Here is a 170,227-nt window from a genome sequence, read left to right on the forward strand (position 1 = left end):
CCGGGGGCCGCCGGGGCGCCGGGCGCCGCGGGCGCGCCGGGGGCCGCGGGGGCGCCGGGCACGGCCTTCTCGCCGTTGAGGTAGGGGGTGAAGTCGCACTTGCAGAAGGGGCAGGACTTCAGGACGAGGCCGCCCATGGACTGGATGGGCTTGCCGCACTCGGGGCACTTGTTCGGGCCCGCGCCCGCAGAGGCATCTGCCGGTCTAAAACACATGTTGATCTCCTTTCTTGTTTTCGCTACGTTCGCGAAAACTTTCCGGCGATAGATTACGAGAAGGCGCCTTGCGTGTGGTCAGACTTTCGGTGCTCACTTTCAGGGCTGAGCGGTCGATTTTCGGTTTGATTTTCCTCGAACCCTCATACTCCGCTTTTTCGCGTTTTCCCACGTGAATAGTGCTGTTTGAGTCTGATTGAGCGTGCGGTTCACCTCAGGGGAAATTTCAGCGCGCACGCTCGTTTTTCACGATGCGATTGCTAGAATGCAGACCGTACCCGCAACCAGAGCGATTCCCTTGAAGGTAGGCACCATGGCATTGCACCTCCCGCGCGTGAACGTCGTCATCAGCGACGCCCGAGGCTTCGACTCCCAAGGCGAGCTTTCCGCGCTCTCCATCGGCTTCGGCCTGCACCAGGCGTGGATCTACGCGACCCTCTTCGGCACCTCCGCCCTCTTCGGCGTGCCGCAGCTGACCCCGCTCGGAGCGCGCTCGTTCTCGTTCGCCTCCATCACGGAGTTCTTCATAGCCGCCATCGTCACGTTCATCGTGTCGCTGCTCGTCATGGGCGTGACCGACCAGCGCTTCCTGCGCTTCTACACCTCCAAGCGCGCCATGCGGGCGTCGGCGGTGCTCATGTGCGCGGCGACCTTCGCGCTGTTCATTCCCGCCACCGGCGGCGCGATGACCGCGCTCTCCGTGGCGGCGGGCATGGTGTCGGGCGCGGGCTCGGCTCTGCTGCTGCTGTTCTGGGGAACGGCGTTCGCGCGCTGCAGCTCCTCGAGCATCGTGATGAACACCATGATCGCGATGGTGTTCGCCATGGTCGTGTACGCCGTGCTGCTCTACCTGGTGCCCGCGCCGCTTTCGGGCATCATCGCGGCGCTTCTGCCCCTCGCCGAGCTCCCCATCCTGTGGAAGAAGACGCCCGAGAGCTACATCCTGCGCCACGAGGTGCCCCTCTTCGAGCCGCTGCCCGTTCGCAAGGGACGCTTCACGGCGCGCTTCGGCGTGCCGGTCCTGCTCGCGGGCTTCGCGCTCGGGTCGCTGCGCTCCATCTCCACGCAGATCATCCTCCCCTCGCCCGACCTGTCGGTGAACGCGCTCGTGATGGTGGCCGCGGCCATCGTGGTGGTGGTGATCCTCATGCTCACGCTGTTCGCGGGCATGCACCGCTACTGGGACTCGCTGTTCCGCGTGATGCTGCCCGTGGTGATGCTCACGCTGTGCTTTCTGCCCCTCTCGATCACCGACAACTCCATCGCCGCGTCCATCATCCTCGTGACGGGCTACCTGTGCCTCGAGGCGCTCATGTGGATCTTCTTCGGGCAGCTGTGCCAGACGTTCCGCCTCTCGGCCGTGTTCGTGTTCGGCGTGGGGCGCGGCGTCCTGGCCCTCGGCTCGCTCGTGGGCACCATGACGCTCACGAACCCCGCCATGCTCGACGCGCTCACGCCGTTCGGCTCCTACGGCGGCATCCTGTTCTACATCGCCGCGCTCGTGCTGGCCTACATGTTCCTGCCGCGCGTGCGCGACATCAAGCGGATGATCGACCCCGACTTCGAGCATCGCCACACCCCGCTCGACGACATCAACGACGAGGCAGCCGAGCTCGACGCGGTGGTGCGCGACCAGCCGCGCGCGGAGAACGACCCGCTCAGCCCGCAGGGCTCCTCGCCCCTTGAGACGATCGCCGACAGCGGGCGGCTGACCATATCGCACGACGAGGCAGCCGCCGAGCTGAACGCGCGCATGATCAGCACCGACGACCTCATGGACGAGGGCACGCTGGCCGCCATCGACGCCGCGCGCGTCAACGGCGAGAAGGACCGCACCCCCGTCGTGGAGACGCCGTCGAAGAAGCGCAGCGGACGGTTCCGCACGCAGTGCGAGACGATCGCAAACCGCTACCTGCTGTCCCGCCGCGAGACCGAGGTGCTCTTCCTGCTGGCGAAGGGGTACAACGCCGCCTACATCCAGAAGAAGCTCTGCATCACGCAGTCCACCGCCAAGACGCACATCTACCACATCTACCAGAAGCTCGACATCCACACGCAGCAGGAGCTGCTCGCGATGGTGTCCGAGGAGGACGAGCGGTAGGGGCGGCGCCTGCGGGCGACTTGCCCGCGGGCGGGCGGTCTGCCTGCGAGCGCGTGGCCCTGGGCGGGCGGTCTGCCTGCGAGCGCGTGGCCCTGGGCGGGCGTCTGGCGCGCCAGGCTAGACGGCCCGCACGCCATAATATCGTGGGAAACTACACGCGCGTGTCAGCGCCCCCTCAGGCGGGCATTCTCATGACTTTTGTCGGTTTATGTTGCGCTGAAGTGCTCCTATAATTGGGCTATGGCACTATTAGGAATCTTTATACCCACGCACGTTTGTCAGGGGAGCAACGCGCGCAGCAGGAGGCCTGCATGACGGGCGCGTCGTCGCATCTGCTCGTCGGCATTGACGTCGGGTCGACCACCGCGAAGGTGGCCGCGCTCGACGCGGACACGCGCGCCCTCGTGTTCTCACGCTACCGCCGCCACCACGCGCAGCAGGCCGCCTGCGCGAGCGCCCTGCTCGCCGAGCTGCGCGCAGCCTTCCCCCGCGCGCGCGTCGAGGCCGCCGTGACGGGCTCGGGCGGCACCACGGTAGCACGCCTGCTCGACGTGCCCTACGTGCAGGAAGTGGTCGCCAACGCGCTCGCCATCGGCGCGCGCTACCCGCAGGCGCGCTGCGCCATCGAGCTCGGCGGCCAAGACGCCAAGATGATCTTCTTCGCCGTCGACGCCGAGACCGGCAAGCTCGGCGTGGCCGACATGCGCATGAACGGAAGCTGCGCGGGCGGCACCGGCGCCTTCGTCGACGAGATCGCCACCGTGCTCAACGTGCCCGTCGAAAAGCTCGACGCGCTCGCCGCGCGCGGCACGGCGCTGCACAGCATCTCGGGCCGCTGCGGCGTGTACGCCAAGACGGACATCCAGCCGCTGCTCAACCAGGGCGTTCCCAAGGAGGACGTCGCGCTCTCGAGCATGCACGCCATCGCCAAGCAGACCATCGGCGGTCTGGCCCAGGGCATCGACATCGAGCCGCCCGTGATCTTCGAGGGCGGGCCGCTCACGTTCAACCCCACGCTCGTGCGCGTGTTCGCCGAGCGGCTGAGCCTCGCGCCCGCAGACGTCATCATCCCCGAGCACCCCGAGATCATGGTGGCGCTCGGCGCAGCCATCGCGGCACGCGACTTCCCCACGAGCCAGAACCGCGCGCTCTCGCTGAGGGAGGCCGCCGCGACGCTTGCCTCCTACAACCCCGCCGCCGACGCCGACGCGCCGCGCACGCCGCCTTTGTTCGCCACCGACGAGGAGCTCGCCGCCTTCGAGGCGCGCCACGCCGCCCCGCCCATGAGCCCGCCCGCCGCGGCGCGCGGCGACGTGCTGCGCGCCTACCTCGGCGTGGACTCGGGCTCGACCACCACCAAGCTCGTGCTCTTGGGCGAGGACGGCGAGCCGTTCGACTCCTTCTACGCCTCCAACGAGGGCGAGCCGCTCGACGTGGCGCGCGCCGCGCTCGCCAACCTGCGCGACAAGTACCGCGAACGCGGCGTTGAGCTGGAGATACTCGGCGCCGGGTCGACCGGCTACGGCGAGCTCATGTTCGCGCAGGCGTTCCACTTCGACTACCACGCGGTGGAGACGGTGGCGCATGCGCGCGCCGCGCAGGCCTACCTGCCGGACGTGAGCTTCGTGCTCGACATCGGCGGGCAGGACATGAAGGCCATCTGGATGGACCACGGCGTCATCACCGACATCCTCATGAACGAGGCGTGCTCGAGCGGCTGCGGGTCGTTCTTGGAGAACTTCGCCACCACGCTCGGCATTCCCGTGGAGGGCATCGCCGAGATGGCGTTCTCGTCGGAGTCGCCCGCCGCGCTGGGGAGCCGCTGCACCGTGTTCATGAACTCGTCGGTGGTCACCGAGCAGCGCAACGGCAAGACCCCCGCCGACATCATGGCCGGGCTGTGCGCCTCCATCGTCGAGAACGTGTTCACCAAGGTCATCCGCGTGTCGAACCTCGACGCGCTGGGGGACGCCATCATGGTGCAGGGCGGCACGTTCGCCAACGACGCCGTGCTCGCCGCCTTCGAGCGCTACGTGGGCCGCGAAGTCACGCGCGCCCCCTACCCCGGCCTGATGGGAGCCATCGGCGTAGCCCTGCTGACGAAGGAGCACCTGGCGAACGCAGCCAGCGAAAACGCAGCTCCGAAGGGGGCGGGGGGTGCCTCGCGCGCAGATTCTGCAGCGACTGAAACAGCCCAGTGGGCTGTTTCACCAAGCGAAGCCTTGCCCGAGCACGAGGCACCCCTCGCCTCCTTCGGAGCGGACGACCCGCACCAACAAAGCCCCGCTTCCACCTTCATCGGCCTCGACGCGCTCGACGATTTCTCCTATGAGCAGCAGACCAACCTCATCTGCCCGTTCTGCGCCAACCACTGCAGCCGCACGCGCGTGGCCTTCGCCGACGGCACCTCGTGGGTGACCGGCAACCGCTGCCCCAAGGGCGAGGTCATCGGCGACGCGGGCGACGAGGGCGTGCGCGAGCAGGTGCGCGCCCGCGCCGCCGTGCTCGAGCAGGTGCCCAACTTGTTCGCCCTGCGCGAGGAGCTCCTGTTCGACGACTGGTTCTACCGCGAGGTGGCGCCCGCGCGCAACCTGCGCATCGGGCTGCCGCGCGTGCTGGCCCTGTGGGACACCGCCCCGTTCTGGCGCGTGCTCTTCGCGTCGCTCGGCTTTGTGCCCGTGTTCTCGCGCCCCAGCACGCGGCGCATGTACGAGGGCGGCCTGGCCGCCGTCACGTCGGACACCATCTGCTTCCCCGCCAAGCTCGTGCACGGGCACGTGCGTGACCTGGCGCGGCAGAAGGTCGACCGCATCTTCATGCCCATCATCACCGCCGTCGAGCCCGAGGGCACGGCCGACACAGCCGAGAGCATGTGCGCCGTGGTGAAGGGCTACCCCATGGTGATGCGCGCCTCCGACAACCCCGAGGAGCGCTTCGGCATCCCCTTCGACACGCCGCTGTTCCACTGGTACCGGCGCGCCGACCGCGACCGCCAGCTCACCGCCTACCTCGCGCGCACGTTCGACGTGGCGCCCGAGCTCGCGCGCGCTGCCATCGAGCAGGCCGACGCCGCGCTGCGCGCCTTCCGCGCCACCATGCGCAACGCAGGCGAGGCGGCGCTCAAGCACGCCGAGGACGCCGGCACCTTCGCCGTGGTGCTCGCCTCGCGCCCCTACCAGAACGACCCGCTCGTGAACCACGACCTCCCGCGCATGTTCGCCGAGCAGGGCATCCCCGTGCTCACCGCCGACGCGGTGCCCGGCGTCAACGAGGTGGACCTCTCGAAGAGCCGCCTCGACATCGCGAACAACTTCCATGCGCGCATGCTCGCGAGCGCGCTCGTGGCGGCGCGCAGTGAGAACCTCGAGTACGCGCAGGTGGTGTCGTTCGGCTGCGGGCACGACGCCTATCTGTCCGACGAGATCATCCACCTCATGCACGAGACGTCGGGCAAGGCGCCGCTCGTCCTCAAGGTGGACGAGACGCCCATCGAGGGGCCGCTGCGCATCCGCGTGCGCTCGTTCGTGGAGACGCTCACGCTGCGCCGCCGCCTGGGGCGCAAGCTGGCGCCGCGCGCGCTGGCCGACCCCTACCCCGTGAAGTACACGCGCGCCGACCGCGCGGCGCAGATGACGGTGCTCGTGCCGAACACCTCGCACGCGTTCTCCCGCATGATGGCCGCCGTGTTCGCCAAGCAGGGCGTGAACGCCGTGCCCATTGACCTGGGGCGCGAAGAGGCCATCCGCCTGGGGAAGAAGCACGTGCACAACGACATCTGCTTCCCCGCGCAGATCGTGATCGGCGAGGCGCTCGCCGCGCTCGAGAGCGGAAGGTACGACACGGACCACGTGTGCATCGGGATGGCGAAGTACGTGGGCGACTGCCGCCTCACGCACTACAGCGCGCTGCTGCGCAAGGCGCTCGACGACGCGGGATACGCGCACGTGCCCATCCTCACGAACGACGACGAAGACGCCCACGACCTGCACCCCGGGTTCCGGCTGAGCCTGCCGTCGGCCATGCGCATCGCGTTCGCGCTGCCGTGCATCGACGTGCTCGAGGAGCTGCTGCGCAAGATGCGCCCCTACGAGCTTGAGCCGGGCAGCGCCGATGCGGCGTTCGAGGAGGCCCTCGACGCGCTCATCGAGGGCATCGGCGGCGGAATCCGCGGCATGAACCGGGGCTTCCGCCGCGGCATCGAGATCATGGCGCGCGTGCGCTACGACCGCTCGCAGCCGCGGCCGCGCGTGCTCATCGTGGGCGAGTACCTGTTGAACTTCCACCCCGGCGCCAACCGCGACGTCGAGCGCTACCTCGAGCGCAACGGCTTCGAGATCATCGAGGCGCGCATGACCGACGTCATCCGCAAGACGTACTTCTACAAGCATGCGCAGGTGAAGGAGTACCGTGTGGACAAGCCGCTCGGCTTCAAGCTCACCAACGCCGTCTCCGACGAGTTCTTCGAGCTGGCGCACGACAACTGCGACCGCATCGCGCGGGCGCACCCGCTCTACGAGCGCCCCGCGCGCCTGCCCGAGCTGGTGCAGGCGTCTGACGACATCGTGCACCACACGTTCGACGCGGGCGAGGGCGTGCTCATCCCCGGCGAGATCCTGCACCACGCCGCGCGCGGCTGCCGCACGTTCGTGATCCTGCAGCCGTTCGGCTGCCTGCCGAACCACGTGGTGGGGCGCGGCATCGCGAAGGCGCTCAAGCGCCGCTACCCTGACGCGCAGATCCTGCCTCTGGACTACGACCCTGACGTGAGCTTCGCGAACGTGGAGAACCGCCTCCAGATGCTCGTGATGAGCGCCCAAGCCGGGAGAGCATGAGGAGAACAGGCCTCCTGCCATCCCGATCGAGCAGCCTCCCCTTATGTCATCCTGAGCGAGCGAAGCGAGTCGAAGGATCTGCCCCCGAGCGCAGTACGCCCGCATGCGCCACTCGCCTGCGACCAGATCCTTCGACTCCGCGCCCTGCGGGCGCTCCGCTCAGGATGACACGACGAAAGTGCCCCTGGGCCACCTGGGGGATGGCAGCGAGACAGGTGGCGTTGCCCTTCTTCATGTCCCTCGTCCTTTCCTACTTGCCCAAGCCGCTCATGGCAGGAGCCGTCGCGTCGGCGAGGTCGTCCTCGTGCTCCTTGAGGCGGCGCGAGAACAGCGCGCGGCGGGTGGCAACGGACGCGGCGTAAACCAGCGTTAACACGATGCCGAGGATGATGCAGAGGTGCACCCAGCAGCCCGCAGGGCGCTCAGCCGGCGAGGTAGCCTCGGCATCGACATCAGCGAGCGACGGGCGACCGCCGCCGACGCCGTCCTCGGCCCCGTCCTCAAGCGCCTTCGCAGGAGGCGTGACCGCAGGGGCAGCTATCCCATCGGGCGCCGCGCCGGGAACCTGCTCCGGCGTCACAGGAACCGAAACAGCAGGCGCAACGCCAGAAGCGGCCGGCCCCGGCGTCACATCGGCAGGCGTAGCACCACCTGGAGTCACCCCGCCAGGGATGGTGCCACCAGGAGCGTCCGGAACATCGCCAGGCGCGTCAGGGACCGGCGCGGGCGTGTCGGGCCCTGGCGTGGGCGTGTCAGGTCCCGGCGCAGGTGGCGCAGGCGTCGGAATCGGGGTGTCAGGCGCTGGTATAGGAGCTGGAGGCGGCGTGGGCGCAGGCGTGGGCGTGTCAGGCCCTGGCGTGGGCGCAGGCGTGGGCGTGCCGGGCCCCGGAGTCGGCGTATCGGGTCCCGGCGCAGGTTCCGGCGTATCGGGTCCCGGCGCAGGCGTCGGCGTGCAGCTTGGCACGAACTTGGCGTAGAACGTCGTCGTGCCTTCCCAGCCACCCTCGGGAGTGCGGGGGACGAAAAACGCAGCGGGGCTGACCTTTGAGCTCAAGCCCTCGTCGCCATACCAGCCGTCAAACGCATAGCCCGGCCCGGGCGTTGCCGTGGAGCCCTTGGCGACAGCGCTTGCGTTCCTCGGGGTGACCCATTCCTCTGAGGGGCTCACGTCTCCGCCCGACGTTGCAGCTTCTCCGCCGAGCGTTTTGGCAACGTAGTTTATCCTGCCGTTCGGCCTCCACTGCGCATAGAGAACGGTGCTCTCATTGAGCTGTATCTGATCTCCGGCTTCGTATCGCACGCCCGTGCCCTGAGCCTCGGTATCCCAGCCGTCGAACTCATGGTTGAGCATCGTCCACGTACATTCTTTGACGGTAGCCTCGTCTCCCGGGCGGTACGCTCCGCTGTCGACCACAGGCGCACCTGCCACCGCGCCATTGGGATCATAGCTGAGCGAAACCTCATTGCTCCACAGAGCCTTGAAGGTGAGCTCAGCTCCGCTAGCAGGATCTCTCACGTCGCCTAGGTACGGCCAGAGCGCATTGACGTCCACGCTTTCGCCTGCGCTATAAGTCCGCCCGTTAATGCCCAGCTGCCAACCATGGAATTGCGCCCCTCCTTTAGCAGGCTCTTCCTGAGGAAGCGTGATGACGTTGCTGTTCGGATGCTCCGTAACGTTGCCGTGGAAATAGCTCTTGCTGTCGACATAGCTGGACTCGCCGGCGAGCTGGCCGCCGTCCAGATCGTATTTCACCTTGACGGGAATAGGGGTAGCCGCGATCACGAACTGGCGATATCTATACGATTCCTTGTCGTTCTTGCCATAGTGAAACTCTTTCGTGCAACCACGCGCTTTGGCCGAGTCGACTGCGTTCAGGAAATCCTCGAAGGGGCTCAGCGTGCCTTTATGGCGAATGTTGTCGATGTCGGAATACGTCCCGTTCATCCATCTCCCCGCACCGTCACTGCTCGCAGTTGAGGAATGCCTGAACGTCGTTCCGACGCCGTATCCTTCCTTCGTCTTCACATAGAACTCAGACCTGGTGCTCTTCTCGACCGCAAACGACTCGCCTATCCCCATCTCAGCCAGCTCGCTGCCGTTGATGCTGTAGAAGACCTGCACGTTGGAGGAGCTTTGGCCCTGGCCGTCACTGACGGCGAAGGTGGTGAAGAACAGGTTCGCCCTTTGAGGGTCTTCCACGACGGTCATTTCCCTTGCGGCCGTATAGAAGACGCCGTCCAGCGCAACTCTGGCTATGACCGTGACCTCGCCGCCAGTCAGACCGGTTATCGTTCCGTCATCAGCAACAGAGGCGACGCTTGTCACGCTCGAGGCCCATTCCACCTCGGTGCCAAAGGGCAGCGCAACAGGGCTGCCATCCCGCTCTGCCAAGAGGCTCAGGCTGGCTCCATTGCCGGATCCGACGTAGATCTGGTCGGGGCCCTCGATGGAAACGACGATCGCCGATTCGGAAGCCGACGAAGCCTCGCCGCCGTCTTCCCCAGGAGCGGCGAACGCAGGGCTGCTCGTCGTGCCCAGGACGAGCACACCTGACAGGAGCACCAAGAGAGCTTCGCCTTCGAGGGTCCCCTTTACATCCGTGAATCTCTCAAGCATCTCGACCACCCAATCCCATTTCCGCGACTTGCCGCCTGTCACGCGGGTTGTGACCGCGCCTCGTGCGGCCTCCATTGCGCGCCTGCGCTCATGTCAAGGGGGACTCAATTGATCAGCCTTACATGAGCATTACAAACACAAAACATGCGCGTACACGGGTGATTTCGCCCATGGAGCAGATTATTACAGGGGGGGTGCCATAAATCAAATCGTTCGATGCGAGATTGCAAAAGTTCACACAAAGACGAAACGTAGGCGAGGCATGGTGGGACGGGGCGAGGTGATGCGAGGCGAGGCGTGGTGCGACGCAGGCAGAGGGCGTGACGAAGTGCCGCAGGCAGAGGGCGAAAGCGGCCGCAAAAGCAGGCAGGTGCGGGCCCCTGACCTACCTCAGGGCGTACTTCGTCCTCACGCGATCGAGCTTCTTCTTCCAAGGCACGTAGATCACCAGCAAAAACGCCACCGTGGACACCGCATGCACCAGGTCGAACGGCAGCCCGGCGCCGTAGGTGAGCAGCGCCGCCTCCCACGTGAGGGGATGCACGAACCCCACGAGCGTCCACGTGTTCAGCAGCGCGCCGTACAGAAGCGCCGAGAGAAAGCCGTACGCGCAGACGACGGCGCGGCGCGGCGCGTCCTCGCGCGTCTCGAACGCCCCGCGCTCGGACAGGACGCCCGCGAGGTACCCCACGAGCCCCCACGCGTACATCTGCCAGGGCGTCCACGCGCCCTGCCCGAAGAAGAAGTTGGAGGTGAGCGCCGCGAGCGCGCCCGTCATGAAGCCGACCCTCCGCCCGAACACCGCGCCCGCCAGGATGCAGATGGCGCTCACGGGCTTCACGTCGGGGACGGGCGCGAACAGGATGCGCCCCGCCGCCGCCAGCGCGCCGAGCACCGCCGCGGGCATGACCTGGCGCAACGCGGGGCTTGACGCCTCCCAGCCCGCGAAGAACACGGCCAGCGCGCCCACCGCCACCGCGAAGGTGAGCAGCGCCGTCTGGTCGAACTGGAAGAAGGCGGCGAGCGCCAGCGCCACGGGGACGCAGGCGAGCACGACCGGCTCGAGCGCGGCGAGCACGCGCGCCCTCATGCGCGGGGGCCTTTCGCGGCGGGATCGGGCGCGGAGCCGGGCTGCGCGATGTATGGCGCGGCGGCTCCCGCCTGGCCCGCCCGGTTCGCCTCTTCCTCATCCCAGAGCTGTGTGAACTGGTCAGGCTGCGGGCGGTAGAAGAGGTTCTCGCGGCAGAACGCGCGCGCGGGCTGGCTGCACGCCACCTCGCCGTCGAAGAGCATCGTCATGTCATCGGCCACGCGCGAGGCGAACGCCAGGTCGTGCGTCACCAGCACCACCTGGCACCCCTCGGCGCGCAGCTCGAGCAGCGCGCGCGCCACCTCGCACTTCGAGGGCGCGTCGAGGCCCTTGACGGGCTCGTCGAGCAGCAGCAGGCGCGGGCGCGTGAGCATGAGCTTCGCCAGCGCGACCTTCTGCTGCTGCCCGCCGCTCACGTCGAAGGGATGCCGGTCCGCAAGCTCCCCGATCCCCATGCGCGCCATGGCCGCGTCGATCTCCGCGCTGCCGTAGCCTGCGCCGTGCGCCCATTCGCCCAGCTCATCGCGCACCGTATCGCACACCAGCAGCGCCTGGGGGTCTTGCGGGAGCAGCGCCTGCTCGCGGCGCAGGGCGTTGCGCACGCGCCCGCGCTCAGGCGCGAGCACGCCCGCGAGCACGCGCAGCACCGTGGACTTCCCGCAGCCGTTGCCGCCCACGATGGCGTGGACGCCCGGGCGCGAGAGGTCGAGGTCCATGTTGCGCAGGACCCACGCGGCGTTACGCGCGTAGCGGAAGAACGCGCCCTCGAGCGCGAGCGGGGTCGCGGGGGCGGGCTCGGGGAAGGAGCGGGGTGCGCGGCGGAACGAGTCCACGAAGGCGGAGCGAGTGGCGCGCGGACCGGCGGGGCCTTGCTCCAGCGCAAGCGCTTCCGCCCCCTCCCCTTCCGCACCCCAAGCATGCGCCTCGCCTTCCCGAATCCGCAGGTCATCGAGGGCGCAGGGCAGCACGCGCCCGCCCTCCACGCGCGCGGCGCACGTGGCGTAGTCGGCCATCGCCTCGGGGCTGTGCGTAGCCACCACCACCGTGATGCCCAGTTCGCGGTTCACGCGGAAGAGCGCGTGCAGGAAGCTGCGCTGAGCCACGGGGTCGAGCTGCGCGGTGGGCTCGTCGAGCAGCAGCAGGCGCGGGCGCAGCGCGAGCACCGCCGCCAGGTTCAGCAGCTGTTTCTGCCCGCCTGACAGCGTGGACACCTCCCGCCGAAACCACGGCTCCATGCCGAAGAAGTGCGCCACCTCGGCCACGCGGCGGCGCATCGTGTCCTGGTCGAGCCCTTCGTTCTCCAGCCCGAACGCCAGCTCGTGCCACACCGTGTCGCACACGATCTGGTTGTCGGGGCTCTGGAACACGTACCCCACGTGCGGCGCCCGTCCCCCCGCGGCCACCTCCTCGCCGAACGCGCGCACCGCGCCCGCGCGTGCGCCCGCCGGCGCTATCTCGGGCTTCGCGCAGCGCAGAAACGTGGTCTTGCCCGACCCCGTGTTGCCCACGAGCAGGGCGAACGCGCCCTGGGGCACCGCCCAGTCCGCGTCCTCGAGCGCAGGGGCATCAGCGCCCGCGTACGTGAAGCCGAAGCGTGTGTAAGTCAGCGCATCCATCGCAGGCGGTCTCCTAGGATGACGAGGCACGGCAGGAAGAAGTACAGCGCGTAGGGCACGTAGCCCCACCACAGCGTGAGCGTGCTCAGGGAGGGGTAGAAGCGGTACTGCGACGCGGCCGTCCACGCGCAGGCGGCGCACACCGCGCCGAGGCCGAGGACCACGGCGAGCGCGAGGGCGTCGGCGCGGGAGAAGCGCTGCCGACGGTAGGTGGTGCGGGCACGCCCGCTCGCCCACCCGCGGCTGCGCATGGCGTCGGCCGTCTCGAGGGAGTCCTCCATCCCCCACCCCACGAGGGCGGAAGCGACGCGCACGCCTTCGCGCAGCCGCCCGGCGCCGCTGGGCGCGATGGGCGGGCGGGAGGCGCGGAGGGCGCGTGCGCCGGCGGCTTCGCTTGCGCGTTGGGACGCGCAGGCGGCTGCGCTTTCGCTCGCTTCCGCATGCGCAAGCCCGTTCGCGCTCGTCCGCGCGACGTTCCGACGCGCCGCCGTGCATGCCTTCTGGACGGCGCTTATCTCGCGGCCCTGCCGCACGAAGCGCGGGATGAGGCGCATGCACATCGACGTCATGAGCGCCACCGTGGGCAGGCGGTTGCCCAGCACGCCCGTCACCTTGTCGGACGTGAGCACGCACGCCGCGTTGGCGAACTCGACCATGACGGCCACGAGCAGCGCGCCCATGCAGAGGCCGTACGCGAAGCTCTCGAGGTACACGGCGCGCACGCCGATGCGGAAGAGCTCCGTCGAGCCCATCGGGGCGAAGAGCGGATTGGCGAGCGCGACGAGCACCAGCATCGGGACCTGCCACAGCGCGGCGCACGCCACCTGGCGGCCGCCGCGCAGGCACACGCCCAGGCAGATCGCCGCCGCGAGCGCGAGCGCCACGAGCACCGGCTGGAAGGCGGCCATGGTGAGCACGAGCGCGATGGCGGCGTAGGCCACCGCCACCGCGGGGTGCAGCGCGTCGAAGGCGCCTGCGGCAAAGGAGCGGGGACCTTCGCCGGGAAGGCCCTTCTGCCCTTCGCGGCAGGCGCCCTGCGCATCTCGGGCGCCGCCGGGATCGCCGGCGCCTGCGCGGCTATGGGTTTCGCCGTGGGCCATCGCGGCTAGACGACGTAGTACCAGCGAACAGAATCGCCTGATGAGAGCACGTAGCTGCCCGCGGGGACCATCGGCGTGGAGCCGTTGACTGAGTACATCCAGCCGCTTCCGGCGCTGACCTGCTTCTCGGCGAGCCCGTTGATGGCCGTCACGTAGGAGCTCGAGCCGCTCACGGACACGCCCGACGCGCACAGGGCGTCGTACGCCGTCGCGCCCTCGCGCAGGCTCACCGACGTGGAGGCCATGCAGCTGGGATAGCCCGCGCTCGCGGCCTTGGAGCTGTCGACGTAGACCGACACCGTGATGGTGGCAGGGGCAGGAGCTGGCGCGGGAGTCGGCGCGGAAGGCGCAGCGGGGGCGGAAGGGGTGGAAGGCCCCGCGCCGCCGGAGTTGCCCGAGCCACCGGGTTCGCCGGAGCTGCCCGACGCGCCCGCCGCGGCGCCGCCAGCGGCAGCGTCGCCGCCAGGGGCAGCACCAGCCGAGCCGGCATCACCGTCGGCAGGACCCTCGGCGGAAGCGCCAGCGGAGGACGCGCCGCCAGCCGCGGCCTCGGAATCGCCCGACTCCGCCGCGCCGCCTTCGCCGCCTTCGCCGACGCCCTCAGCTGGATCGACCTGCTGGCTCTGGGATGACCCCTGCACTGCTGGCTCGTTTTCGACCACCGAGCTCGGAGAGCCGAACGCGAACACACACGCTGCGATGACCAGCACCAACGCCGCGCAAAGAACCCCGATGGCAACAGGCCGCCTGCTTCGCGGGGAAGCAGGTGCGGCGCCATTCTCGGGCTCATTGGATTTTGCCCCCGCAGCGCGCGCAGGAATCACCCGCGCATCAGCCGCCGGCGCAGCGTCATTAGCTGCAGCCACCTCGTCCTCGCACGCGCGGGCGCCAGCATCTCCAGCGCCCGGCGCAGCGTCACCATCGGCGCGAGGCGCCCCCGACTCGCTTTCGAGGGCGCCGCTCTCTTTCTCTTGATCGAGGTCAGCCATGCTCTTCGCCTAGCGGACCACGACGTCTCGCGCCGCGCGCGACGCCTTGCGGCGAGCAGCCACCGCGCAGGCGAGCGCGCCGAGCAGGGCGGCTGCGGCCACGCCAGCCGAAGCCCCCGCGTCATCTCCCGTCGGAGCCAAAGCGCTTCCCGAAGGAGTCTGGGAGCCCTGAGTCGTCTGACCAGCAGCGGGATCGGCGGCAGGCTCCTGCGACACCGCCTTCACTTGGTATACGTCAAATGCTCCATCGGCTTTCTGGTAACCATCGTTAGCTGCCAAGGCAAGAAGCGCAACAGCAGAAGAAGCGACCTCGTCGTAAATTGTTGGACCACCAAATCCAGACAGATTGTCATTTGCAAGAGACAAGAGGAATCCCATGGGCGATGATCCATTGTCCGTGATAAGCGATCCGCTCTCCGCAGGGTCATGCCCCAAAGCCACCAAGGCAGCGATGACGTTCGCCGTGGCATCGAAATTACTGGAATTACTCGGGGACTTATCTAAGCTAAAACCGCCATCGGCGTTCTGCATAGAGAGAAGCGCCTTCTCCGCCTTCTCTATCGCAGAGGCAACAGCTGGGTCATCTTGATAGGGCAGCAACGCGAGTATTGCCTGTGCGGTGGTTTGGGAATCGTAATACTGACCCGATCCGAACAAACCGCCCTCGTCCTGACTCGCCAATATGAGAGAAACCAGGGCCTCCTCGCCCAGTCCCTTCGTTTGCGCATATCCAGCATTACCGTAAACGGGAAGGATGAACACCGCTTCGTAAATATTCGGCTCGGACTTCCCCGTGAGCTCTTCCATTTCCTGCACGAGATTGCGCACCTTGTCGCCATCGGCAACAGCAGTGCAATCTACTCCAGCCGCATTGAGGCTAATGATGTACTTTCCATACTGCCCCGCGCCAGGAGCACAGCCGTACTTCTCTTCGTAAGAAGCAAAACCCTCGAATATGGCTTTGGAGTCAATGTTCTTTCCAAGCCCCAAAGAGTTGAGGGCAATGGCAGCATGCACCGCAATGGGGTAGATCACAGCGTCAGAACCGCCTTTAGAAAAGCGCGCTGCCAAATTCTGCATCAAAGTAGAAGCTTTGGCGGCGTCATATTTGTTAACAGCAGCTACGGGCCCATCCTGAGGCTGGCCAGGCTCACTGCCAGATCCGGACGAAGCATCGCCGCATATCGCAGTTCCGATCGACGGGTTGGGAGCATTTTTCCAGTCAACGGGAGCTGCGATAGGGGAAGGATAGCCCGTCCACTCGAACTGGTAGCTCGTGCCGCTTTTCAGGACGCCGCCCTCGGATGCCTCGTCACCAGACGCATACCCTCCGTTCACGTAAGACGCCCAATACTTGGAGAAGTCGCCCGCATTTCTGACCGTGGTGCCGTCGGCAAAAGTCACCGAGCAGAGGTAGCCACCGGAGAGCTCGTAGCCGAGGAGGTCCCCCGCGGACTTCGCAGCTGCGAGCAGGTCGCCCAAGGTTGCCCCTGTGCGAAAACCATAGACTTTATTGACAACTATCTCTGATTTTCCGTCACCGTCAGAATCGTAGGCAATCGCAAGTCGAGCGCCTGGAACCAACCCGCATATCGTTGAGCTAAGCTCTGGCTCGGGGGTCGCCTTCCAATCAACGGGAGCCGCGATAGGGGAAGGATAGCCCGTCCACTCGAACTGGTAGCTCGTGCCGCTTTTCAGGACGCCGCCCTCGGATGCCTCGTCACCAGACGCATACCCTCCGTTCACGTAAGACGCCCAATACTTGGAGAAGTCGCCCGCATTTCTGACCGTGGTGCCGTCGGCAAAAGTCACCGAGCTGAGGTAGCCTCCGGAGAACTCGTAGCCGAGGAGGTCCCCCGCGGACTTCGCAGCTGCGAGCAGGTCGCCCAAGGTTGCTTTGCCGCTGTAAAAAGAATAGCTCTTATTGAGCATGAGCTCAGAACTTCTATCCCCATCGACATCATACGCAATAACAAGCGTGACGCTGCCTGTTGATTCCAGCAAGGCGCCTTCGGGCGCTTCCGTCGCCCAAGCCGGGACGGCGGGCATGAGGCCCGCGCACAGCATGAGCGCCATGAGCGCTGCCAGCAATCGTGTCGTGAGTTTTGCGCCAGACCCCGCGGGGGGCGCGAGTTTCGTTCCAACCATGTGTCGGAATCTCCTTCCAGGGCTCGATTCGATGGATGGGCATTCCGACTTCGCCTCACCTGGGCAGATCCACATGCCTGCGATCTCGCGTCGAGCCGCCGCCCTCGCGCCTGCGCACCCCTGCGACCAGGGGCGACGCGCCGCACGCGACAACGTTCTCGCGAGCCTTCTGCCCATCGGCGTTTACGGTTACTGGTATAGCGAGGGATTCACACCCTCATTCCCCCAAGCTCGCCCGATTTCAAGCAAGCTCGCGCCCCGCCGGCGCAACCATCAGTGCCAATACGCAGGCCATTGTAGCACCCTCTGGCCGCCAAGCGCGGGACAACGGAAGCGAACAGGGGAACGTAGCCTGAAAACGCAACCGGGGATGCGACCACCGTCCAAGACAGGCAGAGAATCACCTGCAAAACCCCTTCCGCGCTGAAAGTTAAAGGCCGCAAGCCGCACCCGCTGGCTCTCGCGTATAGATAGATTGAGGGTACTTGGCACGGAGTGGCGCACGACGGCCGCAGGCCACGCCCCGTCACCCCACCCGCCGTCCCATTGCCTCTTCGCGTGTGATAGATTGAGCCCAGCGTCAAATGCGACGTCAGCCAATCGACCTGAGGAGTGCCCGTGCAACCCGACTCCGAGCCCAGCCTGGATCAGCACAATGCGACAACTGCTCCCAACGCCGGCGACGCCGCGTCCGAACCTCTTTGCGACGCCGCGCTCGCCGACTCCGAGCCCCCTCGCGATCCCACGCTCCCCACGCCCGAGCCCCTTCGCGACCCCGCGCTCGCCGACCCCGCGCTCCCCACGCCCGAGCCTCTCCGCGATCCTGCGCTCCCCTTCTTCACCAACCGCGACTGCCCGTACTTCCCCTGCCATGAGGGCGTCGACCCTCGCGATTTCAACTGCCTGTTCTGCTTCTGTCCGCTTTACGCGCTCGGCCCGTCATGCGGCGGGCGCTTCGCCTACGTCGGCGACGACGTGAAGGACTGCTCCGGCTGCTCGCTCCCCCACGAGGGCTCCAACGGCAACGCCCTCGTGAGCTCCCACTTCGCCGAGCTCGCGAAGCTCGCGCACCCGTAATCCCGCCCACCCCTCCTGCGCCCAACCCGACTCAGCGAACTTACCGGCCTGCTCACCCGCAGCTCCTCCTGCCTGCCCATTCTCCGCTTCCCCTCTCCTGCAAAGACTGAAGCTGCAACAAAAGATCTAGCAGACAGAGAGTCCATCACAATATATAGTGGACTCTTCTCCTGATGCCGCGATATAAGATAGCTCGAGCTGGCTGTTCTGGACTTCTGCTGCAGCCCTTTCGGCTTGCAGGCAAGACGAGGACGGAGCTTCCCCTCTCTTGCGCGGCTACGTGCTGGCAATGCGGATAAGCAGGTCGATCCCTGCTTGCCGGCCCTCGCCGGCCCTCGCCGGCTCACCCGCCACCTCTTCGCCTGCCGGTCGCCGGCAGCGTCGCCGACGGCGTTACCGACAACGGCGCTTTTCCAGCCACCCCTCAGGTGATTCTGGATGAAATAAGGTCGTTATCGGCGATTTCTCGGGAAAAGTGGATGGAGAATGCGCGTTGTCGGTGGTTTTCGGAGCCCGGAGCACCGACAACGGGCATTTTCCAGCCAGCTTTTCCAAGCCGTGGATGCAAAGAGGGCGTTGTCGGTGCTTCGGGTTCCGGAACGGAAGAGACGTCCTCTCATCCCCCCGTCCGCTTTGGGCTAAACGAGAGGGGGCTGCAACTTCTGCTGCAGCCCCCCAGCAATCGAAGCCAACGGCAAGCACGGCGTCGTCATGTCTGGCGCCGAGCGGCAAACTCAGCTCCTGCGCGCCTGCTGTCGGTGGCAAGCCCGACACCGCCGCACCTGCTGCCAACAACAAACCAAGCACCGCCGCGTCTGGCGCCGAGCGGCAAGTTCAACGCCAGCGCACCTGCTGTCGGCGGCTAGCACGACACCGTCACACCCGCCGCCAGCGGCCAGCACGGCGTCGTCGCGTCTGGCGCCAGCGGCAAGCCCAACGCCGCACCCGCTGCCAACGCTAAGCTCAGCGCCGCTGCCAACGCCAAGCCTACTGCCAGCTCCGCCGCACCCGCCGCCTACCCAATATCAGCGCCTACTCCTCGGCCTCGGCGCTTGGCTTGGGGAGGCGAATCATCAGGGAGACGCCGAAGCCGACGAACCCTATGACGGCAAGCCCGATGAACGCGGGAACGTACGTCCCCGTCGTGTCGTAAATGGCGCCGGCTATGGTCGGGACGAAGGACGCCAGCACGGCGACGACGGGAAGGATCGCCCCGTGGATCTTGGAGTAGTGCTTGTTGCCGAAGATGTTCGCGAGCTCCGCGGGCAGGGCGGAGTTGTGCATCGCGAACCCAAGGCCGATGGCGACGTAGTAGAAGACCATGACGAAGACGTTGCTGCCGAAGAAGGCGGCGAGCAGAGCGCCGATGCCCATGGCGAGAGCGCCCAGCCCATGCCACCGCACCGGCTCGAGGCGGTCGAGGATCATGATGCCGGCGACGAGGGCCGCTATGCCGCCGAGCGCCTTGATCGAGAGGGCCCAGGAGACGTCCTCGAGGGTCAGGCCGACGGACACGAAGTACAGGCCGGCCTGCGAGACGTTCAGGTTGAGCCCGGCAAAGCAGCAGAACGCCATGATCGCGATGAACCAGAACGCCGGGGTCTTCATCGCCTCGAGGGCGGTCTTGTCCTCCATGGTCTTGTAGACCTTCGAGACGTACGTCTTGGACTCGGCGGACACCTCGACCTTGCCGCCATCAGGAAGCTGGCCCATGTCGGCGGGCGTGTTGCGCACGAATACGGCGGCGAGGACAAGCCCTATCAGGGCGCATACGGCGACGAACCACCATCCGGCGCGCCATCCGAACTGAAGGCAGAGGGCGTTGGTGATGATCGGGTAGAGGACGGCGATGCCGGCTCCCATGATGAGCGAGATGGAGATGGCGCGCCCGCGATCCTTGATGTACCAGTGGTTGAGCGTCGTCATCGTGGGAATGGCGCCCGCGCACATGCAGCCGTAGCTCATGATGACGCCGAAGCCGACCACGTAGAAGGCGACGTTGTCACCGAGGAACAGCGCGTTGAGGCAGGCGAGCACCGCGACGATGACAGCGCCGAGGATGTACGAGAACCTCGCTCCGAACTTGGCGATGGTCAAGCCGATCAGCGGAGCGGATATGCCCTGGACCAAGATGAACGCGCTGAAGCCGAGGCCCAGGTACGTCCGGTTCATGGTGACCTCAGGGTCGAGCGCCATGTACGAGTTGGTCAGCTGGGCGACCGTGAGGCCCAAAGCCCCCACGAAAGCGTATATGAGGCCCGACGAAACGAGCATCCTTGGTCCGGAAAAGCTTTGCTTCTCAGTCATGAGAACACCCCTTCATGTTAAACGAGCGGCCTTGCCCGGCCCGCCTATACCCCCGAGGCGGGCCGGGCGACAGCCTGGCTCTACGTATTGCGGATAAGGCGCGACGCTACGCACCACCCTCCTCTTGCTCCAGCTTCTTCATGGGGGCAGTCGCCACGGCGGTCAGCATGAACGCCATCGCGACGAGCGACGCAACAGCCAGAAGGAGGAACGAGTTGAAGTAGCCCAAAGCCCCGATGACGAAGGAGAGGCCGCCCAAGACGAACACCGCTCCGAGATAGTAGCCGGCTATGCCGCCGGAGTTGATGCCGGTGTAGTCCTTCATCCCATACAGGTCAGGGACGAAGAGGCCGGGGATCATGGTCGAGTAGGAGATGAACGCGCACAGCACCATGCCGATGAACGCAAGCGGAAGCAGCCCCGTCTGGCTCCACAGGAGCAGGCAGATCATACCGAGCGCAAACCCCAGGTAGATGCAGATGCTCATGACCTTCGCGCCAAGCTTCTTGACGAGGAAGCCCGAGGCGAGCTTGAGGATGGCTGCGGCGTACGAGTACACGCTCATGAGCAGAGCAGCCGTCGTCGCGGCCATCCCGAAGGACGTGTAGTACACGCTGGCGTACGAGGTGATGCCCGAGGCGCACCACGCGACGAAGAACATCGCGATCAGGAAGCAGTAGATGGAGGCGCCCTTCTTCAGCGTCTCCGCAAACGTGAACCCGGGGACGTCGGAGACCGTTCCAGCAGACTTCTCGACACCGGAGGCAACCGCCTTGCGCGGGACCTTCCCGATGAGGACGAAGTTGCAGAATAAGCCGATCACGACGATGCCCACCGCATAGACGGTGAAGAGCGTCTGGTAGGGCATGGTGGTGAGGAGGATTCCCGTGACGGCGATCCACGTTGCGCCCAAGAGCGCCGTGACGCCGCCGACCACGCCGAACGCCTTCTGCGTGTCCTTGCCCCAGAACGGAGCGAGGACGCCGCCCGCCGAGGCGTACGTGGCCACGGCAAGCACGATGCCGTTGAGGATGTTCGCGACGATCCACAGCGGGAACGAGGTCGCCGTTCCCACCATGTACATGGTCACGCCGCTGCAGCACGATCCGATGAGCATGCACCATTTCGCGCCGATTATGTCAATGACCTTGATGCCGACGACGCTCATCACGAACGACAGGATCGTGGCGATCATCGGGCCGATCATGAACGTGGCAAGATCGACTTTCATGCCGGCAAGCAGGAAGGGAACGATGGCGTTCATGACCGCGGTTCCCCCTGATGCAGAAGCGAGAATGATCGTTACTCCAATCGCCACGGAAGTCTTTCTTCCCATGCTGTATTCCATCGCTTGATCACCCCTTTCAGGAGCAGGTAAGTGGGAGCGGCAGCGGCGCGCGGCAAATCACCCGACGCGCGGCGGGTTGCCCGACGCGCGGGCCCCCCGGCGCGCGGCGGATCATCTGCCCGGCGCGCGCTGACCGCGAAAAAAGGTCCCCGGCAACCCAGCCGACCGAAGAGCGCGGCCAGCCGAAGAGCTCGAGAGCCGGGGACCGAAGAGAAGCTAGGCTACGTAGATCGCGCAGTGGCGGCCCTCAGCCTCTTTCGCTATTTCCTGGAACGGACCGATCTTGAGGGCCTTCGTCGTGCAGCCCGACACGCACAGCGGGTTCTGGTCCTCGGCGTAGCAGGCAGCGCACTTGTCGAGGACGGGGAACACCAGGTGATGCTGGCGAAGCCTCCCGTCGACGTAGTAGGGGTTGCGACGGATGGCGCGCATCCAGTCTTCCTCATAGCCGTAGCGATGCGTCTCGCGGCAAGCCGCCTCGCAGCCGAAGCATCCCAGGCAGTCGTCGAGGTCGAGGAGCATGGCGATGCCCTCGCTGTTCACACGCTTTCCACCCTTCATTACAGGTCACCCCTTCCAGGCTCGATCTTGCAGAGCGACGAGCGCATAGCGGTCGCGCCATAGCCAGGCTCCGCCGGGTTCGACGGAACGAGAATGTTGCCGTTCGCCTTGTTCCACCCGTATCCGGGCAGGCCGAGCTCCTTGCACTCGTCGCGCCAGCCGGGACGGGGAACGAAGACGCAGCCTTCCTTGCACTCGTACGTGACCATCGCCTTCGAGATGATCTTGCCGCGAGGCGACGTGATCGTTATCCACTCGCCGTCGGTGACACCGTACTTCTTGGCGTCCTCGGGATGGATCAGGACGAACGGGTCAGGGTACAGCTTGCGCTGAGAGGGGATGTTGGTCCACGCCGAGTGGAAGAACGAGTAGACGCGGATGCCCGTCACAACGGTGAGCGGGTACTCCTCGGCGAGCTCGGGCAGGTTCTGGGGAGACTCGTAGGGCCACGTGAAGTCGGGCAGCGGGTCGTAGCCGAACATCTGGAGGGACTCGGAGTAGAACTCGATCCTGCCAGAGGGGGTGTTCACGCCGAGCTGGCCGTCGGGGCGGATCTTGCCGAGCTTGTACTTCTCGTACAGGATCTCGCCGTCGCCCGAGGTCTCAACCATGAACCGCCACGGCTTGGACTGGAACTCCTCCCAGGTCATGTCGTAGCCGTAGAACTCCTTGAGGCGCCACAGGACCATTTCCTTCTCGTCGGCCCACGGCCAGTGCTCCGGGTTCATGCGCCGGCCCCACTCGAGGAAGAACCACCAGTCGTCCTTGCACTCGCCCGGCGCCTCGACCGCCTGGTCGAAGGTATGGAGCAGGGCGCCGTCGAGCTCCTCGTCATAGGTGCAGCGCTCGGACCAGTCAGCCGAGGGGAGCAGGAGGTCGGCGAGAAGCGCCGATGACGAGAAGTAGAAGTCCTTCGAGCAGATGAACTCGAGGTTGGGCGACGTCATGGCCTCGTAGGTCTGGTTGGCGTTCTCGTAGCACATGATCGGGTCGTTGGCGATGGCGATGTACGCCTTGACCGGGCGGGGCTCGCCGGTGATGATGGCGCGGAAGACCGAGTCCGGGTCGTTGGAGCGGCCGAAGACCTTGTAGAGGGGATGCTCCTCGCCGCCGAAGGTGAACAGGTCGGGGCGGCCCGGCGACTTCGCGGGATCCCACAGCGTGATGCGATCGTCGAGCATGACGTCGAAGGCGACGGGCACGGTGATGCCGCCCTTCTTGTCGAGCCAGCCGAGCAGGCCCTGCAGGCAGGCGATGGCGCGGCCGTTCTGGATGGCGTTGGTGTGCATGCAGCCGGGGCCGAGGCCGACCATCATGCCGACCGGGCCGTTGGTGCCCATGTACTTCGCCGCCAGGCGAATGTCGTCGGCGTCAATGCGGCAGATCTCGGCAGCGCGCTCGGGCGTCCACTCCGCGACGCGCTCGGCCAGCGCCTCGAAGCCGTAGGTCCAGCTGTCGATGAACTCCTGGTCGTACCAGCCGTTCTCGATGACTTCGTGCATGATGGCCAAAGCCAGGGCGGCATCCGTGCCGGGGAAGGGCTGGAGCGCCACGTCGGCGTGCTTGGACATGTCCTGGAAACGCGAGTCGATGACGATGAGCTTCATCCCCGCAGCCTGGTTCGCGTAGAGCAGGCCGGCCCACGCGCGCTCCATGGCGGGGTTCTGCCCCCAGAGGACGACGGTCTGCGCGTTCTTGATGTCCCCGGAAGCGCCGCTGTAGATGCCCAGCGTGAAGGCGTTGGGCAGGATGTGGGGCATCAGGCACACGTGGGTGGGCGTGAGGCTCCAGCCCTCGAGGCCCAGCGACGAGTTCAGGCGGCAATGCCAGTGGTTGGTCGTGCGGCCGGTGCCCTGCCCGGTGATGATGGCCTCGGGGCCGTACTCCCCGATGATGCGGTGGCACTCCGACGCCAGGATGTCGAGAGCCTCGTCCCAGCTGATGCGCTCGAACTCGCTCTTGCCGCGGTTCTGGGGATTGCGCTCGCCCTTGGGATCCCAGTCGACGCGCTTCATGGGATACAGGATGCGATTGTCGAGGTTGTTGTGCACCTCGCGCTGGGACATGCCCGCCCCGCAGATCGTGCCGCGGGACTTCGGATTATCGGGGTTGCCGGTAATCTTCACGATCTGGTTGTCCTCGTCAGAATAGACGATGACGCCGCAACGTGAGTGGCAGGTCGTGCACATGGTCTTTGTTGCCTTCAAGGTCATGCTCTTCCTCCTTCTGCCTTTTCCTCGAAACTTCTCTGTCTCCAAGCGAACCGCCGAGCCGACCGGGGAAGGCCCCGCGAGCAAGCTTTGGGGGGGGATCCGGGCTGCGGCACGGGCCGCCCTCTCGAGGCAAGGCCCCGGAGAGCGCCGCAAGACGGCTGCCGCAGGCGCTTTTGGCCTGCTTTGGCCCGCTTCGAGCCCCTTTCCCCCACAACAGAGCATACGGAGGGCGCGCCGGAAGCGCCAACAGCGTTTTCTTATCATTCCCACAACTTATTGGTCGCCTTCGCACGTGGGAAACGCTGCCCTGACCCCAGATCGACCATAGGGGATTGTGATATGATCATCAGGTCACGCTATTGCGCATTCGCCAACGTCAAGCTCCGCGCAGAAGAACGCCTGCCCTGCGGAGCTCTCAGGTATTTCCCGACGATGTGACAACCGCGGAGGATGCCTTCTTCGCTTGTGCCACGGGCATCCCCGAAGCATGCTCAGGCCGGGGGGTGGACTCATGCGTATCGAAACGCTTCACTACCTAGAGGAGATCGCCCGAAGCGGATCCTTCTCCCAAGCTGCGAGCAAGCTCTACATCAGCCAGCAGGGGCTGAGCAAGATGGTCGACGGCGTCGAGAAGGAGCTGGGAACCTCCCTGTTCAGCCGTCAGGGGAGGAGCGCCGAGCTGACCGAAGACGGGAGGCTCGTGCTGGACTTCGCGCGAAGCGTCTCCTCGCAGTACGCCGACCTCAAGGAGACGATCCTCCATCGGCAGCGCAGCCAGTCGGGGTCGTTCGACGGCATCTGCATCACCGCCATGCCCTTCGTCTGCACCAGGACCTTCGACATCATCAACGAGGACCTCGTGGAATACGAACTGGGGGACTTCACCCTCATCGAGCAGAGCTTTCCCGAGATCATGGACCACATGGAGCGCGGCGAGCTCGACTTCGCCCTCGTCAACATCCTCAAGGAAGACTACGAGAGCCGAGTAAAGCCCAGCGGCCACCAGTTCGTGCCCCTCTACTCCACGGAGGTCACCATGCTGGCCTCCTCGGCGCTGCTGAGCAGGGTCTGCCTTCCGCAGAAGACCATTTCCGCGAAGGACATCCTGCGCCTTCCCCTCGCCCACTACAACGAGCCGATGCTCAACCGCATCGCGAACATGCTCGCCGAGTCGATCGGCGAGAAGTCCTACGGCCCTCGCCTCCACAGCTCGAACGCACGGCACATCATCGCCTTGGTGGAGGAGGGACGCGCCGTGACGTTCGGCGACACCTTCAGCGCATCGGTGCTCAAGCAGAAAGACGGGGTCGTCTCGCTTCGCATCGATCCCACGCCCCTGTTCTACGTGGGGTTCGTCCTCGCCCGGGACAGGGAGGAGCCCTCTGATCACGACGACTTCATCAGATGCTTCAAGGCCGTCTTCGACATGAAGCACAAGGCGTACCTCGACGCGAACCCGCCCGTCATCGACTGACCCCGCGCCGGCCCGCCAGCGGTCCGCGCTGGCCCGCTGGCAGCCCGCGCCCTGCAGCCCGCGCTGGCCCGCCCGCAGCTCTTCCCGCTCCAGCGGGCTCGCCGGTCTTGCTTACCCGCCCAACTCGTCTCGCCCCCTCCCCCGGTTAACGCAAAGTTGACGAAATAGGATGTCCTTCGTCGCTGACGGGCGCGGCGATGTGTGGTAGTGTAGATTTGTTTTACCCCTGAATCCAAAACCCTTGCCTTGGAGAGAGCCATGCCCCAGCCTGACGATCGCAAGACCGCCATCGCCCCTGATGAGAAACAGATCAACCTCCTCGACCTCGATGAGCCCGCACCTGCGCCCACACCGGTGCCAGGCGGTCGTGCGCCCAAGGCCCCTTCCGAGAAGACGCCGCTCGGCCTGAAGATCTTCGGCGTGCTCAACATCGTCGGCGGCCTGCTCCTCATCCCCGAGATCGTGCTCATGCTGCTCGCGGTGGGCAGCGTGTTCCTCGAGGGCGGCTTCGACGAGGACTCCATGATCACGCAGGTGCTCTACGTGGTGATGGTGATCTGCGTGGCCGTCACCGTGGTCGCGTTCGTGATCCTAGGCCTCCGCCTGGTGCGCAACAAGCGCCGCGGCGCGCGGCAGACCGCCGAGTTCATCATCGTGCTGCTGATCACCGACTTTCTGTGCAACCTCATGCTGTTCGGGATCAGCGTCGACCTGCTGGCGTTCGTGGTGGCGGGCGTGGTGCTCGTCGCCATGCTCACCTACATCGACCCCGCGCTCTCCGAGGAGCGCGAGCTGCAGCGCAAGCTGCGCGACATGGAGACGCGCGAGGAAGCCGAAGAGGGCACCCTCGGCCTCGACGAGACGGGCCGCGGGTTCATCGCGCTCGACTTCTTCAACCTGTTCTGGATCTTCGTGATCGCCTGCGTGCTGGGCGACCTCATCGAGACCGTCTACCACGTCGTCATCGTGGACCCCGGCCACTACCAGGTGCGCGCCGGCATGCTGTGGGGGCCGTTCTCACCCATCTACGGCTTCGGCGCCGTGCTCATGACGATCGCGCTCAACCGCTTCCACAAGGCGAACATCCTGGTGGTCTTCCTGGTCAGCGCCGTGATCGGCGGCGCGTTCGAGTACGCCGTCAGCTGGTTTCTGCAGTTCGCCTTCGGCGTCACCGCGTGGGACTACACTGGCACGTTCCTCAGCATCGGCGGGCGCACCAACTTCATGTTCATGTGCATGTGGGGCGTGCTCGGCGTGATGTGGATCAAGCTGCTTCTGCCCGTCATGCTGCGCGTCGTGAACCTCATCCCCTGGCAGTGGCGCTACTCGCTGACCGCCGTGTGCGCCGCGCTCATGATCTTCAACGGCGCCATGACGCTCATCTCGCTCGACTGCTGGTACAGCCGCCTGGCCGGCCTGCCGAACGACAACGCGCTCATGGAGTTCTGCGCCGAGCACTTCGACAACGACTGGATGGCCGAGCGCTTCCAGAGCATGTCCATCGACCCGAGCGACTCCACCCGCGCAAACTAGCAGACGCGAAAGCAGGCAAGGGCACAGGGCGCTGGGTGTGCCTTGCTTCCTTTGCATCTACGGCGTATACTTGCTTTTATACTTGCTTCGGGGAAAGGACGCGCCATGGCGCAGCTGTCGCTCTACCTTGACGAGCCGACCCTGTCCGTACTCAAGACAAACGCAAGCAGGGAGAAGCTCTCCTTGTCGAAGATGGCCCAGAAGTCGATCCGATCCTATGCGCCGCATCAGTGGCCGGCGGGATTCTGGGACCTGTACGGCGCCGTCGACGATGAGATGTTCTGTGAGCCGGAAGAGCTCTCCTGGGGGCTCGACGCACCACGTGCGCAGCTCTGACGGCAGGAGGGCTTGCCATGTACATGCTTGACACCAACATCTGCGTCGACTTTCTGAGAGGCCGACTCCCCTACGCCCTGAAGATGCTTCGCGAAAGCGACCCGCAGCTGTTCAAGATTCCCTCGATGGTGGAGGCAGAGCTGCGTCTCGGAGCGTACAAGAGCGCAAATCCCGCGAAGAATCGGCGGGCCGTCGAGCAGTTTCTCTCAGCGTTCGACGTCGTTTCGTTCTGCTCGCTCTGCGCAGGCGCCTATGCCCGCATCCGCGCCGACCTCGAGAAGAAAGGACAGATCATCGGCCCGAATGACCTCGTCATCGCCGCGACGGCGCTCGCCCATGACGCCGTCCTGGTGACGAACAACTGTCGGGAGTTCATGCGCGTAGAAGGCCTGCAGATAGAAGCCTGGGAGGAAGTCAGCTTCTGAGCTGGGGGCGCGCTTAGACGCGCTTCTTCTCGAGAGCGGCGAGGCGCTTCTTCACGAAGGCGTCCACCTCCTCGCGGTCCATCTTGAGTGCCACAGCCAGCTCGTCGTAGAGCAGGCTCTCGGCGAGGTCGTGGAACTTCTTGTCGACCGCGGTGGTGCGCTTGCCGGCGTCCTCGCGCTCGCGCGTGCGCTCGTAGGCCGACTTGATGACGGGGATGAGGTCGCGCGCGTCGTTCGACTTCAAGCGGCGCTCGTACTCCTCCTTCACCTGGCGCTCGACCAAGGAGAGCGTGGTGCCGTGCGCGTGCAGGATGGACTCGTCGATGGTGTCCGCGTCGAGGATGGAGTCGATGAGCTCGTAGGCCTCATCCTCCTCCATCGGCGCGCGCATGACCGGCGGCACCGCGTCGTCGATCGCCACGTACAGCTTGAGCGACTTCTCGAACAGCGTGTGCAGCTCGAAGTAATCGCGCCCTTCGAAGTACGCCTCGCGCACGCACGCGATGATGCAGACATGGTGTCGGTAGACGACGGTATCGCCAACAGCGAACATACAAGCCCCCTCAGATGAGATCCACAAAAACCCGCACGCATGGAGCGAAAGCGGGGCTTGACCTCATTATACCTGCTCAAAGGCAAGAAAGCCGCCCACCGTTTCGGCGGGCGGCTTTCGGACGCACTCAGCAACGCGCGCGGTGATGCGCGAAGGGGATCAGTAGACCAGGCGGCCTGCCTCGGCCGTCCACTCATGCGCGTAGCGGCCGATCCAGTGGGCCACGGCGCGGGACACCACCACATGGGCGATCATGCTGATGCCCATGCTCACGAGGACCAGCGCCACGAACACGAGCACGCCCACGATGCCGAGCGCGCCGAACAGCGCCAGAACGCCGCTCGTCACGCCCGCCGACGTTGCGAGGGAGGCGGGCAGGGCAATGCCGAGCGCCAGGAACACCGAGCCGATGGAGACCAGCGCCGCGACGACGACAGCAGCCACCAACCCGGGCCCGATGACCGCGATCGCAAGGCCCGTCCAGTTGCGCTTGAACGCCTTCCACGCCTCGCCGATCCTGAAGCCCTCGCCGAGCTGCTGCATCATGGCCATGCGCACGGCGCACAGGCTGGTGAACACCGACGCGACGAGCGCTATCGCGATGGCGGCCAGCCACCCGAGCAGCGGCACGATGGCCACGATGCCCGCGACGAAGCTGCTCACCAGGTTGAACACCAGGATGATGACGAAATTGTAGAAGCCGATCTCGAAGTTCTTGCCGTTCACCACGCTCTTCGGCATGACGGTCCTGCCGCCGAAGGGCACCTCGCGCGACCAGTTGAGCGCATAGCCCTGCACCGTGAAGTTGAGGATGGGCACGCAGCCCACGAGACCCAGAAACATCATGCGCTTGAACCAGCCGTCCGTTGCGCGGATGTCAGCCATCGCCGCCGACACGCAGCCCTCGGCGTACACCGGCTGAGGCTGAGGCTGAGATTGGGGTTGGGGCTGAGGCTGGGGCGCGGGGGCGGCGTAGGGCTGGACGGGAGCGGCGTAGGGCTGGGCGCCCGGAGCAGCGCCGTAAGGCTGCTGGGCCTGGGGAGCGCCAGAGGGGCCGGCGACAGGCTGAGCATCCGCTTCGGAAGGCTGGGGCTGCGCTTGCCCTGCGCCCGCGACAGGCTGAGCGTCCGCCTGCGCTCCCGGCGCCTCGGCGCCCGCAGCAGGCTGGGCGTCCGCGCTCGGCACGTCCTCCGGCGGGACGTTCCCCACCGTCACCACCACCGGATCATGCGGGCTGCCTGCGCCCGACAGCGACTGTCCGCAAAGCGGGCAGAACGCCGCGTTCTCGGGGACTTCCCCACCACAAGCTGTGCATTTCATGAGACCACTCCTTCTGCCCGAAGGCGTCAAGTCAGACATTTCCTCTATTCTACACGCCCGCATGCCTAAGCAGCTAGCGCGAGCGCCTATTCGTCACGCGGCGATTCATGATTTCCTCGCGGCGCAGGCGCTCCGCCCGCACCTCGCTCGGCCGCCGCGACCCGCGCGTGCGCCCCGAGCCCGCGTCAGCACCCGACGCAGCCCCCTCTGCGCCCGCGTCCGCAGCCCCTTCTGCGCCCCTGCCCGCGCGCGTGCGCCCCGTACCCGCGCCCACGCCCCTGCCCGCACGCGTGCGCCCCGCACCCGCGCCTACGCCCGCGCCCTTGCCCGCAGCCGGATGCAGCGGGCCGGCCGGCTCGTTCACCACGCGACGGCCCTGCGCGAGGTCGCGCCGGATGCGGAAGTACTCCCACACCAAAAGCACGAGCAGGATGGACATCACGATCAGGTAGCTCAGAACAGCGCCCGGCAATCCCGTGAACGACACGAGCAGCAGAGGAATGAGCAGCGAGAAGCCGAACGTCACCACGTAGAGCGTGGTGACGTCGCGTTGGCGGCGCATGACCGTGATGACCTGGTACAGAAAGTCGATGGCCGCCGTCACGCCGCCCGCCACGATCATCACGTAGAGCAGGTTGCGCATCGGCTCGAAGTCGATGCCGTACAGAAAGCCCAGCAGCGGCACGCCCACCCATGCCATGATGACGAGGAACCCCGTCGTCAGCGCCACGACGAACAGCAGGATGCCGATCGAGATCATGTCGAACTGGCGGTGCTTCGAGTTGTCCTGCCACACGCCCGCCATGCGCACGAGCAGCGGCTTGTACACGAGCTGCGCCGTGATGAGGATGCTCTGCGCGGGGAAGTACAGCGCGTTGTAGAACAGCTGGTTGTCGTAGGAGAGCGCGCCCTCCATGACGAACTTCGGCATGGAGTCGATGAGGTTGAACAGAAACAGGCCGACGAACAGGGGCGCCGTGTTCTTGAACAGCACGAATATGCTCGACGCGCTCGCGCGGCGCGACCGCGGCGTCTCGAGCAGCGTGAGCGGGTAGGTGACGATGACGAACGACACCGCGGCTGCGACGGCCATGGCGATGCTGGCCACCGCCGCGTCGCGCGTGACCAGAAGCGCGACGGCGAACACGAGCAGCGCCAGGATCGAGCGGAGCGCCTGCGAGATGCCCGCCAGGTAGAGCTTGTCAACCTGCTGGAGGCGCCCTTCGTATACGTCGGCGAGGCCGTCGATCATCTTGTAGGTGAAGATGCCCATGCAGATGTTGAACATCTCGACGCCGTAGCCGCGGAGGTTGCAGTACGCGATGCCCACCGCCACCATGATCGCGCAGGTGATCCAGCGGTTGATCTGGTAGTCGTTGAACGAGTGCGCCTCGTCGATGTCGGAGATCTGGTAGGTCCGCACGCCGAAGTTCGCCAGGAACATGAGCAGCAGGCCCACGGCGAACGCCATGGACACCATGCCGGCCTGCTCAGCGCCCACCAGCTGGGTGGCGATCATGGTGACCGCCGGGAACACCACGCCCCACGCGGTCGCGCCCACGGTGTTCCACACGAAGTCGCGCGTGGTGCGGTGGGCCGCGTACTCCTCGTCCTGGCCCGAGAGGCCGCCTTCCTTCACCGCGCCCATGACGCGGTCGAACCAGCGGTTCGTCACGCGCGCGATGGGATTCTGGCGGCGCGGCGACCCCTCACCCTGCCCCACCTTCGACAGCTTCTCCAATATATGCGGCTTTTGCGGCGACATGCGGCGGGGTTTGGTCCTCCTCGAAGGGGATGCGTGTTTCAGTTGAGAGTATAGTTGCCCGCACGTCCGCCGCTGCCGTCAACACAGACGGCCCACAAAACCACCGCGCGAAAAGGCTTTGCAACGAAGCCTCGTTGAGGCTAGTATTCTCAGTGAGTACAAAGCGCCCTCCTGATCCGCGGCAGGGCCTGCGCGCCCCGCGGACCCGAAAGGACCCAGCATGAGCGGATTCGTTCCCAGCACCGGCAAGCCCCAGCAGCCCTCGAAGGGCGTGCGCATCGCCAAGCGCATAGCCATCGCGGTGCTCGTCGTCGCGTGCATGGCCGCTCTGGCCTGGGTGGCCGTCAACGTGGCCTTCAAGGCCGTCGACGCGTCGCTGCAGAAGAAGCAGGTCACCTCGCTGTCCGAGCGCACGGCCCTCACCAACCTCTCGGCCTCGCTCACCACTGCGCCCGACCTGACCGGCTTCGCCTACGTCGACACAACGAACCTGATCGGGCCGCGCATCGAGAACATCGTCGTGGGCGAGATCGTGGAGGGCAAGCCCGGAGCTGACGAAGAGGCCACCCGCACCGTGTCCGCGTCGGCAAGCTACCGCAACAACAGCATCGAGGTGGTGGTTCCCGTCACGCAGCCCTACGCCTACGACAGCGACGAGAGCACCTGGGTCGCCGGGGAGGTCACGCTCGGACAGCCCGTCGTGTCGCCTCTGCGCGCGCCGAGCACCGCCGCCATCGAAGCCGCGCTCCCCGAGCTTCTGCGCGCGTACGACGCCTCGCTGGCCGACCGGTTTGACGGATGCAGCGTCTACGTGAGCTCGAACATGGACGAGACGGGCGGCACCGCCACGGCAACGCTGAGCAAGACCGAGAAGAACAAGCTCGTCACCTGCGACGTCAACCTGAGCGCCACCTGGTCGGCCTCGACGGGCTGGCAGCTGGCCGTCACGTCGGCCGGCAAGATCACGACGAGCGAGGCGAGCGGGAGCACTGAGCCCGGCACCGCCACCATGGCGCTGGAGTGCACGTCGGGAGAGCTGGTTGAGCTCACGGGGACCATCGAGTCGATCGACGGCGTCATCGTGCTGCGCACCGACGAGACCATCTACGTGAGCATCGACGGCAAGGGCGTGACCACGAACCGCTTCTGCCTCACCTCGGCCTCCAACGACCGTGAGGTGGCCATCGGCGCGCGCGTGACCCTGCAGGGCACCATCTCCGCCGGCGGCTCGATCGCCTCCGCCCCCGTGACGATAGCCGTGACCGACATCAAGTAGCGAACGCCTCCTCCCCTGTCATCCTAGACGACGCACCCCCCTCATGTCCCGAGCGAACGCCCCCTCCCCTCATGTCATCCTGAGCGGAGCGCCCGCAGGGCGCGGAGTCGAAGGATCTGGCCGCAAGCACGGCGCACCAGCCTGAACGCAGCGGCGCGCTACTTCGCGGGCTTGCGGGCCACCTCGACGTAGGCGCCCGGGCGCACGTTGCGCTTGATCAGGCGGAAGCAGCAGAGGGCCGTCACGGGAATCGCGATGGCGAGCAAGGCACCGAAGTCGAAGCTCGCGATGGTGCCGAACCGGTCGATGATCATGCCGCCGATGGAGGGCCCGAACGCCATGCCGCACGTGCTGCCAGCGCTCATCCAGGTGATGGCCTCGGTGAGGCGGTCGCCCGGCACCGCGCGCTCGCACGTGGCGTTCGCCACGATGAGGAAGGGCGCGTAGAACAGCGCGGCGAGCGTCGACACCACGAAGAGCGTCTCAGCCGAGTCGATGAGGCACATCGTGCCGTACGCGCACCCGATGAGCACCGCGCACCCCACGAGCTGCAGATGCTGCGGCACGCGCAGGTTCACCATGCCGAACACGAACCCCATGGCCATGGACACGCACGACGCGACGATGAGGATCACGCTCGCGATGTTGGGGTTGCCCAAATCCTCCGCGAGCGACACGGTGGCGGTGTCGAACACGCCGTAGAACGCGCCCACGAACATCATGAGCACGAACAGCACGCGCACCACCGGCGACGTGCGGATCACGCTTCCGCGGCGCGCGTCGGACGCGCGTGCCGCAGACGTTCCGGCCGCCTTCCCTTCGCCGCCCTCCGCAGCCGTCCCGTCAGACGAAGCCGCCGCATCCTTCCCTTCCGAACCCTTCGCCGTCCAGCCGGGCTCGGGCTCGGTCGACTTCGACAGCGTGAGCACCGCGGCGCCCGCCACGAAGGCGATGCCGCCTGCGAGCAGGCCCGCTACCGGCGCGATGGCCGTGGCCAGCGCGATGGAGATCGACGGGCTGAACATGAAGCCGATGTCGTCGAGCACGCCCTCGTAGGAGAACATGGTGCGCAGGTCGGGCGCGGCGTCGCCGAGGCGCCCCGTGCGGATGAGGTACGTCCAGCGAGCGCGCGGCAGCGCCTGGGGGCTCGGCACGAACCCCATGAGGACGGCCGCGGCGAACAGCACCCACTCCGGCCCGCGCAGGCTCACGTCCACCAGCATGATCGCAAGCCCCACCATGGTGACGGCCGCGGCGAAGGGCACCACGCGCGACTGCCCATGTTCGTCAACCAGCTTCGACACGCGGGGCGAGATGAAGAACGTGGCCAGCGCGATGGCCGACGACGCGAGCCCCGCCGTGAAGAACGAGTAGCCCGCCAGCGTGAGCATGGTGACGGTGCCGATGTTCATCATGTACACGTAGAAGCGCATGAGAAACGCGCCCGCGTCGAACGGGTACGCCGCGCGCACGCGCAGTATGGCCTTGTAGACGCCCGGGTTCACCGTCGACATGGAGATCCCCTACAGCTCGAGCTCGTAGAGCACGAAGTCGGTGACGCGCGGGTCGGTGTAGGCCAGGCGCGCATGGCCGCGGTTGTCGAACCCGTAGCCCTCGTAGAGGCGCTGCGCGCCCTCGTTGGTGCCGAGCGTGTCGAGGCGGATGACGCGCTTTCCCTGCTCGCGTGCGATCTCGCGCACGCGGTCGATCATGGTGTGCGCGATGCGGCGCCCCTGCAGGCTCGGGTGGACGGCGAACAGGTGCACCACGGCCACCTCGTGCGGCTGCGCCGCAACGCGCCAGGGCACCTTGTCGTAGCCTTCCGCCACCTCCTCGTTCACGATGATCGCCGAGGCGAGCACGCGGCCGCCCTCGGGAAGGCTGAGCCAGCCCGTGAGCAGGCCGCCCTCGCGGACGGCGCGGGCGAGCTCGTCCTCGGAGGGGTGGATGCCGCGCTCCCACAGAGGATCGTTGTCGGTTCCCGACACCGCGGCGATCACGTCGTCGTAGAAGCCCATAACCTGGGGGACGTCGGCGAGCGTGGCGCGCACAACCGCAAGGTCGCGCGGGTCTATGGGAGCGGGCTTCGGCGCGCGCGTGGGGGCGGAGGTCGGGGCGATCGACGTGGATGCGAGGACAGGGGCGGATGCGGAGGCTGGGGCGGTCGAGGCGGGCTTCGGCGTGGATGCGGACATGCTGGCTCCTTGGGGTGTGCGCGGCGTTCGCTGCAAGCCTACCACATCGCGTGCCCGCACGTGCGGCGCGTCACGTGATGGCGAAGCACAGCGCCACGAACACGATGGTCAGCAGCGTGAACCCGCCGACGAAGGCCCAGGCGGCGGGACGCGCGAAGTTCATGGTCCAGCCGATGCCGAAGCGCTCGGGCAGCCACAGGCTCGCATCGTCGGGGTTGAAGTAGAAGATGCCGAGCTTCCAGTGCGCGTCGTCGTCGAAGGGCATGAGGGTCGCGTCGGCAGCCGAGGAGCCCGAACCTGCGCTTACAGCCGCAGGGGCGTCCGCCGCAGGAGCCGCATCCCCTGAGGCGCTCGCGTCTGCCGCGTCTTCCGAGGCGCCCGCGCCCGCCGCGCCTCCCGAGGCGCCCACCGCTGCCGCGCCCCCAGACGCCGCGCCCGCCGCTGCCGCGCCCGCGCCGGCAGCGCCCGCAGCCTCCATGCGTTTGAACAGGCGCGACCCGTTCTGCCCGTAGACCACGGCCAATATGAGGGAGCCCGCCACCGCGGGAACGCACGCCAGGCAGATGACGGCCGCCGCCTCGTTGAGCGTGATGAAGCCCGCCGACGACGCCATGAACGCAACGCCGAGCGTCAGCGAGAGGAGCAGGCCGCATGCCAGCAGAAGGACGCTCTGCGCGCGGGCGAACAAGCCGTACGCCAAGGCCGAGGTCATCGGCGCGCCGGGGTTGGTCGGACGCTTCGAGCGCGTCATCGACCAGTGGCACAGCGCGAACGTCGCGCCGACAAACGCGATCACCACCAGGGGAAACGAAACCGACCAAAGGCTTTTCGGGCTGTAGTCGTTCACGTTTCCCGCGAAGTCGACGTGCATGGGGATCATGTCGGGCATGAGGGGGTACCACATCGCGCCGAGCGCGGCCACGAAGAGCACGACGGGCAGGTAGAGCAGGTTCCACGCCAGCGACACGGGGCCGGGGACGTCGCCCTCCGCCACGAGGGCCGCCGCCTGCTGGCGCGGCGCATGCCAGCCGCGCTCGCGCTTGATCGCCATCACCCGGCGGCGATTGCGCAGCATGAGGGCGAACGACACCGCTACAGGGATGAGGGCCAGAAGCGCGATCGCGCCGATGAGCGCGTTGGCGGCAGCCTCCGAGTAGCTCGCCCGGGCAAGCGGCACCGTCGCGAGGGCGGCGAGCAGCGTGAAGGCAGCCGTCATGACGGCCACGGTGCGCGCATAGCGGCTCTTCAGCGCCTTGATCTGAGGGTCGGCGTGCGCGCTTTCGGGGACGGTCACCGCGAAGCACTCGCGCTTGGGCATGAGGTAGGGAGTCGCCGCCATGAGGCCGCCCGTGAGCGGCACGGTGAGGACGAGCAGGGCGAGGGGGAAGAGGATCTCCATGGAAGGCTCCTTCGTCAGGCGGTGGGAACGGCGGGGGCAGAAGACGCAGCGGGCTCACCCGCGGGGCCGCGGCCGCCTGCGCTTGCGCCCGCGATGCCTGCGCCTGCGCCCGCGCCCGAGGCGCGCAGGCGGTTGCCTTCCGCGTCCACCCCGAGCACGCCCACGTCGCGCCGCGCGCCCGCGATGCCGGGGTCGGCGAACGCCTCAGCCGCCGCATGCGCCGCGAGCGCGGCAAACCCCTGCGCCGAGCCGCCGCGCGCCTTGTACTCGAGCGCGAGCGACTGCAGCGTCTCGACCAGCGCCGCCTCGGCGCGCCCGCGCCGCTCAGCCGACGCCGTCAGCGCCGCGTCGGCCACGTACGCGCCGCTGCGCCCGCGCATCACGAGGTAGCCCTCGTCGCGCAGCACGGCGTAGGCCTTGTTGACCGTGTGCAGGTTGATGCCCAGATCGCTCGCCAAGCGGCGCACGCTCGGCAGGCCGTCGCCCGTCAGCAGCTCGCCGCGCGCGATGGCCGCCACAACCTGGTTGCGAATCTGCAGGTAGAGAGGATCGTTCGAGGTTTGGTCGATGCGCAGGATCATACGCGCTCCTTCCCGTTCTCGACGAAGGCTCCCCCATCGCCGCCCTCGGCGGGCCCAAGCGGAAGCCCGCCGTCGCGCGCAGGCGCGCTATCGCCAGCTTGCGCAAGCGCCCCTTCGCCGCCCGCCGGGCGCCGGCGCAGCAGCAAATCCTCGCCGCGCTTCTCCTGGCGGCGCAGCAGCACCGCCACCACCACGCCGCACGCGATGAGCGCCGCGCCTCCGAGGATGCCCGTCGGCGCCGGCCCCACGAAGGGATCGCCGCCGGAGACCGAGAACATGAGTCCCGCGTTCACCATGCCGTTCAGGGCGCCGTGCGCGAACACCGCCGGAAGGCAGCTTCCCGAGCGCAGCGTCACATAGCTCATGAAGGCGCCCGTCGCCAGGCAGAACACGCACATGGCGATAATTCCGGCGAAGGGGAAGCCCGCATAGCCCACGCCGTAGTTGTGCCCGATCATCGTGAGCGGCGCGTGCCACAAGCCCCAGATCACGCCTGACAGCAGAAGCGTCGGCAGGATGCCCCGACGCTCGAGCAGCTTCGGCAGCAGATAGCCGCGCCAGCCCCACTCCTCGCCGAACGTCGTCGCGACGTTGAGGACGGGGGCGAGGAAGATCCCCGTCGCAAGCTGGGCGATTCCCACCATGACCACCTGGTCGGACGCGAACGCCGCGCCCGTCTGAGCCGCCTGCGCCTCGAGCAGCGCGGCCAGGTGCGACATCGAGGGGTCGAAGTCGGCGGGGTTCAACGCGAAGTACAGCGCCGCGCCGGCGAGGACGAGCGCCGAGGGGCCGAACCACCCGAGCAGCCAGTACTTCCACGTGCGGCGGAAGTCAACGGGCGCGAGCAGCGACGAGCCGTAGAACCCCTCGCGCGTAACGAGCCGCGTGACGACCACGCCGATCGCCGGGAAGAACATGACCGCGGCCACGATCAGCTGGACGGCCGCCGCAGGCACGTCGCCCAACCCGCCCGCAGCCGCTGGCCACACCACCATGAACTCGTAGGCCCACGTCAAGGCAAAGGTAACGCCCAAGAATATCAGAATCCGCCTCAATGTGACGTCCATAGCCCCCTCCTCCGTCTCGCCTCACTGTCACATCATTTTTGTTATATCTATACTATAACAAATAGAACACAATGACACAAGAAGAACCTTTGAAAGCGTGAGGAGAGCCGATTCTTCACCCCCCGTGCAGTTTTTCGCCGTCGTTTTGGCAGAAATCTTCAGATCTTGGTCTTCACCTCAGCCGTCAAAGGCAAATTCGCCTTGCACCTCCAAAACACCTGTCAGCAAATTCGCAGGTCACAGCATTTTGCAAAAAGCAACGAGAGCTGATGGGCCCCGTCGGCACAGCAAAAGCCTCCCTGAAAGTACAAATATCTGAAGATTTCTGCCAAAACGCCCCGGGAAATCTGCACGCCTTCCAACAAAGCGGAAACACCGCAGACTCACGCCCCGCGATCCCCCATTTTTCACCCGCCGCGCGCGTGCAGACGCCCGCACGCTTCGAACCGCGCGCTTCGGCAAAAGTTGGAGTAGTATAACGGCTGACGCAAACCAACCCGAAATCGCACGCGCGCGACGGCCTGCCAGCCAGGGCGAGTCCCGCTCGCGCAGCGTGCGCGAACATGAGAAACGGATGATCATCGTGAATATGTACGACGGACAGCCCCAGCTCGGACGCAACGACGCCTGCTGGTGCGGCAGCGGCAAGAAGTACAAGAAGTGCCACCTCGACGTCGACGAGCGCCTGCAGGCGCTATGGGACGCGGGCGAGGAGGTGCCCTACCGCAGCCTGCTGAAGACGCCCGAGGACATCGCGGGCGTGAGGCGCAGCGCCGAGGTGAACGTCGGGGCGCTCGACTACGTGGCCGAGCGCATCGGCCCCGGCGTGACCACCGCCGACATCGACCAGTGGGTGCACGACTACACCGTCGAGCACGGCGCCGTCCCCGCGCCGCTCGACTACGAGGGCTTCCCCAACAGCGTGTGCACCTCCGCCAACGAAGTGGTGTGCCACGGCATCCCCTCCCCCGACGAGGTGCTGAAGGAAGGCGACATAATCAACGTTGACTGCTCCACCATCAAGGACGGCTACTTCTCGGACTCCTCGCGCATGTTCGTCATCGGCGAGACCACGCCCGAGAAAGCCGACCTCGTGCGCGTGTGCAAGGAGGCCGTCGAGGAGGGCCTCAAAGCCGTGAAGCCGTGGGGGCACCTCGGCGACATCGGCGCGGCGGTGAACGACTACGCGAAGGCGCACGGCTACACGGTGGTACGCGAGTTCGGCGGCCACGGCATCGGCCTGGAGTTCCACGAGGACCCGTTCGTGAGCTTCGTCACCGAGCCGGGGACCGGCCCCGTCCTGGCACCGGGCCTCATGTTCACCATCGAGCCCATGATCAACATGGGCGCCCAGGAGATCGACATGGACGATCCCAACGGCTGGACCGTGCGCACCGCCGACGGCGCGCCCACCGCCCAGTGGGAGGTGCAGATCGTCATCACCGAGGACGGCTACGAGCTGCTGAGCTGGTAGGATGCAAGCCGGCAGGACGCCCGCAGGCGGAGGGGCCTCGATAGCGAAGCCTTGACGGAGAGGCCCCTGGCAGCAGGGGCCTCTCCGCTGTTCTACGCCGCCGCATTACCGCGCCGCAACGCCTGCAGCGGGCAATTGCGCTTTCGTGTATCATGGGGAAAAGCTTCACCCACTGGAGAGGAGTCCTCATGCCGACCGTCGCAGCCGTCCTATCAGCGTTGATCGTGCCCTTGATCCTGCTGGTCATCCTCGTGGTGCTGGCGCTGCAGTCCATCTACATCGTGCCGCAGCAGAAAGTCGCCATCATCGAGCGCCTCGGCAAGTTCAACCGCACCGCGCCCGCGGGCCTGCACTTCCGCATCCCCATCATCGAGCGCATCGCCGCGCGCGTCGACCTGCGCACGCGCCAAGAGGAGTTCGCCATCGACGCGAAGACCAAGGACAACGTGACCGTCACCATGTCCATCGCCGCTCAGTACCGCGTGTCCGTCACGCCGGGGGTGAGCCCCGAGCAGTCGGGCGTGTGGCGCAGCTACTACATGCTGGCGAACCCCGTGGCGCAGATGCGCTCCTACCTCATCGACGCGCTGCGCTCGAGCGTGCCGCAGTACACCCTCGACGAGGTGTTCGACAAGAAGGACGCCATCGCCTCCGACGTGAACGTCACGGTGTCGGGCCTCATGGTGGCGTACGGCTTCGACGTGGTGTCCACGCTGATCACGTCCATCGACCTGCCCCCTGACGTGGAGCAGTCCATGAACCGCATCAACTCCGCGCAGCGCGAGAAGGAAGCCGCCCAGTCGCTCGCCGAGGCCGAGCGCATCAAGGTGGTCACCGAGGCGCGCGCCCGCGCCGAGGCCATGGAGCAGGCCGGCATCGGCATCGCCGCGCAGCGCAAGGCCATCGCCGACGGCATCTCCGAGTCGCTGTCGGTGATCCGCGACTCCGGCGTGTCGGCCACGGAGGCCAACCAGCTGTTCATCTTCACACAGTGGACCGACATGATGACCGAGTTCGCGCGCAGCGGCCGGATGTCCACCGTGGTGCTGCCGAGCGACTTCTCGCAGACCGCCTCCATGTTCGAGCAGATGCTCGTGGCGAACAAGGAGGACGAGGAAGGGAAGGGCGCGATCTAGCTTGGGAAGCGCGCGTTGGCCGAGGGCCGCAGCGCGGTCGACGGCGCGCAGGCGCCAGCCAAGGGCGCAGCTGCCAGTGCTGGCTGGAGCCGCCGGGGCTCAGCGCGGCCGACGGCGCGCAGCCGGCGCGCGGGCCGCAACCGCTAGCGCGCGCTGATGTCGATGGCGCGCTCGGTGTAGGGAACGTACTCCACGCCGGCGGCGTCGAACATGCGCTTCGAGGCGCGCGTGCCGTCGGTGTCGGCGTACTTGTCCTCGAGGTACACCACGCGCGCGATGCGCGACTGGATGATGGCCTTCGCGCACTCGTTGCACGGGAACAGCGTGGTGTACACCGTGCAGCCGTCGAGCGGCGCCGACGAGTTCAGGATGGCGTTCAGCTCGGCGTGGACCACGTAGGCGTACTTCTGGTCGAAGTACTCGCCCTTCGACGTCCAGGGGAACTCGCGGTCGTCGCAGCCGATAGGCATGCCGTTGTAGCCGATCCCCAGGATGATGCGCTTGTCGTTGACGATACACGCGCCCACCTGCGTGTGGGGGTCCTTGCTGCGCAGGGACGACAGCTTGGCGATTCCCATGAAGTACTCGTTCCAGGACAGCGGGTTCACGGTGACCTTCCTCCTACGGCAGACAGCCGTTGACCTATGCGATGATGACCCGCCTATGATACCGCTTTTGACGCGCGAGGACAGCCCGGGAGCGGCGCGGGCAGGTGGCGGGCAAGCCGGCATGCGCAAGCGCGCGTGAACGACGCGGGCTGGCATGTCCGGCGCGACGCGCGTGAGCAGCGCGGACCGGCGCCCGCCGCGCGCTACTTCCCCAGCAGGTGGCGAACGGCGGCGATGGGATGCTTGGTGATCATGCGCGGGCCCGCGAAGCGCATCACGGCGCAGATCTGCTCGCGCTCGGCCGCGCGGTAGCAGCGGTTCTCGCACTCGTCACAGGAGGTCTTCACGTCCATCTTCCGGCAGCCGCGCGTGCGCGCCACGGCGTACGCGTCGAGCGCGGCGCACGCGGGGCACACCGCCTCGCCGCAGTGGGCCGTCTCGGTGCGCTCGGCAGCTGCGTGGTTGCTCGCGCAGTACAGCGCGATCATCTGCGAGATGGTGCGCATCTCGCGCTCGCGCCGCCTTGCCACCGCAGGCGTGTCGTGGTTGTCGGAAACGTTGCCCATGGCGCGCACTATACCAGAAGCGCGCGCCCTACACGCGGCGCATCCCCTTCAAAGCGGTGATCTCCTCGCCCCACCCGCTCAGCGCATCATGCGGCGTCTCCAAGAAGAACGGCAGGTCACGCAGTGCGGGATGGTTGACGATGCGCCCGAGCGCCTCCGCGCCGATGAAGCCGCCGCCGATCACCGCGTGGCGGTCCTTGTGCGCGCCGAGCGGATTCTTCGAGTCGTTCAGGTGGATGGCCCGCAGGCGACCGAGCCCCACCACGCGGTCGAACTCCTCGAGCACGCCGTCGAGGTCGCCCGCCACGTCGTAGCCGCCGTCCCACACGTGGCACGTGTCCAGGCACACGCCCACGTGGTCGGCCAGCTCGACGCGCTCGATGATGGCCGCCAGCTCCTCGAACGTCCGCCCCACTTCCGTTCCCTTCCCCGCCATGGTCTCGAGCAGCAGCGTGGTGGTCTGCTCGGGGGCGAGCACGGCGTTCAGCGCGTCGGCGATGAGCTCGACGCCCGCCTGCGCGCCCTGGCCCACGTGGCAGCCGGGGTGCATGTTGTACATCTGGTGCGGCGTGTGCTCCATGCGCGCCAGGTCGTCCGCGAGCGTCTCGAGCGCGAACGCGCGCGTCTCGGGCTTGGCCGCCGCGGGGTTCATGGTGTAGGGCGCGTGCGCGAGGAAGCGCGTGATGCCGTGCTCGGCCGCAAACGCGTGGAAGGCCGCCACGTCAGCTGGGTCGATGGCCTTCGCGCGCCCGCCGCGCGGGTTGCGCGTGAAGAACTGGAACGTGTTCGCCCCGATGGAGGCCGCGTCCTGCGCCATGCGCGCATACCCCTTGGCGCTCGAGAGGTGACACCCGATGGTAAACTCGCTCGTCAAGCCAAGCTCCTTCGCTTCCGTGATCCGCTTTCGTGATCCGCTTCGGCGCCCACGGCGCCACCCCCATGATACCGAATCTGCCGCGCCAGGCAACGCGTAAGGCAACGTGCGAGACAGCACACCAGGTAACGTACCAGGTAACGTACCTGACGGCGCGCCAGGTAACGCGCCAGGCAACATGCCCGGCGGCGCGTACGGCAACGTGCAAGGCAACGCGCAAGGCAAAAGCCCGCCCCCGGGCCGTGAACCCGTTATCGTCATTTCGTATGACCTGGTGCGCTCTTTTTCCTAGTAATCCTATTGACTTACTCGGTTTTCACACGCTATCTTACACCCACTACGAAACGACGAGACCACTCCACAGGAAAGAGACCTCCCCCATGGCAACGTACACGAACCAGCGCTATCGCTTCGAGACGCTCCAGCTCCACGTCGGCCAGGAGGAGGCCGACCCCGCGACCGACGCGCGCGCCGTGCCCATCTACCAGACCACCTCGTACGTGTTCCACAACTCGGAGCATGCGGCCGCCCGCTTCGGGCTGGCCGATGCCGGCAACATCTACGGGCGTCTGACCAACTCCACGCAGGATGTGCTCGAGAAGCGCATCGCGGCGCTGGAAGGCGGCACGGCGGCGCTCGCCGTCGCGTCGGGCGCGGCGGCCATCACCTACGCCATCCAGGCGCTCGCGCAAGCCGGCGACCACGTGGTCGCGCAGAAGACCATCTACGGGGGAACCTACAACCTGCTCGCGCACACGCTTGCCGCCTTCGGCGTCGAGACCACCTTCGTCAACGTCCACGACCTTGGCGAAATCGAGGCTGCTATCAGGCCGAACACCAAGGTCATCTGGCTCGAGACGCTCGGCAACCCCAACTCCGACATCCCCGACATCGACGCCGTCGCCCGCCTCGCGCACGTCCGCGGCATCCCCGTCGCCGTCGACAACACCTTCGGCACGCCGTACTTCATCCGCCCGATCGAGCACGGCGCCGACATCGTGGTGCACTCGGCCACCAAGTTTATCGGCGGCCACGGCACCACGCTCGGCGGCCTCATCGTCGACGGCGGAACGTTCGACTGGGCCGCGTCGGGCGCCTACCCCAACATCACCGCGCCCAACCCGAGCTACCACGGCATCGCGTTCGCGGAAGCCGCGCCGAACGCCCCCTTCGCCACCTACGTCCGCGCGATCCTCCTGCGCGACCAAGGCGCCTGCATCTCCCCGTTCAACGCGTTTCTCCTGATCCAGGGCGTCGAGACGCTCTCGCTGCGCCTCGAGCGCCACGCCGAGAACGCCCGCCGCGTCGTCGAGCACCTCGCGCGCCACCCGCAGGTGGAGCGCGTGAACCACCCGAGCCTGCCCGACCACCCCGAGCACGAGCTCTACCGGCGCTACTTCCCCCGTGGCGGCGCATCCATCTTCACGTTCAACATCAAGGGAGGCCAGGACGAGGCCTGGCGGTTCATCGACGCGCTGGAGATCTTCTCGCTGCTGGCGAACGTGGCTGACGTGAAGAGCCTCGTCATCCACCCGGCGACCACCACGCACTCCCAGCTCACGCCCGAAAAGCTTGTCGACCAGGGCATATGCCCGAACACCATCCGCCTGTCCATCGGCTGCGAGCACGTCGACGACCTCATCGCCGACCTCGATCAGGCGCTCGAGGCCGCGCGGCAGGGATCGCTAGGGGCACGGTAGGGGTTCGATAGGGGCTCGGTAGGGGCTCGGTAGGGGCTCGGGAGGGATTCGGTAGGAACTTGCTGAGATCGCACTAGAAGCCCCATTGAGATCCGATAGAGGCTAGAAGCCGCATTGGATTCCGATAGGGGCCGGAAGCTGCGGCAAAAGCTGCCAACGCATCGCACCGCAAACAGATGTTTCACGTGAAACATTCCGCCTGCGAAGGGGCGCCCGCCGCTTGCTCGCGCGCGGCGGGCGCCCTTCTCTTTACCCCAGAAGGAGATCGAGGACCTGGGGCAGGCCCTTCTTGCCGAAAGCGATCTTCTCGCCTTCGTTCACCACGAGGCACGGGACGCTCATCACCTGGTAGCGGTCCTTGAACTGCGGGAAGTGCGCGATGTCGTAAACGTGCGTTGACACGCCCGGGTTGTCGGCGGCGATGCGCTGCGCGGCCACCACCACGTCGGGGCAGTTCGTGCACGACAGCGACACCAGCACGTCCAGGTGCGCCGGCGCAACCGCCGCGATGCGCTCGCGCGTCTCGTCGTCGAGAGGCTGGCCGGGGCCCGCCGCGTTGTACAGCCCCAGGATGAAGCTCGTGAACTCGTGGCCGCCCGGCACGCCGTGGAAGGCGAGGCCCGTGTCCGATCCGTCGGCGCGCAGCACGCGCACGCACGGCGCCGCGAGATCAGCCGCGGGCGCGCCGGAGGGCGCCTCCTGCGATGCCACTGTCACGGAGAGCTTGTCGGTGCAGGTCGCGAGCTCCTCCATCCAGCCGCGCAGCTCAGCCGAGATCGGCCGATCGTCGAGGTGAAGCTCCAACGCGAGGGAGGAGGCCATGCGACCGAACACGGTGTCAAGCTGGGGCCTCATGGCCGGGTCGAGGTAGCGGAAAGCCGCAGGACCGGCCGCCGCAGGGCCGCTTGCGCCTGCCACGCCTGCGGAGCCCGACCCGCCAGCGCCAGCCTCCGGGCCCGCGCCAGCCGGCGCATCCGTCCCCGCACCTGCGTTCGCGCTCGACCCGCCGGCCGCTACCGCACTCGCCGCTACCGCACCCGTCGCCGCACCCGCGCCAACGACGCCCGCCGGGCGCTCGGGCACGATGCCCGTCTTCCCCTGCAGGGCCGCCACGTAGCGCTCGAGCTCGGTCGCCGCGAGCGCGCCCTCGCCCGTGGCCGTCACCACCTGGCGCAGGCTCTTCGCGCACACGTCGCCCGCCGCGTACAGCCCTGCGGCCGTCGTCTGCTGGTGTGCGTCAACCACGGCGTAGCCCGCGCGATCGACCTCGGCCACGCCCTCGAGCAGCGCAGTCGCCGGCTCGTACCCCGCGAGCACAAACACGCCGAACGTGTCGCCCGCGCTCGCGCGGTGCTCGCCCACCTCGCCGGTCTTGTTGTTGCGGTAGCGCAGATACGAAAGCGCCGACTCGCCGCCCACCTCCACGACCTCGGTGTTGCGCAGGATCGTGATCTTCGGATGGGCGCGTGCCGGCTCCGCCGCCGCGAAGGCGCAGGTGAAGTCATCACCGCGCATGAGGATGGTCACGCGGCGCGCGTACTTCGTCAGAAACACGCTCTCCTCGGCCGCCGCGAAGCCGCCGCCCACCACGAACACGTCCTTGCCCGTGAAGAACTCGCCGTCGCACGTGGCGCAGTACGCCACACCGCGCCCCTGGAACTTCTCCTCGCCCGGGAACCCCACCCGACGCGGATGGGCGCCGGTGGCCAAAAGCACGCCGAACGCGCGCAGATCGCCGCGCGACGTGCGCACTGTCTTCACGTCGCCCGCCATGTCGAGTTTCGTGACCTCGGCCAGCAAAAACTCCGCGCCGAACGACTCCGCCTGGACGCGCATCGTCTCAGCGAGCGCGCGGCCGCTCGTCTTCGCCACACCGGGGTAGTTCACCACCTCCTCGGTGATGGTGATCTGCCCGCCGAACTTCTCCTTCTCAACGACCACCACGCGGTAGCGGGCGCGCGCCAGATACAGCGCCGCCGTCAGGCCCGCCGACCCGCCGCCGATGACCACCACGTCGTACATGCTCTTCGCATCCATGTCTCTCCCCTTCACGAGAAGAAGCCGCCCACGCAAGCGGAGCGGCTTCTCGCAAGTCCTCTGATTCGTCAGCTCAACCGGTCGCGCAGCTTACAGCGCGCCCACCAGGTCGAGGCTCGGCTTCAGCGTCTCGGCGCCGGGCTGCCACTTCGCGGGGCACACCTCGTCGCCGTGCTCGGCCACGAACTGCGCCGCCTGCACCTTGCGCAGCAGCTCGTCGGCGTTGCGGCCGATGTTGCCGGCGTTCACCTCGTAGAGCACGACCTTGCCCTCGGGGTTCAGCACGAAGGTGCCGCGCTCAGCCAGGCCGTCAGCCTCGATGAGCACCTCGAGGTCACGCGAGATGGCGTGCGTGGGGTCGGCGAGCATGGGGTAGGTGATCTTCGAGATGCGCTCGGAGGAGTCATGCCACGCCTTGTGGGTGAAATGCGTGTCGGTGGACACCGAGTAGATCTCGCAGCCGATCTCTTGGAACTTCGCGTAGTTGTTCTGCAGGTCCTCGAGCTCAGTGGGGCAGATGAACGTGAAGTCGGCCGGATAGAAGAACAGCACGTTCCACTTTCCGAGCAGCGTGTCCTTGGTGATAGTCTTGAAGTCGCCGTCGACGTAGGCCTGGGTGGAAAACTCAGCGATCTCCTTGTTGATGAGGGACATGGGCGTTCCTTTCCTCTTCTGGTTGGTCTTGGTTGGTCTTGGTTGATTCCGGTAAGGTGAATGGTTGTTGGTTGTGCAGGTTGTGCGGGTTGGCGTCGGGTGATGCCGGTAGTGCGGGTCGTACGGGTTGGTGCTGGTTGGTGCTGGTTGGTGCCGGTTTGCGCCGGTTTGCGCCAGCAACGCTGACAGTGCGGTTATGCTGATTGGTGCTGGGTAGTGCCGGTAGTGCAAATGATATTCGGATTGTTTTAGCTGGTGCGAGCAATCTAAGTTGCTGCGAGTCATGCGGGTCGTACTGATCGTTCTTGGTTGGCTTGGGACGGCTTGGCCGACCCGGGTTGGTGCGAGTGAGATGGCTTAGCCGTCCCACGCCAGTGCTCACAGCGTTGGTTGATAAAGTTACTTCTCGGTTGATACTTCTCGGTTGCCTTTTAATTGCTACTAAATTTATAACATATAACCAAGGCCATCCGCGCCGAGAACTGCGTTTTGCGAAACGCGCTCCGCAGATTCCCCACAACTGCGCAAGCGCACACCCCGTTGAGATGAGGCCGAGAACGGGAGCGCCCCCCTACGGCAGCTACCGTAACTACCTGGCACAATACGGAATGTTTCACGTGAAACATTTGTTTGCAAAACGTGAGCCAGCAAAGCGCAGGACGCACAAGGATAGGACGCGCAAGGCGCAACCCCTAAAACGCACCTCAATAACCGAGCGAGCGTGTTTCCCAAAACACAACCTCAAAATTACGAATGACACCCCGGAAGGCAACGAGGCGCAACACGAAGCGCGACCACGAAAAGGAAAGCGGCCGCCAACAGGGAAATGCGGCCGCTTCAGCGGAAAGAGATGAAGGGAACGTCTATCTCTAGCAGGACACACCTTATGACATTTATGATTCTCAATCAAGGATAAATTGAAATTATTCTTAAATAAGGTATCATCGGCGAAGACCGACTGCACGCACATCGTCGATTCCTGAGACCGGGCGCCGTGCCGCCCGAGGAGAAAGGGTGACGTCCCCATGCGAGATCATTCCCATCACATCGAGCTTTCCCGCGAGGAAGCGGTTTCCCGGATGCTCGAGCGCTGCCGCGCCGTCGGCTTCAGCGCCTCGGGCACGCAGGAGGGCGGCGCGGCGCGCATCGAGCAAGTCGCCCTTGACCGGGCGTTCGGCCGCGTGCTCGCGCAGGACGTGCGCGCCGCCACGGACATCCCCAACGCGCTGGCCTGCTGCATGGACTCCATCGCCGTGCGCTGGGCCGCCTTCGAGAACCTGCCCGAAGGCGCCCTGCCCGACACCGCCGCCTGGGTGCGCGGCGTCGACTGGGAGTTCGCCAACACCGGCGTCGCCATGCCCGCCGGGTTCGACACCGCCATCGTGGTCGAGCACGTGACCGTCTCCGCTGACGAGCAGCACGTGACCATCGACGCCGCGCCCTCGCGCCAGTTCGCGGGCACGCGCGCCGCGGGCAGCCAGATGAAGCGCGGTCAGACCGTCGTCCCCGCCGGCGCCCTCATCACGCCCGACGTCGCAGCGCGCATCGCAGGCGCAGGCCACAGCGCCGTCGCCGTCCTCGCGCGCCCGCGCGTGGCGTTCATCCCCACTGGCAACGAGCTCGTGCCCGCGAACCTCCCCTTCGCGCCCTCCGCGCCCGACAAGTACGCGGGGTACGGCCACACCTTCGAGTCGAACAGCCTGGTCGTGCGCGGCAAGGTGGAGCAGTGGGGCGGCGAGCTGGTCCCCTTCGATATCGTGCCCGACGAGTACGCCGCCATCAAGGAAGCCGTCGCGCAGGCCGCCCGCGTGGCCGACATCATCGTGCTGAACGCCGGGTCGTCGAAGGGCTCCGACGACTGGTCGGTCGAGGTGCTTGAGGAGATGGGCGAGGTCGTCTGCCACCAGACCAACCACGGCCCCGGCCACCACAGCTCGTATGCCCTGGTGGGCGGCACGCCCGTGGTGGGCATCTCGGGCCCCTCGGGCGGCGCGTCGTTCACGCTGAACTTCTACCTGCGCCCCGTGATGCGCGCGTTCCTGGACCTCGACCCCGCGCCCGAGCGCATCCCCGCGCGCCTGATCGCGCCCTTCGCCCCCAACAAGTTCGGCAAGCCGCAGCCGAGACAGCTCCCCGGCGAAGCGCGGCCGCCCGAGGCCACCGAGCCCGGCAGCTCGTTCTTCTCCGTCCGCTTCCTCGCGCTCGAGGCGCAGCCCGACGGCACGCTGGCCGCCACGCCCGTGCACGGCCATCCCGGCAGCCCCGAGACGCAGCACGCCAACGCCTACTGCATGCTGCCCGCCGGCCCCGGCGAGGCTCCGCCCGAGCCCGGCAGCATCATCTGGTGCGAGCTGAGATAGCTGCCGAAAGGCCCGAAGCGGGCACCCGCACGCAACCCCGCGGGTGCCCGCACGCGCCTAAGCGCGAACCCAGGCGCCCAGACGCCCGGCGCCGCACGACCCCGCAGGCGTATGCCGCCCGCGCACCGCAGCCGCGCACCGCACCCGCGCCGCCCCCTACCCGCGCGGGCCGGCGGCGCGGATCTCCTCGGGGGCGTGGGCGTACTTCTGCCGGAAGTTCTCCTCGAACATGCGCGCGAGCTTTGCGGCAGAGGCCTCGTACGCCTCCTGGTCAGCCCACGTGTTCGCAGGCGTGAGCAGCTCGTCGGGCACACCCGGGCACGCCGTGGGCACGAGCACGCCGAAATGCGGGTCGGGCGCGAACGCGCCGTCCTCGAGCAGGCCGTCGAGCGCCGCCGACACCATGGCGCGCGTGTACTTGAGCGGCATGCGCTCGCCCGTGCCGTTCCACCCGGTGTTGATGAGGTACACGCGGGCGCCCGCCTTCTGCACCCGCTCCTTCAGCATGAGCGCGTAGCGCAAGGGGTCGAGCGGCAGAAACGGCTCGCCGAAGCAGGTGGAGAACGTGGGCACCGGTTCCGACACGCCCACCTCGGTTCCGGCGAGCTTCGAGGTGAACCCGCTCAGGAAGTAGTACATGGCCTGGTCAAGCGTGAGCTTCGCGATGGGCGGCAGCACGCCGAAGGCGTCGGCCGTCAAGAATATCACCGTGCGGGGCGCCGGCGCCATGCCCCGAGGCTCGCTGTTCGCGATGTGCCCCACGGGGTAGCCCGCGCGCGTGTTGACCGCAAGCGCGTCGTCGTCGAAGTCGAGCTCGCGCGTGTCGGGGTCCATCACCACGTTCTCGGCCAGCGCGCCGAAGCGGATGGCGTTGAAGATGTCAGGCTCGTGCTCGGCGCTCAGGTTGATGCACTTGGCGTAGCACCCGCCCTCGAAGTTGAACACCGCGTCATCGGACCAGCCGTGCTCGTCGTCGCCCACGAGCCGACGCGCCGGGTCGGCCGACAGCGTGGTCTTGCCCGTCCCCGACAGGCCGAAGAACACCGCCGAGGTGCCGTCGGCGCCCACGTTCGCCGAGCAGTGCATGGGCAGCACGCCCTCGCGCGGCAGGACGTAGTTCATGACGGAGAACACCGCCTTCTTGATCTCGCCTGCGTAGCGCGTGCCCGCGATGAGCACGCGACGGCGCGCGTAGTCGATCATGACGGCCGCGTCGCTGCGCGTGCCGTCGCGCTCGGGCACGCAGATAAAGCCCGGCGCCGCCAAGATGACGTAGTCGGGCGCGAACTGCTCGAGCTCCTCGTCAGAGGGGCGCAGGAGCAGCTGGCGGATGAACAGGTTCTGCGAGGCCAGCTCGTTCACGATGCGGAAGCGCTTGGCGAAGGCGCGCTCGGCGCCCGCGAAGCCGTCGAACACGAACAGCTCGCGCTGCGCGAGGTAGGCCGCCACGCGCGCGTACAGCGCGTCGAACACCTCGGGCGACACGGGGCGGTTCACCGCGCCCCAGGCGATCTCGTCGTGCACCTCGGGCGAGTCGACGATGAACTTGTCCTTCGCAGAACGCCCCGTGCGCGCGCCCGTCTCGACCACGAAGGCGCCCGTCCGGCTGAGGCGCCCCTCGCGCTTGCGCAGCGCGTGCTCCACCAGGGCTGACGGGCACAGGTTGCGGTAGACCGCGCACGCGGGCGCAATCCCCAGCCCTTCAAGCTCGCGCTCAAACCCCTGCTCAAGCCCCTGTTTGCGCTCGAGTCCCCGGCTGCGCTCAGACTCCTGCTTGCACTCGAATCCCCGGCTGCGCTCGAATCCCCACTCTTCCACAAGAACCACCTCGGTCGTCTGCTTCCCGGCACCGGCTGTCAGCTCGGCGTGGCGTTGCGCGCAGAATCGCGCGGGGACGGCTGCGGCAAGGCATCCAGAACCCGCGCGCAAAGAGCAGGCGCGCGCAAGCGTTTTACCTATACCCCATGATACGGTCTTTTCCGCACAAAGAGGCGGGGAATGCGCGAAACGATGCCCAAAAGCATCTCACCACAACAGCTCAAAAGGTTCCTTTAAGCCTGAGCGCGAGCACTTCCGCGCGCGATCTATTCGCGGCTTCTCAGGTATTCGCCCAGATAGGGAACGGTGAGCTCGAGTTCTCCCCTTCGCTCGCTCGCGATGACCCCCGCCTCGATCAGGCGCGCGCGATATGACTGGACGTATCCCGCCGAGACGCCGAGACGCGCTTGTATGTCAGATACTTTGCTGGGACCCTCGTCAATGGCCATGGCTTCGAGGAACTTCACATCTGTGTCGGAGAGCGGCTTGAGCGTCGTAGCGAATATATCCGCCTCTAGATCTCGCTTCGCGCTTGCAACAGCGTCGGACACCATGCCGTCGCTGATAGACGTTGACCCTGCGGAGTATTCCTCGAGATAGTACCCGACGAGCTGCAACAAATAAGGGAAACCCCTCGTCGCATCTACGGCTTTGTCGAGAAGCTCCGAAGGAAACTCCTTCCCCAATGCCTTGAAGGTGAGCCTGTAGTACACGCGGATGGACTCAAGCGAGAGGGGCTCGAGGCGCACCTTGTGCGCACGGTTGAGAAACGTGAGAATATTGTCGTTGAGCACGCTCGACACCGCCGTGGGAAGCCCTGCCATGACGATGGCGATGTTCTTCCCCTCTCCCACGAGATGCTGATAGGTCGTCGCCAAGGTGCGCATGTCATCGGTGTTCGCCTGCACCTCGTCAATCAAAAGGAGGACTCCCTTGTCGTTCTCAGCGAGCTTGTCGCACAGCAGCGACAGCTTGGTGCGGAAACCATAGTTGCTTGACACCTCGTCGCTGAACGTCAAGCCGAAGGAGAAGCCGAGCGCGCCCGCGTTGAAGCCCTTGACCTTCGACTTTCGCTCATTGACGAACGGCGATCCCTTGATCTGCACGGTTTCAACGATCTCGTCAAGCATGTTCGCGCTCGCTGCAACGCGCGCGGCAATGAAGCCCTCACCAAGTGCTCGATCGGCTATCTCGAGAAGAAGAGCGGTCTTTCCCATGCCGCGCTGCCCGATGACAAGCGTGGCCCTGTCGCGATGGCCGGAACGCATGCCGAGGCCGGAGAGAATGCCTTCGATCACCGCTTCCCGACCGACGATCTTGTCAGGCTTGTTCCCAAAGGAGGGCTGGAAAACGGTATCTGAGGCCATGCCGCTCATCCCCTTCGAAGTCTGTCAGCTCGATGCTTCTATCAACTTCTATTATCTTCTATCATTCTCTATCATTTTTTATCAAGTTCTATCAATCTCTATCATTTTCTATCAATGAGGTTTCGGCGCCGACGAAGGGGCATGCTCATTGGCGCCGAGAGAAATGCTTCGCTGCCTTCCGCTCATGACCTAAAGAATGCCTCTCTGCAGCGCGCATCTGCGCATCGCAGGCAGCAGGCGCTGCGCAGGGCCCAGCCCACAGGCAGCGAGCACCCCGATTCCTGCTTAACCTGTGCTTCTATTTGAACCGGCACAGCGCGATAGCCACCACGGCGGCTATGCCGAGCACGCCCATGCACATGCCGCAGAACATCCAGTTCGACAGATCAGGACCCAGCAACATCGGCGTTACGAGCGACCCCAAGAATTCTCCGAGGCACTGCACCAGCATGAGCACACCCATAGCCGCAGGCATGAGCTCCTTTCGCCCCGCGATCTGCGGGAGACTCGTCAGGCACGCCACGGGAATGCCGTAGCCGATGAGCCCCATCAAGAACGCACCTGCCCACAGAAGCGGCCCCGCCTGCGTGAGCATGAGGAACGTCGCCGGCGCTGCTGCGATAAGCGCCACCACGTAGAACACCTTCGTGCGCCCCGAGCGGTCGATCAGCTTGCCAAACACCAGTGCTGACACAACCGCCAAAAGCCCTGGCAGCGAGCTCGCAAAACCCGACAGCGACGCATTCATGCCTTGGCTCTGCAAGAAAGTAGGCGTATAGCTCAGCACCGCCAAGATCTCGATGTTGAACACCAGGTATGCGAAGAAGTACAGCAACGCGTTTGGCTTCGCCAGCGCAAGGTAGTCGGCAAGCGACACCTTCTCCTCAGGCGTCTCAACACGCAGAGCATCAACGCTGGCAGGCACGCGCACCGCTACCATCAGCACAAGCGCCATCACCGCCACGATGATCGCATAGGCCAGCCACGTACCCGTGAGGCCCAGTATCTCAAACATCATGGGCGTGATCGTCGAGCCGATGACCGAGCCGAAGCAGATCCACAGCGACCAGATGCCGTTCGCCGTGCCCTGATGCTCAGGAGCCACGTACTTCTCGACCGCCAACGGGCCAGCTACCGTGATGAACACGAATGCCACGCCCTCGACTGCGCGCGAGAAGATCATCAACCACGCCGAGGTGGCGAACGCACCGATGACGCTGCCCGCCACGATGACGCCGCAGCCTAAAAGCAGCACGCGCTTCGGGCCCAGCTTCTTCGTGAGCGAGCCGGTGGGCAGCGACAGGAAGATGCCCACCGCCGTGAACACGGACATGAGCCATGAGCCTGTCGCCGACGTCATGTCGTACATGGCCATGACGTTCTCGAGAATGCTCGGAATCTTGTACTGCACGATGGTAATGCTCGTGCCCACCAGCAGCAAGATGACGCTCAGCGCTATGTAATCGGGACGCACTCGTTCTCTATCCATTTCACACTCATTCACTCGAGCTCGACGGCCATGCATAGGCTCTCTCAGCCAGGCCAAGCTCATTCGAGCCTGCTTGATCGACATTGCGCGGCCTTCACGAAAAGGCGCCCGCCTCAAGGTGAAGCGGGCGCCACGCACAAGGGGTTGCCAGTTACGGCCTCTAAGCCTTCGGCGCCGGAGCAGCCGCGGGGTCAAACCCGCTCACAGCAGCCGCCAGCTTCATGACCGGGGGCAACGTGATGAGCTCGACTACGTATCCGCTAATCAGCAGGAACGGGTAAACCATGATCCAGGCGGCAAAGGTTCCATCCCAGCCCACCTGCTGCACGTTGTTGATCCACGTGCAGATGTAGCTGATAGAGGTGATCATCACGAAGGCGAGGATGAACACGCTGATGAGGTGCGCGCCGATCTTGTTCTTCACGCCAAGCGCCGCAGCAAGCTTCTGGCCCCAGGCCAGCGCGGGCACGTGGTCGCCCACAAACTCTCCTACGCAGAAGCTGGTGACGAATGAGACGAAGAATCCGAGCGGCGTGAGGATGGGAATTGCCTCGTTGCCGGGAATGTTCTGCACCGTCCACAGGACGTACAGGCTCAAGATGGCGCACATGATGATGTTCATGACGCCGTTGACGATACGGCCGAAGCCGCCGGGGCCCTTGAAAGGATTCATGGTCGCTCCTTACTCTTCGCTCTGGCCCATGTCGCCGGAGATGGGATTACGGCGATTGCGCTTGACTAACTCGCCATAGGTGGCGGGCTTGCGGTCCTTCAGCAGGTCAGAGCCGGCCATGGCGGCCAGGCGCGCCTTCATGATCTCGCCCTTGACGTCAACGTCGGCGATGGCCATGCCCTCCTCAAATCCCGTGGTAGCGCACACTTGCATGGGATTCGGGCCGATAATGCGGCTATGACCCATCTCGAAGGGGCCGCTCACGCAGGAGTCGATGAAGAAACACATGTTCTCGAGCGCACGAGCGAAGCTGAACACGTTGCCTGCCTTGAAGTCGTTGTCGTCCTCATTCGGCTCGATGGAAGGCCAGGCGGTGGGACACAGCAAGATGTCGGCGCCTTTGAGGGCCAACGCGCGCGCTACCTCGGGATACGCCTTGTCGAAGCAGATCATGAGGCCGACCTTGCCGAAGCGCGTCTCGAACACCGGGTAGTCACCGTCACCCGGGTACATCATGATGCGCTCGGTGAGCGGCAAGTGCACCTTGCGGTACTTGCCCACAAAGCCCTCGGGGCCAACCAGCACAAGCGCGTTGTAAAGCATGTCCCAGCCCTCTTCGCTTTGCTCAGTCATGCCCCATGCAATGTACATATCATGCTTCTTGGCCAGCTCGATGAAGTACTGCGTGCTATCGCCCTCGGGCACCAGCTCGGCAACCTCATGCTGATAGAACGCGTCCTCTGGTTTGAAAATGAACATGGGGTTCTCCGGCAAGCCGCCCAGGCACAGCTCCGGGAACAGAATGAAGTCGGCGTTTTGAGCCGCCGCCTCCTCAATGAACTTGGTCATCTTGGCCTTGTTCGCTTCCTTGTCGCGAACGAGGTCCATAGCAACGCTTGCGAGAATAGCCATGGTCGACCCCTCCTTGTATTAATTCCCCAAATCTATCAGAAATTGAGTATACTCAATTTCTATATTACACATAATATTCACTCTTCTCCCTGCTGTCAATATGAATTGATGATATTACTAAAACTTGAGTATACTCAAATTTGAAACGACGCCGACAGGATGAGCGTGGCCGACTGGGCATCGGGCGCGTAGAGCGAGTAGATTTACCGTCCGACCTCCCCCTCCCCCGAGCAAATGCTGCTAGACTACGATAAGACACGAGAGGGGCATCACCTTATGGTCAAACTCAGCGCTGGCGAGAAGAAGAAGAAGCTCATCATCGATACCTGCAAGGTGCTCTTCTACCAGAAGGGCTACGCAAACACCACCTACGAGGACATCTGCGAGAAGGCAGACATCCCGCCGGGAACCATCACCTATCACTTCGGTGGCAAGCGCGACATTGCGACGGTGATCGACGCTGAATACGAGCGCGAGAACAAGACGTACATCGAGAAGATGTGCGGTGATCGCTACAATCTCACGCAGATGATGGTGATTGAGAACTTCCATATGTGGAAGCGCATCTTCGAGGTGACCGAGATACGTCGCTTCCTGATCGACCTCTCATCCGAGCACGTGCCCGACATCTCGACCTTTGAAACGATCACGTACTTCTACCGCTGCGTCATGAAGGACCGCAACATCACCGACATCAGCGACAAGGAGCTTGCGCTGATCGTAGGTGCTCAAGTCGGCATGAGCGACGGGATCCTTCATGCTATCGATGGGGCAAGATTCGAGTATACCTATGAAGAAGCCGCTCGCTTCGGGATCCGCTTCTTCATGCGCCAGCTCGGCATGCACGATGATGTGATCGAGGAGCTCATCGCCGATGGGAAGCAGCTCTTCGACCAGCTTCCTATCGATAATCGCTACTATGAGAATTTTGCTTACGACGACAGATATGTGACTAAGATCTAGAAGATACGGGCGTGGCTGGAGGTCGCCTTGACGTGTCATCACCAGGGGCAATGCACTTGGTCGCATCGAACACGACCGCCTCGCCCTCGGCAAGCCCCGTCTCGTCGAGCGCCGATGACCCTGAGATGACCACCTCGAACCGCCCACGCCGAGAAGGCGACGCAGCTGTCCTTGCGAAGCTTCGCAAGCTCTTGCAATATGTCCGCGTGCCCTTCTATACGAAATCTCGTACAGAGTTCTATTGAGTGATTTTGCTCAATACACTGAGCAAAATCACTCAATAGGGCGAGTTCCCCTGCGCCGGGCTCTCAAGGGGCTCCTCCGCGATACGGGCTATGGCGTCGAAGGGGATGCGCATCTGGATGATCTGGAGGGTTCGCAGGATGGTGTCCACCTGGGCGACGGCGCCGGTGAGCGTTACGGAGGCGTCGCCTTCGTAGTAGGTTACGGTGACCACCTGGCCGCGTACGAGGCGGGACAGCTGTTCGCCGAGCTCGCGCTGCTCCTCCTCCGTGAGCTCGCGGCGCGGCTCGGGGACGCGCTCGCACGCAGCCAGCAAGTCGTAGTAGCCCTTGAGCGCGGCGAACGGCTTGAACTGGCGCGCACGGTCGGGATGCGGCTTGCCGATGACGCGCCGCGCCGCCCGCTCGTCCAAGCTCGCCCACGCCACGTCCTCTGCCAGCACCGGCCGCATGTCCGCTTCGCGGGCGGCGCTCCCACGGCCGGCAGACGTGCGCGCTCCGCGGCCGGCAGGCACGCGCGCTCCACAGCTGGCGGGCTCGTCCGCTTCGCAGCTGGCAGCAGCCCCTTCGTAGCCGGCAGCAGCCCCTTCGCGACGATCAGCCATGATGGCCTCCCACCATCTCGTTGCGCTCGCGCCCCGTGGCCTTCTCACGCAAGCTCACGCCCTTGAACAGGGCGTTCTTGCCGAACTTCCGCTTCACGGCCAGAATCGCCTCCTGCCGGCGACGCTCCTCGGCCTCCGCCTCCACGTCGGAGAACAGGTTGTAGGTGGCAAGCTCCTCGGGAACGAGCCCTCCGAACGCCAGGTTCACGCGCTTGACCATCTTGGCGGGGTCGACGATCTCGTCATACAGCGCGTCAAGGTACGCCATGAGCTTCACCTGCGAGTTCGTGCGCTCGGGCAGCTTGCGGCTCGCGTTCGCATGCCCGCCGCTTCCCTTCGCATATCCCACCGCCAGCGAGACGTGGTTAGTCACCACGCCCTTCTCCACCAGCTCGAGCACCGTGGCGTCCACCATCTCGTGCAGCACCATGCGACCCTCCTCGAACGTGTAGTCGCACGGCAGCACCTGGCCGTTGCCGAGCGAGGTCGACTCCGGCTCGTAGGCTTTGATCTCGGCGATGGTGCACGGCTCCACGCCCCACGCGTGGTCGATGAGGTACTCCGCGTTCGCGCCGAACTCCTGGTACAGCACGTCGACGTCCATCCGCGTGACGCCGAACAGGTCGAACACGCGGTACTTCGCCAGCCGCCGCGCGATGCCGGGGCCGATGTTCCAAATGTCGGTGATGGGCCGGTGACGCCAGATGGCCTCGCGGAAGCTCGCCTCATCCAGAAAGCCGATGCGGTCAGGCGCGTGCTTGGCCGTGATGTCGAGCGCGAGCTTCGCCAGGAACAGGTTGGGGCCCACCCCCGCCGTGGCGGGGATGCCCGTCTCGGCCATCGCGGCGCCCATGAGCAGGTTGGCAAACCCGCGCGCGTCCACGCCGTACAGGCTCAGGTACGCCGTGGCGTCGATGAAGCACTCGTCAATGGAGTAGGCGTGGATGTCCTGCGGGCTCACGTAGCGCAGGTACACCCGGTAGATCTCGGCCGACACCTCCATGTAGCGCCGCATGTGCGGCTTCGCGACCTCGAACTGCACGCCCTCGGGAATTTCGAACAGGCGGCAGCGGTTGCGGATGCCAAGTGCCTTCATGGCGGGCGTGATGGCCAGGCAGATGGTGGTCTGACTGCGCTCGGGATCAGCCACCACGAGGCGCGTGGTCATGGGGTCCAGCCCGCGCGCCACGCACTCCACGCTCGCATAGAACGACTTGAGGTCGATGCAGACGTAGGTGCGCTCGGCTTCGCGCGCTCCGTCATCCGCAGGCACGGCGCTACCTCCAGAGGCGCACTTCGGGCTCGAGGCGCACGCCCTCGCTCTCGTAGACGCGCTGCTGCACGTCGGCGATGAGCTGCAGGACGTCAGCCGCCGTGGCGCCGCCGGCGTTCACCACGAATCCCGTGTGCTTCGTCGACACCTGCGCCCCTCCGACCCGGTAGCCGCGCAGCCCCGCGTCCTGGATGAGCTTGCCCGCGAAGTGGCCCTCCGGCCGCTTGAACGTGGAGCCCGCGCTCGGCATCTCGAGCGGCTGCTTCTCGGCGCGGCGCTGCGCCAGGTCGTCCATGCGCGCGCGGATAGCCGCCGGGTCATCTGCGACCAGCTGCAGCTCAGCACCGAGCACCACATAGCCCGCGTCCATCATCATGGAGTGGCGATACGACCACGCGGCCTCATCAGCAGGCACGTCCACCACGTCCCCCTCAGGCGTCAGGCAGCGCACGTGCACGGCCACGTTCCTGAACTCGCCGTCGTAGGCGCCCGCGTTCATGACGGCCGCGCCTCCCACGGTGCCGGGGATCCCGCTGGCGAACTCGTAGCCCGCCAGGCCCGCCGCGCACGCCGCCTCGGCCACGTCGGCATTCGACGCGCCCGCCTGCGCGATCACCCGCCCGCCGTCGCGCACCTCGATGCGCGCGAAGTTCGCCGCCAGCTTCAGCACCACGCCGCGCACGCCCGCATCGGCCGCGAGCACGTTCGAGCCCAGCCCCAGCACGCGCCATGGCACCTGGCGCGCGCGGCAGAGCGCCACCACGTCGCGCACCTGCTCCTCAGTCCCAGGCAGCACGAGCCACTCGGCCGGCCCGCCGATCGCAAACGTCGTATGCGCGCGCAATGGCTCCGCTACCCGCACGCCCTCTGCGCCCACGATGGCGCGCAGCTCATCAGGAAACATCCCGCTCTCCTTATGCCCTTGCAAAAAATCTCAGCCTTTTTGGCAGAAATCTTCAGTTCTTTGTCAATCCCATGCCCCCAAGCGCGCTTTCAGGAGCCCGCCGCGCCTAAAAACACGACACGCTCCAGCAAAACCCCAGCTCAGGATAATCAGCGCGCCGTCTTCGCCCAGAAGAAGCCCGAGAGCCTGACAAAGAACTGAAGATTTCTGCCATTTTCTCGCGATAATTCTGCACGGGGGGCTCGCCGCAGCCCAGCCGCGGCCCGCGCCGCGCTGCACCCGCGCCCGGGATCGACCCGCGCCGCGCTGCATCGCAGCCTGCGCCCCCGCGGCTCGACCGCGCGCCCCCGCACCGCGACCCGCACCGCACCCCCGCGTCGCGCCTAGTCCTTCTCGCCCGGCTGGCGCACGGTGATCTCCTGCGCCTTCACGCTCACGCGCGAGTGCGGCGGTACCGACGACGTCACGAACGTCGAGCCCGCGATCACCGACCCCTCGCCGACGACCGTCTCGCCGCCGAGCACCGAGGCGTTCGAGTAGATGGTCACGTTGTCCTCGATGGTGGGGTGGCGCTTCACGCCGGCGAGGCGCTGCCCGCCGCGCGTCGAGAGCGCGCCGAGGGTCACGCCCTGGTAGATCTTCACGTGGTCGCCGATCTCGGTGGTCTCGCCGATCACCACGCCCGTGCCGTGGTCGATGAAGAAGTACTCGCCGATCTTCGCGCCGGCGCCGATGTCGATGCCCGTGCCGGAATGCGCGAGCTCGGTCATGATGCGCGGGATGATGGGCACGTTCTGCTCATAGAGCACGTGCGCCACGCGGTACACGAAGATGGCGTAGAGGCCCGGGTACGAGAAGATGACCTCCTCCTTCGAGCCCGCCGCCGGGTCGCCGTCGTAGAGCGCCTGAACGTCGGTCAGGAGCACGCGCTGGATGTTCGGCAGCTCGTCGAAGAACACCGTGCAGATCTCGGACGTGCGCTCGCAGATGCTCTCGGGCGTGCAGCCGCCGCACAGGTAGTTGCTCGTGCCCGCGCTGTCGTCGCGCTCGTCGGAGGTGTAGGTGAGCGCCAGGATGATCTGCTCGCGCAGCACGCGCTCGATCTGGATGAGCGTCTCGCCGATGAAGTACTCGGGGCTCGTGGAGGGCGAGAGCATCTCCGCGCCGAAGTAGCCGGGGAACATCACGCGGCGGATGTCCTTCAGCACGCCCTTGATGGCGTTCCGGTTGGGGAAGCGCCGGCCAGGCTTGGTGAAGAAGATCTCGTCGGCTTCATAGTTCTTCTCGATGCCCTTGACGATGCGGTCGAGGTTGTCTCCGAACATGGGACCTCCTAGGTTGAGGGGGCGGCCGCGGGCCGCCGGGAATAGACTGCCCTCCATTATAAGGAAGCCCCTTCGCCGACCATGTGGACAAACGGCAAAAAAGGCAACTTTGCCGCATGGATGCGACCAGCGAAAACGTATACTCTTCGAGTAATGCAAGCAGCGGCCAGCACGCCGGGCTCGTTGACGCGCGCCCGTCGGGCCACCGAGCCTCAAGGCCCACTGGCTGCGATGCACACGAAGGGGACTAAAGTGGGCGGCTTTTTCGGTGCGGTTTCTCACCGCGACGTAGTGTTGGATGTGTTCTTCGGCGTGGATTACCACTCCCACCTGGGAACGAAGCGGGCGGGCATGGTGGTTCGCAAAGAGGAGGGCGGGTTCCAGCGCGAGATCCACTCGATCGAGAACACCCCCTTCCGCACGAAGTTCGAGAAGGAGCTCTCCAGCTTCCACGGCAACAGCGCCATCGGCTGCATCTCCGACACCGACCCGCAGCCGCTGCTCATCCGCTCGCACCTCGGGACGTTCGCGCTGACCACCGTGAGCGCCATCAACAACTTCAACGAGCTGATCGACGCCTGCTTTGACAGCGGGAGCAACCAGTTCATGGCCATGAGCTCCGGCAAAGTGAACGACACCGAGCTCATCGGCGCGCTCATCAACCAGAAGGACAGCTTCGTCGAGGGCATCCGCTACGCCATGGAGGCGGTGGACGGGTCGCTCACGCTGCTCATCATGACCGAGGACGGCGAGATCATCGCCGCGCGCGACCGCATGGGCCGCCTCCCCGTGCTCATCGGCAAGAACGACGACGGCCACTGCATCTCGTTCGAGTCGTTCACCTACCAGAAGCTCGGCTATGCCGACGAGTACGAGCTGGGGCCGGGCGAGATCGTGCGCGTCAACGCCGACGAGTACGAGACCATCGCGCCCGCGGGCGAGGACATGAAGATCTGCGCGTTTCTGTGGGTGTACTACGGGTACCCGAACTCGAACTACGAGGGGCGCAACGTGGAAGTCATGCGCTATCACAACGGCGAGATCATGGCGCGCAACGAGGCCACGGCCGGCACCCTGCCCGACGTGGACTACGTGGCCGGCGTGCCCGACTCGGGCCTGCCGCACGCCATCGGCTACTCCACCGCGAGCAAGAAGACCTTCGCGCGCCCGTTCATCAAGTACACGCCGACGTGGTCGCGCTCGTTCATGCCGTCTGACCAGCGCATCCGCGACCGCATCGCGCACATGAAGCAGGTGCCCGTGCCCGAGCTCATCGACGGCAAGAAGCTTCTGTTCGTGGACGACTCCATCGTGCGCGGCACGCAGCTGCGCGAGACAGTGGACTTCCTGTACAGCGCCGGCGCCGCCGAGGTGCACATGCGCAGCGCCTGCCCGCCCATCATGTTCAGCTGCAAGTACCTGAGCTTCTCGCGCGGCAAGTCCGACATGGACCTCATCGCGCGCCGCGTGGTGCAGGAGCTCGAGGGCGACGAGGGGCAGAAGCACCTCGACGAGTACGCCGACAGCTCCACCGAGCGCGGGAAGTGCCTGCTCAAGAGCATCTGCGAGCAGATGGGCTTCGACTCTCTGGGCTACCAGTCGCTCGAGGGCATGATCGAGGCCATCGGCATCCCCCCGGAGAAGATCTGCACCTACTGCTGGAACGGCAAGGAGTAAGAGGCGAAGGCGGAGCGACAAGCCGCCCCGCCAGCTTGTCGGGTGACGGAGCGAGGAGCCGCGCCGCTGCCCCCGCCTCCTCGCACGCCGCCAGCTTGCCGAAGGCTTAGCGGCTCGCGGCGCCCAAGGCGCGCATCACGGCGAGCCGCCCCTCGTCATCAGGCGCGATGCGCGCCACCCCGTCCCAGGCTCGGGCGAAGCGCTCCTCCGCGAGGTCAACGAGCTCGGGCCTCACCACCACCAGCGCATGCTCGCCGCCCGAAAGCGGCCCGTCTGCCACGGCAGCCACCGCCTCGGCCAAGCCGCCGCCGCGCAGGAGCTCGAGCGGACCGAGCTCGTCCACCACCAGAAGCCCTCCCCGACCGCGCCGCACGTCAGCGCCTGCGCCCGCGCCCCTCAGATTCGCGAAGCACGCGTTCACCTGCCGCAGGGCGTCGTCGGAGATCTCCCAGCCGAGGTTCGCCGCAGCGCTCTCGCTCGACGGGCAGAACGCCCCCGCAGCCTGCGCCAAGTCCCTCCTCAGCGCGAAGGAAAGGCGCCTTCCACTGGGAAGGAGCAGGTTGTCGATGCCCCGCTTCTCAAGCGACCCGTCCGGCCTCTCCTCCCACACGCCCGGCGCCACCACGCCCCAGCACGTGACGCCCGCCGCACCAAGGTCGCCCAGCAGCCTCTCGAGCCATCGGGTCTTCCCCGCTTGGCGCGGCGCAGTCAGAAGGAACAGCATGGACCCGACACCTCTCTCTCTGCAGACAAGCAACGGGGGGGCGCCCAGCTCCGCCACCAGCTTCGCTCACATTATTCTCAATTGCATATTATAGCGCTTATCCCTCTGAAAGAGCCCTAGACGCGCCGCGGGCAACCTCACGCCAAACTAACGCCACTTTCCCGTCATTAGAGCACCAGCATCAGCTCTAACGACATTTTAGAGCCGAAAAGTGTCGTTAGACGTTTCGCAAAGCAAAAGCCCCGACCCAATGCGAAAAGCAAGCGACCCTCAGATACGCGAGACAAGCAGTTGGTTGATGGAGACATGCTGCTCAGCAGCTTCGATGGCTACGCGCCTGTGTTGCTCGGGGGACATGCGCAGCGCGTATTTCCCTGAGTATTTCCTTGAGCCAAGCGGAAGAGGCGGATCTTCCCCGCTTTCCTGCATGTCGGCTAAAACGGCACACACGAGATCAACCATGCCGAAGAAAGCCGCCTCCTGCGAGCCCTCGACATTCGACAGGCTGGGGAATTCGGCGACCGTTGCGACGTAAGTCCCATCTTCCTCTGACCAAAAAACGCGATAAGTGTAATCTTGCGCTCTAATCACGTTGCGCCTCCATTCTCTCTATTGCAGAAAGAACTTGTTTCACCTGATAAGGAGCCACATAGCCGCTTTTGTTCTGAATGTTCACACGAGGATCGCCTCTCCACGGAGTCCGAAACACGTAGTGGGACCCGTGGACTCTCGGCTTTCCGAAGTAATGCTCGCAAACTCTCTTGACATCAAGAAAGCGAGCCGCCTTTGGATTGGCGCGAAACGACTCAAGAAGCTCCTCGACACTAGACATCTTCGTCTCCAAGTCCTTCTTAATAATATCATATCTGATATTATTAATGACACCTATCAGGTCGAAGTGCAGTATTGCCCTTTAGCAGATGAGACATCGTTTTCAAGTAAGTCCAGACTAAACCCAACGCGACCCCAATGCAAACCAAGCACAGGGCAAGCGCAAGACTCTTCGCACATGTAAAGACAGCAGGATAATAAATATCGCTTTCGGGACGAGCCGGGCGCGTGCCCTCCGCCACCGCGCCTAACCGGCGAAATACTCTGGCATCGCGGCGGCCTTCGCCTTCAGGATGCGGCGAACCGACTGGTCGATGCGCTGCTCGGTCAGCCGCCCGCTCGCCACGGCGGCCAGAACGCCCTGGTAGGCGCCCTCGAAGTCAGCCGGCATCAAGGGGATGTCGCACCCCGCCTCGAGCGCGCGCACCGCGCATTCCGCCGAGTCGTACAGATCTGCGGCGGCGCTCATGGCCAGCGAGTCAGTGGTCACGACGCCGTCGTACCCCAGCTCGTCGCGCAAGATGCCCTGCACGATGTCGCGCGAGATGGACGCCGGCGTGTCGTCCCCCGTGATGCTCGGCATCGACAGATGCCCCACCATGACAAGCGGCACGCCCGCCTCCATGGCCGCCCTGAAGGGGACGAGCTCCACGTCCTCGATCTCCGCGCGCGTCTTGTACGAGTAGATGCTCTGGTCGTGGCTGTCGCCCACCGCCGCCCCGATGCCGGGGAAGTGCTTGGCGCAGCACATGATGCCGCCGTCCGAGAAGCCCTCCACCTGGGCAGACGCCATGCTCGCGACCAGCTCGGGCGTGCTGCCGAACGAGCGGAGCGCCATGGTGTCGCTTGCGGGGTTGTTGGCGATGTCGCACACGGGTGCGAAGTCCACGTTGAATCCCAGCGGCGTCAGATAGCGCGCGATCTCCTGCGCGACCGCATACGCCTGGTTCGCGTCGCCCGTCGCGCCCACCGCGCACATGTCGCCGACGTTGGCGATGCCGAACCCCGCGTTTCCGCCGATGCGGCTGACCGTCCCGCCCTCCTCGTCGACACCCAGAAACGGCGGGATGCCGCCGGCCTCCACCGCGTAGGCGAACGTGCTCGAGAGCATCTCGGTGGTCTGGGCGGTGTCCAGCAGGTTCTGCGCGAAGTAGACGAGGCCGCCCACCGGCCTTCTCATCAGGGCAGACCTCGTGGCCTCCCCCGCCTGCGTGACAACTTCCACGCCCGTGAGCGACTCGGGCCGAACGACGAACAGCTGCGCGACCTTCTCCTCGAGCGTCATGCTCGCCAACCGCGCATCCACCGACAGTGCGGACGGGCCAGGATCGGAGCCAGACCCAGGGCTTTCGGGAACATCCGAGGGGTCGGGCAGGCCGTCTTCGTGCGAGGAGGGCTTCTCCTCCTTCGAGCAGCCTGCGAGCAGCGCGGCCGAAGCGGAGCCGCACAAGACGAGAAACACCCGGCGCGACATGGCGCCACGAAGATCGAGCATCGAAGCCATGAGGGCTCCCTTCTCTCAGCGAAGCGCAGCCTGCGAACGCGTTCCCCGTACTATAGCATCGTTGCGGCCCGATTCGCCTCTCCGCGCAGGAACTACCCGCCATACGCTAAACTTTCAACATCGGCACATGCGCCGGAAAACGCATACGCCAAAAGCTGGACCAGGAGGAAAGGATGCAAGGCATGACGTTCGACGTGAGCAAGATAAGCCCGCTGGGGTTCGGGTGCATGCGCTTTGAGGGGCGCGAGACGAACACCGTCGACATCGACTACACCGCGAAGATGATCGACCGCTACCTGGAGGCAGGCGGCAACTACTTCGACACCGCCTGGGCCTATCCCAACAGCGAGGTCACGCTGCGCGAGGCGCTCGTGAAGCGGCATCCGCGCGACTCGTTCTTCCTCACGTCGAAGTGCGTCACGTGGACCCACTGCACCTGCGAGGAGGACCTCGAGCGCCAGCTCCAGGAGACACTTGAGAACTTGGGCGTGGAGTACCTCGACATGTACCTCATGCACAACCTCGGCGGCAAGCGCACCGCGACGTTCGAGCAGTTCAACGCATGGGAGTTCGTGAAGCGCGCGAAGGAGCGCGGGCTTGCGCGCCACATCGGCTTCTCGGCGCACTGCACGCCCGAGGAGCTCGAGCAGCTCATCGCCGACTATCCCGAAGCCGAGATGGTCCAGCTGCAGGTGAACTACAACGACTGGGACAGCCCGTCGTTCCGCGAGCGCGAATGCGTGGAGGTGGCACGCCGACACGGCAAGCCCGTCGTGGCCATGGAGCCGGTCAAGGGCGGCCTTCTGGCGAACCCGCCGCGCGCGGTGCGCGAGATCCTCGACGCCGAGATGCCGAACGACTCCTACGCCACCGCCGCGCTGCGCTTCGCCGCCAGCGCCGAAGGGGTGTTCTGCGCGCTCTCGGGCATGAGCACGCTCGAGCAGGTGGAGGACAACTGCCACGCGTTCGAGAGCTTCCAGCCGCTGACCGCGGCCGAGCACGCGACCATCAAACGCGCGCAGGAGGCGATGCACTCGAGCAGCATCGTGCCCTGCACCGGCTGCGACTACTGCGCGAAGGTGTGCCCCGCGGGCATCGGCATCTCCGGCTCGCTCACGGTGCTCAACCACTTCATCAACTACGGCGACCCCGCCGAGGCGCACTACCAGCTCGGCTTCGTCGTGCGGTTCAACGGCGGCAAGAAGCTGCCCAGCGAGTGTCTCCGCTGCGGCGCCTGCGAGGAAGCCTGCCCCCAGGGCATCAGCATCCTCGAGTGCTTCGACCGCATCAAGCAGGAGATCACGTCCCACGCCCCCGCTGCGAAGGTGCTGATGAAGCCGTAAGGAACTTGGAGCTGACGTGGGGCTTGAGCTTGCGCTCGTCAACACGCGGGCGCAAGCCCTGCGTCGGCGCAAGGCCCACGCTCCACGCACGCAAGACGGCATCGCTCACTCGATGCGCCATCACTCAATCAACTTTCCTTTTTCACTCAACTTGATCACTTAACTTTGAGTGACCGGTGGCGAAAGGCTGGGAAGCCAAGAGGTACTTCCTGTTCTTGCTCGTCGGGGAAGCAGTGGCTAACACCGCGCCCTCCTCAACAAGCACCTTGACGTAGCTCCTCGTGTTTTCGGGCTGTCTGCCAAGTGCTTCGGCGATCTCGCGAATTCCTTGGGGCTTGTCTGGATCGAGAACGGCAAGGATGCGCTGACGCCACTCCTCGCGAGACCATCGGGGCTGCCGGGCCTGCTCGTGCGAGACAACGTAATAGGCAACTTCGCTAGACCGCCACTCGCCTTCGGCAACTCCAACACCGCCCCTTGCAAGGATGACTTTGAAGCTGTCGAAACCTGCAATGAACTGGGGCTCCGCAAGTGCGCGAGACGCCATGGCGCTCTTCATGAGGGGAACGCCGCTCCCGTTCCCCTCGGCAGACACGCCGCTGCCACCCGGGAGGGGCATCAACGACATGAGCTTCATGAGAGCAGCGTTGCGGCAGGCGGAAATGCCGTCACTGATGTTCTCCAGGGTCTTTCCGCCCCAAAGGCCACCCGGGTTGGTTATCTCAACCCTGTCGGGGTAAATGTCAACCGAAACCGCCTGCCCTATGAAGTACTCCCCGTACTCGCGGTGAACAACTGCGTTCACAAGCGCCTCTCGCAGCACCTCCTCGGGTATCTCGAGCTCGTCAACGCGCCCCACGCCCCGCACGACCGAGTGCGTCCTGAGGTTCTTCGCGATGGCCCTAAAGGCATCTTCTATCGCCTCCCCAACAGGACCTTCGCATATCACGCGGTCAAGGAAGCGCGCCGGTGCAGCCGGATCAGACTTCTGCGCCCCCGGATGGGCAGCAACGTCCACAACGAGCTTTGGGAAGAACTGCTGGGGATAGCTCCCGCACGCGAGAAGGCCGGCGAGGCACACATCGCCTTTTTCATTGGTGATGCCAAGGCGCGTCATCTTGGCATCTCTCGTCTTCGCACCGCGCAGCGCCCGCGAGTCCTTTTCGTGGTCGAGCAGGCTGTTGACGAGCTTTGACGACAAATCACCTTCGGTTGCCGCCTCAACTGGCTGCCTGTCAGCACGCGAGGGCTTGAGGAAGTTCGCGAGGGAGTAGATCTCCGTCGGCGAAAGCCTGATGTCCTTGTCATCCACGCGCTTGTAGCTTCCGCCCACGAGGCCTCTTCCGACTATATAGCAGGGCTTCTTGTCCGCTTCAAGCTCCTCGATCTCAACCGCAAGCACAGGAGATCCCTCGAACGCAAATCTATGGAGGTGGTAGGCAGGAGGCTGAGCCACGCGAGCGCCATCTGGATCGCCATCGCCCATGCCAGTAACGAACTGGTCGAGAACCTTGTCTATGGCAAAGCCCTTTGCAGGCCCGAAACCGCTGCTCTCGTCGAGACCGAGGAGGATGAGGCCCCCAGCGGTGTTTGCGAAAGCGCTCACGGACTCCCATATATCCCGGGAGAGTTGCTGAGCGCTCGCCTTCACCTCGATGAACTCATCATCAGAGTGCTGGGCACGGAGCCTCTCGACTATGGGATTCAGATCCTGTTCCTGCATCAAGCACCTCGCTTCAACATCGGCGGCAGCGGTAACGGCGAAGGTCCGCAAAGTCTCACTCAATGATACCCGTTATCACTCAATTTATCCTTGTAAATTGAGTGATAGTCTCGTGGTTTTTCACTCAACTTGATCACTCAACTTTGAGTGATGGGCGGCGAAGGATGGGGATCTCATACGTCGCATCCGAGCGGGGCCAAGAAGAGCCTGCCTGTCTGGGCCTTCCCGTTTGCCATGAGCAAGCCTGGCTTTGCAGCGAGCATGGTCACCGTGACATCGGCCTGTACGCAACTGTCCGCCTGCTCCCCTGTCTGCGCATCCAACCCGCTGGGCACATCGACCGCGACCATCCGCATGCCCGTGTCGCGGCGGGCGCGGTTGGCAGTGTTGATCCAGGTTGCATAGGGTTCACGCACCGCGCGATGGGCGAATCCCGTGCCGAGGATGGCGTCGACGGCGATGTCTGCCCGGGAAAGAAGCGCATCGAGCTGCGCGGTGTCAGGGTTGACGATAATCGCGAATCCCGGCACGTCGGCATCGGCGTCGGCGCATGCGTCATGCGCAGCCGTGCCCGCCGGCTCGGCCCGTACCTGGTCAGCAGGCGTCTTCGTCACCAGCGTGACATTCACGCCGCGGTTCGCCAGAAGCGAAGCGGCCACCCAGCCGTCCCCGCCGTTATTGCCGCTGCCTGCCAACACCACAACCGACGAAGGTTCCGAAGCGGCCTCAACGGCATCCGTTTCAGCGCATACGACCTCGACAACCGCTGCGCCCGCGCGCTTCATGAGCTCGTAAAGTGACGTCCCCTCGGCGGCGATGCGCTGCTCAAGCGCCACCACTTGGCCAACATCAAGAACCGGCAGCTCCGCCGCGTCATCCCAAGGTATCACCATGCCGAAACTCCCTTTATCTCCAATTTACCCCAATCTGAACACCACCGATTCCCGCAAAAGACATATAGAAGCTCGTTTCATCATTAACCCAGCTCAAAACCCTCCCTTGTCATGCTGGGTTGCAGTTGTTGCCAAATGCACTCGCGTAATAGTCTTGCCTAGCGCACCAGCTTAGCATTCAATGTTTTGGCAAGGGCCTGAAACGGTTTTCTCTTCGCTTTTGAGCCCAGGGACTCCAAAACATCAACGCACTCCACCTCAGTCAAGCTGCAAACTATTCTCAGCTCATGTCTCGCACGAGAAGCGCCTGTGTAGAACAGAAGCCCGCCAGGTGCAGCATAAGGCGCACTGCTTGCATCAGATGCCCACGTGTCAACATCGACATCCACAAGGATCACCGCGTCGGCTTCAAGCCCTTTGAACTTGCGACACGTATAGAACGGAACTTTCGTCTTTTCCCAGAACCCGTTTGCCACATGGCCACTCAATGCGGATTTCGACTCCGTGGAGCAGGTCAGAACTACTATATCGTCAACCCCATCCGCTCGTAATGAAGCTATCTCTCTGTTGATAAAATCAGCCTGGTCACTTGCATCGGTCGATACGAACAGCTTGGGAACAGAGCCTGACGTGGCAGCCTCTTTGGTGATACACCGTCTTTCGCCTCCCAAAGAATTAATCGAGCTCATGGCTATGTTCTTCGTGTTCCTACAGTTGACGTACAAGGTTAGCTTGCAGTCGGCATCGTCAATGAGTCGAGGAAGCCCTGATCCCTGAATGAGCTGGTTTTTGTCATAGAATAGATAAAATGTCCCCTCGTTCATTTCAGCCAATTCGCTCAACGCTGTGAGAATATCTGCTTGCTCGACCGCCTCAACTCCAAAGTCTTGCCCCTCGTCCACTATGACATGCTTGTACGGAAATGCACCCGCATCATAATATTCCACGAGCTTAAGGGCCATCTGCTCATAATCGACCAACTTTGAATTGCACGTCTTGCATGCATATCCAGCAATTGTATAGACATCGACATTGGAATAATCACCACACCTTTGTCGCAAATCGTCTCGAAGCATGGCGTTATAACAGAGGAGAAGCACTTTATCACCATGTTCAGACAACCTGCGAGCTCGTTCTACGGCGATGAGCGTCTTTCCAGATCCCGCAACACCGTTGATAACGGCAGTTCGCTGATCCTCAAGGAAGTCCAGTATCCGCTTCTGCGATTCAAGCAAACGAAGGAATGCCAGGTCGGCCAAATCGTATTTCAAACGCCTGCTCGGGACAAGATCGAACGCTGGACACAAAATGCGCTCGACCAGCGCATCAGCCTCTTTCTCTGTTAAGCTCGTGTCTACGCCACCAATCTCGATACTCATAATTTCACGAATTCTGAGCTCTGGCTCAATTAGGTCTTCCGCGAGGAGAAGCAACCCCTTCTCCGCCTCTGGAGCCAGCGATATGCCCTTCATCTGAGCTTTGCTTATCGACGGAAACCACACTGCATGGTGCATCCTGCATCTCTGAAGCAAACCGTCGAGACCTTTTGCGCAAAATGCATCTCTAATCCTGTATTTTGCATTTGCCGCCTGGTTGAAAGGTCCTCCATGAGGCATCGGCGCTCCATTGCCGTAATACCAGTCACCCCCGCTATACGACACTCGTCCAGCTTTTGCCTCAATACACAATAACCCAAGATTCTTATTGAAGATTACGAAGTCAGCCTCGTTGTCTTTGAGCGCCCCGTTCGACAGGGCCACCAATCTTAGAGAATGAACCACTATGAACTCATCGGGCAAGTGATTCAACGCAGTATAAATCTCACCCTCTTTGCTGCTCGGGTTATATTCTCTGGGACCACTAATCGGAATCATTCGAGCCATCAGTCAAGCGCCCCCAGAAGCTCGACAAGCTTATCGGGCGTGCCAAGATCATCTATCGTGACAAATTTCCATGAGCTGGAGCTAGAGTATTCGTCGCCGAATGATTGCCTGAATTCGTCCGCAGCCCTTCGCAGCAGAAAGACGACTCTGCTATCAGCCCAAACGAGCGATGCTACCGCCTCGGCGCCGCCCTTAGCGAAGCTCGCGTCGACCGCAGGTTTTTGCAGACTCAACTCGATTCCGCGCTTTACTAGTTGGTCAATGAACACCCCTTCTTCTTCGTCGGCATCGTAGAGGGCGAATTCGCAGACACCCCCGAAGTCCTCGTCACTTAAGTCATAATCCTCGAATACAACTTCGTAGTCATCTTTTTGAGGCTCAGAGGCTTTTTGGGCTGTCATCGGGATGGGCATCCCTTCTCCTCTCAAAGCCTTGCCAAGCAAACCCGTCTCAGGATTAGAGAGCGTTCCAACAAGCAATGCCCGATCGATAAACCTGTTACCCGTCTCACATGAGGTTTCTGGAACGAGTGCACAACTGTAGCACGCTGCCAGGTTACAAGAGCCAGGACCCTGCCCAGGAGACTCGATGCATACTGGATCAGACGAGCACCAGCAGGCACTTCGGAGGGCGTTGTCGAATATCCGCTCGAAGCGCCCTGGTCTACCAGCCCGCACAAGACCACCAAGAGAGCCCTCGCTGTCATCCGATGCGGTGTAGACAAGCAAACCGAGCATGTCTTCGTGGCGATCATCCTCAGCGAGAAACTTGTCGCAGTAGATGCGCTCTTTCACCGAAGCCGTGCTGTAGCCGCACTCCTTCGTAAGCCCGAGCATGAGCACATGGGAGAGGGTGTGTATGAGCGCATATTCTGGGTTTAACTCTCTAGGATCACGGTCGCGCTCTTTGTTTGACCTGTTAAAGTTGCGCTTCATCTTTTCAAAACGTCGACGTGCTGAACGGCTCTGACGCCACTGATTCAGAACGTCCCTTTTAAAGGCAAGGAAGATCCCCTCTCCTGTCGCTTGCATACCGAGCGTCCAGTCGAGCGGCTCGACTGAGAGCATTTTTCTGCGATCCCTAAACTTTTTCTCTTCATTGCCGTCTGGATACAATCGGGTAAAACCAACGAGAGCCCTCGTTTCCTTCAGGGTGGTAACCAGCGTAACACTCTCGATCATCGACCTGATGAGGCTGGATTCGTATTCTCGGACATCAATTCTCTTGCCTTCGAATGTTCCCTTTTGTCGGTTAGACTCACTCGCCTGCTTAAGGGTTCTATATTCTGCTTCTCGATAGTCACTTTCGGTCTGATCACTCGCAGACTCCTCGCTCTCCAGATCAAAGAAGACAGCTTTTATCTCACTCGCGGTATACTTGCATTTCTCAACAAGTGAATCTTCAATGAACTCATCGAGCTGCTCCTCGCCCCTTCCAGCATATTTTTTGAGCTTGTCATGATTCTTTTGCACAAACGCCCCGAGCTCTGCGTCAACAGTTTCAGGGATGTAGATTGAGCTCACAACGTCCGAATACCAGACGTTGGTTCCCCCTCTCTGTACAACGGCGAGCGATTCGGGATCCGCAGTGCACGTAGAGTTCCATTGGTCCAGCCATGGCATACCGCCCTTGCATGTATATCCACATTCATGCAATGCCGAAGGCCTGGTTATGCCTTTAAGGCTGCGAGACTTGCCGCAAGTAATACACTTGTACTCGATGTCACCCAGCGACGCACTGCCGCCCTTCGTAGTCCTCTGCATCACATGACCCTCGGGATTGGAAACCCGACCGCCATGCACCCATTCGAGTATAGGAAGATCGTCGATATGCCCTTCAGGGCACACGACCACAAAACGCTCGGGCACGAGCAGGCGCCTTTTGGAATCGCATGACTCGTTCGTGCAATAAAGGTTGGCCTGTTGATTGTTTTTGCAATAGTAAACCCTTTTACACGAAGGGCAGTACAGCCAATGGGGGAAACGCACTGCGGGGACGGTTTCTGCTCCTATAGGCGGTGCCAACAGCCTTTTCGCACCAATGTAGCGCGTAAGCCGCTTATCATAGACGCTTCGCATGCGATCCCCGTTGTACGGAAACGCATCAAGACCAGCTATCATGACGGATGACCCATCTGGACAAGGCAGTATCGCGCCAACTCCCCACGGACCGAAAAGCTGACCTTGCCGTATGCCATATCGTTTGCCCTTGGGCTGGCTTTCCTTCTTAGTCATCGCTAATCCTCCTCGTCGACACCCGAGGGATACCACCCAATGATCGACACCTTGCACTCCTCATCGACACTGCGCATCGATGTGGGCACTTCGAAACTTCGACCGAGCCATTCTTCGTGCTCCTTGCCACCGAGCGGATGCATGAGTGGTAAAGGTGCATCAGGAAACTCTTTTAGGCTTTCCCAGGCGCTGTAATCCTGGGACTTCCACTCTTCAATGATACCTGCGAGTTGAGATGCTGCTTTCTCCTTCTCGGCGACGTCCACCCTGCCAACTCTGCACTCTATCCTTTTGCAAATGTCATCCAAAATCGCAGGATCGGGATTGTTGGGGTTTTTCGCATCAGGTCTTTCAGCTCGATACATGCCGAAAAGCACCCCTGGAAGAGCCCTCTCGCGTACCTGTTCGCAGAACGCCGTTGCGCTGGACGGCTCAACGTGCTGATAGAAGCTCTCATGATAGTTCCTAAAATTCTCATAGTGAGATCTATCACGAGGCCTGGTCGTACCATAAAGGGTGAGCACAACGCCTTTGGCATCGCCGCGTCCAACGCGACTCGTCGCCTGTATATACTCGGCAGTTTCTTTTGGCTGGCCGGCAACGACCATCACGCCGAGTCTGGGAACATCCAAACCGACTGAAATCATATTTGTCGCCAGGCACAGATCGATGCTCCTGTTGTTTTGCTCTGTGAATTTTATCGTCAAAGAGCTAAGATCCCGTCTGACTTCAGGTGCGTCCTTTCTCCCCGTCAGCTCAACCACCCTATCGAGATATCTTTTCCTACCGTCTGGATACGTACGCCGCTTCTCATAGAGTCGCTCAGGGATATCGCTTGTCGTCCACGTAAGAGCCTGACCCAGCTCTCTCGTTGTGCCATAGTACCCGATAATTGTCCAATAAGGATCTCTCTGCTCGCTGTCCTCAAGCTCCCACGAATTCGACTCCCAAAGAAGCTGGGTGTAAAGCTTGATGCTCGCCGTTGCAAAAGAGATATTCGGTGCGTAAAGGCCAATGTAACGTCTTCCGCGCCCAACCGCATCAAGCCTAGCGAAAAACGAGTCGTCATGGCTAATGCCAGATGGCGGGAACTGTTTCACGTTCTCCTTGCCGCACGCGAAAAGCTCGTGACATTGCTCTTTGGCTCGGCTTACGGTAGCCGTAGAAGCGACGATCTTGGGTTTTCTCTCCTTGCCTCCATAGTCGCGAATAGTGCAGAGCTCGCTTATCAGTGTTTCGTAGCTTGCGACCATTGACCCCAAGGGTCCCGATATGAGATGAAGTTCATCTTGAATGATGAGTTTTGGAGCATGTTTTCTTTCTCCATCTTCGCTTATGCCGAATATCCGATACGACTTCGGCCGATAGGGAATAATAGCAAACTTGTCAACAGTTCCCAGAAGCAAGGATGGCGGCTCGTGGTAGATTTCGTCATCTACAACTTTCAGAGGCAAGTCAAAGTCTTTTGAGCTGAAATCGCAATTCGAATTCATGCATACGAATTTCAGGTACTTATCTCCATCGCGGCTCTTATCTCTGTTGCGAGTGATCTGATAACCTTCTCCGCGTTCGCCCATTCGGCGCCCGCACCATGGACACTGAACTACAGGGATACTCTTCTCCATCTGCTTTCCGCTCCGCAAATCCTTGTAGATCTTGAGCGCTTCGCTCCAAGAGTTCGGTGAAGCAGCGGCCCCAACCCAGAATCCAATGGAGAAACGCTTGGCGCCGAGCAAATCAGGGTTATCCCTGCGCATGACTTCCAGCGCACAAATGAGAGAAGCCGCCCTGGAGAACTGCTGCGATGAGAGCAACCTCAACGTGTAACGCATCAGAATCGTCGCACCTTCACAGACCTCACCGTTGAGGCGCTCAAGGATGAGCGTGAATGCCGACAGACCGAGATAAGCTTCCGTCTTGCCGCCACCTGTGGGGAACCAGATTAGATCGAGAAGCCCTCTGTCTTCTGAATCGGAATCGACCATAGAATTCACGTTCATGAGCAGGAAAGCGATCTGGAATGGTCTCCAAAACCTCTGTCCATCTGCTGGCTTGTCGATCTCGTCTGCCTCATTTGCCACAACTCGATAATGTAAATACTGATTCAACATCGCTTCGTTTGCCAGATGAAAAGCCATCCGCGCTTTTCGGTTGATTTTCAGCGTATCGAATCCAACATCGATCCGGTTAAGGCACTGTTGGCAGTTACTGACATTGCGCTCTGCCGCTACCTTCCTCCAGTCATCAAATTCTAGTGCTTTTTCTTCGAGACCCTCGATCCACTTCCGATATGCATTAATAAGAGAGCTGATCGATCGTTCCGCCTCGTCCCATCGGCCAGGGTTTGCCAGCATGTTCATGTCAAAAGCCTTCGGGTCTAGCTCAGAAACACTTGACATTGTGGGCCGGACTTCCGACTGAGGTATCATCTCGGTCCTTATCGTGATTGGCCGCGGTTCCTCATCGCTCCAATCAGCCGCACATCCGTGACCGATCGCGTAATTCGCAATGCCTGAGTATATGAGTTTGCTTGATAGCTCCTCTTCGGTAAGAGCCTCGGCACCATCATCAGAAGGTAAGGGCTCGAATCCTAAGTTCGATTTTAATGAAAACCCGCATTGAAAGTAACAGTCTTTGGTATCACACGACTTCGGATTTGTCGACTTCTTCGAATTCCGCAACGCTACCGTTATGACAGATGAGTTCTCGTTTATGGCGTAGCGATAGACCATCATTACGACAAGCATGGTTTTGGGGATATCGATGCTAGTAACTTTCTTGCGCTCAGAAGGCAACTCAAAACCCGAAACGGACCACATGATGGGCTCTCTCTTGAAAACCAGCTTCTCGCCAACGAGTTCCTTGCCGTATCTTCCTGCAGACACTTCTATATTCAGCAAGTCTTTGTTGTTTACCCTAATTGTGAGACTGATTGCCGATTGGTAATCTGCGTTCGATAACGCAATGGGTTCCTCTTCGTCCGAAAGGGACTCCATCTTGGAGCCCATCGCGACACCCTGAGCTTTATCCCCAGTTGCAACTTCGCCACCCGAAACGCTCTCATCCTCATCAGGAATCTCACTGAATTCGCTCCCGACCGGATACAGAACGCCTACCGAATACGCATTTTTGGGTCGAACCCATTCGAGGGTTTCCTCTGACAGCGGATCCATTGGACCAGCGAACTCTTCATGCACTGCTCTATATAGAGCGTCTCTCATTTCATCGTCGCGCATCGCAATCACCTCAACCCATGCACCATCCAAATCGACCAGCTGGGACCATCGTAAGATCACCTATATATTCGACGAACAGCAGATCCACCGATCCCATATCCCCGTGTTTGCGACAAAAATCATCCGCGGCTTCTTCGAGACTTCCCGCCGCCCTTGCGTCTTTGACGAAAGCCTCAGCGATCTCCTGGATCAACTTCCTGCCACTGGTAATCCGATCACCCCTGATAGTTGATGCAGCCTTCATTATTTCATTGATTTCGGAATCAGTGAATTCCCTGTTGAGAGCTTTACCTATTATCGCGATGTCTTCTTTTTCGCTGGGGGCAATGATCGATGAGTCGTTAACCCACCTCGCAATAGTGGCGAGATTTCTTTTGCAGCCCGCCTTGGAAATCCTATCCCTGATACTTCTGCGACTCATGAAGCGCAAAGCTTCGTCTATTGGTTCGCGCCAGGCTCGCGCCCGCGACGCCACCTCACGTAAGCCATGAGCATTACAAGCCTCATCAAGCGCATCATCATCCGATTCCGTCCGTAGCACAATATCGCCCTCTTGCAGACCAGCTACCGTCTTTCTGCAATAGCCTATTTCAGGATCGAGGGCATCAGTGACCACAATGAGAGAGTCTCCACCCTCTTCGCGAACACGAAGCCATCGGCACACGCCAGAAGTGAACCATACCGGACGGCCCCGATAAGCCTCTTCACCGTTGCGGTTTGTACGGCACCACTCATTCCTTTCGCGCTCCATTGACCGCGCAATACCAGAAAGCGACTTATCTTGCACCCGTTTTGCATCCTGCTCGGGTTCCGCTATTGGTTTCGGAATAGTCACCTTGATTCTCTCGAGGGATTTTCGATACCTCGATTTCTGCGACTTGTGGTGCCTCTTCCAGTAATCGTCGGCACTCAAATACCACTGAGTTTCTAGCTCGATGGGACTTATACCTCGGTACATGAACACGGTGCACGTACCCGCTAGCCCGGAACCCAGCAGTCGCTCCATCTCCTCACGCCGAAACCACCCAGAAATGAACACTTCTTCGTCCTCGGGAATAGAATCCTGTTTCAAGAACCTGCGCGGAGCAATTACCCTGATGGCGTCTGGCGACAACCCATCGTACGCGAGCGCCTCTTTCCAATATTCGCTAGCCGTTCTCTCGTTGACCCCGTTCGAAACCACGAGACACACTTTATGGTGAACGTTTTTCACCGCTCGAACTATCGCACCGTACACAGCATTTTCTTTGGGCAGAGCTACATCTGGAAGCGACAGGCTGCGAAGTATCTTCGCAGCCTCCTCGACCTCATGCATCTCTTCCTTCGTAAGCGAGTAGTTGCTGCTCTCGCCAGTAAGCACGGCATTCGCACCGTCGATCCTATTTCGCAATTCGCTCGACGCGCTCTCGTCAAGCATTTCGGTTTGTCTTAGAGCCTGTCCCAGCACTCGCGTCAACGTCAACAAAGCCACCTGCTCGCCTTCGGAAAGCTTGTTTCGCCGATCGGCGAGGCCGTACAGTATTCGCGCGGCTTCCGAGAACCTGCCGTCATCCTCTACGGGCTGGCATCTTATCACTGAATTTGCGGCGCATAATTCCCTCCGCGTTAACGAAAGATGACTCTCGCCACAATACCCAGATACGTCTAAGAGCTGCGATTTGCCCCATATGAATACCGGAAAGCCTAATTCGTCAAACACATTGGTGCGTCTTAGAATGCCCTCTTCGCAGAAAACCGCGACGGGCACTCCAAACTCATTAATTATGTCCTCTAAGAGTCCACGCATAGAGTCTATGCACTCAGCAGTGGGGGCTTCGAGAACTATCGAGTCAAGCGTACCGCCCTCATCGAGATATTCATAGAGGTCAAGCAACTCGGATATGCCCTCTTCAGTTCTGCTCGTCACAACGATAGACGGCTCTCCTACAGCGGGATAACTGTTACCTCTTTTTATTTCGCCGTCAGAAAATCTTCCCGTAGTCAGGCATTCGGCAAGGGGCAAACCTTCGTTTCCGAAGAATATCTCAGCTGACTTCAAAACAGTAGGCGGAATGTTCAGATAGGGAGAGGCCGACGTCGCGACCGCCACAGGAGAGACAACGGAGGAGCTCCTATTCCTGAGCATTTGCGCAATCTCAGGAAGAGCAGAAAAAGCCACGGCTGTATCTTTCAAGGAACCGCGTGTCCTCAAAGTTGGGACTGTCCCTTCAATGCATCTGTGGAGCGTCGGCAATCGGTCTAGCGAGTAATAGCTCTTTACTGGCGACTTTTGATCTTGCCTACGATCTGGCTGCCTGTATTCCAGCATTTTTCCGAGTTGATCGCGCTCCGAAATCCCCAGATACTCGACCACCGTCTGACCGATGCAAATTGGCGTTCCTTCACTCAGTTCGTCTTTTTCGATATCTAGGTCAGGATCCAAGCCAAGGACGTTCTCTATCGCTTTGCTGACGGCAAACGATAATGCCTCCCTCGTATAGTCGCATACGGCAATCACAACGCCCGGCAATTTGGCCTCAATCGCCCTATCCAGAAAACCTCTGCTAACAGCTGTCACTGCGCTGGGCTTCACGGAACCTAGCTCTTTGTATCGCAGCTCGAAGTCGGGCACAGTCCAAGCCTTAAGACTGCTTTTAATAAACTCATCGTAAGTCAGCTCTTGGCCTTCGTGTTCTTGAGTCATGCTAACCACCGCTCCGCTTAGCTTAAATAATTACCGCACTTTCCGCCACTAGGTACATTCCTCACGTTCTATCATTGCAATCCCTAAGACATATTTATTTTATTACCGTGAGCGTAAAGCTCTGAAATAAATTCGAGAGCTTAAGAGCGCGCAGGCCGACATCCAGCTCCTAAGCTCTCGAATTCTCTAGCACCTTTCGAAAGTCCGTGAAACCCAAGCTGTTAACACTCGACACACGCACCTTATTCCACATCATCAAGCACTTCCTTAATCCTTCCAGCAATAGCTTTGATAACAGGAACCGTGACCGAATTGCCAAGCTGCTTGTACAGCTGCGTATCAGGTAAAGTCAACTTATAGCTATCGGGAAATCCCTGAAGGCGCGCCCATTCACGAGGCGTCATTTTGCGAATGTCATCCTTGTTAATCTCGCCTTTGATGTTAGTAACTGGGATCATTGAGTGCTCACGATGGTCAACGATCAGATTGCGCTCGCGCCCCATTCCTCCACAAACAATAGTATCTGCAATCGAATCCCATTCTCGAATTTCATAGCCAAAACCATGACCAAGGGCCTCATGTCGCGCTCGATGACGTCTTAACGTCTCCATATACACATCGGATAAATAGTATTTCGAGCTTATGGGTGCGTCCTCAAGTATGTCCCGAATGACCTTTTTCTTGCCAGCATGCGTAGGGAACTCGAAGGCCTTTGGCGCAATATCGTTTCGAAATGCAACGATATAAATTCGCTCACGATTCTGCGGAACGCCAAAGTCTCTGGAATTAAGCACGCTATAGAAGGGCGTATAGCCACCCTCCTCTAAAGCACCGAGAATCACCCTGAGCGTACGTCCCTTGTCGTGAATAGGAAGGCCCTTCACATTTTCGCAAAAAATAACTTTGGGCTTATTTGCTCGATCAGCGCACACGCGAAGCATGTCGAAGAACAATGTGCCCCTAGCTCGCCCCCTATAATCATCATCGAACCCTTTGCGTCTCCCTGCCAGACTAAATGCCTGGCAGGGAAAACCCGCGAGACAAATATCGAAATCAGGGATCTCTTCTGCCTCTATTTTTGTGATATCGCCTGCGATTTCAAAGCTGTCTTCGAAGTTCGCTTTGTACGTTTGACATGCGGACTTATCAAGTTCGCTAACGAAAACCGTCTCCATGCTCCCGCCAAACGCCTGGTCAAATCCCATGCGAATTCCACCGATACCAGCAAAAAGATCGATGGCTCTGTACGCTCGCCCAACCACTATGCACCCAGCTCCCCAAGTGGCTCTTCTTCGACAAGAAGCTTGTCTGACGCAAGCAAAGCCATCACCAAAAAAATGCCAGTGTTGTTTTTCCGCTGACAAATTCCGCAGTAATCCCCGCCTTGGAAGAGCACGTCGCCCTCCCCTCTTGCTGATGAGCGCATATCTCCCTCGCCTGACTTCTTTCTGCTTGAATAATGTCTTTCTTGCACAATTGTTCGTTCTAGCCTCTTCGCAAATTTTATCATAGACGGTATCTTCGCATTATTTCTGGAAGCGGCGGGTTTCTGGATGCTGGAAGCCCAACAACGACGTTGGTGCACCAGGGCATTATCAAATGGCCTCAACATAGGTAGGTGCAGCATTGGAGAAGGCAATTATCCTCGACAGGGCAGCGAAGGGCTGGGAATCTCGCGCATATTCGCAGTATTGTCCCCTCATACCCTCCGCCCCTATCTTGCTGCCATCCTGCGGATGCCTTGGGTGCTTGACGCCTCCTCGAGTATCTCGATGAGGTCGCTCGCCTGGTAGAAGGCGCCCCTCCTGGCATTGCCCATCCTCGACAGGATGCCCCGCTCGCATGCGACCTCAACGAGGCTGCGCGCGGCCCTCTCCGAGATCTCGAGCTTCTCGGCGACGTAGGCGACGCTCACCACGGGCTGCTCCACCAGAAGCGCCGGCAGGCGATGAGCCGCAGATCCCTTCCTCTCTTTCGTGGCCTCGCGCCACCTCGCAAGCACGACGTCCACGTCCGACGCAATGCGCGCCCCCACAACCACGGACAGCTCAAGAGCGCTCACCACGCGCTCGATGATGGGCTCCACCTGGCCGTCATGGTAGACGGCGAGCGCCTCCATGTAGGAGTCCACGTCGTGCAGCAATCCCGCCGACAGGGGGAGGGTCGCGTGGGGCAGCACCTCGTCACGCGCCAGCATGCGGTGCAGCAGCGCGCGTCCCGTGCGGCCGTTGCCGTCCGTGAAGGGATGGATCGTCTCGAACTGGGCGTGGAACACGGCCGCTTTGACCACGGGAGAGAGGTCCTCGCGCCCTCCGAACGAAACGAGGTCCCCCAGGCATGCCGTCAGCCGTGACACGTGCGGCGGGACGAAGGACGCTCCGTGCGGGCTGTAGGGAGTGCCGCCGATCCACATCTGCTCCTCGCGCAGCCCCTTGGCTTCCCCCGTGCCGGCCATGAGCACGTCGTGGACTTGACACAGGGAGACAACGTCAACGGGGCCGCCCTGCTCCAGGACCTCGCGCATGGCGGCAACGTTGCCCGCGATGAGCTTGGCGTTCTCAGGAGCCTTGTCGGACAGCTCGGCCAAGGCGACGTTCCGCACGCTGGAGGTGAGCCGCTCTATCTGGGAGCTCGACGACGACTCGCTCCTCAGCATGAGCGCGGGAAGGTCATAGCCCCTGCCGACTTGCGCCTGGTCAAACCTGATCGCAACCGCACAAGCCTCCGCAGCGCGCCGCGCAAGCTCAGCCGGAACCTCCACAGGCAACGAGGAGATGGGAGCGGGAACCGCCGCCTCGTAGGAGGACGTGATCTTGCGCCTCCTGCTTTTGGGAATGAGCAGGAGATCTTCCTCGTCGCGGTTCCACCTGTATGTCTCATATTCGACGCGCGGCCACATGAAAGCCTCCTTCGCCGCCTTGCTCGCTTCCCTCAGTATAGCGTTAACGGAAGTGAAATTGATTTCACTTCCGTTAGAATGGCAAAAGGCGGATAATGGCGAGAAGACAGAGCTCGAATCAGGATGAGGGGCGAAGAAACGTGCAGCAGCGAGAGCAGGAAGAGAAGCAACGTCGGGAGCAGGCGCCCGTGCAGGCGCAGACGCAACCACACCCAAACCCGCAACCGCAGGCACACCTGCAGCCACCATCGCAATCGCAACCGCCATCTCACCCACACCCGCACCCGCAGGCAGCCGACGGCGGAGCCCCCGCCAGGATACAGGTGCGCGGCGGGCGGGTGCACAACCTCAAGAACATCGACGTCGACGTGCCGCTCAACAAGATCGTCGGCATCGCCGGCGTCTCCGGCTCGGGCAAGTCCTCCTTGGCGCTCGGGATCCTCTACGCGGAGGGCTCCCGGCGCTACCTGGAGTCCCTGTCGACCTACACGCGCAGGCGCATGACGCAGGCGGAGAAGGCGCAGGTGGACGAGGTGCTGCACGTCCCGGCGGCGCTGGCGCTCAGGCAGCGCCCCGGCGTGCCCGGCATCCGCAGCACGTTCGGGACGGGCACGGAGCTGCTGAACAGCCTGCGCCTGATGTTCTCCCGCCTCGCCTCGCACCGCTGCCCGAACGGCCACTACGCCGAGCCCTCCCTGAACGTCGCCGCCGACCTCCCGATCATCTGCCCCGTCTGCGGCGAGCGCTTCCTCGCGCCGAGCGCGGAGGAGCTGGCCTTCAACAGCCAGGGCGCGTGCGCGCGCTGCGACGGGACGGGCATCGTCCGCACCGTTGACGAGTCGACGCTGGTGCCCGACGAGTCCCTCTCCATCGACGAGGGCGCGGTGGCGCCCTGGCAGACGCTCATGTGGTCGCTGATGAAGGACATCGCCCGCGAGATGGGCGTCCGCACCGACGTGCCGTTCCGGGAGCTGACGCCGAAGGAGCGCGACATCGTCTTCCACGGCCCCGCGGTCAAGAAGAACATCATCTACCAGAACAAGACCAGCGGCGCCGCCGGCGACATGGACTTCACCTACTTCAACGCCACCTACACCGTGGAGAACGCCCTGTCGAAAGTGAAGAACGAGAAGGGCATGAAGCGCGTCGAGAAGTTCCTGAAGCAGGGCGTCTGCCCCGACTGCCAAGGCACGCGCCTCAGCGACGCGGCGCGCGCCCCCCGGCTTCGCGGCATCTCGCTTGCGCAAGCCTGCGCGATGACGCTCTCTGACCTCATGCGATGGGTGGACGGCGTCCCGGCCTCGCTGCCCGAGGAGATGCGCCCAATGGCGCAAAGCATCTGCGCGTCGTTCGAAACCGCCGCGAAGCGCCTCGTTGACCTGGGACTTTCATACCTCACGCTCGACCGCGCCGCCTCGACGCTCTCCACCGGCGAACGGCAGCGCATGCAGCTGGCCCGCGCAGTGCGCAACCGCACGACCGGCGTCCTGTACGTCCTCGACGAGCCGTCCATCGGCCTGCACCCCTCCAACCTGGAGGGGCTGACCGGGGTCATGCGGGACCTGATCGCAGACGGCAACACCGTCGTGCTGGTGGACCACGACGTCAACGTGCTCTCCGAGGCCGACTGGCTCATCGAGCTCGGACCCGAGGCCGGCGCAAGCGGCGGCACCATCATCGCGCAGGGGCCCTTGGGGGACGTGGCGCATGACCCCCGCTCGCGGATCGGCGGCTTCCTCACGGGCGAGACGGCCGTCAACGTGAGGGAGCGCGTCGCGGCGGACGAGATGTTCGCCCTCGGGACCATCCGCCTGTCCACGTCCGCCATCCACACGGTGAAGCCCCTGGAGGTGGACTTCCCCAAGGGGCGGCTCATCGCGGTGACCGGCGTGTCCGGATCGGGGAAGACGACGCTGATCCTGGAGAGCCTGGTCCCGGCGCTGGAGGCGTCCGTTCGGGGCGCCCAGCTCCCCGCGCACGTGAGGGCCCTCTCCGCCGACGGCATCGCCCACGTCAAGCTGATCGACGCCACGCCCATCGGGATCAACGTGCGCTCCACCGTCGCCACCTACGCCAACGTGCACGACGAGCTGCGCAAGGCCTACGCCAGGACGCCGGACGCGAAGGCGCGGGGCTGCAAGGCGGGCGACTTCTCCTACAACACGGGGAAGCTGCGCTGCCCCACGTGCGATGGGACAGGCTCCATCAACCTCGACGTCCAGTTCCTGCCGGACGTCGAGATCCCCTGCCCGGACTGCGACGGCTCGCGCTACGGAAAGGACGCGAGCCTCATCCGACGCGTGCCGAAGGACCAAGGACGCGCGCATTCGCTTCCCGAGCTCATGGACATGAGCGTGGACGAGGCGCTCGACGCCTGCGCCGACCTCCCGCTTGTCGCACGAAGGCTCGGCGTGCTCAAGGAGCTGGGTCTGGGATATCTGACCCTGGGAGAGGAGACGCCGAGCCTCTCAGGCGGCGAGGCGCAGCGCCTGAAGCTCGCCAGCGAGATGGGGAAGGGCCAGTCCGACACGGTGTTCGTGTTCGACGAGCCCACCATCGGCCTGCACCCGCTCGACGTCGAGACGCTGCTCCACGTGTTCGAACGGCTGATCGAGCGCGGGGCGACCGTCATCGTCATCGAGCATGACCTGGACGTCATCAGGAACGCGGACTACGTCATCGACATGGGGCCGGGCGGCGGCGTCCACGGCGGCGAGATCGTCGCGGCCGACACGCCGGAAGGGCTCTGCGCCTGCGAGGCCAGCAAGACGGGGGCGTATCTGAAGCGGATGCTCCCCGACCGAGAGGAGCGCTAGCGTTGCGAACGAACGAAGATGCGAGCTGGGAGCTGATCGGCGCGCACATCGCCGCGGAGTCCAGCGGCAAGAGCCCGCGGCTGTTCTCCTCGCGCCGGACGCTGTTCGGCATCCCCTCGGCGCTCGACGAGGAGCTGGCGAAGCTCGACCAGGAGGTTGCGAAGCAGACGGCGACTCACGAGGCGCAGGAGGCGGCAAGCGAAGCGGCAGCCTCCCCCACGTCTGAGCGAGCTTGGGCGCCCAAGCCGGCTGCCGCGCCCAAGCCGGCTGCCGTGCCCGGGTCGGCGCAGCAGCACGTGGTCCACCCCCTGGCGCCCGTGTTCGACGAGCGCTCCCGCGTACTCATCTTGGGCACGATGCCCTCGCCGAAGTCGCGCGAGACCGGCTTCTACTACAACCATCCGCAGAACCGCTTCTGGAAGGTGATGGCTGCCCTCTTCGACGAGCCGATCCCCGCCGCCAACCAGGAGAAGAAGGCGCTCGTGCTCGCGCACGGCATCGCGCTGTGGGACGTGCTGGCCGAGTGCACCATCAAGGGAGCCAGCGACGGCACCATCGCCGAGTGCGTGCCGAACGACATCGCGTGGCTGCTCGGGCAGGCGCCCGTCGAAGCGGTGTTCTGCACCGGTGCGAAGGCCGCTGAGCTCTACGGGAAGTACTGCGAGCCCTCCACGCGCATGCCCTGCACGCGGCTTCCCTCCACGAGCCCCGCGAACGCCGCGACCTCCCTCGACCAGCTCATCGAAGCCTACCGGCAGATCCTCCCCTTCTGCGCCCAAGCGTAAGCGCAGGTAGCGAAACTGGCGGATCGGCGGGGCATCAGGGCCTGCTAGCGGGGCCGGCGGGATCTGCCGGCGAGGCCAGCCGGCGAAGCCCACCTCACCCGCCGCCCGTGCCTTACGCGAGCCTGCTGTCCCCAGTCCTGTAGTCGATCTCGACGCCGGCCTGCACGTTCGGGATGTAGACCTTGAAGCAGACGCCCTTGCCGCCGTCCTCGACGGAGAGCGCCTCCATGAGCACCCCGCGCGCGACCAGCTCGCCGCCTCGGAAGTCAGGGGTCACGCGGTAGCAGACGTGGCCGCCCGTGGCGTCCATATGCCTGGCAACCTGCTTCTCGAAGCGGGTCATCGTCTCGTTGAGCTGGCGCGTTCCTGCGATCAGGTTTCGCTCGTTCGCGTTCTCGGCGCCGAGGCTCCAGGCTATCAGATGACTGCGGTTGAAGAGGGCCCCGTTGCTGGCAGCTATCAGCTCAGGGTAGTAAGCCTGCTTCCATCCGCTCGGGCGTATCGAGGATATGCTCCCGCGCTCCTCGCCCGCAGCCGGGGCGGTCTCCTCGCCGAGGATGGCCTCGGCGGTGCCGCACCGCCCGAGCGCGTCCAGCTCGCTGTAGCTCTCGTACCCGAACGCCTCGCCTTCGATGGCGGAGAAGTCAGGGAGTTCGTCGTAGGCGTAGTAGGTGCCGTCCGCGCTGATCTGCGGTTCGGCGGGCGCGGTTGCTTGCGGGCCGGAACCACCCGAGCCGTCTTGCGGGCCGGAGACGTTCGCAATGTCGCCACCCTGCAGATCGGCGCTGCCCGAAGTGCCGCCGGCTTGCGAGCCGGAGCCACCCGCAGTGCCGCTGCCCTCAGCTGAGGCAGCTCGGCTCGACGAAGACGCGTCGGAGGCGCCGCCGTCCGATACCGCGTTAAATACGCACCCGCCGAACGCAAGGCACAGCGCGACCAGCAGCGCCGCGAGCCACCTTGTAAACCCAGGATGCTTCGTATGACCAGCTTCGTTGTTCATAACCCGATTATATTCCACCAGCTTCAAGGCCGGCGCATGACACACGACAACGGCTCCATCTTCCAGGGCTTGAGCGCTCTTCGCCTCCTCGATGCCACTCGTCACCCGTCACGCCTGCCACCTTCCAGTCGTAGCCGATAAAACAGCTCAGCCCTTTGATAGTGCGCCCATGGTTGGTGTTCGGCGATCTCGATAGTTGTTAGGGCCTGCTGGCAATTGCGCGGAGTCGCTGCATGATTCTTCCGGACGGCGATTCTCGAACGCCTTCTTGATCGACGAGCCCTTGAAGCAGCGGCAAGCCACCCGGTCTTCGCCCCTCTTCGCCGAAGCAGCTTCCACGAGTCGCGCAAGAGAGTTGACAAGAAAAAGGCCTTACCGCTCGAGACTTAGCTTTATCTCCCCTGTTAAGCTGCCTATGGGGTAATCTATGGACGTCTAATTCTGTTATTGCATTTCTAATTTGAGTTACCGATTGGCGTTATTGAGATGACCTTGCTTTCCCGAACAGAAAACGCAGCATATGCTGGATTGCTCGAACAGATGGCCTCCAACAACACGGCAAGCTACAAGCTGTATTTCTTAAATGCCCTTGTTGCCGAGATCGCTTCCGGCGCAAACTGCATACCGCTTCAACGACTATCAGCAAAGATGGTCGCAGGCGCATGGTATCCCGTGGTGTTCTTTCGCCTTTCGTTTGGCAAAAGCGACTCCCTCTTCGATGTCGTGATATCCGTCAAGGAGCGCTTTGGGCTTTCAGATAACGCAACCGAAAAGGAGATCGTAGAGGCAATAGAGAGCTTGGACAGGGAGGACAGGCTCGCGAAGAAGGTTCGCTCCTTGTTGAAGTATGTTCCTTTCCGCCTCGTGCGTCCGGTGTACGAAAAGCGCCTTCAAGAAGAGCGAGGGAGGCGAGGAAAAGCCATTCCCGATCAGGAGATCAATGGGCTGATAATGAGCTATATGGCCGACGGCAGATTGCCAGCGTTTTACCGGCTGATCGGCGATAACGCCGTTGTCGATGACGACTGGGCTTCCTTTATTCGGGATAATGCGTCCCTTATATACGGCTGGCTTGATTCGAAGCTCATCTCCTTCATCCAAAAGAAAAACCCTAGCGTTCCTGCGATCCCGATGAAGCTCCACATGCCTATCAAGCGCGATTTGTCTTCAGCGCGAAGATACTGGGAAGACGCAATATCAGGCTGTCGGCTGAAGGAGGTCTACTCTGGCGCTCCGCTCGCTTCCGCCTCCTTTGATCGTTGGGGCCAGCTGAGCATCGACCACTTCATTCCCTGGAGTTTCGTAATGCACGATGAGCCGTGGAATCTCGTGCCCATGTTCAGGAATGCGAACAGCAGCAAAGGGGCGCGTCTCCCCGATCTGAGCAAGTTCTTTGTTCCTTTTTGCGAGCAGCAGCTGGAAGCATACGTTTTCACGCGCAACGAGGGAAAGCATGACAAGATCTTAGAATCGTACCTCGCAATCGATGACGAAATGACGAACTATGATCTATCGGATCGCAGCAAAAAGTCCTTTGGGAGGTCTTTGCGAAAAGCGATTGTTCCGCTTTATCAAATCGCGTTGAACCAAGGGTATCCCCTTTGGGACAACTCATGCACCTATGAGATCATCAGTCTATAGCTGCCAATCGTCGCGAAAGGCCAGCTGCGGCTTTGCCAATACGCAGCCCAGTGCAAGGTGCGAGCTTAGCGCTCACCCGTACCTGCAGAAACCCTTGGCGGGTCCCTTTGCTACTTAAACCTACTAGGACCCACTCGGACCGCCTGGTCCCGCACAACGCGATTTGCGCCTACCTATAGCGAGGCAGCACCGGCAGTGAGATAATGTTAGCCCGGCCACAGAAAGGGCACCATGAACGAAGTCGAGACCACGACCTGCGAGCGCCTGCTCGACAAGTCCCAGGAGGCATTCCTGCTCGCCGTAGAGCTCTACAACCGCCCCACGATCCGCTACCACGCAGAGGGGTGCTGCTTCTTCCTGTGCAACGCGTGGGAGCTCATGCTGAAGGCGTACATCATCCGCACGATGGGCTACGAGGCCGCATACTACCCAGGCAGCGACCGCACGCTCTCGCTCTCGGACTGCCTGAAGAAGGTATTTACCAACGAGAACGACCCGCTGCGCCTCAACATGGAGGTCGTGGGCGAGTTTCGCAACACCAGCACCCACTTCGTCACCGACGAGTACGAGCTGTTCTACGGCCCCATATTGCAGGAGTGCGTGAAGTTCTACGAGAAGAAGCTGCGCGAGCTCCACGGCATCGAGATCAGCGACCGCATCCCCGAGAACTACCTGGCGCTGTCGGTGCGCCGGGGTGACGTGGACTACGACGTCATCAAGGCACGCTACCCGCGCGAAGTGGTGGAGAAGATGCTTGAGCTCGGCTCCTCGATCGTCGCGAGTCGTCCAAGTGGTGCGGGCATCGGCTACGCCACAGAGCTACGTCTCACCAAGAAGAAGGGCGAGGGCATCCCTGTTCGCCTCGCGAATGACGCAGACGCGGCGGTGTCCATCCTTCACTCGCTCACGGACCCCATCAACAAGTACACATACCGTACGAAGAGGGGCGCGGGCTTCATCAGACGCAAACTCGGCAAGGAAGGCATCACTCTTCTAGTTAAGGGGAAGCCGAAGGAGTTCAACACGTTCCATTTTGGCGTGTTCGTCGACTTCTATAACATGAAGGGCAACGACGCATATTCATACAACCTGTCCCTCAGCGACGAGCAGCCCAGCTGGGGGTACTCGCAGCAGGCCATCGATCTAATGCTCCAAGAGATTAGACGAGACCCCGAGTATGTCATTGACAGCATGCGCGTCGAGCTATCCAAGCGTAAGTCAAGGGAGAAGAAGAGCCGCTAAGCAGCAGGAAAGCCGACCCCAGGAGCAAGGGAATTCTAAGCGATCCGAAGATGCCTACCCCCATTCGGGAACCCAGCTTTATTCCACCCAAGTCGGCTTCACTGTAGCAGGATTCTACCACGCAGAATCGCACTTTAGAACCCTTGCTGAAGTATTGTCATCCTCATCTCCATAAGCGGCCAGCTGCTCGTTAGCGCTCTTCCTCGGCCCGTTCGTCCACACCTTGACAGTTTTCGCTGTTTAGTTGGTTGCTGGTGCCGAACCCTTGAAGTTTACTCTGCCCCCAAATTACCCCAAGTCCCCAAGAAGCTGTCCCAAGGAAAAAGAAGCCATGTAACAAGCCGATGACCTAGCATCTACTCAGACATCGGCCCCGACACCAAGAAGGCCGCGGTTGCCAAAGTGCAGGACTGCTTCAATATGGACTTCTTTGCTCTTCCAAATTAGAAGAGCAAAACCGGGGAGACGCGGTAGCAGGCGAACGCCGCCTTACGCATATAGCGAGCAGGGCGTGGCGATGCTCTCGACGGTCCTCAAAAGCGAGACGGCCGTGACGGATCCCAGGGCCAGACAGAAGGGGACGACCCACAGGCCGTCCCCAGAGAGCTCGTGCGCCGTTGCGCCTGACATACGTCAAGGGCTTCGATCTAGATACCGGATAGATGATGGTCAGCCAGCAGAGGGGCTACTTCCGGTGCATTCTCGTGCCTCCTGACGCTTCGCATCAGTGCGGAGTTGTCGCTCGGCACCTTCGTAGCCGTCTTGACGTGCCCGGTGTTGTTGAAGTCGAAGCATGCAAGACCGAGCCCGCACAAATCGCCGAGCAGCTGAAGCGGAACGCGAAACGCCTGAAACACGTCGAAGCGACCTGCGACAAGACGAAGGCGCCATTCTCGGTCACCCAGTCCAGGCGCGGCGTTCGCGCCTCCTTCATCGCTCGGAGGGCACTGCGGCTGGCAGCACGCCGATTGACGCCAACGAAGCCCCGAAGGGCTCCGAAGAGGTTCCGAAGAACTCCCAAGCAGACTGTCTAATCTTCTTTGACTGCCGAATGGGTAACTCAAAGAGACAGCGCTTCGGCTCTTCACTCACGCTGCTCCTCCCGATCATGATCTTCGCTCGTTCCCTTGCGAGCAGCTATGGCGAAGCTTGCGAAATAGCGCTCAAGAGCGTCAGCGTCTTCGTCAAAGGCCCCGTCAGAGAATAAGCGCGCGAACTCTTCCCGAGCAAGCAAGACCTCTCGCAGGCGGGGCGACTGTCGATCAGCAAGGCACTCCACGGTAGCGTCAAAGAGGTCGAAGGCCCGATCCATCGCGCCTTGCCTCCGCTTATCATTACCCGACCTATGCGCCTTGATCGCGCGACCCACCTCGGAGCCGATGTTGCCCATCTGCTCGAAGATGGTATAGCGGCCCCAAGCCCCCCGGTCAACCTGATAGCTAGCCATTGACGACGCCATCCACGATGTCGCGAATGCGCACCTGAAGCGCTTCGTCGTCAACGCCGCGCGACCTGTTATTCTGAGCAGGCCGTATGTTGATCATGGAGTCGAACTCCACGAAGTCGTCCGTTCCATAATCGTCAGGATAGAGATTGATGCCCCAGAGATTCTCCTGAAGGGACCCCCGCTCAAGCAGGAACTGCTCCTCGTCAACATGCATAGGCGCATCGACGACCAGCAGACCCTCCTCGACATCGACAACAGCTTTCACAAGCTCGTCGTACATGCTTTGCGCCATTAGGCGAAGTTCCTCGATCGTGATGGCTTCAGCGAGCTTCATGAAGACCTCCTGAAAATCAGGCATAAAAACGAGCTCGTTGTATAAAAAGGCTGGGAGCAAAAAGGCTCCCAGCCCTGAAGTCTTTGGTCGCGGGGGCAGGATTTGAACCTACGACCTCCGGGTTATGAGATAAAATAAAGTCGTATTATTGTAGTCGTCGGCTTCATTATAATGGTACAAATATATTGTATGAACTGGGGTTTGTCAAATCGCCTACCTGGGAGGCTATGTTATATTGTTCGCCCCATTTTCGCCCCAATATCTCCTTTGTTCGCCCCATTTTTGATAAAATAAGGTCGTTGATAAATATGACCAAATCGGAGCGGCAAAATGAGCAGACGGATAGAGATACTTACCGACCCGGAGATACGAAAACTCAAAAGGGGCGGCTATTCCGTGAGGTTTCGCATTCCCCCACATCACGGACTGCCGGAGAGCAAAAGCCCCAGGCGAAAACTCCAAGTGAGGAGTATCGGTGCTGCTCGCAAAGAGGCGGAGAACTACCGAAGGGAACTCGAAGACGAGATAAACGATTACAGGAACATAACCAACATCACCTTCGGGGATTATCTGAAACGATGGCACGAAGACAGGGTCGAGATGGGCGAAAGAGCCATCGGAACTTTGGAAGTCGAAGAACTCTACATCAGGCAAATAGACGAAACAGCCCTCGCAAGGATAGAACTCAAGGAGATTGACGAGAACGACCTCGACAACTTCAAAAAGGAGAACAAGAGGCTGGGACGGTCAAATGACAGGCAGGACAAACTGCTGAAACTGGTGAAGCAGGTGCTGAAGCACGCCGAAGTTCGGAGGGAAATCAAACACAACCCGAGCGGAGCGGTCGAGAACATAAAGAGAGACATCAAGGACAAGCGGAAAGCCCTCACACGGGAAGACCAGCAACGCCTGATAGAGGCATTGGAAAGCGAAGACATTACGGGCAAGACCGTCGTGGTTCGCATAGCGTTCTCAACTGGTTTCAGGCGCGGAGAGTGCTTGGGACTTCAATGGGGAGACATCGACTTCAAAAAGAAGACGATAAACCTCACACGCCAACTGACCTCGAAGGGCGAATACGCACCCCCGAAGTTCGGGGGAAGCGGGGTCATACCCATCGGAGACGGTCTCGTTCGCTATCTTCGCCGTTGGAAGGAAAAGACCTCGAGGCAGTTCTACAGAGGCGGGCGTGTGCCGAAGGAAAGCCCCGTGTGCCGGAACAACAACGGCAAGCAACTACAAGCGGCGAACTTTGACAAATGGCGGCGTGATTGGTTCGTAGAACACGGGTTGGGAGAATACACCGAGATAAGGGTGAGTTGGGACAGCAAGGGACGCAAGCGATACCACAAGACCGGCTATAAGGGCTATCGCCTACACGAGTTGCGGCACACTATGGCAACCGAACTGGTGGGCAATGCCGACCTGAAGACGGCACAGACGATTATGAGGCACACCAACATAAACACGACGGCGGGATATGTTCACGAGATAGACGAGAATGTCCGCAATGCCGCCAACCTGCTCGATGATATGAGGGAGAGCGGAAGCGAGCCAAAGCGCAAAGAAGACCAGGTGGCAAAAGACGAGAAAAGGTTCAAGGAGGACAGAATAGGCGCTATGGAAAGGGCTTACAAGCGCCAGCACGGCAAATGCGCCGAATGCGGCAAGCGTTTTGAAAAGAGTGAGATGGTCGGGGGCTTTATTACCTCTTTGTCCAAAGACGGCATTCAGACAACCGGAAACTTCCAACTGCTCTGTAAGGACTGTAATATGAAAATGGCTGTTCGCTAACAACCATTTCTGGGAAGGACAGCGATGGACAGCAGGGAGAAGTGAGAATGCGAAAGGCGCTCGCTACCCGTCGCCCGACTCGTTGAACCACTCCTTGAACACGGTGGTCTCAAATCCCGCCTTGTCGTTTCTAACCGTCTTGGAAGACGAGAAGGTCTGCTTATGGGACTTCCTATAAGCATTCGCCTCCCGCTCGCTCATTTGGCGTTTGGTGGGTCTCTTCACGCCTCGTGAGCAACGGTAGATGTTGAAGCCGGCAGGGTATAGGTGAAGCCTCCCGCCCTTGATGACCGCTTTCTTCTCCCCGTTGACTTCCTTCACATCGTCCCCGCAACCGTCATCGACGAGCACATCGGACAGATAGGCTGAAAGGTATGCCCCAAGGTTGTCCACATCGTCGACCTTGGAGACCTTCGTAAAGCCGTGCCGCCATATCCGCCCAATGTCGTCGTTGGGAAGGAACGGGGCTTTGCCCCGGTAGAAGAGAAGCAGATGGAAATGGAAGCGCTGCTTCCCGTCCGGCGTCTCGCTCGGGGCGTTCGGCTCGCACACGACGAGGTATTCGGGCTTCTCAAAGCCGTTCTTTGAACTCCACCTGACGAACCTCTTCCAAAATGCGGAGAAGTCCTTGTAGAGTCGTTCCGTGTCGTCCTGCGGCTCGGCGTAGGTGAGCGTGATGAACCGCACCTTCCCAGGGTCAGCCGAGTTGGCGTTGACTATGCCCCTGATGGTGGCGAAGGTCCTCAACAGGGAGCGATGGCATTGGGAACGGTTGACGCTTCTCTCCCCGTATTCGCATATCTCGCCGGTCGTAAGGTTCACATACTCGTTCGCTGAAATCTTCTTCGCCCTACAGGTTTTGTTCGCTTTCGTCGTTTGGGTGATTATCGTTATGTTCCCCTGTCGCTCAAATGTGGTGTATAGCGTGTCTTCCATTTGAAACGGCGCAATCTGTGTAGGTAATCAAGTAAAGGGAGCGGCTTGCTTCGGACTTGGCTTCGCCGCCCTGCGCAACCGCTCCAAGAAGCCTATCTATGGCTTTCAATCCAGTTCTCGCACTGCTCTTTCGCCCCAACGAACTCGACCCTTCCGGTGTCGTTGTCTACGACCTCGCAATATCTATCGTCTGCGGTTTCAACAATGCTGTATTTTGGTGGTGTCCTCTTGCCTCCAGAGCAAGCCCACAGAAGCAGTATCAGGGCTATCGCCCCTGCCAGGTATTCCATAGTCCTACGCTCCCTTCATAAGCCTTTTCACGGCGGAGATGGTGGCGCTGCTGGTGCTCAACTCCTGCTCTATCTCCCTGTATGTCTTTCCTTCGTTGATTGCCTTGGCAATCGCCTCCCTCTTTACCTGCTTATCCACCTCGTGTCTGTATAGGTAGTCTCTCTTCTTTTCCATAGTCGGTGTCCTTCGGTCTCAAATGCCTTGTCTCCTCGGCAATCCTCTTTTCCGTCCTCTCGTCTATGTATGCCGCCTTGAACAGGCGGGGCTTCTCCATATGCCCCTCGCAAAAGATGTAGCCGACCCCTTTTGACGAGATGGGTATCTCACAACTCGGCGCTTCGTCCGCCCTCGTGTCGAAGAGCATTTCGTCGCTCCTTGCGTCCCCGCTGCTGAACCCCAGCAGGTTCGAGGTCAAAAGAGAGCGGGTTGTGGTGTCGACGAGACCCGACATAAAACGCTGGGTGATGAGGAATATGCTCATTCCGTATGCTGCGTTCCTGCTCGCCGCCCTGAAGACCGCCCTGTCGACCTCGTCCCCGACCTTGCGGGGCTTCTTGCCGTCCGGGTCTTCCACTACCGAGGTTCGCAAGATGGCGTATTCGTCGATAATCAGCGTTATGTGGGGAAGGTCGTCGGAGAACTGCTCAATCTTCTTCAGCCCGTGCTCCAGGCAGTAGGCTTTGCGCCTCTCCGCTTCATCGTTCAGCGAGTTTACGACATTGAGGACATCTACCGGGTCGTCGTGTAGTTCCGCCCTGTCCTCGTATGCCCTGAAGTCCATTATCTTGTTCGAGCAGACTATCAGGCGCTCGTTCTCCAGCCGGGAGAGCATTGCTATGAAAGACGAGGTGGCAGCCGACTTCCCGCTGCGGGACTGCCCCGCTATCATTCCGCCCACAACGCCGTCGAGGGTCATATAGGCGGTCTCGCCGGTGGCATACAGCCCTATCGGTATCCTCTCCCTCGTCGGCTCTTCCCTCAAGTCGTCGAAGAGGACGCTCATAGCCGTAAGCGTCGCAATCTCGGTCTCGGTGTAGAAGACGACCTCGTAGCCGAAGAAGCCCTCTTCGTTCGGGGGAAGGCGCTCGACATCTGCCCTGACTGCCTTGAATGCGGGCAGGCTCGCCTCGACGATACGCTCCAACCTCTCCTTCGTCGAGCCATACCTCATCGGGTGGTAGACGAAGCGTATGGGGTTGTCGTTCAGGCAGTCGAACTGCTCCTCGTCCTGCGGCTCTATGCCGCCCTCTCGCAAGCACTCCGAGAACTGCTCCTTCAGGCGCTTCCTGTGCCTGTCCCTCTCGTCTTGCTGTATGGACACCTCGCTTTCGGGGTGTCTGACCGAGTAGTAGATAATGCCGAGCGACAGCCAAAGGGGAGCGATGGCGACGGCGTATAGCCCGAAGAGAAGCGATACGCCGCCAACGATAGAGAAGAGCAGGAGGACGGAGAGGCGCAAGTGGTCCTCAACCCACTCCATAGCCCTACTCCTTCATCTTGCCCATCTTCTCTGCGGAGAACGCAAGTTGGGCTCGGTTGCCGCTGTTGTAGGCGAGGGCGGTCAATCCAACGAAGCCGACAGGGGAGAACTCCGGTATCTGCGGCTCTTGGGGAAGGGCAATCTTCACCGTGATGGTCTCGGGCTTCGTCGCCCCCTTCTGCTTGGCGAGGCACACGACGCCGTAGAGCGGCGTGCCGTTCTCGTCCCTGTCCTGCTCGTTCGTCGCTTCGCCGTCAACATACCTCACTCGTGGCTCTGCGGATAGGTAGCGGATATAATCAAACCCGCTCTGGTCAACGAATACCCTGTTCATCGTAGTATTCCTTCCAATCGTGGCAGGGCTTATTCCCTGCTCGCTTTTTGAGTTTATGGTCCGAAAGCGCTTTCGCACGAATGGTCGGATTTTGGTTTCAGGTTTGAGCGAGGACGACAGCGAAGCGCTCCTTTCAGGTCCTCCCCAATCGCACGAACGCCAGTCCGAAGCCCATTGCCTCCTTCTGCCGGCGAGAGTCCCCTTGCCTATGCGGGGAGGCGGGGTAGAATAAGCGTATGAGCGATAAGACAGGCGAAATAATCATCAAATCCGGCATAGATGTCTGGGAGCACGAGCGTAGGACAGCCCAGGCGTTGGCTAACGCCGGCTTCGTCGTCCTCTTCATCAAAAGGAGCGATGACGAGTATGTTCGCACCCCGGATGTGGTCATCGACGGCATTCTCTGGGAGATGAAGTCCCCCATAAGCAACAGGCTGCCGAAGATACAGAAGACGCTGCGCCAGGCGATACACCAGTCCCCGAATGTAATCTACGACAGCCAGAGGATAAAGAACCTGAACGACAACCAGATACAGAGGGAACTTGAGAAATGGGCTGTTCAGTTCAAGGCTATGAAGCGGCTCATCTTCGTAAACAAGAAGCGTGAGGTAATCGTCATCAAGTAGGGGTTATGCCATAGTGAATTTGATGTTATAATAACAACATCAAAGCACCGGCACGGGGCGTATTGCTCCTACCGTCGGTGCTTTTGCTTTTTCCCTGCTCTACACCAAAGTCAGAACACGAGAAGCATATAGCCGCCGTTCTCCAAGCGGGTAATCGAGGTCCTGTATTCCAACTCGTCCACCAGCGCCTCAATCTTCTCCTCCTGGTCGTCGAAGGTCTCGCCCCGCTCGTCAAGGAGATAACCATAGTCGTATAGCAGCGCTTCCCCGTCGTCGTATTCGGTGAAGTCGCAACAGACGGCTATGACATCGAACTCTGCGTCCAACTCGTCCAATGTCTCGTAGAGGTAGTCGTAGCCAGCGGTCGAGTAGTAGTCCCTGCCCATATCCTTGAAGCCCCGCTCGAATGCGTAGCGGTCAATCGTGGTGTGTAGCGCCATAAGAAAACTCCTATACAGTCGGTGTCCTGTATAGGAGTTTCGTTCAGTCGTCGCTGGTTTTGGGAATGCCGCTACAAGCCGTCCCCCAGCGCCTTGTCTAAAGCGGATTGCTTTCCCGTCTCGGCAGCAGCCCCGATGTCCTCAATCAGCCTCTTCGCCTGCTCCTCTATGCGTTCCACCGCTTTGTTTATCCGGTCTTCGTTTTCGCATATGAAGTCGACAAGACCCCTCACATCGGAGTAGTTCTGGTAATCGCCGCCTTTGCTCAACTGACGATAGACGCTGAACATCTTTGTCTTGCCGCCATATTCCAACCTGAACGCTCTCACGGTCAGGTCTCCAAGAGGCTCGTCATCGTCCGACCAGCGCTGAACGAGGTCGTATATCGGCACGAGCGGCTCTCGGTTGCCGCATATGCCCTCCCGCTCGCCCTCGTCATAAGCGCCCTCGCAATAGGAGCAAGCGCTTTCCCGCCTCTGCTCTCCTATGGCATAGCCGTTGGAGTTTGGGATTCTGCTATGTCCGTCTTTGTACAAGGTGAGTTTCATCTTCGCTACCACGCTGACCCCAAGGACCGGCGGTATCGCTCCCGCCAGCCCAATCCGTGCCGTCAATCGCCAATGTCGTCGAAATAGCAGGTGAACACGGCTGCTCTCTGGTCCGTCCCGGTCCACCCGCAATCCGAGCACTCTGCCTGGTATACAACGCTGTCTCCGTCGACATCGCAAGGCTCGTAGTCCCGCTCTACCCGTCCTCCGCACTTCGGGCACACGCCCTCTCGGCTGTCATCGTATATCATTCCGCTGCCTCCTTGCCGTGATTGTCGTCGAAAGAAACCGTCGGCTCTTGGTCTATTCCAGCGCCTTTAGTTTCTCGTTTATAGCCTCTTGGACGGCGTTCTGTATGAAGGTCATACACTCGCCCCTGCTCGGCTTCCAATCCTCGTCGGAGAACGGCGGGGGGTCTTTGCGCAATGTCCCCTCGACTGCGTGAAGCATATGGCGAAGACTAACCCCCTCGTTTATCGCTTCTACGATGTAGTCGGTTTGGCTCACCCCGTTAGCCTTTGCCCGCTCTTCTACCTTTTTCTTCACGCCCACAGGCATACGGATACTGACCATAACCGTAGCCGCCGTCCCTCGCGCCGTCTGGTCCAGTTCGTCAATCTTGCCCATATACGAACTCCTTCACAAATCCCACACATTACAATATTTTATATATCACCTGGTAAATATAGCATAAATCATTTTTCATTACAATATATTGTATTCAATATATTATGTATATTATATTGTATTGACACTTGTATTTACGACCTGTATTATGAAGATGTCATTTTGAGACATCGAACTGTAAGGAGGTGATTGGAATGTTGATTTACAAAAGAATGGACGCAAGGGATATGGAGTGCTTCTTTGAAGACAGAGCCGGCTACGAGCACAAGTTCTCAAGGTCGGGTTTAGAGGCAGTCGTTGGCTTCTACGAAGACAACGACATTGACACCCTGTTTGATGTCGTAGGTTTTGCCTGTTCGTGGCGCGAATACGGCTCTAATGGCGAACTGTTCAGCAACTACGAGTATCTACTCGAAGAGGAATACGGCGAGCCGGACGGCGCATTTGAAGACCTCGTTCAAAAACTCCGAGACCGAACCGTCCTGTTGGAAACCGAAAGCGGCGGCTATGTCGCCGGGGTCTTCTGAAAAGAGAGCGGCAGCCGCTCAAAGCAAAGCCGCTCTCCCAAATGTAAACGCCAATCCGACTCAAGGAAGGATTAGCACGATGAGCATAGTTCAAAGAGCACTCAATGCCAAGCCGTATGACGAAAACGAACTTCGTTGGTGCGTCTTCGGGACGAACCCCGAAACGGGAAAGGTTGACTACCTCGAAACGGTCGACCGGGGATTGGCGGAAGCGGTTCTCGCCCTCATCAACTCTTGCGGGTGGGACTGCCGACTCCGGCAGATGACGAGGGGCGAGGTGCGCCGTCGCTTCGGAAGCCCCGACTGGGTTAACTGGCACGACACAGAAACCGACGAATACCTCTTCACGAGCATAGGGGGCAACGGCGGCTGCGTCATTGCCCCCAATCCCATAAGGTAGGTGTTTCCGATGAAGAAGCACGACGCAAGGGCAAGGGACAAGCCTCCCAGCGTCTTGAGGTCAGACGACAATGCCGACTTGATACAGGCAGAGCGTCCAATGGAAGACCTCGTAGACATTCACCGAGCCATCATCAACGGCTTTGAAGTAGACCGTCAAGGCAGGGCGAAGCGCTCTGCGAGAATTCGAAAGGATACGAGGAATGAAGCCCATAGAACAACCCCACGATATGACCACCTACGCTCTTGGCTATATGCCGATAGTGAGCGATGAGCCGGTTTTCTACGACAAGCATTGGGAAATGTATGTCCCCGAACTTCTCCCCTACACAACAGGTCGTGTGTTTTTCGAGCGGGACAACGGAACGGGAGAATGGTCGGTCGCAACGGAAACAGGGGACTGCGGCTGCGAGCAACTATCCAGCAGCCCCTGCCCCGTATGCGCTATCACGGAGGCAATCAAAAAGGCACGCTTCAACATCACTTGGTATGACAGCGTGGACAGCGTCAAAGGCTATCTCCGAGAAGCAGAAGAAGTTGTCTGGGGAAGAAGAGAGCGGTAGGACTACTTGCCGCCCTTCCTGCGATTACAGTCCCTACAGAGCATTTGGCAGTTGTCGGCGGTCGTTGCGCCGCCCTCCGACCACGGAGTTATGTGGTCTCCCTCCATCTGCTCTATGGAGAAATGACCTCCGCAAGACGGACACACGCCATCTTGCCTCTCGTATGCTTCACGCTTCATCTTGTCAGTGAAAGCACGAATGTTGAGATGGCGCTCGTCTCCGTCGAGGACATAGGCGTATATGCCCTTCTTGTTGGTAATGTCGTCGTCAATCATCAGGTCTTTTATCCGCTGCTCCAACTCCGTTGGGTTCAAAACCTCGTCCTTGTGGGCGGCATACAGACCGCCCCAGTCGAGACCCTTCATTTCCCTGCGGTAGTTCGGAAATGTCGCTCTCACCCAGTCGATGACCCTTTGGTAATACGCCCACTCAACGCCGGCGTTGCCATCGTGCTGGTGTCGAGCCATATATTCCTCGATGTTGTTGTTGCTTATCCATTTGAGGACAGTCTGTAGGTAGTCTTGCCGAATGGGGCTGCCCGTCAAGTAGTCCTTGCCCTTGCGATACGCCACACAGTTAGTCTTGGAGAAATACCGCTTTGCGTCGGTAAGCCACTCCCCCGCATAGACGGCGTTCCTCAACTCTTGGTCGGTCAACTTCTCGCCGGCGATGTTGATGGTGCGAAACCAGTCCAACTTCTCGCTGTCCTTGCCCTCACAGATGTAGATGGTGAGGGGATAGTCAAGTATCTGCTTCTGCTCGTCAGCCGTGAGGTTGTGAAACCCCCGATAGTCAACGGTGAAGTTCCCGTCGAGGTATTCACAGAAACTGATGGTCCTCTGCTGACCGTCCAGGACCTCATAATAGCCGCCGTCGGTCTTCACCCAATACATCACATTGAGGGGAAAGCCCTTTGTGATGGTGTCTATGACGGCGTTCCTCTTTGCGTCGTCATAGACGAACTCACGCTGATACTTGGGACGGATTGAGAGTTTGCCGTTGAGAGCATACACTCCCTCTTCGTCGTCGTTAATATAACCTTGATAGACCTCGCCTACCGTCGTCTCGTGTAGAGTTATCTTCATTGCCGTCCCTACTTTTCTGGGCACAGAATGCGAACAAGAATGCGGAAATACTCTCTGTGTAGAGTAAAGCCTTTTCTCTTGTCTTCATCGGTCAGTTTCCGTGTATAAAACGACAACCCGCCTGTTTGGAATCTCTCACTATCATCAACGCAATCTTTGATTGGCTTTGCGTCAAACAGACTTGCTCCAACAATCTCAAACTGGTCAGGGTCATATTTATCCAAAAAGGTGATTGGAACGCCCATCACGCCATCGTAGTCAACAGGTATATCAAGCGTCTTATCTACATTTATTGCGTCGTAGTTTTCATAGCAAAAGTACTTTTCGGGAGTATATTCTTCTACAAGAATAAGCGGTTCGTGTCGTTGCTTGTAGTCCACATTGGTAAACCAGCGAATGCCTTTTACTCTTATGTATTTATTCCCGTCTTCGTCAACACGACAACCAGCAGCATTGAGAGGGTAGTCGTTGGGAACTCTAAACTCCCTATCGCCGCTGTGAATACTTGCTCCCAGCCAAATCTTGTTGTTCATTATAAGAGGAAAAACCTCTTTGTAAGTAATGGCGTTTTGATTGCCTAAAATGATGAAGTCTTTTTCGTGCTCGACGAGTTGAGCCAAATATTTTCTGAACAACGAAAAAGGCGGGTTGGTAATAACGACATCTGCTTCGTCAAGTAGCGCCACGCATTCAGGGCTACGGAAATCCCCATCGCCCTCTAAAACCGTGAGGGCATTCTTCTTGTTCTTTATGAGGTATTCAACATCGGATAAATCTATCTTGCCGTCGTTGTTCTCGTCGCTTACCTCTGTAATCTCTATCTTATAAGGTTGCTTGGAACTGCCCCCCCCCGTGGAGGATATGTCGTCAAACAAAGACAATTGCGTTTGAGCGACCGGTGAACCAGCGTAGCAAGTCGATATAAGTTTCTTCAATCCCAGGCGATTGAAGTTCATTGCGAAGTATTTGAAGAAGTTGCTCTCATAGGGGTCATCACAGTTAAGAAAGACTGTCTTTCCTTTGAAGTAATCCCTGTAATACTTCATCTCCTTTTCTATATCAACGAGTTGAGTATAGAACTCGTCTTTTTTTGCTTTTGCCGCATTGGATAGGGCTTGATTTTTTGCCATAGTTCACCTCGTATACTCCAATGTTATGAACCGATGGCTTCACAACACAGACTTTCACAGGTCATATTATAAATGGCTGAAATGGGCATTTTGGCACAGACGATAAATCTCGCCCCATTTTCGCCCCAAAATGAACTATTTGGGGCAATTTCGCCCCAAAACGCAAAACAGGTCGGACAAAAACACTGTCCGACCTGGTCTTCTTGGTCGCGGGGGCTGGATTTGAACCAACGACCTCCGGGTTATGAGCCCGGCGAGCTACCAGACTGCTCCACCCCGCATCATCTGGTGCCTTTCAAAAGGCAAGGATATATGTTACTCGCTCTGGCGAATTGCGCAAGAGGCAAATTTGCGCTCCACCGTTTCTTCACAAGCACGACAGGCCGCACTCGCACTCGCATGTCGGCGCACACGCTGCGCGCCAACGCACGCACTCACATACCAGCACACGTGCTCGCTCGCATGTCAGCACACACTAGGCCAAACCACGCTGAGCTAGGCTGCAGGCCCAACCACACCGCGCACATCCGCATGCGCCAACGCCTGCGCGTCTATGCTGCCCGCGCCCGCGCGCTCACGCGCTGCACTTCAACGCACGCGCGCGCTACTTCACCGTGAGCACGGGGATGTCGGCCTCGTGGAGCACGGCGTAGCTGACCGAGCCGAGCATGCCGCGCAGCGCGCCGAGGCCGCGGCGCCCCATCACGATGATCTCGGCTTGCTGTTCCTCCGCGAAGTCGACGATGCCCTCGGCCGTCTTGCCTGCGATGGTGACGCAGTACCGCACGTCGAAGCACGCGCCGTCGAGCGCGTCGCCGACGCCTTCGCGCAGGCGCTCCTCGGCGCGCATCTTCGCGTTGGCGATCACGCGCTCGTAGGAGTCGACGTCGGGGAACAGCAGCGGCGTGCCCGCCACCGGGTTGGTGGGTGACTCGAGCTCCGCGGCGATGGCGTTCGCGGGCACCACCGACAACACGCACAGCGTCGCCTCGGCGTCATCGGCGATCATCTTCTTGGCAACCGTCAGCGCGTTCTTCGCCGGCTCGGAGCCATCGAAGGGAACGAGAATCTTCTTGTACAGCATGGCATACCCCTTTCACTGCGCGCGTCGGAAGGCGCGCGTCACCTTGAGCGAAGGCGGCCCTGCGCCTCGCTGTCCCCTCGATGATAGCCCCAATCCAGCCGCTTGTGAAGTTTCGCCGCCGTTTCGCACGCGCGGAGGCGCGTGCCGCCTCGCGACGCGCGCGCGGCCGTGCTACCATGCTTGCTGGCTCGCCTGGCGCGACCGCCGCGCGCAACCGGCATGCGTGGACCACACCGCGACATGGCACGCACTTGCCGCACGCCGCCGCCATGCTGCGCACCGCACCTGCGGATCCGCCACACGCGAGCCGCAGCTACAAAGCACGACCCGAGGAGCACCGCCCATGACCGTCATCGACTGCCACTGCCACATCTACCCTGACAAGATCGCCGCGCGCGCCGTGAAGAGCGTCGGCGACTTCTACCTCGTCAGCATGGCCGAGGGCGACGGCTCGGCAGACGGCCTGATCAGCACGTGCGAAGGCTCCCCCATCACGCACCACCTGGTGTACTCGGTGGCCACGAAGCCCGCGCAGGTGCCCTCGATCAACGACTTCATCGCCGCGCAGTGCGCCGCGCACCCCAGCTTCATCGGCTTCGCCACGCTGCACCAGGACTTTCCCAACCCCGAGGCGGAGATCGAACGCATCATCGGGCTCGGCCTCAAGGGCGTGAAGCTGCACCCCGACACGCAGGGCGTCAACATGGACGACCCGCGCCTCATGCGCATCTACGAGATCATCGAGGGACGGCTGCCGCTCGTCATGCACACCGGCGACTACCGCTACGACTACTCGCACCCGCGGCGCTTGAAGAAGATCCTGCACACGTTCCCGAACCTGGTGGTGAACGCCGCCCACTTCGGCGGCTGGTCGATCTTCGACCTCGCGTTCGAGCTGCTCGAGAACGAGCGCTGCTTCCTCGACATGTCGAGCGCGCAGACCTTCCTCGGCCCGCGCCGCACCTACGAGCTCACGAAGCTCTACGGCACCGACCGCCTCATGTTCGGCTCGGACTTCCCCATGTGGAGCCCCGTGCGCGAGCTCGAGATGTACACCGCGCTGCCCTTCACCGACGACGAACTGGAGAACCTCACCTGGCACAACGCCGAGCGCTTCCTCGGGTTCAAGGTGGAGTAGCCCAAGGCCGCGCACGCTGCGAGCAGCAGGCCGCGAGCAGCAGGCAGCGGGCCGCCCGCCCACGTCCAGCCCGCCAGCACCCGCGCCCGCACAACCAGCCTGCCACGCACCCGCACCCGCCGCGCCTACTCCTCCTCGGGCTCCTCGGGGCGGTCGATCCGCATGCCGATCTTGTCGATGCGGTGGCGGTCCATGTCGAACACGGTGAACGTCACCTTCGTGCCGCGGTGCGCGAGCTGCGTCACGTCGCCCTCGGCCGGGATGCGGTCGAACAGCGCGAGCAGCAGGCCGCCCGCCGTCTCCACCTCGTCGGCCTCCTCGGGCCTGAAGTCGAGGAACTCCGCCAGCTCGTCGATGGCCAGCGCGCCATCGACAAGGTAGGTGCCGTCGGGCAGCGCGACGATCTCGTCCTCCACGTCGTGCACGTACTCGTCGTCGATGCGCCCCACGATCTGCTCCATCACGTCGGACATGGTGACGATACCCGCCGTGCCGCCGTGCTCGTCGACCACCACGCAGATCTCGGTGCGCTTCACCTGCATCGTCTCGAGCAGGCGCGCGATCGACATCGTGTCGGGCACCGCCGGCAGCTCGCGGACGTTCCACTCTTCCATGGACGCGTCAGCCGACACGCCGAAGAAGTCCTTCATGTGCACGAAGCCCACCACGTGGTCCTTCGACCCGCGGCACACCGGGTAGCGCGTGTAGCGGTACTGGCGGATGGTCTCGAGGTTCTCCTCGAGCGTGTCCTCGAGGTCCAGGCACACCACGTCGGTGCGCGGCGTCATGATGGCCTCGGCGTCCTTGTCGCCCAAGTCGAAGATGTTGTCCACGAACTCGTTCTGCTCGGGGTTGATGAGCCCGCTCTCCGTGGACTCGTCGATCAGCAGCTTGATCTCCTCGCCGGTGTACACCTCGTGCTCGTTGGCCGGATCGTGCCCGCACAGGCGCACGACGCTGTTGGTGATGCCGTTGAACAGCAGCATCACGGGGTAGGTGATCTTGTAGAACCAGATAAGCGGCGTGGCCGTCATGAGCGCGTACTTCTCGGTGGAGAAGATGGCGAACGACTTGGGGATGAGCTCGCCCACCACCACGTGCAGCGTGGTCATGATGAAGTAGCCGATGGCCACGGCCACCACGGAGATGGCGGCCTCGGGCAGGTGCAGCATCACGAACAGCGGGCGGATGAGCTCGGAGAACGCCGGCTCACCCAGCCAGCCGAGCGCCAGCGACGCCAGCGTGATGCCGAGCTGGCAGGCGGACAGGTACGCGTTCACGTTCTCGGCGACCGTCTTGGCGTTCTTCGCGCCGCGCTTGCCCTCCTCGACTGCGATCTCGAGCTGCGACTTGCGCACACGCACCAGCGAAAACTCGGCGATCACGAAGAACGCGTTCATCAACAGGAACAGGACAACCAAGACCAGACTAATCGCGATATTCATTTGAAGCGGATGATCCTCCTTGAAGTGCATACAGACTTGCTTCCATCGTAAGGGATCAAGAGGATCAGCGGAGATGGAGGGCGCGAAACCCGCAACACATTCACAGGTGAGGGGGCGAAGGGGCACAGGCGCCGCGCGGCGGGGCGAGCTGCGGACGGCCGGCGCGCGCTACCGCTACGCCATGCGACGGGCGCTACCGCCACGCCGCGCACGACCAACGCCCGCTACACCTCCACGCGGGCGACCCTCACCTTCGCAAGCGCGCTGTCGTCAAGCGCGCACCCCAGGCCCGCCTCGTGCCCCTCGCCGTTGAGCAGCACGTAGCCGCGCGCCGCCTCGTAGGGCGGGTCAGTGACGTCGACGTCGAAGTAGCGCGCCGTGGCGCCCACGTCCCCCGGCACGATGACGCCCGGGAGCGTCTCGAACGCGGCGTGCATGCGCTTCGACACGCCCGTGTCGTACATGCCGCCCATCCACACCTCGCGCCCGCACGCCTGCGCCTGCACGATGAAGCGCAGCGCGGGCTCGATGCCGCCGAACTTCGCGATCTTCACGACGATGCAGCGCAGGTCGCGGTAGCGCAGGATGCGCTCGGCGTCAGCCGCGGTCACGTACGACTCGTCCACGCACACCGGCGTCGACAGCGTGCGCTGCAGGTTCGCGAGCCGCGAGAGCGCGTCGCGCACGCCGTCGAAGCTCGGGCGGCTCACGTCGAGCGGCTCCTCGATCCAGCCCACGCCCAGCTCGTCGTAGGCGCGCAGCTCGTCGAGGTCGCGCATCGAAAAGCTCCGGTTCGCGTCGAGCGTGACGAGCAGGTGCGGGTGCGCCTCGCGCACGGAGCGCACGGCCGCAAGCCCCTGGCCAGGCGCGATCTTGAGTTTCATGCGCTTGTAGCCCGCGGCCACCGCCTCGCGCACAGCCGCGACCACCTCGGGCGCCTCCCCCATGCCCACCACGGCGCCCGCGCGCACCATCGCCTGGCTGCCCTTCGCCGTCACCGCGCGCGGCAGCTGCGGGAACGGCACGTGCGCGCCTTCCTCCCACAGCGCGCAGAGGCGCTCGTGCTCCTCGCCGACGAGCTTCCACAGCGGCTCGCCCTGGATGTGCCCGAACAGGTCCCATAGCGCGCTCTCCAGGGCGCACACGGCCATGGGGTGCGCTTGGGTCCCGCTGATCTGCGAAAACGCGTCGAATGCCTCGCGCGGGTGGACGAAGGCGCGCCCGCGCGCGAACGGCGCGAGCACCTCCTCCAAAAAGCGCGCGTCATCTGCGAGCGTCTCGGGCAGGTACCAGTCGGTCGCGAACGCCACGCACTCGCCGAGCCCCACGCGCCCCGCGTGGTCGACCACCTCGACGATGATGAGGTCGCGGTGCGAAAGCGTCGCCTTCGCCGTCTTGAAGGGCGTCCGGAAAGGCAGGCGCACGTGGTGCAGGATGACGCGCTCCACCTCGACGCGCTGCTCGTAGAGCCGCTCGGCCGCGGCGCGGTCCACCTTCCCGATGCCGGCGCGCGGCAGCTGGTCGACCATCATGACGGCCTTCGGCCTGGTGAGCTTCGACAGGCTCGCGCGGACGGCGCGCTCCACGTGCTCGGGCTGTACGTCGGCGCGCGAGCGCTCGACCACGGCCACGGGCCGCCGCCCCCACGTGGCGTCGGGCACGCCGAACACGTGCGCGTCCGACACGCCCTCGATGCGGCGCAGGGCCGCCACGATCTCGGCGGGGTAGATGTTCTCCCCGCCCGACACGAACATGTCGGACGTGCGCTCCTTCACGAAGAGGAGCCGCCCGCGCAGGGCCGCCACGTCGCCGGTGAGGAAGAAGCCGTCGACCGTGAACGCCGCGCGCGCGTTGAGGTAGCCCTCGAAGACGCCCGGGCCGCGCACCGCCAGGCGCCCGAAGCCCTCGGCGTCAGGCTCCACGATGCGCGCCTCGTAGCCGCCCAGAAGGGCGAGCCCACCCGAGAACCGCTGCGTGACCAGGGAACTTGCGATCAGGCTGGAGGTCTCGGTCATGCCGTAGCTCGCATGCACGCGCACGTGCGCCTCACACGAGCGCTCGAGCGTCCGCGGGTTCAGCGCGCCGCCACCCAGAAGGACGCAGCGGTAGCGCGCGAGCAGGCCGCCGCCCGCCTCGGCGTCGGCCGCAAGCAGGTCCTGCAGCATCTTGTCCACCACCGAGACGTGCGTGGCGCCCGCCTCGGCCGCATCGCGCAGGAGTCGCTCCGCGTCGAAGCGCCCGTAGACCAGAAGCGGCGTGCCGCCCTCGATCGAGCGCACGAGCACCTGCAAGCCGCCGATGTGGCAGAACGGCAGGACGGCCTGCCACAGCGCGCCGCCGCTGCCGAGCGCGCGGTTCGCGGCGCGCGCCGCGTCCGAGAGCTGCCGCCACGTGAGCGCGACCGCCTTCGGGCGCCCCGTGGTCCCCGAGGTGAACATGACGACGGCGCGGTCGTCGGCGTCGAACAGGTGCGCGGCCCGCTCGGCAAAGTGGATGGCGTCCTCGACCGCGGTCTGGCGCTCCGTCACCGCCACGCGACTCACGCGCCCGATGTCGTGCGCGAACGCATCGCCCTCTTCGGAGAACACCGCCTCGATCTGCGCGATCAGCGCAGGGGAGGTCGTCTCGTCGACCGTGTAGGCAACCTTCACGCCCTCGCGGTCAAGCTCGAGCAGGCGCGCGAGCTTCTCCTTCTCGCCGAGGCGGTGGTTGAGCGTCACGAGCGGGAAGCCGCCGTAGGCCGCGGCCAGCACCAGCAGCACGAACTCGGGGCAGTTGGGCAGATCGACCACTACGACCGACCCCGCCCGCGCCGCCTTCCGGCGCAGCAGGCGCGCGAGGGCCGCGGCCGCGATGCGCGCGCGGCGGTACGTGCAGGGCACCTTGCGGCCCGCGGCGTCCGCGAACGTGAAGAACACCTGGTCGGGGTGACGCCGAGCCGTCGTTTCGAAGGCGTTGATCATGGCTTGAGCAGGTCCTCTCGCCTGCCGCGCCTCAGCGCGGCTCTCAGGGGAACTTCGGAAACTGGGTGAAGTCGGGCGCGCGCTTCTCCTTGAACGCGTCGCGGCCCTCCTTCGCCTCGTCGGTGGTGTAGTACAGAAGCGTGGCGTCGCCCCCGAGCTGCTGGAGGCCCGCCAGGCCGTCGGTGGCCGCGTTGAACGATGCCTTCATGAGGCGCAGCGCCGTGGGCGAGAACTGCATCATCTCGCGCGCCCAGCTCACGCACTCCGCTTCGAGCTCGTCGAAGGGAACCACCTTGTTGACCAGGCCCATCTCGAGCGCCTCGGCCGCGGTGTACTGGCGGCACAGATACCAGATCTCGCGCGCCTTCTTCTGGCCCACGATGTCGGCCAGATACCCCGCGCCGTAGCCCGCGTCGAAGCTGCCCACCTTCGGGCCCGTCTGCCCGAACTTCGCCGTGTCGGCCGCGATGGACAGATCGCACAGGATGTGCAGCACGTGCCCGCCGCCGATGGCGTAGCCGTTCACCATGGCGATCACCGGCTTGGGCACGATGCGGATGAGGCGCTGCAGGTCGAGCACGTTCAGGCGCGGGATGGAGTCCTCGCCCACGTAGCCGCCGTTGCCGCGGATCTTCTGGTCGCCGCCCGAGCAGAACGCCTCGTCCTCGTGGCGCCCGCCGTGGTTGGCTCCCGTGAGGACGATGACGCCGATCTCCGCGTCGTCGCGCGCGACGGTGAATGCGTCGTACATCTCGTTCACCGTGAGCGGCGTGAACGCGTTGCGGCGCTGCGGTCGGTTGATGGTTATCTTGGCGATGCCGTCGCAGGTCTCGTAGATGATCTCGCGATACTGCTTGCCCGGCTTCCATAGGATGTCGGTCATGGTGCTCCCTATTCAGTTGGCTGCGCAATGATGCCATGATAGCGCTCCGCACGCGATTCGTGCAGCGTGCGGGGCGTTTTACTCAATTATTCCGAGCGAAGCTCACCAGGGCCGCGACAAAAGATTGAGCCTGCTCCAAGTGTGTGTTGTGCCCCGCTCCCGCGACGAGCTTGACGCGGGCGGCGGGTGCGCCCTCATCCACGCGGCGGGCGAGGGCGGCGTACTTCTCGTCGAGCTCCCCGGCCAGGTAGAGCACGGGCGTGCCCGCGTCCGCGGCGCGGGCGAGGGCGGCAAGCGAGGCGGCCTCGTCCGCCTGGCGGTGCTGGCCGAGCTCCTCGAGCTGCCAGACGAGGGCCGCGGGCGCGTTGCTCACGCGCTCGGCCTGCACGCGGGCGCGCACCGAGGCGGGCAGCGCACGCTGCGAGGCGAACAGCGGAAGATCCGCCCACGCCTCCATGAAGGCCGCGACGCCCTGCTCGCGCACGCTGCGAACCCATGCGGCGCTGCGGGCCGCGAAGGCCGCGCGCGCGGCGTCGTCGACGGGGCCGAGGCCCGCGCTCTCGAGCACGATCCCCACGACGGGCAGGCCCCTGTCCCCGGAGCCGCAGCGCACGAGCGCCTCGAGCGCGATGCGGCCGCCCATGGAGTAGCCCACGAGGACGGGAAGGGCGGGGGCGGGGATGCCGCTGGAGCCGGGAGACGCGGCGGGGGACGCCGGCGCGGGGCGGGCGAGGACGGGAAGGGCAGCGTCCTCGCATGCGCGGGCGACCCGTTCGCAGACGCCCGCCAGGTCAAGTCCCTCACACGCGCATTCCCCCAGGTCGAAGGCGCACGCCTCGTGTCCTTGCGCCCGCAGGAGACGCGCGACCTCATCCCACGCGCGCGTGCTCTGCGCGAAGCCGTGCAGCAGAACGAACGTCGTCATGCGGCCCTACCTTCCCTGCCCCTGGAACCTCCCGTAACGCTCGCGCACGCCCCGCAGCGGGGTGCGCACCTCGATGAGGCTGATGCCCGGCGTGCCCAGAAGCCCGCGATAAGCCTCCGCGAACTCCCCCACCGTGCGCGCGCGGCGGTACGGGACGCCGAAGGCGCGCGTCGCGTCCTCGAACCGCACGTCCTGCGGCACGAGGAACAGCCGCTCGAAGTACGCCTCGTCAGACGCCTGGGGCAGCATGTCGAAGATGGCGCCGCCGTTGTTGTTCAGAAGCACGATCACCATCGAGCGCGCCGGGGCGTGGTGCACCATGAGCTCGCGCTGCAGGGCGAGCGCGCTCAAGTCGTGCAGCAGGGTGAAGTCGCCCGTAACGAACGTGGTCTGAGCGAAGTGCTGCGCCGCGCCGAGCGCCGTGGAGGTGGTGCCGTCAATGCCGTTCTGGCCGCGGTTGCAGAGCACGCACAGGGGCTTGCCGCCCTTCGTGTAGAAGGTGTCCACGGCGCGCACGGCCATCGAGTTCGCCGAGAACACGCACGAGCCCGCAGGCGCCAGCTCGAGCAGCGCGCGCACGTAGGCGCCTTCGAACTGGTCGAGAGCGTCTGCGACGGGCGCGGACACGGGAGCCGTGACGGAGGGGAGCTCGGGCTCGGGTTCGATCGCAGACACGGAGGTCACGGAAGGCGCGGCGGATCCCGGCGCGCCCACGCTGGCGATGCGATCGCGCTCCGCGGCGTTGCGCGCGACCCACTCCGCGCAAAACGCCCGCTGGCCCGCGTCAGGCTCCTGCCTCCACGCGTTGCGCGCGAAGTCGAGCGGCGAGGAGCTCACGAGCAGGTCGGTGGCGAAGTGGAAGTCGCGCGTCTGCGCCACGTCGACCACCACCGAGAGCGCCGCCTTGCCCGCCATGATGGTCGCGTGCTTGGAGACGGGGTAGCGCCCGAAGCGGATGACCGCGTCGGGCGCGGGGCAGTCGGCCTGGCGGCAGATGTTGTCGTAGTTGTCGATGACCTCGAGCGCGTCGACGCTGCGCAGGCCCGAGAGCGGGTCGGCCAGAAGCGGCAGCCCCAGCGCGTGCGCCCACGCGACGACCTCGCGCGCCTCGGAGAGCGTCGAGCACGTGCCCTCGCCCGCGAGCACGAGCGCGCGGCGGCCGCGCAAGAGCCCCCCGATCCGCTCGAGCGCCTCCGCGTCGAGCACCGTGCGCCCCGCGACCAGCGGCGACGGTACGTCCCGCAGCGCCGGGACGCGGCGCGCCACGGCGAACGCGTCGCCGCCCGCCACGGCGTCTGCCCCCGGGAAGTCCGGCTTGAGCGGCTCGTCGAAGGGGAAGTTCACGTGCACGGGCCCCGCCATGCGCGCGCATCCGCGCGAGGCCACCTGCGGGTCGGCCGAGCCTGCGCCCGCCGTCGTCGCGCCCGCCTCCGCCGCACGCGCAACAGCACGCACGCCCACCGTATCCGCGGGCGCAGCGGCACACGGGCTCGCCGTCGCACCCGCGACCGCCCGCTCGTCCGCCGCCGCGCCGCCGAGCGCCGCCAGGCACGCCTCGCGCGCCGCCTGCCGCACGAACGCCAGGTCACGCTCACGCGCGCTCGGCAGCGGCATCGCCCGGAACACCTGAACATGGTCGCCGTACGCCTTCAGCTGGTCGGTGGTCTGAGGCGCGCCGAGGCCCTGCAGCTGCGGCGGGCGGTCGCCCGAGAGCACCACGAGCGGCACCCGCGAGGTCTCCGCCTCCATCACCGCCGGATAGTAGTTCGCCAGCGCCGTCCCCGACGTGCACACCACGACCGCCGGCCGGCCGCTCGCCTTCGCCAACCCCAGCGCGAAGAAGGCCGCCCCCCGCTCGTCGACGTCGACGTAGAGGCGCAGCCGCTCCGGCGCGCGCCGGCTCAGCTCGAACGCCGCCATGGCCAGCGCCGTCGAGCGCGACCCCGGGCTCACCACCACGTCGCGCACGCCCCAGCGCACGAGCTCGTCGAAGAACGCCGCCACCCACAGCGCGGTTGCCTGCGCATGCGTGATCTCCTGCTTCGCCATGCCGCCCCTCCGCTACTCTTCGCCGAACGCGCTCAGGACGGTGCGCAGCTTGAGGTCGATCTCGTCGTACTCGGCGTCGGCGTCGCTTCCGCTCACGATGCCGCAGCCCGCGTACACCCAGCCGCATTCGCCGTCGAACACCCCTGTGCGCAGCGCCACCGAGAACTCCCCGTCGCCCGAGCCGTCCACGAAGCCCGCCGCGCCCACGTAGAGCCCGCGGTTGTACGCCTCGATGCGCCGGATGAGCATCTTCGCCTCGCCGACCGGCGTGCCGCTCGTGGCCGGCGTGGGATGGAGGTCCTCCATGAGCGACCACAGGTCGACGCCGTCGAGCACGCGCGCCCGCGCGGGGGTGTGGAGGTGCTGCACGTGCGCGAGCGGCATGATCTGGGGCGTGGCGGGAACGTCCACGTCGTAGCACGCGCGCGAGAGCACGTTGCGGATGAAGCGCACCACGTAGTCGTGCTCGGCACGGTTCTTCGCGTCGGCCATGAGCTCGGCTGCCAGCCGCGCGCGCTCCTGCTCATCCGCGCCCGCCGGGCACGTTCCCGCCACGCAGGCCGACTCGACCACGTCTCTGCGCTTGCGCACCAGAAGCTCGGGCGTGCAGCCGCAGAAGAACACGTCCGCGTAGCGGTACATGACCACCGTGCCGCGCGCGCTGCCGTCGATGAGGTTCACCAGCAGGTCCTTCGACGAGAACGGGTGCTCCGCCACAAGCCTGAGGCGCCGCGAGAGCACCACCTTGCTCACGCGCCCCTCCTCGATGGCGGCGAGCGCCTCGCCCATGGCGGCGCGCCACGCCTCACGCGAGTCGGGCTCGAGCGTGTACGGGATGCGCGTGCGCACACGGCGCGGCGCGTTGGCGCAGAGGCGCGTGAACCGCTCCACGCGCCCGGCGTACACCGGGCTCAGCGAGTTCACCTGCAGCAGGCGCCCGCGCTCGTTCTCGATGAGCACCACCTCGGGCAGCATGAAGCGCAGCCGCGGGAACGCGCAGAACAGCTCGTCGGCAGGCGCGGGGTTCTCGGCGTCGAAGCGATTGAAGGAGAAGAACACGGCCGGCTGGTCGACGGGGGTCGCGACGGCGGCGCTGCCAGCCGCGGGACCGGCGGGGGCCACGGCGCCCGCGGCGCGCGGGGCGCCCGCGGCGCGCGGGGCGCCCGCGCCGGTCGCTGGGTCAGCGGTGCCCGCGCCGGCCGCCCCGCGCGCGTTCCCGTTCTCGTACTCGTAATCCACGTCCTCCAGGGAGGGCAGGGCGATGCAGCGCCCGAGCCCCATGTAGCGCGCCTTGCGCTGCTTGTCGTAGTAGACGAACTGGTCGGTGAAGCCCTTCTGCAGCACGCAGAACGCGTCGACGATGTCAGCGTCGATGGGCTTGGTCAGGGAGAATATCTTGGTCATGGCACCTCTCGTCCTGCGCAAACGCGCCCGACCGCGGAAAATGCCGTGCTGCCGGGCTGAATTCTTTGGGAAATTCTACCATGCCCGCTATACTGTTTCGTCGCACCATCGGGGTCTTCGGCCCTTGCACGACACGCACTTGAAGGAGGAGAGCACATGAAGGGATTCCTGAACGAATTCAAGGAATTCATCAACCGCGGCAACGTAATGGACCTGGCAGTCGGCGTCATCATCGGCGGCGCGTTCACGGCCATCGTCACGTCGCTGACCACCAACATCATCAACCCGCTCATCAACGTCATCGCAGGCGGCGGCGCGGACGCCATCTCGGGCCTCGTAATCCCCGGCACCGAGATCGACTTCGGCGCGTTCATCAGCGCCTGCATCAACTTCCTGATCGTGGCGTTCGTGGTCTTCCTCCTGGTGAAGGCCCTGAACAAGATCCAGACCGCCGGCGAGAAGGTGCTGCACCGCAACAAGGATGGCGAGGAGGTCGTCGAGGTGCCGCCCACCTGCCCGTTCTGCCTCGAAGAGGTGAAGGCGGGCGCCACCCGCTGCCCGCACTGCGCCGGCGAGTTCGCCAAGCCCGCCGAGGCCACCACGAAGCCGGCCGAGGCATAAGCGGAAGCTCGCAAAGGCCATCCCTCTTGACGGAGTTGAGTCTACCCTCAAAAAAATGAGTCGAGGCGTAAGGGAGGCTCGCAAAAAAGCAGCACGCATGAGGGAAGGGGGCGCAACCCAAGTTGCGCCCCCTTCCCTCATGCACTCATGCCATCCCAAATGGGACCATGTCCCTTGCCATCCCAAGAGAGATCCCCCTGTTACGAAGACCTTTCCCCGCGTCATCCTGAGCGAGCAACCTCATCTCGTGTCATCCTGAGCGAGCGAAGCGAGTCGAAGGATCTGGCCCCAGGCTCGGCGCACTCGCATGCGCAACGCGGGCTCAGGCTGCGCCCCTTCCCTTCCGCTCGTTTATGTCATCCTGAGCGAGCGAAGCGAGTCGAAGGATCCGGCCTCGGGCACGGCGCGCCCGCATGCGCAACCTGCTCACGACCAGATCCTTCGACTCCGCGCCCTGCGGGCGCTCCGCTCAGGATGACATAGGGTGACGACTGGCGTCCGGAATGCCGTAGCTCAACGTCCCGTACGCACTCCATTCAGAATAACAGGGAGCATGGCGCTCGCAGATGCGAGCACTTTGCCCAGAACGACAGGGAGGTCATAGCGCTCGCGGACATAGACACCCTGCAGGCGCCGCAGCCCTTAGCGGCAGCAGGCGGGAACGGCGTGCTTCACGCGGTCGCGCTCCTCGGCGCGCTTGCCGTCGTTGAAGCGGTCGAGCGTCCCCACCAGGTAGCCCGTGATGCGGCGGATGCGGTCGAACTGCGCGGGTGCCAAGCCGTAGTGGATGCCCACGTCCTCGCCCTCCACGTCGAGCGTGAGGGACTCCAGCTTGCCGTGCGGGAACTTCTCGTAGCCGCGCTTGAGATAGGCGCGAATCTCGTCGTCGCTGACGCGGACGTCGGCCTCGCTGGCGTAGTTGACCTCGATGGCAACGCCGTCGAGCGTGATCTTGTCCGTGGTGCACGTTGCGGTCATGATGGGCTCCTTCTGACGGTCCTGATATGAAGCGCGAGCCTTCGGCAAGCCAAGCCAGTCGCCAGACGGGTCACCTGACAGCCCGCGCCGTTGTCGAGGCAGACTGCCTGAGACGTCGAGCAAGCTGCCTGATCGCCTGACAACCTGAGCGGCTGAGGGGGCTGGCCAAGCCGAGGCATTCGCGTGAATAATCACAGAAGGCACCTTACCACACTCCCGCCCCTAAATGCTACTAATTTTATAGCATTTAGGAAACCACCCGGTGAACGGCGCGGCAGACAGCGCAGCGAGCGGCACAAGCACACCGCGCGCAAAGGAAACGCCCAGACCGACACCTTGTCGTCGCGCACCGAAGAGAGCCGGGGTCGAGGGTGCGCGTCGCATGCACATACGTCTCGTGTTCGCGCGTTGCGTGCACGGGAAAACCACTATCAAGACCGTATTGTTGCGCGCAGAAGGAAGCGGCCTTCACGCGGCCATGTTATAATCAGGCTGTACTAGCGAAGCCCGTTTGATGTTAACTGGGGGCGGGCGGAGCGGTACTGACGAACCGAGGGGCTAGTTGCCTCTAGCCCCTCTCTTCTTCTCCCGCTTCATCCGTCGGTGCTTATAGTCCTGCCATAGCGTTATGCCTAGGCTAACCAGGCTCGCTATGTTGGCCGCTACGGCCAAGGCAAACAGAATTTCATCCATAGGCATCGCCCTCCTTTGCAGTCAGGCTCCGCCCGCACGCGGACTTCGCTAGTCACCCGATCTTATCAAATCCGCGCCGCCCTATCAGTAATGCATGTGCCTCATTTCGCGCCAACATGCCACACCGTCCAAACGTCAGACTCGCGTGTCGCATAATGCGCTAAGGCTGATGGAGAAGCCCCCGCAAGCTCGCATATGCGAGCTTGTGAACTGGGGTTATGCGATTTACGCGATTCGCTTGGCTGCGTTAGATCTTGTACATGAACTGGAAGACGTCCTCGCGCTGGATGATTACCTGCACGCCGAGCTCCTCGCCGACGGCGGCGAGCTTCTCCTGCACGGTGTTGAAGTCGCAGGCCTCGGGGACCAGCGTCACGAGCATGGTCATCGAGAAGATCTCGCCCTCACCCAGGATGGTCTGCGAGATGTCGTCGATGTTGGCGCTGCACTCGGCCAACGTGGTGGCGACTGCCGCGACGATGCCGCTGCGGTCCTTGCCCAGAACGGAAATGACGCACTTCATTGGTTGATCCTTCCCTCGCATCCCGAAAAACGGCTGCAACTCATAGTAATCCATCGCGAACGAGTGTTTCACGTGAAACATTCGCAAATGCCCGCCGCGCAGAGCGAGCGGAGAATCGCCGCACCCCGGCCGCCGCAGGGCGCGGCCTTTGGGCCGCAAGGCGCGATTGTCGATCGCCGAGCGCAAACCAGGCCGCCACGCGCGACCGCCAAACGCGGGACGTGGCCGCCAGAGCTACAAGGCGCGATCGTCAACCGCGCACCGCACCCGCTAGCCGCAGGACGCGACTGCCGCGCCGCAGCGAGCTACTTGCGCAAGATGAGCGACAGCGCCTCGGCGCGCGTGGCGTCGCTCTTCTCGAAGACGCCGCGCACAGCGCTCGTGGTGGTCTTGCTGCCCGGCTTCTTCACGCCGCGCATGCTCATGCACATGTGCTCGGCCTCGATCACCACGATGACGCCCTGCGGGTGCAGCTGCTCCATGAGCGTGTCGGCCACCTGCTTGGTGAGCCGCTCCTGCACCTGCGGGCGCTTCGCGAACGCCTCCACCAGGCGCGCCAGCTTCGACAGCCCGCAAATGCGCCCGTCGGCCGCGGGGATGTACGCCACGTGCGCCTTCCCGAAGAACGGCACCAGGTGATGCTCGCACATCGAGTAGAACGGGATGTCGCTCACCAGCACCATCTCCTCGTGATGCTCGTCGAACGTCGTCTCGAAGTGCCGCGTCGGGTCCTCGGTCAGGCCCGCGAACACCTCCTCGTACATGCGCGCCACGCGCGCCGGGGTGTCGAGCAGCCCCTCGCGCGTCGGGTCCTCGCCGACGCCCTCGAGGATGAGGCGCACGCCTTCTTCTATCTTCGCATGGTCCACAGTCGGTAAACTCCTCACAAAACGGATGCGGAACATCATAGCACGGAGCAGCTCCGTGCCGCGCCGCTTCGCGCCCGCGCACGCAACCGCTACAGCTGGAGCTGCGCCCACGCGCCGTCGTCGTCGCGGCAGCGCTCGCCCTCACCGCAGGCGCCACAGCCGCGCGAGCGCACGCGCACCTTCGCCACAGCCGCGCGAGCGCACGCGCACCCGCCTTCGCCGCAGCCGCTAGCGCACGCTCACTCTCACCGCACGCTCGTCCGCGCACGCAGCCGCTATAGCTCGACCGGCGTCCACTCCTCGTGCGTGCAGATCCACGCCGAAGGGTTCTCAACCGAGAAGAATACGAGCGTAGGGTCATCCGGGCCGGCGTAGCGCTCGCCGAGCATGGAGAGGTGGTCGAAGCCCGCCTGGCGCATCGCGGCGCCCGCGCGGTCCTCAAGCCCCGCCTCGCCGCGCAGGATGAGCCAGCCGTGCCCCGGCCACCAGGCCGTGGCCTCGAACTTCGGGTTCGCCACAAGCTCCTCCCAAACGTCTTTGGTGGTGGCCGTGCAGAACCAGATCTTGCCGTCCTGCTCAGCGGCGAAGCTGAACGGGCGCACATGCGGCTGGTCGTCCACGCTCGTGGCCAGGTACCACGCGGGGATGCTGGTCAGGTACGTGAGAACGGTGCGCATGCCTTCGGATGCCGTCATGGGCGGGTTCCTTTCTTCCCCTTCTCGGTCGCTCTCGGTCGCTCGCGCCGTCAGGTCAGGCGGGACGCGAAGTTGATCGCCAGCACGCATGCGGCGAGGGCCGCCACGCTCGCCGCGGCCACGGCGTCGCGCGCGTGGAACTCGAGCGGGACAAGACGCGTGCGCCCCTCTCCGCCGTGGTAGCAGCGCGCGTCCATGGCGCCCGCCAGCGTCTCGGCGCGGCGGAACGCGCTGGCAAACAGCGGGACCACGAGCGCGGTGAGCGCGCGCATCCCGCCCGCCAGCGGGCTGGCTGCGAAGCGTGCGCCGCGGCTGACCTGCGCCTGGTAGACGGTGACGAGCTCCTGGGCGAATTGCGGCAGGAAGCGCAGCGCGATCCCGAGGATCATCGCGAGCTCGTGCGCTGGCACGCCGACGCGTGCGAGCGGCCTGAGCAGATGCTCGAACGCCTCGGTGATGTCGAGCGTGGTAGTGGTCATGGTCACGAGGCTCATGGCCAGGATCATGGTGACCAGGCGCGACGCCACGAAGAGGCATGCGCGCACGCCCGCCTCGCTGATCTGGATGAACCCGAGGCTCACGTAGACGGCGCCGCCCTGCGTCACGAACAGGTTGAGCAGCGCCGCGAGCACCACGATGAGGGAGAGCGGCGCGAGCGAGGCGGCCGCCTTGCCCACGGGAAGCCGCGCCACCCCGTAGAGGACGAGCACGAAGGCGGCGCACGCGCCCACCGCCAGGAAGTCAGCGCATAGAAGCACGGTCACGATGAAGGCGCACGCCAGCACGAGCTTGGCGCGCGGGTCGCACCGATGGACCACGCTGTCGCCGGGAAAGTAGCTGCCAAACGAAAATACGCGTCCCATCAGGCGCTCCGTCCCAAAAGCGCGGCCAGGTCATGCGCGAGCGCGCGCTCGTCGTACAGAACGCCCGACGCAAGCGGCAGGCCCTCCGCGCGCAGCGCGTTCGCCATGCGCTGGGCCGCCGGAACGCCCAGGCCGATCGAGCGCAGCTCGTCTGCGCGCATGAACATCTCCTGCGGCGTGCCGACGGCGAACAGCTCGCCCTCCTTCAGCACCGCCACGCGCGAGCACAGCCGCGCCAGGTCGTCCATGCTGTGCGACGCCATGACCACCGTCATGCCCTGCGCGTGCAAGCGCGCGATCAGGTCGAGGAAGTCGCGGCGCGCAGCGGGGTCGAGGCCGGCGGCCGGCTCGTCTAAGACGAGCGTGCGGGGGCGCATGGCCAAGACGCCCGCGAACGCCACGCGGCGCTGCTGGCCGCCCGAGAGCTCGAACGGGCTTTTCGCGCTGAGATCATCAGGGTCGAGGCCGACCCGCTCGAGCGACGCGCGCACGCGCCGGCCCACCTCGTCCTCGGGAAGGCCCAGGTTGCGCGGGCCGAACGCCACGTCGTCATACACCGTGGCGGCGAAGAGCTGCCGCTCAGGGTACTGGAGCACCAGCCCCACGCTGCCGCGCACCTCGCGCGCCACGCGCTTGTCAGCCAGGTCGGCACCGCCCGCCAGCGCGCGCCCCGCCGTGGGGTGCAGAAGCCCGTTCATGTGCTGGATGAGCGTCGACTTGCCCGACCCCGTGTGCCCCGCGATGCCGAGGAACTCTCCCTCGCGCACGCTGAGCGACACGTCGCGCAGCGCCCACACCGCATCGGGGCTGTTGCCCCAGTCAGGCGCTTGGACGGGGGCTTTGCGAGCGCGCTTGGAGGCGCGGCTCCGCTTCGCCGCAGCGGCGTCATAGGCGTAGGAGACGTGCTCGAAGGTGATGAGGGGAGCGCCCGCCGGCTGAGGGGCTGCGGGGTCCACTGCGGCCTCGGCTTCCGCGGCTCGCGCGCCGCGCGACGTGCCCGCGCCGCCGGCCGCACCGCGATCGCCCGCCGGGCTTCCCACATCCTGCGCATCCTGCGCGCCCGCGCCGCCGGCCGCGCGCCACCGCGCGACCACTTCGTTCGCTAGCCGCCCCTCGTCGATCTCGAGGGGCACCTCCACGCCAGCTGCGCGCAGGCGCGCGGAGAAGTCGGCGGCGAAGGGCACCTCCAGGTTCAGCGCGCGCAGCTCGTCCACGTGCGCGAACACCTCCCGCGGCGCGCCCTCGAGCTTGATGCGCCCGCCCTCGAGCACCACCACGCGGTCGGCGCGCACCGCCTCCTCCATGAAGTGCGTGATCATCACCACCGTCATGCCCGCCGCGTGCAGCTCAGCGCACACGCGCAGAAGCCCCGAGCGCCCGCGCGGGTCGAGCATGGCCGACGCCTCGTCGAGCAGGAGCACCTTCGGCTCCATGGCGAGCACGCCCGCGATGGCCACGCGCTGCTTCTGCCCGCCCGAGAGCGCCGCGGTCTCCTTCTTCTCGAAGCCCTCAAGCCCCACCTCGGCCAGCGCATGCGTGACGCGCCGGCGTAGCTCGTCAGGGGGAAGCCCCAGGTTCTCCGGGCCGAACGCCACGTCGTTCTCGATGAGGCTGGCCACGATCTGGTCGTCGGGGTTCTGGAACACCATGCCCGCCGTCGCGCGCACAGCATAGAGGCTCTCGGGCTCGCGCGTGTCCATGCCGTCGACGCGCACGCAGCCCGCATCGGGCATGAGCAGCGCGTTCGCGTGCTTCGCCAGCGTGCTCTTGCCGCTGCCGTTGCCTCCGAGCACGCACACGAACTCGCCTGCGGCCACGTCCAAGTCCACGCCGTCGAGCACGGGCGCGGCGCCGTCGTAGGTGAAGCGCACGCCTTCGAAGCTGATCATGGGGTTCCTCTCCGCCTTCCTTCGCCCTGCGCCGACGCGGGCCGCGCGGTTCCCGCGCTTGCGCGCCCGCGCGCCCGCGCAAGCCGCCCGCACCCGCACCCGCATCGGCCGCCCGAGCCCTCGCTCGCGCCGGCCGCCCGAGCCTGCGCCGGCTTCTACTTCCCGGCTACCTGGTCCTTCTTCGGCGTGATCAAGTTCGACACCGCCTTGTACACCACCAGCGTCAGCACCGCGTTCAGCACGCCCTTCACCAGGTTGAACGGCAGCAGCGCGGGAAGCACGAGCGCCAGGCCCACGTCGAGCGACCCGTACCAGAACGCCACGCCGATGGTGAGGTTCGCTGCGACGGCGCCCGCGATGGCGCAGAGCACGCTCAGCGCCAGGCCGACGACGGCCATGCGGTACGTGCGGCGCTTGCGGTACAGCAGCGCCGCGGGCAGCACGAAGCACAGCGTGGCCACGATGTTCATGAGCGAGCCCACCCACTCGCCGAGCAAAAGCCCGTGGATGACGGCGGCCATGGCGCCGACCACCACGCCGGCCGCCGGGCCGTACGCGAAGCCGCACACCATCGCCGGCATGAGCGACGGGTCGTAGGTCAGAAACGGCACGCCGGGGATGAGCGGGATCTGCACGAACTGCAGCAGCGCGGCAATGGCGCACATCAGGGCCATGGTGACCATCTGACGCGTGCTCCACGCGTTGGTGTTCGAGAACTGGTACGAAGTCTTCGGGGCTTGCGACGTGCGCGACGTTTGTGGTGCTTGCGGCGCGCTCGGCGCCTTCGGGGCTTGCTCGGCCATGGGGCTCTCCTTTCCCTTCAAGGCGCTGGCTTGGATCGGTCGCGCTTCCCGCCTTGAAAGGAAACGAGCCCGCATGAATTCCCATTCACGTAGGCTCGAAGAATTGCGCTGCACGCGCTCGGCACCTCGAGGGGCCTCGCATGCCGCGCCGCCTGCTGAGGAGCCCGCGCGGCTCAAGCTGCCGCGAAGCCCGAAGCGCCCGGCGCGTTCGCAAAATCTGCCTCTTCCATCCGGACTATGACCGTTGGTCCTGGAGTTTCACCAGGTCAACCCGCCTCGGCATAATGCCTTGGCAGGGTCGCGGACTCCCGGCGCCCGCGCCTGGGCGCGCCGCCGAATACCGCCAGTGAGGACTTCCACCTCGCCCTGAAACAGAATTCATTACCGCGCATTGTAAGGGCAACCCGCCACCTGCGCAACCCCGCACCTACAGCGCGATCTCCAGGCCCACAGGGCAGTGGTCGCTGCCGAAGACCTCGCTGTAGATGCTGGCGGTCTCCACGGCGCCCGCCAGCTCGTCGCTCACGAGGAAGTAGTCGATGCGCCACCCCGCGTTGTTCTGCCGCGCCTTGAAGCGGTAGCTCCACCAGCTGTACGCACCCGTCACGTCGGGATGCAGCAGGCGGAAGGTGTCGGTGAAGCCCGCGCCCAGAAGCTCGGTGAACTTCCCGCGCTCCTCGTCGGAGAAGCCCGCGTTGCCGCGGTTGGGGCCGGGGTTCTTCAGGTCGATCTCCTGATGTGCCACGTTGAAGTCGCCGCACATGACCACCGGCTTCGGAGGCGTCGTCGAGCCGTCCGGCAGCGTCCCCTCCTCGAGGCCCTTGACGAAGTCGCGGAAGGCGTCGTCCCACTCCATGCGATGCGCGATGCGCGCGAGCTCGTTCTGCGCGTTGGGCGTGTACACGTCCACGAACCAGAACGCCTCGAACTCGAGCACCACGACGCGCCCCTCCTGGTCGAGGTAGTCGTTGCCCAGGCCGTGCAGGACGCGAAGGGGCTCCTCGCGGCTGAACACCGCCGTGCCCGAGTAGCCCTTCTTCTCGGCGTAGCTCCAATGCTGGTGGTAGCCCGGCAGGTCGAGCTCCACCTGCCCCGCCTGGCACTTCGTCTCCTGCAGGGCGAACACGTCGGCGTCAAGCGCGGCGAACGTCTCGAGGAAGTCCTTCTTGAGCACCGCGCGCAACCCGTTGACGTTCCACGATACAAGGCGCATGTTTTATTTCCTTCCTATTTATGATAGGGCTCGCCGCGCGAGATCTTGAAGGCGCGGTAGACCTGCTCGAGCAGCACCACGCGGGCGAGGTTGTGCGGCAGGGTGATGGGGCCGAACGAGAGCGTCTCGTCGGCGCGCGCGTACACCGCCGCGTCCACGCCATCCGAGCCGCCGATCACGAAGGTGATGTCGCTCGCGCCGCCGAGCGTCAGCGCATCGAGGCGCGCCGCGAGCTGCTCGCTCGAGCGCTGCCGGCCCTCGATGGCCATGAGCACCATGTGCGAGGAAGGCGCGATGGCCGCCAAGATGGCCGCGCCCTCCCGGGCCCGCGCGGCCTCCACGCCGCCCGCGCGCCCAGGGTCGACGTCGGCCACCTCGCGTACCGTCACCTTCGCATAGCCCGACAGGCGCTTGAGGTACTCGGCGCAGGCGTCAGCCCAGAAGCGCTCCTTGAGCTTCCCCACCGCCACGACGCTGATTCTCACTGGACGCTGCTCCAGTCCGCGCCGATGACCACGAGGAAGTCCGTGGTGAACAGGTACTCGTTGTTGTTGAGCACCGCACGGCCCACTCCCAGGGCGTTGACGATCTCCTGAGCGCGCTCCTGCTGGGAGGCGTCCGCGTAGACGACCACCGTCTCGGCGTAGTCGGCGGCGTCGGCGTTCGCAGCGTCCACGGTGTAGCCGAGCGCCCCGATCTTCTCGGCCGCCGCCGCACCCGCGCCGTCGATCTCCGTGCCGTTGCGCACCGACACCGTGCCCGAGCGACGCGGCGTCGTGGTGCCGTCGCCCGAGGCGCTCGCGCTCCCGCCCGTGCCGGCCGTCGCCATCACCGTGCCCGTGGCCTCGTCGATCACGTCCTCCTCGACAGGCGGCAGGCCCTGCTCCACGCGGCGCAGCATCTCCTGCCACTCGTCCTCGTCCATGATCTCCCACCAGACGCCGTCGATGTACTCCGAGGTGGTGGGGTTCACACAGCTGTAGAAGTCGGTGGCCATGTCCATGCCGCGCATGCTGCTCGCCAGCGAGAGGATCTCCATGAGGCTCATGTCGGTGGTCACGTACTTCGACAGCGTCTCCACCGTCGACACCATGGTGCTCAGGTCGGAGTCGAGGACCTTGCCCGCGATGGCGCTGATCACCATGCGCTGGTTGGCGGCGCGGTACTCGTCGCCCTTGCCGTATTCGTCGAACGCGTGCCGCGAGCGGCTCAGGATGAGCGCCTGCTCGCCGTTGAGCGTCTGCAGGCCCGCGTCGAGGTGGCCGCCCGCGTCAGGATCGTTGATCTCGATGGGCACTTCGACCTCGATGCCGCCGATCGTATCCACGACCTCGCAGAACCCGTCGAAGTCGATCTCCGCGTAGTGTGCGATGGGCACGCCCGCCAGCTCCGACACCACCTCGACCGTGTAGGCCGCGCCGCCGATCGGATACGCCGCGTTGAGCTTCTGCTTACCGTACTCGCCCATGTCGACCATGGTGTCGCGCATGAGCGAGATGGCCGTGACCTTCTTCTGCGGCGGGTCGATGCGCATGAGCATGATGGAGTCGGCGCGGTAGACGCCATCGAGCTCGGCGCCGCTCTCGCGCTGCTGCGACTTGTCGGTGCCGAGGAGCAGCATGTAGAAGGGCTCGCCCGGCTCCACGTTGTCAAGCGCGTCGAGCGTCTCCTGGGTGACGCCGCTTGAGAGGTTGCCCTGGATGCTCATCATCTTGGTGAGGGCGTAAGCCGTGGTGCCGAGCACCGCCACGAGCACCACCGCCAAGCACGCGATCAGGATCTTCTTGCGCTTCTTGCGCTTGCGGTCGCGCGCGTAGTCATGCGTGTAGGAGCTGCGCGCGTAAGGGTTGTTGGGATTGCCGCCCGCGTTCGCGCCCACAGGGCCGGCGGGGATGACGGGACTTACCGGGTTGGCAGGGTCGACGGACGCCGCCACGTCCTTCCTGCGACGAGGACCCGGCGAGGCCACCCTTCCCGATCGAGCGGAGGGACGCGAAGAGCCGCCCGCGTCCCGTCCGCTTCCGTATGAGTTTCTGTCAAACGATTTTGCCATCGCCCGGAGGCTCCTGTTCGTGGTCCGTCTGTCATGGCGCACGTTGCCCGAATTGAAAACATGCGAAACTTTATTTTGAGGGGCGCCACCTTATCTGGCAACTGAGAGCCCCCGTTATGCGGGAAAAGCCACAGGACGATTCCATCTAATCCACAAGTTCATCACGAACAGAAGCTCAGGACACGCCCGAGATCAGGCCATACGCGCAGAAGCCTGCCGCAGGCGAGAGGGCTCGACTTGCGCGAAGGCAACGGCTCGCACCCGGGTCGACACCCTACGCGGACACGCCGAGGCGCTTGCACATATAGGCGTTGGCCGCCTTCTCGGCCTCGTCGCAAAGCGGCGCGAGCGCGCGGGGCGCTTCGCCCGTGCGGGCCGCGTGGCGCTTGAGGGCGCATGCGAGCAGGTAGTCGGCTACCTCGGGGTTCTTCGACAGCAGCGGGCCGTGCAGATAGGTGCCCACCACGCCGCGGTACAGCACGCCGTCGGCCTTGTCGGCGTCGTTGTTGCCGTGCCCCGCCTGCGACGCCACCTTGCCGAAGCTGCGCACGCCCGCGCCCAGGTACGTGCGGCCCGCGTGGTTCTCGTATCCCACCACCGGGAGCGTCGCCGCCGGCGAGCGCAGGACGATGTTGTCGATCAGGCGGTCAGCCGACGTGCCGGGGCGGCGCGTCTCGAGGTTGACCACGCCCAAGCCCGGGACCTCCTCGTCGCCGAGGAGCCACACCTTGCCGAGGATCTGGTAGCCGCCGCAGATGGCCAAAAGCGCGCCGTCCTCCTCGACGAAGCGCGCGATGTCGTCGCGCAGCGCGAGCAGGCCCTCGCTCGCCAGCTTCTGCTCGCGGTCGGGGCCGCCGCCCATGAACACCAGGTCAACCTGCGAGAGGTCAACCTGGTCGCCGTGGCGCACGCGCTGCACGCGCACGGGAACGCCGCGCCAGCGCAGGCGCTGCTCGAGCACCCGCACGTTGCCGCCGTCGCCGTACAGGTTGAGCAGGTCGGGGTACATATGGGCTATCACGAGCTCCGACGTCGCGCCGGCGGCGGCATGCGCAGCCGCGCTGCCGGCAGGGCCGCCCGACGCCGCAGGCGCCCGCGACGAGCCGCCTTCGCCGCAGCCTTCGCCGCGGGCCGGCCTGTCGCAGCCGCCCTCGCCTTCGCCCTCGCTGCGATCTTCGTCCTCGCCGCAGCTCTCGCCTTCGCCGCGGCCTGGCCCTTCGCAGCCCCCTTCGCCAGCAGCGCCGACACGGCGAGCCGAAGAGCCGGCCATCGCGTCGAGGCTCGCCTTCACGCCGGGAAGCGCCGTGTAGTTCGCGATCGCGTACACGCCCGCGTCGGCGGGCAGCCCCGCCCCGCCGGGCGCGCCGAGCGCGGCGAACACCTCGTCCATGCCCTCGACCAGCTGCGCCTCGACGCCCGCGTACTTCAGGCGCACCTGCAGGTCGTTGCGGCGGATGCCGCCTGCGAACACCACGCAGTCCCTCTGCGCCACCAGCTCCTCGAAGTCGATGTCCCAGATCCACGAGATGTCGCGCCCGTCGGCCTCCTTGTCGTTGATGAAAAACGCCACCGCCTTCGGGCGGGCGTCCTGCGCCACGATCTTGAGGTTCTGGTTGAAGCCCGTGGGGTTCTTCGCCAAGTTCAGCAGCACGCGCCGGCCGCCGACGGCGTACTCCTGCAGGCGCCCGTTCTTCGGGTCGAACGCGTCGATGGCGCGCTGGACGGACGCCGGCTCGCAGCCGAGCAGGCGCGCGGCCACCGCGACCGCCATCAGGTTGTACACCATGTACGCGCCCGAGAACCCCGCGCTCACGCGGAACGCAGGCGGCCCTTCGGCGTCGGCCGCGCCAACCCCTGCGCTCCCGGCCGCGCCAGCAGCACGCGCGCCGGCCGCAACCGCCGCCTCAGCACCCCCAGCCGCCTCCGCCCCAGCCGCAGCCGCCTCCGCGCCATCAGCCCCCGGCCCCGCCAGCTCGAACTCCAGCCCGCTCGCGCCGAGCCGCACGTCACGCGCGGCCCAGTCGAGGGCGGGGCGCGCGAACCCGCACTGCGGGCAGCGGTACGCGCCGAGCTGCCCGTACTGGCGGAACGCGTACTCGAACATCGACGAGCAGCGCTGGCACATGGTGGCGTCGGACACCACGTTCTGCGCGAGCCCCATGGAGGCCTCCACGCCGAACGCCACCGAGCGAGTGCGCTCGCGCCCCGGCAGGGCGGCCGCGCGCTCAGCGATCATGGCGCACAGCGGGTCGTCGGCGTTGTACACGAGCACCGTGTCCGGCGAGGTTCCCAGCGCCCCCACGATGCTGTCCTGGATGCGGTCGATCTCGCCGCAGCGGTCGAGCTGGTCGCGGAACAGGTTCAGCAGCACCACGTAGCGCGCCTGCAGGTGCGGCAGGATCTTCGCCAGCCACAGCTCGTCGCTCTCGAACACGCCCCAGTCGGCTCCCCTGCTCTGCAGCATCACCGTGGACACGCCCGAGTCGAGGTTGGCGCCCGTGCGGTTGCACACCACGCTGCGCCCCGCGCGCTCGAGCACGTCGGCTATCAGGTTGGTCACCGTGGTCTTGCCGTTGGTGCCCACCACCACGACCGACCCCTCGCGCAGACGCGGCGCCAGGTGCGCGATCAGCTCCGGGTCGACGTACAGCGCGATCTTCCCCGGCGTGTTGGCCGCCGGGCGGTGGAAGACGCTCCTCAGCCCCCACGTGAGCACGGCGCCAACGCCCTTCGCCAAGCCGAACTGCATGCCCATGAACGCCCCTCGATTCAAGCCTCGTACCTACCGCATATCGTTTTAGTATAACCTGACCGGCCGAGAAGCCTTATAATCAACGCGATATACAGATCCATTGCTTGACAGGAACTACCCCGTGGATACCAGCCAGATCATCTCAGTCGTCGTATTCGTCGTGGCGCTCGGCCTCATCATCTCAGAGAAGGTTCACCGCGCGCTCGTAGCCATCGTAGGCGCCGTCGTGCTCATGGCCATAGGCGTCATCCCCTTCGAGACGGCCATCCACCACCTCGACTTCAACACGCTCGGCGTGCTGTTCGGCATGATGCTGTTCGTGTCGGTGGTGAAGCTCTCGGGCATCTTCGAGTACCTCGCCATCAAATGCGCCCACATCGCGAAGGGCGACCCGTGGAAGATCATGATGCTGTTCGTCATCCTCACCGCCGTGCTCTCGGCGTTCTTGGACAACGTGACCACAGTGCTGCTCATCGGCCCCATGACGCTCACGCTGTGCAGGCTGCTCAAGGTCGACCCCGTACCGTTCTTCATCACCGAGATCATGGCGTCGAACATCGGCGGCACGGCGACGCTCATCGGCGACCCGCCCAACATCATGATCGGCTCGGCCGCAGGGTTCGACTTCGCCGACTTCATCATCTACGACGCGCCGGCGGTCGTCATCATCCTGGCCGTGATCATCGTGCTGTTCTACTTCCTGTACGGCCGCAAGATGAGCGCGGCGCGCAAGAAGAACAGCGGCGACGTGGTGTTCGACGTCATGGGGCTCAACCCGTCCGACTACATCGAGAACCGCCGCCTGCTGAGGATCTCGGTCGTCATGATCGTGCTCGTGGTGGCGGGCTTCATGTTCCACGGCGCGCTGGGCTGGGAGTCCTCCATCATCGCGCTGGGCGCGGCGGGGCTGATCCTGCTGATCTCGGGCGAGTCCATCGAGAAGGCGCTGCTGAACGTCGAGTGGACCACGCTGGCGTTCTTCGCGGGCCTGTTCATCATCGTGGGTGCCATGACCGAGACCGGCGTCATCGAGATGCTGGCCCAGGCGCTCATCGACGTGACCGGCGGCGACGTGTTCCTCACCATGCTCGTGCTGGTGTTCGCATCGGCCATCGTCTCGAGCTTCTTGGACAACATCCCGTTCGTGGCCACGATGATCCCCATCCTGCTCACCATGGAGTCGTCCGGCATGGACGTCATGCCGCTGTGGTGGGCGGTGTCGCTCGGCGCGTGCCTGGGCGGCAACGGCTCGCTCATCGGCGCAAGCGCGAACGTGGTGCTCTCCGACATCTCGAAGAAGAACGGCTACGAGATCACCTTCGTCCAGTTCTTGAAGGTGGGCTTCCCGCTCATGCTCGTGACCGTGGTCATCGCCGCCGTGTACCTGGTCATCCGCTTCCCCGTCGCGGGATAGCGCCGGAGTGACGTCGGGATAACATCGGGGTGACGTCGGAGAGCAGACCACTACTGGCTCCACGTTGAAGGGCGTAGCGCTGATGCGGGTTAAGGTAACGTCGGGATGACGTCGGAGGCAAAATCCCCTTGCGCCGCGATGGCAAGTTCGCTATACTTTACCATCGATTCTGAAAGAGGCACCCCGCCAACGTGGCTCAGCTGGTAGAGCAACGCACTCGTAATGCGTAGGTCAGCGGTTCGAATCCGCTCGTTGGCTCCAGTAAAACCGCAGGTCAGTCGCTTATCGGCTGGCCTGCTTTGCTTTCTCGCACCAGACGTTTTGGAGAAACAAACTCAGAATGCATATCGACGAGCTATATTCCGCAGCGCATAACTCGTCGATATGCAGGTGCAAGCGTCACAACTTGCTCCATATGCAAAAAAATGACGAGGTACGAACCTCGCCGTTCTGGAACCTTTAGGGCTTGAGTCCTATCGGCATCTGCATTGTCTCACATCGGGTTCTAGAAGCTCAAGAGTCGCCATGCAAACAGCCATACAACGACCGCGCAGAATCGCTTCGTTGGGCATTGACTGGCGCATCGACGCACCCGCAAGGATCTGGTTCGCCTCGCACTTGCCGCCCAGAGCCGCACGCCGCAGGATACCCGACCTGCCTCATCTAGGCAGCGGCCGTTTCCCATGAGCCGCCTGATCGGCTGGCGAGGCGCTTGTCGTGCCAGCGTCGCGGCATGACCACGACTGCTCTGCGTATCCACATTACTGGCTGTTTCCGAATGTGGGGCCCCAGGGGAAGTAACCCCGATCATGAGGAGGTCAGACATGAAGGCGATGCTCATCCCCACGGGAGGCTACCCCAGGGAGATCGAGGTATGCGGGCTCAAGGGCCTACAGGAGGCCGTGGGCGGCGCGATAGACGCCTGCGGGTGGGTCTTCGACGACGCCCCGACACTCTACGTCAACGACGAGGGCAAGCTCGCCTGCCCGCCCAACCGCGCCGTGTACGCCACCGAGAGGGAGGCGGGGGCGATTTCCTGGGACGGCTCGACCGTCCGGGAGGGCGACCTCCTGGACATCATCTGCGGCGACTTCGTGGCCGTGGGCTTCGACCCCGAGGCCGGGGAGGACAGGGACATAACCGAGGAGGAGGCCGCGCGGGTGGCCGAGCGCTTCGGGACGCCCGAGTCGGTCATGAGCGGGCTCGCCGAGGCCCTGCGTATCAGGGCCCAGGCGGCGAGGTAGGGAGGCGGCCCCGGCGGCGGGAGGGAGCGCTGCGCGGCGCTCCCTCCGACCCTCCCGCGCCGAAGGGCGGGCCCTTCGGAATCCCCCCCTCGCGGCCTCCGCGCCGGCTGGGCGCGCGTGCGTCAACGCCCGGCCGGCGCGTGCTAGAATTGGGTGCGGCAGTGTCCGCCGACGCCTGCGGGTGATGCTCCGGAGAAAGGAGCTCGCCATGGAGCTGTTGATGTGCCTTGCAGCTTGCTGCACGATCATGGGATTCGTCCTTGATTGCATCGATAGGAGCCGACGCAGGAGGGAGCGGAGAAAGAGAATGGTGCCCAGGAAGAAGTAAAGCCGGGCGGGCACCCGGCTTTTACCCAAACTGACAAGCATCACCCGTAGCTAACTTGGCTGGAATCCGGGTTAGGTCGGCGGGCGCTGCCATCAACTGCATTATAGCACTCCCGCATCGACGTTCAAGGGCTGAGCGGCTGCCGTTTTCCAGGCGACATCGAGCGGCAGGGAGCCGAGCGATCCCAAGCCTTCCATGCTCAACGCGACGCTAACTTGAGGTGTGCCGTCCCCGCATCCCCCTCTTATCCTCGTTCGCCAGCTGGGCTGGGTAGCCCCGCTGCGCCCGCTGGTAAACCACCCCTCGCAAAACCCCGCACAAACCCGCCGCGCGGGTTGGTGGAGGTTGCGCTGTCGCTTTGCGAGGGGAAGTTGACAGGCGGGCTCCGCGGGGCTCGGCGGCAGGCATGCCGAGGCAAGCGGGCTTGCAATCGGCGAGCCGATTCGAACCCCGATCATGAGATGATCAGATATGAAGGCGATGCTCATCCCGACGGGGCTACCCAGGGAGATCGAGGCCTGCTGGTTTGAGGACCTACAGGAGGCCAAGCAGGTGGCCGAGCGCTTCGGGACGCCCAAATCGATCATGAGCGGGCCTGCCGAAACCCTGCGCATCAGGACGCAGGCTAAACGGTAGGGAGACAGGCCCTCTGCAACGCGGGCCACCGGGAGCCGCGAAAGGAGAAGCTGAGAACGCATATCGACGAGTTATATTTCGCAGCACATAACTCGTCGATATGCAGGTTCAAGCGTCACAACTTGCTCTATATGCAAAAAAATGACGAGGTACGAACCTCGCCGTTCTGGAACCTTTAGGGCTCGATGCCCTATCGGCATTCGTATTGTCTCACATCGGGTTCTAGAAGTTCAAGAGCCGCTATGCAAACAGCCACACATCGACTGTTGTTTGCAAATCGTGATCGAGAAATCGGTGGCATCAAATGACGAACGCAGCTATCATACGAAACACGAAAGCACCGAACGGCGAGGAATCGCCCTTTCCGGGACTTTCGCATTTTTGCCTGTCACCCAGCAGCTGACACCCATTGGGCAGAACTCCCTAGCTGACAATCCAGAATGAAACGGAGGAAAAACTCCCGGAGTCCCGCTACGCCAAGGCCATCAGCTCGCGATCGATGGCCCGACGCACGAACTCGGATCTCGTCATCCCCGTCTCCTGCTGCACCCGCTTCATTGCCACGGTGCGCGAGCGCGGGATCTTCACCGTTATCGAGTCAAGCGGCTCATCCGAAATCCTCGGCCTCCCGTTGATGACCTCACCGAATCGCATATGCGACCAATCGGCGCTTTCGTATTCACCGGACCACGCATCCAGCTGCTCCGCCGTTACGCCGAACCTCTCGTGCAGCTCCTCGTTGCTCATTTCCTACCACTCCCTTCGATGATTCCAAGCTCCCTTTTCGCATTTGGCTGAGGAGGAATAAACGCGTGGTAGATGAGGAAATCCCCGTCAGCGTTGCGGATGGCGACGAGTTCCATCAGCCTCCCCTTGCCGTCGATGCCTATTGCAAGATATTCGTCTGGGTTTTTCCCTAACCTCGGCCTGCTCCTGATGGCGTTGCACCAGGCGGCAATGGCATCAGCTTTCTCTATGTTTTGCTCAGGATGTCGCGTCTCCACCCTATCGTCAGCATAGACCTCATTCATGGGCATCAACCGTCATTCGCCGTTGGTAAGACAAAAGTATCTTACCACGCTTCGCCTCCTGCGACAAGCTCGAGAAACGTCTTGGGGAAGTTGTGCTAGTCTGCAAGGCGCGAAGCAAGATGCGGGAAGCGAAGCGCCGACAGACTCGCGACAAAGGCTTAGCTGGCGCCTGACGAGGAGAGGAGACGAAGACATGGCGTTCGACTACAAGAGGGAGTACAAGGAGCTCTACGTCCCGGCGCGCAAGCCGAGCATCGTGGAGGTCCCCGCGATGAGCTACCTGGCGGTGCGCGGCAAGGGGAATCCGAACGCCGAGGCGGGCGCGTACCAAGAGTCCATCGGCCTGCTCTACGCCGTTGCGTTCACCATCAAGATGTCCAAGAAGGGCGATCACCGCATCGACGGCTACTTCGATTTCGTCGTGCCGCCGCTCGAGGGGTTTTGGCGGCAGGGCGAAGCGAACGGGCCGATAGACTACGCGCGCAAAGAGGACTTCAGCTTCACATCCTGCATCCGCCTTCCCGACTTCGTGTCGCCGGAAGACTTCGCCTGGGCAAAGGAGGAGGCCGCCCGCAAGAAGCAGATCGACTTCTCGAAAGTGGAGCTTCTTGCCGTTGAAGAGGGACTATGCGTCCAGTGCATGCACATCGGCCCCTACGATGACGAGCCCGCCACCATAGAGCGCATGGACGCGTTCGCAGCGGTGAGCGGATACGCGCCTGACTTCAGCGCGCAGCGCCAGCACCACGAGATCTACCTCTCCGACCCGCGCCGCTGCGCACCCGAGCGCCTGAAAACCGTCATCCGCCATCCCATCCGAGCCGTCTGAGGCGAAATCTCACGCCGTGAAGAGGAGGCGCCCGATTCTGCGAACTCCCGAGCACCGCTCAGAGCTGATCGCGAGAGAGAAATCGACGGCTGATCCTCTTCTCGAAAAGCGGGTTCACCGAGGAATGCCGCGAGGCAGCGAAGACAGCTGGCTGCAGGCTTATCTCGCTTGAGGACATAGGGCTTGGAGCGTAGGGGTCACGCGAAGCCCAACGCGCAAGCGGCTTGCGAAAACGTGAATTTTCGGCAGCGTGCGCCCCGCGACTCCCGCAATCCCGCATAATAGGCGCTATACGAACTGCGAAAGGGTTGTTCATGGGCAGATCAGGTGGCGGCGGCTTCGGCGGAGGCGGAGGCGGCTTCTCGGGAGGATTCTCAGGCGGCGGCCGGTCGTCGGGAGGGTTCAGCGGCGGCTTCGGCGGAGGCTCGGGCGGACGGTCGAGCGCACCGCGCGGCGGCTCGCACGGCGGGTTCGGCGGCTTCGGCGGGCTCGGCGGGTTCTTCGGCCACGGCCCCATCATCATCAACGCCCCGCGCACCAGCTACCACGGCGGTTCGGGCGGTTCGGGCGGCTCAGGCGGCCCGGGCAACCCCGACCAGCCTCCCTACTCCAACAAGCCTGACGGCAACGGGCCTCAGAAGCCCCCGCGCAAGAGCGGCGGGCTCGGCACCGCGTTCACCATCATAGCCGTCGTCGTGTTCATCCTGTTCGCCTACGGCCTGCTCGGCGGCTCGGCGGGCTGCTCGTCGAGCGACGTCGCGGCCTCCACGGTCGAGCGCGAGGCGCTGCCCGCGGGCGCCGTCGTCGAGACACCCTACTACACCGACCAAGACGGCGACTGGATAAGCAACGCGAGCACGCTCGAGCGCGGCATGCGCCAGTTCTACATGGACACCGGCGTGCAGCCCTACCTCTACATACTGCCGAACGGCACCACCACCTCCACCTCCGAGCTCAGCGAAACGGCCGAGAGGCTCTACGGCGAGCTGTTCGAAGACGAGGCGCACTTCCTGCTCGTGTTCTGCGACAACGGCAACGGCGGCTACAACTGCGGCTACACCGTCGGCTCGCAGGCCAAGACCATCATGGACGCCGAGGCGCTCGACATCTTCGCTGACTACCTCGACCGCTACTACAGCGACTACTCGCTGAGCGAGGACGAGATCTTCGCCAAGACCTACGAGGACACCGCCGCGCGCATCATGAGCGTGACGCCCTCGCCCGTGGTGCCTGTCGCCGTGTGCGTTACCGTGTTGGCAGTGGCCATCATCATAGCCGTGGTGCTGAAGCGCCGCCGCGAGGCGAAGGAGCGCGAGCGCATCCGCCAGCAGGAGATCCTCAGCACGCCGCTCGAGATGTTCGGCGACACCGAGGTGGAAAAGCTCGCGAAGAAGTACGAGAACGACCAGAAGGACTCGAAAGACTAGAAGAGCTCGAAGGAGCAGAAGAAGCGGGGACCGATCTTCGCAACGTGCGAAGACAGTGATACAGAGGGCCTGCGGGCCAGACAGGAGAGCAACACCATGGGCAACATCCTCGATCGCTTCGCCAGCATCATCAAGGCGAACATCAACGACCTGCTGGACAGGGCCGAAGATCCCGAGAAGATGGTCGAGCAGTACATGCGCGACCTGACCGAGAGCCTCGCCGAAGTCAAGGAGGCCACCGCCGGCGTCATGGCCGAGGAGGCGCGCTGCAAGCGGCTCGTCGACGACAACCAGGCTGACATCGACCGCTACGAGGGCCTCGCCCGCAAGGCGCTCGCCGCCGGCGAAGAGGGCGACGCGCGCACGTTCCTCGCGAAGAAGCAGGAGCTCGCAGGTCGCGCCGAGGGTCTGAAGGTGGCCTACGACGCCGCGCACGAGAACGCCGCGAAGATGCGCCAGATGCACGACAAGCTGGTGAGCGACATCGAGACGCTCAAGGCGCGCAAGGAGACCATCAAGGCGAAGGCCGCCGTCGCCAAGACGCAGCAGAAGGTGAACGAGATGACCGGCGCGAGCGACCGCGCCGAGGGCGCCATCAGCGCGTTCAACCGCATGGAGGCCAAGGCCGACGAGATGCTCGACCGCGCCAACGCCATGGAGCAGCTCAACGCCGCGCCCGTCGACGAGGCCGCCGAGCTCGAGAAGAAGTACGCGGCGGCCGGCGCCAGCGCCGCCGTCGACGAGGACCTCGCCCGCCTGAAGAGGGAGATGGGGCTGTAGGGACGCGAAGAGCGAAGCGCACGCCGCAGAGCGCACGCCGCACACGAGGCGCGAAGCGCTCACCGCGGAGAGCGGAGCGACGCATAACGCAGAACGCGCAGCGCACACGCGAAACACACCGAAGATGAAGGGGAGGGGCCGCGCAAGCAGCCCCTCCCCTTCGCTTTCAACCCGTTGCCTCGCGCCTACTTCACGATGAGCACGGGCCTGTTCGTCTTGTGCAGCACCGAGTAGCACACGCTGCCAAGCATGCCGCGCACGGCGCCGAGGCCGCGATGCCCCATGACGATGCAGTCGTAGTCGCCCTCGTCCGCGTACGCTGTGATGCTGTCATGGGCCGAGCCGTTCACGATGGCGATATCGATGCCCGCGAAGTCGCCCACGACGTCGGCGATGTCCTCGGAGACGCGCGCGGTGGCCTCGCGAGCCGCCTCCTCGCCCACGTCGGCGATGGCGTTCATGTCGAGCGAGTCGCCCAGGACGCCCGACATGCGGCTGGCGATCTTGAACGTCTCAGCGTTGTAGTCATGCCAATCGACCACGTTGAGAACCGTGACCTGCGCATCTGAGACGTCCTTGACCATCTCGATCGCCTCGGCCAGGGCATGGCGCGCCGGATCGGACTTGTCGTAGGGAACCAGAACTTTCTTGTACATAAGACCCTCCTCACGCATGTGGCCTATGCGCCGCGCCGCGGGCAGCACCCCCCCCCGTGCGGGCCACGGGCCGCGCTCCTTACGCTTCCTATCTTAGCGCATTATTCCGCAGGCAGGTAGCGATTCACGTGCGCGGGCCGCAGGCCGTCGCCTTCGGCGGACGCGTCAGCGGAAGGGGCGGCGGCCCCCTGCTTGGGCAAGCCGGCGAACGAGGCGGCGGCCTCCCGCTTGGCCACGTCGGCGGACGAGACGCCACGGGGCGCAACCTCCTCGCGCACGCGGCGGATGCGCCCCGCCTCCACCATGTGGTCGAGCAGCACCGTGCCCTGCGCGTAGATGGTCCAGCGCTGCAGCGGGTCGCACTCGTCGATGTCGGCGAAGGGGATCTTCCACTTGACGCGGCGGATGACCTCCCGCCCCGTGATGCCGCGCAGCGCCCCGCAGCCTCCAGGCACGCCGCCCGCCGCCCCGCGGCCCGCCGCAACGCCATTCGCGCGCGCCTCGCGGCCCGCCGCCGCAACGCCATTCGCGCCCGCCGTCCCGCAGCCCGCAGCCGTCCCGGCAGCCACGAGCGCGGCCGCCTCCTCGCGCGCCGCAGCCTCCACGATGCCCGCGATGGCGTCCTCGCGCCGCAGGTGATGCGCCTTGATCTGGCTGATCCGCTCCTGGAACCCGTCGCGCAGCTCGCCGTGGCTGATGAGCAGCCGCGAGCACCCCAACCCCGCCAGCTTGTCGAGGCTGTCGAAGTACGCGCCGAGGCCGCTCGTGCCGTCCAGGTACAGAGGGATGCTCGGAGACAGAACGAACAACACGTGGTCGCCCGTGAAGCAGATGCCCGACGCCGGGTGGAAGAGTGCCAGGTGCCCGCGCGTGTGCCCCGGCATCTCCACCACGCGGAACGCCTGCGCGCCCACGCGGATCTCCTCGCCTTCGCCGACGGTCTGCAGGCGGAAGGCGCGCTCGTCGAACGACACCGACACGTTGATGCGCTCGTTGTCCGGGCGCGCGATGCGCGCGGGCACGCCCTCCTCGCGGAAGCGCCGGCACACGTAGCGCGTGCTGCGCCGCCCGAAGTCAGCCGTGACCGACTCGAGCTCGCGCTCGCCGAGGTACACGGCGGCCCCGGGCCCCGCCAGCTGGGGAATCAGCCCCGCATGGTCGTAGTGCGCGTGCGTGAGGAAGTAGCGCGCAGACGTCGCGTCAATTCCCAGGTCGCGCAAGGCCTCGCGCAGGAGCCGCTCCGAGAACGGCGACGGCGCGCCCGTGTCAACCACCAGCGCGTCGTCGCCGTCGCGCACCACGTAGCAGTTCGTCTCCGTGGTGATCACGTTGGCGAACGGCACGCGGATCAGATAGACGTCGGGGTTCTCGTGAACAAGCTGGACATGGCGCATCGCCGTGGCTACTCCTCCAGAAGGTCGATCTCATCTCCTTCGGAGATGATACCACCGGAAATCACGCGGCAGAACACGCCCTCGCGCGGCATGATGCAGTCGCCCATCTTGTGGTAGATGGCGCAGTGCGCATGGCACTCCTTGCCGATCTGGGTGAGCTCGAGCACCACGTCGCCCGAGACGAAGCGCGTGCCGATGGGCAGCGCCTTCAAGTCGAAGCCCTCCACGATGATGTTCTCGCCGAACGAGCCGTTCACCACGTCGGCGCCGCGTGCCTTGAACTCCTCGATCTTCTCGTACGACAGCAGGCTTACCTGGCGGTGCCACGCGCCCGCATGCGCGTCGCCGTCGATGCCCCATTCGGACTTGAGCTCGACGGAAGGCTTTTCGGTTTTCTGGATTCCTTTGATGTCGCTTGTGCAGACGGCTTTGACCACGCCCATGGCATGCACCCTTCTCGTAGGCGATACGCCGCGCGCCACCCCGACGTACCCGGTGCAAGCCATATGTCCCAGCTGCAAGCTGCAGCCGCAATCCCGCGCTTCGCTGCACGACGAGCGCGCGGGCCCCTCTCGGCGCGGGAACATTATAGCAAAACGCGAATGATTCGCAACAGGAATAGCAATCCAGAAGCAGGGGGCACCTCAGGGGAGCCACCTCAGGGGGGGCACCTGAATGTTCCTGAATGCTCCCGAATGATTCCGAACCGAGCGCACCCGGCCCGAGCATCCCCGACATCCCCAACCTGAGCGATCCCAAACTGCGCACCCCCGGCCTTGATGCACCCCGCCCGAGCGCTCCCGAACTGGGGTTCTTTTCCTGCTGGGTATGGCGATTGCGTAAAGTATCGCGCCCAGATGAAGCCTTTGGAGGGCGTTTGTGGCATCATGGTACAGATTATTGCATGTTCCGCGACCTTCCGGGGCCGCATTGAGCATAGGAAAGGCCGCGCAAGGCGGCAGGCAGTCAAGGAGATGTCATGGGCTTCCTTTCGAAGTTTGAAGGAAAGATGGAGGACACGGTGGAGGGCGCCGCCGAGAAGATGGGCGCGTCTCCCATCTCGCCGGTCCAGATCGCCAAGAAGGCCGAGAAGCAGATGCGCCGCAACAAGATGGTGGGCGCCGGCAAGCAGTACGCCCCCACGCTCTACACCATCCTCGTGAGCCAGGACGACGACGCGCGCCTGTTCGGCTACTACCCCACCCTCGCGGGCGAGACGGAGACCTACCTGGCCGCGAAAGCCGCCGAGCACGGCCTGGTCATGGACGGTCAGCCGCTCGTGCGCTTCATCGCCGACGCCGACCTCAAGCACGGCAAGTTCGAGGTGATCGCCGAGATGGTGGCGGCGCCTCTGGTGGCGCAGCTGCGCCAGGAAGAGATGGAGCGCTACGGCATCGCCCCCGCCCCGCGCCCCGCCGGGCGCGGCAGGCAGCGCCCGATGCAGCGCGGCGCTCGCCCGATGCCCCAGCCCGGCTACGCGCCCCAGCCCGCCGTCCAACCCGACCCGTACGCGCCCGCGCCCGCATACGGCGCGCAAGCTGCGCCTGCCGAGTACGCCGGCAAGCCGCAGACCATGATGTTCGGCCAAGAGCCCCTCACCGCAGAAGACGACATGCCGCCCGCGCAGGACCTCGAAGCCTACCTCTACGACATCACCAACGACCGCGCCTTCACGCTCACGGGGCACCCCATGAGCATCGGCCGCGAGTCGCGCAACGACATCGTCATCCCCGACATCAACGCATCGCGCCGCCACGCCGAGATCCACATGGAGCCCACCGGCACCTGGGTCCTCGCTGACCTAGGGTCCACCAACGGCACCTTCGTCAACGGACGCCAGATCAAGTCGGTTCCCCTACGCGACGCCGACCACCTCATCATCGGAACCACCGAACTCGAGTTCCAGCTGCTCTAGCCGCCCGCAAGCCAAGCCGAGCTCACCGCCGAGAAAGGCCCGGAACCCACCGTGATCGATGTCGTCCTGCTCATAGCGCGCCTTCTGTTCGTCGCGCTGCTGTACCTGTTCCTGTTCGCCATCATGCGCACGGGGATCGGGCAGGTGCGCGGAACCCGCAAGAAGGAGCGCACCTGGAACCTGTCCGTCGAACGCGGCCCCAAGGAGCTGCGCGGCGTGTCCATCGCCGTGCACGGCCCCGTCATCGTGGGACGCTCACCCGGAGCCGACATCGTGGTCGGCGCCGGGTACGTGTCCGGGCGCCACGCGCGCTTCCAGCTCATGGGCCAGAACCTCTTCGTGGAGGACCTCGGCTCGACCAACGGGACGTCCGTGAACGGCCAGTTCATCACCGCGCCGTGCGCTTTGCGTGACAAGGACGTGGTCAACGTGGGCGACGTCGCCATCCGCGTGAGGTACGCCTGATGTCGCGCCGGGCGCGCAAGGGAAGCGCCACCTTCGGCAGCCGCACCGACGTGGGCTGCGTGCGCGAGCACAACGAGGACAGCCTCGTCGTCACCCCGCCGCTGTACGTGGTGTGCGACGGCATGGGCGGACACGCCGCCGGCGAGGTGGCCTCCGAGATCGCCGTCGACGTGATCGCGAAGCGCGCGCCGGCCTACCCTGACGCCACCGCGCTCGGCCAGGCCGTCGAGGAGGCGAACCTCGCCGTCATCCGCGGCGCGCAGGAGGGCGTCGGGCGCGCCGGCATGGGATGCACCTGCACGGCCGCCATGCTCGAGAACGAGCGCCTCGTCATCGCGCAGGTGGGCGACTCGCGCGCCTACCTCCTGCACCAGGGCCGCCTGCAGCAGCTCACGCGCGACCACAGCTTCGTGGCCGACCTCGTGGAGTCGGGGCAGATCACCCCGGCCGAGGCGCGCGTCCACCCCCAGCGCTCGGTCATCACGCGCGCGCTCGGCAGCGACCCACGCACCCAGCCCGACCTCTTCGAGATCAACGTGGAGACGGGCGACCGCCTGCTTCTGTGCTCAGACGGCCTGAGCTCCATGATCGAGGACGACGAGATCGAAGACGTCCTCAACCGCACCACCGACCCGCAGCTCGCCGCGTCGCAGCTGGTCAACGCCGCGATCGCCGCGGGCGGCTACGACAACGTCACCGTGATCGTGGTCAACGTCACGGGGTTCGCCGAGGTGCGCCGTAAGAAGGTGGCGCGCAAGACGAAGGTCACCGCCGCGCTGCTCGTAGCGCTTCTGGCCGCCATCATCGGCGGCGCGGCCTACGCGTTCAACTTCTGGACCTCCCATGCGGCCTACCTCGCCGAGCAGGACGGGAAGGTGGCTATCTACCAGGGCGTTCCCGGGACTGTTCTGGGAATGGACTTCTCGGAGCTCGTCGAGGTGACCGACGTCCCCATCGACGAGCTGCAACCGGGCGTGGCCAACCGCATCAAGGACGGGGGCCTGCGCACCGACTCGCTCAAGGACGCCCAGGAGCTGGTCGAGGACTACCGCGCCGACATCAAGACGCGCGAGGACCAGGAGAAGGAAGCGGCCGCTGCCGCCAGCAGCGCGCGGGCCGCCGCAAGCTCGAGCAGCAGCGCGGCTGCGGGCGCGAACGGTGCGAGCTCCGCCGCTGGCGCCGCCGGAGCCGCCAACCCGGCGGCAGCCAACCCCGCCGCAAGCGGTGATGCCGCGTGACGCGCCGCAACATCGAGCTTTTGCTCCTCATCATAGCCGCGCCCATCGTCATCGTGCTGTTCGCCATGATGGTGGTCACCGGCGGCCAGGAGCTCTCCTTCAACACCCTCGGCGTGCCCATCGGCATCTTCGCCGCGTTCGTGATAGCCCACCTCGCCGTGCGCAAGCTCGCGCCCGAGGCGGACCCGGCGCTTCTGCCCATCACCTTCGCGCTGTCGGGCATCGGCATCGCGTTCGTCACGCGCCTCGCGCCCGACTTGGCGCCGCGCCAGCTCATGTGGCTGTTCGCAGGCGTGGCCTGCATGGTCGTGGTGCTCGCCCTGGTGCGCAACCTCGACAAGCTCGCGCACTACAAGTACACGCTCATGATCGCAGGCGTGCTGCTCCTGCTCGCGCCCATGCTCCCCGTCATCGGCACCGAGATCAACGGCAGCCGCCTGTGGCTGCAGGTGGGGTCGTTCTCGTTCCAGCCCGGCGAGATCGCCAAGATCTGCATCGTGCTGTTCCTCGCGGCCTACCTCGCGCAGAACCGCGAGATGCTCTCCGTGTTCACCTGGGACGTGGGCCCCTTCCGCCTGCCCTCACTCCCCACGCTTCTGCCCCTGCTCGTCATGTGGGCGCTCGCGTTCGTCATCGTCGTGCTCGAGAAGGACCTCGGCTCGGCGCTCGTGCTGTTCACCGTGTTCCTCGTGATGCTCTACGTGGCCACGGGCAAGAAGCTCTACGTGGTCGTGGGCACCCTGCTGGCGGGCGCGGCCGCCGTGGTGCTGTGGATGGGCTTCTCCCACGTGCAGCAGCGCGTCGACATCTGGCTCGACCCCTTCGCCGACGCCTCGGGCGCCGGCTACCAGGTGGTGCAGGGCATCTACTCCATGGCCGACGGCGGGCTGTTCGGCGTCGGCATCGGCCGCGGCATGGCCGACATCATCCCCTACGTGGAGAACGACTTCATCTTCGCCGCCATCGCCGAGGAGACGGGGCTGCTCGGCGCGGCGGGCGTGCTGCTTCTGTTCCTCTGCTTCGCCATCCGCGGCATCCTCACCGCGGCGCGCGCGAAGTCCGACGTCAGCTCGTTCACCGCAGCCGGCCTCACCTCCATCATCGTGCTGCAGGCGTTCATCATCGTCGGCGGCGTCACGCGCCTCATCCCGCTCACGGGCATCACGCTGCCCTTCGTGAGCCAGGGCGGCTCGTCGCTTCTGGCGGGCTTTATCATCTTGGGCCTGCTTCTGCGCTGCGGCGACGAGAGCACCGGCCTCGGCAAGGAGATGGCGAGCGCCACCTCCACGTTCTCGGCGAACAGCGTGCTCGGGCGCGTGTCGCTCGGCAAGAACCTCACGGGCGTCATCATCGTGTTCTCGGTGATGTTCGCGCTTCTGGTGGCGAACATCACGATGATCATGGTGGTCCAGGCCAAGGACTACCAGAGCATGCCGGGCAACGGGCACACGCTCGCGCGCGAGTCGCAGACCGAGCGCGGGACCATCTCAACCTACGACGGCGTGGTGCTCGCCCAGTCCGTGAAGGGCGACGACGGCTCCTACACGCGCCTCTACCCCGCCGGCGAGCTGGCCTCGCACGTGGTGGGCTACGCCTCCGAGCGCTTCGGCACCAGCGGCATCGAGGCCGCCTACAACGACACGCTCAAGGGTCAGGAGAACTACGCCACCTGGACCGACGCCATCAACTCGCTCGCAGGCGTGAGCGCGCCGGGCAACGACGTCACCCTCACGCTGAACTCGAAGATCCAGCAGGCCGCCCAGGACGCGCTGGCCGGCTACACCGGCGCCTGCGTGGTCATGGACCCCGAGACGGGCGCGGTGCTCGCGCTGGCCTCCTCGCCCACCTACGACGCCGCCGCCATCGAGGAGCTCCTGGCCGCGGCCGCGAGCTCCGGCGACTCCGGATCGAGCGCGCTGTTCAACCGCGCCACGCAGGCCGTCTATGCGCCGGGCTCCACCTTCAAGATGGTCACGCTGGCCACCGCGCTGGAGGACGGGGTGGCGAAGGAGGACACCACGTTCGACTCGCCCGGCAGCATGGAGATCGGCAACGCCCCGGTGACCAACTTCGACGAGTACGCCTACGGCACCATCACGCTGGCGCGCGCCACCGAGCTCTCCTCGAACACCGTGTTCGGCCAGCTCGGCGAGCTCATGGGCCCCGAGCGCCTCGTGGCCGGCGCCGAGGACTTCGGCTTCAACCAGGACATCGACTTCGACCTGCCGCTGTCCACCTCGCTCATGCCCGACCCCGAGGACATGACCACGTGGGAGACGGCGTGGGCCGCCGCGGGCGAGCCCGTCGGTGAGAGCAGGACGGCCAACCATCCGAGTCCGGCCGGCCCGCAGGCCACCGTGCTGGAGATGGCGCTCGTGGGATGCGCGATCGCCAACGACGGCGCCGTCATGCAGCCCTACCTGGTGGACGGCATCTACAACGCGAACGGCGAGCGCAGCTTCACGGCGAAGCCCGCCAAGCTCATGCAGGCCGTCACCGCGAGCACCGCGCAGCGCACGCTCGAGGTGCTCAAGGGCGTCGTGTCGCGCGGCACCGGCGTCGAAGCCGCCATCCCCGGCGTCACCGTAGCGGGCAAGACGGGCACCGCCGAGGCCGCGGGCAAGCAGGACAGCAGCTGGTTCGTGGGCATCGCGCCCGCCGAGAGCCCGCGCGCGGTGGTGGCGATCACGCTCGAGGAAGTGGGCAGCACCGCTTCCGCGGACGCCAAGGCGCGCTCGGTGCTGCAGACCGCGCTTTCAGTGCAAGGAGTTTTATAGATAACCGTGAAATGGTGCGATAACGCGCGATGCCCCCGCTACAATGGGGTATGCTGACAAGAATCGCATTACAACGCAGCTGAGACGAACGAAGAATGTGAGCAAAAGGAGCGACTAAGGTGGCAACCCAAGGACCCATGACTGGCAAGGTCTTCAGTGGCCGTTATCAAATCAACGATCGCATCGGCATCGGCGGCATGGCAGAGGTCTACCGCGCGCAGGACAACGTGCTCGGTCGATCGGTCGCCGTCAAGGTGATGCTGCCCCAGTACGCCGCTGACCCGGACTTCACGCGCCGCTTCCGCCAGGAGGCCGCCGCAGCGGCCAACCTGCAGAGCCCCTACATCGTCAACGTGTACGACTGGGGCCAAGACGACGACACCTACTACATCGTCATGGAGTTCGTGCGCGGCTCTGACCTCAAGACCGCCATCCAGCAGCGCGGCGCCATCAACCAGCGCAAGGCCGCGGAGATTGGCGCGCAGGTGTGCCAGGCGCTCACCGTGGCGCACAACCAGGACATCATCCACCGCGACATCAAGCCGCAGAACATCATGGTTCAGCCCGACGGCAACGTCAAGGTGATGGACTTCGGCATCGCGCGCGCGAAGAACTCCGTGAGCGACCAGACCTCCTCGGTCCTGGGCACAGCGCACTACATCTCGCCCGAGCAGGCACAGGGCAAGGAGCTCACCGCTGCGAGCGACATCTACTCGCTCGGCATCGTGCTGTACGAGGCCACCACCGGCAAGCTCCCCTTCGACGGACCCGACGCCGTGGGCGTGGCTCTCAAGCAGGTGAAGGAGTACCCACCCGCACCGAGCGAGATCAATCCCGACATCGACCCGGCGCTCGAGGACATCATCCTCACGGCGCTCGAGAAGGATCCGGCCAACCGCTTCGCCACGGCGAACGACATGCGCCTGGCGCTCAACGACTTTTTGGCCGGCCGCGCCGTCAGCATCGCCGGCGGCCGCAACAACTTCACCGAGGCGCAGACGCGCGTGATCGGCCCCGTGGCCGCGGGCGGCGCCGTCCCCGTTGACGCCACGCAGACCATGCCCGCCGTGGGCGGCGCAGGCGGACATGCCGGCGGCGCGGGTTACGGCGGCTCGACGAGCTACCGTGCCGAGCCCCCCAAGAAGTCGAAGCGCGGCGCGATCATCGCGCTGGTGGCGGTGCTCGCCATCGCCCTGGTGGCAGGCGTGGCGTTCGCCTTCATGAGCGGCAGCGGCGAAAAGGGCACGCCGGTGCCCAACGTGGTGGGCAAGACCTACGAGCAGGCCGTCGAGGTACTCGAGGGCGCCGGCTTCGAGGTGGGCGCGCCCAACTACACCTACGATAAGTCGGTCGAGGAGGGCCTGGTCATCAGCCAGAGCCCGAAGGCCGAGGAGAACAAGCCCGCAGGCACCAAGATCACGCTGACCATCTCGCAGGGCACCGAGCAGATCACCGTGCCCGACCTGCGCAACTGCACGCTCGAGCAGGCGAAGAGCAAGGTGGGCAGCAACTTCACCATCAACTACACGGGCAGCCAGAACTCCTCGGAGTACGAGAAGGACCGCATCATGAGCCAGAGCCCCGCCGCTGGCGACAAGGCCGACAAGGGCTCGACCATCGACTACGTGATGTCCCTCGGCCCTGAGGACATCACGGTGCCCAACGTGATCGGCTACGGCGAGTCAGGAGCCCTCAGCGCGCTGCAGGACGCGGGCCTCAAGGTGAGCACCCAGTACGCGTACTCAGATGACGCGCCGGCGGGCCTCGTGATCGACCAGAGCCTGAGCGCAGGGTCGAAGGTGGAGGACGGCGCCGCGATCACCATCACGGTGTCGAAGGGCGAGGACCCCTCGAAGAAGCCGCCTACGCCCGATCCGTCATCTTCGAGCAGCGCCTCGAGCAGCGCGAGCAGCAGCGCCTCCAGCAGCGCTATGATGGCAGGCGATCACGCCCGCTCGGTCAACGAAGGCGATCAGGGCTAGCGCCGCAAGCTCGGGCGGCGCGCACGGGACGCTTGAGCGCCACCCGCAAGCGCTCAAGCCGCAGGGCGGCGAAGGCCACGAGCGCCGCGCACGCATCACAAACGAAGGGGAGCCGCACGATGTGCGGCTCCCCTTTTCTCTCGTATAAGGCCCTACCCCCACCAGAAGGATGAACCCACCTCAAAAGGTGGGTGCTCGCAGCTGGCCTCCTGGCTTTCGCATCAACGGACGCGAATCTCCATTCCACCCGCTATCTTGAGCTCCCTCAATCTTATTCATCGGTCCATCGCAAAGTATGGCGGAAGCAGAGCCTGAATCTAGTATAGGCCAACAACCTCGCATGAAAAGTCTTGACAAAGCAGCAACTACTCTGCAGGGAATCGCAGGATGAACGTCGCGCCGCGTCCCAGCTCGCTCTCCACCTCAATGGTGCCACCGTGGTAGAGCACGGCGTGCTTCACGATGGCGAGGCCGAGGCCCGTGCCGCCGGTCTCCTTCGAGCGACTCTTCTCCATGCGGTAGAAGCGCTCGAAGATCTTCTCGTGCTTGTCGGCGGGGATGCCCGGGCCCGTGTCGGTCACGCGCATGACCACCTGGCGCTGCAGGCCTGTAGCACTCACGGCTGCCGCCGTACCTGCGTGCGTCGCCGCGCTCGCAAGTGCGCTCCCTGGCGCCGATGCGCCCGCGTGCGCCGCCGCGCTCGCATGCGCCACCGCGTGCGCCGCGCCCTCCCCTTCGCCAGCCGCCGCGCCCGCAAGCGGCGCGCCTTCCTCCTCGCAGACGACCACCTTGACCGAGCCGCCCACGTGGTTGTAGCGGATGCCGTTCTCGATCAGGTTGTACGCCATCTCCTCCACGAGCGTCTCGTTGCCGCGCATGACCGCACCGGTCCCGCTGACCTCCACGCTCACGTCGTGCTCGGCGGCCAGCATCGTCAGGCGGCTCGCCGCGCGCCTCGCCACGCCGAGCACGTCAACGAGCACCATCGCCTCGTGCTCGAGCGGCGTCTGCGCCTCGTCGAGGCGCGAGAGCGTGAGCACGTCGTTGATCAGCGAGCGCATGGCCTGCGACTCGGAGTAGATGAGGCCCGCGAACCGCGCCGTGTCCTCGGGCGGCACCAGGCCGCTCTCCATCAGCTCGGCGTAGCCGGAGATCACCTGCAGCGGCGTCTTCATCTCATGCGACACGTTCGCGGAGAAGTCGCGGCGCAGGCTCTCGGCGCGCGCGAGCTCCTCGTTCTGCGCCTTCAGCTGGCGCTGCTGCTCGTCGATGCGCACCAGGAGCGGGTTCATCTCCTCGTAGATCTCGTTCTCAAGCGGGTCGGAGAAGTCGAGTGCGTCGATGGGCTTCATGATGCGCCGCGTGAGCAGGCGCGACAGCAAAAGCACGAGCAGCGCCGCCACCGCGAACGCCGTGACGACGGGAACGATCAGGCCACCCGCGAACGCCAGCAGCGACTCGCGCGACTCCGACAGGCGGACGACCGACCCGTCGTCGAGGAGCACCGCCGCGTACACGGTGTCGGTGCCGAGCGTCTCGGAGAAGCGCGTGACGGCGCCCTCGCCTGAGGCCTCCGCGGCCTGCACCTCGGGACGATTGGCGTGGTTGGGGAGCGTGGAGACATCGGGCGTCGAGCTGTCGAAGAGCACCACCCCGTCAGGGTCGATGAGCGTGAAGCGCACGAGCCCCGCGAACTGCTCCTCCAAGGTGGAGAGGTTGCCCTCGACCGTCGTCTCGTTCAGGTACACCGCCGCGTTGCGCGCCTGCGACATCAGGCGCATCTCGCCGTCGCGCTCGAACGACACGTAGTAGATGCTCGTGAGCACAACCGACATCACCGCGATCACGCACAGCGTGAACACCAGAACCGTTGAGAAGATCTTGCCCGAAAGGCTCCGCGTGCCGCGGCGCGACGTGGCCATGAGGCGGCCTTACTCGATGACCCTCAGGCAGTAGCCCACGCCGCGCACCGTGCCGATGAGCAGGTCAGCGCCTTCCTTCGCGCGCGCGAGCTTCTGGCGCAGCGTCTGAATGTGCACGTCAACCGTGCGCGTTTCGCCCACGTACGTGACGCCCCACACGTCCTCGAGCAGCTGGGCACGCGTGAGGACGTGCCCGCGGTTGCGCATGAGGGCGTGCAGGAGGTCGAACTCCTTGAGCGTGAGGGACACGGGGGTGCCGCCCACCACCACGGTGCGCGCGGCGGGCGAGAGCACGATGGGGCCGACCGCGAGCTCGCCCTCGGGCTCGGACGCGGCGGCCTGCGCCTGCTGCTGCGTCTGCGCGCGGCGCAGAAGCGCGTTCACGCGCGAGACGAGCTCCATCATGCCGAAGGGCTTGGCGAGGTAGTCATCGGCACCTGCGTCGAGGCCGCACACGGTATCGTACTCGGTGCCCTTCGCGGTGAGCATCATCACCGGCAGCGTGGAGGTGTCCTCGTCAGCGCGCACGCGCCGCAGGATCTCAAGCCCGTCGACGTCGGGCAGCATGATGTCGAGCAGGATGAGCTCAGGGACTTCCTCATGACATGCGGCGAAGAACTCGTCGGCATGGGCGAAACCTCGCGCCTCGAACCCCGCCTGCTTGAGCGCGTAGACGGTGAGGTCGCGGATGTTGGTGTCATCTTCAACGTAGTAGATCATTTCGCCATTGTAACGCGCCCCCGCGAAGAATCCCCGCCCATCTGCGTCAAATTTGAGTAAAAGTTTACCAGCCGCGAACGAAACGCGCCCAAGGCAAAGGCCTTTGCTGTAGAAGGCAGAATGGCTCCCTATCTCATACGCGTCTCAGCATGGCTAAACTAATGAAACCGTGGCTCCGTCCTCATGAGCTTATCACCGCGCACTAGAATTCGGCTCGAGCGAAGCCCTGAGCGCTCCCCTCCGCCTCATCGCCTTCGAACGTCGTCGCATCTTACGCTTATGGTTTTTCACGTCCAAGGCAATCGGATCATCAGGGAAAGCCCTCTGGGCTCGAGCGACATACGAAAGATAATTCCCATGTTGTCGTATCCGACCAACGCGGTGCCGGACCCTCATGTTCCGCCTCGAGCATTGCCCCCAATCGCTAAAGTCAACGTAAAGCTTGTCCACGCGCTTCTTGTTCGGACGCTCTCCCCTGCCGTACAACCGCTTTATTCGCGCATACATGCGTCGATAATACCGACCGATCGTACGTTGTCTCAATCGGACAGATTTCCCGTCAAACGAAAAGCCCAGATAGTCTATATGCCTAGAATTCTTCCCTTCTTCACCGGGAACGCCATCGATCTGAACAACGGCACCACCCGTAACACGATAGCAGCGCGTCTTTGAAGGGTGAACGACAAGCGCGGGGATCGTGGCAACCAGACGATCGATAGCCGCTTTTGCTTCGGCAAAGTCAGAACAGTTGGGGAGCACGAAGATGAAATCATCTGAATACCTCAGATAAAGCCCGTCGAATCTATCAGAAATGCTTTTTGCCGCCTTATCGAATTCGATCATGTAAACGTTGGCAAGAACTCCGCTTATAGGCAAACCTTGAGGTATTCCCTTTCCGCCGTTTTCTTTCCAAGGCGCTGTCGTCGACGTCTTAACTTCTTGTCTAAATTCCTCACAACCCAAAACCCTTGGAAGCCTGTTGAGCTTCTTTACGCCGCAGATTGTCCATTTCAGACCGTTGCGCTCAAGAAGGTCACTGATATCCCATACCGAATACCTTGTCGCTCCCTTGAACACATGATAATAATCGTCGGGAATCCTCCCATCATCAAAGAGACTCCGCAACTGCCTCTTCAGATATCTATGATCGAGCGTTTCAAAGAACTTCTTGAAATCGCCAGCAAGAACAAAGCAGCGATCAGCATTCCTTATCGCTTCAAAAGCCGTTCGTGCAAAATCGCAATTTGATTTTCCCTTGAAACTCGTCCTGTAAGCAATCGCAACATCGCTTATTCCTAACTCGGCAGCATGGGAATTGTATCTCTCGTTAAGCAACCCCGCATAATACTGGTATATGCATCTATCCATATGCGCAGCGTATCTTATCGGACGAAAGTCCTTATGTACTTTTCCGCTTTCGTCGACCTTCATTCGACGCATATCCTTTTCGATAAGCGGATAAAATGCGTACTTCGACACAAAATCAGGGTCCATGATCAAATTCGCTTTAGACGCAAAAGAAACTCTGCGGTCAAAATGCGCGTACGATCTAACGCTATGGGGGTCTTTTACAAAAGAAGGTATTTCCATCATGTTGCCTCATCTGCCCGGCAGGCCGATCCATAGAGGGGCGGTGTCCATTCGGAACCGACCTGCCTACATACACGCGCGGGAGAACTCGCGCACGGCCGCCATAGATCGAAGGCGGCACCGCCTTTCGGGTCAAGCCCGTCTCAGCAAATCTTCATCTGCGGCACAATGTCCAAAGACGAAGGGAGCATGTCCATGAGCGTTGCTGCGGTGCATCTCTGCGCCATCAGTCTAGCCGATGGAGATTTCGTAGACGCCATTCGAATGGCGTTTACGACAATGCTCTTCCACTATGGCCTGTTCCATAGCGCATCGTAAGGATATCATATATGGCTATTTGAGGATCGAACCTTCTGTGCGCCGCCGACAAGAACGCACAAGCTGATTCTAGTCAGGAGCCCAACGTCTCTAATGACGCGACGAGCGGCGCTCCTAGCGTATTTTTATCCGAAGTCGTTCCTTCCTCGGCTACGAAATCGATGGGGACCGGAACTGCCCCTCAGTGACGCTGCGCTCGCGGATATCAACGGAGGAACCAGCCGAAAACATGAGCAACTAATTGGACTGCGTCAACCCTTCGACGCAGCAAGGACCCTAGACCATGCCGAGAGCCCGCCCTCCCTACCTCAGCAGCCTCGCGGGGACGCCCACACAGCCCGTCCCGACCGCTGCGACTCTCATAGCCAAGTCGGTCATCTCTCTTCGGTTCTCAAGGTCCGGCCAAGCACAGGCGAAAGGGTAGATTGTAAATGCAACCGCACAGACGAAAGCCTGCGCGACCCGCCAGAACCAGTTGCGCAAACGCACGCTATGTGGTATAAGGAGCTATCTGGGCGCGCCTGAGGCGGGTCCACCCATCGGCGGGGAACAGTCCCCGCCATTTTTCTCCCCGCGAGACCGGCGATGGGAGCGAAGATGCGTGAGCTGAGCGTGTTCGTCGACGAGAGCGGCGACTTCGGGGCCGTCTCCCACCATTGCACGCACTACCTCGTCGGCATCATCCTGCACGACCAGAGCCACCCCATCTACAACGAGGCCAGGAAGCTCAGCCGAGCCCTCGCAGACGCAGGGCTCGACGCCCTCGCGCCCATCCACACCGCGCCGCTCATCCGACGCGAGGAGAGATACGCGAACCTCGACGGAAGCACAAGGAAGAAGGCATTCGACGCGTTGTTCGCCTTCGCCCGGCGCTGCGACATCAGACACAAGGTGATCGTCGTCGACAAGCGCTGGTTCGGGTGCGGACATGAGCTCGAGGTGCGGATCGCCCGCGAGCTCGGCTCCTTCGTACGCGAGAACCTCTCGTACTTCCAGGGCTTCGACCGGGTGATCGTCTACTACGACAAGGGGCAGAAGGAGGTCAGCCGCGTCCTCAGGCTCGCCTTCGCCGCCTCCCTCTCCGAGGTGGAGTTCCGCGTGGTGTCGCCCGCCGACTACCTCCTGTTCCAGGCGGCTGACCTCGCCTGCACCATGGAGCTGGTCGAGGCCAAGCGCCAAGAGGGCGGGCTCAGCAGGTCCGAGCGCGCGTTCTTCGGCGGCGCGGAGCGATTCAAGAAGACCTACCTCAAGGCGTTTCGCCGCCAGGACTTCTGAGCCCACGCGTCTCGCCACAGCCGTCGAAGCTTAGATCATGTTCTCACCTGCACGGCCGTCCCTCATCCGTCTACGCCGTCGAGCAGCTGGGCGAGCGTGACGTCGAGCGCGCCCGCGAGGCGCGCGAGGTTGGCGAGCGTGACGTTGCGCCGTCCCGTCTCGATGGCGGCCAGCTGCGAGCGGTCCATGTCCGAGACGCGCGCAAGGTCGACCTGCGTGAGTCCGCGCTCGTCGCGCAAGGTGCGGACACGCGCCCCCAGCCGCATCTGAACGACTGCGGGACTCAAGCCGCCCAGGAGGAAGTCATGTTGCTTGCGCTTGGTTTTCAAAATTCGGGTGAAGTGCTTTGCGAAGCTCGCATTAGCTCTTTAAAAGTCAATCAATAGATAGTTGCAGAAGCGTCATTCTACAGCGTATGATGCGCCCTATAGCCAAATGCTCCACGAACAAGAAGGGAGCGCGTCTATGTCAAACCAAGCTGGGAGGATGGCCATATTGTTCGTACTTTGCTTTCAAGGTTAAAGAAAGAGGCTTCACAAAACTCGCATCAGCCCATCAAGACAAAACACGATCAATAGATAGTTGCAGAAGTCGGAAAACCATCACAAAAGGCATCCGCCTCCCAAAACTAATCCACCACCGTTTGGCACATGAGGGGAAGGCGCGCAACCAGCCCCTCAACATCGCATTCGTGCGGAAAATGAAGCAGGCTCACGCCGATCGAATCGCTAATGCTGGAAAGAGGCTCCACGGACGAGCCGACCTCCTTGTAGAGATGCGTCTCCATGCACGCCCACTCATAATCCTCTGTGGTCGAGAAGCCACGGAACGTTCCCGACTCGCGAGCATAGTGCATGAGCTGAACCCACACCCCGTCGTCAGAGCCTTCGAACCGCCGCAGCCCGGACGGCTCCCCCAAAGCCACGCGCAGCGTCGCCTCGACCAAGTCGTCGCCAGAGGCGAAGGAGAAGAACCGGGGCAGGTAGTTCCCGCCGTTGCGGGGCCCGACGTCTATGACGTACAGGTCCCCGCGCGCATCCTCGATGAGCTCGATGTTCAAGGGGCCCTGGATTACCCCCGAGCACTCGATCAGGCGCGAGAGAACCTGCCGCACCGCCTCAGCCGTCCCGCCATCGCCGATGAGGGGATGGACATAGCACGAAGGGACGATCCCGTTCAGCGAGAGGTCCCTGAACGCGCTCATGAGCCCCCATGAGACGATCTCGCCCTTCTCGACGAATATCTCCGCCTCGATCACGCGCCCCCTCGTCCGAGACTCGATGCGCTGCTCGGCTACGGCCTCGCCCTTGCGCGAGAAGCAAAGCGCGCGGCTCAGAGCCGGAGCCACGTCCTCCTCGTCGCGAACGACGGTCACTCCGCGACTCCCGGCGGAGTCAACCGGCTTCACGACGCACGGAACGCCGACCGCGCGAACGACCCTCCTCGCATCGTCTCCGCCAGCGCCCCTCACGACAACGTTAGCCGGCACGGAAAAGCCGTTCTCCTCGAGGAAGGAGCGGAAGCGCCCCTTGTCGCACATCATGGAGACGGCTTCGGGGGGATTGCCCGCGAGCCCGAGCTGCTCGGACACCCACGCCGCCACCGGCGCAGGGGCGTCTGAGGCGTAGGACACGACCCCGCCGACCCCTTCCCTCCGCGCAACATCGAGCACGGCGTCGCGGTCGACGGTGCTCACCTCGTAGAAGACGTCGGCCAGCTCCCTTCCGGGGCAACAGAGATCGTAGTCGCACAGCACGATCCGGCATCCGAGGCGGCGGGCGGCGGCAAAGGAGTCGAGTTGCTGGGCGGACCCGCCGAGCAGAAGGATCGTCTTTGCCATGCCGGCACCTCCACCCGCCATCAAAGCCACCCCTCTCTCTGGAACTCGTCGCATATCCGCTCGCAGCCGCGGCCGTCGACCAGCCCATGGAACGAGGAGGAAAGCTCAGCCCTTCTCCGTCGGTCGCCGACGAGGCTGTTGACCAGCTCGCCGACAGTTGCGGCGCATCTCTCCCTGTCCTCGTAAGCCCTTCCCGCGTACTCTATTAGCCCCCGTTCGCCAAGCGCAGCAGCCTCTCCGCCTGAGTCTTGCTCGGGGGAAAGGGAGAAGCCGACCGTGGGAACGCCGCATGCAGCCAGCTCGTAGAGCGTCGTGCCGCATGCCGACACCGCGAGGTCGACGGAGCGCATGAGAGACCCCATGTCCTTGACGTCCCTGCAGAACTCGATCGGCAGACCGCAGGCAGATTCTTCGAGACCCACGCGTTGCCGGTCGAACAGGGGACCCACCACAGCTTTGATCGAGAAGCCCTCGTCGCAAGCCATGGGGGCTAGCTTCCTGACAATAGGCTCCATGACCCCAACAGGATCGGTGTTGCCGGTTGTGAGAAGAATGGACCGGACACGCTCCGAAACGCGAATGCAACCTCGGGAGAACCCGCTCCCGAGCGGGGCGAACATGGGACCGATCATGAGCTTGGCCCGATCGAACGAGGGAAGCGCGTCATAGGTCGACCTACGCGCACTCAGGCTGTAGTTGACGAGGAAGTCCACACCTGGGACGACCTTCGTGCCGAGATAGCCTACGCGAGCAAAGGGGGCGAGCTCCCTCACGTATCGTTCGTTCGCTTGATAAGTGTCAACTATCACGAGCGGGTTGGGAACCGAATCGAGCACCCTGCCAAACGCCGGGACCTCGGACATCACATCGCGCCAGTCCGTGCCAAGCACCTTGCAGCGGAAGCCTTCCGCCGACGCGAAGGCGGAGGCGCGGTCGTCCGCAGAAACGAAAATGCACTCGACGCCCCTGTCTGACGCCGCTTCGGCAATGGCGAGGCATCGCATGACGTGCCCGGCGGAGATGACCTCGTTGGCATCGGCCCTGAACACGATCATCGAGAACCAGCCCCTCCCGCGCGCGAAGCGAAGACCAGGTCGTATCGCACGTTTGCGACGCCCTTGTGCTCGCCGAAGTCTCCGAAGGTCGGGGAGAATCCGTTCTTCTCCAACGCCCTCCTGCATCCGACGTTCGTCTCAAGGACGTAAGCGTGCATGCTCTTGAGCCCCAGCTCCTCCTCAGCGTATTCCGCAAGAGCGGCTATCAAGGCGGTCCCGATGCCCTTGCCCCTCATGGAGTCATCGCCTATGTACCACCACCCTTCCCCGTGGGTTCCCTCGATGTACTTCACTCCTGCGCAGCCGACGTGCGCTCCACCGTAGAGAACTGCGAGAAAGCACGCCCCGCTCTCGAACACAGCGTCGAAGTAGGCCTTGTGGGTCTCCGGCGTCGGAACGGCGTTTCCCGCAAACTCATTCACATACCAGGGCTGGACGACCCATTCGAAGATGCGATCGACGTCGGAGGGCTCGACCCTTCTAAGAGTAACGGGCTCGTCCATCGCTCAGCCCTCCAGGTCCTGGCGCTCGATCCGCGAGCCAAACGCGATGTCCCTCGGTGCCGCCTTGCCGAGCAAGCTGGGAAGGTGCTTCGGCGCCAGCCCGTAGCCTGGGCGGATGCTGCGCACGTTTTCAAGCGTGAAGAGCTCACCCGCCCTTATGTCCCTCACCGCGTAGAGCGAGCGGCGGCCGAACAGCCCCCTCTCCTCCCTCTCCGTGCGATCGTATGTCACATGTCCGACGGCGGCCTTGGCACGCTGGATGTCACGAACCATCGAGGCGAACTCATCCGGCTCCATGGAGAACTCGGAGTCGACCGTCTTCTCCCTGCGCGTGAGGCAGTAGTGCTTCTCGATGACGCTCGCACCCAGCACCGCTGCGGCAACGTCCACCGACCACCCCATGGAGTGGTCGGAGAGCCCGACGGCGCATCTAAAACGCTCTCGCATATCCGCCATGGTGGCGATGTTCATGTCCTCGTAGACGGCGGGGTACTCGCTCGTGCACTTGAGCAGCACGATCTGGTCGTTGCCGACGGATCTGCAGGCCTCGACCGCGTCCCGTATCTCCTCAACTGAGCCCATCCCGCAGGACATGACCATAGGCTTGCCCTTCGAGGCCGCATAGCGGATGAGCGGGATGTCCACGAGCTCAGGCGAGGCGATCTTGTACATCTCGCAGCCGATGGACTCGAGGAAGTCGACAGAAGTCGGGTCGAACACCGAGCTGAGGAAGTCCATGCCCAAGCGCTCGCACTCCCCCTTGATCTCCCCCTGCCACTCCCAGGGGGTATACGCCTCTTGATAAAGATCGTACAAGGTCCTGCCCTCCCAGAGGCCCCCGGCCTGCGTCTGGAAGTCCGGCGAGTCGCAGTCGATGGTGATGGTGTCGGCGGTGTAGGTCTGGAGCTTCAGGCAATCCGCGCCGGCCTCGGCAGCGGAACGGACGATCCTCATCGCGTTGTCGATGCTGCCGCCGTGGTTGCCAGACATCTCGGCGATGAAGTAGACGCCTCCCCGCTCGATGGTATCGAAAAGCCTCATCTCTCCCCCTTCTGGATCATGGCCCGATACTTCCATTCGGCAAGATCCCAATCCTCAAGCGTGTCTATGTCTTGGACGAGCTTGCCCGGGATGCGGAGGGCTCTCACGCCTGGGGTCATGAAGCCGCCGCTCGCTTCGAACGCGCTCACCTGCGCGAAACAGAAGCTCCCGCAGTCGTGGACCATCTCGGGGAGGTCCTGGCTGCGCGCGAGCGCGCACTCGGGAAACGCGTAGGCGAGCTCGCCGCTAGGGCCCACCTTGTATCCTCGCAGCGGCGGAAAATCGAACGCGGTCACGGGGACGACCGACGTCGCCCCTGCGTCGAGCATGGCCGCAGCCTCTCTCAGCTCAACGGCGCTCACGAACGGCGCCGTCGGGTAGAGGCAGCACATGACGTCGAACCCTCTCCCCCGCTTCGCGTACTCCGAGAGGACCTCGACGAGGACGTCGGCCGTCGTCGCGAAGTCATCGCTCGCCTCGGCGCTGCGCATGAAGGGCACCGCAGCGCCGCAGCCGCGCGCCACCTCGGCGATCTCCTCGTCGTCGGTTGAGACCATCACCTCGTCGAATAAGCCGCTCTGAAGCGCCGCCTCGATCGAGTACGCGATGATCGGCTTGCCGCAGAAATCGCGGACGTTCTTGCGCGGGATGCGCTTCGAGCCGCCGCGGGCGGTGATTATGCATACCGCGCTAGCCATAGATGAACACCGACTCCGCATATTCCCGCACGTAGTCCAACTTGCCCTCCTTGATCGTCAGGTTCGGACTCTGCCCGAACACGATGGACCCGCTCGGCACGACCTCGTCCTTGACGAAGCTGTTGGCCGATATGATCACGTTGTCGCCGATCCTACTGCTTCCCACCACCTTGGAGTCGCTCATCATGAACACCGACTCCCCGAACGTGGGGTAGATCCCATGGTTGTTGCCGACAGTGCACCCCTGGCCGAAGCTGAAGTAGTCCGAGTAGCTCGCCCGGCCCATGACCGCGCCGAGCGGATGGTCGAACGTGAAGACGCCGGGCAGCTCGACCTGGTAGAAGAGGTCAGCGCCGCACATGGCCTTGGAAAGCGCGTACACCTTGTCGCAGACCGATCCCTCCCCCGCATGGTGCAGGGAATTGGACAGAACGTACAGGAAGAACGCCCATTGGCACCCGTGCAGCGGGTCGAACCTGGCGTCACCCCCTTCGCGATAGTATTTGTTGCGAACCCGGGAGAAGGCCCGATCGCAACGCTCGAGCGCGGCGTCGAGCGATCCGTCGATGCCGGCCACCTCGGACTCGCCGAGAGGGTAGAGGGACCCAACCTGGCGAACAACCAGGTCGCGAACGTAGCTTCTAGGCTGAGCGAGCAGCACGTCCTACTCACCGCCCTCGCCGCGGCGGCAGGCGGCCACGACCTTCTCCACGGCATGCACCACGTCGGCGACGTCCTCGTCCGTCAGGCGGCAGTGCAGCGGCAATGTCACAACCTCCTCGTAGTAGCGGTTGGCCTCCGGGCAGCAGCCCGGGTCGTACCCGAGGTCCTGGTAGTAGGGAAGACGGTACACGGGCAGGTAGTGCACGTTCACGCCTATGTTCTCAGCACGCAGGGCGTCGTAAACGAACCTGCGCGTGGTGTTCAGGACCTCCAGGTCGAAGCGCACGCAGTACAGGTGGCGCGTCGTCGCGCGCGGGTCGAGGTCAAGCTGGGGCGTGACCTCGGGGATCCCCGCGAACGCCTCGTCGTAGAAGCTGACGATCTCCCTGCGCCTCCTCGAGAACTCCGGGAGCCGCCTGAGCTGGCTCGTCCCGAGGGCGGCCTGGACGTCGCTCATGCGGTAGTTGTACCCGAGCTCGAGCTGCTCGTAGTACCAGCCGCCCTCGTCGGGGCGCCGCATGAGGGCCCTGTCGCGCGTGATGCCGTGCTTGGCGAACAGCAGGACGCGCCGGGCCAGCTCCGGGTCGTTCGCGCAGACTGCGCCTCCCTCGCCAGTGGTCACCGTCTTCACGGGGTGGAAGCTCAGGCAGGTGAGGTCGGCGACGCTGCCCACGGGGCGCCCGCCCGCGTGGAGGGACCCGAGCGAGTGCGCCGCGTCCTCGATGAAGACGAGGTTGAACTCGTCGCAGATCTCGCGTATCGCCGCCGCGTCCACCGGAACGCCGCCGAAGTCCACGGCGACGACCGCCTTCGTCCTCTCAGTGACCCTCTCCCGGACCGACGCAGGGTCGACGTTCCAGGTCTGCGGGTCGATGTCGGCGAACACGGGCGTACCTCCGCAGTACAGCGCGCAGTTGGCCGAGGCGGCGAACGTGATGGGGCTCACGATCACCTCGTCGCCCGGCCCCACCCCCGCGGCCAGGCACGCGACGTGCAGCGCCGCCGTGCCGTTCGCGACGGCGGTCACGTGCTCGGCGCCCGTGACGCCTCTGAGAGCCTCCTCGAACGCCTCGGTGGCCGGGCCGCAGGTGAGGTGGTCGCTGCGCAGAACTGCCTCCACGGCGGCAACGTTATCATCTTCAATAAGCTGATGACCGTAGCTCAAAAGCTCCGCACACACAGGCTTGCCACCGCAAATAGCAAGCTTCTCTTTCGTTAATCCGCCCATAGATAGCATTCCTCCTAAATTGCAGCATGCGCGGAAGGACTACCAAAGCACTACAGCTCAGGCCCTTCTCCCAACGTCATTCTTATAAAAGGGGATGTCGCTTCTCTCGAAGTAAGCCGAACGTGGCCAGTGGAGTTTTTCCAGCAGATTGAGATCGCAAACAACGCGTGTTGTGTATTCAAACACTCTCTTGCGAAATAACTGGCGCTTCAGATCGCCATCCAGCTCAAAACTCGGGCGACGAACAGGGCGTCTTTCGGCAACTTCCACGATGGATTCAGCCACGCAACGTGCCCTTTGTCCGTCAACAATACCGAAATAACGCTCGTATACCTTTTCTTCAGGCTGTTTAATGTCCCCATCAACAGCCGCAATCGTCTGGAATATATTGTCGATCAAAGGATATTCAGCAAGCCCCGCCACACGATGCCAGGCTGGATTGGGAATCGGCTCATGTCGCACAACGGGAACGCCATATATCTCAGCTTCGAAAGCGCTGGTCGATCCCCACATTGCAAGAAGGTCAACAGCCCTGAGCCATACGCCTATGGACTCAGAGGAGATCTGCCTCACGCGCGAATCCAATCCTTTGCCAACATCGGTTCCGGGATGAGCCCTGTATATCAGTTCGCAGTCTTCGAAGTAGGAGTCGGGCAATGCATGCATCTGCTCATACAAAAGACTCATCGATTCAGCGTCAATAAGCTTGCTGTTCTCATAATCCTCATCCCTCACCCCCATTTGGAGCATTTCGGCTTTGTTGGCAGGCGTATCCTTAAGCACCCAACCGCGACTTTCTGCAAATAATACCCATTTCTTCCCAGAGTCCAGCGAATAACGGATCGCAAGCTCACCCCTTGTCCCCTTAGACGACTTAAAAGCAACCAGATCATCGAGACGGGCATTTCCGGTCACACGTATCAACCCGTCTCGCACTCCGCATTTTCGAAGCCTATCGGCGTAGTAAGAACTCCAAACGAAGTGATAACATCCGTTTTTCTCAGCATCGCCTTTCGGCTCAAGAACTATTTCGGAAGAAGGAGAGCTTATCTGCTCCTGATGAATGTTGATTATAACGACCTCGGGATTAATTTCAAAAAACGGAGTCACGAGAGCATAGTTGAGGTCAATGTAGAGCCATGGCACAACTACAACATCCACACCGTCTTGGCGCGCCTCACGACACGCTTTCGCCCATTCAAAATCAATAGACCGAATGGAAACAGCACAAGGACCACCTGTGAGGGCAATCAACTCCTCGCGGATCCTAATCAGAGAACCGTACTCACGCCCTATATGTTGGTAGAACAATATGACTCTCATCGACATACGAAACGCTCCTATAGCTTATTTTTAATCTTGTCAATGACGATCGCACGAGTATCGCCAGGAAGCAGAGCGAGCCCAAACGCGACACCCACACCAACTGAGAAAAATCCCTCCAACAAAAGAACCGGAAGCCCCACTGGCGGGAACGCTGTCTCCACAGCAACACCAACGACAAGCGAGAAGCACGACACTAGAGGGCTGAAAAAGGACATACCGAGAAGCCTGGCTATTCTCATATGAAGAAGCTTCGATGCGTAAGGAACTGTAATGAAATAATGCCTGGCAAGCAGCGAGAAAGCCTGCGCCGCCGCAAGACCAACGACTCCAAGGTCGAATACTACGCAGAAAAGAGCTGAAAGCGCAATGTTCATCACGCCAAAACCTATAGTCGCAAGTGCGGGTATTTTAACGGCCTTCTCTGCAATAAAAACCTGACTTAGCAGCTCACAGACGTATGTGAGAGCCGGATAACCAAGCATGATGGTGATGCACAGCGCGTAAACGCTCATATCCATCTGAGTCCAGTACGTCAAAAACGCAACGGCAAAAGCGATTACACCGCCCAGCACAGGGCCAAGAAGAAGACCGGCGACGTGAAAACTCCTTTTCAGCACAAGACCAATAGACCTATCGTTATGAGCATAGGCACTATAAATATAAGGCACAAAAAGGTTGACCATGGCCACGGCATAAACCGAAGCGAAGCTCTGCAGCTGCGTAATGGTGTTGAATATGCCGGCTTCGTATTCGCCAATCATGATATTAGCAAGATAAAGGCTAATGGTGCTGATAAGGACAGCCCCTGCTTTCTGAACGGAAACCCAAACGCCCGAAGACAGCACCTCAACAAAGAGCGCCCATCGAGCGAATTCCAAACCAAGGGATAGGTTCGGGTTGTATTTTCTATAGCGTCTCACATAGAATAGGCAAGCAGCTACATCGATCATAAGCGAAGCCATATATGGAAGCCAAATCGATGGGCCCAGAATACCAAAAAGCGCAAGCGGAGCGACAACTCTGGCTAGTTGGCTTATGCCCAAGAATAGGCTGTCGACGTATAGTCTGTTGTTCGCATAAAGCGCAGCCGTAAACGGAGTCTTAAACATAGTGCAGAACAGCGTTCCCGCCATAGCCATAAGGAGAACTTGAACTTGAGAAACCATAACCGGCTCAATGCTCATCACGGAGTCAATGGAAAGAGATAGAGCAAAGAAAAAAGCTATAAAGCAGCAACCCATGATCAGACATGCAAAGAAGATGGAATTAAAGAACTGATTGGCCACCTTGCACTCACGTTTATTGATCTCAATAGATATATAACGTGCCGCCATGGACGTGATAGCAACAGAAAAGACGGTGGAGGCATTTATAAAGCTGGCTGCAACACCAACGTATCCATAAGCAGCAACGCCAAGCGATTGCTGAATGATTGGCAAGAGTGCGAGGGTGGATACACAGCTGGCTGCAACATTAAATATGCTAGCAGCAAAATTACCGAAAGAGCGCACCCGATTCTACCCTTTCGATATAGAAAATGCTAAAAAGAACATGTACTATCCTCGACGCAACAAGAAATCATCTTAGTTTAATTGCTAGCATCCTTTTCCACGCAGCTGCTCTTTCAGCAAACGCATCTCATTTGCAGCAAAAACCTTACGCAAGTTAACTGAACTCATGGCTGTACGCGAATAATCGCATCCCCCAGGATTAAATACGTAATACCAGAAAACCAGCGTTAGAATTGCTTCCGGACGAAAAAGGTTGCTTTCAACTACGCCATAAACCAGCATGGCGCAAATAAAAGCAAGCTCCATCCATCTCCTGTTTCTTGAATAAAAGACTATCGATTTCTGGATACAGTAGACAATCAGCAAAAAAAACAGGATGCCATAGCTCGCCAACAGAACGATATAAGAACTATCAACCTCAAATGGCAAACCAAACCACATTACTGACATCGTTTCGAACAAAGCATCAATCCCTTGTCGAAAACTACTGAGTCTATAACTAAGAAAATAGTCCAGAGCCTCTGAATCAAGATAGGGGACTAGGAACGTAACCGCTAAGACGATATACAGAAGCAAGCTTGATACGATGATGCTTTCCTTGATTTTATCGCGCCTCCCTAACATGTAAAAAATAAAGCAAGCCGCAAGCAAGACCAGAGTCACAACAAGAGTGCTCCTAGAATCCGTGAGTCGATATATCACAAAACAAGATAGCGATGATATTGCCATCCACAAGAGTTTTCGACTTCCAAAAGCGTAGGGCAAAATGAGAATCGCCGAAAAAAAAGAGGCTGCTGCATTCTCATTGTAAAATCCAAGAGTGTTTCTTAGACGGCCTTCAAAAAAAGTAAAACCCCACTGTATGAACCCTAAAAGATACAGCATTGTATATAAAACAAGCGACAGCACTGTAATATATGCAATCGTCCGAAGAACCATTTGCCTTTCGAAAGCACTGGCGCTCACAACAAACAGAACAATAATAAGAAAGTTCAAAGTCGTTAACCCATGAATTACAACAGATACAACAGACAGCAGAGCAATAAATACAACAGGAACAGCAATGCGTATGTTCTTAAAATTCAACAGGGAAGAAACGACCAGCAGAAACACCGATATAATTCTGAAAGGGTCCTTGAAAGCAACTTCCACATTCGTATACACGATAAGACCATTGCAATACAGTAAAGCTACCCCGCAAAAAAAAAGCAAATACGCCAAGCTGTATTTTTCCACTACGGCGTTTGACACGTTGCCACTTTTTTGCTTCAGCACACTAACTGCACCTCATATTTTTATAGCACTTTTTTATAGCGATTCCCAGATCACCAAGATCAGAAACAACCCTCTCAGAACCTTCGGCAGCTTCGACACAGGCCGAGCCCTCACGAACAACAACAGGAGTACCGCACGCAGCCGCCTCGGCAGTTGTCATGCTGTAGGTCTCCTCGATGCTCGGATTTACAAACAAATCAGCGGCTGTGTATATCTCGGCGAGCTCCTTTGGGCTGCCAGTACGCCCGATGCCGACTATTTGCTTTGGCAACTCCTTGATCTGCTTCTTGGAAAGGCCCACTAGCACGATGGCATAGCGCTCATCCAGCTCTCCCGCTAATCGGATGAAATCACCGAGCCCTTTTCTCTCAGTCCAGGGGCTTGCGACGCCCAGAATCATGAACCTGTTCCCAATGCCATAGCGCTCGCGAAAATCGCTCGGGGTGGGCTTGAACACGGTGCGGTCAATTGGGTTATGATGCACTTCCACAGGATATTTTGAAAGAAAACTCTCGTCCACGAGATTCGCGAGCCACCGCGAGGGCGTGTAGATCGTCATGCGCTCAGGCGAGATCATCGTGAAGAGCCTCTTCTTGTCCTCGAAGTTCCCCTTGCACGCGCCCCTCCCAATTGTCTTGGGATATTCCCTCAGCTGAGGGCAGGGCTTTTCGCATGAGCAGCAAGAACGCCATTGCTCGCACTTCGCATACGTGAAGTGCGAGCAATGGCCCGTGAACGCCCAGCAGTCGTGCAAGGTCCAGATAACTCTGCATTTGCGCGCCGCCAGCCATTCGAACAGCATCTCGACGTTCATGTAGTAGCCGTGCAGCTGGTGCAGGTGCACCGTGTCGGGATCAATCGCGTCAAGCCACGCCAAGAGCCGCTTCGTCTCGCCCTTCGAGTGAAAGCCGTCCCGGTCGTCGAGGCGGGAGAGCGCAGCGTCTCGCCAAAGCCCCATCTTGGTTGACATCTTAAGCTCGCGGGGCCGCCCGCTCGCGCCGAGAGCATCGCCCGGCTCGCGCCCGCGCCCCCAGGCCACGTAAGAGTCCACGCCATCAGCCAGCAACGCCAGGTGACGGTCGTAGATTATCGGCTTGAACCAGCTGTAGGAATCGCTGTGGATCTGGACGTAGCCGCCCATCAGTAGATCCCCTCAGCGAGAAGCTCGGCTTCGGCGGGGAACTGGATCAGCACAGCCTTGAGGCGGCCGTAGTACACGAACATGCTTCCTGCGGCCGCCGCATGCGCATGGCCGTCTCGCAGAGCCTTCTTGAGATCCCCGACCCCCCCTGCCCCGCCAAGGGCCACGACGGGTATCGAGACAGCATCGGAAACCATGCGCACGAGCTCCAGGTCGTAGCCCTCCATCATGCCGTCGTTGTCGATGGAGTTGAGGATGATCTCGCCGACTCCAAGTGACTCGGCCTTCACGGCCAGCTCAAGGGGATCGACGCCCGTCGAAGCAGCGCCGTCGTGGATGAAGCACTCGTACCCGTCAACGCCTTTCTTGGCGTCGATCGAGGCGACTATGCTCTGGCTGCCGAACGTCTCGGCAGCCTCACGCACGAGATCGGGATCCTCGACGAGGGCCGAGTTCAGGACAGCCTTCTCGTAGCCCGTGGCGAGGATGTCTCGAATCTGGCCTATGCTCGACAATCCCCCGCCGTAGCTCAGCGGCATGAACGCCTCGCTGGCGATGTCCCGCAGGATCTCGCAGTCCGGCTCCCTGCGCTCCTTGGTCGCCGCGATGTCCAAGACGGCCAGCTCGTCAACGTACTTCCTGTTGAAGATCTTCACCGCGTTGACGGGATCGCCCAGGTAGGTCCGCTCGCCGAAGCGGACCGTCTTCACCAGGTCCCTGTCGTCGATCAGCAGCACGGGGATTATTCGGGGCCTGTTGTACATCTAGCACCTCTCGACGAAGTTCTTGAGCAGGGCCATGCCGAAGTTGTGGCTCTTCTCCGGGTGGAACTGCACTCCGTAGACGCTCCCGCTGACAACGGCTGCGGCGAAGCCATAGCCGTAGTCGCACGTCATCAAGACGTTCTCCTCGCTGTCGCAGACCGCGTGGTACGAGTGCACGAAGTAGTAGCGCTGATCAGCGCTAAGCCCCTTCACTAGAGGATCATCCGGCCTCTCGCACGTCACCACGTCCCATCCCATGTGGGGGACCTTCAAGCCCGCGTCGCCGAGCCTGAACCTCCTGCACTCGAAGGGGATGAGGCCCAAGCCGGGCAGCCCTCCCTCCTCGCTCCCCCTTCCCAGGAGCTGCATGCCGAGGCAGATCCCCAATATCGGCTTCCTGCAATCCAGCGCCTGCCGCCTGACCACGTCAGCCAATCCCGCAGCGCCCAATCTCTCCGCCCCCGCGTCGAAGGCGCCCACGCCGGGGAGTATCAGCTTCTCCGCCCTGCAAATATCATCAGCATCGGAAGTCACAATGACCTTCGCGCCTATGACGCGCAGCATGTTCTGGATGGAGCCCAGGTTGCCCAGGCCGTAGTCGACAATAGCGATCATCTACACCCTCAGGTTTCTCTTCTCGATGCCGAGCAGCTTGCTCACGGTGACGCCGAGCCTGATGACCCACATCTGGTTCCTGTAGTCGGCGGGAGTCTTGCTGGGCTGCTCGATGATCCCGTCGAACTCCTCGGCCGTCACGCCGAGCTTCTTGGCCACGTACTGCTTGTCGAGCTCCATCTGGTCGGGGTCGTACGGGGGCCTCGAGAGCAGCTCGAGCGCCTCCTCGCGGGTCATAGTGCCCGCGAGTATCTGGTTGGAGCAGACGTTCTTCCTCGTGTCGAAGCCGAACTTGTGCGGCAGGTAGTAGCCCTCGAAGAAGCGGGTGAACACGTTCTCGTAGTGCTTGTTCTCGTACTTCTCCCAGCCGAACCTCTCGTGGAGCAGCTCCATCGCCTCGGCCTTGTCGTAGACGACGTAGTCCAAGGGGTAGACCCGCCTCATCCCGTAGACGTATCGGTACAGGATCTTGTAGCGGAGCATGCTGCACGTGGGGTACGTCTTCAGGGGGATCTTGCCGAACCTCCTGTGGATGTCCTTCGCCATCGTGACGTCGTTCATGTACAACCACTCGACGGGGGGCCTGATGAACTCCGTGGAGTTGTTCGAGCCCGTCAAAACGTACTTGATCCCATGTTTTACCGCATAGTTGTAGAGCGTGGCGAAGATCGTATGGTCCTGCGGGTAGTCGCATGATGATATCGAGGCCTTGAAGAAGGAGAGCTGCAGATCGGCCATCTCCTTCCAGTTGATCACCTCGGTGTACATGTCAAGGTCGAGGCCCTTGACGATCCGCTCGATGTTCTCGACGGCGACGTTCAGGTTCCAGCCCGTGTCGACGACGATGACGAGGGGGCTCAGCCCCATGATCTCCTTCGCCACGTAGGCGAGGTAGGAGCTGTCGGCCCCTCCGCTCAAGCCCAGGACGCAGTCGTAGTCGCCTTTGCGCGAGGCTCTGATCTCTTCGGCTATCGCCTTGAGCTCGTCGAGCCGGTTCTCGTTCGGCTTCCAGTACGGCTTGATGTTCTGGTCGAAGTTGCGGCAATGATCGCACACGCCGTTCTCGTCGAACTCTATCCTCGAGTCCGTGGTGTCCATCACGCAGCGCGTGCATCTTTGGTATTCGCGAGTCACTAGCGCTTCCTCCACACCATCTTGTCCACCACGCCGGCGTAGGACTGGATTATCTTGACCACCTTGTCGGAGACGTCCTCGTCTGAGTAGTCGGGGACCGGGGCGGCATGGAGGCCGTCGCGCTCCATGGCCACGGCGAGCTCGACCGCCTGCAAGAGGCCCCTCTCGTCGATGCCGGAGAGCACGAAGCACGCCTTGTCGAGCGCCTCGGGGCGCTCGGTGGAGGTGCGTACGCACACCGCCGGGAAGGGCTGCCCGACGCTCGCGAAGAAGGCTGACTCCTCGGGGAGCGTCCCCGAGTCGGACACCACGCAGAAGGCATTGGCCTGCAGGCAGTTGTAGTCGTGGAACCCGAGCGGCTCGTACATGCGCACCAGGGGGTGCAGCTCGAAGCCTGAGGCCTCGAGCCTCCTGCGGCTCCTGGGGTGGCAGCTGTAGAGGACCGGCATGCCATACTTCTCGGCCATCCTGTTGATAGCCCCGAACAGGCTCTCGAAGTTGGCCTGCGTGTCGATGTTCTCCTCGCGGTGGGCCGACAGCAGGATGTACCCGCCCCTCTCGAGGCCCAGCCTCTCGTGGACGTCGCTCGCGTTGATCTTCTCCAGGTTCCTGCGGAGCACCTCGGCCATGGGGCTTCCCGTCACGTAGGTGCGCTCGGGGGCGCAGCCTGTGTCCTTGAGGTAGCGCCTGGCGTGCTCTGAGTAGGCCAGGTTCACGTCCGAGATCACGTCGACGATGCGGCGGTTGGTCTCCTCGGGCAGGCACTCGTCCTTGCAGCGGTTGCCCGCCTCCATGTGGAAGATGGGGATGTGGAGCCTCTTGGCCCCGATGACGGACAGGCACGAGTTCGTGTCGCCGAGCACCAGCACCGCGTCCGGCCCCACCTCGACCATGAGCTGGTAGCTCCTGGCGATGACGTTGCCCATGGTCTCGCCGAGGTCCGCGCCAACGGCGTCCAGGTACACGTCGGGGTCGCCGAGCTCCAGGTCATGGAAGAACACGCCGCTCAAGGAGTAGTCGTAGTTCTGGCCCGTGTGGGCGAGCAGGCAGTCGAAGTACCTGCGGCACTTCCTTATCACCTCCGACAGGCGGATGACCTCGGGGCGCGTGCCCACGATGATGAGCAGCTTGAGCCTGCCGTCGTTCTTGAAGGACGCCATGGCGCTAGACCTCCTCGTAGTACGTGTCGGGATTATCCGGGTCAAACGGCTCGTTCGCCCACATGAGGGTTACGAGGTCGCGGTCGGCCGACAAATTCTCTATGCTATGGGCCATGCCGGGCACCATCTCGACGACCACGCGATCGCCGCCATTCACGTGGTACTCCGCGACGGGGAACCGCTCGCCGCTCCCGTCCAAACCAACACGCCGCTCGCGAATGAGCGCCTCGCCGCTCACGACCAGGAACTTCTCCCATTTGCTCATGTGCCAGTGGTTACCTTTGATGGCGCGTGGGGCGGAGATGTTAATAGAAACCTGACCGTAGTCGTCCATGTGTAGGATCTCGGTGAAGCTTCCACGCGTATCCTTGCTCGGAGAAAGACGGTAGGAAAGATCATCGAGGTCGAGGTAGCTGAGGTAGGTCGAGTAGAGCTTCTTCCTAAGGGATCCCTCTGCCATCCTCGGGACGTCGAGCGTCTCGCGGCTGCGCTTGAACTCCTTCAGCAGCTCGACTATCTCGCCCAGCGTCACGTGGTCTGTGGTAGGTGTGATGCAGAACGCGTCGCCTTCGACGGGCCCCAAGCCGTTGTAGTCGCAGCGATGCGGCTCGCCCTGCATCGCCGAGAGCATCTCGGCCACAAGGTCGTCGATGTAGAGCAGCTCGAGCTCGACACCTGGGTCGCTCACGAAGTAATCGCGATCGTTGGCTATCGCGTCGCAAAACGTGGCAACAGCGGAGTTGTAGTTCGGCCGACACCACTTTCCGTAAAGGTTGGGAAAGCGGTAGATCAGTACGGGCGCACCCGTGCGCTTCGAGTACTCTCGGAACAGGCTCTCGCCAGCCAACTTAGACTTGCCGTACTCGCTGTTAGCGAAGCGGCCTTCGAGGGACGCCTGGATGCTCGAGGCAAGCATCACGGGGCACGTGTTGCCGTGCCGCTCCAAGCACTCAAGGAGATCGCTTGCGAAGCCGTGGTTTCCGGCCATAAAGTCGGAAGGATTCTCCGTGCGGTTCACTCCTGCCAGGTTGAACACGAAATCGGCACGCCCGCACCAATCCTCAAGCTGCCCCTCAGTCGACGACAGGTCGAACTCATAGACCTCCAATGGCAATAGGCTCTGGTAGCGCTCCCGCCTGTCTTTGCCGTCCCGAATCGCCTTCAAACTCTCGCAAAGATTGCGGCCGACGAAGCCTTTGGCGCCCGTCACGAGTACTTTCATCCTGCCACCTCATTCCTACCATCGCGAGTAGAAGCGTGAAGTACTGAGGCCGGTGGATGTTCCTCGCGCATTCTCATGCTACTGCACCGCCTCGTGCTCGCGGCCCTCCAGGGCGAGCCGCACGTACTCCGCGGTCTTTATCTTCTCAACCGTGCCCGCCACGTCGAGCCTTGTCGTGTTGTGGGAGGTGTATGCCTCCTCGGCCTGGGTCTTAACATCTCCCTCCACTACGAACTTGTCGTAGTTGAGGTCGCGGGTGTCGGCATGCACGCGGTAGTAGTCGCCCATGTCCTCAGCGCGAAGTCGCTCCTCGCAGGTCATGAGCGTCTCGTAGAGCTTCTCTCCGTGGCGAGTGCCGATGACCTGGGTGCCAGTGCGCCCGAACACCTCCTGCACGGCCTCGGCGAGGTCGCCCACGGTCGAAGCCGGGGCCTTCTGGACGAAAAGATCTCCAGGGTTCGCATGTTCGAAGGC

General features: G+C 63.3%; 142 protein-coding genes, 2 tRNA genes, 1 pseudogene and 1 riboswitch. Of the genes and pseudogenes, 39 read left to right on the plus strand and 106 right to left on the minus strand.

From position 1 onward, the window contains the following. Window positions 1–215, minus strand: a pseudogene (locus tag G7Y50_RS03450) (hypothetical protein); the annotation flags it as partial. Window positions 216–528: 313 nt separating this feature from the next. Here G7Y50_RS03450 and G7Y50_RS03455 point away from each other — a divergent pair. After that, a complete protein-coding gene (locus G7Y50_RS03455) occupies window positions 529–2,316 on the plus strand; it encodes a helix-turn-helix transcriptional regulator (protein WP_165051730.1) in 1,788 nt (595 codons plus the stop codon). Window positions 2,317–2,627: 311 nt separating this feature from the next. Beyond that, window positions 2,628–7,148 (plus strand): acyl-CoA dehydratase activase, encoded by a 4,521-nt coding sequence (locus G7Y50_RS12005; RefSeq protein ID WP_165051739.1) that lies wholly within the window; start codon window positions 2,628–2,630, stop codon window positions 7,146–7,148. Window positions 7,149–7,398: 250 nt separating this feature from the next. Here G7Y50_RS12005 and G7Y50_RS12190 read toward each other — a convergent pair whose 3' ends face one another. From G7Y50_RS12190 to G7Y50_RS03490, 6 genes are all read right to left on the minus strand, one after another. Next, the gene (locus G7Y50_RS12190; protein ID WP_304518545.1) at window positions 7,399–9,765 is read right to left on the minus strand and encodes an InlB B-repeat-containing protein; all 2,367 of its coding nucleotides are present in this window, start codon (window positions 9,763–9,765) and stop codon (window positions 7,399–7,401) included. A gap of 385 nt (window positions 9,766–10,150) precedes the next feature. Continuing rightward, on the minus strand, window positions 10,151–10,855 hold the full coding sequence (locus G7Y50_RS03470; protein WP_165051758.1) for an ECF transporter S component: 705 nt from the start codon (window positions 10,853–10,855) through the stop codon (window positions 10,151–10,153). Beyond that, on the minus strand, window positions 10,852–12,471 hold the full coding sequence (locus G7Y50_RS03475) for an ABC transporter ATP-binding protein (protein ID WP_165051781.1): 1,620 nt from the start codon (window positions 12,469–12,471) through the stop codon (window positions 10,852–10,854). Before G7Y50_RS03475 ends, G7Y50_RS03470 begins: the two co-directional genes overlap by 4 nt. Continuing rightward, window positions 12,459–13,571, minus strand: coding sequence for an energy-coupling factor transporter transmembrane protein EcfT (locus tag G7Y50_RS03480; protein ID WP_206214754.1), 1,113 nt, complete (start codon window positions 13,569–13,571; stop codon window positions 12,459–12,461). Before G7Y50_RS03480 ends, G7Y50_RS03475 begins: the two co-directional genes overlap by 13 nt. A 5-nt stretch (window positions 13,572–13,576) precedes the next feature. Then, window positions 13,577–14,212, minus strand: a complete 636-nt coding sequence (locus G7Y50_RS03485) for a DUF4430 domain-containing protein (RefSeq protein WP_165051788.1) — start codon at window positions 14,210–14,212, stop codon at window positions 13,577–13,579. Window positions 14,213–14,569: 357 nt separating this feature from the next. Then, entirely contained in the window at window positions 14,570–16,708 is a 2,139-nt protein-coding gene (locus G7Y50_RS03490) for a hypothetical protein (RefSeq protein ID WP_165051798.1), read from the minus strand. A gap of 618 nt (window positions 16,709–17,326) precedes the next feature. Between G7Y50_RS03490 and G7Y50_RS11900 the strand changes: the two genes are divergently transcribed. Continuing rightward, window positions 17,327–17,785, plus strand: a complete 459-nt coding sequence (locus G7Y50_RS11900) for a cysteine-rich small domain-containing protein (protein WP_241156431.1) — start codon at window positions 17,327–17,329, stop codon at window positions 17,783–17,785. Between the two features lie 1,032 nt (window positions 17,786–18,817). Here G7Y50_RS11900 and G7Y50_RS03500 read toward each other — a convergent pair. From G7Y50_RS03500 to G7Y50_RS03515, 4 genes are all read right to left on the minus strand, one after another. Beyond that, entirely contained in the window at window positions 18,818–20,092 is a 1,275-nt protein-coding gene (locus tag G7Y50_RS03500) for a nitrate/nitrite transporter (RefSeq protein WP_165051809.1), read from the minus strand. A gap of 106 nt (window positions 20,093–20,198) precedes the next feature. Next, window positions 20,199–21,428 carry an MFS transporter gene (locus G7Y50_RS03505; RefSeq protein WP_165051818.1) on the minus strand — a complete coding sequence of 410 codons (1,230 nt, stop codon included), beginning with the start codon at window positions 21,426–21,428 and terminating at the stop codon, window positions 20,199–20,201. A 228-nt stretch (window positions 21,429–21,656) separates the two neighbouring features. Next, window positions 21,657–22,001 carry a hypothetical protein gene (locus G7Y50_RS03510; RefSeq protein WP_165051829.1) on the minus strand — a complete coding sequence of 115 codons (345 nt, stop codon included), beginning with the start codon at window positions 21,999–22,001 and terminating at the stop codon, window positions 21,657–21,659. Then, entirely contained in the window at window positions 22,001–24,214 is a 2,214-nt protein-coding gene (locus G7Y50_RS03515; RefSeq protein ID WP_165051838.1) for a molybdopterin-dependent oxidoreductase, read from the minus strand. The genes G7Y50_RS03510 and G7Y50_RS03515 overlap by 1 nt, the downstream gene beginning before the upstream one ends. A gap of 511 nt (window positions 24,215–24,725) precedes the next feature. Between G7Y50_RS03515 and G7Y50_RS03520 the strand changes: the two genes are divergently transcribed. From G7Y50_RS03520 to G7Y50_RS03535, 4 genes are all read left to right on the plus strand, one after another. Next, complete coding sequence (locus G7Y50_RS03520; RefSeq protein WP_165051844.1) at window positions 24,726–25,688, plus strand: LysR family transcriptional regulator; 963 nt, start codon at window positions 24,726–24,728, stop codon at window positions 25,686–25,688. Between the two features lie 258 nt (window positions 25,689–25,946). Further along, a complete protein-coding gene (locus G7Y50_RS03525; protein ID WP_206214755.1) occupies window positions 25,947–27,221 on the plus strand; it encodes a putative ABC transporter permease in 1,275 nt (424 codons plus the stop codon). A gap of 105 nt (window positions 27,222–27,326) precedes the next feature. Further along, window positions 27,327–27,557: an antitoxin gene (locus tag G7Y50_RS03530; protein WP_165051848.1), complete on the plus strand. Its 231-nt coding sequence runs from the start codon at window positions 27,327–27,329 to the stop codon at window positions 27,555–27,557. A 17-nt stretch (window positions 27,558–27,574) separates the two neighbouring features. Next, window positions 27,575–27,982 carry a type II toxin-antitoxin system VapC family toxin gene (locus tag G7Y50_RS03535; RefSeq protein ID WP_165051854.1) on the plus strand — a complete coding sequence of 136 codons (408 nt, stop codon included), beginning with the start codon at window positions 27,575–27,577 and terminating at the stop codon, window positions 27,980–27,982. A gap of 13 nt (window positions 27,983–27,995) precedes the next feature. Here G7Y50_RS03535 and G7Y50_RS03540 read toward each other — a convergent pair whose 3' ends face one another. From G7Y50_RS03540 to G7Y50_RS03550, 3 genes are all read right to left on the minus strand, one after another. Further along, on the minus strand, window positions 27,996–28,535 hold the full coding sequence (locus tag G7Y50_RS03540) for a CarD family transcriptional regulator (RefSeq protein ID WP_165051859.1): 540 nt from the start codon (window positions 28,533–28,535) through the stop codon (window positions 27,996–27,998). 159 nt (window positions 28,536–28,694) lie between these two features. Further along, window positions 28,695–29,855: a zinc ribbon domain-containing protein gene (locus G7Y50_RS03545; RefSeq protein WP_165051865.1), complete on the minus strand. Its 1,161-nt coding sequence runs from the start codon at window positions 29,853–29,855 to the stop codon at window positions 28,695–28,697. Window positions 29,856–29,928: 73 nt separating this feature from the next. After that, window positions 29,929–31,620, minus strand: a complete 1,692-nt coding sequence (locus G7Y50_RS03550; protein ID WP_165051876.1) for a lipopolysaccharide biosynthesis protein — start codon at window positions 31,618–31,620, stop codon at window positions 29,929–29,931. A 220-nt stretch (window positions 31,621–31,840) separates the two neighbouring features. On the opposite strand from G7Y50_RS03550, the gene G7Y50_RS03555 reads away from it, so the two are divergent. Further along, window positions 31,841–32,896: a hypothetical protein gene (locus G7Y50_RS03555; RefSeq protein ID WP_165051885.1), complete on the plus strand. Its 1,056-nt coding sequence runs from the start codon at window positions 31,841–31,843 to the stop codon at window positions 32,894–32,896. A 158-nt stretch (window positions 32,897–33,054) separates the two neighbouring features. Here G7Y50_RS03555 and G7Y50_RS03560 read toward each other — a convergent pair whose 3' ends face one another. From G7Y50_RS03560 to G7Y50_RS03580, 5 genes are all read right to left on the minus strand, one after another. After that, complete coding sequence (locus G7Y50_RS03560) at window positions 33,055–34,410, minus strand: MFS transporter (protein ID WP_165051897.1); 1,356 nt, start codon at window positions 34,408–34,410, stop codon at window positions 33,055–33,057. A 9-nt stretch (window positions 34,411–34,419) separates the two neighbouring features. Beyond that, the gene (locus G7Y50_RS03565; protein ID WP_165051909.1) at window positions 34,420–35,091 is read right to left on the minus strand and encodes a GNAT family N-acetyltransferase; all 672 of its coding nucleotides are present in this window, start codon (window positions 35,089–35,091) and stop codon (window positions 34,420–34,422) included. 70 nt (window positions 35,092–35,161) lie between these two features. Further along, window positions 35,162–36,490, minus strand: coding sequence for a DUF1648 domain-containing protein (locus tag G7Y50_RS03570; RefSeq protein WP_165051916.1), 1,329 nt, complete (start codon window positions 36,488–36,490; stop codon window positions 35,162–35,164). 14 nt (window positions 36,491–36,504) lie between these two features. Further along, window positions 36,505–37,071, minus strand: a complete 567-nt coding sequence (locus G7Y50_RS03575) for a GntR family transcriptional regulator (RefSeq protein WP_165051925.1) — start codon at window positions 37,069–37,071, stop codon at window positions 36,505–36,507. Next, window positions 37,068–38,138, minus strand: a complete 1,071-nt coding sequence (locus G7Y50_RS03580) for a CPBP family intramembrane glutamic endopeptidase (protein WP_165051936.1) — start codon at window positions 38,136–38,138, stop codon at window positions 37,068–37,070. Before G7Y50_RS03580 ends, G7Y50_RS03575 begins: the two co-directional genes overlap by 4 nt. Window positions 38,139–38,727: 589 nt before the next feature. Here G7Y50_RS03580 and G7Y50_RS03585 point away from each other — a divergent pair. Continuing rightward, window positions 38,728–39,612: a methionyl aminopeptidase gene (locus G7Y50_RS03585; protein WP_165052569.1), complete on the plus strand. Its 885-nt coding sequence runs from the start codon at window positions 38,728–38,730 to the stop codon at window positions 39,610–39,612. 188 nt (window positions 39,613–39,800) lie between these two features. Further along, window positions 39,801–40,748, plus strand: a complete 948-nt coding sequence (locus G7Y50_RS03590) for an SPFH domain-containing protein (RefSeq protein ID WP_165051945.1) — start codon at window positions 39,801–39,803, stop codon at window positions 40,746–40,748. A gap of 143 nt (window positions 40,749–40,891) precedes the next feature. Here the strand turns inward: G7Y50_RS03590 and G7Y50_RS03595 are convergent, their stop codons facing one another. From G7Y50_RS03595 to G7Y50_RS03605, 3 genes are all read right to left on the minus strand, one after another. Continuing rightward, a complete protein-coding gene (locus G7Y50_RS03595; protein ID WP_241156432.1) occupies window positions 40,892–41,356 on the minus strand; it encodes a dCMP deaminase family protein in 465 nt (154 codons plus the stop codon). A gap of 203 nt (window positions 41,357–41,559) precedes the next feature. Then, window positions 41,560–41,922: a nitrous oxide-stimulated promoter family protein gene (locus G7Y50_RS03600; protein WP_165051959.1), complete on the minus strand. Its 363-nt coding sequence runs from the start codon at window positions 41,920–41,922 to the stop codon at window positions 41,560–41,562. Window positions 41,923–41,950: 28 nt separating this feature from the next. Continuing rightward, window positions 41,951–42,796, minus strand: a complete 846-nt coding sequence (locus G7Y50_RS03605) for a deoxyribonuclease IV (RefSeq protein WP_255464112.1) — start codon at window positions 42,794–42,796, stop codon at window positions 41,951–41,953. Window positions 42,797–43,176: 380 nt separating this feature from the next. On the opposite strand from G7Y50_RS03605, the gene G7Y50_RS03610 reads away from it, so the two are divergent. Next, entirely contained in the window at window positions 43,177–44,496 is a 1,320-nt protein-coding gene (locus G7Y50_RS03610; RefSeq protein ID WP_165051977.1) for an O-acetylhomoserine aminocarboxypropyltransferase/cysteine synthase family protein, read from the plus strand. Between the two features lie 249 nt (window positions 44,497–44,745). Here the strand turns inward: G7Y50_RS03610 and G7Y50_RS03615 are convergent, their stop codons facing one another. Beyond that, window positions 44,746–46,533, minus strand: coding sequence for an FAD-dependent oxidoreductase (locus G7Y50_RS03615; protein ID WP_165051986.1), 1,788 nt, complete (start codon window positions 46,531–46,533; stop codon window positions 44,746–44,748). Between the two features lie 90 nt (window positions 46,534–46,623). Continuing rightward, entirely contained in the window at window positions 46,624–47,187 is a 564-nt protein-coding gene (gene ahpC, locus G7Y50_RS03620; protein WP_165052000.1) for an alkyl hydroperoxide reductase subunit C, read from the minus strand. Between the two features lie 1,025 nt (window positions 47,188–48,212). Here ahpC and G7Y50_RS03625 point away from each other — a divergent pair. Next, complete coding sequence (locus G7Y50_RS03625; RefSeq protein ID WP_165052009.1) at window positions 48,213–49,547, plus strand: molybdopterin-binding protein; 1,335 nt, start codon at window positions 48,213–48,215, stop codon at window positions 49,545–49,547. 156 nt (window positions 49,548–49,703) lie between these two features. On the opposite strand, the gene pckA is transcribed toward G7Y50_RS03625, so the two are convergent. The 5 genes from pckA to G7Y50_RS03650 all read right to left on the minus strand — a co-directional run bounded on the left by pckA (window position 49,704) and on the right by G7Y50_RS03650 (window position 55,806). Beyond that, window positions 49,704–51,365, minus strand: a complete 1,662-nt coding sequence (gene pckA, locus G7Y50_RS03630) for a phosphoenolpyruvate carboxykinase (ATP) (RefSeq protein WP_165052017.1) — start codon at window positions 51,363–51,365, stop codon at window positions 49,704–49,706. 266 nt (window positions 51,366–51,631) lie between these two features. Next, entirely contained in the window at window positions 51,632–52,732 is a 1,101-nt protein-coding gene (locus tag G7Y50_RS03635; RefSeq protein ID WP_165052025.1) for an AAA family ATPase, read from the minus strand. 298 nt (window positions 52,733–53,030) lie between these two features. Then, window positions 53,031–54,221, minus strand: a complete 1,191-nt coding sequence (locus G7Y50_RS03640) for a CynX/NimT family MFS transporter (RefSeq protein ID WP_165052032.1) — start codon at window positions 54,219–54,221, stop codon at window positions 53,031–53,033. 160 nt (window positions 54,222–54,381) lie between these two features. After that, on the minus strand, window positions 54,382–54,894 hold the full coding sequence (locus G7Y50_RS03645; RefSeq protein WP_241156433.1) for a hypothetical protein: 513 nt from the start codon (window positions 54,892–54,894) through the stop codon (window positions 54,382–54,384). A 9-nt stretch (window positions 54,895–54,903) separates the two neighbouring features. Continuing rightward, complete coding sequence (locus G7Y50_RS03650; RefSeq protein ID WP_165052037.1) at window positions 54,904–55,806, minus strand: carbon-nitrogen hydrolase family protein; 903 nt, start codon at window positions 55,804–55,806, stop codon at window positions 54,904–54,906. A 276-nt stretch (window positions 55,807–56,082) separates the two neighbouring features. On the opposite strand from G7Y50_RS03650, the gene G7Y50_RS03655 reads away from it, so the two are divergent. Then, window positions 56,083–56,769 carry a TetR/AcrR family transcriptional regulator gene (locus tag G7Y50_RS03655; protein ID WP_165052044.1) on the plus strand — a complete coding sequence of 229 codons (687 nt, stop codon included), beginning with the start codon at window positions 56,083–56,085 and terminating at the stop codon, window positions 56,767–56,769. A 277-nt stretch (window positions 56,770–57,046) separates the two neighbouring features. Here the strand turns inward: G7Y50_RS03655 and G7Y50_RS03660 are convergent, their stop codons facing one another. The 4 genes from G7Y50_RS03660 to G7Y50_RS03675 form a co-directional block, all read right to left on the minus strand. Further along, complete coding sequence (locus tag G7Y50_RS03660; protein WP_241156434.1) at window positions 57,047–57,616, minus strand: YolD-like family protein; 570 nt, start codon at window positions 57,614–57,616, stop codon at window positions 57,047–57,049. Further along, window positions 57,609–58,889: a DNA repair protein gene (locus G7Y50_RS03665; protein WP_241156435.1), complete on the minus strand. Its 1,281-nt coding sequence runs from the start codon at window positions 58,887–58,889 to the stop codon at window positions 57,609–57,611. Before G7Y50_RS03665 ends, G7Y50_RS03660 begins: the two co-directional genes overlap by 8 nt. Before the next feature lie 4 nt (window positions 58,890–58,893). Beyond that, window positions 58,894–59,793, minus strand: a complete 900-nt coding sequence (gene murB, locus G7Y50_RS03670) for a UDP-N-acetylmuramate dehydrogenase (protein ID WP_165052051.1) — start codon at window positions 59,791–59,793, stop codon at window positions 58,894–58,896. A gap of 383 nt (window positions 59,794–60,176) precedes the next feature. Further along, entirely contained in the window at window positions 60,177–61,118 is a 942-nt protein-coding gene (locus G7Y50_RS03675; protein WP_165052057.1) for a serine O-acetyltransferase, read from the minus strand. Window positions 61,119–61,370: 252 nt separating this feature from the next. On the opposite strand from G7Y50_RS03675, the gene G7Y50_RS03680 reads away from it, so the two are divergent. Continuing rightward, a complete protein-coding gene (locus G7Y50_RS03680; protein WP_165052067.1) occupies window positions 61,371–62,795 on the plus strand; it encodes an amidophosphoribosyltransferase in 1,425 nt (474 codons plus the stop codon). 106 nt (window positions 62,796–62,901) lie between these two features. On the opposite strand, the gene G7Y50_RS03685 is transcribed toward G7Y50_RS03680, so the two are convergent. The 4 genes from G7Y50_RS03685 to G7Y50_RS03700 form a co-directional block, all read right to left on the minus strand. Next, window positions 62,902–63,519: a hypothetical protein gene (locus G7Y50_RS03685; protein ID WP_165052078.1), complete on the minus strand. Its 618-nt coding sequence runs from the start codon at window positions 63,517–63,519 to the stop codon at window positions 62,902–62,904. 270 nt (window positions 63,520–63,789) lie between these two features. Then, on the minus strand, window positions 63,790–64,110 hold the full coding sequence (locus G7Y50_RS03690) for a type II toxin-antitoxin system HicB family antitoxin (RefSeq protein WP_165052103.1): 321 nt from the start codon (window positions 64,108–64,110) through the stop codon (window positions 63,790–63,792). Next, window positions 64,103–64,363 (minus strand): toxin HicA, encoded by a 261-nt coding sequence (locus G7Y50_RS03695; protein ID WP_241156436.1) that lies wholly within the window; start codon window positions 64,361–64,363, stop codon window positions 64,103–64,105. Before G7Y50_RS03695 ends, G7Y50_RS03690 begins: the two co-directional genes overlap by 8 nt. Window positions 64,364–64,597: 234 nt before the next feature. Continuing rightward, a complete protein-coding gene (locus G7Y50_RS03700; protein ID WP_165052114.1) occupies window positions 64,598–65,854 on the minus strand; it encodes a glycoside hydrolase family 3 protein in 1,257 nt (418 codons plus the stop codon). A 182-nt stretch (window positions 65,855–66,036) separates the two neighbouring features. Here G7Y50_RS03700 and G7Y50_RS03705 point away from each other — a divergent pair, with 182 nt between their 5' ends. Next, on the plus strand, window positions 66,037–67,197 hold the full coding sequence (locus tag G7Y50_RS03705) for an aldo/keto reductase (RefSeq protein ID WP_165052126.1): 1,161 nt from the start codon (window positions 66,037–66,039) through the stop codon (window positions 67,195–67,197). Window positions 67,198–67,339: 142 nt separating this feature from the next. On the opposite strand, the gene G7Y50_RS03710 is transcribed toward G7Y50_RS03705, so the two are convergent. The 9 genes from G7Y50_RS03710 to G7Y50_RS03750 all read right to left on the minus strand — a co-directional run bounded on the left by G7Y50_RS03710 (window position 67,340) and on the right by G7Y50_RS03750 (window position 82,748). Next, window positions 67,340–68,983 (minus strand): ATP-binding protein, encoded by a 1,644-nt coding sequence (locus G7Y50_RS03710; protein WP_206214756.1) that lies wholly within the window; start codon window positions 68,981–68,983, stop codon window positions 67,340–67,342. 110 nt (window positions 68,984–69,093) lie between these two features. Then, entirely contained in the window at window positions 69,094–69,813 is a 720-nt protein-coding gene (locus G7Y50_RS03715) for an NAD(P)H-hydrate epimerase (RefSeq protein ID WP_165052136.1), read from the minus strand. 158 nt (window positions 69,814–69,971) lie between these two features. Then, window positions 69,972–71,696 (minus strand): ATP-binding domain-containing protein, encoded by a 1,725-nt coding sequence (locus G7Y50_RS03720; protein WP_165052165.1) that lies wholly within the window; start codon window positions 71,694–71,696, stop codon window positions 69,972–69,974. Further along, window positions 71,696–73,930, minus strand: coding sequence for a DUF1998 domain-containing protein (gene drmB, locus G7Y50_RS03725; protein ID WP_165052176.1), 2,235 nt, complete (start codon window positions 73,928–73,930; stop codon window positions 71,696–71,698). The genes G7Y50_RS03720 and drmB overlap by 1 nt, the downstream gene beginning before the upstream one ends. Before the next feature lie 2 nt (window positions 73,931–73,932). Further along, window positions 73,933–77,166, minus strand: a complete 3,234-nt coding sequence (locus G7Y50_RS03730; RefSeq protein ID WP_165052184.1) for a helicase-related protein — start codon at window positions 77,164–77,166, stop codon at window positions 73,933–73,935. Window positions 77,167–77,176: 10 nt separating this feature from the next. Further along, the gene (locus tag G7Y50_RS03735; RefSeq protein WP_165052195.1) at window positions 77,177–79,777 is read right to left on the minus strand and encodes a DrmE family protein; all 2,601 of its coding nucleotides are present in this window, start codon (window positions 79,775–79,777) and stop codon (window positions 77,177–77,179) included. A gap of 314 nt (window positions 79,778–80,091) precedes the next feature. Further along, window positions 80,092–81,111 carry a DNA cytosine methyltransferase gene (locus tag G7Y50_RS03740; protein ID WP_206214757.1) on the minus strand — a complete coding sequence of 340 codons (1,020 nt, stop codon included), beginning with the start codon at window positions 81,109–81,111 and terminating at the stop codon, window positions 80,092–80,094. Further along, window positions 81,111–81,359 carry a hypothetical protein gene (locus tag G7Y50_RS03745; RefSeq protein WP_165052213.1) on the minus strand — a complete coding sequence of 83 codons (249 nt, stop codon included), beginning with the start codon at window positions 81,357–81,359 and terminating at the stop codon, window positions 81,111–81,113. The genes G7Y50_RS03740 and G7Y50_RS03745 overlap by 1 nt, the downstream gene beginning before the upstream one ends. A gap of 204 nt (window positions 81,360–81,563) precedes the next feature. Next, entirely contained in the window at window positions 81,564–82,748 is a 1,185-nt protein-coding gene (locus G7Y50_RS03750) for a Fic family protein (protein WP_165052219.1), read from the minus strand. A 338-nt stretch (window positions 82,749–83,086) separates the two neighbouring features. Between G7Y50_RS03750 and G7Y50_RS03755 the strand changes: the two genes are divergently transcribed. After that, window positions 83,087–85,564, plus strand: a complete 2,478-nt coding sequence (locus G7Y50_RS03755) for an excinuclease ABC subunit UvrA (protein WP_241156437.1) — start codon at window positions 83,087–83,089, stop codon at window positions 85,562–85,564. Between the two features lie 2 nt (window positions 85,565–85,566). Then, on the plus strand, window positions 85,567–86,349 hold the full coding sequence (locus G7Y50_RS03760) for a DNA-deoxyinosine glycosylase (RefSeq protein ID WP_241156438.1): 783 nt from the start codon (window positions 85,567–85,569) through the stop codon (window positions 86,347–86,349). 112 nt (window positions 86,350–86,461) lie between these two features. Here the strand turns inward: G7Y50_RS03760 and G7Y50_RS03765 are convergent, their stop codons facing one another. Next, entirely contained in the window at window positions 86,462–87,349 is an 888-nt protein-coding gene (locus tag G7Y50_RS03765) for a DNA/RNA non-specific endonuclease (RefSeq protein WP_165052226.1), read from the minus strand. A 486-nt stretch (window positions 87,350–87,835) separates the two neighbouring features. Between G7Y50_RS03765 and G7Y50_RS03770 the strand changes: the two genes are divergently transcribed. After that, entirely contained in the window at window positions 87,836–88,990 is a 1,155-nt protein-coding gene (locus G7Y50_RS03770; protein WP_165052233.1) for an HNH endonuclease domain-containing protein, read from the plus strand. Window positions 88,991–89,221: 231 nt separating this feature from the next. Further along, window positions 89,222–90,232 (plus strand): DUF3644 domain-containing protein, encoded by a 1,011-nt coding sequence (locus G7Y50_RS03775; protein ID WP_165052240.1) that lies wholly within the window; start codon window positions 89,222–89,224, stop codon window positions 90,230–90,232. Between the two features lie 1,084 nt (window positions 90,233–91,316). Here the strand turns inward: G7Y50_RS03775 and G7Y50_RS03780 are convergent. Beyond that, window positions 91,317–91,679: a hypothetical protein gene (locus tag G7Y50_RS03780; RefSeq protein ID WP_165052258.1), complete on the minus strand. Its 363-nt coding sequence runs from the start codon at window positions 91,677–91,679 to the stop codon at window positions 91,317–91,319. Beyond that, window positions 91,672–92,013, minus strand: coding sequence for a DUF5674 family protein (locus G7Y50_RS03785; RefSeq protein ID WP_165052590.1), 342 nt, complete (start codon window positions 92,011–92,013; stop codon window positions 91,672–91,674). The genes G7Y50_RS03780 and G7Y50_RS03785 overlap by 8 nt, the downstream gene beginning before the upstream one ends. Window positions 92,014–92,343: 330 nt before the next feature. Between G7Y50_RS03785 and G7Y50_RS03790 the strand changes: the two genes are divergently transcribed. Next, entirely contained in the window at window positions 92,344–93,807 is a 1,464-nt protein-coding gene (locus tag G7Y50_RS03790) for a tyrosine-type recombinase/integrase (protein WP_165052282.1), read from the plus strand. A 63-nt stretch (window positions 93,808–93,870) separates the two neighbouring features. Here the strand turns inward: G7Y50_RS03790 and G7Y50_RS03795 are convergent, their stop codons facing one another. The 5 genes from G7Y50_RS03795 to G7Y50_RS03815 form a co-directional block, all read right to left on the minus strand. Then, window positions 93,871–94,743, minus strand: coding sequence for a hypothetical protein (locus G7Y50_RS03795; RefSeq protein WP_165052290.1), 873 nt, complete (start codon window positions 94,741–94,743; stop codon window positions 93,871–93,873). A 92-nt stretch (window positions 94,744–94,835) separates the two neighbouring features. Further along, the gene (locus G7Y50_RS03800; RefSeq protein ID WP_165052295.1) at window positions 94,836–95,033 is read right to left on the minus strand and encodes a hypothetical protein; all 198 of its coding nucleotides are present in this window, start codon (window positions 95,031–95,033) and stop codon (window positions 94,836–94,838) included. A 4-nt stretch (window positions 95,034–95,037) separates the two neighbouring features. After that, window positions 95,038–95,208 carry a Trp family transcriptional regulator gene (locus tag G7Y50_RS03805; protein WP_165052305.1) on the minus strand — a complete coding sequence of 57 codons (171 nt, stop codon included), beginning with the start codon at window positions 95,206–95,208 and terminating at the stop codon, window positions 95,038–95,040. After that, window positions 95,165–96,514, minus strand: coding sequence for an FtsK/SpoIIIE domain-containing protein (locus G7Y50_RS03810; protein WP_165052316.1), 1,350 nt, complete (start codon window positions 96,512–96,514; stop codon window positions 95,165–95,167). Before G7Y50_RS03810 ends, G7Y50_RS03805 begins: the two co-directional genes overlap by 44 nt. 4 nt (window positions 96,515–96,518) lie before the next feature. Next, the gene (locus tag G7Y50_RS03815) at window positions 96,519–96,848 is read right to left on the minus strand and encodes a hypothetical protein (RefSeq protein WP_165052322.1); all 330 of its coding nucleotides are present in this window, start codon (window positions 96,846–96,848) and stop codon (window positions 96,519–96,521) included. Between the two features lie 236 nt (window positions 96,849–97,084). Between G7Y50_RS03815 and G7Y50_RS03820 the strand changes: the two genes are divergently transcribed. After that, a complete protein-coding gene (locus G7Y50_RS03820; RefSeq protein ID WP_165052331.1) occupies window positions 97,085–97,474 on the plus strand; it encodes a hypothetical protein in 390 nt (129 codons plus the stop codon). A gap of 110 nt (window positions 97,475–97,584) precedes the next feature. On the opposite strand, the gene G7Y50_RS03825 is transcribed toward G7Y50_RS03820, so the two are convergent. The 4 genes from G7Y50_RS03825 to G7Y50_RS03840 form a co-directional block, all read right to left on the minus strand. After that, window positions 97,585–97,914: a hypothetical protein gene (locus G7Y50_RS03825; protein WP_165052342.1), complete on the minus strand. Its 330-nt coding sequence runs from the start codon at window positions 97,912–97,914 to the stop codon at window positions 97,585–97,587. 71 nt (window positions 97,915–97,985) lie between these two features. Then, complete coding sequence (locus G7Y50_RS03830) at window positions 97,986–98,474, minus strand: hypothetical protein (protein WP_165056936.1); 489 nt, start codon at window positions 98,472–98,474, stop codon at window positions 97,986–97,988. A gap of 50 nt (window positions 98,475–98,524) precedes the next feature. Continuing rightward, window positions 98,525–98,713, minus strand: coding sequence for a hypothetical protein (locus G7Y50_RS03835; protein WP_165052365.1), 189 nt, complete (start codon window positions 98,711–98,713; stop codon window positions 98,525–98,527). 52 nt (window positions 98,714–98,765) lie between these two features. After that, a complete protein-coding gene (locus G7Y50_RS03840; protein WP_165052373.1) occupies window positions 98,766–99,089 on the minus strand; it encodes a hypothetical protein in 324 nt (107 codons plus the stop codon). A gap of 194 nt (window positions 99,090–99,283) precedes the next feature. Here G7Y50_RS03840 and G7Y50_RS03845 point away from each other — a divergent pair, with 194 nt between their 5' ends. From G7Y50_RS03845 to G7Y50_RS03855, 3 genes are all read left to right on the plus strand, one after another. Further along, window positions 99,284–99,616 (plus strand): hypothetical protein, encoded by a 333-nt coding sequence (locus G7Y50_RS03845; RefSeq protein ID WP_165052382.1) that lies wholly within the window; start codon window positions 99,284–99,286, stop codon window positions 99,614–99,616. A gap of 79 nt (window positions 99,617–99,695) precedes the next feature. Continuing rightward, a complete protein-coding gene (locus G7Y50_RS03850; RefSeq protein ID WP_165052391.1) occupies window positions 99,696–100,016 on the plus strand; it encodes a hypothetical protein in 321 nt (106 codons plus the stop codon). Window positions 100,017–100,218: 202 nt separating this feature from the next. Next, window positions 100,219–100,578: a hypothetical protein gene (locus tag G7Y50_RS03855; protein ID WP_165052396.1), complete on the plus strand. Its 360-nt coding sequence runs from the start codon at window positions 100,219–100,221 to the stop codon at window positions 100,576–100,578. 2 nt (window positions 100,579–100,580) lie between these two features. Here G7Y50_RS03855 and G7Y50_RS03860 read toward each other — a convergent pair whose 3' ends face one another. From G7Y50_RS03860 to G7Y50_RS03875, 4 genes are all read right to left on the minus strand, one after another. After that, complete coding sequence (locus tag G7Y50_RS03860) at window positions 100,581–101,663, minus strand: DUF262 domain-containing protein (protein ID WP_165052407.1); 1,083 nt, start codon at window positions 101,661–101,663, stop codon at window positions 100,581–100,583. Window positions 101,664–101,671: 8 nt separating this feature from the next. Then, complete coding sequence (locus G7Y50_RS03865; protein ID WP_165052416.1) at window positions 101,672–102,793, minus strand: adenine-specific methyltransferase EcoRI family protein; 1,122 nt, start codon at window positions 102,791–102,793, stop codon at window positions 101,672–101,674. A 204-nt stretch (window positions 102,794–102,997) separates the two neighbouring features. Beyond that, window positions 102,998–103,074, minus strand: a tRNA-Met gene (locus tag G7Y50_RS03870). Between the two features lie 323 nt (window positions 103,075–103,397). Next, window positions 103,398–103,877, minus strand: coding sequence for a universal stress protein (locus tag G7Y50_RS03875; RefSeq protein ID WP_165052425.1), 480 nt, complete (start codon window positions 103,875–103,877; stop codon window positions 103,398–103,400). 343 nt (window positions 103,878–104,220) lie between these two features. On the opposite strand from G7Y50_RS03875, the gene G7Y50_RS03880 reads away from it, so the two are divergent. After that, window positions 104,221–105,015 (plus strand): amidohydrolase family protein, encoded by a 795-nt coding sequence (locus G7Y50_RS03880; RefSeq protein ID WP_165052436.1) that lies wholly within the window; start codon window positions 104,221–104,223, stop codon window positions 105,013–105,015. Between the two features lie 125 nt (window positions 105,016–105,140). Here the strand turns inward: G7Y50_RS03880 and G7Y50_RS03885 are convergent, their stop codons facing one another. The 6 genes from G7Y50_RS03885 to G7Y50_RS03910 form a co-directional block, all read right to left on the minus strand. Then, entirely contained in the window at window positions 105,141–106,460 is a 1,320-nt protein-coding gene (locus G7Y50_RS03885) for a hemolysin family protein (RefSeq protein WP_165052447.1), read from the minus strand. A gap of 224 nt (window positions 106,461–106,684) precedes the next feature. Next, window positions 106,685–109,423 carry an AMP-binding protein gene (locus tag G7Y50_RS03890; RefSeq protein ID WP_165052469.1) on the minus strand — a complete coding sequence of 913 codons (2,739 nt, stop codon included), beginning with the start codon at window positions 109,421–109,423 and terminating at the stop codon, window positions 106,685–106,687. Window positions 109,424–109,466: 43 nt separating this feature from the next. Continuing rightward, entirely contained in the window at window positions 109,467–110,306 is an 840-nt protein-coding gene (menB, locus tag G7Y50_RS03895; protein ID WP_165052495.1) for a 1,4-dihydroxy-2-naphthoyl-CoA synthase, read from the minus strand. A gap of 82 nt (window positions 110,307–110,388) precedes the next feature. Next, entirely contained in the window at window positions 110,389–111,231 is an 843-nt protein-coding gene (locus G7Y50_RS03900; RefSeq protein WP_165052506.1) for an alpha/beta fold hydrolase, read from the minus strand. 6 nt (window positions 111,232–111,237) lie between these two features. Further along, on the minus strand, window positions 111,238–113,280 hold the full coding sequence (gene menD, locus G7Y50_RS03905; RefSeq protein WP_165052517.1) for a 2-succinyl-5-enolpyruvyl-6-hydroxy-3-cyclohexene-1-carboxylate synthase: 2,043 nt from the start codon (window positions 113,278–113,280) through the stop codon (window positions 111,238–111,240). A 12-nt stretch (window positions 113,281–113,292) separates the two neighbouring features. Continuing rightward, window positions 113,293–114,684 carry an isochorismate synthase gene (locus G7Y50_RS03910; RefSeq protein WP_241159493.1) on the minus strand — a complete coding sequence of 464 codons (1,392 nt, stop codon included), beginning with the start codon at window positions 114,682–114,684 and terminating at the stop codon, window positions 113,293–113,295. Window positions 114,685–114,840: 156 nt separating this feature from the next. Between G7Y50_RS03910 and mscL the strand changes: the two genes are divergently transcribed. Continuing rightward, complete coding sequence (mscL, locus tag G7Y50_RS03915; protein WP_165055214.1) at window positions 114,841–115,305, plus strand: large conductance mechanosensitive channel protein MscL; 465 nt, start codon at window positions 114,841–114,843, stop codon at window positions 115,303–115,305. A gap of 642 nt (window positions 115,306–115,947) precedes the next feature. Here mscL and nrdD read toward each other — a convergent pair. The 12 genes from nrdD to G7Y50_RS03970 all read right to left on the minus strand — a co-directional run bounded on the left by nrdD (window position 115,948) and on the right by G7Y50_RS03970 (window position 128,639). Then, window positions 115,948–116,283 carry an anaerobic ribonucleoside-triphosphate reductase gene (gene nrdD, locus G7Y50_RS03920; protein ID WP_165055212.1) on the minus strand — a complete coding sequence of 112 codons (336 nt, stop codon included), beginning with the start codon at window positions 116,281–116,283 and terminating at the stop codon, window positions 115,948–115,950. A gap of 558 nt (window positions 116,284–116,841) precedes the next feature. Next, window positions 116,842–116,976 carry a hypothetical protein gene (locus G7Y50_RS12150; RefSeq protein WP_255464117.1) on the minus strand — a complete coding sequence of 45 codons (135 nt, stop codon included), beginning with the start codon at window positions 116,974–116,976 and terminating at the stop codon, window positions 116,842–116,844. 247 nt (window positions 116,977–117,223) lie between these two features. Next, window positions 117,224–117,499, minus strand: coding sequence for an ACT domain-containing protein (locus G7Y50_RS03925; RefSeq protein WP_165055210.1), 276 nt, complete (start codon window positions 117,497–117,499; stop codon window positions 117,224–117,226). A 305-nt stretch (window positions 117,500–117,804) separates the two neighbouring features. Continuing rightward, window positions 117,805–118,368 (minus strand): GTP cyclohydrolase I FolE, encoded by a 564-nt coding sequence (folE, locus tag G7Y50_RS03930; RefSeq protein ID WP_165055208.1) that lies wholly within the window; start codon window positions 118,366–118,368, stop codon window positions 117,805–117,807. A gap of 275 nt (window positions 118,369–118,643) precedes the next feature. Further along, on the minus strand, window positions 118,644–119,063 hold the full coding sequence (locus tag G7Y50_RS03935) for a pyridoxamine 5'-phosphate oxidase family protein (RefSeq protein WP_165055206.1): 420 nt from the start codon (window positions 119,061–119,063) through the stop codon (window positions 118,644–118,646). A gap of 50 nt (window positions 119,064–119,113) precedes the next feature. Next, window positions 119,114–119,926, minus strand: a complete 813-nt coding sequence (locus tag G7Y50_RS03940; protein WP_165055204.1) for an energy-coupling factor transporter transmembrane protein EcfT — start codon at window positions 119,924–119,926, stop codon at window positions 119,114–119,116. After that, window positions 119,926–121,815, minus strand: a complete 1,890-nt coding sequence (locus G7Y50_RS03945) for an energy-coupling factor transporter ATPase (protein WP_165055202.1) — start codon at window positions 121,813–121,815, stop codon at window positions 119,926–119,928. The genes G7Y50_RS03940 and G7Y50_RS03945 overlap by 1 nt, the downstream gene beginning before the upstream one ends. Window positions 121,816–121,970: 155 nt before the next feature. After that, complete coding sequence (locus G7Y50_RS03950; RefSeq protein ID WP_165055200.1) at window positions 121,971–122,618, minus strand: ECF transporter S component; 648 nt, start codon at window positions 122,616–122,618, stop codon at window positions 121,971–121,973. Window positions 122,619–122,832: 214 nt separating this feature from the next. Then, a riboswitch (FMN riboswitch) is annotated at window positions 122,833–122,996 on the minus strand. A gap of 49 nt (window positions 122,997–123,045) precedes the next feature. Then, window positions 123,046–123,831, minus strand: coding sequence for an exodeoxyribonuclease III (locus G7Y50_RS03955; RefSeq protein WP_165055199.1), 786 nt, complete (start codon window positions 123,829–123,831; stop codon window positions 123,046–123,048). A gap of 14 nt (window positions 123,832–123,845) precedes the next feature. Next, window positions 123,846–124,316 (minus strand): 23S rRNA (pseudouridine(1915)-N(3))-methyltransferase RlmH, encoded by a 471-nt coding sequence (gene rlmH / locus G7Y50_RS03960; protein ID WP_165055197.1) that lies wholly within the window; start codon window positions 124,314–124,316, stop codon window positions 123,846–123,848. Further along, complete coding sequence (locus tag G7Y50_RS03965) at window positions 124,313–125,884, minus strand: LCP family protein (protein WP_165055195.1); 1,572 nt, start codon at window positions 125,882–125,884, stop codon at window positions 124,313–124,315. The genes rlmH and G7Y50_RS03965 overlap by 4 nt, the downstream gene beginning before the upstream one ends. Before the next feature lie 274 nt (window positions 125,885–126,158). Beyond that, entirely contained in the window at window positions 126,159–128,639 is a 2,481-nt protein-coding gene (locus G7Y50_RS03970; protein ID WP_165055193.1) for a MurT ligase domain-containing protein, read from the minus strand. A gap of 118 nt (window positions 128,640–128,757) precedes the next feature. Between G7Y50_RS03970 and G7Y50_RS03975 the strand changes: the two genes are divergently transcribed. From G7Y50_RS03975 to G7Y50_RS03990, 4 genes are all read left to right on the plus strand, one after another. Continuing rightward, window positions 128,758–130,050 (plus strand): SLC13 family permease, encoded by a 1,293-nt coding sequence (locus G7Y50_RS03975; RefSeq protein ID WP_165055191.1) that lies wholly within the window; start codon window positions 128,758–128,760, stop codon window positions 130,048–130,050. 185 nt (window positions 130,051–130,235) lie between these two features. Then, window positions 130,236–130,311: transfer RNA gene (locus G7Y50_RS03980), tRNA-Thr, on the plus strand. A 548-nt stretch (window positions 130,312–130,859) separates the two neighbouring features. Then, window positions 130,860–131,294 carry a DUF3846 domain-containing protein gene (locus G7Y50_RS03985; protein WP_241156506.1) on the plus strand — a complete coding sequence of 145 codons (435 nt, stop codon included), beginning with the start codon at window positions 130,860–130,862 and terminating at the stop codon, window positions 131,292–131,294. Between the two features lie 799 nt (window positions 131,295–132,093). Then, window positions 132,094–132,258, plus strand: a complete 165-nt coding sequence (locus tag G7Y50_RS03990) for a hypothetical protein (protein ID WP_165055189.1) — start codon at window positions 132,094–132,096, stop codon at window positions 132,256–132,258. A 471-nt stretch (window positions 132,259–132,729) separates the two neighbouring features. Here G7Y50_RS03990 and G7Y50_RS03995 read toward each other — a convergent pair whose 3' ends face one another. Both G7Y50_RS03995 and G7Y50_RS04000 read right to left on the minus strand, forming a co-directional pair. Next, window positions 132,730–133,005, minus strand: coding sequence for a toxin-antitoxin system antitoxin subunit (locus tag G7Y50_RS03995; RefSeq protein WP_165055187.1), 276 nt, complete (start codon window positions 133,003–133,005; stop codon window positions 132,730–132,732). Next, on the minus strand, window positions 133,002–133,289 hold the full coding sequence (locus G7Y50_RS04000) for a hypothetical protein (RefSeq protein ID WP_165055185.1): 288 nt from the start codon (window positions 133,287–133,289) through the stop codon (window positions 133,002–133,004). The genes G7Y50_RS03995 and G7Y50_RS04000 overlap by 4 nt, the downstream gene beginning before the upstream one ends. Window positions 133,290–133,482: 193 nt before the next feature. On the opposite strand from G7Y50_RS04000, the gene G7Y50_RS04005 reads away from it, so the two are divergent. The 3 genes from G7Y50_RS04005 to G7Y50_RS04020 all read left to right on the plus strand — a co-directional run bounded on the left by G7Y50_RS04005 (window position 133,483) and on the right by G7Y50_RS04020 (window position 136,325). Next, on the plus strand, window positions 133,483–134,118 hold the full coding sequence (locus G7Y50_RS04005) for a GyrI-like domain-containing protein (RefSeq protein ID WP_165055183.1): 636 nt from the start codon (window positions 133,483–133,485) through the stop codon (window positions 134,116–134,118). Between the two features lie 314 nt (window positions 134,119–134,432). Then, on the plus strand, window positions 134,433–135,545 hold the full coding sequence (locus G7Y50_RS04015; RefSeq protein WP_206214764.1) for a hypothetical protein: 1,113 nt from the start codon (window positions 134,433–134,435) through the stop codon (window positions 135,543–135,545). A gap of 96 nt (window positions 135,546–135,641) precedes the next feature. Beyond that, entirely contained in the window at window positions 135,642–136,325 is a 684-nt protein-coding gene (locus G7Y50_RS04020) for a PspA/IM30 family protein (RefSeq protein WP_165055179.1), read from the plus strand. A gap of 185 nt (window positions 136,326–136,510) precedes the next feature. Here the strand turns inward: G7Y50_RS04020 and G7Y50_RS04025 are convergent, their stop codons facing one another. The 3 genes from G7Y50_RS04025 to G7Y50_RS04035 form a co-directional block, all read right to left on the minus strand. Beyond that, on the minus strand, window positions 136,511–136,981 hold the full coding sequence (locus G7Y50_RS04025; RefSeq protein WP_165055177.1) for a universal stress protein: 471 nt from the start codon (window positions 136,979–136,981) through the stop codon (window positions 136,511–136,513). Between the two features lie 101 nt (window positions 136,982–137,082). After that, window positions 137,083–138,375 carry an MBL fold metallo-hydrolase gene (locus G7Y50_RS04030; protein ID WP_165055175.1) on the minus strand — a complete coding sequence of 431 codons (1,293 nt, stop codon included), beginning with the start codon at window positions 138,373–138,375 and terminating at the stop codon, window positions 137,083–137,085. Window positions 138,376–138,383: 8 nt separating this feature from the next. After that, window positions 138,384–138,818, minus strand: a complete 435-nt coding sequence (locus G7Y50_RS04035) for an MOSC domain-containing protein (protein ID WP_165055173.1) — start codon at window positions 138,816–138,818, stop codon at window positions 138,384–138,386. A gap of 536 nt (window positions 138,819–139,354) precedes the next feature. Between G7Y50_RS04035 and G7Y50_RS04040 the strand changes: the two genes are divergently transcribed. The 5 genes from G7Y50_RS04040 to pknB all read left to right on the plus strand — a co-directional run bounded on the left by G7Y50_RS04040 (window position 139,355) and on the right by pknB (window position 146,752). Then, a complete protein-coding gene (locus G7Y50_RS04040) occupies window positions 139,355–140,290 on the plus strand; it encodes a DUF3662 and FHA domain-containing protein (protein WP_165055172.1) in 936 nt (311 codons plus the stop codon). A 51-nt stretch (window positions 140,291–140,341) separates the two neighbouring features. Then, window positions 140,342–140,755 (plus strand): FHA domain-containing protein, encoded by a 414-nt coding sequence (locus G7Y50_RS04045; protein ID WP_165055170.1) that lies wholly within the window; start codon window positions 140,342–140,344, stop codon window positions 140,753–140,755. Continuing rightward, the gene (locus tag G7Y50_RS04050; RefSeq protein ID WP_165055168.1) at window positions 140,755–141,993 is read left to right on the plus strand and encodes a Stp1/IreP family PP2C-type Ser/Thr phosphatase; all 1,239 of its coding nucleotides are present in this window, start codon (window positions 140,755–140,757) and stop codon (window positions 141,991–141,993) included. Before G7Y50_RS04045 ends, G7Y50_RS04050 begins: the two co-directional genes overlap by 1 nt. After that, window positions 141,990–144,770 (plus strand): FtsW/RodA/SpoVE family cell cycle protein, encoded by a 2,781-nt coding sequence (locus G7Y50_RS04055; RefSeq protein ID WP_165055165.1) that lies wholly within the window; start codon window positions 141,990–141,992, stop codon window positions 144,768–144,770. Before G7Y50_RS04050 ends, G7Y50_RS04055 begins: the two co-directional genes overlap by 4 nt. Window positions 144,771–144,889: 119 nt before the next feature. Then, on the plus strand, window positions 144,890–146,752 hold the full coding sequence (pknB, locus tag G7Y50_RS04060) for a Stk1 family PASTA domain-containing Ser/Thr kinase (protein ID WP_241156505.1): 1,863 nt from the start codon (window positions 144,890–144,892) through the stop codon (window positions 146,750–146,752). A 365-nt stretch (window positions 146,753–147,117) separates the two neighbouring features. Here pknB and G7Y50_RS04065 read toward each other — a convergent pair whose 3' ends face one another. From G7Y50_RS04065 to G7Y50_RS04075, 3 genes are all read right to left on the minus strand, one after another. After that, on the minus strand, window positions 147,118–148,674 hold the full coding sequence (locus tag G7Y50_RS04065) for an ATP-binding protein (protein ID WP_165055163.1): 1,557 nt from the start codon (window positions 148,672–148,674) through the stop codon (window positions 147,118–147,120). 9 nt (window positions 148,675–148,683) lie between these two features. Beyond that, on the minus strand, window positions 148,684–149,394 hold the full coding sequence (locus G7Y50_RS04070; protein WP_165055161.1) for a response regulator transcription factor: 711 nt from the start codon (window positions 149,392–149,394) through the stop codon (window positions 148,684–148,686). A gap of 192 nt (window positions 149,395–149,586) precedes the next feature. Further along, window positions 149,587–150,987 carry a reverse transcriptase/maturase family protein gene (locus G7Y50_RS04075; protein WP_165055159.1) on the minus strand — a complete coding sequence of 467 codons (1,401 nt, stop codon included), beginning with the start codon at window positions 150,985–150,987 and terminating at the stop codon, window positions 149,587–149,589. Between the two features lie 912 nt (window positions 150,988–151,899). Between G7Y50_RS04075 and G7Y50_RS04080 the strand changes: the two genes are divergently transcribed. Then, entirely contained in the window at window positions 151,900–152,577 is a 678-nt protein-coding gene (locus G7Y50_RS04080; RefSeq protein WP_165055157.1) for a DUF3800 domain-containing protein, read from the plus strand. A gap of 62 nt (window positions 152,578–152,639) precedes the next feature. Here the strand turns inward: G7Y50_RS04080 and G7Y50_RS04085 are convergent, their stop codons facing one another. From G7Y50_RS04085 to G7Y50_RS04170, 18 genes are all read right to left on the minus strand, one after another. Then, entirely contained in the window at window positions 152,640–152,906 is a 267-nt protein-coding gene (locus tag G7Y50_RS04085; protein ID WP_206214760.1) for a helix-turn-helix domain-containing protein, read from the minus strand. A 299-nt stretch (window positions 152,907–153,205) separates the two neighbouring features. After that, window positions 153,206–154,417, minus strand: coding sequence for an acetyl-CoA carboxylase biotin carboxylase subunit family protein (locus G7Y50_RS04090; protein ID WP_165055155.1), 1,212 nt, complete (start codon window positions 154,415–154,417; stop codon window positions 153,206–153,208). 20 nt (window positions 154,418–154,437) lie between these two features. Next, entirely contained in the window at window positions 154,438–155,472 is a 1,035-nt protein-coding gene (locus G7Y50_RS04095) for a PseG/SpsG family protein (protein ID WP_165055153.1), read from the minus strand. Beyond that, the gene (locus G7Y50_RS04100) at window positions 155,469–155,975 is read right to left on the minus strand and encodes a GNAT family N-acetyltransferase (protein ID WP_165055151.1); all 507 of its coding nucleotides are present in this window, start codon (window positions 155,973–155,975) and stop codon (window positions 155,469–155,471) included. Before G7Y50_RS04100 ends, G7Y50_RS04095 begins: the two co-directional genes overlap by 4 nt. 3 nt (window positions 155,976–155,978) lie before the next feature. Then, window positions 155,979–157,016: a pseudaminic acid synthase gene (gene pseI / locus G7Y50_RS04105; RefSeq protein WP_165055148.1), complete on the minus strand. Its 1,038-nt coding sequence runs from the start codon at window positions 157,014–157,016 to the stop codon at window positions 155,979–155,981. Then, entirely contained in the window at window positions 157,013–157,714 is a 702-nt protein-coding gene (gene pseF, locus G7Y50_RS04110) for a pseudaminic acid cytidylyltransferase (protein WP_165055146.1), read from the minus strand. Before pseF ends, pseI begins: the two co-directional genes overlap by 4 nt. Beyond that, complete coding sequence (locus G7Y50_RS04115; RefSeq protein WP_241156504.1) at window positions 157,707–158,375, minus strand: transferase; 669 nt, start codon at window positions 158,373–158,375, stop codon at window positions 157,707–157,709. The genes pseF and G7Y50_RS04115 overlap by 8 nt, the downstream gene beginning before the upstream one ends. 3 nt (window positions 158,376–158,378) lie before the next feature. Beyond that, on the minus strand, window positions 158,379–159,614 hold the full coding sequence (pseC, locus tag G7Y50_RS04120) for a UDP-4-amino-4,6-dideoxy-N-acetyl-beta-L-altrosamine transaminase (protein ID WP_370457978.1): 1,236 nt from the start codon (window positions 159,612–159,614) through the stop codon (window positions 158,379–158,381). A gap of 48 nt (window positions 159,615–159,662) precedes the next feature. Further along, window positions 159,663–160,934, minus strand: a complete 1,272-nt coding sequence (locus tag G7Y50_RS04125; RefSeq protein ID WP_165055133.1) for a hypothetical protein — start codon at window positions 160,932–160,934, stop codon at window positions 159,663–159,665. A gap of 11 nt (window positions 160,935–160,945) precedes the next feature. After that, window positions 160,946–162,442, minus strand: a complete 1,497-nt coding sequence (locus G7Y50_RS04130; RefSeq protein ID WP_165055130.1) for an oligosaccharide flippase family protein — start codon at window positions 162,440–162,442, stop codon at window positions 160,946–160,948. An 84-nt stretch (window positions 162,443–162,526) separates the two neighbouring features. Then, complete coding sequence (locus tag G7Y50_RS04135; protein ID WP_165056938.1) at window positions 162,527–163,693, minus strand: hypothetical protein; 1,167 nt, start codon at window positions 163,691–163,693, stop codon at window positions 162,527–162,529. Between the two features lie 25 nt (window positions 163,694–163,718). Beyond that, the gene (locus G7Y50_RS04140) at window positions 163,719–164,858 is read right to left on the minus strand and encodes a glycosyltransferase (RefSeq protein WP_165055126.1); all 1,140 of its coding nucleotides are present in this window, start codon (window positions 164,856–164,858) and stop codon (window positions 163,719–163,721) included. Further along, window positions 164,858–165,622 (minus strand): AglZ/HisF2 family acetamidino modification protein, encoded by a 765-nt coding sequence (locus G7Y50_RS04145; protein WP_165055124.1) that lies wholly within the window; start codon window positions 165,620–165,622, stop codon window positions 164,858–164,860. The genes G7Y50_RS04140 and G7Y50_RS04145 overlap by 1 nt, the downstream gene beginning before the upstream one ends. Beyond that, window positions 165,623–166,237, minus strand: a complete 615-nt coding sequence (gene hisH, locus G7Y50_RS04150) for an imidazole glycerol phosphate synthase subunit HisH (RefSeq protein WP_165055122.1) — start codon at window positions 166,235–166,237, stop codon at window positions 165,623–165,625. Beyond that, window positions 166,238–167,371, minus strand: a complete 1,134-nt coding sequence (locus G7Y50_RS04155; protein ID WP_206214761.1) for an N-acetyl sugar amidotransferase — start codon at window positions 167,369–167,371, stop codon at window positions 166,238–166,240. It abuts the gene before it with no gap. Then, window positions 167,371–168,531: a UDP-N-acetyl glucosamine 2-epimerase gene (locus G7Y50_RS04160; RefSeq protein ID WP_165055120.1), complete on the minus strand. Its 1,161-nt coding sequence runs from the start codon at window positions 168,529–168,531 to the stop codon at window positions 167,371–167,373. Before G7Y50_RS04160 ends, G7Y50_RS04155 begins: the two co-directional genes overlap by 1 nt. Before the next feature lie 4 nt (window positions 168,532–168,535). After that, window positions 168,536–169,753 (minus strand): NAD-dependent epimerase/dehydratase family protein, encoded by a 1,218-nt coding sequence (locus tag G7Y50_RS04165; protein WP_165055116.1) that lies wholly within the window; start codon window positions 169,751–169,753, stop codon window positions 168,536–168,538. A gap of 78 nt (window positions 169,754–169,831) precedes the next feature. Continuing rightward, a partial coding sequence (locus G7Y50_RS04170) for a polysaccharide biosynthesis protein (RefSeq protein WP_165056940.1) occupies window positions 169,832–170,227 on the minus strand: 396 nt, incomplete at its 5' end.

It is taken from the genome of Adlercreutzia sp. ZJ176 (assembly GCF_011038975.1).
GTDB lineage: Bacteria > Actinomycetota > Coriobacteriia > Coriobacteriales > Eggerthellaceae > CAAEEV01.

Excerpts from the sequence above, each read along its gene's own strand:
- G7Y50_RS03455 (WP_165051730.1), top strand. The coding sequence starts at position 529 with ATGGCATTGCACCTCCCGCGCGTGAACGTCGTCATCAGCGACGCCCGA.
- G7Y50_RS12005 (WP_165051739.1), top strand. The coding sequence starts at position 2,628 with ATGACGGGCGCGTCGTCGCATCTGCTCGTCGGCATTGACGTCGGGTCG.
- G7Y50_RS12190 (WP_304518545.1), bottom strand. The coding sequence starts at position 9,765 with ATGCTTGAGAGATTCACGGATGTAAAGGGGACCCTCGAAGGCGAAGCT.
- G7Y50_RS03470 (WP_165051758.1), bottom strand. The coding sequence starts at position 10,855 with ATGAGGGCGCGCGTGCTCGCCGCGCTCGAGCCGGTCGTGCTCGCCTGC.
- G7Y50_RS03475 (WP_165051781.1), bottom strand. The coding sequence starts at position 12,471 with ATGGATGCGCTGACTTACACACGCTTCGGCTTCACGTACGCGGGCGCT.
- G7Y50_RS03480 (WP_206214754.1), bottom strand. The coding sequence starts at position 13,571 with ATGGCCCACGGCGAAACCCATAGCCGCGCAGGCGCCGGCGATCCCGGC.
- G7Y50_RS03490 (WP_165051798.1), bottom strand. The coding sequence starts at position 16,708 with ATGGTTGGAACGAAACTCGCGCCCCCCGCGGGGTCTGGCGCAAAACTC.
- G7Y50_RS03500 (WP_165051809.1), bottom strand. The coding sequence starts at position 20,092 with ATGACTGAGAAGCAAAGCTTTTCCGGACCAAGGATGCTCGTTTCGTCG.
- G7Y50_RS03505 (WP_165051818.1), bottom strand. The coding sequence starts at position 21,428 with ATGGGAAGAAAGACTTCCGTGGCGATTGGAGTAACGATCATTCTCGCT.
- G7Y50_RS03510 (WP_165051829.1), bottom strand. The coding sequence starts at position 22,001 with ATGAAGGGTGGAAAGCGTGTGAACAGCGAGGGCATCGCCATGCTCCTC.
- G7Y50_RS03515 (WP_165051838.1), bottom strand. The coding sequence starts at position 24,214 with ATGACCTTGAAGGCAACAAAGACCATGTGCACGACCTGCCACTCACGT.
- G7Y50_RS03520 (WP_165051844.1), top strand. The coding sequence starts at position 24,726 with ATGCGTATCGAAACGCTTCACTACCTAGAGGAGATCGCCCGAAGCGGA.
- G7Y50_RS03525 (WP_206214755.1), top strand. The coding sequence starts at position 25,947 with ATGCCCCAGCCTGACGATCGCAAGACCGCCATCGCCCCTGATGAGAAA.
- G7Y50_RS03530 (WP_165051848.1), top strand. The coding sequence starts at position 27,327 with ATGGCGCAGCTGTCGCTCTACCTTGACGAGCCGACCCTGTCCGTACTC.
- G7Y50_RS03535 (WP_165051854.1), top strand. The coding sequence starts at position 27,575 with ATGTACATGCTTGACACCAACATCTGCGTCGACTTTCTGAGAGGCCGA.
- G7Y50_RS03540 (WP_165051859.1), bottom strand. The coding sequence starts at position 28,535 with ATGTTCGCTGTTGGCGATACCGTCGTCTACCGACACCATGTCTGCATC.
- G7Y50_RS03545 (WP_165051865.1), bottom strand. The coding sequence starts at position 29,855 with ATGAAATGCACAGCTTGTGGTGGGGAAGTCCCCGAGAACGCGGCGTTC.
- G7Y50_RS03550 (WP_165051876.1), bottom strand. The coding sequence starts at position 31,620 with ATGTCGCCGCAAAAGCCGCATATATTGGAGAAGCTGTCGAAGGTGGGG.
- G7Y50_RS03555 (WP_165051885.1), top strand. The coding sequence starts at position 31,841 with ATGAGCGGATTCGTTCCCAGCACCGGCAAGCCCCAGCAGCCCTCGAAG.
- G7Y50_RS03560 (WP_165051897.1), bottom strand. The coding sequence starts at position 34,410 with ATGTCGACGGTGAACCCGGGCGTCTACAAGGCCATACTGCGCGTGCGC.
- G7Y50_RS03565 (WP_165051909.1), bottom strand. The coding sequence starts at position 35,091 with ATGTCCGCATCCACGCCGAAGCCCGCCTCGACCGCCCCAGCCTCCGCA.
- G7Y50_RS03570 (WP_165051916.1), bottom strand. The coding sequence starts at position 36,490 with ATGGAGATCCTCTTCCCCCTCGCCCTGCTCGTCCTCACCGTGCCGCTC.
- G7Y50_RS03575 (WP_165051925.1), bottom strand. The coding sequence starts at position 37,071 with ATGATCCTGCGCATCGACCAAACCTCGAACGATCCTCTCTACCTGCAG.
- G7Y50_RS03580 (WP_165051936.1), bottom strand. The coding sequence starts at position 38,138 with ATGGACGTCACATTGAGGCGGATTCTGATATTCTTGGGCGTTACCTTT.
- G7Y50_RS03585 (WP_165052569.1), top strand. The coding sequence starts at position 38,728 with ATGTACGACGGACAGCCCCAGCTCGGACGCAACGACGCCTGCTGGTGC.
- G7Y50_RS03590 (WP_165051945.1), top strand. The coding sequence starts at position 39,801 with ATGCCGACCGTCGCAGCCGTCCTATCAGCGTTGATCGTGCCCTTGATC.
- G7Y50_RS03600 (WP_165051959.1), bottom strand. The coding sequence starts at position 41,922 with ATGGGCAACGTTTCCGACAACCACGACACGCCTGCGGTGGCAAGGCGG.
- G7Y50_RS03610 (WP_165051977.1), top strand. The coding sequence starts at position 43,177 with ATGGCAACGTACACGAACCAGCGCTATCGCTTCGAGACGCTCCAGCTC.
- G7Y50_RS03615 (WP_165051986.1), bottom strand. The coding sequence starts at position 46,533 with ATGGATGCGAAGAGCATGTACGACGTGGTGGTCATCGGCGGCGGGTCG.
- ahpC (WP_165052000.1), bottom strand. The coding sequence starts at position 47,187 with ATGTCCCTCATCAACAAGGAGATCGCTGAGTTTTCCACCCAGGCCTAC.
- G7Y50_RS03625 (WP_165052009.1), top strand. The coding sequence starts at position 48,213 with ATGCGAGATCATTCCCATCACATCGAGCTTTCCCGCGAGGAAGCGGTT.
- G7Y50_RS03635 (WP_165052025.1), bottom strand. The coding sequence starts at position 52,732 with ATGGCCTCAGATACCGTTTTCCAGCCCTCCTTTGGGAACAAGCCTGAC.
- G7Y50_RS03640 (WP_165052032.1), bottom strand. The coding sequence starts at position 54,221 with ATGGATAGAGAACGAGTGCGTCCCGATTACATAGCGCTGAGCGTCATC.
- G7Y50_RS03645 (WP_241156433.1), bottom strand. The coding sequence starts at position 54,894 with ATGAATCCTTTCAAGGGCCCCGGCGGCTTCGGCCGTATCGTCAACGGC.
- G7Y50_RS03650 (WP_165052037.1), bottom strand. The coding sequence starts at position 55,806 with ATGGCTATTCTCGCAAGCGTTGCTATGGACCTCGTTCGCGACAAGGAA.
- G7Y50_RS03655 (WP_165052044.1), top strand. The coding sequence starts at position 56,083 with ATGGTCAAACTCAGCGCTGGCGAGAAGAAGAAGAAGCTCATCATCGAT.
- G7Y50_RS03660 (WP_241156434.1), bottom strand. The coding sequence starts at position 57,616 with ATGGCTGATCGTCGCGAAGGGGCTGCTGCCGGCTACGAAGGGGCTGCT.
- murB (WP_165052051.1), bottom strand. The coding sequence starts at position 59,793 with ATGTTTCCTGATGAGCTGCGCGCCATCGTGGGCGCAGAGGGCGTGCGG.
- G7Y50_RS03675 (WP_165052057.1), bottom strand. The coding sequence starts at position 61,118 with ATGTTCGGAGACAACCTCGACCGCATCGTCAAGGGCATCGAGAAGAAC.
- G7Y50_RS03685 (WP_165052078.1), bottom strand. The coding sequence starts at position 63,519 with ATGCTGTTCCTTCTGACTGCGCCGCGCCAAGCGGGGAAGACCCGATGG.
- G7Y50_RS03700 (WP_165052114.1), bottom strand. The coding sequence starts at position 65,854 with ATGGCTTCGATGCTCGATCTTCGTGGCGCCATGTCGCGCCGGGTGTTT.
- G7Y50_RS03705 (WP_165052126.1), top strand. The coding sequence starts at position 66,037 with ATGACGTTCGACGTGAGCAAGATAAGCCCGCTGGGGTTCGGGTGCATG.
- G7Y50_RS03715 (WP_165052136.1), bottom strand. The coding sequence starts at position 69,813 with ATGGTGATACCTTGGGATGACGCGGCGGAGCTGCCGGTTCTTGATGTT.
- G7Y50_RS03720 (WP_165052165.1), bottom strand. The coding sequence starts at position 71,696 with ATGGCTCGAATGATTCCGATTAGTGGTCCCAGAGAATATAACCCGAGC.
- drmB (WP_165052176.1), bottom strand. The coding sequence starts at position 73,930 with ATGACTAAGAAGGAAAGCCAGCCCAAGGGCAAACGATATGGCATACGG.
- G7Y50_RS03730 (WP_165052184.1), bottom strand. The coding sequence starts at position 77,166 with ATGCGCGACGATGAAATGAGAGACGCTCTATATAGAGCAGTGCATGAA.
- G7Y50_RS03745 (WP_165052213.1), bottom strand. The coding sequence starts at position 81,359 with ATGATAAAATTTGCGAAGAGGCTAGAACGAACAATTGTGCAAGAAAGA.
- G7Y50_RS03750 (WP_165052219.1), bottom strand. The coding sequence starts at position 82,748 with ATGTGGCCGCGCGTCGAATATGAGACATACAGGTGGAACCGCGACGAG.
- G7Y50_RS03765 (WP_165052226.1), bottom strand. The coding sequence starts at position 87,349 with ATGAACAACGAAGCTGGTCATACGAAGCATCCTGGGTTTACAAGGTGG.
- G7Y50_RS03770 (WP_165052233.1), top strand. The coding sequence starts at position 87,836 with ATGACCTTGCTTTCCCGAACAGAAAACGCAGCATATGCTGGATTGCTC.
- G7Y50_RS03775 (WP_165052240.1), top strand. The coding sequence starts at position 89,222 with ATGAACGAAGTCGAGACCACGACCTGCGAGCGCCTGCTCGACAAGTCC.
- G7Y50_RS03780 (WP_165052258.1), bottom strand. The coding sequence starts at position 91,679 with ATGGCTAGCTATCAGGTTGACCGGGGGGCTTGGGGCCGCTATACCATC.
- G7Y50_RS03785 (WP_165052590.1), bottom strand. The coding sequence starts at position 92,013 with ATGAAGCTCGCTGAAGCCATCACGATCGAGGAACTTCGCCTAATGGCG.
- G7Y50_RS03790 (WP_165052282.1), top strand. The coding sequence starts at position 92,344 with ATGAGCAGACGGATAGAGATACTTACCGACCCGGAGATACGAAAACTC.
- G7Y50_RS03795 (WP_165052290.1), bottom strand. The coding sequence starts at position 94,743 with ATGGAAGACACGCTATACACCACATTTGAGCGACAGGGGAACATAACG.
- G7Y50_RS03800 (WP_165052295.1), bottom strand. The coding sequence starts at position 95,033 with ATGGAATACCTGGCAGGGGCGATAGCCCTGATACTGCTTCTGTGGGCT.
- G7Y50_RS03805 (WP_165052305.1), bottom strand. The coding sequence starts at position 95,208 with ATGGAAAAGAAGAGAGACTACCTATACAGACACGAGGTGGATAAGCAG.
- G7Y50_RS03810 (WP_165052316.1), bottom strand. The coding sequence starts at position 96,514 with ATGGAGTGGGTTGAGGACCACTTGCGCCTCTCCGTCCTCCTGCTCTTC.
- G7Y50_RS03815 (WP_165052322.1), bottom strand. The coding sequence starts at position 96,848 with ATGAACAGGGTATTCGTTGACCAGAGCGGGTTTGATTATATCCGCTAC.
- G7Y50_RS03820 (WP_165052331.1), top strand. The coding sequence starts at position 97,085 with ATGAGCGATAAGACAGGCGAAATAATCATCAAATCCGGCATAGATGTC.
- G7Y50_RS03825 (WP_165052342.1), bottom strand. The coding sequence starts at position 97,914 with ATGGCGCTACACACCACGATTGACCGCTACGCATTCGAGCGGGGCTTC.
- G7Y50_RS03835 (WP_165052365.1), bottom strand. The coding sequence starts at position 98,713 with ATGATATACGATGACAGCCGAGAGGGCGTGTGCCCGAAGTGCGGAGGA.
- G7Y50_RS03840 (WP_165052373.1), bottom strand. The coding sequence starts at position 99,089 with ATGGGCAAGATTGACGAACTGGACCAGACGGCGCGAGGGACGGCGGCT.
- G7Y50_RS03845 (WP_165052382.1), top strand. The coding sequence starts at position 99,284 with ATGTTGATTTACAAAAGAATGGACGCAAGGGATATGGAGTGCTTCTTT.
- G7Y50_RS03850 (WP_165052391.1), top strand. The coding sequence starts at position 99,696 with ATGAGCATAGTTCAAAGAGCACTCAATGCCAAGCCGTATGACGAAAAC.
- G7Y50_RS03855 (WP_165052396.1), top strand. The coding sequence starts at position 100,219 with ATGAAGCCCATAGAACAACCCCACGATATGACCACCTACGCTCTTGGC.
- G7Y50_RS03860 (WP_165052407.1), bottom strand. The coding sequence starts at position 101,663 with ATGAAGATAACTCTACACGAGACGACGGTAGGCGAGGTCTATCAAGGT.
- G7Y50_RS03865 (WP_165052416.1), bottom strand. The coding sequence starts at position 102,793 with ATGGCAAAAAATCAAGCCCTATCCAATGCGGCAAAAGCAAAAAAAGAC.
- G7Y50_RS03875 (WP_165052425.1), bottom strand. The coding sequence starts at position 103,877 with ATGCTGTACAAGAAGATTCTCGTTCCCTTCGATGGCTCCGAGCCGGCG.
- G7Y50_RS03880 (WP_165052436.1), top strand. The coding sequence starts at position 104,221 with ATGACCGTCATCGACTGCCACTGCCACATCTACCCTGACAAGATCGCC.
- G7Y50_RS03885 (WP_165052447.1), bottom strand. The coding sequence starts at position 106,460 with ATGAATATCGCGATTAGTCTGGTCTTGGTTGTCCTGTTCCTGTTGATG.
- G7Y50_RS03890 (WP_165052469.1), bottom strand. The coding sequence starts at position 109,423 with ATGATCAACGCCTTCGAAACGACGGCTCGGCGTCACCCCGACCAGGTG.
- menB (WP_165052495.1), bottom strand. The coding sequence starts at position 110,306 with ATGACCGACATCCTATGGAAGCCGGGCAAGCAGTATCGCGAGATCATC.
- G7Y50_RS03900 (WP_165052506.1), bottom strand. The coding sequence starts at position 111,231 with ATGACGACGTTCGTTCTGCTGCACGGCTTCGCGCAGAGCACGCGCGCG.
- menD (WP_165052517.1), bottom strand. The coding sequence starts at position 113,280 with ATGGCGAAGCAGGAGATCACGCATGCGCAGGCAACCGCGCTGTGGGTG.
- G7Y50_RS03910 (WP_241159493.1), bottom strand. The coding sequence starts at position 114,684 with ATGACCAAGATATTCTCCCTGACCAAGCCCATCGACGCTGACATCGTC.
- mscL (WP_165055214.1), top strand. The coding sequence starts at position 114,841 with ATGAAGGGATTCCTGAACGAATTCAAGGAATTCATCAACCGCGGCAAC.
- nrdD (WP_165055212.1), bottom strand. The coding sequence starts at position 116,283 with ATGACCGCAACGTGCACCACGGACAAGATCACGCTCGACGGCGTTGCC.
- G7Y50_RS12150 (WP_255464117.1), bottom strand. The coding sequence starts at position 116,976 with ATGGATGAAATTCTGTTTGCCTTGGCCGTAGCGGCCAACATAGCGAGC.
- G7Y50_RS03925 (WP_165055210.1), bottom strand. The coding sequence starts at position 117,499 with ATGAAGTGCGTCATTTCCGTTCTGGGCAAGGACCGCAGCGGCATCGTC.
- G7Y50_RS03935 (WP_165055206.1), bottom strand. The coding sequence starts at position 119,063 with ATGACGGCATCCGAAGGCATGCGCACCGTTCTCACGTACCTGACCAGC.
- G7Y50_RS03940 (WP_165055204.1), bottom strand. The coding sequence starts at position 119,926 with ATGGGACGCGTATTTTCGTTTGGCAGCTACTTTCCCGGCGACAGCGTG.
- G7Y50_RS03945 (WP_165055202.1), bottom strand. The coding sequence starts at position 121,815 with ATGATCAGCTTCGAAGGCGTGCGCTTCACCTACGACGGCGCCGCGCCC.
- G7Y50_RS03950 (WP_165055200.1), bottom strand. The coding sequence starts at position 122,618 with ATGGCCGAGCAAGCCCCGAAGGCGCCGAGCGCGCCGCAAGCACCACAA.
- G7Y50_RS03955 (WP_165055199.1), bottom strand. The coding sequence starts at position 123,831 with ATGCGCCTTGTATCGTGGAACGTCAACGGGTTGCGCGCGGTGCTCAAG.
- G7Y50_RS03965 (WP_165055195.1), bottom strand. The coding sequence starts at position 125,884 with ATGGCAAAATCGTTTGACAGAAACTCATACGGAAGCGGACGGGACGCG.
- G7Y50_RS03970 (WP_165055193.1), bottom strand. The coding sequence starts at position 128,639 with ATGGGCATGCAGTTCGGCTTGGCGAAGGGCGTTGGCGCCGTGCTCACG.
- G7Y50_RS03985 (WP_241156506.1), top strand. The coding sequence starts at position 130,860 with ATGAGGAGGTCAGACATGAAGGCGATGCTCATCCCCACGGGAGGCTAC.
- G7Y50_RS03990 (WP_165055189.1), top strand. The coding sequence starts at position 132,094 with ATGAAGGCGATGCTCATCCCGACGGGGCTACCCAGGGAGATCGAGGCC.
- G7Y50_RS03995 (WP_165055187.1), bottom strand. The coding sequence starts at position 133,005 with ATGAGCAACGAGGAGCTGCACGAGAGGTTCGGCGTAACGGCGGAGCAG.
- G7Y50_RS04000 (WP_165055185.1), bottom strand. The coding sequence starts at position 133,289 with ATGAATGAGGTCTATGCTGACGATAGGGTGGAGACGCGACATCCTGAG.
- G7Y50_RS04005 (WP_165055183.1), top strand. The coding sequence starts at position 133,483 with ATGGCGTTCGACTACAAGAGGGAGTACAAGGAGCTCTACGTCCCGGCG.
- G7Y50_RS04015 (WP_206214764.1), top strand. The coding sequence starts at position 134,433 with ATGGGCAGATCAGGTGGCGGCGGCTTCGGCGGAGGCGGAGGCGGCTTC.
- G7Y50_RS04020 (WP_165055179.1), top strand. The coding sequence starts at position 135,642 with ATGGGCAACATCCTCGATCGCTTCGCCAGCATCATCAAGGCGAACATC.
- G7Y50_RS04025 (WP_165055177.1), bottom strand. The coding sequence starts at position 136,981 with ATGTACAAGAAAGTTCTGGTTCCCTACGACAAGTCCGATCCGGCGCGC.
- G7Y50_RS04030 (WP_165055175.1), bottom strand. The coding sequence starts at position 138,375 with ATGCGCCATGTCCAGCTTGTTCACGAGAACCCCGACGTCTATCTGATC.
- G7Y50_RS04035 (WP_165055173.1), bottom strand. The coding sequence starts at position 138,818 with ATGGGCGTGGTCAAAGCCGTCTGCACAAGCGACATCAAAGGAATCCAG.
- G7Y50_RS04040 (WP_165055172.1), top strand. The coding sequence starts at position 139,355 with ATGGGCTTCCTTTCGAAGTTTGAAGGAAAGATGGAGGACACGGTGGAG.
- G7Y50_RS04050 (WP_165055168.1), top strand. The coding sequence starts at position 140,755 with ATGTCGCGCCGGGCGCGCAAGGGAAGCGCCACCTTCGGCAGCCGCACC.
- G7Y50_RS04065 (WP_165055163.1), bottom strand. The coding sequence starts at position 148,674 with ATGGCCACGTCGCGCCGCGGCACGCGGAGCCTTTCGGGCAAGATCTTC.
- G7Y50_RS04070 (WP_165055161.1), bottom strand. The coding sequence starts at position 149,394 with ATGATCTACTACGTTGAAGATGACACCAACATCCGCGACCTCACCGTC.
- G7Y50_RS04075 (WP_165055159.1), bottom strand. The coding sequence starts at position 150,987 with ATGATGGAAATACCTTCTTTTGTAAAAGACCCCCATAGCGTTAGATCG.
- G7Y50_RS04080 (WP_165055157.1), top strand. The coding sequence starts at position 151,900 with ATGCGTGAGCTGAGCGTGTTCGTCGACGAGAGCGGCGACTTCGGGGCC.
- G7Y50_RS04090 (WP_165055155.1), bottom strand. The coding sequence starts at position 154,417 with ATGGCAAAGACGATCCTTCTGCTCGGCGGGTCCGCCCAGCAACTCGAC.
- G7Y50_RS04095 (WP_165055153.1), bottom strand. The coding sequence starts at position 155,472 with ATGATCGTGTTCAGGGCCGATGCCAACGAGGTCATCTCCGCCGGGCAC.
- G7Y50_RS04100 (WP_165055151.1), bottom strand. The coding sequence starts at position 155,975 with ATGGACGAGCCCGTTACTCTTAGAAGGGTCGAGCCCTCCGACGTCGAT.
- pseI (WP_165055148.1), bottom strand. The coding sequence starts at position 157,016 with ATGAGGCTTTTCGATACCATCGAGCGGGGAGGCGTCTACTTCATCGCC.
- pseF (WP_165055146.1), bottom strand. The coding sequence starts at position 157,714 with ATGGCTAGCGCGGTATGCATAATCACCGCCCGCGGCGGCTCGAAGCGC.
- pseC (WP_370457978.1), bottom strand. The coding sequence starts at position 159,614 with ATGCTATCTATGGGCGGATTAACGAAAGAGAAGCTTGCTATTTGCGGT.
- G7Y50_RS04125 (WP_165055133.1), bottom strand. The coding sequence starts at position 160,934 with ATGTCGATGAGAGTCATATTGTTCTACCAACATATAGGGCGTGAGTAC.
- G7Y50_RS04140 (WP_165055126.1), bottom strand. The coding sequence starts at position 164,858 with ATGGGCGGCTACGTCCAGATCCACAGCGATTCCTACAGCTGGTTCAAG.
- G7Y50_RS04145 (WP_165055124.1), bottom strand. The coding sequence starts at position 165,622 with ATGTACAACAGGCCCCGAATAATCCCCGTGCTGCTGATCGACGACAGG.
- hisH (WP_165055122.1), bottom strand. The coding sequence starts at position 166,237 with ATGATCGCTATTGTCGACTACGGCCTGGGCAACCTGGGCTCCATCCAG.
- G7Y50_RS04160 (WP_165055120.1), bottom strand. The coding sequence starts at position 168,531 with ATGGCGTCCTTCAAGAACGACGGCAGGCTCAAGCTGCTCATCATCGTG.
- G7Y50_RS04165 (WP_165055116.1), bottom strand. The coding sequence starts at position 169,753 with ATGAAAGTACTCGTGACGGGCGCCAAAGGCTTCGTCGGCCGCAATCTT.